This is a genomic window from Bacillus sp. FSL K6-0138, assembly GCF_037982765.1.
Lineage (GTDB): Bacteria > Bacillota > Bacilli > Bacillales > Bacillaceae > Bacillus > Bacillus glycinifermentans.
The window spans coordinates 107,501-331,128 of sequence record NZ_CP150286.1 but is presented as its reverse complement, the minus strand read 5'-3'; the positions used below and the strand labels follow the sequence as shown (position 1 = coordinate 331,128).

The window sequence follows — 223,628 nt, the reverse complement described above, 5'->3', positions numbered from 1 at the left end:
TGCGGCAACCATCCTGCCGTTTCCCGGAAAGGACGGCGCTTCCGACAGCCCGACGAGAAAGCGGAGAGCAAACAACAGGACGATGGCCGTTCCGGCGGCAAAAAATCCGAGCGTCCCCTGGAAAAGGGTAAATAATGACCAAAAGAAAATACTGGCGGCGATGACCATTTTTGAACCAAAGCGATCGAGCAGCCATCCCCCCGGGATTTGCCCGACTACATATGCCCAGCCAAACGCCGAGAAAACATATCCCATCGCAACAGAGCTTAAGCCAAGCTCATGCTGAACGGTATCGCCGACGATCGATAGGGTCGCGCGGTCAGCATAGTTAATCGCCGTAACGAAAAACAGCATGAACACGATAAACCAACGGACCGAGCTTTTTCTGCCTGCGGGATGATTTTTCTTCATAGCATCATCTCCTTTATTCATTTGTATTGAAACGAGGGGGAAGAAAGAGGCGACCAAGGCCCCTTTCGAACCGGATTACCGCTTGATAAAAACGGTTTTGACGGCTGTGAAAAATTCTTTGGCCGCCTCTCCTTGCTCCCGGGAATGAGAACTCGATTGTTTGAGGCCGCCGAACGGCGCCTGCAGTTCGACACCGGCGCTTTCCGCGTTTACCCGAATGAGCCCGGCTTCCATATCATTGATAAATGACAGCATATGACCGATGTTTTCCGTGAAAATCGAAGCGCTCAAGCCATACTCCACATCATTCGCGATCTTTATCGCTTCTTCAATCGTGTCCGCTTTGATTAACGCGATGACAGGTCCGAAGATTTCTTCCCGGGCAATCGTCATCTCTTGTGTCACTTGATCGAAGATGGCCGGACTGATATAGTAGCCGTTCTCATATTTTCCGTCGGTCAGCCTCTCTCCGCCAAAAATGAGCTCGGCCCCTTCCTGCTTTCCTTTTTCAATATAGGACAGGCAGTTGTCAAGCTGCTGTTTGCTCGCGATCGGTCCCATCCAGACGTCTTCTTTTAAGCTGTCGCCGATCGTGATGTCTTTCGTTCGCTGGATCAGTTTTTCTTTGAAACGGTCATACACCCCGCTTTGAACGATGACGCGGCTTGTTGCCGTGCATTTTTGGCCTGTTGAGCGAAACGCTCCGCTCACCGCCGCTTCCGCCGCGGCTTCCAGATCGGCGTCATTTGCTACGATAACCGGGTTTTTCCCTCCCATTTCAAGCTGGTATTTCGCCCCTCGCTCAAATGCGATGCGCCCGATGCTCTTTCCGGTTTGATTGGAGCCTGTAAAAGTAACGCCGCTAATCCCAGGGTGCTCCGCCAGCCTCCGTCCGACTTCAGAGCCCGGTCCTGTCACCGCATTGACGACCCCTGCAGGAAATCCGGCTTCCTCAAAGCACGATACGATCTTTAGGCATGTGACGGCCGTTTCGGTCGCCGGCTTGATGACGACCGTATTTCCATAAACGAGCGCAGGCGCCATTTTCCATATCGGAATCGCCACCGGAAAATTCCATGGGGCAATCACCCCTACGGCTCCGAGCGGTACCCTGTCGGTAAACATGAGCGCGTCTTTGTCAGTCGACGGGATCACGTCTCCCGTTTTGCGCATGCCTTCTCCTGCATAAAATTTCAGAATTGCGATTCCGCGGGCTGTCTCGCCTTTTGCTTCAGGCAGCGTTTTCCCCATTTCGCGCGTCGCGCATTCGGCAATTTCATCAAGGCGCCGCTCCATGATGTCTGCTGCTTTATATAAAAATCGGCCGCGCTCGGCTCCGGACAGCTTTCTCCATGCTGTTTTCGCTTCGTTTGCGGCTGCGACGGCCCGATCGACGTCTTCGCTCGAGGACTTTTGTACAAAACCGACGACATCCCGTGTGTCTGCGGGATTGACAACCTTTTCTACCGATCCTGATTCAGCTTTCACCCACTCCCCGTTGATAAAGTTCAAATACGTTTTGTGTTCTGTTGTAACGGGCATTCTGATTCCTCCTTTAATTTAGATGGCTGCCGTTTTTTTCGGATAGCGGTCCATCGCGTTCTTCAAGATGGTTTCGAGCTGGCGGCAATGGTCTTTTTCAACCGGCACAATCGGCGGTCTGGCAACGTTTTTCACATTATGCCCCATGATTTCCATGCCTGCTTTAATAAGGGAAACGGCATACCCCTTCCGCTGTTTGCGAATGTCATTGATCGGCAGGATCACATGTTTATACAGATCCTTCACAAGCTGTTTGTTCCCATTTAACAATGCCTCATAAAACATTCTCGAAATGTGGGGAATGTAGTTTGAAATCGCTGATGAATACGACGTAAAACCGATCGGAGCGTATGCAGGCATCGTTACTTCGGCCATCGGCATGCCGTTCAACAGGCCGATACGGTCTCCAAGCGTATAAGACAAACTGATGTTTAAATCCATATCCCCCGCCCCGTCCTTTAGACCGACAAGCTGCTCAAGCTCAGTCAGCCGCTCAACTTGCCCCAGCGTGAGGACGGCATGATCGCGCTGATAGATAATCGCATTTAAATCCGTGCTTTCGATGATCGTTTTCGTATACTGGTAAAGCCCCTCCTGTTCGCCTTTGATCAGGTAGGGAGGCAGGATCAGATATCCGTCCGCGCCTTTTTCAGCGGATAATTCCGCCCATTCGACCGCCGTGCTTAAGTTTCCGCCGACCCCGGTGTAGACAGGGACCTTCCCGCCGGCCGCTGAAACAGCGATTTCAACCATTTGTTCGTATTCCGCCCTGCTGAGCGATTGAAATTCACCGGACCCGCAAGCGATGAAAATCGCTTCCAGCCCTTCATCCAGCAAAAATTGAATGTTTTGAAACAGTGCTTCTTCCTCCAGCTTCCCTTGTCCATTGAAGGGCGCAACCGGAAAACCAAGTATTCCCTCCGGTGCCTTCCGAATTTGACTCATATCTGCAGTCCCCCTAAATTGCTTATTTGAATGATATAGAAAGCGCTGTCATTTCATTCAAAATGGAATGATGACCCCCTTTCAATATGTCTTTTTGTATAATTGTAAGACAAATAAACAAATTGTCAATATCTTTATTTTCGGATTTTTCAAAAAAGGCGAAAAAAATAGGCTGAAGACTGTGTCTTCAGCCTTGGGCCTCTGCCCCGGCTTCGCCGATCAATTTTTTTCTGTAAACAAACGAAGATAATGAAATGCTCAATTCATACAAAACCAACAGCGGGACGATCACCATCACGTCTGAAATAAAATCGGGCGGCGTAATCACGATCGATATGACGACCAAAGCGAAATAAGAAACCTTTCTCATTTTTGCAAGCCTTGCCGGATTGAGGATTCCGAGGCTCGTTAAAAACATCACGACAAGGGGCATTTCAAATAAAAACCCGAACGGAAGGGTCAGGTTGATCATAAAGCGAAAATAGTGCTCCGCCGTAAACATCGTTTGAAAATGGCCGGCTGAAAGGCCGATCAAAAATTGAAGGACGAGCGGAAACAGCACAAAATAGCCGAATAAGATGCCCAGAATAAAAAAGAAAAACAGCCCCGGAATATAGCATAAAGCCACCCTCCGCTCATTTCTGGTCAACGCCGGCGATACGAACCGCCAGGCTTGAAAAGCGGCTACGGGTATTGTCGCCGCAATCGCCAAAACACCCGATATCATCATATACACCCATATAATGTCTCCCGGGCCCAAGACGGCAAGCTTGGCGTCCAAATCCCTGATCAGCCAGTCATAAATATCCTGGACAAACAGAAAACCTGCAATGAGAAACAAAATAAACACGAGCAACGTTTTAATGATCCGCTGACGCAGTTCTTCAAGATGGTCAATTAAATGTGTTTCCCGGCTTTTCATCTGCAGCTGCCTCCCGCTTTCTTTAGCATGTTCGAATAAAGAAGCAGACGGGTTCACCCGCCCGCTTCCTTTATCCTGCCGTTTGGTCGCGCTTCTTTTTCACTTCAGTGTCAGCATCATTGTCATCAGAAGAAACCAAAGATTTCGTCGCGCTTTTGAATTCGGTTAACGTTTTGCCGAAAGCCCTCCCGATCTCAGGAAGCTTTGAAGGTCCGAAAATAATCAAAGCAATGACAAGGACCAAAATGAGACCGGGAATACCGATATTGGATAGCATCTGCCGTCATCCTTTCGCTGATTACTGGGTTACCTTTTTCTGCTTTTGCTTCATTTGTTTTTGGTGCGCTCTTGTATGCGCAATAAAGCGGTCCTCTTCGACTTCGTTCGATTTTTTTACGCCTCCCGGTACGATGTTGGAGGCTGTCCGCTTCAGGCCAGTGTGGTCTTTATGATAAACATACGAAGCCCTGGTCGAAATCGCGGCGCCCGGCTCTGACACATACGGAACAACCCTGTAGTCCGCCCGCCACTCCTCAGGGGTGACCGTGCAGCGCACATAGCCGCGGTAATCATTGAAAAATTTAATATGAGGATTATTCGATAAAATTTTATCCGTATCCGCCCGTTTATCGGCGCCGTTTCCTCCGGATGTAATCGATGTGCCGACGAACTCGACGCCAAAGATAGCCGATTTCGGATCGTCAAAATCGACGAGCAGATTGTTCGCCCAGCTTGCATGAACATCGCCGGTGAGGACGACAATGTTGTTCATGTTTTTCTCTTTGATAAAGTCAATGATCCGTTCGCGCTGGGCCGGGTAGCCGTCCCATGAATCCATGCTGTAAATCGGGGCCGAGCTCGTCCCAAAGTTCCAGCGTGCAAAGAAAATCTGCTGCGCCAGGACATTCCAGTGCGCTTCAGACCGGCCGAGATTGTCGAGCAGCCAAGCTTCTTGCTCTGCTCCAAGAAGCGTCCGCTTCGGATCGTTTGATTCGTCTGAAGGCGGCTTGTTTCCGTCGCCATTCGCCTGATCATCGCGGTACTGGCGGGTATCAAGAACATTGATATCGGCTAAATTGCCATAGGAAAAATGACGGTATAATTGCATGTCAGGACCGTTCGGCAGCGATTTGCGGCGGAGCGGCATGTGCTCGTAATAAGCCTGGTACGCGGCTGCCCTGCGTTTGATAAAGGCTTCAACAGACTGGCCTTTTTCTGGAATCGTATTCGCATAGTTGTTTTCGACTTCATGGTCATCCCATGTGACGACCCACGGGAAGGCGGCGTGTGCCGCTTTCAGATTCGCATCTGAACGGTATTGGGCATGGCGGTTGCGGTAATCGAGAAGCGAGGTGATCTCCGGACCGCTGTGAGTTCTGACGTTTCCGGTCTTTGACAGATACTCATTCAGACCGTATTCATAAATATAGTCACCGAGATGGAAAACGAGATCGAGCTTTTCTTTCGCCATGTGCTGATAAGCGGTATAGTAGCCGTGTTCGTACTGCTGGCAGGATGCGAAAGCAAAGGTGAGCTTCGAGACGTCCGCCCCTGGTGCAGGAAGGGTTTTCGTTTTCCCCACCGGACTGAGCTGATTGCCGCATTTGAAGCGGTAGTAATACACTTGGTTCGGCTTCAATCCGTCAACTTCGGCGTGAACGGAATGGGCGAGGTGCGGCGTTGCCTTCTCTTTCCCGCGTTTGACGATATGGCGGAAATGTTCATCCTTGGCGATCTCCCATTTCACAGTGACGGCTTCATTCGGCATGCCTCCCCCGTTTAGCGGATCCGGCGCCAATCTTGTCCACAAAACGACGCTGTCTGACAGCGGATCTCCCGATGCAACGCCAAGTGTGAAAGGATAATCCGAAAACTTCGGCGCCGCATTCACTTCCATCGTCCCCATCGATTGAGCAATCGCGAGCCCAAGCGAAAGCCCGGCAATTTTTCCGGCGCCCTGAATAAAACGGCGGCGGTCAAACGTATGATCTTTCAAGCTTTCCTCGTTCAGCTTTTTGATCCATTCCTCCAGCGGCCCTTCATGTGACATGTAGATACCCCTCTCTATTCAAATGTTTGATCGGGTTCTATTATAGGAGCCGTTTGTTAATAGACAGTAAAGTTTTGTAAAACAAAAAATACGGAGAAACTGGCGGCTTTACCAGGTTTTTGTCGGAATTTGTCACAATCGATTCCATTCGCCTACAAATTCGACAAAAGGCCAATCATTCCGTCAGAACTTTTCTCCTGTTTTTCTTCATATTTTCTTTAAATAATCAAAACAAACCGCCCTTGCTTCATGGTAAAATAAAGAAAGTTATGAATAGAAAGGAATGAATGATGCGCAGATAGCTGAATGGTCTTCTCATTGTCCTGAACAAAAGCCAAAGTTAAACTTTAGGAGGCAGACCATGGAACAAGCAAAGCTCGAAACTGAAAGATTGATAATAAGAAAGATGGAATTGCAAGATGCGGAGACCCTCTATCATTATTGGTCAGATCCGCTCGTGACGAAATTTATGAACATCACGCCTTTCACAAGCCCCGCCCAGGCGGAAGACATGATTCAACTGATCAACGGAATGAGCATTGAAGGCCGGGCAAACCGGTTTTCAATCGTTGTCAAAGAGACAAATGAAGTGATCGGAACATGCGGCTTTAATATGATCGACAAAGAAAACAGCAGGGCTGAAATCGGCTATGACCTGGGGAGAGCCCATTGGGGAAAAGGCTTTGCTGCTGAAGCCGTCAAAACTCTCGTTCTCCACGGCTTCCTCGACATGGAGCTGAACCGGATCGAAGCAAAAGTCGAACCGGAAAACAAAGACTCCATCAAACTCCTCGAGCGATTATCCTTTCAAAAGGAAGGACTTTTACGGGAATACGAGAAAGCAAAAGGCGTGTTCATCGATGTTTATATGTTCTCCCTGCTGAAAAGAGAGTTTCGTATATAAGAATGAAAAAAAGATTGATCTTCGTTTGGATCAATCTTTTTTCAGGTTGCTATATCCTTTTCCCCGCACCTTCATTCAGCCGCTTCGCTTCCAAAAATAAGACCTGAATGAACTTTTTCATGTTCACGCGGGTAGACGAAAGCGCGGGAGCTGCATCCTTTTGCAGCTCTTTCATTTTTTTGCTGATCACGGTGAAGTCGAAAAACCGCGATGCATAGCTTTCAAACTTCGGATTTGAGAAATCCGTCAATCCAAGGGATGCAAAATGGTTTAATGAATGGATGACCGCCCTTCGAATCCGCTGTTCAGACGCTTTGATCTCTCGGTTGATCTCAACGGGCGAAGCACCAGGACCGAGCTTTTGCTCCGCGACTTTGATGAAAATTTGCTTGAGCGGCGGAAAGTTTTTTTCATATAATGACATTTGCTCATTATCAAATAAATATTGAAGGATGGCGAGCAGGTCTTGGGAACCGTTTTCTCCGACAATGCCCAATTCAGAAAGAAGAAATTCGCCGGTCTCTTTAATGCTTTTTTCTTTCAGCACGTTCCTTCCGCCTCCGTTTACCCCCAGACGGCTTAAGGAAGACTGGATATCCTGTATCGACCTTTCCAAATTGATCCGCTCTCTCACTTTTTGAATGACGTTTAATATTTCGATGCGGTTGATCGGTTTATGGATATAATATTCGATCCCGAGAGAGTACGCTTCTGCGACCATTTCCTTTGATTCGACCTGGGAGATCATGATGATTTTCCCCGGGAAAGACCCTTGCAGATGACGGATCGTCTCGATTCCGTCACGGCCTGGCATTAAGAGATCGACTAATAAAATATCAATTTGTTTCAGGCGTAAAACGTGTCCCTCCAATTGACTGCCGTCCTCCGCTTCACCCGCCGCCTCTCCCAAATCTTCGTCTTCAATGATTTGTCTTAAAATCGAACGCACGGCGCGGTCATCGTCAACGATAAAAAAACGCATAAGGCCATTCACCCTTTCTGGATCAATTGTTGCGCGGGAAGCCTGATCGAAAACGCGACACCATGCGGTTGATTGCGGAACGCAATTTCGCCTCCAAGTTCTTCGACGGTTTCCTTTACATAGGAAAGGCCGATCCCTGTTGAAGGAGTGCCGAATTCATCATACTTAGAGGTGTATCCCGGTTCGAACACGACGTCCCCGATCTTCTCCGGGATGCCGGGGCCGCTGTCTTCCACTCCGAATTCTACCATGCCTTCTCCCGGATTCGAAAGATGGAGACGGACGGACCCCTTCTCTTGAATCGCTTCTACAGCGTTGGCCATCACATTGTTGAGCACAGACAGCACGAGATAGACGCGGTATTTCGGATGCTCGCCCTTGATTGAATATTGAAAGTCAATGTCCTTTCCGAGTGATTCGGCATACTTCCGGTTGATTCCAACCACAAGGCGGATCAAATCCTCCGCTTTCATATAGTCCCTGGAATTTTCGTTTGAAATCAATTTGGAAAGCCCGGCAAAAATGCGCTGACTATCCTTTTTGACCTCATGGATCTCGCCGGCCAGCTTCAACAGCTTCTGACTGAGCTCCTGCTCAGATGGAGCTTCAAGGCTCCGGTTATGCAAGCGGCGGTATAGCCGGTAGGACTCGCTCGTTATTTGCTCCGTGTTTTTCAACGTTTTTTTCAAATGAATCGTTTCCTCATATAAATTTGAGACGATCATAAGCATGCGTTCATTTTGTTCACGTACTTGTTTTTCCCTCGATTGGGTCTCATACAGTTTCATGACATTAAAAAAACTGAGCACGATAAAACTGTGGGAAAACGCAATCGCCATCATATCACGCAGCTTCTCCGGCGTAACCGTTGAGGCAAACATGACATACTGAACGGACATCTCTGCACAATCGGCGAAGATTTCGATGGCGAAGCCGAGCAGTCCGATGAAAAGCGGCCGGTATTGAAAAAACCGTTTGGCCTTGGCCATGTAAAAAAGGAAAGCGTACGTAAAGTAAAAGAAAAAAGTCGGAAAATGGCTGTAAAAAGCCGTCTCCAAACCGACGTGATCTTGAGTGAGAAGATCCAGCAGCATCCTGAATACGACCACCGCACCGCCTGTTAAAAACCCTGGCAAAACAGCCGACACATTTCTCATCAGCAGCAAAAAAAAGAAAAAAGTCGGAACGCCGAAACTGACCCGGAATATCTCATTCAAAGGATAAAACTTCAGCTCGCCGGCAAGCGGTACGGTGAAAAGCATCAGTGTTAAAATGTACCCGTCTTTTTTCGCAAGCCGTCCGAACTTTTTCATGGCCTTGTCCCAATTTTTCCTCAGCATGTTGATCCCCCGTTAAACAGCGTTGTTTTATTTTACATCGAACATGATCTTCATCCGCAACTCCTATTGTACCTACTATTCAGTTGATTTTTACATCCATCGGCTTATTTTTTCAGCACATTTGTCGTTTTTTGTATGATCTTGTAGGTTCTGATTTAAATTGAATTTATATTCTTACAATTTGAAAGCGCTTATAATTCTCAGATATTCTCTCTTCCCTAACCCCTATCCTCTGACAAAACAGACAGCCGCCATAAGCACTCGACTTTTCAGATTGGAGGAATTTCGATGAAAGAAATCTTGAAAGAACGTGATAACGCCCATTTCCGGCAAACCCGCCTTGACGATCTGGTCGAATATTACCGTCCCTTTTCCGCAGACGGCCGCAATGCCGAATATATCCCCGCTTTAGGAAAAATCGATGCAAAACAGCTCGGCATATGCGTGACAGGTTCTGATCAAACGGTGATGAAATCAGGCGACTGGGATGTCCCCTTCACATTGCAAAGCATCTCAAAGGTCATTAGTTTTATTGCCGCCTGCTTAACAAGAGGGATTCCTTACGTATTAGACCGTGTCGACGCAGAGCCCACGGGAGATGCATTTAATTCGATCATCCGCCTTGAAATGCATAAACCGGGAAAGCCGTTCAACCCGATGATCAACGCCGGGGCGCTGACCATCGCATCCATGCTGCCCGGGGATTCGGCCCGCGACAAAATCGAAACGCTTTACGCCCTCATTGAAAAAATGATCGGAAAACGTCCAGTCATCAATGAAGACGTGTTCCGTTCGGAATGGGAGACCGCACATCGAAACAGGGCGCTCGCCTATTACTTGAAGGAAACCGGCTTTTTGGAAGACGGTGTCGAAAAAACGCTCGAAGTGTACCTTAAGCAATGCGCCATGGAAGGAAATACAGAGGACATCGCCATGATCGGCATGATTCTCGCAAACGACGGATACCACCCTTTTAGCCATGAGCAAATCATACCAAAGAACGTCGCACGGCTGACCAAGGCGTTAATGCTGACGTGCGGGATGTACAATGCTTCCGGAAAATTCGCGGCCTTTGTCGGCGTTCCCGCCAAAAGCGGCGTATCCGGCGGAATCATGTGTGCGGTGCCGGCCAGCTTCAAAAGGAAAGAGCCCTTTCAGCATGGCTGCGGGATCGGCATCTACGGACCGGCAATTGACGAATACGGCAACAGCCTGACGGGCGGTATGCTTTTGAAACAATTGGCACAGGAGTGGGATCTGAGTATTTTTTGAAGATAATGAATCAAGAGGTGAGAACATGCAGGAAGCTCTTCAGTATGTCATTGGAATCATAAACGATTTTCTTTGGTCAAAACTATTAATCGTGCTGCTTCTGTCGGTAGGAGTGTACTTTACGTTCAGATTGAAATTTTTACAGGTTCGGATGCTGAAAGAGATGGTCCGCGTTATAAGGGAAGGCGCTGCAAACCGTTCCAAAAACGATATATCTCCTTTCCAGGCGTTCTGCATCAGCATGGCGGCCCGGGTAGGCACCGGAAATATTACGGGAATCGCGATTGCGATTGCACTAGGCGGCCCCGGAGCGATCTTCTGGATGTGGATCATCGCCATTATCGGCTCAGCTTCAAGCTTTGTCGAAAGCACGCTGGCCCAAATTTATAAAGTGAAAGATGTAAACGGCTTCCGCGGCGGCCCCGCCTACTACATGGAAAAAGGGCTGAAAAAACGCTGGATGGGCGCCCTGTTTGCGATTTTAATCACCCTGTCATTCGGGATCGTGTTCAACTCCGTTCAATCGAATACGATCAGCGTCGCGTTCAATAACGCATTTGGGACGGACCGTTTCATGCTCGGCGTCATTTTGATCGCTGTTTTCGGAACGATCATTTTCGGCGGCGTGAAGCGGATTGCGAAGCTGTCCGAATATATCGTCATGTTTTTAGCCGTTCTCTATATCGGAGTCGCTTTTTTCGTCATTTTGACCAACATTTCGCAGCTGCCCGAAGTTTTTGCACTGATCGTGAAAAATGCATTCGGATTTGAGCAGGCAGCGGGCGGAGCACTAGGCGCGGCACTGATGCACGGGATCAAACGCGGAATTTTCTCAAACGAAGCGGGAATGGGAAGCGCGCCAAATGCAGCCGCAACGGCAACGACAAGCCACCCCGTCAAACAGGGGCTGATCCAGGCGCTCGGCGTCTTAACAGACACATTGATTATTTGTACAAGCACCGCCTTGATCATTTTGTTCTCCGATGCCTATAAGCAGCCGGGACTGAGCGGAATCCCGCTGACGCAGGCCGCTCTAAGCGAACACATCGGACCATGGGCGTCAGGATTTCTTGCGATTTTAATACTGTTATTCGGTTTCTGCGCGCTGATTGGAAACTATTACTACGGAGAGACAAACATCGGTTTCTTAAACAAAAGCAAGGCAGTCTTATTGCTATATAGAATCGGCGTGCTTGGAATGGTGATCTTCGGCTGCGTTGCAAAAGTCCAGCTCGTCTGGGATATGGCTGACCTGTTCATGGGATTGATGGTCATCGTCAATTTAATTGCGATCTCCCTGTTATCGAAAAACGCCTTTGCTGCTTTACATGACTATGTGAAGCAAAGAAAAGCCGGAAAAGACCCTGTCTTTTATAAAGACGTATTGGAACAACATGACAACATCGATTGCTGGGATCTTTCCGAAGCCGCTCATGCTGTAAAAAAAGAACATGCCGGATAAAGTGAAGCCGCCTGAAAGGGCGGCTTTTGATTGATTTGCGGGATCAATTTCTGAACAACCTGCTGAAAAATCCCTTCTTTTTCCGCTTATCAGGCTGGGATTCCCGTTCTGTTAAAACTCCTTTTTTCTTGGCTTCCTTCAGCCACGCAGGAAATTCGTTGAGAAGCGACTCATACAGTTCATCATCTGAAATGCGTTCTATATCTTGAATATGCAAAAAATTGGCGTTGTCAACAACGCGGCCTTCCAGCGCATCAATCTTTTTCAGAAAATCAAAATTTCCGCCGCCGATTCCGACAAACTGCCAAAATAACGGTTTATCCGAGGACGCCTCGATAATGGGTTTTATCGTTTTTTTGCAGCCTCCGTCATTGATAAAAATGATAAAGGCAGGCTCTGCGCCGGGTTCTTCCGTCATGTATTTTTTCAAAACATCTTTCATGACCGGGGGTTCATCATTCCTTCCGAATTTATGAATCGAATCATTGTTGATAATCTCCCGGTCTACATACCCTGAAAAATCTTTTTCGGTAACCGGCGCCAAACGGGAAAATTCGTTATCATACACCCAAACATCAAGCACCCCGTCGTCATCAAACCGATCGGCGACAGCCAGCACCCTTTCAACCGTCTTCTGAACGGTTCCATTTTTATAAAGAGACCTCATTGATCCTGTAATATCCAAAACCAAGCCGACCCGCGCCGTAACTTTCGTTAGTTGTTTTTTCTCCAAAACGATGTTCAAGCTTTTCTTTTGCAGACTGATCGAGTTCATTTGCAAATCTCCTTTTTGTTTGTATAAAAAGCTGTTACGAATCCAACATATCGCAGGTTTCAATTGAGAAAAACCCTTCAGATTTCGATTATGATGGTAAGATATAGATCAATAGAGATTACATGCACGCAGAGAATTTTCCCCTTATTTCAATAACAACTGCTCAATCATTAGAAACGGGGTTTTGCACATGATCAAACGCAACCGTACACGACAGGCCTCGCTCGTGATCGCGGCCATGGCGGCGGGATTGGGTTCACGAAAAATAGCAAGGCTGCTTCCGGACTTTGTCAATGCCTGTTTAGGCGACGCTCTTTGGGCCCTGATGATTTTCTTCGGATTCGGTTTTTTATGTAAGACGGCGCGTACAAAAACTATCGCGTTCATGGCGCTGGTGTTCTGCTATTTAATAGAATTCAGCCAGCTGTATCATGCCGGGTGGATCGACCGGATTCGAGGCACCGCACTGGGCGGGCTTGTGCTCGGCTATGGATTTTTATGGACCGATTTATTGGCCTATTTGCTCGGAATTGGAACGGGCATCCTTTTCGACCGCGCGATGCACAAACGAAAAAAACAGCTGTAAAGCTGTTTTTGAGGAAAATATACGCACTTTTATTTTGTGACTTTCTGCTGTTTAAAACCCGCTGGACAAGTCCGATAATAAAAGAGGGTGGGTTCGATGCGTAAAGCGTGATGCAGGCCGTCATTTCCTGCAGCCGGCAGATGATTTCCTCCTGTTTTTTCGACATGTCCAGTGTCTCTATCCTTTTTGGCAGGAGGAACTACATCGTTTATCTCTTCCCTATAATCGTCTGCCGCATGCTTTACGGTTTGCCCATCTCTGTCGTTCTATGGACTTTTCCCCAATACTCCGAAGTAAAAAATGCCGCCCCGCACTTTCATCCAGCCTTCTTCATTTGATGCGTTTCAATTCATGATTTTCACTTATTCCATAAAAGAAAGCCCCGTTCGTACGCGGAGCTTTGAATAAAACCGTGAGAATCTATTGTTTAAGTGTGCTGTGCTTATAAGAATAACCGAAATAAACCGCCGTTCCGGCCAGCAGCCAAACAGAAAAATAGAGCCATGTTTTCATCGGCAAATTCGCGATCAGAAACAGGCAGAAGCCTATCGAAAGAATCGGAAGCAGCGGCACGAACGGAACTTTAAATCCTCGCGGCAGGTTTTTTTCGGTTTTGCGCAATATGATTACGGACAGGCTCACCATCAAAAAGGTGAGCAGTGCGCCCATATTGGCTAAATCAGACAGGTTTTTCAAATCGACAAACCCGGCGATGAACGCTGTTAACATCCCGGTGATCCATGTATTCCATACCGGTGCCCCCGATTTTTTCCCCGCTATTGAAAAAACTTTCGGCAGCAGCCCGTCTCTGCTCATGGCAAACGAGATTCTCGTCGCCGCAAAGGTATTCGCAAAAATCACCGCCATCAGCCCGATTACCGCACCGACCGAAATGATTTCCGCCACCGCGTTTTGATTGACTACCTGTAAAACGTAAGACATGGCCTCAGGGACGTTCAGCTGGCTGTACGGAACCATGCCCGTCATCACAAGACAGACGAGGATATAAATCATCGTACAGATCACTAAAGATCCTATAATGCCGATCGGCAAATTGCGCTGCGGGTTTTTTACATCCTCGGCTGAAGCAGAAATGGCATCAAACCCCAAATATGCGAAAAACACCGCCGCCGCTCCGGTAATGACGCCCTCTGCACCGAACGGCATAAAAGGCTGCCAGTTTTCAGGCTTCACGTAAAAACTGCCGGCAATAATAAAGAGCGCGACGATTAATATTTTTACGATCACCATTGCATTGTTAAACTTTTTGCTTTCTTTCGTTCCCTGTGACAAGATCCATGTGATGACGAAGGTAATCAAGATAGCGGGAAGATTCATGATTCCGCCGTGTTCGGGCGTGGTCAGCAGCTGTTTCGGAATGGACAGTCCAAACCCTTCGAGCAAGTTGTTAAAATAGCTGGACCACCCGCTTGCAACCGCAGACGAGGTGACCATATATACCGACAGCAGCGTCCAGCCCATCAGGTGGCCGACGATTTCTCCCATGGTTGTATAGGAGTAAATATAAGCGCTTCCATATACAGGGAGTGCGGACGATATTTCTGCATAGCAGAGAGCAGCCAGACTGCAGGCAACAGCAGCAAGGATAAACGAAAAAATAACAGCCGGTCCGGCGTCCTGTGCCGCCGTTATCCCGGTCAGCACCATAACCCCCGTTCCGATAACGGCGCCGATTCCCATCAATGTTAAATCAAACGCTCCCATGGATGGGTTGTGTTTCCGCTTTTGATGTTGTGCTAAAAGTTGTGCTACATCTTTTTTCTGAAATAAGTTTCGCAAAAGCCTTTCCTCCAAATACAAAGCCGGAAAAATACAGATTTCCTTAACTCTGATTGTTTTGCGTATCAAATGTTGTCATTTCAAGCTTTATGATGCGTGGATATGCTATGTATTCCAATATACACCCCGTTCCATCAGCTTCGTACAAAACAAAATCCCCTAAAAAATGGACAGTATTTATAGTAAATGAAAAAGGCCGCAATGTAAAATAATGTCCTTTCTCACAATACGAAAAGCGCCCGGCAGGCACCGTGCGCTTTACAAAGAGCATATCGCGGCTGAAAGCCGCTTTTTACTGTCGGTAAGGGTATTTATCGTTATGCAGCATATAATATTCCAGCACGCGTTCCAGCCATTCTTCCTCTTCCTTTGTATAAGGCGAAGGAATTTGATTCACAAACTCCTCTGTTTCAGCTGTATCGACGCTGCCGAAGGCCGCCAGAACATCCTCGCCGACAAACTGAAGGCTCATCTTCATATGCCGATTTGCCATCTCTTGCACCTCGGGATCGTCAACGGGTTTTCCCGCCAGTCTTTTGACTTGTTTGGCCAATTGAATAAAGGATTTATCCAATGATGCCATTTCTTCTTCAGGTTTGTTGAACAACCGGTCGGCGGCTCCTTCCGGCATATTCCGCTCAAGCCATTCGCGCTGATCTTTCTCTGTTTGGATGATGTTGATCAGGCTCATGAAAATAGCCCCGTCTATTTCTTTTTCTTCCTCCAGAAGACCGATCATCCGGCTGATTGCTTTCAATACGGTTTCAATATGCTCCTTTTTTCCTTCAAGCTCTTTCTTTTGATTGCGCAATGTTTCAATCAGACTGACGTCAAAGCTGGAATCGTTCATGAGCCGCGCAATTTGCTCAAGGCTGTACCCCAAAAATTTAAAACACGTGATCTTATGCAGCGTCATTTCATCCTGATCCGTGTAAAGGCGGTGTCCTGAGCTAGGGTGCTTCTCAGGCTTGAGCAGCCCGATTTCATCATATTAGTGCAGCGTCCTGATCGATGTGCCGGTTTTCTCGGAGAAAACCCCGATTGTATAATATTGATCTTTTTCCATCTTTGTCATCCCCCTCATCGACGATCATAACGCCTCACGTTACCGGAGGTGCAAGTTTTATTTATTTGAAGAATTGCACGAATGATGGACCCATCGGGATGCTTCATCGTTATGTTTTTCCCGTCGGTACTTCCCGAATGTCGCGAATGATCTCAGAACCGCCGTTCTACGAACTATTTCTTAAACTCCTCTACAGAATCGACTATCAAGGTTGCTTTTGTTTCCAAAGAAAGGCTCTAAGGCTTTTTGCGTTGCTGCCAAAACAATAAAGCGGCCGACTGCAGCGGTTTCCAAGCCCGCTTCGCGATATTGAAACCTCTGTTCAGCTTGAGAGCCTGACAGCTTTTCATAAAATGAGATAAGGCGGGTATATGCCTTTATGACTTGCAAGAACACGAACCCTTTCGTTCATCTGTTTTTATGATAACACTAAAGCGATGACGAATTTACGATTCCCGCTCTATGATGTTTTCCAATTCCCTCTTCACATTCGCTGCCCCAGGGCCGATAACAATCTGGATATCATGCCTTCCGATCTTGATGACGCCGTGTGCTCCGGATTGCTTTAATTTGGTTTCTTCAGCAAGTGAGGTATCGGTTAATTTCATCCTCAGCCGCGTCATGCAGTTGTCGCATGCGATCACGTTTTCTCTTCCCCCGATATGCTGGAGAATGTTTGCTGCGATCGTTTCATAGCCTGAATGCTTTGTACCCGGTTCGCTTTTTGCCGGAGCTTCGGCATCCTGTTCCCTGCCGATGACTGGAACGTTTCGCTTTGTAATGACGAGATAAAAGGTGACGTAATAGAGGACAAAGAATGCGAGGCCGACCGGAATCAACAATAGACCCCGATCAGATAAATTCAGATTCAGCACATAGTCGATTGCTCCCGCTCCCCACGAAAAGCCGTGCCGAATGCCGAGCAAGTACAGCACCATTCCGGCAAGACCCGTGTATACAGAATGGAGGAAATACAATAGGGGCGAGGTAAACAAAAACGTAAATTCAATCGGCTCGGTAATGCCGGTAATCAACGATGTGGCCGCTCCGGAGGACATCAGCGCCTTCGTTTCTTTCTTCTTCGTTCTGGCGGCCCGTGTGATGGCTAAGGCAATCGCCGGAATGCCAAACATCATCGTGACGTAAAATCCGCCGAGAAAATACCCGGCTGCCGGATCGCCATTCAGAAACCGCGTAATTTCGCCTGTCACCGTTTCCCCTGAAGCCGTTTCAAAACGTCCGAGGCCAAAATAAACATACGTATTCATGACATGATGAAGGCCGAACGGCAGCAAAAACCGGTTGAAAAAACCGAAGACAAATATCCCGAAAGCCCCCAGCCCGACAAGCATTTGACTAAAAGCATCGATTCCCGCCTGCGCATAAGGCCATACGACGGAGAACAAACCCGCGATCGGGATCATCACCAAAATGATCATTGTAATCGGAAACTTTTCACCGCCAAAAAAAGCGAACATGCTTGGCAGCCGTGTTTGATGAAATCGATTATAGATGAACGCAGCCACAAGCCCCGCAACTACCCCGCCGAACACGCTCATATCAAGGTTCTGATTCAGGATGCCGAGCCCTTCCTGCAAGACGGAAACCGCCAAAAATCCCGTCAAGGCGGGAATGCCCTTATCCTTTGTATTGGCAAGCCCCATGGCAATGCCGATCGCTATCAAGATGTCCATATTGTTCAAGATGACGCCCGACGCCTGAAAAAGCGGAATGTCGAGCATGTCTTCAGCAGACAGCCGAAGCAGAAGTCCCGCAGCCGGAAGGGCAGCTATCGGAATGAGCATCGATTTGCCGAGCTTTTGAAGAAAATGTTTCATCTCCTCTCCCCCTCTTATAGATCCCTGAATGTTGACAGGCGTACGTCCGGCAGCGACTTCACCCGCCCTACGGTCTCTCGGTCGATCAAAAACTCCAGCTCATCGGCCCGCGGATAAGTAAACGAGGAATTCGCCAAAAGCGCTTTATCAAGGTAAGCCGGATGCGTCATGACCTCTATCGATTCACAGTCATTGAAAAGCCGGCTGACGGCTTGTTTGTCCTGTAAAGCGGTATCGAGAACGGGTTCGAAACGGTCCGTCGTTTTGATCTGTTCCAATGCCGCATGCTCCATGTTATTTCTGACAGGCAGCCCGTATTCTTTCGCCAATTTTAAAAACACTTCCGTTATACCGGCATAGGAGTTGATATGATGATGACTGTCCATATGAGTCGGCTTAAGGCCTAATTCATACACTGTTTCGATTTGCGCTTTCCACTCGGCATACACTTCTTCCAAATCGACAGTGAACGCTCCCTGATAAAAAGAAAGCCGCCGAAAATCCCCCTTCACATCAACGATTGTCCGATGGCCAGGCAAAATCGGCCTTCCGCATGTCAACACCAGATGTACGCCGACTCCCAAGCCCGGACACGCTTCGGCAAGCCCGGCTGCATGTTCGGCTCCCGGCATATTGGCCATTAAGGTCGCCGAAGTTAAAATCCCCAGGTTGTGGGCATCGATAATCCCATAATTGACGCCTCTTGAATAACCAAAATCGTCAGCATTAATGATTAATTTTTTCACCGTGATGTCCCCTTTGCGATGTTTTGGTGTCCTTATCAAAATATGCCGGGTCCGGCACTTTTAGCATGTTGCAGCGATTTAGCGGGCCGCAAAACAAAGAAAAAAACCTGCTACTGAACAATGCTCAGTTAACAGGTTTTTCCTATGTGCATATTGCTGTTCGACGATAAACTTCGCTCTATCCCCTCTCGTGATGATCCAGAGCATATTCAACGACTCCGCCTTGATCATCATAGGTAAGTGATTCAGACAGGAATACCGGGGCACCGACGTTGATGTGCAAATGCCCGCTGATCGTACAATGAGCCTGTACACTCTTCTTGAACAAGAACGGGTGTGCAATTTTCCAAGGAATATAGAATGTATTTCAAACTTCAAAAGAAGACGGGTAGCATGTTTGGATTCCTTCATACGAGGAAAAACTAAAGTAAACCTCATACGAAGGAGTGAATGGGGATGGAACATGTCAAAGCTCTTGCGATTAAAGGCATCATGACGATTGTGATTTTGTATCTTGTACTCGGTCTCGGTTTCGGCTTTACTTTTGGACATACCCTCTTGATTACGGTAGTTTTAGGCGCCGTCTCCTACTTGCTTGGTGACTTGCTTATTTTGCCGAAAACGAGCAACATCACCGCCACGCTGGCCGATTTGGGCGTCGCATTTCTTGTTGTCTGGCTGCTTTCACGTACGATGGGAGTGGAGGGTGGTCCCTCCGCACTGGCCGCATTTTCCGCAGCAGTCGCCATGTCGGTCGGAGAATACATTTTCCATTTTTACATGATGAATAAAAACCTCGGCTTTTTCAATCACCGTCAAATGGAAACACGGACGGACTAGTGGCGCCGAAAACGAAGAACGTCCCATGTTACAGGGACGTTCTTTGTCTAGCGAATCGTAAACCGGCCGATTTGGCCGCATTCTTCGGCAAACCAGATCCCGCCACACGCTGCGGCGATGCCGTGCGGTTCAGCATGCTCCGCAGGAATGGGATATTCGGTGATGTCTCCTTTCACCGTGATCCTCCCGATTTGATTGGCGCCCCACTCCGTGAACCAGAGCGCGCCGTCTTCACCTGAGGTGATGGCGTGGGGCCGGGCGTTTTCGGAAGGAAGCGGGTATTCGCAGATCTCCCCCGAAACAGTGATCCTCCCGATTTGATTGCCGTTTATTTCAACAAACCACAGCGCACCGTCCGGACCGGCAACAAGGAATGAAGGGAATGAACCAGAGGACAGTTCATACTCCGTAAGCTCTCCTGATCGGGACACCCTGCCGATTTTATGGCCTGCCATGTCCGTGTACCATACGGCACCGTCCGGCCCTTCCGTGATTCCGAATGGCGCCGTTCCAGCCGGAAGCGGATATTCGGTCAGTTCACCCTGAACCGTGATTTTTCCGATTTTCCCGGCTTTATACTCTGTAAACCAGAGCTCTCCGCTGCTTCCGGCGGCGATGATCGACACGCCGGCATCAGGCGTCGGAACGTCATATTCAGTGATCTGTCCGGCTGCAGTGATTCTGCCGATCCGGTTCCCTTTCTGCTCGGTAAACCAAAGCGCACCATCCGCGCCTCTTGCGATTCCGTATGGTCCTGATGCAAGATCAGGCAGCGGATATTCGTTTATGTTCAACTGCATGGCTAATAATCCCCCTGTATGTGTTGATTTTTCTGAATAGGAGGCGATGCAGCCGCACAGCAAGAAGAACTTCTTTACTATAGAAGCACATGACAAATCCTATTCAGAAAAAGGACGTTACATTTGGCAAAGTCGAATAGACGTATACGATGATATGCTTGTAACGGATTTTTCTAAAAAGGATTATAAGATCATGTGCTTTTTTCACCCTTCCGATTTTTTTACAGTATATCACATATCGGACGTTCATCTGAAACATTACGAACTCCTTTCAATTTGATTACAAATTGGAAAATCGATTCCAAATGGTTTCTTTTTTATTGAATATCATTTAGAATGCGCACTAGATCATTTTTTTGCGATCTGACTTTTTGTTCAAGAAAGGAGACACACGTTGATGAAAAAACTGATTTCGTCTCTCATGATCGGATTCATGGCTCTCTCTCTCGCCGCCTGCGGTTCAAATGAGGAAAGCCAAAAATCAAAAGCCGATGATCAGGCAAAAACAACGCAAAACGCACAGGATCAAGAGAAACAAATGAAGGCGATGCAGAAAAAGCTCGATAAGCAAAAAGTGGATGAGAAGAAAACCGTTGCAGTCGTCAACGGCAAAAAAATCACCGGCAGCGACTACAACAGCTTATTATCAACCGCACAAATGCAATATCAGCAAACCGGACAAGACCCGACGACAGCTGACGCGGCAAAGCAAATCAAAAAACAAACGCTCGACAGCCTTGTCGGACAAACCCTCCTTCTTGAAGAAGCCGACAAAAAGGGCTATAAAGCGTCTGCCCAAGAAATTAACAAACAGCTTGATGAAAGCAAAAAGCAGTATAAAAGCGATAAACAATTTGATGCCGCTTTAAAAAAAGCCGGCTTAAACATGTCCGAATTCAAATCCGAAATAGCCGACAACATCAAAGCGGAAAAATATATCAAGAAAGAAGTCCCGCAGGATAAAGTAACAAACGAAGAAATCAAATCATACTATGATCAATACGCTGCACAGCAAAAACAAAGCAAACAAAAAACGCCGAAGCTCGAAGACGTGAAATCACAGATCAAAACAATGCTCGAAAAGCAAAAGCAGCAGGAAAAGCTCGGACAACAGGTTGAAAAGCTGAAAAAGCATGCGAACGTAGAACTTAAAATATAAAAACAAGGACCGCCGGTTTTGCCCGGCGGCCTTTTGTTCGCATTCTATTCCAATGATTGATCGCAGCAACGACATCCGTTTCGCTGAACGTTCTAATCTGCTGAACAAGTGTAATCATGTAAAAGGATAAATCGAGAAAATACATCTAATTCAAAACATCAAATTTGAGAGATAAAAGGACTTATATTTTCTCCATATTCGAATTCTCATTTAGTTGACGAAGTAATTTTTTAAACCCGACATCACCCATTGATGAAAACTCAAGCTTTCCATTAGACCAAATAAACAAAAACTTGGTACTGCTTGAATGTGACAAGCTTGAACAATATGATAGTTCTGATCCAGTACAATCGGTAATGAAAACCCCTTCTCAGTAGATTTTTCTTTAACTAACTCGATAGATTTTTCTTCTTCTGAATAAGGGACGTGAACAGCAATTACCTGCAAATTATTAAATTTATTTGTTTCTTTCAGTACATCACCAGATAGTTGCCTACAGTTTATACAACTGACAGACCAAAAATAAAACAGGTACTTTTGTTTTCCCTTAAGATCAACTCCTCCCTCCTCTACATTTATCCATGGTAAATCATTTGGAATTAATGGAACGGTAATTTCATTTTTCTTCATAAAAACCCTCCATTATTTTTCTTTTAACTGTGAAGCAATAATTTTCCCCAGGGCTTCCTCTGCCGCAAACGGAGCAACCAATCCGGATGGGTTCTCTTGTTCGTGTTTTAAACATTCATACATTTTTCGTTCAATTTTAGAAGGTTCGATCCAGGCTATTGCCCAAGACGCCCAAAAGCAAGGGGGACCATCCATGTTTTTAGCAATCTCAATAAGGTATGGAAGGCTGCCTTTACCAATTCTCATTAATGAAATAGCCGCCGCCATTCTCGTTTCTTCCTTCTCGCTTTTTAGAAGTGATGCGAGTTCTGGTGACGCTTCGCTAGCATCTTCACCAAATTCTCCTAAAACAGCTGCAGCAATATTGCGTAAAGAGCCCTCTTCCTTCAATGCTTCAATCAAAACTGGAATTGCTGCTTTTCCAGTCTCCTTGAGTTCCCCAATCGCTTTAGTAACCGTAACTTCGTTTTTATTTGCAAGATTTCTTACAGATTGCGTTAGATTTTTTTTTGATTCCAATTTCATTTGTCCCTCCAAACTTTTCAGTTTATCAGTTTCCCTATGATTAACGACAGAAGAATAGGAAAGAGAAATGTTCCTAAACATAAATAGTTAAAATAAGTACTTCTTCTATATTTATAGAATAAAAACCATGTCCAACCTCCTGTTCCGATCAAAATTACCGGAAAAATAAACACAACAGCTTTTTGAGCAATAACAAAAACAATGAATAAAAAGAAGATGCTCACAGCACTATTTATTAAAAAATATTTATAATAGGAAGTTAAAGAAATCGACGGATCTTTTTGTCGTGTTTGGACAAATGATACCCAACGAATTGTTAGTAAAAATATATACCCCCCTATCCCATACATTATGAAAAGCAAGGCTTCTCCAACTGAAGACTGGTCAAATATTTGACGTGCCACAACTGATACAACCAAAAGAACGAACAGCCATATAGTATTTGAAACCTCAAGCAAAAGCACTTTTTTCCACAATGAACCCGGGAGCAGAAATAAATCGCCAGATTTTGCATGACGAACTAGGCCCGAATAATAAGAACTAAAAAAAGTAGCACATACAATTAAAGTGAAAAGAAGATTAAATACATCTGGATATTTTGACATTAAATATGGAAACAGGAGTAACAGAAAAGCAAAATGAGACATATGAAAAAATAAATTTTTTTTAACTAGTAAAATCTCTACCCATAAAAATGAAAAAACACCGACTAATCCTTTCAACCCCCACCAAGTTTGCTTTTCTTTAAAGTGGTCTTGGCCTAAACCTACATTACTATCTTGAAATTCCGCCCAAAATTCAGCTTCTTTAACCAATTTTTCTTTACTCTCTATTTTATTTGAAGTAAAGTGAATTATTACAATAGATATAAGAATTAATCCTAACATTATAAATTCAACCGGAGAATAAAAATGCATGAGAATGTTGCCGAATTCACCAACTTGATCCCCCGCTACCCTCCAAAAACTTGGCGGCCGATCATTAATAAAAGAGTAATAGAGAGTTACACAATAAAACACACTTAGAATCAGTATAAAAAAAGTAAATATAAACTTTACGCTTCTGACTGCTCTTGTGCATGAAACCGCCATAATCCAAGTCTCCATTACAATGATTAAAAGTACCAGACCTATAGCTTTTCCGGTCAAATTTATGTAATGTTGTTTCCATAATAGTAAAATAAGATCACTTGCGATGCCGGAGCACAACCATAGTAAACCCTTCCAAATAGCTTTCCAAACTAATGCCGCATAAATGATCTCGGATAACTTATAAGGTGCAGTATATAGCCAAATGACATCCTCCATCTGGCTGGGAATACGGTTTGATAAAAGACCAAAGCACGTATAGACAATAAAAGCGCCTGTCAAGATCCATCCTGTTAAAGGTGAATTCCAAGTTTCCGTTTTTGCTATAAAACCAATTTGGATAAGTATTGCCCCTAAAAACAAAAACAAAATTAAGAAAGGGAGCTTTTTTTCTTGTTCTTGTTTGAGAATTTTTCTTTTTGACTGAAGAAATAAGAATGACAGAATATTAATCATCCGACCAATCCCCCAGGAGATCGATTACTTCCTGTTTCCAAGCTAAATAGTCCTTTTGATTTTCGGGGACATCAATCTCTTTTATAAGTATCCCATCTCGAATCAATAAAACACGATGAGCAGTTTCCAGCACAAAATCAAGACTATGAGTGGAGACAAGAGCTGCTGCTCCTTCGTTTTTTGCTTTATTAATCAGCCACTGAGAGAGCCATTGTTTTGAAGGAATATCTAAACCTACTGTCGGTTCATCCAATATGTATAACAATGCGTCTTGAATGATTGCCCCAGCTAAAACAGCACGTTGTTTTTGTCCTCTGGAAAGCTGTCCAGTTATCCGATCGGCCTTTCCTTCCATGTTCACTTTTTTTAACGCTTCTTGGACCTTCTCTTGTATATTTTCTTTAATATTAAAAGCTTTTGCTCGAAACTGAAGATGTTCGGCTACGGTTAAAGAGGGGTACAAATAAGGTTGATCTGGAATTAAAGCAACCATCCGTTGAACTCGATTATCACCTGGCCTCAGACCGTTTATTTCAATATCACCGTTATCAGATTTATATAAGCCTGTAATACAGCGGATTGTCGTTGTTTTGCCCGCTCCGTTAGGACCGAGCAAAGCAACGATTTCCCCTGCGTGAATTGAGAAAGATAGTTGATCAATTCCCTCTCCATTATGATATTTTTTTGTTAAATTTTTGACTTGCATGATTTTCATATTTACCTTCTCCTCATTGTTAGAATGAAGATTGATTCGTATTTTTGCCAAATTGAAGTTTTTTTCTGACTTTATAATCCCATAGCGGCTTACAGACCAAGATGAGGTTATGAATGAAGTGAGCAGCCAATACTGATATAAATCCATATTGTAGGAAGACAAACCCTAGTAAGCATCCAAAAAGGGTAAGATGCAACCATCGTATCCACCTAGGATGATAGCCTGTTCCTTGATGCATTATTGCCCATAAAACTGAGGAAACCAAGACAGCAATCACCATATTATCAGTTAGCAACCAAATTGTAGGAATCATAAGAAGTCTATACACCGTCTCTTCTGATAAGGAACTTTGAAGACTGATATTTAGTCCTTGTCTAAATGTAAAGCCGGACAAATAGACAGTGCGATTTGAGAGTTCAGGAGAGATACGTAATAATTTTTTCTTTTCAAGAACTGTAAACATGGCAGCAGACAGCCCCAGGCAAGCAAGCCCTATGCTTATTCCGCTTAATACTTGAGAAGCAGGGTTATCCCATACTGACCATTTCATGCTGTACCCTACAGTATTTCCGGCTAATGAACATATAAATACGACAAATCCTGTTGATAAACCTGCAAGAATAGTAGACAAAGTTCCAAATATATACACCATCTTTACACTTATCCTTGAATCGTATGCATTTACAATTGTTAATTGTATATCCTCTTTTAAAGTTAATAGATTGCAACATATAAGAATCCCTCCCAGTATCATACTAGTTGTGACGTCCGCGCGACTGTCCATGTTAATTAATACCATGATTGCTGCAATTACAGCAATTAAAGACCCTATTACCCCCGTCATACCTAACGTCGATTCAAGGTGCTCTTTTTTTACTGCAACACCCATTTTCTCTGTTAGGATTTCTTGTTCACTTCCAATACTTAATATACAGCCATTATGTAATTCAACCGTCATTTTCATTCTGACATTATCCGACTCGGCAATATACCAATAAGTCGTGATATTTTCAAGAGCTTCTTCTTTTTCACCTGCTCCACTTACTTCCGCTTGGCTCCATAGTCCTTCATTTGAAGCAGCAAGTTCTAATTTCAGCTGCTCTGGAGAGATTTTAGAAACTTTCTTGGGCAATTCTCTTCGTGGTACATCCGCATGAAAAAATGTAATTTCTCCCTTTGAGTTCACTCCAGCTATAATTGATTTATTTTGATTTACAAAACGAATTCTCCAAGACTCGACCAATCCCCAATGATACAGGACTTGTCGAACTTTATTTAGTAAACCTAAATGATGCAGTTTGTTAACAGTATCATGGTCATACCAATACATTGCATAACAATCCCAATCAGTTACATCTATCCCGACATAGCGCTTAATAAACTTATTGCAAATTAATCGAGCAGTATCTTTATCAAGCAACAAAGATTGATAAATTAAAGGCTTAAATTTATGAAATAAAAGTAAGCCTATCACAGAAATAGAAATCCATAGAATAATAGTCAAAACAGTCATGACTTAACCTCATTTATACGTATTTGACTAAACGGCAGATCAGGTTCTGATAACTCTATTTTACCTATACATCTACAATGCTTCGCATTACATTTTGCTTGCATTAAACGTTCAGGCGAACCAATATCTAACATACTATCTTCCAAGATATGTCCAATTGCTGATTCCTCAATTTGACACGGTGTTACATAACCATCAGCTCTGATATACCAAGCCAAATATCCAGGTGTACAAAAGTCAGTTACACCATTTTTTTCTTCCTCCCAATCGATAATGATAATTTGATCTCCCCAATCACTAATCGCTTTTTTAAGCTGTTGCTTTACTAAACGCTCTGTTTCTGAAGAAATGTCTCTTGTATCTGAAGCTCTTCCCACATTAAGTGTTCTTCCTGCCCTAAAAAAAGTGGCGCCAGATTCGACAGAATTCTCAATGACCTCCAAAACCTCACAAGCATTTAATTCATTTATAGTCATAGCTACTATGACAGGGAGAGAAGAATCGGTCATTCGCTTGACATTTCTCATACTTTCTTTAAAACTGCCTTTTCTCCCTCTAAGGAGATCATGAGTATCGGCACTCCCATCAATACTTATCTGTACACATACATTCCCTAAATGCTTAAGAAGTTCTATTTCTTCATCTCTCCAATTCAATCCATTACTAAAAAGATTTACATTGGTAAATAATGAACTTGCTGCAGTGATAAGTTCTTTAAATCCCTTAATTAATTTTGCTTCACCACCAGTAATTGTAATATCTGCCACACCATGAGCAGCAAGCTTCTCCATTACCTCTATCCATTCGAAAGCATTCAACTCGTTTTGATAAGGTTTACCTGAACTTGCATAACAAAACGAACAACTCAAATTACAAGAGTTTGTAAATTGAAGTGTGCAGCTAATAGGTAAATAAGACTTTGTAGAGCCGGTAATCATTAACCGTTTATCTAACAATCCTTCTGTCCATGCAGCAGTGAATGGGTGCGTACTTAATTCTTCTTTTAATTTATCAGCACTCATTTCCTCCTTCGTTACTATTTCCCATATTCTTGCTGTTTTTTGCAAGCTATTATTTTCAGCCAGTAAAAGAGCAAGCTGCACTCCCCTTCCACTAAGCCTGTAATAGAACATACTTTTACGATCTACCAATAAAGCACCATGTGGCTGAAGGTGTACACTTAGTTCCATTTCCGATAATTCTCCCAATAAAGACATAGAATCCCCCTTTTGAATAGGGAGCTGCATGCCCCCTACCCGTTTTTGTCGAAACTTAATAGATTTAAATCACTTTCATTTGAGGACTTGGCAACGGACAAACGCGAGTCATTGCTATACTTTTCGCTGCCCAGCATCCCATACAACCAGCAGCTTTAATAATTGAATTTCCTGCTGGTTTAGAGAGCCCTTTTTGGTTTACTGGTTCCCATTCTTTTTCATTACCTCTCATGAAATTCACCTCCTATTTTTAATGTGGAATCACATAAATAGATTCCACCTAACATCACAATAACAATTCACTTTTGTCGAAGTAAGGGGAATTTTGTAATTAAATACATTTTATTCAAATTTTCTCATCTATATGTAATATTTCATAACCATCCAAAAGACCTTTTCTAATTATATTTAACTTCTTCCCCTTCTCTTGACTTAGTAACGAATATCTAAGTTATTCAAGGGGAGACAGAATGGAAATATAGAAACTGAATGTAGGGATTTTATTTCATCGATGGCAGGTGTGGAGAGTTTTTTAACACGGGAGATCTAAAATCAAACAAACCATTTGCATATACAAATGGTTCAATAAGAATTTCGAAATCTTAGTTTATGTTAATAAAGGGCGAATCAAAAGCATTTAAAACAAATTCTGCGATTTCTGCATAAATTCTTTGACCCGGTATTTCATTTACAACTGAGATTTCATGATTAAACAGTATAATAGATACTTTCTAAACAAAAATGCATGTTGTACACAAAATTTACGCCCTTGAATTCAATTCAAGGGCGCTTTTTATTATTCCAATGACCCGATCGCAGCAACGACATCCGCTTCGCTGAACGTTCCCATTAAGCAAAGCGACTCTTCCGGTTTGCACGCGTGGGCTGCAATTTTTTGTTTGGCTTGCTCAATGTTTTCGACAATGCCCAGATCGCGCAGCCTTTTCGGAAATCCGAGCGCATCATATAGCGGAAGCAGCTCGCGAATTTCGTCTGTCCGTCCTTCCAACGCAAGCTGAACCAATATGCCGTAAGCGACCTTTTGACCGTGGAGCACATGATGGGTTTCCGGAATAAACGTCAAACCGTTGTGAATCGCATGGGCCCCGGCCATTCTGCCGTAGCGGCCTGCATAGCCGCCCACCGTTCCGGCAAGTGCGATGACCGCTTCCAGCACATTCGCCAAAGCCGGAGATGGTTCGCCTTTTTCGATGCTTTCTACAGCCTGCAGACTCTCATTTAACAGGATGTCGCGAATATAGACGGACTGTCTGAGCCCCGCCTGAACCATGATCGACAGCGCATCCTTCGTCGTTCTGATGATCGCCTCAGCTTCATACCACTTCGCAAGCGTATCGCCGATCCCGCTTTTTACGTAAGCAATCGGGGATGATAAAAGCAAGACAGGATCAACAAGCGTCAAATAGCTTGAACGCTTATGGTACTGCACCCCTTCAAAGTTCCCTTCGTCATCGTAAATCACACTGAGCGGCGTAGCTGCGGCGCATGTTCCCGGGATTGTCGGAATCGTCATCACTTCAATACTCAGCAGATCGGCGACTGCCTTCGCCGTATCTAAAACGGTTCCCCCGCCGATCCCGATGATGATATCCGCCGCACCTGCTTCCTCGGCTGCTTTGCGAATCGCACGAAGCGAACTGGTTCCCTTATGCTGAATCACCTTCCAATCAGCCGGAAGCGCCGCATGATTGGAAAAAGCCGCAAACGACTTCACGCCGGTGACAATGACAGGCTGCTTGAACCCCTCTAAAAACGCCGGGAGCTCCCGCGTGATTCCTTCCTTGCATATATATTGATTCGGTCCGCTTCTGACGATATCTTCAGGCTGCATGACACCATCTCCTTCTATTATTTTCTAACGCCAATCATCTCACTTTCTTTAAAACTGTGTCAAATTATATTACGAGCCCGCTGCCGCGCCGGATTCCAAAAAAATACATGTTTCATATGAAACATGTCGAAGAAATGGTGATGTTGTCATTGAACCAGCCGGCGTTTAGCCACGGTTTTTCAGACTGAAATCACAGTGCGGTTCTCTGTGCTTCGTCTTTCCATCACTCGTGCCGCTTAATTCATCTTTCTCACAAAACTGAACGATCTTGCCCGTTTTTTTGTTTTTTCCTTAATAATATGTCATATCCGGCTCATCTTTAAAAACGACCATATATTGCGTTAAAAAATAGTCTTTGTTTATCACAGTTTTAAGTTCAATCACATGATTCTCTTTATAATCTTTTTCCTGATACCCTATTTCCGACAAATGCTTTTCAGCATCTGAGCGAACCCACGCATTCATGATCGGATTGCCGTGGTCTAGGACATAAAAAATTGCATACGGACCGATGAGCAATACTGCACTAATCAGCCCTAATATGACGTTCAGCCTTTTCATTATTGAATTCCGCCGTTCTCACTCGTCAGCTCTTCCAAGCGCGCCATCGCTTCCTCTTTTTCAAACGTACTGTACCAGAGGTCATCATAGGAATCCAGAATCCGGTAATGATGTGAAATCAAATTTTGCTGCAAACGAAAATCTCCTTTACGGTCAATCTCCCGCCACCATACCCTGCCGCCGAGCGTTTTCCCCTTCGGCCGGTCAATGCTGCGGTGCGCCACAGTTTCGACAACTTCCAACGGTTCGTCCCCCAGCACTGACTGCAAAACCTCACTGTTTCGAAATAGCGCGCACACTGCCACGACATGCGTCCACCCCGCAGTCGTCCTTCCCTTTTCAATTTGCACAAGCGTCTTCTTCGAAATCCCAAGAACATTCGCCATTTTCTCCTGCGTATAGCCGCTTTCTGTACGAATCAGCCTTAATTTTAATGAAATGAGTTCGATTATATAATCTTTGTCCACAGTATTCCTCCATCGCAACATTTAGTGTAATATTACACTTTTTGATGAAATGTTTCAATCTTTCAAACCGCAACATCATACAAGAAATCCCTGAAAAACATGCTAAACTAAAACAATCAACAACACGACAGGAGGTCCGTCATGCGAGAGGAAACCCGGACGCTGATCCTTGATCAAGACCTGCAGGTTGAAGCCTATCGCTTCAAAGGAATCATGCAGAAGTTCCCGAACCACTTTCACGAATATTATGTGATCGGCTTTATCGAAAAAGGACAGCGCTATTTGCTTTGCCAGGGACAGGAGTATATCATCAACCCCGGAGATCTCCTGCTGTTTAATCCGCACGATACGCACAGCTGCGAGCAAATTGACGGGAAGGCCCTTGATTACCGCAGCATCAACGTCATGCCTGATGTAATGGAAAAAGCCGTGAAGGAGATAACGGGCGCCGAAAGCCTCCCTTACTTCACGCAAAACGTGTTGTTCCGCCATGAGCTGACGTCCAGCTTGAAAGAACTGCACGTGCAAATTTTGCAAAAGGAAAAAGCTCTTCAAAAGGAGGAGCTGTTTCTCAACCTTCTTGAAGAGCTGATCAGAACGTATTCAGACGTGACGTTCCTCGAACGCGCGCCCGAACCGTCTGATGAAGTCAAAACCGTGTGCGGTTATTTAGAAGAGCATTATACGGAAAATATTAAGCTTGATGATCTCAGCGGACTCACGGGCTGGAGCAAGTATCATTTGCTGCGGTCGTTTACGAAGCAAAAAGGAATTTCTCCGTACAGCTACCTGGAAACCGTGCGCATCAATCAGGCAAAAAAGCTTCTGGAACAAGGCGTAAAGCCGATCGACGCCGCATTTCAAACGGGCTTCAGCGACCAAAGCCATTTGACGAAGTTTTTCAAGCGGCAGGTCGGGCTGACGCCGAAACAATATATGAAAATCTTTGAACAAGACAGATTGGAGATTGAAGGATGAATCATCGACGTGAAACCGCCGGACACCTTGCAGCCGTTTTAACGATTCTCATCTGGGGGACGACCTTTGTCTCGACAAAAGTGCTGCTCGAGGATTTTTCGCCAATGGAGATTTTGTTTTATCGATTTTTGCTTGGATTGATCGTCCTGCTCATCGTTCACCCGCGCGTTCTGAACGTACAGAGCCTGCGGCAGGAGATCCTTTTTGCAGGGGCCGGCTTATGCGGCGTAACCTTGTATTTCTTATTGGAAAATATCGCGCTCACCTACACATATGCTTCAAATGTCGGCATGATCGTCTCGGTGATCCCGATGATCACAGCCGTCCTGGCCCATTTCCTTCTGGACGGCGAGAAGCTTAAACCGCACTTTTTCATTGGATTTGCCGCCGCTTTTACCGGTCTCTTGCTTATATCTTTCAATGGAAACGTCGTGCTCAAGCTGAATCCGTTCGGTGACCTGCTTGCCGCAGCCTCTGCTTTTGTTTGGGGAATATACGCCATTTTAATGAAAAAAATCAGCGCGTTTCGCCATCACACGATTCAATGCACCTAGCGCATCTTTCTTTACGGGCTGATCTTTATGATCCCGGCTTTGTTCCTGTTTGACTTCCGTTTTACGCTCAGCCCATTCGCTTCCTCCGTCAACCTGCTGAACATATTGTTTCTGGGTGCTGGCGCATCCGCTCTTTGCTTTGTGACGTGGAACTGGTCGGTCGGGGTGCTCGGAGCCGTGAAAACGAGCGCCTACATTTATATGGTGCCCGTGATCACGATTGCCGCTTCGATTATCATTTTGCACGAACAACTGACATGGATCGCCTTTGTCGGAGGCGCGCTGACACTAACAGGCCTTTATATTTCTGAGATGAAATCAAAACCGCAGCTGAAGGAGGAGCATACGTCTTGAATGAAACAAAATGCACACTCGTCATAGACGAAAGCCTGCCTGTCGGACTGACCGCCAATACAGCCGCCATTCTTGGCGCGGCGCTCGGCAAAAACAACCCCGCCCTCCTAGGCGGGAACGTAACAGACGGCTCAGGAATCGAGCATCTGGGGATCGTCAACGTTCCCATCCCCATTTTAAAAGGAAACGCCGGGCTTCTTTATGAACTGAGGGAAAAACTGCTCACCGACGAGTTCAGCGATATCCTCGTCGTCGACTTTACCGATGTGGCGCAAAGCTGTCATACATATGAAGCATATATCGAAAAACTCCAAGCTTCCGCCTCATCCGATTACCGCTATTTCGGTATCGGAATGTGCGGGGATAAGAAGAAGGTAAGCAGACTGACTGGGAGCTTGGGGCTGTTAAAATAAACAATTACGGGCATTGACTGTTGTGTGGGTCAATGCCCTTATTTTTTTGTCATACGTTTGCCACCTAATAGTGAAAGCCTAAATAAAGAAAAGAGGGACCTTCTATGGATCAAATGGTATTGAAAACTCAGGAATGGCTAAACAAAACCTACAGCGGAAAGCACGGCTACAACAAGGTGAAAGAGAACGGAAAACCAAGCTGGGAGACGATTTACGGTTTAACGAGAGCATTGCAGATCGAACTCGGTATCGCAGAGCCCGCCGATAATTTCGGACCGGCGACAGAGAGCAAATTTGTGCCGCTAAAAAAGCAGAAAAAAACTGAAAAACCTACAAACTTAAATTACATTCTGCAAGGCGCTTTTTGGTGTAAAGGAAGTGGATTTAATCCCGGCGGTTTAACAGGTAACTTCTTTGAGAGTACAGAGGATGCCGTGAAAAGGTTTCAGAGAGCTGCAGGTCTAGCCAAACAAGACGGTGTTGTCACTGCACAAATCATGAAAGCTCTGCTCAACATGAGCGCTTTTAAATTGCTTCGAAATGGTGATACGAAAATTCGTCAAATTCAGCAAAATTTAAATCGGGATTACAATGCTTATTTCGGATTAATGCCTTGTGACGGCGTTTATTCCAGAGAAACAAATAAGGCACTGATTTATGCTTTGCAAAAAGAAGAAGGCATGAGTACAAGTGTGGCAAACGGCAATTTTGGACCAGGGACAACAAGCAAATGCCCGACACTCAAACCAGGCGATTCCAGAACAAAGTTCGTGCTCATTCTTCAATACGCATTATATTGCAATGGCTATCCTTCAGGTGAATTTGACGGCGTTTATGATGCAGAAGTGGAATCTGCCGTCTCACGCTTTCAAAGCTTTATGTGTTTGCCGGTTACAGGAATTGCCAATATGGCAACAATCAAGGCTTTATTGTCAAGCTCCGGCGATACTTCGCGTGCTGCCGCGGCCTGCGACACTTCTACTGTTCTAACGGCAGCAACTGCAAAAACTTTACGTAACAACGGATATAAAGTTGTCGGCAGATATTTGACGGGCAATGTGCGGACAAGCAGCGGCCTTAAATCAAAGGCAATGACCCCTGCTGAGCTTTCCATCATTTTTAATGAAGGTTTGAGAGTGTTTCCGATTTATCAGGACGGCGGCTACGAATCCTCGTATTTCGTACAAAATCAAGGAACAACAGATGCGTATGCCGCTGTCAACGCAGCACAAGGGTTAGGCTTCCCATCAGGCACAACCATTTATTTTGCCGTTGATTTTGACGCGTATGATTATGAAGTAACAGACAAAATCATCCCTTATTTTAATGAAATCAGAGCAGCGTTTGACAAAATGCAAAGCATTCCGAATTCGCCAAAATATAAGATCGGCGTATACGGGCCAAGAAACATCTGTATCAGAACAGCCGACGCAGGTTTGACGGAATACAGCTTCGTCGCAGACATGTCGACCGGCTTCAGCGGCAACCTCGGCTACACAATGCCGAAAAACTGGGCCTTTGACCAATTTTATGAACAATCAATCGGCAGCGGAAGCGGTATGATCGGCATTGATAAAGATGCTTACTCAGGCAGGGACAAAGGTACTGCAAGCGTCACCCCGTCGTCAGATCCGGTCTATGACGCACGCGTTCGCACATTGAGAAACATTTTAGCAAATATCCCGGCACTGAGCAGTATTCCAGAACTATTTACAACAATGTTTGTTTTTGATAAAACTGAGACAGTTTACGAGTCGTTAAACTTGGATATTACGTTGTCTACTTCACTGATAGCTAAAAATCCAAGTGAAACATCACCGGGTACACTGCAAGTTAAAAACGGAAAGGTCGGGGCGACGATTACAGAAATCCTGGGAGACTCTAAAACGTCATTAAGTTCTTCACAAATTCATTCGTATGATGAGCTTTTAAAGAATATCGGTTTGTCGGTGCGTAACGGATATATCCTGGTAAACGTTTCACCTTCTGTTGAATCCTTGGATCTTTCATTAACTATATTTAGCAATGAAATTCCGGTAGTTGGTGGTACAAAAACTGAAATGTCGGCTACAATTACCTTTAAAATTAAGAAGTTATATGTGTCACCTAGCAAACCAGTTGTAGCTCCTCAAGAAGCTTTACCAATCGATTGGGGAGCAGTTGGGGTTGCAGTTGGAGGAATTATAGCAGCTACTGTTGGTGTAGCAGCTGTTGTAATAGTGGGAACTGCAGCACCTGAAATCGCTATTGGTACGGCAGTGTCTGCTGTGTTATTTGCGATATTTGGCGAAAAAACAGCTGATTAATTTGTTTATTTAATGAAAGCTGCATAAATACATAATATAATGTATTTATGCAGTTTTTCCAAATCTTTAATATATAAAGTCTCGTGGAGGTATTTACATTGAACACAGACAAACAAGTATTCACTGCAACGCAAAAAACAGCCAAAACCCTTAAAACTTACCGCGATAAGAGCGACGAAGAGTTATTAGCCTTTCTCGCCAAACAAGATTCACTAACCTTAAATCAGCTGAAAGTCTACTACTCTGACCCTTCATTTGCGCTTCATTATTTCATCAGTGCTGCATTTTTCAGTATAATAGCGGCTTCGTTCATAACTGCAATTCTTTCTGGTCAAGCAGATTCGATGTTCCCTTTCGTTTCCGGCATCTCCATTATCACATTAGCTGCCATATTTGTGGGGTGTTTCTTCTGGGTGCTTAAACAGCTTGTCACCTTGAAAAAAAAGCCGAGTCAATTCATTACACATTTTTCCAAGAAAGCCGAGTTTGCACGTATTGTAAAAATGATTGATTATGTTTTACAACAAAAATACAAAAAGGCATTGAAAAATATACCGTACCAATAAAATCTCATGTATTTTTATATAGGAGTGACAATCCAATGAGAAACGAAAAACAATTATTTCAAAAAGCTGAACATACAGCCAAACTCCTTGAGTCTCACAAAAGTGACGATGAGCTGCTTACATACCTTGCAAATCAAGATTCTGTTACATTAAATCAGTTAAAAATATATTTTTCAAATCCCAGTTTCACATTAACGTATTTTATTAAAGCCATTTTTTTTAGCAGTATTACCGCTGTAATTATGGCGGCCTTTTTATCTGGTCAAGTCTCCTCCTCCACCTATGACCTTTCAAGGCTATTTTCATTCCTCTTCATGTTCTATCTAATCTTCTCTTTTCTTTGGATCGCCAAGATGCTGATCTCCTCACGAAAAGGACCGATGCAAACGATCCTGCACTTTCAAAAAAGGGCGGAATATTCCAGAATCGCGGGTATGATTGATTTTATTTTAGATGAACGTTTCAAAAAGAAATTTGATTAAAAAGCAGAGGGACATGCGCCTCTGCTTTGGTTCGTCGATCAATCTAATATGCTGTGATTTGGAGGACAAAAGACATGCAAACAGACAAACAATTATTCGAAGAAACAAAACAAACAGCAGAAGAAATATTGTTATCGAAAGCCGAAAACGATGAAGAGCTGATGGCATACCTCGAAAAACAAGATTTATCCACGTTAAACCGGTTGAAAGTTTATTTTTCAGGGCCAACGCTGAAAATCGGCCATGTGATAAAAGCCTCGCTTTATAGCTCCTTCACTGCCAGCATTATAACTGCTATATTTACTGGTCAAGCCGTCTCCATTTCGTATGACATTGAATATACTTTTTTTCCTTTTATATTAACGATACTACTGATAGCAAGCTCCATCTGGGTGTTCGGCACGATCACTAAATCGCAAAGAAACAAAGACCAAAACTTTTTACACTTTAGAAAAAAAACCAATCATACAAAAATCATCGGAATGATTGATGTCCTGCTGGAGAATAAATACAAAAACATATTAAACGCAAAAAAATAAAGAAGGCATCCTTCGATGCCTTCCCCATCAATTACTCCATATTAGACATATTCTGTCTTCTTTCCTGCTCTGCGATGATCTCATTGTCTTCGGCATTATCCCGCGTCACTTTCTGCGTCAGAATCGCGCCCACAGCCACTAAAATCATCACAGCGATGTAATAGCCTTTTTCATTGAGCTGCAGGTTGTCGGCATTGTAAAGGCCGATACAAAATAAAAAAAACGCCTGCAAAAAATGTGAAATATGCCATGACCGTAAAAGCCGTTGTATTTCTTCGTCTATACTTCTGCATCTTAATACCTCCTAAAAAACTAAAACTATTATACTTGATTTATCCACCCAAAAGAAGAATGATATTCCTTTTTACACACAATTTAGTAAATATGTCACGCCATGATTACATAGACCTAGTCAATATACGGAAGGTGGGCCGCCTCTCGTCTCCCCATCGTATTGCTCTTCAATTTCAAGCCCCGAATCGAGCATCTCGCTTTCGATTTTTTCCAACACCTGTTCATTTTTTCCGTAATGTAATCCATCATAATGAAACGCATCATTCGGCTCCTTTTCTTCTATGGACGCCAAAATATCGTGAATATCGTTATGATCGCCGGAGATCGAGCCGAATCCCTGGTTCTGTTTTTTGTAGTTCACAAAACCGCTCGGCAGGTTGTTTCCGAGGTTGACGCATGAGGCGCCTTCAACTGTTCCGATCGAAATCGCTCCAATAAAAAATGAAGGGGAAAAACGTTTCACGGCCAACATCCTTTCGTCTAATTGATCGTATAAGGCACTGCTTTTCCGTTTATTTTCACTTCGATTTCATCGGTTTTCCTTTTTTTCTTTTGGTGAGGCGGTCTTTTCGGTTTCGGATGGATATATGGGGAGAAGACATTTCCCATATTCAGCATCCCGCTCAGATCCTTTATTTCGATGTTGTCGAGGTGAAATGCGAATTCTTCGAGGTTCAATTCCTGCAAATGAAGGTCTTTCACGTCCATTTTCAAAAATAAAGAAGGATGGCTTCGATGGTTGAGGGATGTCTCGAGTGTGTCGATTTTTTGAGACAATTCATCGAGTTTTTTTAGAATATCGTCTTGGCTCATATGCCCCATTCCTTTTTAATAACGCTTTACCACAACACCTTTATTCTCTCTGACTTTATTATGCTTCCCCCTCACTGACCCAAAGCCTTCACGGATAAACGATTCGCTTTTTCTGCCTTTTAACATGTTGGTTCCGACAAATATTCCGGAAGAATTTCTGATCGCATTTACTTTTAAAGAACCGTATTTTATCGATGTCATCACGTTCTCCTTCATCATCGTTTATTTTTATAGAAAGGAATGGTGATCACCAGGACTCCCCTTTCAAATACCGCTTGAATCCTCTGCAAATCGCACTCCTCGGGGATCGGAAGCTCCCTTTTAAAAGGTCCGTAGAACCGTTCCCTGCGGATGATGACTTTCTCATTTTCTGAACCAAGTTTGTTTTGAATGATTCCTTCAATGCACAGTGCGTGGTTCGTTTTTCTCACGGTAAAGTCATCGGTGCCCGCGCCTGCCAAATCAACGGATATGATCAAGCCGCCGTTTGATTGAAGGATATCCACCCTCGGTTCAACAAATGGCGAGATCTCGTACAGGAGATTGGAAAAATCCTCTCCCAGCATCTCTTTCACGTTTGAATGAAAATGGGGTTTTACCATTGCTTAAAGCCTCCCGCAGATCTGCCAATCATTACATCTTTATTCATCCATATGTGCTTTTAACGAAAGTCATGCTAAAAGAATATCAAGGAGGCTTGTCTTCATTTCAAAACAAAATCAAGCTCTTTACACAACATCTTAAAGAGCCTGATTCTGAACTGCCGGTGAAAAGTTTAGGGAATTCATCAATGAGTCGACTCCGTCAGGGTCAAATACCGATGTCACGTTTGCTTGATTTAATACGTTTCCGGACAAGAAACCAATTCCGTTGTTAACTTTCCGGTGCGCAGCATAACCATTTAATTGATTCTCCCCGATGGCAATGACACAGTTTGTATTTTGTGAGTTCACATTGACGGCGCCGAGTGAAAATCCAATTGCCAAACAAATCACCTTCCTTTTTCGAACCAAAAAGCAGCCTTTAGTGAAAATCGTTTATTTGACAGTCATTGTCATCATTATCAATCACAAGAGTCGTATTTTGGGAATTTTGAACGGTGCCGGTAAATCTCCCTTGACCGGCTATTCGCTTGCTGTGCGCGCTCCAGCCGTTCACTTCATTTTCGCCGACTGAAATGGCTGCACAAGTATCTATGACGTTAACATTGATTTCTCCGATATCCACTTCATTTACATTTCCTTCCTTAGGTCCAAGCAGGATGTTCGGCTGATTTTGGATCGGCGTGTCGACGATATCATTGTCCGTCACATAACTATAGTTGTTTGAAATATGCGAATTGCTGATCGATCCGAAACCGTAATTGTTTTTTCGATGTGAAGACCAATTATGCGCATAATTGGTTCCGACAAAAATTCCTGAAGAAGTATCGATGGAATTTACACTGATTTGATAAACATTGACCTGATTGATGATTGTGTCACGGTTCAATTTTTTTCAGTCCTCGATATTTTTCGGTGATTGCATCTGAATTCAATACTTTACAATATGTTTTGACATGAATAAAAGTTCTGGGTCACTTTTCAAAGGATCAAAAAATCAAACTTTTTCACACTTCATCCGTATAAAGATAAAGAGGGGGAGAAAGATGCCAAATTCACCAGAACAAAAAGCAAACATTCCAAAGACCCTAAGCGAAAAGGTCTGGGATATGTTAGGCTGTTTATGCTATGCCGGGTCGATCGTCTTTTTGATCTCGATTTGGAGCAAGCTTCCTGAAAAAGTGCCCGTACATTATGGCGTACTCGGTGAAGCAGACCGCTGGGGATCAAAATGGGAGCTGATCATATTGCCCGGAATCGGGATGTTCATTCTCTTGCTTATGACGCTATTGGAAAAGCACCCTGAAATCCACAATTATCCTAAACGGTTGAATGAGACAAACGCAGAACGCTTTTATTTGCACAGCCGAAAACTGATCAATCAACTTAAAAACGTGTGTATCATCATATTCTCTTTCATTCTGCTCGAATCTGCCTCGATTGCTTTAGGATGGGGCAGCGGTTTTGGCAAATGGTTTTTACCGATCGCCCTATTTGCCGTCGGTTTTCTTGTTGCATCGAGCATGATCAGGCGCAGAAAGATACGATAGCTTAAAAAAGGTCCTCTGCCGGGGCCTTTTTTGTATGTTCGGCCGGTTTGCTGAAATTAATTTCCCCATGCCGGCCCGGCTTGTCAATATGAAATGAATAGAGTAATATATTGTTTAGCGATTATGGTCGACCGAATACCGTCGACTACAAAAAGATATTCAGGTGTTCATAAAGGAGAAGAAGCAACATGTCGATTGTGTTCATTATGTTTTTACTAGGTCTTTTGCTTGGCTTTGTCGGGGCCGGTGGAGCCGGATTTGTCATCGCGCTGTTAACGATGCTGTTTCACATTCCGATTCATACAGCATTGGGAACGTCTCTGGCCGGCATGGCTTTTACGAGTTTATCGGGCACGTACAGCCACTTTCGCGAGGGAAATATCAAGCTGAAAATCGGCTTAACCGTCGGCTGTTTTGCAGCAGCGGGATCCTTTGTAGGAGCTAAGCTGACTTCTCTGATACCTTCAAGTTCATTGCATTATATGACCGCAGGAATGTTATTTTTATCGGCCATCCTCATTTTAATCAGATTATTCTTTTTGAAAGAAAAGGAAGCTGCGCAGGAAACGAACCTTGCCTTTTGGATCAAGGCCTGTTTATTGGGAATCGTGGCCGGCGTCCTGTCCGGAACGTTCGGAATCGGCTCTGCACCTTTTATTCAAATCGGGTTGATGATGATGCTGAACCTGTCGATTCGCCATTCCGTAGGAACGACAATGCTCGTCATTATTCCGCTCTCATTAGGCGGTGGGGTCGGCTATATTTCAGAAGGATTCGTCGATTATGTCCTATTGGTCAAAATCCTGATCGGTACGATGTGCGGCGCGTATGTCGGGGCTAAATTCACCAATGTCCTGCCGAAAGTCGTCTTGAAATCGGGTTTATTTTTAACTCCCGCCGTTTCGGGGTTCATTCTCTTATTTTAATTCAGTGCCCGGCTTGCGGCCGGGCATTTTGTTTATCCTGCACTTGGAGTGGTTATAGTGGGGGATAACGAAGGAACCTGTGGTAAAATACGAAATGAGAACGAATACGAGGATGAGAAGCGTGATTGAAAAACCAAAACCGTTTTATGAACAATCCTACCATGCGATTAAGCGAATGATATTTGAAGGGAAATTAAAACCCGGTGAACGAATCGCCGAAGCGAAGTTAGCCAAGGAGCTCGGCGTCAGCAAAAGCCCTTTGAGAGAAGCGATCAGGGTTCTGGAAAAAGAGGGGCTCATCGTCATCGACTCAAGAGTGAAGGTCTATCAGCCGACAATCAAGGACGTTGAAGAAATCTATTTTTGCCGGATGGCGCTTGAATCATTTGCTGCGGGATTGACGGCAAGAATTGCAACGGCAGAGGAACTGAAAACGATCGAAGACGTTTTGCAAAAAACGGAGGAAGCCATCCTTCAATCCAAAGATCAAAACACGATTATCGAATTAAATGATACATTCCACGACTTAATTATCCAATATACAAAAAACAGTCTATTGCGGAAACAGCTCAACGATTTGGAAGGGTTAATTTATTATTTCCGTATTTTGAATTTTGAAGGAGAAAAACGGGCTGAAGCCATTTTGGAGCAGCATCGGGAAATTTTCCGCCATATGAAACAAAGAGACGACGAGCAGGCATCAAAAGCGATGATTCGCCACCTTCAGCTTGATCTTGACCACTTAGCCGAAGTGCTGTCTCATCAATAAAAAGGGCGGCCTTTCTTACGGCCGCCTCTCATTTCTAATAGAAAGAAACAAATTCATTAACCGGCTTGCGATATCCTCTCAAGCGTCGGCTGCTTTCTTTTTCTTTGCCGATCGTTATCATGAGGACGATTTCATGTGTATCCGGGATCTTCAGCAGATCGCGAACTTGATCGCTGTCAAATCCGATCATCGGGCAGGTGTCCCATCCCCGGTTCTTGGCGGCGAGCATAAACATCATCGCAGAAAGAGAAGCATTGCGAATCGCCTCTTCCTTCATGAATTGCTCCCCGCGCGACTCGTAAAAATGGGTATTGTTTTCGATCATTTCCTGCAGCTCAAAGTCCTTAATAATTCCTAAATCCCTCATGCCTTCGTTGATTTTTTCCGTTTGCCGGTAGGCGTAGCGGTCTCCCGTCACTAAAATCACGGCAGAGGCTGAATGCACTTTATATTGGCCGTTCGCAGCTTCCTTGACTTTTTCTTTTAAATCCTTATCCAATACCACTTTATACTCTGTGTGCTGCAAATTGAACGCCGAAGGCGCAAGCTTGATATCCTCAAAGATAGGCTCCAAATCTTTCACCGTGATTTGAACATCTTCCAGGAAATTATTTGCAGAGTGTCGCGTTTCGATAAGCTCGTTAAATTCCATTCTCAAAAACTCCATTCATCTATACTTTTCCGATAAGTTTCCTTATTTATATAATCGGCGATAAGCTCCCTATTGTTTAGCGACGCTCGCTTCGCTGTTATGATACGATGTTGGAAATGAGGTGAACTCAGAGCATGAACATAACCATTAGAAAAATGGCAAGCGGGGATCTGGGCCGGCTGCCCGATATCGATGACAGTTTCGTCGTAGACTCGGTTCTGCTTCTCACGCTTGAGGAAAATAAAATCCGGTATTCGGTAAAATCAATTCCAAGCTACGAAAAAAGCTATACGGAAGAGTCAGAGCCCGCCGATTACTCTGTATATCTCGATAATCCCGATCAAGCCGTTTATTTGGCGTTTGCCGGCAATCAGCCTGCAGGACTTGCCGCAGTCAAACGGAACTGGAATGAATATGCCTATATCGAGGACATCAAAGTCGATTCAGCGTTTAGACGCCATGGAATCGGGCGGAGACTAATGGAGCAAGTCAAACGCTGGGCGCAGGAAAAAGGCCTGGCGGGGATCACGCTGGAAACGCAGAACAACAATGTGAAAGCATGCAAATTTTATGAAAGCTGCGGATTTGAAATCGGCGGGTTTGATCTATGCTTATATAAAGGGATGGATCAACATCAAGATGAAATCGCGCTTTACTGGTATTTGACGTTTTAAATCTAAAAAAGAGTGATGAACATCGATTGTTCATCACTCTCTTGCTTTATTCTTCGCTCTTTTTTCTGCCAAACGGCCACCAGTTGCCTTCGCCGAACGTCACAGTGATCGCCGGAATCAACAGCGGCAGGATGACGAGTCCGTATAACAGAAGGCCGACAATGACGACTGTCGCCACTTGCATCAGCGTATTGACCCCTGATGGCATCATGGCGGCGAATGTACCTGCCAAAATAACGGCTGCCGTCATAATCACAGATCCCATCTTGCTCATGGACTTTACGATGCCCTGGCTGATGCCGAGGTGCACCTCTTCCTTAAACCGGTCAAGCAGGAAAATCGAATAATCCACCCCTAAAGCGATCAGGATCACAAAGCTGAAGAACGGAACGGCCCAGCTGACCCCGTCGTCGCCCATGCCCCGGACAAAAATCAGCTCCGTAATGGATATCGACGTGTAATATGTGATAAATAGAGACGCAATCATATAGATGGGCATGATCATGGATCGGAACAAAATCGTCAGCACCGCAAACAAACCTATGACCATAATCGCCATCGTGCGGGATAAGTCTGTCGTCGACAGCTCTTTTAAATCGGCGTTCTGACTGGAGACTCCGCCGTACGCAATCGTTGCATCCTTCAATGGAGTGCCTGAGACTTCATCGGCGACGGCTTTTTTGATCTGATTAACCGTTGTAATGGCCTGTTCCGAATACGGGTTGATGTCGAGCACCACGCTTAATTGAACGCCTTTTCCGTCCGAAAATGAATAATTGTCGATCGACTTCTTAAATTCTTTGTTTTTCATGACCTGGTCAGGAATGAATATCCCCGTATCCTTCACTGCAGAGCTTTTGCTCATATCCTTCAGCATATCAGCGGAAGCCGTGATGCCGCCAGTCACTTTTGAAAGGCCGGCATTTGCACTCTTCACACCGTCTGCAAGCTTGCCTAAGCTTGCTTTCAGCGTTCCGGCCTGCTGTTTTTGTCCTGCAAGCTGCTGATCGGCTTGCTCAAGCCCGCTTTGAATCTGTCCAAGCTGGCCGCTGATTGCAGTCAGCTGAGGCACCGACTGTGCGGTGCTGCCCGTTTGAGCCATCTGTTTGCTGATGAGCTGGAGCTGGCTGTTGATTTTTCCTAACCCATCGGCTGCATCCCCCAGCGAACCGCCCGATTGTCCGCTCCCGGCAGAACCTGCGGCTTGCCCCGCGATTTGTCTTAGACCCGCTTCTACATCAGTTAAACCTTTTTGAACATCGCCGAGGCCTTTTGTCGCTTTATCAAGTCCGTCTGAAACCGCCCCGAGCTGGTGATCAATCGACAGGTCTTCAATTTCCTTTCCCGTCGGCTGCGTGATCGTCATCACCGAATCGACGTGATCCACCTTCTCAATGGCTTTGCTGACGTTCCCGAGATAAGGAATCGTTTCAGCCGTCGTCAGCTTGTTTTCACCTTTGATGACGACATTCACCGGAAAGGCTTTTCCTTCGCCAAGCCCTTCTTTTATCGCCTCAAGGCCTTTTACCGATTTATAGCTGCTGCTGATTTCCGAAGTGGAATCGAAAGAAATTTGATCATCATACGTTAACATAAACGGAACTGTAATGATGGCCGTGATGATGATAAACAAGAACGGGCGCGCAACCGAATGTCTGCCAAGAAACGCCCACAATTTATTGTCGCTGTGTGAAAGTACTTTTTTGGACGGCCAAAACAGCTTTTCCCCGAGTGTCACCATAAACAACGGCAGCAGCGTATACAGGATGATCATTAATACGCCGACCCCGACGGCGACGCCTACGGCAGATTGAAATATCGCAAATTTGGCAAACCCGAGAGAGGAAAAACCGATCAATACGGCAAAACCGCTGATAAAGAGCGTTTTTCCCCCTGTACGGTAAGCGATCAAGGTCGACTCTATTTTGTCATGCCCGTTTGCCAGCTCTTCACGGAAGCGCGTCAAAAGAAGGATGCAATAATCCGTTCCGATCCCGAACAGGATCGCCACCAAAAACGTCTGCGTAAAACTCGAAATCGGAAAATCAACTTGATGAACCAGGATCGCCAACAGCGATTGGCTGATCAAATAGGAAAAACCGACAGCGATAATCGGAACAAAAGGCGTGACGACTGACCGAAACACAACCAAAAGCAAACCGATAATTAAAAAGACCGTGATAACTTCTGTTTTTTTCAGCCCTTCCTCTGAGCTGTGTGCAAAATCCTGATTAATGAGAGACGCTCCCGTAATGTATGCCGTCAGATCATCGGGAACGATTTGGTAAATGCGGTCCGCGATCTTTTCCACTTGTTTATCTGATCCTGTAACCGTAACGGGAATGAGGACCGTTTTCTTATCCTTTGATATCAGTTGATCTTGTATCTCCTTGTCGCCTGAAAAAGGAGATGTAACGCCTTTCACGCCACCGATCTTTTTGATCTGATCCGCTGCATCGCGCATGCTTTCTTTTTCGTCTTTCTTAAAGGCGTGATCCAGCGAAAAAACAACGCTGATTGTATTATTATTTTCCCCTGCACCTTTCAGAATCTCCTTTGCCTTCTCAGATACCGAATCAGCAGGAAGCTGCACCTGCCCCTTTTGATTCGCCAGCTCGGTCAGGTTCGGGGAAAATAAATTTAAGATGACCGTAAGTGCCAAAACCCATGCGGCAATGATCCATTTGTATTTGACGATCAATCTCATTCCGTCACGTCTCCTTTAAATTTTTGTTTTAACATCGTGAATATCTCGATAAAGGAATCCAAGTGCTCCTCATCTGTATCATCAATCACTTTTTTTAAAGCCTTAAAAATGGCCGAATCTAATTCTTCCATGACGTTTTCGCCTTGCTCCGTAATTTTGATAAGCTTGGAACGTTTATCGTGCTGGACAGGAGAGTCATCCCATTCAACGAGTCCTTTTTCAAGCAGCTTCTTCAGCCTGTTGGAAACGGCGCTTTTATGTACATTTTGTATGAGCGCAAGGCTTCCCGGAGTGGAAGGTCCTTTAATTTTTAAAACGGTTAATAAATCAGCCTGTTCCCTTGAAATGTGCTGAAACACATCCTGGTCAATTTCACGCTGTACAAATTCCGTGCCGACAAACAATACTTCTGCAAAGAGATCGATCGCCTGGCACAATTTTTTTTCATCCAAAAGGATTCACCTCTGCATTAGTTTACACCGCTAAACTTTATTCGCATGTCATATAGTTTATACCGTTAAACTATATGGTGTCAATATTTTTATTAAGTCAGGTATTAGTAAATGATTTTGTACTTTTTTAATGAAATTAAATTGACCTATCTGATATATAGTAATAATATAATTACTAAAAGACGGTGATACCCATGAAAGAAAAAATTGCAAAAGAATATATCGAATTGATCCCTAACGTATTCGCCGGGTTCAGCGAGTTGAACAAAGATGCGACAGGGCTGACGCATATGCAAAATCACGTCGTCGAATTTATGTATATGCAAAAAAGAGCCTTAAACATGAAAGACATCAGCACCGGGTTAAATATCGCAAAACAGCAGCTGACGAACGTCATCGGCTCATTGGAAGCCGACGGCTATGTGACAAAAGCGCCCGATCCTAAAGACAAACGCGCCGTCCTCGTCTCTTTGACTTCTCTCGGCAAGGGAATGGTCGAAAAAAAATGGACGAGGATTTATAAAACGTTCAGCGGCAATCTCAATAAATTGAGCGATGAAGAGCTCATCGATTTACACTTTGCGCTTCACAAAGCGAACGTATTATTGAAAAAGATGGAGGATTAAAACATGAGTCAAAGAGAACGCGTTACAATCATCTGGTTGGGAGTGATCACCGGCGTGGTGTCGGGACTTCTGTTGAAGGATATGTACAAATGCCTTGTGACCGGCGTCATCGCAGCTTCCGTCATCACGCTTCGGTTAAGCATGAAAGCGAAAACGGAAAAAAGAGCCTGACTGACGGGCTTTTTCTTTATCATAGCAACCGCCGCTTGATCAGGCTGATTTCCGTCAATTTCTCCTTCCCTGAAAATGCCTGTTGCACAAACAGATTCTAAATTTTTGAACTCCTGAATGACCACAATGCTATAATTGAGAAAAACGTTACAGAAAGCAGCGTGTGTACTATGAAGCTATCCTTTTTGCCCAAGAACGCCTTTATCGATCCGAATGGTCAGAATATTAAGGAAATCATGAACATTGTTGATCAAGTCGTCAAATTCGTCATTGAGCACGCAAGCAGCGCCGGGAATCACCGCACTTTGCCTTCCCCGGAATCATCGCATTACGGAGATATACCCGAGACTGGGATCGAATTAGAAGAGCTTTTAAAAAAGTTGCAGGCGATTGTAAAAAACTCCATGAATCCTCTAAGTCCGAATTATGTGGGTCATATGGATTCCATTCCGTCTCTAATGTCTTGTCTGGGCGAATTCGTCAGCACTTCAGTGAACAACAATATGCTGAGCCTGGAAATGTCCCCTGTCTTTTCAAAAATGGAAGTACAGCTTATGGGCACCGTCGCCCGTATGTTTGGATATGATGACAACTCAGGGGGCGTGATGACAAGCGGCGGAAGCCTCGCGAATCTTCAAGCGCTTGCAGCAGCGCGCAATCGTCAATTGAAGGTAAAGGAATCGGGGTTATTCGGACTTTCCGGACAGCCGGTTATCTTTGCTTCAGACGTCAGCCATACTTCCTTGCACAAAGCAGCAATGCTGTTGGGCCTGGGAACCTCCAGCATTATCCCGGTGAAAAGCAGCAGCGATTCGAAAATGGATCTTGACGATTTAAAAAAGAAAATCAGTCAGGCAAAAAATGAAGGAAAGATTCCATTTGCAATTGCAGCCACGGCCGGAACGACGGTAACAGGAAGCATCGACCCCATTCGGTCGATCGCTGACATCGCAAAGGAAAACGGATTGTGGCTGCATGTCGACGCGGCATACGGGGGAGCACTCATTTTTTCAGAAGCTTACCGCGACAAGCTGAACGGTATCGAAATGGCCGATTCCATCACATTCAATCCGCAAAAATGGATGTACGTCGCGAAGACTTGTGCAATGGTTTTGTTCAAAAATCGCGGCGTTTTGGAAACCGATTTTCGCATTTCAGCCCCATATATGAACGAAACCGACTTTACAAACCTGGGAGAAATAAGCGTTCAAGGCACGCGGCATGCGGATATCCTAAAATTATATTTATCGCTTCAACACATCGGATTAAAAGGATACAGGGAGCTGTTGCATGAAAGCCTCGCATTAAAAGACGAATTTATTAAGCAGGTGAAACAGCGCCACTATCTCGAGCTATCCGGCGAGCCGGATACAAATGTTGTATGCTTTAGAGGCATTCCTCATGACGTTGATGAAGCTAAATGGGATCACTGGAATCTCGAATTGCAGCAGTTTTTGTTGAATGAAGGAAACGTCTTCTTTTCATTGCCTGCATTTAGAGGAAGCCGCTGGCTCCGCGCCGTTTTATTAAATCCTTTTATCTCAAATACCCTTATTCAAAGAGTTTTTGAAAAAATTGATGAGTTTTATGAACAGGGTAAAAGACTTTGAAAAGGAGGAGAAATATGACAAATAAAGTTGGCACAGAAGAAGCCATTCAAAGATGGAACCGATTTGCCGATGCGTACGCCGCCAATCATACCGAACTGGGAGACATTCATAAAGAAGTGTTTTTAAATCCTGCTATTTTTTCTCTCATTGAAACGGTAAAGAATAAACGCGTGCTTGACGCCGGGTGCGGTGAAGGGTATTTCAGCAGGCTGCTGGCCAAGGCCGGAGCAGCTGTAACAGCTGTCGATTACTCGCCGAGAATGATCGACATTGCCAAGAAAAGAACGCCGGATGATTTGCCGATTGAGTATCGGCACGGGAACTGTGAAGACCTGAATATGTTAGAAGACAAGAGCTTTGATTTGATTATTTCGAATATGGTCATGCAAGACCTCGCGGATTATGAAAAAGCGTTTCAGGAAATGCATCGCCTGCTGACAGACCGCGGATGTTTTATTTTTTCGATTTTGCATCCCTGCTTCATTACACCGGAAAGCGGCTGGGAGAAATCGAAAGACGGCAAAAAGCTGCATTGGAATGTAGACCAATATTTTTATGAAGGTACATACGAACAAAAGCTTGGCGATCGGGAGAATATGCTGTTCTTCCATAGAACCTTGACGAGCTATATGAACACTTTGATAAAAACGGGCTTCATGCTGGAAGGCCTGGTAGAACCAAAGCCGTCAGAAGAGATGCTGAAAAAATATCCGTCATTCGAAGAAGATTTCAGATGTCCTGATTTTATCGTTTTTAAATTGCGAAAAAGCTGAAAAACGGAGCCGCTGCCGGTTTCGTCAACGGCCCGATTATTCAGATCCGCTCGCCTCGGCAAGTGTCTTCCCTTTTGTTTCCGGCGCCCATGCAATCGATACAATCAGTCCGATTCCAGTCAGGACAGCCATGATGATCATGGTAGCAGACACGCCTAAATACGTTAACGAGTACGGCAGGAGGAATGTTCCTATAAATGAGCCGATCCGGCTGAATGCGGTTCCCATTCCGACTGCTGATGCCCGAATATCCGTCGGGAAGAGTTCGTTTGGATAAATGTAATCCAGAACACTCGGACCTCCGGAGAAGAAAGCATAGATGGAAAAGCCGAGAAGAACAACGAAAATAGATGCGTTTGGAAAAATGCCTAAAATCAGCATTCCGATTGTCATCATGAAAAAAGACCATATGATCACAGGGCGGCGGCCGATTCGGTTGACCAGCAACAAAGCCGGGATGCAGCCGATTAAATAGAAGAAACTGATCACGACTTCACTGATGAAAGAAGTGTTCTCTCCTTTTAATCCAAATGCCCCTAAAATTTGCGGGGCAAAGGTGTAAAGCGCAAAGGTCGGAATTACTTGAAATGTCCAAAACAGCCCGATAAACAAGGTGCGTTTTAAATAAATGCCCTCAAACATTTTTTAAAACGCGTTTTTTCCACTTTTCCGGTTTCATGTGAAAGGTCTACTTCTTCTCCATATACATCTTTAATGATGTCCTCAGCTTCCTCCACGCGGTTTTTGCTTAACAGCCAGCGCGGCGACTCAGGCGTTCCCCATCTCATGACAAGCAGAATCAATGTAGGAACAGCACTGCTGGCAAGAATCCAGCGCCAGGCGCTGTCACCGAGATTCATCAACAGAAAGGCGACGGTATAAGATACGAGAGCTCCTAAATACCACATGGACATTAAGATTCCCAGCATTCTTCCCCGGTGTTTTTTTGGGGAAAATTCAGCAAGCAACGCTGTAGCAATCGGGTAATCGGCCCCGATGGCTACTCCCAATAAAAAGCGGATAATGGTTAATTCAAGTCCGCTGTTACGTGCCTGCCGACCAGATCGGTAATATAGCCAAATAATGCCCCTCCTACTAATAAACCTAAAAGAGCAGAAGCCCCCACCATCGCACTCCAAAATGTCGTCAGATCAAGCTGTGTCGTCATTTGTGTTAAAGCAACGCCAATAATCGTTAAAATGTAACCATCCAAGAACGGGCCCCCGCAAGTATAAATCGTCAATTTACGGTGGAAAGACGTAAAAGGAGACTCATCCATTATGGTTTTTACACTCATTTTACCTGCATGCCCCCTTTTTTTTGAGACCCAAGCCATCTCAAGCGGTATACTAAGTATTTCTCCAAACCCCTTTTTTATACAAAAAAAGACAAGGGCCATTTATCAAATACCTTGTCTTTAGTCGTGTTAAACATGTAAAAAGCTCCTTACTGTTCAGAGCACCTAGTCCAAAATATACATTTTTGATTATATTGAATTAACGGGCCGGAAAGAGAGGGGATGAAATGAAAAAACAAGATTCACAAGACGTAATAGATGAACTTAATGCGATAAGCTCATGGATACAAACCTATGGATCCTATATTCAAGCCATTGGCCAAACGAAATTTTTATCTGAAAAAGAGGAGAAAAAAAAAGAAGGAATTGAATTGCAGATAAAAGGAAATCTGATTCAGGCGTTAGGCAACGGCATTCAGGCTGCTTTGGCTGAAATACAAGGAAAGAATGAAAAAGACAAAAAAGGGGTCGCTTTGGATGTTTTAGGCCCGCTGATCCAATCAATCGGAAATGGAATCGAAGCCGCAGCAGAAAGCGATTAATTTTTGCATCATTCCGTCCACCCGAATACCTCTCTTTTCCGAAACTGCTCAATCCCCGGAAAAATGATAAGGACATGTTTATCGCCTATTCCGCAACTACCCATATCAGCATACATTATCTCAAAAAGGAGGAGATATTAAATTGGATATCAGCTACCATCAAGCTCCTGATTATGTTCCTCACCTTCAACCAGATCTATATCCAGACTTATATTACCGGGATCCCAACCTTAAACAGCAAACACTGACAGCCATAGATCCGGTTGTCAGACACGGATTGCGCGAGGCCCAGCATCTCGGTTACCGGCACGCATTAAGGGAAGCGGTCGCAATTGGATATTTGATGGGAAGAGGCTATCATTATCATAACGCTTGGAAAACCGTTGAATCTTGGTGGAGACCGCCGGGGACCCCGTTGCCTCAGCATCCGTACTAAGATCCATTCAGCTGTTTGAATCCCAAATCAAACAGCTGAATTTTTCACTTTAGAAATGGTCATCCCATCGCCGATCGGAATAAGAAGGGATTCTAATCGGGGATGGCTTGCCGCGGTTTCATTGAATGACCTCATCAATTCGGTCCGACGGTTAGATTCAGCGTCCTGATCTGCTACACTGCCGCCTGCAAGTACATTATCGGCAACGATGACCGCACTAGGCTCTGAAAGCTTGATGCAATACGCGAGGTAATTTTCATAATTTCCTTTGTCGGCATCGATAAAGAAGAAGTCGAATCGCTTATGATCGCGGACAAGTTTTTCAAGGCTTTCCAAAGCCGGTCCGGTCATATATGCGACTTGATCACCGAAGCCCGCTTTCGAAAGATTGCTGTGTGCCAGCTTTGCGTACTTCTCTTCTAATTCAAGAGAAGTTAACGTTCCTTCGCTGCCGAACCCCCTCGCGAGGCAAATCCCGCTGTATCCCCCGAGCGCTCCGATTTCGAGAACGCGTTTAGCCCCTGAAATCGATACAAGCATCGTCAGAAGTTTTCCGGACGAGGGAGTTACCGATATGGAAGGCATTCCGTTTTCTTTTATGGACGAAAGGACTTCCTCCAAAAGGGCATCCTGGCATGGAAACACTGAGTCGATATAACGGCTAATTTGTTTCATCGGGTTCAGTTCCTTTCTCACTTTTGTCTGAAGCCTCATTTCGATCCGATACCTCTGTCTTATTCGGTATTTCCGCCGCTTCCCCTTCCTGTATGTCAAACAATTGAATAAATTCGTTGATCACCATATCAATCGCTTTTAATTCACCGAAATATTTGCTGGATCGATTGAAACTCAGCCTCTTCCAACTGTTTCTTAATGGTCGAACGGTTAAGATTCATCATCTCCAAAAAAGCAATCGCTCTTCCCCGGCGGAACGTTTTTGGTCCGCCTTTTCCTTTTTTATGCTAAGCCGCGATGATGATGTCCCTCTTTTTTAAGATCTTTATGTGCTCATTTTCTGCACGTCTTGAATTCAAATGTATGGGATCATGTCAACGGATTAACGACCCGTCAATGCAAGATATTTATGCACAATCGCTTTGGCGAGACAAGATGATGAATCAATGCAACGAATGGCTGATTGTTTATCTGTCACGACATTTAAATCCGTACAGGCAATCACAGCCGCGTCAATTTCCTCGGTTAGTTCTTTAGAGAACGTTTCCCACAATTGAACGGCTTCGTCTGTTTGACCTGTTTTAATCATTTGTATGATTTGGTTCACACGCGCTTGCCAATGATCTTTATGGATATAATCCAGGCCGTTTTTCAAAAAAGCATCTTGAAAAATGCCCGACTGAACTGTCGGATCAGTAGCTAATAAGGCTATCTTTTTTGAATGTCCGGGTATGGCTTTCATCGTTTCATCGACCATGTTTAAGAGCGGTACTGAAACCGAATGTTGCAGCTGTTGAAAATAGATGTGTGCCGTATTGCAAGGTATCGCAATAAAATCGGCCCCTGTTTGTTCAAGCTTACGGGCGCCTTTTATAATTGCCGCTTCCATCTCTTCATGATTAATGGGTCGATCAATAAAGAAAGGAGTCGGACACGAATAAATCATCATATGCGGGAAATCTATATCATATGTTGCCCCATACATTCTTTGACACTCGCCTACTACTTTATCAACGAACGGCCCGGTCGATTTCGGCCCCATGCCCGCAAGTATTCCTATCATCGTTGCTCCTCCTTTTTACACTGATATTCAAATTATACCATGCATCACCATCACCTGAAGGAAATGACAGAAAAGAGGAAGGTCATTTGCGGCGCATATCCGGGGTGCCTTTTCGTTTGAAAGAAATACTAGTATAATAGAAGCTAAAAGTTTCTCGATGGCATTACAACAGACCTGTTTTCTCCTAAACGGGCGCCTTTTATTTCTGAAGGCGTCTTTTTTATCGAATATCAACCAGATGAACAAGCAAGAAAAGAAAGGAATTGCAGTATGAAAATAAGTAAACACTGGGGAATTTCATTATTGGCAGTCTTGTCAATCGGCCCCGGATTAATGATGAATAGTGCGTTTACTTCAGCGCAAAGGCTGGTGCAGCAGACGTTTCATGCCGAAGCTAATGCAGCTCTTATTCCGTTTGTCGTTGGAGCCGTCGCTTTTGGTTTATTCGTTCCGTTCGGTCCTTTTCTGCGGCATCGAATCGGTGCTTTGAGAACGTATGTCGCCTCAATGTGTCTTTTTATATTGGGCGCATGGATATGCGGAGCATCTCCGAATTTGTTATGGATGACAATCGGCCGCATGCTGCAGGGGATCGGCACGGGGACAGTGCTCATGATGATGATTCCCATGCTGGTCCTTTCATTCCCAATCAGCATTCGAAATTTTGCATTGTTTGTCCTTGTCGGCGGATTGTTCGGCTTTGCCATTTTGGGAACGTTTTTCGGGGCGATCTCTTCTGTTTCCGGCCACTGGAGATGGTTATGTTATGCAGCCGGCGCATGTTCATTCAGCGGAATTGTTTTGAGCCGCATCTTTCTTCAAAACGAACATTCGACAGAGACCAGACATCCCTTTGATGTTATCGGGTTTATCCTGTCGGGAATCGTTTCTGCTTTGACGGTTCTCACGTTCATCGGCTTTTTAAAACGGGGATTGTCCTCTACTTATGTATGGGAAAGTGCGGGGGCAAGTCTTCTCCTCTTTGTGATTTTATTCACAACGCAATGTTACATGAAAAAACCCTTCCTCCCGTTCAAATTGCTGTTGCGTCCAAAGCCAATATTGGGGCTGCTAGTCATTGTTTTAGGTTATATGTGCATGGTGTTCAGCCTGTCTTCCCTGCAAGGAATGCTGAAAGATAACGGGATTTCACACCATGATTTCCTGCTTTTCTATTTATTCTTCATTTGCGGCGTCGGGATCTCAGCGCTGCTCAGCGCCTTGCTGTATGACAAACTCGGCCCGGGCGTGATCGGAATCTTAGGATCGATATGTATCATGGCCGCCGTTCTGCAAGGACTGTTATTGGGCAATCATGTCCCGTTGTATATGTATGCCTGCAATTTTATGATTTTAATGGCCGGCGTCGGGTTTACCGTAGCATCCGGCCTCATGGGGGCTGCTTTAGGAGGTCCGCTGCCGGACCTGGTGCAAAGGATGGTCGCCGTTCAGTTTATTCGACTGTTCGCTTATGCGTGGATACCAATCATCGCAAGTTTTGCCTTAAAAAAAGACATGGCCTGTCATTTGATGAATACCGGCAAAACTGAAGCGGCCCACATGATGACATATCATGATTTTTTCTTCATTTCCTTTATTATGAGCCTGCTGATTTTATGTTTCTCGTTTGGAATGGCGCTTACAGGAAAAGGGCATAAGCTTGCTCATAAACCGCATCATCATAAAAAACATACAGGTATTTCACAGCATCTTCCCCGTCGCGTTCATGACCGGACTCTCGGGCAACTCAAGCACATTTCAAAAAAAATGAGTGATCAAGAATTCAGGCGCGCGCTTAAACAGTTTCAAAACAACACGTAGGGATCGAACGAAAAGACAAGGGATACGCTTGAGCCCTTGTCTTTCTTCATTTTTCAAACATTATGGGTGATATAATGAAACAAAAAACGAATGAAGGAGTTAAAAGCCTTGGATGCAAAATGTATTACATTCTACGAATTCGGCAACCCGAAAGATGTTCTAACAGTCGAACATCGATCGATTGAACCTCCTAAGCATCATGAGGTGCTCGTTCGAATGCTGGCAAGGCCGATAAACCCTTCTGACATCATACCGATTACAGGCGCATACGCTCATCGAATTTCTTTGCCGGCTGTCCCTGGTTATGAAGGTGTGGGTATCGTAGAAGATGTTGGCTCTTCTGTATCACAAGATTTAATTGGCAAACGTGTTTTGCCTTTGCGCGGAGAAGGTACATGGCAAGAATACGTAAAAACATCTGCAGACCTTGCAATTCCCATACCGGGACATATCGATGATGTGACCGCAGCCCAGCTGTATATTAATCCCGTCACGGCCTGGGTTACTTGTACAGAAGTCTTAAAGCTAAAACCGAATGATGTTCTATTGGTGAATGCATGCGGTTCTTCTATCGGGCGGATTTTTGCACAGCTATCGAAGGTGTTAGGTTTTCGGTTAATTGCGGTTACGAGAAACAATAAACATACTGAAGAGCTGCTCAAGCTTGGAGCGTCACATGTTGCAGATTCTTCCGAACTCCCCCTCTATGAAACTGTTATGGATATAACAAGTGGAAGTGGTGCAGACGCAGCCATTGATTCGATCGGCGGTGCATCGGGAAACAATCTGGCTTTTTGCGTTCGCCCTAATGGAATGTTTCTAACCATTGGCCTTTTATCAGGGATACAAGTAAATTGGGCAGATATTATAAAAAAAGCAAAGGTTAACGCCAATATGTTTCATTTAAGAAATTGGAATTAAAATACCCCGGTTGAGAAATGGCAGAGCACTTTTCATCAATTGATTCAACTTATAGCTGATAACAAGCTGTGTTTGATGAAAGAAGATGCTTTATATGACTTGTCACAAGTTAAACAAGCTGTTGAAACCTCTGACATTGTGAAAGGGAAAGTGTTTTTAACAAGCTGAAAGAGAGCCTTTCCCCTGGCTCCCATCACATCAGGAACAGCCAGCCTCGAAAAAAACCGTCCATACCCCGGACAGACTGGTTCTCTTGCCGTGCAGAAACATTTAACGCGGGAACCATCCCGTGCCAGGCAGCATCTTTATTCTACTTATCACTGTTTTTCTTAACGGCTCACACTTCCTTAATTAATCAAAGAATCGCCCTTAGAAATAAAGGGCGATCTTCGATGATTGATCTATTTTGCGGTCTTGGCAAACTCCAATTTATCCTGAACTTTATGCTTTTTAAGAATATGTTCAATTGCATCTGCAGCAGCCTGCAAAGCTTCTATTTTGGTTCCGTACCATATTTGTCCGAATCCAAGGTCTTCTAATTCATCGGCACCTGCGGACAATCGTTTTGAAAGATTGCATGGAAGGTCTGGCCAAAACCTCTCATTTCTTTCAATTTGAAAAGAATGTCTTTGCCTGCTTGGCCGGCTTTGACTTTCACTTCAAATGTCACGGTATGCCACTTCGTGTCGGTGACATCGCCGAACTGGCCCGCTACTTTGCCGTCTGTGTAACGGCCTTGATCATCGTCTTGGTCATCACTGACCGTTGTGCCGTCTACTTTCAAAGTGCCTGGTACATATTCGAGTCCTTCAGGAAGCTCATCTGAGATCTCGAGATTTTTCACAAGGCTGTCTTCCACCGTGTTCCGGGTCTGGATTGTGTAAAGCAGTGTGTCCCCTGCTTCCGGATGGGCCTTATCCTTATTGCCGTCAGCTTTTTCTTGAAGACTTGCCGTTTTCTTTGATTCAAGCTTAGGCTCTTTCGGATCAACTTTGATGTCGGTTCCCGGTTTGTCAGGATCATCGATATTTCCGCCGTCGACTGTTGCTACGTTTTTAATCGTTTTGCCCGCATAGCCGGACTCGACTTTTGCTTGGAATGTCACAGTATGCCATTCGGTATCGGTGACATCACCGAAGTTCGCCGTAATCTTGCCGTCTTTGATAGTCGCTTCCCCGCCGTTGCTCGCTTTTAAGCTGCCTTCAACATATGTCAAGCCTGCTGGAAGTTCGTCTGAAATCGTCAGGTTTTCTACCAGGCTATCCGTTACCTTGTTCCGGGTCTTAATCGTATAGACAACCGTGTCTCCTGCTTCATATTTCTTTTTATCTGTCTCGAGATTTTTCGCCGTTTTCTCCGACTCTAATACAGGATCACGCGGATAAACTTTGACTTCGTTGCTCGGTTTGTCAGGATCATCGACATTGTCGCCGCCGATATTCGCGGTATTAACAATATCTTTACCCGCTTGGCCGGCTTTCACTTTCACTTCGAATGTCACGTTATGCAGCTTCGTGTCAGTAACATCGCCAAACTGGCCTTCTATTTTGCCGTCTGTGGAATGGCCTTGATCATCGTCTTTGGCGTCAGTTACCGTTGTGCCGTCCACTTTCAATGTGCCTGGAACATACTCCAATCCTTCCGGAATCGCATCTGAAATGGTAAGGTTTTTCACGAGGCTGTCTTCAATCGTGTTTCGGGTCTGGATCGTGTAAAGCAGCGTGTCTCCTGCTTCCGGATGATCAGCATCCGTGTTTCCTTCCGCTTTTTCTTGAAGGCTTGCCGTTTTCTTTGATTCAAGCTTAGGCTTTTTCGGATCCACTTTGATGTCTGTTCCCGGCTTGTCAGGATCATCGATATTTCCGCCGTCAACGTTTGCCGTGTTGACAATATCCTTACCAGATTGGCCGGACTTTACCTTCGCTTCAAATGTCACGGTGTGCCATTCGTTGTCGGTTACATTGCCAAACTGGCCTGTCGCTTTGCCTCCGGCGTAATGGCCTTTATCGCCGTCTTGGGCATCGCTTACCGCTTTACCGTCCACTTTTAAAGTACCTGGAACATATTCCAATCCTTCCGGAATCGCGTCTGAAATGGTGAGATTTTTCACAATACTGTCTTCAGAGGTGTTTCGGGTCTGAATCGTATACAGAAGCGTATCTCCCACTTCCGGATGATCCTCATCCGTGTTGCCGTCCGCTTTTTGTTGGATGGATGAGGTTTTCTTTGATTCAAGCTTAGGTTCGTTAAAAATGATCGGTGTGGTCACTTCATTTGACTCAGTATTTTCCTCTTTTTTCGCCAACAAATTGTCGTATTAATTTATGCCTTATTGTGAACTTCATTAACGGAATAATCCGTCAGCGTTTTCACTTTAAATTGAATAGTGACTCCATTAGGCAAATCGGTCGTATTAGGCAAATTCCCCAGCTTGACGTTTACCTTGCTGCCGTCGAAATGGCCTTCGTCACTGTCGGATGCATCAGTAAGATTTTTTGTCGTCGAACCGTTGATCAATTTTAACGATCCAGGGACGTATTCCGTACCTTCTGGGATGAGATCGGTAAAGCTTGCATCTGATGCGATGTCTCCGCCTTCGTTTTTGACTTGAACCGAATATGTCAGCTCATCGCCGGCGTGTACTTCTCCCTGTGGAGAGACCGTTTTATTCGCTGTGACACATGGCTCTGTGCCCAGAAAGATATCATTCAGGAAATTTCCATTCGCTGTGTTTCCACCAGCTGAGCTAACCGCTTCAAAACCGAATCTAGTTATAGTTTGGCCTGCCGGAACCGTATAAGTCCCCGAATAAGTTCCCCATTTTGTATTTCCATCCGACATTTGTCTTTGAACCGGGGTGTCATAAGGATTAGCTGTTACTGCCCCGATACGGAGCTGCATAGTATCAACACCTGCACGTCCCATATGGGATAAGCGCCAATAAATCGTTTGTCCAGGCGTTGTCTTGACATCTTGATATAATAGACTAGGTTCAAACGCATTTAATTCGGCCCATCTATTCCCATCTGGTGGCGCGGGGTATCTTTGAATAAACCCAGGATTATTTTCTGCATAGTTCCAGACCTCTACTACTTTCACTCCTTGGGAATCGTCAGTCGTTTTCCATGGAGGCATCTCAGATTCTTTGAAATAGAGTCCTTGAGTACCCACCGCTGTCCCTCTGACAGCACCTTGCTCAAAACTTCCGTTAATCAGCGCGACCGGAGCCGGGCAAGCATTTTCTGCCGCTGCCGTTTGAGTTGCATCTGTATTTACCTCAGCATGCACTTGAGTCGGGAAAACAGTAGCCGACATGTTACTTGCAACTAATAAAAAGATCGCAAATAGCATAAAGTATTTTCTAAGATGTAATTTGTAAGATCTAGACAGAAAATCTTTTCGCATCAATTCCTCACTCCAATAGTCGTTTTTTCATAGATGACATTTTCAGTAACGGTTTCTGAAACAAAATCCGTTCTCAATATGACCCCCTTTCTTAATAAAAAACTTACCAAAATAGTATTATATTTCACAATATTACAAAATGTTTATATTTAAATTCAAAAAATAAACATATGTTCAAATAAATTACTGTGTATCTAAATAGAAAATGGAAATCGTCAAGGTGAATTAAGATTATTTTTATAACAATTCATGAAACTATCTAATATTTTTGAAAATCTTGAATTCAAAATTTTAGATGCACTCTAAGAACGGCACCTTGCTCCTAAGAAGCTGCACCCTCCTGCGATTTCTCCTATTACATTTGGTCCCCCTATTAAAAAACCTTCCTTCTTTGTAAATCAATAGTACCAAGAAGAACAAAAACACTGAATGTGACGATACACTCATATTTCAAAAGCCGAATGAAAGATAAGGCTTATCCAATATATAGTGTTTTTTCCAAAAGGGAGTTCAATCTCTCTTTCTTTTCCGTTATCCTTCATACCCCGTTCACAACAAGAGGTTCTTTAAGTGTGATGAAAATTGTTTTTCACAATGACTCGGTTTCTCAATTTCCAATTTTCCATTGCATTAATTGTCGTTTTATGAGAATTTTTGGTTCGTTTTACGAAAAAATGACAAGGTTCTTTTTTGACAAAAAATTTTTAAAAAAGTTGTTCATGAAAAAAAACCGTGTATAATCTTGTCCAAGGAAAGAGGTGAAAGGGAACCTTGAAAAGGTTTTTCATATTTATTGTTGCGATGATTCTGCTTTCAGGCATGCCTGAGAGTGCTGAAGCTAACAGCAGTCAGGCGTACAAGGTTGGAACCTCATCTTTAAATGTAAGAAATGCGCCTCAGATCAATGCAGAGGTTATTGGTTCCATACCCCGGGGTTCAGCAGTGCAAGTTTATGAGAAAAAATACGGGTGGGCGAAGGTTGTTTATAACGGCCGCACCGGTTGGGTTGCTTCAGCATATTTATTCGGGACATCTGAAAAGTCTGATCAGCCGTCATATAGCGGGCAAATTACTGTAACCGGCAGCTATGTTCGCATCCGAACAGGGCCCGGGACAGACTATAAAGTTGTGAGAATCGGAAATCAAGGCGATACATATCCAGTCCTTGAAAAAAAGGGTCAATGGGTTCATATTCAAGTGGACAGCACTCAGTCGGGCTGGATCGCAGGATGGTTGGTATCAGATTCAAATCAATCAGGTTCTTCTGCCGTTTCTCGGACCTCGGCTTCTCAACATTCTAATAGTTTAAGAGGAAAAAATATTGTGATTGATGCCGGGCATGGAGGGATCGATCCGGGAACGATTGGCTACAGCGGTTCCCTTGAAAAAAATCATACACTAAGAACAGCATCACATCTTGCTTCTCTTCTAAAAGAAAAGGGGGCGCATGTGATTCTGACCCGCGGGTCCGACCGTTATTTGAGTTTAAACAGCCGCGTTGCGATCAGCAGCACCTATCATACAGATGCATTTGTTTCTGTTCACTACAACTCATCTCCTGTTCATTTGAGCCGCGGGGTTGAAGTGTATTACTACAAAGGAGGCGCTGACAAATCGCTGGCTGCAAATGTTCTGCGCAGCGTATCTAACGAAACCGGATTTCCAAGCAACGGCGTTCGTTTCGGCGACTTTTATGTCTTGAGGGAAAATCCAAAACTTGCGGTGTTAGTGGAACTTGGCTATATCTCAAATCCCGGCGAAGAATCGGCTATACAATCAGAAACTTATCAAATAAGAGCAGCCAATGGGATTGTACAAGGGTTATCTGATTACTTTAGTTCTTAATACGAAACAGATTCTGACTTAATACGACAGCGACCGGGTGGTTTTTACGGAGGTATCATGCAGACAATCAAAAAATCAGGAATATATGTAAATCCTAAAAAAAGACGTTGGGAATATTGGGTTGTAGAAGAAAATAGCTCTCCCATCCTTGTATCATGGCTTAAGCTGGGGCGCTTCCCAAACCGTTTATGACAACTGGGAGTCCAGTTTGGAACGATAGACGAATAAGATTAACGACAGGATATGAACAATTTAAAACCTAACCGTTTGGTTAGGTTTTTTGTTTGGAATTTGCTTGATCCTTCACAACACATCATTGGTTTATTTTCGAAAAGAACTCGTTAAACGCTGATCTGTTTATGGTAATTTGATTTTTTCTTGACCTGCAATTGCCAAAAACCGTATAATGCCGATGCCAGCAAAAGAATGCCTGCTGATATATAAACGAATCGTACGCCAATCAAATCTGAAATAAACCCGATACCCAGAATGGACAGCATAAAAATCAACTGTACGAGAGCTGATCTTGCAGACATAATGTTTACTCGCGTTTGCTCAGTTGTTATGTTCTGAATAATTGTTTCCTGTGCTAAGTCTCTCAGGATATAAGCCGGCCCCATCAAAATAACCAATAAAAGGGCTAAATATGCATTGCTTATAAAACCATATATTAAAGTTAACATTCCATATGAGATAGCACCAATTAACATAAAAGTTATTAACTTATGTTGGAATCTGCCGGAAAGTTTATAGATGATACATCCTCCGATCATCGCCCCTAAATAATATGCTCCATTTATATAGCCCCACCACGATTCGCCTTTATGTAATGCCTCGTTTACAAAAGCCAACGAGACAGCCCCTATCCAAATCATTCCCGCCCATGACTCGATTACATCCATGATGATTATTGCTCTTAGGTTCTTTTGTTTAAACAAGTATTTCCAACCGCTTATTACACTGAAATAGGGAGTACTTTTTCCGATTATAGTGGCATGGTGTTTTGTTCTAAGGCAAAACATGATGAAAAAAAGCGATATCAACAATAAAAGGATCGTGATGATCATCGTGTATCCCTCTCCTAAAAAGGCGATGATAAGACCTCCCAGCGACCAGCCTACAAATTGAAACGTTTGATCCACTGTTGATAATAATCCATTTGCTTTCACTCTTTCACCAGGAGTGATGATTTCGCCAATCAACGCACTTTTTAAAGGCGCAAACCACCCATTAAAAAATGAAATCCCGCCAATCATCACGAAAACGAAAATCATCATTTCAAAGGAATACGTTTGCAAAAGAAAATAAACCAAGCATACTAACAAAACAATTTGGATGAATTGAGAAATCACTACTGTAAGACGAAGGTTAAATTGAGTTGCAACCAACGGCAATACAGCACTTCCTATAATACGAAACATAATACTGATGAATGTCACAAGAGAGGCGATTGCTGTAGAGTTCGTCATGTTGAACAGAAATGAAATGACTGCCATCGTATTTAGAGAAAAACCTAAGTTTGTAGTGGTCTGGCTTAATAAAATAGAATAATAGTTTTTCTTCACAAAAATCCCTCCTTTTCTCCTCAAGGGCATATAACATATTAAAACAACTAGACGATTAACAACACTATTAGATTTCATTTTACATGCAATCAATAACTGTTATATCTAATTATAAAATACTGTAACTTAATATAATTTCCTTTATATTATTGAAATTTGATATAAAATAAAAACTGTATTATATTATTTATAAAGTCTGTTATACAAAAACAGACTCCCTTGCACGTAACGAAACATTCATTTAAAGAGGATTGGGAGGAAATGTTCACCGATTACCCCTGATTTAAGCGACAGCGGCATTCGCTATTTTCAAGCTTATGACGAAAGCCTCGGTCTTTGGCCAGTTCACAACAAAGCTTTCTATGTATCTACCCGTTTCGGCCAAACTCATATTATTGCAAGCGGACCTGAGGATGCCCCGCCGCTTGTATTGCTTCACGGGGCATTATTCAGCTCCACTATGTGGTATCCCAATATCGAGGATTGGAGCAGCAAATACCGAACATATGCAACCGATATCATAGGTGATAAGAACAAAAGCATCCCTGCAGATTTATGCGGTACGAGGGCGGGTTACGCCGATTGGCTTCTTGATGTGTTTGACGCTCTGGGGATCGAAAAGTCGCACATTGTTGGACTTTCGCTTGGCGGGCTTCATACGATGAATTTCGTTTTACGTGCGCCAGAGAGAGTAGAAAGCGCAGCTATCCTTAGTCCCGCGGAAACATTTTTGCCGTTTCATCACGATTTTTATCAATACGCTCTTAGTCTCACAGAGCCTGATGGAGTAGAGAATTTCTTAAAGTGGATGATGACAGACCGTAATGTGTTACACCCGGTTTTTGCAGAGCAGTTTCATGCAGGCGTGATGTGGCAGGATGGATTAAGACAGCCAAAGCCTAACGCCGACGGATTTCCGTATGTTTTCACCGATGACGAATTAAAATCAGTAAAAGTCCCTATTCTATTATTGCTGGGTGAACATGAAGTCATCTATGACCCGCAATCAGCCCTACATCGCGCCTCAACATTCGTTCCTGGTATTGAAGCGGAAATCATAAAACAGGCAGGCCACGTTTTATCAATGGAACAGCCTCAATACGTAAATGAACGTGTATTACGTTTTTTCAGTAAATAAACCACAGTCTTATAATTGTGTAAGAGAACCTCAATCGGTATTCGTATTCTGGATATTTTTATTAATATAGAAATAGAGTCTCTTATAGGCTCTATTTTTTTCGCGGGATTAATGATTAGATCCAGCCTGCTCCGCATAGAAGGCCCCCCACTCAGACAAAATGCTTAAAATCGGCAAAAGGCTTTTTCCAATTTCAGAAAGAGAGTATTCTACCTTAGGCGGTACTTGATGATGAACAAATCGATTGACTATACCGTCCTCTTCCAATTCCCTCAGCTGCTTTGTTAACATTTTTTGCGTAATTTGCGGTAAAGCTCTTTTTAATTCGCCAAAGCGCATATTTTTTTCGCCTAAATACCACAAGATGAGTACTTTCCATTTACCCCCTATCAGCTTCAATGTCAATTCTATTGAACATCTATACTCGTTATCCTTGTATTTCACCAGCATTCGCTTCCCTCCCCAGATAGTATCAAAATGGATACTGCGTGTCACAAAAGTGCCTGCTTACCGTCTTCCGGATTCTATCTATCCATCAGCTTACCCGGGAATGTAACGGCAAAACGGATCGTTCACATGCTAAACGAGCAGCATATATGCAGATGACGTATATTTTTACCGGAATATAAAAAGGATAATCTCCTTAGATTATGCATCTCTCAAGTCAACAAGAGTCAAATTAGATTAGGCATAAAACGATTGGCTGATTGTATTTTTCTGTAATTAGCAGCAGAAAAAATCATACGACTCCGAAAATTTTTTTACTCTTATATATTGATAAAATCTCTGCAAACTTTCAAAATGAAACCCTCTCAATACAACATTTTTTGAGAGGGTCCTTCACTAACTTGCCCTCGAATAAGGCGTTTTATACTGTCTATTTATTTTTCAGCCTTCTCCCCATGCCCCACCTTGAAGAAGGAATAGGAGCAGGAGACTGACTATCCCGCCCCAATTTGTAAGTTGTTCTCGAGTGCTGGTGATATTTTACGTTTGACTCTTGGAATCTAAGGAATCATTACATTTAGTAAACAACATTTTTGTCAAAACACAGAAGAAACAAATTTTTCTTTTTAGCAAATAAAAGCAAAGATAGACTTAAAATTAAATTTATTTGTTCCAGTTCTCCTCTATAAATCGAAGTGCAGGCTGCAGGTTGGTTCTGTTAGCAATTTCAATGACAGTTGGAACCACAGAAGGGTCTGTTAAGGATAAGCTTGGGATTCTTGGATTTAGCCGAAAAAAGCGATCACCCAAAAGATTAAAGCTGACCATGGTTTCATAGTAACCTGATCCACTGCCGACAACCGAAAGGAATGGCAGCAAAGGTTCGTTGGGCGCTCGGTTCAGAAGCACTCCCCAATTTGGAGGAAGATTCTCCAGATTTTTGGGGCGTATGTTATCTGCACTTACCATCCCCCACCCCCTCGTATCTCTTCTTAACCGAGTCGGGGCTTCACCTGTTCCGATGGATAATACCACAATTTCATCCAACGGCACGTTGGCTTTCCCCACTGCAAACGCGATACTAGGTGTACTAGGGTTCGCTGCTACTACATATCCATCCACGTAGTTTTGATAGGCACGTTGCGTCGCGGGAGCACCGCTGCTCCGCAGTATGACATCACTCACTTTTTCATTTAAATAGGGAGAACCAGGAAAATTATGGAATAATACAGGAGTCCAACGATCCAGCTCAGGTGAGTATAATTTAAATGCAGGAACAACAATTCGTTTTTTTAAATCTTTAAGACGAAGATCTGACGGGAAAAAGTTTCGTACCGCTTTAATAAAACCTGAATATGGTAATTGCTGATTAAAAACAGGCCCTCCTGGCCGGGAAATACTGAATGCAGGCAGAATTTTTTCCTTAAAATATTGGAATGTCTCCTGCAGCGATCTTCCGCTTGCTAACGCAAGGGCCGTGAATGAACCGATTGAAGTTCCCGAAAATACATGGGTCTGACTTATTAATTTCGGGTTTTGTTTAACCAGTCTGCTCAACAGTTGCAAACTTAAAGCACCTAAGGTACCACCCCCATCAAAGGTCATGATCCGATATGTTGTCAAAGCTGATTTCTCCTTTCTAATTTGATCTATCATGCAGTATATGTTTATCCAGTGTCTGTTGTATGGATGGATACCTCTTGCGCTAAACGTTGTTCGATTTATTAATATTATTTGTTAGGACTCACATATCAACGAAAGTATTAAATTCAATACACGTGGTAAAGTAAGAAAGAGTAAAACGATATGAAAGAAGGTGATCCCATGCCAACTAACAATAAACCCAACAGATTAATCGCTGAGAAATCCCCATATTTACTCCAACACTCCCGTCAACTGGTACCCTGGGGAAAAGAAGAATTCGAAAAAGCAAAGCGCACAAACAAACCGGTACTCGTCAGCATCGGCTATTCGGCTTGCCATTGGGTGACATGTCTATTAAAGTAACCAAAATAGACAACCAAGGATCGTTGAGTACAAATCCCTGTGATTTTTTTAAAGATGGAATTAGAGAGAATAAACTAACGGTAAGTAGATGGAGGGATGATTGAAGTATGTTAACAAGAGAAGATATCTTTAAACACGTCAAAGAAAAATACGGTACATCGCCTGATTACCCATGGAAAAAATACCCAAACTATGCTTCTTTGAGACATGAATCAAACAAAAAATGGTACGGTCTTATAATGAATGTTACCCTGGAAAAATTAGGATTATATGGAAGTGACGAAATAGATATTCTGAATCTAAAATGTCCCCCTGAAATAAGTGATAGTTTAAGAAACGGGGAAAATATCCTGCCCGGATATCATATGGATAAGGAACATTGGATTTCACTTGTTTTGGAACGTACAGATCCAGAAGGAGAAATTTATTACTTAATCGAGCAGAGCTTTCATTTAACCAAGTAAAGATAAAGAGTGTTCCTGCTAATCAAGCTAGATTAGTGGGCATTTTCATTTAGGATATTATTGTTCTTTTCTCTGTGCCACAAACGCTACTTAAACTATCTGGTGTGTTAAAGGGCATAACATATTAGTCATATAAAACATGTTATGCGCATGTTTTGGCCTTACCAACTCTTCTAAACCTTTGGGGTCGCACACGATTTGCCAAAGGCCGTTATTGATCATACTCGCATTAAATAAAGATCTTCGAATCATAAAATGGCTTCCAAAGGTATTAACTGCCCATCATATAGTATGAGTGCTGATTTTCTCAAGTATAACATTTGGAGAACGTATGTTTTTGAATCCCGTTTATTCAATGTAATTTGAACTTGAATTTTTTTGTAAAGCAACGTTATCACAACATATAGTACGTAACCAAATATATATCAATAGACCAAAAAATAAACTTATATTTCTTATGATGACACAATTAAACATTATATATATTTTTTCATTTTTTATGGAATAAACAGCAGTTTTGTATTGTTTATGGTTACTGTGGCAACCTGAATATAATCAAATTGGAAAGAAGATGTTCCCATTACAAATAAAGGTAAACCCAATGGATTAGTCGCTGAGAAGTCTCCGTACTTGCTTCAACATGCTCACAATCCTGTGGACTGGTCCCTTTTGGGAGAAGAAGCCTTCGAAAAAGCGAAACGCGAAAACAAGCCGGTTCTGGTCAGCATCGACTATTCGACATGTCATTGGTGCCACACTATATTAGAAAATCACAAAAAAATCTATCTTGAATAACAAATCAAAATGGATTTTATGTTAATTTTTTTCTAATGCTATTTTTGCTCCTAAAGAAACAAGGGCTATTCCAGTTATCTTGTCAAAGATAAACTCAACAGACGGTTTTTTAAACCAAGAACCAATGAATTTAAGAAGGTAGACATATATAAGAAACCATGCTAACACTATCAATATGAATATTCCTGCTAAAATTATTGATTGTAAAATTACATTTCCGCTTAAATCAATAAACTGCGGAAGAAAAGTGATATAAAAAATAATAGCTTTTGGATTTAATAATGTACTTGCTATGCCTTGGAAATAGCAAGTTTTGTTTTTTGATCCTTTTTGAGATGCCCTTACAGCCACTTCCGTGTTTTCTTCTTTATTCTCTTTCTTTTTAGATAGCAACGCTTTAATTCCGAGGTAGAAAAGGTAAACTGCCCCGGCATATTTGATTATTTCAAAAAGCACCATAGATTTTGCAATAATAGCAGTTAAACCAAGTACAGACGCTGTAGCAAATATAATATGTGAAGAAACGATACCATATGCTGTCATCCGACCACCTCGACTACCATTAGCAAGGGCATTTTTAGTCACTAAAACAAAGTCCGGGCTAGGTGTCATGATGATTACCAGTGCTACTGTCAAAAACATATATAAATTTGACAATACAGTTCCTCCTCCCTATTTTATTAACTTCTAGAATATCAATAACCTTATCATAACAATTATACTGTTTCAATAATCATTCCTTCTTCCTTAATGAACACTAATCACAAACTTGGACAGAGTTTAATTTGGAATTTAGATTCAACAATTTATTCAACAAATTCTCTAAAAATAACTTGCCCGTTTTGGATTAGAAGCATAATTCTATATCAGTTGTTAGGAACCCACGCTGTCCATTCCTTCAACCATAGACTAGTTTCCTTTAAAAAGAAACAAATAAAGAATAAACTAAACAGCATTATGGTACAGTAAAGTTATATCAACAATAATACAAATGAAAGAAGGTGATCCCATGCCCACTAACAATAAACCCAATAGATTAATCGCTGAGAAGTCTCCGTACTTGCTTCAACACGCCCATAACCCTGTGGACTGGTTCCCTTGGGGAGAAGAAGCATTTGACAAAGCGAAACGCGAGAACAAGCCTGTTCTTGTATCTATTGGGTATAGCTAGCTTGGGTAGCTATACGCACATGTCATTGGTGCCATGTCATGGCCCATGAAAGCTTTGAAGACGAGGAAGTCGCCGAGCTCCTGAATGATAAATACGTCGCCATTAAAGTCGATCGCGAGGAGCGGCCTGATGTCGATTCGATTTATATGACGATCTGCCAGATGATGACAGGGCAGGGCGGGTGGCCGCTGAATGTGTTTTTGACGCCTGAGCAAAAGCCGTTTTATGCGGGGACGTACTTTCCGAAGATGAGCCGCTTCAACCGTCCGGGGTTTGTCGAGGTGCTGAAGCAGCTGTCAAATACGTTTGAGAAAAAACGGGATTATGTCGAAGATATCGCTGAAAAGGCGTCCAACAACCTGAAAATCAAGGCGAAAAGCGATGCCGGCGAAGCGCTTGGCGAGGATATCCTGAAGCGCACGTACCAGCAGCTGATGAACAGCTTTGACACGATATACGGAGGCTTTGGCAGCGCGCCGAAGTTCCCGATTCCTCATATGCTGACCTTTCTGCTCCGCTACCATCAATACAGCGGAGAGGAAAACGCCTTGTACAGCGTGACGAAAACGCTCGACAGCATGGCGAACGGGGGCATCTACGACCATATCGGCTACGGGTTTGCCCGTTATTCGACCGATCCGGAATGGCTCGTCCCCCATTTTGAGAAAATGCTCTATGACAATGCGTTGCTGCTGATCGCTTACACAGAAGCCTATCAGGTAACAAAACGCGAACGGTATAAACGGATTGCCGAGCAGATCATCGCGTTTATCCGCCGCGAGATGACAGATGACAGAGGCGCTTTTTATTCTGCGCTTGACGCCGACACAGAGGGTGTTGAAGGAAAATATTACATATGGTCAAAAGACGAAATTGAAGAAACGCTCGGCGATGAGCTCGGCACGCTGTACTGCGCCGTCTATGATATAACGGACGAAGGGAATTTCGAAGGGCACAATATTCCGAACTTGATCTATGCGAATCTTGAAGGGGTAAAGGAAGAGTTTTCGCTGACGGAAGCTGAACTGGGAGACAAGCTGGAAGAAGCGAGGCAAAGGCTCTTCGAAAAACGCCAAGAAAGGGTATATCCCCATGTCGACGATAAGGTGCTGACATCGTGGAATGCTTTGATGATCGCCGGTCTCGCCAAAGCGGCGAAGGTGTTCGATGCGCCTGAATACTTGGAAATGGCGCGGACCGCAATGTCGTTTATCGAAGACGAATTAATCAAGGACGGGCGCGTTATGGTGCGCTACCGCGACGGCGAAGTGAAAAATAAAGGATTTATCGATGATTACGCGTTTTTATTGTGGGCGTATCTCGAATTGTACGAAGCGTCGCTGAGCCTCGACGATTTGCGAAGGGCGAAGGGTTTGGCGGAAAAGATGATCGGGCTGTTCTGGGATGAGGATCACGGCGGTTTTTACTTTACGGGAAGCGACGCCGAGGCGCTTATCGTCCGCGATAAAGAAGTGTACGACGGTACTTTGCCGTCCGGAAACGGCGTTGCCGCCGTCCAGCTGTTCCGTCTCGGACGGCTGACGGGCGACTTGTCATTGATCGATCGTGTATCCGGCATGTTTTCGGCGTTTCACGGGGACGTATCTGCTTACCCGAGCGGACATACAAACTTTCTTCAAAGTTTACTGAGCCATGTGATGCCGCAAAAAGAAATTGTTATCCTGGGCAAACGCGATGATCCTGACCGGAAAAAGATCGTTAAGGCATTGCAGCATACCTTCCAGCCGACCTACGCCGTCCTGGCCGCAGGGTCTCCGGACGATTTTAAAGGGGTTGCCGACTTTGCGGCGGACTATAAAGCGATCGGTGACAAAACGACCGTCTATATTTGCGAAAACTTCGCATGTCAACAGCCGACAACAGACATTAATGAAGCGCTGAAACGGCTTCTGTCCGTTTCATAAACGATGATAGCGGGAATAGCACCTGAAAGTTCACCAAAACTTTCAGAAAGGGGTTTTGACCATGAAGAAAAACGTGATGTCAGTGCTCGCCGTTTCCGCAGTTGTCGGTGTCGCCTCTTATATGCTTAAGGACCAGGCCAACAGGCAAAAACTCAAGGAATGCTTGCAGAATATGAAGGCAAAACTGCCGTCTATGCCGCAAAAGCAAGATACGGCGTCATTCCCGGTCGAAAAGGCGGGGCATCCGCACCCGCATGATATCGAAGACAACAAAATGGTCTCTGAAGGCTCGATGTATCCGGTTCAATATTACGATGAAAAGAAAAAATAACCTTGGAAAAGCTGCCGCGGCGCGCGGCAGCTTTTCTTAATGCCTCTGCAAAAATTCCAGGCGATTGCCGAACGGATCATTGACATAAAATCTTGCCGCTCCTTCTAACGGTTCGCCCTCCGTTATTTGTAAACCGTGTTCTCTTAAAGTTTTGTTTCAGCTTCTTGACGTCGGTTGCGCTTTCAAGGCAGGGGTGAAAGGTTCTTGAATGCCGATGTGAAGCTCGTGCGGACCGCACTGAAACCAAACTCCTCCGCGTTTCTTCAAGTTCTCCGGCTTTGGAATCTCCCGCATCCCTAATACATTCGAAAAAAATTGTCTGCATTCGTTCTCGCTGCCCTTGGGTGCTGCAATTTGCACATGGTCGATACCTGAAAACATCGAATCTCCTCTTTTCAGTTTTACTTTAGAATATCACAAAAAAACTGCCACAGAATGGCAGCTTAAATGTTATGCTCAAAGCAATAATGATTGACCAGCTCCTCAATCAAATCGTGCTCAGGGAACTCGCCGGAAAATTCGAATCGGATTTCCTCGACAAACCGTCCGCGCCGGTATACATGGATCGCCCCGTTCTGTCTTGTCACGCTGAACTCGGGCTCAAACGTATAGCCGTTCCGCTCGATCGCGCCCATCTCGCCTCGCCCGCCTTTCAAAACAGCAATTCGTATACTTCATTTAACTCTCTCGTCCGCTTGTGGTCTTGTTCGTTCAGCGCATATGTCATTTCATGTTCGAGCACTTCGTTCAAAAAAGCGGCTTCCCGCTCATCCAGGTGCCTGACAAACTCTTCTTCATTTTCGTACTGCCGGGAAACGATTTTTTTGTAAATCCTCTGGCCCATGTCGTGTTCAAGATGGTTTGACAATGACTCCCGCAAATACCCCAATGTTGTATCCATGCTTTGATCTCCTTTTTTACCCATAGGTTGAGTGAATTTGCCCTTATTCATGCACAGTTTCTGCAAGTTTTTTCATTTCACTCGTGTCCAAAGGGCGCGGGCGCTTGTACACTGCGGCTATTCCGCCTTATTCGTGCTCCATCAAACCGGCTTCTTTACAAAGCTCGACAAGCTGGTGCATGCCGTAAAACTGCCGGCGATTGCGCTGATGAATGCTTTCCAGTGCATGTTCGGTGACTTGCTTTGCCTTTTCAATGCTTTGGTGTTCAACAGCCTGTACGATTTCCTTCATATTTTCCAAAAAGTAGACGGTCCTTCTCAATGTGCGGATCAATAAAATTTGCCTGACATGCACCGGTGTGAAAAGCCGGTAGCCATTCTCGGAGTCTCTCTCGGGGGTAATCAGGCCTTCTTTTTCCCAGTGGCGGATGGCTGATGTCTGTACGTTCGTGAGGGCGGCTGCTTCCCCGATCGTCATGCGGCGTTTCATCTTGTGGCCCGGGACAATCGGAAGGTCGGGATCCCGCAATATGGCAAGCGTTTGATCGGCGACGGCTTTTTCCTCATGCAAGTCGGCCTGCTCTTTATTCACGAGCCAGAAGGCCGCATCAATATCACCGTTTTGAATATGACGCAGCACCTTGCATGTAACGCTTACGCCAAATGCAGGAAACATGGCGCGAAGACAGCGGAAATAAGACAAATGCAGGGAAGTATAAAGGCGGTAGCCGTTTTCGGCCCGCTCAGGCGCGGGAACGACGCCCCATGATTCATAATGGCGCAAAGCGCTCGTGCTGATGTTCAGCTTCCTGGCAATCTCAATCGGTTTGTAATAACGCATCTCCCATCCTCCCCATCAGTTTCAGTCGACCTTCACTATACCAGACAGCCCCTCTTCCAGACAAACATTAGAGAAAAATCTTAAAGTGCTAAGATAATCTCCATATTAATAAAAATCAGCGATTACATCCAGACCTTATCACTTGCATCAAGCTTGTAAAATAGATGGTGTAAGACCTGAATTCGAAAATAAAGGAGGCCGACATGAAGATTTTTCATGAAGTACCGAATCCGCGGGAGTATCTTGAATTAAGGAATTGTACAAAAGATGAGGATATGGTCAAAACGGCTTTAGAGCACTCAATTTTTTCAGCGATCATCAGAGACGATCACTCAGAGCTCATCGGCATGGGAAGAATTATCGGTGATGGCGGGCGCTTTTTCCAAATCGTTGATGTGGCCGTCAAACCGTCTGAACAGGATGAAGAAATAAAGCACATGATCATGGACGAAATCATGGATTTTCTCCGGCAGAACGCTCCCCTGGGCGCCGAAGTGCTGTTGATGGCCGACGTTCCGTCGATCCCTTTTTATCAAACATATGGTTTCCATTACACATATCCACAGTCAATCAGCCTGTCGAAAACCCTTTAGGCGATCGTTTCGAGAAAAACCTTAAAGGACATTGCTAATCTTCATCGTCTATTTCCGTATTTTTTATCCCTTAACTTTGGCACTTGCATGAGTGTTATAGAATAGGTAGTACCCCGGGGAAAAAGGATCTGCCAAGGAGGGCTTTTTGAGTGAAGGATCGTATTCGTATTCAAGGAGCAAGAGAAAACAACTTAAAAAATGTGTCGCTGGACATTCCCAAGCATCAATTCGTAGTCGTAACCGGACCATCCGGATCAGGAAAGTCGACGCTTGCATTGGACATTTTGCAGCGGGAGTGTCAGCGGCAATACATGGAATCAAGCGGAATGTCGGGAGATTCGATTGAAAAGCCGAAAGTCGATTCGATCGCCGGACTGTCTCCCTCAATTTCAATCGGCCAGCATGCGGCAAACCGCAATCCGCGTTCAACGGTCGGAACGGTGACTGACATGTACACGTATTTGCGGCTCGTGTTTCAAAAGATTGGCGAAAGGCGCTGCCGACAATGCCAGGCCGTCATTCCCCCTGCATCCGTTGATGGGCCGGAGACGGTTTTCTGCCCGGTTTGTCACCATCCTCATCCCCCGCTGACCAAATCGGACTTTTCTTTCAACACCCCTGACGGTGCATGTCCGGAGTGCGGCGGCCTCGGTACGGCGGTCGAGATTGACATCGACGCCGTATTTGAAAAAGAGAAGAGCATTAAAGGAGGCGCCGTCACTTTTTGGTACGACATGATGAGTGAATATCAGGCGGGCATTCTGGAAGCAGCGGGCAGACACTACGGATTTGAAATGAGCGGGGATCAGCCTTTGTCCGCATACAACGAGACGCAGTGGGATTTGTTGCTGTACGGTGTTGAAAGCGAAGCCTTTTCCCGCCGCTTCCCAGATATCGCGCCGCCGAAAACTGTCGGAAAAGGCAAGTTTGAAGGCGTCTTAACCGGAATGTGGCGGCGCTATAAGGAAAAGGAAGGACAATCGGGTGAAGCCGCATATTTTATCACACAGCCATGTACGGCTTGCGGCGGCGAACGGTTAAATGAAGAAAGCCGCCGTGTCACGGTAATGGGCAAAACTTTGCCCAACCTTTCAAACGGTTCGCTGGCCGAGCTTCACGGCTGGATCGAGCGTCTGCAATCGAAGCTTCAGCAGGAAAAAGATGCGCTTCTTGAGACGGTGCTTCATGATTTGCTGATCAAAGTAAAACGGGTGATTAATGTCGGCCTTGGCTATTTATCCCTGGATCGGAATTCAGTGTCTCTTTCAGGAGGTGAAACACAGCGCCTCAGACTCGCTTCGATTCTCGGGTCAGGCCTGACCGGTGTCTTATATTTACTGGATGAACCGACCTCCGGACTCCATCCAAAGGACACGGACGGCCTTATCCGCGTCATGAAAGACCTGCGGGACCTCGGGAATACCGTCGTTGTCATCGAACATGACGAACGCGTCATACAGGAAGCCGATCATGTGATTGATATCGGTCCGGGCGCCGGGCGATTCGGAGGAGAAATCGTCGGGCAAGGAACGCTGAAAGAGCTGCTGGAACAGCCTCATTCCGTCACAGGCCGTTATTTTAAAGAAAAAAGAACGACTGCTTCAAAGGGACGGAAAGGCAATGGAAAACACATAACGATTCATGAGGCAGACCGTCACAATTTACGGGCTGTCACGGTATCGATTCCGCTCGGGTGCTTAGTATCGGTCACAGGCGTCTCAGGATCGGGCAAGTCGACGCTGATCTTCGACTTGCTTGCCCAGGCTGAAAAAGGAAAAACAAACGTACAGGGCTGCAGAATGATCACAGGAATGGATGCGGTTGAAAATGTGGTCAAAGTCGGCCAGGCCCCCATTTCCCGAATGCAGCGTTCAAGCGTCTCCACCTATATCGATTTATACACCCTCCTGCGCAAATTGTTTGCTGCACAGCCAGAGGCTAAAGAAAAGGGTTTGAAAGCGAACAGCTTCTCCTTTAATACGCCGGGCGGAAGATGCGACAGATGCGAAGGGCTTGGACAAGTCTCGGTAGATATGCATTTTCTCTCTCATTTGCAAGTCGCTTGCCCGGACTGCCGCGGCAAAAGATTCAACCGGGAAGTCCTGACCGTCAAATATAAAGGGCATTCGATCGCAGATATCCTTGAGTTGTGCATCGAAGAGAGCCTCTCTCTATTTACTGAACAAAAGAAAATCACAAAACTGCTGAAGCTTTTATGCGAAGTCGGCCTTGGATATTTGCAATGGGGACAGCAGGTTACGACCCTTTCCGGCGGGGAAGGCCAGCGCTTAAAGCTTGCAAAAGAGCTCAGCAAATCCGCTTCGGGACACAATCTGTATCTCTTGGACGAACCGTCGGCAGGACTGCACCCTCTTGATGTGCAAAATCTCCGCTTGCTCCTGGATAAACTGGTTGATGCCGGGCATACGGTGATCATGGTCGAACACAATACCGACTTAATCGGGGCTTCTGATTGGGTCATCGATATGGGTCCCGGCGGCGGAGCCGACGGGGGCAAAGTGGTGGCCAGCGGTGCGCCGAGAGAAGTCGCATGCATCAAAGAGTCGGTTACAGGCGCTTTCTTACATGCATAAAAGCCAATAAAAAAACACCTGTAAAGGTGTTCAGCTTGTAGAGAAAAACATGTTTTTTCCTACAAGCTTTTTTATTTCATAAAATTTCTTGTTCATTTTTTAATCTTTATAAAAGGAAAAAGCCCTCCCACACACTTAGCCAAGCTTGGCTAAGTGTGTGGCAATCTTCTTCATATTCTGGCAAGCGGCGGTGAGGAGAACTTGTTCGCTCACATTTTGTTTTCCCCTCAACCGGCAGTAGCGAAGCCCATGCAGCTGTTTTGAATCTGCAAAGCTCCGCTCTATTTTTTCTTTTCTTTTTTTGTAGAGGATTTTTCCGGAGTCGGACAAACGATTTTGCCTGACCTTTTCTTTATGGTCCTCCCATATGTGTCTTGAGACGACCTTCTGGTGGTTTTTCGATCTTGTACAGTTTTCAAGCAGAGGGCATGAGACACACTTTTCAGGGTTGGACTTATAAAATCTGTTGCCTTTTCGATCTGTTGTTGAGTATAAGAGTGTTTGTCCGTTCGGACAAATGTACTGATTTTTTTCACGGTCATAATGAAACTTCCACTTCGGAAACAAACCTTTTGTAGGATGAAAGCGTCTATGAGCAATAACGCCAAAAATTCGACGGTCGGACAGTCCTTTACAGATTGGAGTTGTCAGATAGCCAGAATCAAGAGCGACGGCTTCAACTTGAAAACCAAATCGTGCGATTTGGTGGTCTAATCGATCGAGATAAGGCGCAGAATCATGGACATTACCGGGCGTTACATAGGCATCGGTGATGATATTGAATTTCATATCCGTTGTTCGGTGATCTAAATAGAAAAAACCTTCAGGTTTGTTTTCACGGTAAAGATAGCCGCTTTCGGGATCAGTTGTACTATGACGAATTTCCTTTTTAGTTTTCACCTCCTCTTTGGCTTTTAAAGGCTTTTTTCCGCGTGCTTCCCGATCTTCTTGGACGGCTTTATCCAAGTCCTTTATATAGTTTTGTGTATCCTGCTCAATCGTTTTTCGCGTATATTTATGCTTATTGGCATTGGCTTTGAGGTGAGTTGAATCTGTGAAAAGGACACGGCCTCCTACCATATCATGATTAATGGCCTGAAGAACGATCTCATCGAAAATGTCTTGAAAAATGGTCGTATCTTTAAAGCGTGTACGTCTATTCCAACTGATGGTTGAATGGTGAGGAACTGGATCGTTGATGTTTAACCCTAAAAACCATCGGTAAGCCATATTATAGTAAATTTCTTTTTCGAGCTGTCTTTCTGAACGGATACCGTAAAGGTATCCGATAAACATCATTTTGAATAAAATCAACGGATCAAGTGAGGGGCGGCCTTTATTTTCGCTGTAGTAAGGTTTAACCTTTTCAATGATAAAAGAGAAATCGATGTACTTGTCAATTTTACGAAGCAGGTGATCCTCTTCAACAAGCTGATCAAGCAATACAAATTCAGCTTCGTTCTGGGAAGAATTCCTTGTGTAGAACATGAACAGACACCGTCCTTTTAGAAGGCTTTTCTTTATTATAAAATGGTGAAATGGATAATTTAAGGGAAAAATGAAAAAGGCTGTCGATTTTCTCGACAGCCTGAACACCTGTAAAGGTGTTTTTTTATTTCTGATCCAAAGTCTGTGTCTCAACAGAAGCACGCTTCCCGATTCCGAACGCATAATAGCTGACTGTCACGAGAGCAAGGAAGATAACCCCTACAATCAGGGAGACGTGCGTGTCATCGTTAAACCACATGCCGACTAATACCATGAGCAGGAAGGCAATCGTCAAGTAGTTCGTCAAAGGGGCGAAAGGCATTTTGAACGGATGCTTGCCGATTTCGGCCCCTTTTGCCTTTCTGAATCCGATGTGGCTGAACAGAATGACAAACCATGGGATCATCCCCGGAAGAACGCTCGCGCTGTATACGTACACAAAAATATTAGGCGGTGCAATGTAGTTTAAGACGACACCGATGGCCAAGCCGATCAGGACGGCGATTGTCCCGTACAGCGGCACACCGTTTCTGGAAATCTTCTTAAAGAATGCCGGCGCCTGTCCGTTCACTCCGAGCGTATAAAGCATGCGCCCCGCGCTGAAAATCCCGCTGTTGCATCCTGACATCGCCGCCGTAATGACAACGAAGTTAATGATGCCGGCCGCCGCCGTAATCCCGACTTTTGCAAAAGTCGATACAAACGGGCTGCCGATTGAATTCAGCTCATTCCAAGGATAAACCGTGACAATCACGAAAATAGCACCGATATAAAAGATTAAGATGCGCCAAATAATGCTTTGAATCGCACTTCTTAACGTGTTCTGCGGATCTTTTGCTTCCCCTGCCGTAATCCCGATCAGTTCAACGCCTTGATAAGCTGCGATGACAAGAGACAGCGCAAAGAAAAATCCTGAAAATCCGCCGGTAAAGAAGCCGCCGTGCGACCAAAGATTGGACAATCCGATGGCGTGCCCGCCATTTCCGAGCCCGAAGAAAATAATCCCGAGACCCGCCACGATCATCAAAACAATCGTCACAATCTTAATCATTGCAAACCAAAACTCAAATTCCCCAAACGATTTAACAGAGATGAGGTTTGCCCCTCCCAGAATCGCCATTGCGATAATTCCCGGCACCCAAGCGGGAAGATCCGGAAACCAGTACTGCATGTACTCCCCGACGGCGATAATCTCGCTCATCCCGACAATCACCCATTGAAACCAGTTGCTCCATGCGGTCATATAACCGGCCAGCGGATGTATATATTTATGGCCGAATGTCGCAAACGAACCGGTGCTTGGCTCCACATACAGCATCTCTCCCATTGCACGCATGATAAAAAAGATAAAGATTCCGCATATTGCATATGCAAGCAGGACAGACGGCCCCGTCCACTTAATCGTGCTGGAAGAACCCATAAATAAGCCGACACCGATTGTGCCGCCGAGTGCGATCATTTGGATATGACGCGCCCCAAGACCCCTCTTCAATTCCTTGTTCGCCACTTCTTTTCCTCCTCTAACACGGCTGATCAAATCTATTTCAGACGAAGTAGTAATAACAATCTGACAATTTTGATTTATAATATACGCCAAATTACTTATTTCATCATAATAAATTTCTCCGGAAAATACAATTGTTTTTTTCAGGAGAACACGTTTTAGTCTATTAAATGAGCAAAAACCAATTATTTTAATATAAAGAAAATTAAGATATTTTAAAAGGGGCAGAAAAAACGGAACGCAAAAGGCGTTCCCCTCTTATTTTAAGAAAAACACGTCAGGTTTAAAATGTCGTACAGCTCATCCAGTTTTTGAATTTGATAGGTTGGAACAATGCCGGTGTCGTTCGCTTTCATGCCGGGGTTCAGCCAGCATGTATCAAGCCCGGCGAGCCCGCCGCCTTTGATATCGGCCGTCAAGGAATCGCCGATGATCAACCCGTGCTCTGTTGAAAAGTCGGGAATCCTTGCAAACACATAGTCAAAGAATTCCTTCATCGGCTTTTGATAGCCGGTGGCCTCGGAAACAAAAATCCCCTTAAACAGCGGGTACAGCCCTGAATCGTGCAAGCGCCTGTACTGCGTCTTTGAAACGCCGTTCGTCACAATATACAGATCATAGCGGCTGTGCAGCTTTGTGATCAATTCCAAAGCCCCGTCCAACAGCTGATGGCCTTCCTCCAGAAAGCCGCGGTACCTCTTCTCCAGCAAAGCTCCGTCCGCCTCGCGGCCATATTCGCTGAATAAACGGGAAAAGCGGGTATTGACCACTTCGTCGCGGCCGATCTTTCCTTCTTCAAACTCCCTCCACAGACCTTGGTTGATTCGCTTGTAGTCGGCTTCGATTTCCTTTGTCAGCGGAAGGTCCTGTTCCTCAAAAAGCAGGCGCAATGCCATACTTTCCGCCGCGCGGAAATCCAAAAGTGTATCATCGACGTCGAAAAATAATGTTCGGTATGTTTTCACAAATATGCCTCCGTTTTTTAATCATTAGATGTCTCCAAGTCTTCAAGCTCCTTCTTCAGGCCGCTTGCTGTTTCAGCTTTCTCCCGCTCCGTTTGCCTGTCAAAGATAAGCTATTCAATAAATTCCCAAATATCCTCCAGCCTGCGCTTCACCTGATAAAACCTTAAGGCTTGCCGATTCAGTTGAAATCCCTCATGAACCTCAAGGTAGACGCGCAAAAACTCTTGAAAATACTGCTGTTCCGCAAAAAACATCAGATCGGCTTCAACCGGAGCCAGTTTCAGCCCTTCCCAGTCGATCAACACCAATTCCCGCCCGGTCTTCATTAGATTCCAGTTGTGAAGATCGGTGTGACATAAAGCCAACTTCAGATCGGCGTTTTTCAAATGGTGTGAAAGTTCTTCGACCGTCTCTATCGCGCGGCGTATTGATTTGATATGCGGGGCAATCAGTTCTGCGGCTTCGCCGGGAAGTCCTTCACTCAGCAACGATCTCATCTGCCGGGTAAATGGAACATCGAAGTTTTCCTTTATCCCGCCGGTTGCAACCGGGATGCCTTCTCCATACGAATGGAGCTTGGCAACGATTTGTGCAAGCTTTTCAATCTCTTCCGTATAGAGCGGCCTGCCGCCGATCGTTTCTCCGTCAATGTATTCATACAGAAGGTAGATTCCATGGTCATCCTCGCATTTGTAGGCGCCATGCTTCGTTGAGACCGGAACAGGGACGCTCCCTTTTAAGCGGGCAGGATGGCTGAGCCACTGAACAATCGGAGCGTAGACATCGATAAGAGCCGTTAATTTCGCGGTCGAAGCCCTTTTTTTATCATAAACCTTTAAAAAGTAATCCGCACCGCCGCCGGCCGTCTTATAAGCAAGAGCAGACCATCCGCCTTGCTGCGGGGAAACGGCGTTACTGTCTATACCATAATAAACGTTCAACACGTTCTTGACGTCAAACATCCCGTTCTCCTCCAAGAAAACTGCACCCCTTCACGAGATCAGGGGTGCGGCCGCGTATTAATAAATCTCTTTCGCGCCAGGTTTCAGCCGCCGGACATGCTTCAAGTACTGCCTGACCTTTCCGGCGTCTGCATAAGGATACTCATACCGAAAGTGTTCCGCCGCTTCAATCGCGGTCTCTTCAAATAAATCGGTCAATGCAAACAAAGCGCTCCAAACATCGTCATAGTCTCCGTGAGGATACGTCGCCAACAGCCTGTTCCATGTCTCTATATCAACGTAACGCTTCAGAAACTTGGCGTTCTTTCCAATGCTGAGCGAAAAATCGGTTTCGATGCCGACCTTCCATTCGAGCATTTTCAAAAGCATCGCCCTGGCAAGAACCAAATGGTCGATCGCATAAAGAATTTCCTGTCTCCACAAGCCTTTCGCCACATATGTCGAAGTCCACCAGCATTCATTGCAGCAGTCTGCAAAGGCTTGTGCGGATGGCCGTTTCACCCAATACTCTTCATCCGTCGGCGGCGGAATCGCAGGCAAGCCGCCATCCTTATCCATAACGGTCAAACCGTCTTCACGGCAATATTCATCCTTCTCTTCCATAGGAATAAGCATTAAGTCGATCCGGTTGCCGTCGGTAAACAGCATCATATAAGTAAAACGGTCGCCAAGCTCATTCGGAAACAATTCCATGTCTTCCGGCGTTTGCATGATGATCCGCTCTCCAAAGACATCGATCCAATCCGGATCATCCAAAAAAGACTGCATATCTGTCACAAGATACGCAATATCATAATCCCGGAAAGGGTCCTTGGGAACATTCGGATTCGTCCGCGACCCATTCATCCCGACCGCTCTGACTCTGTCATCTTCCTTGGCGACCTTTAGCACCAAATCCATGATTTCTTGTTCTGAACGCATATTCTAAAACCTCCTGTTATGTGATTGTTTTCGCAACCTACATGCCTCAGGAGGTCCCCTAATGCAAGGTTATATAAAATGCTCCAAACATGTCATTGAAACATCCTCCTTTTTAAGCTTGTTTGAGGTGATCGCCGAGGCGTTCAAACTGTGAACTAACACCCTGAATAACACCCATATCCATGACTTGCTGCAGCGCCTCTTTAGAAACAAATTGAGAACGCATGATGAGCTTCGTCTTATGTTCCTCTTCAAAAAACTCAATCTTCACCAAAGTCTCCGGCATTCCGGGAACTGCATTCCCTTCCTCATCCGCAAACACATCAACGTACACAATCCTCTCAGGCGCCAAGATATCCTGATAAACAGCCTTGCCCCAGGACACCTGCCCAAAATACTCCCCCTGGTTCTCATCTGTGCAACGCATCCCATAATGCCAAACGCCGTTCGGTTGAAACGCAAACTTACGATTTTCGGTTTTCCAGCCTTCAGGCCCCCACCAGCTTTCCAGCTGCCCGCCTTCTGAAAAAGCCTTAAACACCAGATCCCGCGGAGCGTTGAAAGCCTCTCAATGATGAGGTCGCACCCCTCTGTTTTCGCTTTCATCATGTTTCTCCTCCCAGATTTGACGTTCATCAAAGCGAATGTAAGCGTTTTAAAACTTGATACATCAAATATACCCAAAAAAGGATTTCCCGCCAAGAAAAACATGACATACGAAAAGCTCTTTAGAAACATTTGAATCTAAAGAGCTTTACATTATTTTAGCATAAACTGTAATAAACGTTGCATTACACTGATGATGAGATATAGTATGGCTAATCATCGATGCCAGGACTTTTATATCAACTTTTTAAACATAATAGAAACAAGATTTTTAGAATATATTCCTTAAATTTTAATTTTTTTATCGAATTTAGACAATTGATTCTATAATTAAGTTATTCAATACTTTTTAAATAGCTCACCATTTTCTCTGCAACGGCTTTGGCTAATAAAGGTGGAACAGCATTACCGACTTGCTGGTATTGCTGATCTTTTTTACCCTTAAACACGAAATTATCTTTAAAGGATTGGAGGCGAGTTGCTTCCCTAACACTAAGTGCCCTTGCTCTTGTGGGGTGTTGCCACATTGATTTTCTAACATTAATTACAGTAGGTGAAGGCTCATCATAATTGAGACGAAGATAAACCGTGTTTTGAGTACGAGAAGCATCCGTATACGACCCTTTCAATTCATCTGAAAGATTGTGGAAATTTTTCCCTCCTATCTCTTGGATAGCTTTATCTTTATTTATCACAATACTATCTACAATAACTTCCAAAAGATTAGAATGAATTGAAAAAAAGAAATTTTCCAATATAGAAACAATCATACTGGACTGCCAATTTTCTTTGCCGCTGAAGCCAAATATAATAATATCAGTTCCGTATTCCTTACGCCCTAATAAACTTTTTTCAAAAAACGGAGCATTCTCTATATAATTTCCATAAATGGGGTTGTTTTTTGTTGGATTACCAAAGTAACCAGTTGCTCTTGTCTTTTCACCAGACATTTTTTCATGAGTTGCAAGTTTTCCTACTCCTTGAAAAGCTCTGATACCTTCAATATCATATGTATTATAAAATACAGTTCTTATATCTGAACAAGCAAAAGGTGCATTTTTTCCAATACCAAAAGAACCTCCGGACCCACCGCTTTTATTCGATACACCCGTAGATTTAATCAGCCCAAACCAGTTACTGTTATGAACCTCTTTAGAACCAGTTAAACCGGTCGTATTATAATCACTAATCTTTAAAACAGGAATAGTTTTTTTAGATAATTGAGCTTTTGCTTTTTGAAAAAACGCTTTTGCTTTAGCATTTGCTTTCCAATATTCTTCACAATTATCAAGAATCTTTAGAAAATCTTTTTTATGTGGAAAATATCCCGTATCGACATCGATCAAATCAAAAATAACTCGTACGGGCTTTGTTTTATCGTATCGTGCATCAGAAGAATTCTGAATAACTTCTCGGGCTAGACTTTCTAGAGGAGCTCCCTTAAATGTCTCAACACCTGCGTCATTTAACCCTTCTTCTGCACCATCATTATTCTCTGGAAAATTCCATTTAACCTGTTGTAAAAAAGAACTCAACATTTTTGCTCCCCTTTCTATAATGTTGTTCTAATTTTTAACTGTAATACTATTTATTTTAACACAAGTGTTGATTATCCATAAATATAGATCTTTGTATCCCTCTATAAAATCTCTTTAGTTAGCTTATTTAAAAAGTTCTATTAATATATAGCATGATCCCCGTCAACATCACATTGCAAATTCCCCGCCGTTTTTATTTTCCCGCTTTCCTCTTCAATCACCCGCTCAAACACCTCTCGAGCCGCAGCCCCGGAGATCCGTTCGCTGCCGATGATAAAGGTCGGAACGGCGGTGATGCCGGCTTCTTCATAGGCGTGCCTGACCGCCTGCTGTTGTGTTTTCCGGTACTTTCTCGATACCAGCGCATCTTTAAAAGCCTTCTCATCCAAGCCGGCTTCTTTTGCAAGCTTCGCCAGGACCTCGATGTCGCCGATGTTTTGTTCTTCCTGGAAAAATGCGCTGTAAACTCTGTCATTGTATTCTTTCGCTTTGCCGTGCTCTTTCGCAAAGTGATAGCCTTCATGGGCCAAATCTGTATACGGATGCGGGGAAACGTTCGGCAGCTTCATATTGACATCCCACGCTTCAATTCTCGGAGCAATGGCGCTTTCCCACACCGCCAATTTCGCCGAATCGTTCAGCGGATCCAACGGCTCGTAAGGACGCGGCCGCAGTTCGAACGGCATCCATTCGACCTCCACATCCTTTCCTTCAATCGCTTTCTCAAACTGGTCTTTTCCGAGAAAGCAGAATGGGCAGACGTAATCGGAGTATACTTTAACTTTTATTGTCATGTGTTTTCCTCTCTTTTTCATCTATTTGTAACAATAATAGTTACAACGGAGTTATCTGTCAATACCTTAACACTGGATTAAAATCCTCAGGCCTGGGAACTTTGGCACTATTCATATCGTAGTATATGCGTGACAACTTGTTGTTTCATTCTTAAAAAAGGAGGGATTCCAGTTATGAAACTGAATGTCTCATATGTTTGCAGATGCAAAACTATAAAAAGGAGTTTATCCATATGAAAACAGAGAACAAACAAAACAGCTTAAAACCGTTTTTCTCATTGATTCTCTCGACCGGCGTCCCTAAGCTTGCATTGACCATCGGTTTGGCCGCAAGCCTCGTCACATCGGCAGTCGGACTCTCAATCCCGCTGTTGACCAGGGAATTGGTAGACGGCTTTTCCGCCAATTCGATCAGCATGGGCTTAGTGGGCATCCTTGCACTCGTTTTTATTATGCAAGCGGTCTGTGACGGATTTTCAACCTACTTTCTTGCCTATGCTGGGCAAAAAGCGGTCGCTTCTTTGCGGGAACGGATGTGGTTTAAACTGCTGCGCCTTCCTGTCCGCTACTTTGACGAAAAAACGAGCGGGGAGACGGTCAGCCGCGTCGTCAATGATACCGGCATCGTCAAAGGTTTAATTTCCGAGCATTTTCCGCAGTTCGTTTCGGGGCTGATCACGATTATCGGCGCCGTGGTCATTCTGCTGATTATGGATTGGAAAATGACGCTCCTCATGCTCATTGCCGTCCCGATTACGACCGTCATTATGGTCCCGCTCGGCATGAAAATGCAGACAGTGTCTAAAGCTTTGCAGGACGAAACCGCTTCGTTTACAGGAAATGTCCAGCAGACATTAAGCGAAATCAGGCTGATGAAAGCATCGAACGCTGAAACAGCAGAAGAAACAAAAGGGGCATCAGGCATTGCAAAACTGTTCACATACGGCCTGAAAGAGGCGCGCATTTTTGCGTTTATTTCCCCGATTATGCACTTTGTCATTATGATCGTCATCGTCGCGATCATCGGCTATGGCGGCATCCGCGTATCAGAAGGCACGATGACGACAGGCTCGCTTATCGCCTTTTTGCTTTATCTCTTTCAAATCATCTTTCCGATTACAATGTTTACAATGTTTTTTACTCAGCTTCAAAAAGCAAAAGGCGCCACAGAGCGGATTATCGACATTTTGAATACGGAAGAGGAAGAAGGGCGCGAAGGGGAGGAAATGGATATCTCAGACAAAGCGATACACGTTCAGAACGTGTCCTTCTCTTATACCGATGCTGAACCCGTCCTTCGCAATGTATCCTTTGACGTCGAACCCGGTCAAATGATCGCGTTTGCCGGCCCAAGCGGCGGCGGGAAAACGACGATGTTCGGCCTAATTGAACGCTTCTACGAACCAAGCTCAGGAGTCATTACCATCGGCGACACCCCGATTCAGGAGCTGTCGATGAAATCGTGGCGCAGCCAGATCGGCTACGTATCACAAGACAGCCCGATGATGGCCGGGACGATTCGCGAAAACCTTTGCTACGGATTAGACAATGCAGATGAGATTAATGATGAAAAACTATGGGAAGTAGCCAAGATGGCGTTTGCCGATGGATTCATCAAGCAATTCCCCGACCAGCTCGATACAGAAGTCGGAGAACGCGGCGTCAAGCTCTCAGGCGGACAAAGGCAGCGCATCGCCATCGCCCGCGCCTTCCTGCGCGACCCGAAAATCCTGATGATGGACGAAGCGACGGCAAGCCTTGACAGCCAATCGGAAGGCATCGTCCAGCAGGCGCTCTCCCGCCTCATGGAAGGGCGCACAACCTTCGTTATCGCCCACCGCTTATCGACGATCGTCGACGCGGATCAGATAATTTTTATCGAAAAAGGCGAGATTACCGGAATGGGCCGGCACCATGAGCTGATTGCTTCCCATGCGTTGTATCGGGAGTTTGCCGAGCAGCAGTTGGCGTAGAATAAAATAAAGGTGTCCTGAATGAAGATCGGGACACCTTTTTATCTAGCTTTTTTCAGTTTTTGTAAAACAGAACTGAGTTCCAGTCCGATTGGTTTGCAACGCATAGGTTATATTGAGCATTCCTGATATGTCATCAATGATGTTTAATCCAAGCCCCGCTTCTTTATTGATAATGATGGTATATAAAAACGGACACGGACAGAAAGAGGACCGCAGCAGCGATCATGCCAAATAAGATGCTCAGGACTTTCATTAATCTTCTCATATTGATCTCCTCTCATTTGATATTGAAAGGATACGATATGAAAATAAATTTCTGATTAATTTTTAGAATTAAAATCACTTTTGACATTCCCCTTACGGAAAGGTGTATAACAGAATAGAACAAAGAATCATTCAAGAACGGAGGTGACTTCTTGCTATCGATTGGAGAATTTTCGAAGATAAGCGGAGTATCTACAAAAACGCTGCGATATTATGATGAAATCGGATTAATACATCCTGATGAAATTAATCCTGAAAACGGATATAGATATTATTCCATCGGGCAGCTAAAAAAGATGCTTTTGATCAACCGTTTGAAGTCTTTTCATTTTTCGCTGGAAGAAATCAAAGTCATTTTGGAGCTGGAAGAAGAAAAGCTTTATACTGCCCTTCATCGCAAGAGATATGAACTGCAGGAAAAGTTACATGATCTTGAATATACGCTGAAACAAATAAGCACAGATATTTCAAATGTAGAGAATGGCATTCCAATCATGTCTTCTCTCGACAAAATCGAAGTACAGCTTGTCGAAACCGGGCCAATGAATCTCCTTTATATCCGTCAGATGCTGAACAGCGATGATTATGCTGCAGGATATGGTAAGTATATCAGCAGGCTGTATGAAAAGATTGCCCACGAAAAGCTCACCTTGCTTGGTATGCCGATGACGATTTACCACAGCCCGGAATACAACCCTGCCGGGAATGATACGGAGTTTGCGATCCCGATAAAGGAACCCGTGCAGGGAACGAGAGATTTCCCCGGAGGCCTTTGTGCGAAGGCTGTTTTAAAAGGTCCATATTCAGAATTGACATCGGTATACGCCAGGCTGAGGGAATGGGTAGAAAACGAAGGATACGAATTGGTGAGTTCGCCATATGAAGTATACGTAACAGACCCTAATCAAGCCGCCGCGCCTGAAGATCTTGTGACCGAGGTGTATTTTCCCGTAAAGAAAAAATAGAGAGGTATCGATCATGCAAAACAACGACTGGCAAGCAAAAGACCCGAAAACCTTTGGTATGGACTCTGAAAAACTTTCAAAGCTGGAACCTATGATCAAATCGGAGTACTGCAATATAAACGGTATTGTTGTTGTGAGAAATGGATATATCGCTTACGAAAGATATCATAATGGCTATGGCCCCGATGATATGCACCATGTCGCATCTGTTACGAAAAGCATCATCTCGGCCCTTATCGGTATTGCGATTGAGGCAGGATATATCAAAGATGCCGATCAAAAGGTGCTGGACTTTTTCCCAGAATACGATACTGCCGATAAGACGAAACAGGACATCACCATACGCCATCTTCTCACGATGACGGCTCCCTATCCATTTGAGGACTGGCACGAACCTCTCGACAAGATGTGTATGCAGCCTGACTGGGTAAAGTATACGCTGGATATGCTCGGCCAAAAAGGCAGGATTGGAACTTTTAAGTATTCCACCGCAGGCGCGCACCTGCTTTCTGCCATCATCACCCGGAGTACGGGTAAGAGCGCCCGTGAATTTGCCAATGAACATTTATTTGCACCAACCGGCATGAAAGAAATCCCGGATTATAACATGACATCATTTGGCTTTGACGACCGTTTCGGAAAAAACGTGAAGGGCTGGGTGAATGATCCGGACGGCAACTCTGCAGGCGGATGGGGGCTTACGCTGACTCCGCGGGATATGGCGCGTTTCGGTTTTCTATATGTAAACCGCGGAATTTGGAACAATCAACAAATTGTTCCGGAGTCGTGGGTTGAAGAATCAACAGCGATGAACCCAAATCAATACGGTTATCTATGGTGGCTGCGTGAAGAGGACGGCGTTTTTGCACACTTGGCGCTGGGCGATGGCGGCAATGTCATTTGCTGCATCCCGGAAAAAGGCCTGGTCGTAGCGATTGCTTCAGAATTCATGAGGAACCCTCGTGATAGGTGGACACTGATAAAGGAATGTATAATCCCGGCTGTCATAGACTAGCAGTTTTTTACGGCGGTTTTGAAAAAGCTGCCGTGTTCTATTGCTCTTCTCCCAGCGTTCAAATTAAAATGGGTGTAATATCGCTGAGTTATTAGCCTGCCCGCACCATCCAAATGTTAAGGGGGTCACAAACATGAATTTTCAGCTTAAAGAAGCAATCGAAATTCTGGAGCGCACGCCAAAAACGCTGAGCTATATGCTGACCGGATTATCGAACTCGTGGATCAATTGCAATGAAGGTGAAGCTACATGGAGCGCCTTTGATGTAGTCGGCCACCTGATTGAAGGGGAAAAGAATAATTGGATCCCGCGAATCGAAATGATCCTGACAAAGGGAGAAACGGAAACATTTCCTCCTTTTGACCGTTTCAGTCAACTTCAGCAAAACGCTGACAAAACAATTAAAGAGCTGCTTAGTGAGTTTGTGAAGCTCCGTCGGGAAAACGTGGAGACATTGCGGCGGCTGATTCAGCCTCATACTGACTTCGAACAAACGGGCGTACACCCTGAGTTTGGCGTCGTCAAGCTTAGAGAGCAGATCTCAACATGGGTGGCTCACGATCTCACCCACATATCGCAAATCGCAAGGGTGCTGGCGAAGCGGTATCAAGAGGATGTCGGGCCTTGGAAGGCTTATTTGCGGATTTTGAACAGCTGAATGGTAAGCGAACATTGTTATTCCAGAACCTGATCGAACCAGCTCCTGAACCGCAGCCTTCTTTAATGGACTTTAAAAGTTCCTCTGGACATAAAAACCCCTCTGTGGTTAGTCCAACCAGGAGGGGACGTCATTTTTTAGAACCCAGGCTCTTTATTAAACAATATTAGCGATTGAATCAACTGCTCGGGCTGTAATTTCTCTTGAATATCTTTAACCATTAATTGATCACACGGATACTTTCTTTTCATGCTGTTTAAAATATTCGCCTTACAACTGACCCATATCATGCCATACACCTGCTCTGAACAGAACCTCTCGACTCATTCCTTCATGGCTAAATCCTAATTTCTCATATAAACGTACTTCTTATTTTGATTGAACACAGTATTAAAAACTTCGGCTGCTGCAGATGTTGAATACTTCTGTAAACATAGGAGGGTGAGGATACACTTCTAAAAAATAGTTCCTAACACTTTGTATATATTGTGCATATTGTATATATTGTGTATACTTTGTGTAGATCATTTTAAAGAGGTTTTGAAATGAAAATTATAATTTCGAATAGTTCAAAGCAACCCATTTATGAACAAATCTACACTCAAATTAAGGATCATATTCTTGCAAATGAATTGAAACCGGGACAGCCGCTGCCTTCTATGCGCCAATTAGCAAAGGATCTGAATGTAAGTCTTATTACGTCGAAGCGTGCCTATGAAGAACTCGAGAAGAACGGGTTCATTTATTCTGTGGTCGGGAAAGGCTCCTTTGTATCAGACCAGAATGACGAAATGATGAAGGAAGGAAAAATGAAAGCGATTGAAGAGCAATTGTCGGCAGCAATCAAAAATAGTAAAGACATTGGCATTTCCCTTACAGAATTAAAAGATTTGCTTACCATTTTATATCGGGAGGAAGAATGATGGACAATGTAATTGAACTCCGGCATGTTCATAAGTCATTCGAAGGCTTTCATCTAAAGGACTTTTCAATGACTGTAAAAAAAGGTTTTGTCACCGGGTTTATAGGTGGTAATGGTGCAGGGAAATCGACAACGATTAAATTGATCATGAATTTATTGCAACCTGACAGCGGAACGATTACGATATTTGGCTTGAATTACAAGGAGCATGAGAAAGAAATCAAACAACGGATTGGTTTTGTATTTGATGCCAATGTATTCTATGAACATTTAACGTTGGCTGAAATGAAAGAAATTGTAAAAAGATCCTATGTAAATTGGAATGATCAAGTATTCAATGATTATGTGAAAATATTTAACTTGCCGCTAACTAAAAAAATCAAGATGTTCTCAAAAGACATGATGATGAAAGCTTCATTAGCCGTCGCTCTATCCCACCGCGCGGAATTAATTATTATGGACGAACCTACGTCCGGACTAGATCCGATTTTCCGCCGGGAGCTGTTGGATATCTTGCATCAACTCATGCAAGATGGGGATAAAACGATCTTTTTTTCGACTCATATTACAACTGATTTAGATAAGATTGCGGATTATATCACGTTCATTCATAAAGGAGAGCATATCTTTACAAAGGACTTGTACGAAATTGAGGAACAATATGCAATTGTAAAAGGCGGAATGGAGTTGTTAGACCAGGAGACCGAACAGGAATTTATAGCGGTTCGAAAATCAACTCATGGATTTGAAGCATTGACTGCGAATAAATCACGAACAGAAAAAATTTTGGGGGACATGGCGTTAATAGAAAAACCGACCCTCGAAGATATTATGTTCTATACGAAGAAAGGAGCCAAAGAACATGTTCAACTTAATACGTAAGGATATTATCTTGCAGAAAAAAACATTGGCAGCTTCGTTTTTGGTATTATGTGTTTATTTAATGTTAGATATTTCTCCAATCTGGATTGGGGTTGTATTTAGTATAGTTATATCGATGAATGCCATTTCAATAGATGAAAAGTCTTCTATACATATGCTTCTCAATTCTTTGCCTTATACACGAAAAGAAATTGTAAGTTCAAAGTATATTGTCGTCGTTCTCTTTACATGTATGGTGGCTGCAGCCATATTTATCGTAAACTTTATCATTCACCGGGAACTTACGATCTGGAAAGACATTTTGCTAATGGTCGCCATTGTGATGACAGCTGCTTCATTCATGCTGCCATTCTGTTATAAATTCAAAAGTAACTATCTGTTGATTGCTTCTATTGTTGCATTTGGCTTGTATTTGCTGGCTGTTAATTGTTTTCCATGACTTGAACGATCAAATTAGAGAGTTCATTCACATGCTACTAACCTTACAAAATACTAAGTTGTATCTGATCGTCGCCATATCCGTTATTACCCTATATGGATGTTCATGGCTTCTATCGATTCGTATTTATAGAAATAAAGTGTTTTAAAGATATGTAAAGATGGGCACCAGGACTTTACGAACTTATTCTTTCTTTTGCGCCAGGTGCAATAAATACACCTATTGAAGAAAGAAAAATTTAAGTTAATAGCCTGTTAAGAGTTTCTTGACAGGCTGTATAAACATTTCTTTTTCTTAAGGCCCCATCATCATCCATACCCAAGCTGCAGGCCTTATTTAATCCACTTCCTTTAGACCAGCCAAAGGATTTAAGCTTCGCATCTTAATATAGCGACTGATTTCAAGGCAAAACGCTTTTCCCCGCTGTCACACTGTACAGATGATACATCATGTGGCCGATGGCGCTGACGGGCAGTACGCCCCCCGGGGCATTCTTACTCCTGCTCAATAAACGAATACTTCTCGGGGGCGGCCAATACATAAAACAGCGTGAAGAACATCTTCCACCCCCGGACCGGACTTCCACATCTGAACTTTAACACTTCGCCTTCATCTAATATAAACCTCAATGTTTGGCTTGTGCACCAATTAATTTTCACCTGGATATCATGTTCACCAGGCTGTAAATCGATTCGCAGCCTTTCGCCATCTTTGATTTTTCCTGCCTCGACACCATCAATCAGCACTGAAAATCGTCTCATTTTATTGATGTACTGCGATGTTCTGTTAACTTCAATGTACGTCTCCTTGTTCACGATTACACATCCTCTAAGTAATAAAGTCATTATTTATACGGGCATCATGAAAACCGCCTCAACATGCTGCCGTGCGAACGGATCTCACTTCTAATTTAGAGCCCTTTTTAGATGGATGGACACGTCTATTTTATTTCTTATTTCAATTCTATATCAGACTGATTCTTCTTTTAAAGATAAAAATACCCCTTCAGATCATCCAATCCAAAGGGGTAAAAACTTTTATTTCAAATAGCTTCTGCTCCGCCATAACTCAGCTCTTCGCCAGGCGGCTTATCAACATCACAGCTGCGGCGCAGTATGCGAGATGGCGGAGACAAGCGGAGCAAGCTCCGAGTGTATTTCAGGCAGGATAAAACGGTCGTCTGCTTATTCCAGACCTTTCAGTGAGATCCAGCAATCGTTGGCGCCGCGGGCTGTGACTTCTTTGACATTTCCGTGGATGCTTAATTTGACGTGCTCTTGTGAAACCTTCAGAATCGCGAACTGAACGTTTCTCTTTTCAGGGGGCATACGTCGGCATTCTAAATTATGCTATTGTATATGAAACCATTGAATCTCCAAAGCCCATCAGACAGCATTTTATTGATTGATTTCTTCCAAATGTGAAGCTTTCTCTTTAAGATGTGAACTGAAAGTCATCAATGAAACAACAATCGCAATCATAACTCCCAATGCGCCAATCCAGGTAATCGAAGCCAATGATACGTTCTCTACAAAAACTCCCCCTATTCCTGCGCCGACAGCCATCGCTAACTGCATCATCGACTGATTGATGCCAAGCAATACACCTGACAATTCCGGTTCTATCGTCGCTAAGTGATACTGCTGCGTCGGGCCTGTAGACCATGCCGCAAACGACCATAATATGAGAATGGCCAATACCCCGATATATGAGTGGGTGACGAGCGACAGCAAAATCAGTGTGATGATATGCAATGTCATTCCGCCGACCAGTGTAAAGGGCACTCCCCATCTATCGGTGCTGTATCCTCCGAACTTCGATCCAACCAAACTGGCGATTCCGAATATAAGCAAGACGCCGCTAAGCAGCTTGCCGCTTATCCCTGAGATGGTCAGGAGGTATGGCGACAGATACGTATAAGCAACAGAATATCCTCCGAGCCAGAAGAAAGTGATCGATAATCCCATCGCCACTTTCCGTTTTTTGAAAAGAGAAAGCTGCTGAAGCAACGGGACGGGCTTATCCCCCTCAATTTGCGGAAGCGTAAGGAACATAACGGCCATTGCGATGAATCCCAACACAGCAATTCCGCCAAATACAGATTTCCACCCTAATGCTTCTGACATCATTCTTCCAAGGGGAACACCGATAATGAGAGAAGCGGTAAAGCCCATGACGACAGTAGCAATTGCACTGCCCTGCTTGCCTTCCGGAGCGATCTTGGCGGCAATCGTTAATGCAGTAACAACAACCATGCCTGCTCCCATCGCCATAATGACCCGCGCCGCAATAAACCAGCTATAACCAGGCAGGACAAAGGCCAGGATATTTCCTATCACAAACAAACCGAGGGCATAAATCATTAATTTGCGCCTATCCATGCTTGCCGTTAACGCCATCAGAATAGGTGTGAAAATAGCATACACAAGCGAAAAGATCGTAATGAGCTGACCGGCAGCAGCCAAAGTGATCCCAAGTGTATGAGCAATATTATCCAAAATGCCCGAAATGATGTACTCTGAGGTTCCTACTAAAAAGCTGACAATCGCTAAAATATAAATTTTCCAGGTGTTAGACAAAGACGTTCACTCCTCGAATCTTAAATTGTTATATCGCGAAATGACGATATGTATATTTTAAAAATAAACACATCGTAATATGTCGATATGTATAGCGTAAAAATAAACATCTTAAGATGCTTATTTTTCATATCTCTGTTTTAAGAAAATCGGCAAGTTTTTTTATGGCCTCTTCATCTCTTTTGTAGTACGTGTACTTTCCGATGCGTTCCGCCTTAATCAGGCCGGCTCTTAGCAGTATGGTGAGATATTGGGAAGCCGTTGATTGCGTCATTTTCAATTTGTCAGTTATTTGGCTGACACAGACCCCTATTGTATTCATATCAATCCCTTCATGGGGCGTAAAATGGCGATCAGGCTCCTTCAGCCATTGCAAAATTTGCAGCCTTGATTCGTTTGATAAAGCTTTGAATACTTCAATTGGTTCCATATGGATTATTATATCGTGATTTCTCGATATGTCAATGTGTGTTTTGTCTTTAGATGTCCGGTTCCTTTGAACGTGGAAATACCCCTTTGGTTAAACCAAAGGGGGGAATTCGAGTTCACCCTTAATCATCCGATTTTCTTATTTCCGCCAAAAAGTAGAACAGTCTGCTTTATCCTGAATATTAAATTCAATCATTTTCTCAAGCAAGTCGTAATTGACCGGCTCATTCCACGGAATCCGAAACAAGCCTTTGGTAGCACTGTAGCCGGCTTGGGCAATATCATCGGCAAAGTGCGCAATGCCTGCTTCTTCGGGTGAAACGCTCAAATGATGCTTCGCTGTGGAAAAGCCGATGATAAATGTGCCGTGATCGGAAAACATCGGCGTATTCCACTTGATTTGCGGTTCCAAATTGGGGAATTGATTAGCGACCCACGCCAAAATTTCCTCCGTTCGGCCGCGGTGGTCGGGATTATCGATACCTGCTAAATATTCGGCGAAAACTTTCATGTTATTCCCTCCTATAATTAAAAATTAATTTTGAACAATGTAATTTTTTATGCCAATACGCTATGACATTCAATTGCTATAGCTTTTTAATTCTTCTCAATTTCAGTAAAGTCCGCAGACTTTTTTAGGTTCTATATGCACAATCGGTTTGTCATCTAATTTCGTTGGATACTGTACCCCTTTTAGACAAAAAACACCCCTTTGGCTAAGCATAACCAAAGGGGTGAACCTGCGCAACTTTTTTAAAGCTGCATTTTCAAATCAATATAACAGAAACCTTACTCTACCGTCACACTCTTCGCCAAGTTCCGCGGTTTATCAACATCACAGCCGCGGTGCAGTGCAGCATAGTATGCGATCAGCTGTAGCGGGATGACGGAGACGAGCGGAGCGAGCTCCGGTTGTACTTCAGGCAGGACGAAGCGGTCGTCTGCTTCTTCTAGGCCTTTCAGTGAGATCACGCAAGCGTTGGCGCCGCGGGCGGTTACTTCTTTGACGTTTCCGCGGATGCTTAAGTTTACGTGTTCTTGTGTCGCAAGGGCGATGACCGGTGTGCCGTCTTCGATCAGTGCGATCGTGCCGTGCTTCAGTTCACCGCCGGCGAAGCCTTCAGCCTGGATGTAAGAAATCTCTTTCAGCTTCAGCGCTCCTTCGAGGCAGACAAAGTAGTCGAGTCCGCGGCCGATGAAGAAGGCGTTGCGGGTAACGGTCAAGTACTCGCGCGCGATCATTTCCATTTCGTCTTTTTGATCGCAAAGGGCTTCCATCGCATTTCCGATGATGCCGAGCTCTTTCACGAGGTCAAAGCCAAGCGCTTTGCCGCGGATTTCCGCAGTCACGGCTGCCAGGATGGAAAGGACGGCGATTTGCGCAGTATACGCTTTTGTTGAGGCGACCGCGATTTCCGGACCGGCATTCAGCAGCAGCGTATAGTCGGCTTCACGGGAAAGCGTTGATCCCGGTACGTTTGTAATCGTCAGCGCTTTGTGGCCGAGCTTTTTCGCCTGTACAAGCACGGCGCGGCTGTCAGCCGTTTCACCGCTTTGAGAAATAAAGATAAACAGCGGTTTCTCAGAAAGCAGCGGCATATTGTAAGAAAATTCGCTGGCAACATGGACTTCAGTCGGTACTTTCGCCCATGATTCAATGAATTGCTTGCCGACAAGACCGGCATGATAGCTCGTTCCGCAGGCGATGATATAGACGCGGTCAGCTTCAGCCACCGCTTCAGCGACATCTCCCGGAATCGAAAGCTTGCCGTTCTCGTCTTGGTACGTTTGAATGATTTTCCGCATGACGAGCGGCTGTTCATCAATTTCTTTCAACATGTAGTGAGGGTATGTGCCTTTTTCGATATCGCTGGCATCAAGCTCTGCGATATAAGAGGCACGTGACATCAGTTCACCGTCAAGATTTTTGATAACGACTTTCTTGTCGGTGACGATGACCATTTCTTTATCCATAAGCTCCACATATTCATTCGTCACTTGAAGCATAGCCATCGCATCGGATGCGACAACGTTGAATGTATCTCCAAGGCCGACGAGCAGCGGGCTTTTGTTTTTCGCAACATAGATGGTTCCCTTGTTCTCAAGATCGAATAATGCAATCGCATAAGAGCCTTTGAGCAGCATAAGCGTTTGACGGAACGCTTCCTCTGTGTCAAGGCCGCCTTTGACAAATTGTTCGATCAATTGAACGACAACCTCTGTATCCGTATCGCTTTTCAGTTCAACGTCTTGTAAATATTCGCGTGTCAGCTGAACGTAGTTCTCGATGACACCGTTATGAACAAGCGTAAAGCGGCCTGATGCGCTTTGATGAGGGTGTGCGTTTAGACGGCTTGGTTCACCGTGGGTCGCCCAGCGGGTATGTCCAATTCCTGCCTGGGACATCACGGTTTGATCAACGGCTGCGCGAAGATCGGCAATACGTCCTTTTTCCTTAAACACATGAACGCCGTCTTCATTCGCCACAGCGATTCCTGCTGAATCGTAGCCGCGATACTCCAATTTTTCCAACCCTTTTAACAAAATTTCCTTTGCATCAAGCTGGCCGATATAACCTACAATACCACACATAATGTTCTTCCTCCCGAATTCCGCAGGAAGGAGACGAAGAAAGTCTGCTTTAAGGCGGGGACGTTTCTTCGTCCCCTCCTACATGTTTTTTGATGGAAGATCATGCGATTTCCCTTTGTTCAAAGAGTCGCCTCTTTGGTTTGAGGAAATCCTTGCGGCTGTGATCTTTTAGGTCAGCCGGGAGGCATCCGCCGAATATTTCGATAACCTCCATCCTCGTCAACTAAGCTGTTTCGTCCGTACGCTTAGTCCGGGCGCTATCATTATAATAAACCTTTCAACCCTGCCTTTCCTTTTGAATAAAACAAGACAAGCTGATTTTACTACAGGTAAAAAGAACCGTCAAACGATTTCTAACATGATTCACATTTATTTCAAGAAGTAAAGACGGTTCACTTTATCTTATGTTAAATCAGCATGTCCTGTTCATGGTCCTTTGCGGAAAATTACTCCGCTCCCATTTCCGCCTTTACGACGTCAACGATGCGGCCGACATAGTCTTCGCAAAGTTCCTTTGTTCTTGCTTCCGCCATGACGCGGACGAGCGGCTCCGTACCTGAAGGGCGCACAAGGATGCGGCCGTCGCCGTTCATTTCCTTTTCGACCTCTTCAATAACCGCTTTGACTTTTTCGTTTTCGGTCACTTTATGTTTATCTGTTACTTTGACATTGACCAAAAGCTGCGGAAACTTCTGCATTTCAGCGGCAAGCTCTGACAGCGGCTTGCCCGTCATTTTGATCGTATTCATCAGCATGATCGCCGAAAGCAGTCCGTCTCCAGTTGTATTGTAGTCAAGGAAGATCAGATGCCCGGACTGTTCACCGCCTAGATTATAGCCGCCGTTTTTCATGGCTTCGACGACATAGCGGTCGCCGACTGCAGTCTGAACGCTTTTCACGCCTTCCGCTTCTAGCGCTTTGTAGAAGCCGAGGTTGCTCATGACGGTGGAAACAACCGTATTTTCCGCCAAACGGCCCTCCCTCTTCAAGTACTTCGCGCATATGTACATGATTTGGTCGCCGTCGACAACATTCCCTTTTTCATCTACAGCGATTAAGCGGTCGCCGTCGCCGTCAAACGCCATGCCGACGTCAGCGCCTTTTTCTTTTACAAATGCGGCAAGTGCTTCTGGATGGGTCGAACCGACGCCGTCATTAATATTTAAGCCGTTCGGAGACGTGCCCATCGTAGAAACATCGGCATCAAGATCGGCAAACAGGTGCGTGGCCAGCGAAGACGTCGCCCCGTGCGCGCAGTCGAGCGCGATATGAATGCCTGTGAAATCCTCGTCAGCGGTCTGCTTGAGAAATTGCAAATACTTTTGTCCGCCTTCAAAATAGTCGTTCACCATCCCAAGATCTGCTCCGACAGGCCTTGGCAGGTTGTCTTCCGGCAGATCCATGAGACGCTCGATTTCAAGCTCCTGTTCATCGGAAAGCTTAAAGCCGTCGCCGCCGAAAAACTTGATTCCGTTGTCCTGGACGGGATTGTGCGAAGCCGAAATCATCACTCCGGCTTCAGCATCCATTGCTTTCGTCAAGTAAGCTACGCCGGGCGTTGAAATAACACCGAGGCGCATGACTTCGGCTCCGATCGAGAGGAGACCGGCGACAAGAGCCCCTTCCAGCATATGTCCGGAAATACGCGTGTCACGGCCGATCAGCACTTTGGGACGTTCTTTATCTTTTGTGAGGACATAACCGCCAAAACGTCCGACTTTAAAGGCCAGCTCTGGTGTAAGTTCACTGTTTGCCACACCTCTCACACCGTCTGTTCCAAAATACTTGCCCATTCATATCGCTCCTTTTTGATTCATGAAGGTTGTGAATCTGTTTCAGAATGATCCTGTTCTTTTTCATCCTGACCTTTGTCATTTTCATTTTTAGATGTTTTAGAAGAAATTCTAACTTTAACACTTTTCTGCGGCAGCGACCATGTGATATTCTGCGGTCCGTTTACTTCAAGTTTGACGTTATGGTCGCCGTCGCTCAAATCGGCTGCATTCAGATAGAGCTCGATGTCTGACGGCTGAAGCTTTGATATTGCGGCATCTGAACCCTTTGCCGTAATATCCAGCTTGCCGGTTTTCGGGTCAAGAAACTCAAGATCCTGACTGTCGCTCAGCCCGACGGTTTTGATTGAAACGTTCTTCAGTTTTTTCTCTTCTGCTTTGTCAACTTTCACTTTGATGGTCACTTTTTCAGGCGACACTTTTTTGGCCCCTTCCGGCACCGGAATATCGGCCTCTATTTGAGTGTCATCTTTAATTTTACTTAAATCGATTTCAGTACCGTCGACAAATTCTAACGAATCAAGGACATTTTGCGGTCCGTAGACGGTCGCTTCCCCAGGGCTCATATCCAGGCTGGAAATGCTGATGCCGTCAGGAAGGCTTCCTTTTCGCTCAAGCTTGATCGGCACCTTTTTGCTCGGACTCGTCACCGGAACGGTGATTTTGACGACGGACGGAGCGACTTCGACCGGAAGAACGTTTCCGTCCGTGTCATAAACCGTAAGCTTAGCTTCCTTTTCAACCGTCTGATCCACGCCTTCCAAATTGATCGTCGCCTTTATGCTCGCGATTCTGTCGATCACGGCTTTCGCACCGGTGACGCTGACGTTTTTCGGATTGACGATCGGCTGCTCCGGCGAATAGCCGTCCTTCATTTTATTTTTATTGTAAAAATCGGCTTCGACCGGAAATTCTTTCGTCGTCTTTTCTTCGATCGTTACGGTTGCCGCCGAAGGATTGATCGAAACGCTCAGTCCTTCGGCAACATTCCTCGCCTTCAATTCCACTTTATGTCTGCCGGTTTTCAGATTCTGCATATCGGCATAGATTTCAAAATCCTTCACTTGCCTTACTTTCTTAACAGTTCCCGTCGGTCCTTTGATCGTGACGTTCACGGTTTGCGGCACGCCTGTGACGACGTAATTTTCATCATCATAATATGCTTTTACCGGTATATCGGTAAGGGTTGCTTCATCAGTCGTCGCGGTAGGAAAGAATGATTCGCCCGGTTTCTTAGGGGTCGGCGCTTGTGCGCTGTGGACCGCAAAATAAAGCAGAAACGCGAACAATAACGCGACTAGTTTGACGGCCCAGGGATTGTTTAAGAATTTATCCATTTTTCTTCCCCCTCCAATACCAGCGAGTTGAGGAAGTTTCCCGCGAATTTTTTTTGAACTCCGCTTCAAGCATTTCTTTTAATGCTTCTTCCGTTAAATCACGGTGAAGGTCTCCGTTTTTGGCGACGCTGATGCCGCCGGTTTCCTCGGATACAACGATCGTCAGACTGTCGGTTACTTCGCTGATCCCGACCGCCGCTCTGTGTCTCGTGCCAAGCTCTTTCGAAATAAACGGGCTTTCTGACAGAGGAAGATAACAGGCAGCTGCGGCGACCTCGCTGTTTTTCATGATCACGGCGCCGTCGTGAAGCGGTGTATTCGGAATAAAGATGTTGATCAATAGCTCAGAGCTGACCTTTGCGTTTAAAGGAATCCCCGTTTCTATGTAATCGCCCATTCCGGTTTCCCGTTCAATGGTTAACAGTGCGCCAATCCGCCGTTTTGCCATATATTTGATCGCTTTTGTAATCGCTTCGATCGTTCTCTTCTGCTCCTCTTCTTCAGGATTCCCGCTCCTGGAAAAAAAACGGCCGCGGCCAAGCTGTTCGAGCGCTCTCCTCAGTTCAGGCTGGAAAATGATGATGATCGCCAGGAACCCCCAAGTGATCGCCTGGTCAACCAGCCACTGCAGCGTGCTTAACCCCAAATACTGGCTGGCCACCCGGACAAGAACAATGACTACGATTCCCTTTAAAAGCTGAACCGCCTTCGTTCCGCGGATGACCATCATTAGTTTATATATTACGTACCAAACAAGGAGAATATCAACGGCATCGCCGAGGTACTGCAAGAAAGGGATATCCTCAAAAGCCATTTCCTCGTCCTCCAAGAATTCAGTCATTAGTAAAGTTAATTTGTTTTCAATATCGATTGTTTATCATTTTATATACAGAGGGTATTATACCACACTTTTATTTCCCAAGTGAAATGGCGGCCCCTGCATAAGAAAAGAGAAAGCCATTAAAGTCAGCTTTGCTCTTTGTCTTTTGAATCATCGGCGCCGAAAACCGCTTTTCCGGCTGATTTGATTTGATACCAGATCCAATCAAACGCCTCGTTGATTTCGTGGATCTGACCGGTGACCTGTCCGGCTGAAGCTGTATATTTTTCCCCGTTTATGATCGTTACATCGCCATCGATCTTGCCCTTGATAATCAGCTTGCCGTTTTTAACGGTAACATCGCCTTTGACGACTTTGCCTTCAGGCACGGTGACGGTGTTGTTTTTCACGACCAGATTAGGCTGGTTGGACACGCTGAAATCATGATCATTTTTCCAGCTTGAGAAAAGGCTGCCGCCCATTAGAATGATAAACAACGCCGCCGCCACGATAAACGGATGAGCTTTCAGCCATCTGTTAATGGAAACCGCCCGCTTTTCCTTAGGCAGATTAGCCAGCACATTGGCCGTAAAGTTTTCCGGAGCCGCAAGATGTGACGTGCTCTGCACAAGTGCAATCGACTTTTCCATTTCGCGAAGGCGTTTTTTGCATCCTTCGCATGACTGCAAATGACTTTTAAGCTCCGTCTCCTCTTCCGGAAGAATGTCTCCATCAAGATATTTGTGCATAAGCTGAACAATGTGCTCCGGACAGCTCATTTCATCACCCCACTTAAAGATCCCTTAATTGTTTTCTGAGAGCCTCTCTCCCCCTGTGTATTCTCGTTTTCACGGTGCCTACGGGGATGTTTAAGATTTCGCTGATCTCATTTAGCGAGAGCTCGTCAATGTACTTTAATACGATGACCGTCCTGTATTTTTCGGGAAGCCTTAAGATTTTTTCCTGAATGGTACTATGCAGTTCCAAGGAAAGAACTTCATCCTCTGGAAGCGCAACGTCTGCTGCAACCTGTGAATACATTGTAAGCCCTTCTGTCCCTGCCACCTCTGCATCCAAGTAATAGTCCGGCTTTTTTTTACGGATACGATCGATGGTCAAATTGGTTGCGATTCGATAAAGCCACGTGGAAAATTTCCGGTTAATATCAAAACTGTCGATATTCACGTATGCTCTGATAAATGCTTCCTGCGCAATATCTTCCGCCTCATGCGCATTGCCAAGCATACGGTAGCAAAGCTGATAAATTTTGTCCTTGTAAATATCCACGATATCCGCGAATGCATTACGATCGCCTTTTTTCACCTGTTTGATTCTTTTTTTTATCATTGTTTCCATATTTATCTAACCTCTGCCTTCACCGGTCTTTATGTATACGAGTTGATGTTTGAAAGGTTTCACTGAAATTCATAAAAATAGTTTAACAAAAAATTGGCAGAGTGTTGATGGTTTCAGGGGCCTCAGGCCCTTAATATTAGCTTAAAATTATTATACATCATAAATATTTCGAAATTGAGATTTATGATGAAACGATCAGCGGCCGATCCGGCCGCCGCTCCTACAGCAATTTTTCTCCGAACAATGAACCCATTAACGCAACAGCCGTCTCAGCCGTCCTGTTTTTCTCATCCAATATCGGATTCACCTCAACAAACTCGGCAGACGTTACTAAATTGGATTCCTCCAGCATTTCCATGGCCAAATGACTTTCCCTGTAGCTGATCCCTCCTGCAACGGGCGTCCCCACGCCAGGCGCATCATTCGGGTCAAGGGCATCCAGATCAAGCGACAGATGGACGCCGTCCGTCCGTTCCCGCAAATATTCAATCGTTTCCTCCATAACCCTCGTCATGCCGAGGCGATCGATTTCATGCATCGTATAGACCTTGATTCCTTGTTCTCGAATCAGTTTCTTCTCCCCATCATCAAGCGATCTCGCTCCAATGATGACGATGTTCTCCGGCTTGACCTTGGCACCATCCCCATAAATGCCGGTCAGCCGTTCATGCCCGATCCCCATGCTGATCGCAAGCGGCATTCCATGAATGTTGCCTGAAGGAGACGTTTCCTTTGTATTGACATCAGCATGAGCGTCATACCAGATCACACCCAAATGATGATAATGCCTTGCAAGTCCGGCAAGCGTTCCGATCGCGATGCTGTGATCCCCGCCGAGAACGAGCGGAAACGAACCTGAGGCAACGATTTTATCAACCGTTTGAGCGAGCTTTAAACTCGCATTTGTAATCGCTTTCAAATTACGCAATTCTTCTGATGCGGATTCCCCGCCTTCCCTTTCATCCTCCCTCTGGCCGATTGTGATATCCCCCAAATCTTCGATATCCCGAGAAAGGCTTTCCAAACGTTCATTGACGCCGGCACAGCGAATCGCACTCGGCCCCATGTCAACTCCCCGTCTTAATTGGCCTAAATCCATCGGCACGCCGATCATCGAAATCTTTTTTAACATCACATTTCCCCCTTTCAGATCTTCATTGTACCGCCTGATTGAAAATTGACTCAACAAGACATTTTTTTGAATAGTTATACAAAAAAGGCAAAATAAAAAGGACATCCAAACAGGATGTCCAAAAACTGGGCTAGCTGGATTCGAACCAGCGCATGACGGAGTCAAAGTCCGTTGCCTTACCGCTTGGCTATAGCCCAAAAATGGTGGAGGGGGACGGATTCGAACCGCCGAACCCTGAGGGAGCGGATTTACAGTCCGCCGCGTTTAGCCACTTCGCTACCCCTCCAGAACAGTGCCGGCCAGAGGACTTGAACCCCCAACCTACTGATTACAAGTCAGTTGCTCTACCAATTGAGCTAGACCGGCATAATCAATATGAACATTTTACAAGTAACAGCGTCAAATCGTCGTCCCGAACTCGGAAAGCTTATTCGCGGAAGCCTCTCCTTCGGTACGCTGAAGCCGATACTGCCGAAGCAGATTCGAACGTGCTCTACCAATTGAGCTAGACCGGCATATATCAATACCTTATGCAAAAGCAAGTGCGTTTGACACCGCTCTGCAAAAAATGGTGGAGGATGACGGGATCGAACCGCCGACCCTCTGCTTGTAAGGCAGATGCTCTCCCAGCTGAGCTAATCCTCCGACGTACAGGACGTACTAGTGCATGCGTTGCAACAGGACGTTGCGCTCTTAGCATGCCTTCCTTTAAAAGCTCCGGTATGCCCCTTCTGCTTCTAAAAAATAATGGTGACCCGTACGGGATTCGAACCCGTGTTACCGCCGTGAAAGGGCGGTGTCTTAACCACTTGACCAACGGGCCAAAACCGATTGTTTCCGGCAGCTCTCGTAAAGCTGACAAAAGTTATTATATACAGGTTGCTGCATATTTGTAAAGGGGTAATTTAAAATTTTTATTTTCAAATTTTTCGCTGAAGTTTTTTACAAATAAACGCCGATTTTGATTACACTGTTAGTATCTGAATACAGAAAAGGGGTACACGTACATGATATTGGTCAGCTCTTGTTTGGCAGGCGTTGAATGCCGATATGACGGGAGGCACAGCTATATTGATAAAATCAATCAACTCGTTGAAGAACAAAAAGCAATAATCGTCTGTCCCGAATTGCTCGGAGGTTTTCAAACGCCAAGGGAGCCTGCGGAAATAAACGGCGGAACAGGTGAAGACGTTTTAAACGGGAATGCCGTCATTCTGACTAAATCGGGCGAAAACGTTACGGACCTTTATATAAAAGGAGCTTACAAAACGCTTGAGATCGCAAGAGAGATTCAGGCGGACACCGTCGTTTTAAAAGAAAACAGTCCATCCTGCGGAAGCAGCAACATATATAATGGAAGCTTCTCCGGCCAAAAGATTGCCGGAAACGGCATTACAGCGGCTCTTCTTAAAAGGGAAGGCTTTCGCGTCATTTCTGAGCACCAATTGGATGAACTATAAACCGAAGTGCAGTCTTTGACTGCGCTTTATTTTATTCTTCAGCATCAATCTTTAGAACCGTTTTAAAATAAAATTTCATAATTTCCAATTTTATGTTGAAATAAAATTCCATTAAAAATATACTGAAAATTAAGAAATATATATGCCATTTTTGATCAGGAGGATTCCGGATGAAAAACAGCAATCTCAGCTCCTTAACGACCGAGCGCCGCAATGAAAATGCAAAGCACATCCATCAGGCGGACACATTGGACATTTTAAAAATCATGAATGAAGAGGACAAAAAGGTGGCTGAAGCGGTTGAAGCGGTATTGCCGGATGTAAAAACCGCAGTCGATTATGCAGTCGGGTCATTGCAGAAAGGGGGACGAATCATCTACATTGGTGCGGGCACAAGCGGACGGCTCGGCGTACTCGATGCAGCGGAATGCCCGCCGACATTCAGCATTTCTCCCAATACTGTCAGAGGGCTTATCGCAGGAGGCCAAAAAGCATTATTCGAAGCCGTCGAAGGTGCCGAGGATCGTGAAGAGCTCGGAGCACAAGACTTAAAATCCATCCATCTGTCAAACAAGGATACCGTCATCGGCATTGCCGCCAGCGGGCGAACCCCTTATGTATACGGCGCTCTGAAATACGCCGGAAAAATCGGTGCAAAAACGATTTCCTTAACCTGTAACAAGCAATCGGCAATCAGCCAAGCGGCCGAACACAGCATTGAAGTGATCGTCGGTCCCGAGGTTATCGCGGGATCGACTCGAATGAAGGCGGCAACCGCGCATAAAATGATTCTGAACATGATCTCGACAACATCTATGATTCGATTGGGAAAAGTTTATGAAAACTTGATGGTCGATGTGAACGTAAGCAATGAGAAATTAAAACAGCGGGCGATCCGCATTATTCAAACCGTTACAGGAGCTGAACTGCAAACGGCTGAAAAAGCGCTGCAAGCGGCCGGTAACCGCGTAAAAACGGCTATCATCATGATCAAAACAAATACGGATGCCGCTGCAGCGGAGAAGCTGCTGAAGCAAGCGGAAGGCAATATCGAAAAAGCACTAGCGGCAAACGAAAAAAACGCGTGAAGGAAGGAGAAAGCCATGGCCGCAGGAGGATTAGACATGATCCGCACGATGCTTCACAAGCTTCCGCAGTCTGAACGGAAACTGGCCGAATATATTTTGGAAAATCCGCAGGAAATCGTCAACAGCACCATCCAGGAAATCAGCGGAGCCGCAAATACGAGCGGAGCCGCAGCGATCCGGCTCTGCAAATCGCTCGGGCTAAAAGGATACCAGGATTTAAAGCTGCGAATCGCCGGTGATTTAATGAGATCTGCAGATCAAGGCTACCGGGATATAGAACCGCAGGAACCTCTGTATTCAATCGCTCAAAAAACAGCGAGCAATTCCATTCAGGTGATCCGCGACACATTGGACAATATTGACCAACTCGAACTCCAAAAAGCGATTCAAATGCTGATCACAGCGGGGACGGTCCACTTTTGCGGCATCGGCGCCTCAGGGATTGTCGCACAGGATGCCCAGCAAAAATTTTTACGAATTAAAAAAGGGGCTACCGCATTTACAGACATGCACCTTATCGCATCATTAATCGCCAATGCTGACGAACATGACATTGTATTCGCCATTTCACATTCCGGCGAAACCCGTGAGATCATCGATGTGCTGAAGCTGGCAAAAGAACGCGGCGTGAAAACGATCGGTTTAACCCGCTTCGGACAGTCAGCCGTTTCTTCAATTTGCGATGTTGCTCTGTATACGTCATGTTCGAATGAAGCGCCGTTTCGAAGTGCTGCAACCTCCTCTCGTTTAGCCCAGCTTTATATGATTGACATTTTGTTTTTAGGTATGGCCGCAAAGCGTTATGAAGAAACGATTCAATATATTGATCAGTCAAAAGCGGCCATTCAAACAATGGGAGCAAACAGATCTTAACAACAAAGGGGGAATTGTCAATGAGCGAACAAAAGAAACATGCCGGCTTGGCAAAGCGCATTCTGGAACTTGCGGGAGGAGCGGCGAATGTCGCGGACTATACCCATTGCATGACGCGTCTGCGGATCACGCCAGTTGATAAAGAAAAAGCAGACATCGATTCAATTAAAGCGCTTGAAGGAGTCATCGGCGTCGTCGAAGCCGAAACACTGCAAATCATACTCGGTACAGGCGTTGTTCAGCATGTATCAGATGAATTCGGGGAGCTGCTCAAAAAAGCGGATCACTTTAACGTAAAGGAAGCAGCAGCCAAAAACAAAACCGCAGTTTCAAAGAAAAACGCCACACCCTTTAAACTGTTTTTACGGCGGATCGCAAGCATTTTTATCCCGCTTATTCCCGCATTAGTGGCATCGGGTCTGATCACGGGCATCACCAAAGCCGTGATCCAGGCAGGGTGGCTCGCCGAAAAATCCCAGCCGGCCATCATCTTAACCGTCATCGGCTCCGGTTTATTTGCGTATTTGGGCATCCTTGTCGGCGTGAACGCGGCGAAAGAGTTCGGCGGCTCCCCGGCACTCGGCGGCTTGGCCGGTATTTTGATCATCAATCCGGCCGCCGCTGATATCAACCTTTTCGGCGCAGCGCTTCTCCCTGGCCGGGGCGGATTGATCGGCGTTCTATTCGCCGCCATTTTCATCGCCTTTATCGAAAAGCGAGTCAGGCGTTTAATTCCCCATTCACTCGATATCATTGTCACACCTACCGTCTCCCTTCTGCTCACAGGAATCGTCACTTACGTTATTTTCATGCCGGTCGGCGGCTTTATTTCTGATGCGATTACTTCGGGACTTTTAGCCATATTAAATATAGGCGGCATATTCGCCGGATTTATATTGGGCGCAACCTTTCTGCCGCTTGTCGTTACCGGACTGCATCAAGGCCTGACGCCTGTTCACATGGAATTGATCAATTCGATCGGCGACGATCCGCTCCTGCCGATTTTGGCAATGGGCGGTGCAGGCCAAGTAGGGGCCGCTTTTGCGATCTACTTAAAAACGAAAAAAGCGAAACTGAAAAGAGCGGTTGCCGGCGGACTTCCGTCAGGATTGCTCGGCATCGGCGAACCGCTGATTTTCGGAGTAACCCTTCCTCTCGGGCGCCCGTTTTTAACCGCTTGCCTAGGAGCCGGAGTCGGTGGAGCATTTCAAGCTTATTTTAAAATCGCAACCGTATCGATAGGCGTATCAGGACTCCCTCTTTCATTTCTGGTTCATACCCATCAAATCATCTTATACATCATCGGTTTATTCATCTCATATGCTGCCGGCCTTTTCTTTACGTACGCATTCGGGTTTAACGACGATATGGCGGTTGAATTTGATTAAACGTTTGTTTAAAATTTCCACTAAACCGTTTTTAAGGAGGGATTGGCGGCATGAAAAAACTCATCATCTGCGCTGTTGCAGCGTTTCTCTTTCTTCCATTCCTTTATCCGCACCCATCATCTGCACAAGCTGCTGCTGCAAATGACAGGTACAACCAGAGATACCCTGTTTTACAAAAAGCAAAAAACCCGGAAGATGCCGGTTTTTCTTCAGAAAAACTAAAACGAGTTGACAGGCTCATCGAAGAAGACGTTGCAGCCGGATTCCCCGGCGCCTCCCTCATTGTCATCAAAGACGGAAAGATCGTGAAACAAAAAGCATACGGATACAAGCAAAAATACAGCGGACTCACTCCTTTGAAACATCCGGGAAAAATGAAAACCGCTACGATGTTTGACCTTGCTTCCAACACGAAAATGTATGCCGTCAACTTTGCTTTGCAGCATTTGGCGAGCCGGGGTGAGCTCGACCTGAACTCAAAAGTCTCCCGCTATATTCCCGAATTCAAAGATGCTCCCGAAGACGCTATTAAAGGAAAAGATGCACTTCGCGTCATCGATTTGCTGCATCATACGGCAGGATTCCCGGCAAGCTGGAACTATTACGATCCAAAAACGGCCGGAAAGCTTTACTCCCAGACAAGGGCAAAAACGTTGGAATTTCTTTCAAAAACCCCTTTGGCATATAAACCGGGTACAAAACAAGTCTACAGTGATATCGACTACATGCTGCTTGGCCTGATCATTGAAAAGATAACGGGCCAGCGCCTTGATTCATATATTGAAAATCGGTTTTACCGTCCTCTCGGCCTGCGCCATACATTGTTTAACCCGCTGCAAAAGGGCTTCAAGCCTTCACAGTTTGCAGCCACGGAGTTAATGGGAAACACGCGGGACGGCACGATTTCGTTTCCTAATATCAGAAGCTACACGCTGCAAGGTGAGGTTCACGATGAAAAAGCGTTTTACTCGATGGAAGGCATTTCAGGACACGCCGGACTGTTTTCAACAACCGAGGATATGGCGGTGCTGCTTCAGGTCATGCTGAACGGAGGAGGCTACGGCTCTCAAAAGTTTTTTGACCGTGCTATCATTTCTCAGTTTACGAAGCCGTCAAACATGGATGCCACATACGGATTAGGGTGGCGGCTTAACGGCAGCGCCGACATGGAGTGGATGTTCGGAAAGCATGCAAGCAGCAGAGCTTACGGACACACAGGCTGGACCGGAACGATTACCGTCATCGACCTGGAATATCGGCTCGGCATCGTTTTATTGACCAATAAAAAACATTCTCCCGTCATCAATCCCGCGGAAAATCCGAATCAGTTCGAAGGTGATCTATTTTCAACCGGAAAATACGGCAGCGTAATAACCGCTGTTTACGAAGCGCTAAAATCATAAATAGGAGGGGCAAGCAGTATGAAAGGATTGTTTCGATATGCACTGATCGCCGTGTTGCTGGCATCTCAAGCTATACATCCCGATACGCGTACAGCCGAGGCGAAACAACATTCCGGACATAGCGTCAAACAGATCGTCAGCAGTATGACGCTTGAAGAAAAAATCGGGCAAATGCTTATGCCGGATTTTAGAAATTGGAAGAAGAAAGAGGATTCAAGCGCCAAGGGATTGACGGAAATGAACGATGAAATAGCAGGCATCATCCAAAAGTATCATCTCGGCGGCGTGATTCTTTTCGCCGAAAATGTCACAGGCACGGAGCAAACAGTTCGTTTAACCGACGGTCTGCAAAAAGCAAGCCGCGGCATTCCGCTCTTTATCACGATTGATCAGGAAGGCGGCATCGTCACAAGACTTGAATCGGGAACAAACCTGCCGGGCAATATGGCCATCGGCGCTTCTAAAAACGCGAAAAATGCTTACCGGTCAGGAAATATCATCGGAAAAGAATTAGCCGCATTAGGAATCAACGTTAATTTCAGTCCTGTGCTTGACGTCAACAACAATCCCGACAACCCTGTGATCGGCGTCCGCTCCTACAGCTCCAAACCGGAACTCGCGGCGGGGCTCGGCATTCAGGCCATGAAAGGGCTTCAAAAAGAAAACATCGCTGCTACAGCGAAGCATTTTCCCGGCCACGGAGATACGGCGGTTGACAGCCATTACGGCCTCCCGCTTGTACCGCATGATCAAGAACGGCTCAAACGCGTTGAACTTTATCCATTTAAACAAGGGATCGATGCAGGCATCGATATGATCATGACGGCCCACGTCCAGTTCCCGGCATTCGATGACACGACATATAAAAGCAAAAAGGACGGACAGGATATCATGGTTCCGGCGACACTGTCCAAAAAAGTGATGACAGACCTTCTGCGAAAAGACCTCGGATTTGACGGTGTCGCAGTGACAGACGCTTTAAACATGAAAGCCATCTCCGACAACTTCGGCCGCGAGGAAGCCGTCGTCATGGCTGTGAAAGCAGGCGTTGACATTGCACTTATGCCTGCAGAAGTGACGTCACTGGAAACAGAGAAAAACCTGGCAAACGTATATGAAGCCCTTCTGAAAGCAGTCCGCCAGGGAAATATCCCCATTGAACAAATTAACCGGTCGATAGAACGGATCCTTTCTTTAAAGAGCAAGCGCGGCATTCTTGACGGTAACTCTTCTGGATCATTACAGAAAAAAATAAAGCACGCCTTAAAAACGGTAGGAAACCACAAACATGCCAAAGCAGAAATGAAAATGGCGAAAGAAGGCGTAACCGTCTTAAAAAACGATGACCGCACACTCCCGTTTAAAGCGAAAAAAGGGGACACCATCCTTATCCTGGCACCATACGAAGATCAAACAAAAGCGATGTCCAAAACGGTCAGAAGAATAAAGAAAACGGCGGTCGTGAAGGAATATCAATTTGCTGAGAAGGTTTTTAATCAGGATGTTCAAAAGCTGATCGATGAGGCTGACTATATCGTTACCGGCTCATATGTGGTCAAAAACGATCCGGTTGTAAACGACGGAGTGATCGACGATGCCATTCAAGACTCAAGCAAATGGGCCACCGCTTTTCCGCGGGCTGCTATGCTGTATGCCCAGGCTAAACAGAAAAAGTTTGCCTTAATGAGTCTCCGCAATCCATACGATACAGCGAATTTTGAAGAAGCAAAAGCAGTCATTGCGGTATACGGATTTAAAGGCTACACAAACGGACGTTTCAGGCAGCCAAACATTCCGGCGGGCATAGAAGTCATTTTTGGAAAAGCGAAGCCTAAAGGAACCTTGCCCGTTGATATCCCTTCCGTAACGCAGCCGGGAAACATCCTTTACGAATATGGCTATGGATTGAACATCAAAAACGGCAAACCGTTGAAATCGGAGGGATTGCAATGATGAAAAAAGCATCCTGGCTGCTCGCAGGAGTCATTGTTCTCAGTACATTGACGGCAGCATCTGCCAACCCTAAAAATGAAAAGAAAGCAAAGGTCTCTCCAGGAATAGAAGTACTGATGAATAAGAAAAACATGTTAAAAGGAAAAAAAGTCGGTTTGATCACAAATCCAACAGGGGTGGACGCCAAACTGAACAGCAGCATCGATTTGCTCCATCAAGATCCGGACATTGAGCTCACTGCGCTTTTCGGACCGGAACACGGCGTGCGTGGCGATGCTCAGGCAGGGGACAAAGTCGACTCGTATATCGATGAAAAAACCGGCCTTCCCGTTTACAGCCTTTACGGCAATACGAAGAAACCGACTCCTGAGATGCTGAAGAATGTTGACGTTCTCCTGTTCGATATCCAAGATGTCGGGACCCGTTTCTATACGTACATTTATACAATGGCATATGCCATGGAAGCTGCAAAAGAAAACGACATTCCGTTTATCGTTTTGGACCGGCCGAACCCGCTGGGAGGAATAAAAGTGGAAGGACCTGTTCTTGATCCAAACTTTTCATCTTTTGTCGGAAGATACCCCATTCCGTTAATACACGGCATGACGGCAGGGGAACTCGCGCAGCTGTTTAATGAGGAATTTAACATCGGCGCCGACCTGACCGTCGTCAAAATGAAAGGCTGGAAACGGCGAATGTCTTTTGAAGATACCGGGCTTCCTTTCGTCCTTCCTTCGCCAAACATGCCGACAGTTGATACTGCCACAGCCTATCCCGGCATGGGCTTAATTGAAGGAACAAATATTTCAGAAGGAAGGGGAACGACGAAACCGTTTGAGTTAATCGGCGCCCCTTACATCAAAAGTACGGAGCTCGTCGAGAAATTAAACAGCTTGAAACTGTCCGGCGTCCGATTCAGAGCGGCTTCATTTACACCGACCTTTTCAAAACACCAAAACAAATTGTGCCACGGTGTGGAGATCTATGTGACAAACCGGTCCGCTTTTCAGCCGGTGAAAACCGGGATATTCATCATCAAAACGATCCATGACCTATATCCGGATGGCTTTCAATTTCTTTCTTCCAACAACTTCAATCTCCTGATCGGCAACGGCTGGGTCAAAACAATGATTGAAAAAGGAGCTTCAGCAGAAGACATCGTCAAAAGATATGAAGGTGAACAGAAGCGGTTTATGAACATTAGAAAGAAATACCTGTTATATTAAGAAAAGCAGACGCTGGTTTAAACCTCCATACGTACTACATGACAAATTTGATTCGAACAATGCCCTGCCTTTTAAGAAGGCAGGCTTGTTTTATTATCCAACTGATACGCCCTTTTCAATTCGCTTTTGGCCAGCAAGTGCCCAAACAACGCAGCCAGAATTTGCTGAAACAGCATGCCAATCACAACGGGCACCGCTACCTGTGCCGGAAAAAAGCTGGTTGCCAAAACGGCCCCTGCGCTAATATTTCGCATTCCTCCCGTAAAGATTAAAGCAACGATTTCTTCGTGAGGCCGCTTCAGCATTCTGCCCAGCAGCCAAGCCGTCATATAACCGGTAAAAGCCACTAAAAACACCGTCACGGCTATCGTAACAAACCTTAAATCGACCGTTCTTAAATAAGGAGCGACAACTGAGCTGTTGATCGCCACCACAACGGCTAATCCCATTTTTGAGAACGGAGCGCAATTCGCGCTCAAACGCGCCGTTCTGTCTGGTGCAGCAAACTGGTTGACCAGCATGCCTAACAGAGAAGGGATGACAACCATCCCAAACAGCCCCTTCATCATCCCCGCTATATCCATTTCGACCTGAGCTCCTGCCAGAATGGACAGACTAAATGGTACGACAAAAGGCGAAAGAATTGTATCAATCAAAATGACCGAAAGGGTTAATCCGATATTTCCTTTATACATGGCAGCCCAAATCATGCTAGTGATGCCGGTGGGGATCACAACACCAAGAATGAGTCCCGTAATCGTCAACGAATCCCCGTTGAATACAATATGTCCAGTCCCCCATGCCAATACCGGCATAAACAAATGTAGAACAAATAAAGCCAGCAGCATCGGCAACGGGTGAACCACCGCAGCTTTCAGCGACTGAAAGTTGGCGCTCAAGCTTCCGGCAAAGGTCATAAAAGCAAAAATCCACGGCACAAATGCAGCAAATCCATGTAATTGTTCTGAAAGCAATACCCCGCAAACGACGCTTGCAGGCGTCAGCAAAGGCATTATTTTCCCAAGTGTTTTATTGATTGTCTGAAGCATAGATGCAAACGCCCGCTCTCTTTAAATGATCATACGTTCATTATAGCAAAAGACGGATGTCAAAACAGGAAGGTAAAAAGAAGTGGGTGTCCGGGGAAAGCCTATTTAAAGCGTGATCAGCTGCATGCATTCTTTTTTTAATAGGGAAAACTGCCAAAATCGAATCGACCTTAAACAGTCTGACCTGTCGTTTCTGAAAACAAAACGCTTTAACATACCCATTTTTGATGTCATTGACTAATATCGTCCGCTTAGAAAACTCATGTTCTTTCATGTAAATGATCTCAACGGGAAAACCCTCTGCCATAGCACGATTCAGCAGCTTTTTCATCCTCTCGCTCCTTTCGCATACCATCATTCTATACGAACACACGTTCTTTTTCAAGTAGAAAAAATAAACAATGTATGAAATCATTTATTATTGGAAGAAACTTTTTAAGGGGATGATGCGTCAGTAAATACGTGACATTTATTAGAAGGAGCCCAGCCATGTCCAGAACACACAAAAGCACAAGAGTATATAAAAGAAAAAAACGGCGGAATAAAAGGCTTTTATTCGCTGCGATCCTTGTTTGCGCAATCATTTACATCGCTTTTCCGAAGATGCCAAGCGATCATTATGAAAAACAGTCGCAAGCAACCGAGAAACAAATAAAGCCGGAAAAGAAAAAAGAGCCGAAAGTGAAAAAAGAAAAAACACAAAGCGAAATCGTCACGAAAAACGAGAATAAACAACTGGATGATTATTTAAAAAATATTGGTTTCAGCGGGACGGCATTGATTGTAAACGAAGGAAAAATCGTCACAAACAAAGGCTACTCCTATGCAAACCGCAAGAAAAAAGTGCCGAATACACCCGAAACCGTTTATTATGTCGGTTCATCACAAAAAGCGATCATCGCCGCTTCCATTCTCCAGCTTGAAGAAAGAGGCCTGCTGTCAGTAAACGATCCGGTTTCTACATATATTCCGGATTTTCCAAACGGCACGAATATTACCCTTTACAATCTCCTCACTCATACATCGGGGATTAAAGGACACAACGAAGGCAGCAGTTATATTTCACCGGACAATCTTTTAAAAGATATCGAAGCTCAAGGAATTAAAAATGCTCCTGGAAAATGGGATTACAAAGACTCCAACTATTCCGTACTGGCATACATCGTAACGAAGCTGAGCGGTGAATCTTTAAATGCATATGTTACAAACCATATCTTTAAACCTGCGGGCATGAAACACGCAGGGTTTTACAAAACGTTTGCAAAGCAACCCCAACCGTCAACAGGCTATAAGCTGAATGCTATTAAAAAGCTGTATACTCCCGATATGCCCGATTTATCACAGCTGTACGGAGCAGGGGATATCTATATGACAGCATACGATATGTATTTATTCGATAAAGCGCTCTTTGAAAGAAAAATCATTTCTGATCAAAGTTTTACAAAAATGTTTACGCCCAATCAGGAAACATACGGCATGGGTTTTTATATTTCTCCCGGAAGCTACTCAAACCACGGCGTAATGCCTGGTTACAACATTTTAAACAGCTTTAGCAAAACAGGGAGCAAATATGTCATTCTCTTTTCAAATATACAAAACAACATTAAATCATTCGGCGTCGTTAATAACCGGATTTTCTCTATTTTGAATGCATCCGAATGATAAAGCAGGAGACACTTTCACTCTTGTTTAAACAAACGTTTGTTTAAGAAAGAGGTGAAAGTGTCTTTTAAGTAACCGTCATAAAACAAAAATAAGCAGGCATTATGCCTGCTTTAAAAATACCGTTATAAACAAAAAAAGCTTTCCCCTTAATTGGAGAAACCTTGTCATATCAAGATATCTACTTAAGCTTCCAAGCGGGCTCGAACCGCTGACCTCTTCCTTACCATGGAAGTGCTCTACCTGCTGAGCTATGGAAGCATTGGCTCCGCAGGTAGGATTCGAACCTACGACCGATCGGTTAACAGCCGATTGCTCTACCACTGAGCTACTGCGGAATAAAATAAGCTTCATTTCATGCAAGGTAAAGATATAAATAAACAGCTTGGCGGCGTCCTACTCTCACAGGGGGAAACCCCCAACTACCATCGGCGCTGAAGAGCTTAACTTCCGTGTTCGGCATGGGAACGGGTGTGACCTCTTCGCCATCGCCACCAAACTTATATTGAGAGGTGTTCTCTCAAAACTAGATAACGATATGACATTCATGTTTGGTTAAGTCCTCGATCGATTAGTATCTGTCAGCTCCATGTGTCGCCACACTTCCACCTCAGACCTATCAACCTGATCATCTTTCAGGGATCTTACTTCCTTAAAGGAATGGGAAATCTCATCTTGAGGGGGGCTTCATGCTTAGATGCTTTCAGCACTTATCCCGTCCGCACATAGCTACCCAGCGATGCCCTTGGCAGAACAACTGGTACACCAGCGGTGCGTCCATCCCGGTCCTCTCGTACTAAGGACAGCTCCTCTCAAATTTCCTGCGCCCGCGACGGATAGGGACCGAACTGTCTCACGACGTTCTGAACCCAGCTCGCGTACCGCTTTAATGGGCGAACAGCCCAACCCTTGGGACCGACTACAGCCCCAGGATGCGATGAGCCGACATCGAGGTGCCAAACCTCCCCGTCGATGTGGACTCTTGGGGGAGATAAGCCTGTTATCCCCGGGGTAGCTTTTATCCGTTGAGCGATGGCCCTTCCATGCGGAACCACCGGATCACTAAGCCCGACTTTCGTCCCTGCTCGACTTGTAGGTCTCGCAGTCAAGCTCCCTTGTGCCTTTACACTCTGCGAATGATTTCCAACCATTCTGAGGGAACCTTTGGGCGCCTCCGTTACCTTTTAGGAGGCGACCGCCCCAGTCAAACTGCCCACCTGACACTGTCTCCCTGCCCGATAAGGGCAGCGGGTTAGAAGGTCAATACAGCCAGGGTAGTATCCCACCGATGCCTCCACCGAAGCTGGCGCTCCGGTTTCCAAGGCTCCTACCTATCCTGTACAAGCTGTACCAACATTCAATATCAGGCTGCAGTAAAGCTCCACGGGGTCTTTCCGTCCTGTCGCGGGTAACCTGCATCTTCACAGGTACTATAATTTCACCGAGTCTCTCGTTGAGACAGTGCCCAGATCGTTGCGCCTTTCGTGCGGGTCGGAACTTACCCGACAAGGAATTTCGCTACCTTAGGACCGTTATAGTTACGGCCGCCGTTTACTGGGGCTTCAATTCGCACCTTCGCATAAGCTAAGCGCTCCTCTTAACCTTCCAGCACCGGGCAGGCGTCAGCCCCTATACTTCGCCTTACGGCTTCGCAGAGACCTGTGTTTTTGCTAAACAGTCGCCTGGGCCTATTCACTGCGGCTCTCTCGGGCTTGCACCCTAACAGAGCACCCCTTCTCCCGAAGTTACGGGGTCATTTTGCCGAGTTCCTTAACGAGAGTTCTCTCGATCACCTTAGGATTCTCTCCTCGCCTACCTGTGTCGGTTTGCGGTACGGGCACCTCTCACCTCGCTAGAGGCTTTTCTTGGCAGTGTGGAATCAGGAACTTCGCTACTATATTTCACTCGCCATCACAGCTCAGCCTTTGCGGGAAACGGATTTGCCTATTTCCCAGCCTAACTGCTTGGACGCGGATATCCAATACCGCGCTTACCCTATCCTCCTGCGTCCCCCCATTGCTCAAACGGTGAGGAGGTGGTACAGGAATATCAACCTGTTATCCATCGCCTACGCCTTTCGGCCTCGGCTTAGGTCCCGACTAACCCTGAGCGGACGAGCCTTCCTCAGGAAACCTTAGGCATTCGGTGGAGGGGATTCTCACCCCTCTTTCGCTACTCATACCGGCATTCTCACTTCTAAGCGCTCCACGAGTCCTTCCGGTCTCGCTTCACAGCCCTTAGAACGCTCTCCTACCACTGTTCGCAAGAACAGTCCGCAGCTTCGGTGATACGTTTAGCCCCGGTACATTTTCGGCGCAGAGTCACTCGACCAGTGAGCTATTACGCACTCTTTAAATGGTGGCTGCTTCTAAGCCAACATCCTGGTTGTCTAAGCAACTCCACATCCTTTTCCACTTAACGTATACTTTGGGACCTTAGCTGGCGGTCTGGGCTGTTTCCCTTTCGACTACGGATCTTATCACTCGCAGTCTGACTCCCAAGGATAAGTCTTTGGCATTCGGAGTTTGACTGAATTCGGTAACCCGGTAGGGGCCCCTAGTCCAATCAGTGCTCTACCTCCAAGACTCTTACCTTGAGGCTAGCCCTAAAGCTATTTCGGAGAGAACCAGCTATCTCCAGGTTCGATTGGCATTTCACCCCTACCCACACCTCATCCCCGCACTTTTCAACGTGCGTGGGTTCGGGCCTCCATTCAGTGTTACCTGAACTTCACCCTGGACATGGGTAGATCACCTGGTTTCGGGTCTACGACCACGTACTCATGCGCCCTATTCAGACTCGCTTTCGCTGCGGCTCCGTCTTTTCAAACTTAACCTTGCACGGGATCGTAACTCGCCGGTTCATTCTACAAAAGGCACGCCATCACCCGTTAACGGGCTCTGACTACTTGTAGGCACACGGTTTCAGGATCTCTTTCACTCCCCTTCCGGGGTGCTTTTCACCTTTCCCTCACGGTACTGGTTCACTATCGGTCACTAGGGAGTATTTAGCCTTGGGAGATGGTCCTCCCGGATTCCGACGGAATTTCACGTGTTCCGCCGTACTCAGGATCCACTCAGGAGAGAACGAAGTTTTGACTACAGGGCTGTTACCTCCTATGGCGGGCCTTTCCAGACCTCTTCGTCTACCCCGTTCTTTTGTAACTCCGTATAGAGTGTCCTACAACCCCAAGAGGCAAGCCTCTTGGTTTGGGCTGTTCCCGTTTCGCTCGCCGCTACTCAGGGAATCGCATTTGCTTTCTCTTCCTCCGGGTACTTAGATGTTTCAGTTCCCCGGGTCTGCCTTCACATATCCTATGGATTCAGATATGGATACTGCTCCATTACGAGCAGTGGGTTTCCCCATTCGGAAATCTCCGGATCAAAGCTTGCTTACAGCTCCCCGAAGCATATCGGTGTTCGTCCCGTCCTTCATCGGCTCCTAGTGCCAAGGCATCCACCGTGCGCCCTTTCTAACTTAACCGTTAAAAAGAATCACTACGTGATATCTTGCATTACAATTGAATGTGAATGTCTTGCTATCGTTATCTAGTTTTCAAAGAACAACGCACAGGATGTGCTAACACATGCGTTGCCACAGGACGTGGCGTCTTTAGCAGGTGTCTCCTATGTCGAAGAATCAAATGATCCTTCAAAACTAAACAAGAACTAAACGCACCTGTCTGCAAGACCGCAAGGTCTTGCATTCCGTATAATATCCTTAGAAAGGAGGTGATCCAGCCGCACCTTCCGATACGGCTACCTTGTTACGACTTCACCCCAATCATCTGTCCCACCTTCGGCGGCTGGCTCCAAAAGGTTACCTCACCGACTTCGGGTGTTACAAACTCTCGTGGTGTGACGGGCGGTGTGTACAAGGCCCGGGAACGTATTCACCGCGGCATGCTGATCCGCGATTACTAGCGATTCCAGCTTCACGCAGTCGAGTTGCAGACTGCGATCCGAACTGAGAACAGATTTGTGGGATTGGCTTAGCCTCGCGGCTTCGCTGCCCTTTGTTCTGCCCATTGTAGCACGTGTGTAGCCCAGGTCATAAGGGGCATGATGATTTGACGTCATCCCCACCTTCCTCCGGTTTGTCACCGGCAGTCACCTTAGAGTGCCCAACTGAATGCTGGCAACTAAGATCAAGGGTTGCGCTCGTTGCGGGACTTAACCCAACATCTCACGACACGAGCTGACGACAACCATGCACCACCTGTCACTCTGCCCCCGAAGGGGAAGCCCTATCTCTAGGGTTGTCAGAGGATGTCAAGACCTGGTAAGGTTCTTCGCGTTGCTTCGAATTAAACCACATGCTCCACCGCTTGTGCGGGCCCCCGTCAATTCCTTTGAGTTTCAGTCTTGCGACCGTACTCCCCAGGCGGAGTGCTTAATGCGTTTGCTGCAGCACTAAAGGGCGGAAACCCTCTAACACTTAGCACTCATCGTTTACGGCGTGGACTACCAGGGTATCTAATCCTGTTCGCTCCCCACGCTTTCGCGCCTCAGCGTCAGTTACAGACCAGAGAGTCGCCTTCGCCACTGGTGTTCCTCCACATCTCTACGCATTTCACCGCTACACGTGGAATTCCACTCTCCTCTTCTGCACTCAAGTTCCCCAGTTTCCAATGACCCTCCCCGGTTGAGCCGGGGGCTTTCACATCAGACTTAAAGAACCGCCTGCGCGCGCTTTACGCCCAATAATTCCGGACAACGCTTGCCACCTACGTATTACCGCGGCTGCTGGCACGTAGTTAGCCGTGGCTTTCTGGTTAGGTACCGTCAAGGTACCGCCCTGTTCGAACGGTACTTGTTCTTCCCTAACAACAGAGTTTTACGATCCGAAAACCTTCATCACTCACGCGGCGTTGCTCCGTCAGACTTTCGTCCATTGCGGAAGATTCCCTACTGCTGCCTCCCGTAGGAGTCTGGGCCGTGTCTCAGTCCCAGTGTGGCCGATCACCCTCTCAGGTCGGCTACGCATCGTCGCCTTGGTGAGCCGTTACCCCACCAACTAGCTAATGCGCCGCGGGTCCATCTGTAAGTGGTAGCGAAAAGCCACCTTTTATGTTTGAACCATGCGGTTCAAACAAGCATCCGGTATTAGCCCCGGTTTCCCGGAGTTATCCCAGTCTTACAGGCAGGTTACCCACGTGTTACTCACCCGTCCGCCGCTGACCTAAGGGAGCAAGCTCCCGTCGGTCCGCTCGACTTGCATGTATTAGGCACGCCGCCAGCGTTCGTCCTGAGCCAGGATCAAACTCTCCATAAAAAAGTTTGAAAATGACTACGCACGTTTATGTGCGATTTATTTGAATTAACAGGTACGTTTTGTCTTGTTTAGTTTTCAAAGATCATTTCCGCTTTGTTTAGCGGCTTTAATAATATAACACCAAGCTCTCTTTATTGTCAATAACTTTTTTAAAAATTATTCATTAGAGCTTTTTTATGTCAGCTGTTCATCAGCGATGTTTAATAATATATCACGGTCGACCTCACGAAGTCAACCATATTTTTTATTTTATTTCTAAAGGCGAATTATTGTTATGTTCTTTTTTATACAAGCATAAGATGAAAACAAAGCAGCATGGACAAGGAGGAGTTTTTCAGTGAATCATTTTTATGTGTGGCATATCAAACGGGTCAAGCAGCTGATCATCATCATCATTGCCGCATTTGCTACAGCAGCCTTTTTTTATGTGCAGAACATGCTCCCTCTTCCCGTGTTTTCTGCAGGCGGCGAGACAAGGGCGATATATAGAGGGGATTCTGACACAAATGAGGTTTCCCTTACATTCAATATTAGCTGGGGAGATGAAAAAGCTTTACCCATTTTAGATACATTAAAAGCAAACGGAATAAAAAACGCCACCTTTTTTCTGTCGGCTTCATGGGCGGAACGTCATCCTGATGTTGTGAAAAGAATCCAAAAAGACGGCCACCAGATCGGAAACATGGGATATGCTTATAAAAACTACTCTCAAATGAAAAAAAGCGAGATCAGAAAAGACCTGGCCAGGGCGCAGCATTCCTTTCAAAAATTAGGCTTGAAAGATCTCACGCTGCTCAGACCGCCGACAGGCCAGTTTAATAAAGATGTCCTCGATGTCGCAAAGCAATACGGTTACACGATTGTTCATTACAGCATCAATTCCGATGACTGGACGAACCCCGGAGTCCAAAAAATTGTTGAAAACGTGAGCGGCGCTGTAAATGCCGGAGATATCGTCCTTTTACACGCTTCAGATTCAGCAAAGCAGACAGAAGAGGCTCTGCCTGAAATCATTCATCATCTGCGAAGCAAGGGGCTCAAAAATGTAACGATCAGTGAATTAATTGCAAATACCGATGCCAAATCTTCCGAGGTCAAATAAACGTTTATGAACGGCTTAGGAATTTCGGCAGCATTAAAAGCTGAAAAGCGTTGCAGCTTAACAAGGGAAGCAGCATTAAATATAGCCAGTCCTCTTCATTCACCCTTAACGCCGGGAACCATTCCATGACCGTAAAGACGATCATTAAAAACAATGCGGAAACAAACGTTTTTTTCGAGGACTGTTTTTGTTTCATGTAAGCCGCAATAAGACCGATGATCATGATCAACAGCGGCAGCCAAATATAAGGAACGATCGATCCGCTTCCCTCTCCGAAAAACAAATAACGCAAATAAACCAAGTCAAACGTTACAAATATAATCAAAAAGAGCTGTATCGAGTTCCATAAAGAATGCGATCTGAAAATCTCAAGCGCAAAACGGTGGATCGTTAAGAAGATCACAAACCCCATTTGGGCAATGACGCTGAAAATCATGCCCACCCCGACAAACCAAAACAAAACCGAGAGAATCTCCAACACCTCAAACGACAGAAACAGCTCCTTGTATCTTCCCCATTCTATGGCAAAACCGATAATACTTGTCGTCAGCGCGCCTACTCCTAAAACAGAAAAGAAAAATCGAACAAGGTTACGGCTTTTCATTGTAGACTTCCCAACCCCTAAGTGCGATATTTTGTAATGCATAAATTTATGAAAGACATTCATATTAAAGGTAAGACGAGTTTTCGAAAGGAGCTTAAGCATGTTTAAATCCGCATTGCTATGGATAAGCTGTTTTCTGTTTCTATCTGTAACAGCTTGTGCTCCCAAGGACCAAGCAGCTGAAATGGACTATGATGAAACAAAAAAAATGGTTGTCGATATATTAAAAACAGATGACGGAAAAAAAGCAATTCAAGACGTATTAAATGATGACAAAATGAATCAAACGCTTGCAATGGATGAAAAAACGGTTAAAGATACGGTTGAAAAAACGCTGACTTCCAAAAAAGGAACAGAGTTTTGGAAGACGGTGTTTGAAGATCCGAAATTTGCCTCCAGCTTCGCCAAAACGATGCAAAATGAACACGAAGCCGTGCTGAAAAAATTGATGAAAGATCCGGATTACCAAAAGATGCTGATGGGCGTCCTTCAGGATCCGGAAATGACGAAAAAATACGGCGAACTGGTCAGGAGCCGGGAATTCCGAACCCACCTTAAGGAAGTGATAACAGAAACCCTTTCAAGCCCTCTTTACCGGAAACAATTTGAAGACGAGCTGAAAAAAGCAGCTGCCGAAACCGCGAAAGAAGGCGGCGGGGAAAAATAGACGTAAACCGTCCGCTGTTAAAGCTTCTTCCCCGGAAGAAGCTTTTTTCATGATTTTTCGCTGATCGTTTCATCGATCTTTTTCGCGATATCCATATAAATGAGACCTGTAGGATGGCTTTGGTCGTAAACTGACGGCGCAAAGTCGCTATCATCCCAATCCGGCTGCTTTAACGGAATTTTGCCCAATAACGGAACGCCCAGTTCTTCCGCCAGCTTTTCTCCTCCGCCTTTGCCGAATACATATTCTTTTTCGCCCGTTTTGGCGCTTTCATAGTAAGCCATATTTTCTACGATTCCTACGATTTCGTGATCTGTTTGTAATGCCATCGCCCCTGCTCTGGCTGCGACAAAGGCAGCGGTCGGGTGCGGAGTGGAAACGATGATTTCCTTGCAGCTCGGGAGCATGGAATGGACATCAAGTGCAACGTCTCCAGTGCCCGGCGGAAGATCTAAAATAATATAGTCCACATCTCCCCATTCCACTTCATTGAAGAAATTATTGAGCATTTTTCCGAGCATCGGCCCTCTCCAAATGACCGGCGCGTTGTCTTCGACGAAAAATCCCATGGAAATTACCTTGACGCCAAACCTTTCCACAGGTACGACCTTTTCGCCCTCTATAGTCGGCCTGACGGTGATTCCCATCATATCCGGCACGCTAAAGCCGTAAATATCAGCATCAATCAACCCGACTTTTTTTCCGAGCCGCGCTAAAGATACAGCCAGGTTCACGGAAACAGTCGATTTTCCGACACCGCCTTTACCGCTCGCAACGGCTAAAAAGACAGGCTGTTTTTCACTGTTCAGCAATGTTCTCTCCTGTCCGGAAGACGTTTGCTGGTATTTCATGACGATTTCTTCAGGCAGCTCTTCGAAGCGCAGGCCTACCGTTTCAGCGCCGGCTTCCTTCAGCCGTGTAACGATTTCCTGCTGAAGCTGCATTTGTTCGGCAGATCCCGTTTTTGCGAGCGCCACTTTTACGCTGACATGCCGTTTTTCAGGCTTGATTCTTATGTCTTTCACAGCATCCAGCTCTTTAAGCGGCTTTTGAAGAAAAGGCTCGTACAAATCGCCGACTATTTTTTTTACATCGTCTTCTCGCATCATTGAATCTCACCCTCTGTTGTATTCGTTTACAAAATAAGTATAGCATATCTTTCCTGATAGTGTCTTTGACGTAAAAAGAAACCCTCCTTATTCAGGAGGGTCCCTGTCTTCTGTAAAGTAACGCAGCACGCCCTTATAAACCGAAGCGGCGACCTTGTCCTGATATTTAGGTTTTGCCAGCTGTTTTGCTTCTTTGGGATTGGATAAAAACCCGATTTCAACAAGCGCCCCCGGTTTTTTTACGTTTTGCATCAAATAAATGCCGTGAATCCGTTTTGCTTTACGATTTGTATTTTCAAGGTTGTGTCTCAATTCATCCTGAATGAACTTGGCTGCCCGTTCGTTTTCTTCGTACTGTCCGTAGAAAAAGCTTTGGGCACCGCTCCACCTTGCGGAAGGAATGGCATTCAGATGAATGCTGAGATAAAGATCAGCTTCCGAGTTGTTGATCATGTCGACCCGCTTCCGCAAATCTTCAGCTTTTCTTCGGCTCATGCCTTTCGTTTCTTCAGGGGCGAGATCGCGATCGTCTTCCCGCGTCAACAGCACCAAAGCTCCCTGCTCCTGAAGGTAATCCCTGATTCTTAAAGAAACCTCAAGCGCGATGTCTTTTTCGAGGGTTTCTCCGCTTGATGCCCCTCCGTCCGGACCTCCGTGCCCGGGATCAATGTAGATGATTTTTCCGCTCAGCGGCAGATTCCATGATTTCCACGAATCATCATTATTGAATTGATACTGAAACAAACATAATAAAGCGACAAAGCCGAGCAAAAACCCGAGCCATTTTATTTTTTCTTTCATCCCTTTCCCTCCCGCTTGTCCTTACTACAAGATATGGGACAAGGAGAGGAAATATGATTGGTCTAAAGCGGCAAATTGTACTTTTCGAAATCTCTGATCTTATCTGAGACGGAGCTTGAAACGCTTTTCCCTTTCGCTGAAGCCTTCCTTCCACCAGGTTTGGATAAAGCGTTCACAGGCATAATAGAGCCCTTCATCGTACAGGGTAATATTGAAAGCGGCCGACCAGCTCAGCGCATATTCATAAAGCTCGTGCAGGAGCTCCTTTTCTTCTTTTTCAGAACGGGTCATCGCCTGTCGGGCAGACTCTCCGTGATAGCCGAACTTTCCGAATTGAGCGCCGAGCAAATATGCTTCAATCGCAAAATCAATACAGCCGTCATATAAAATATCCGTATTCTTCGAAAAAAAGTGAAAAAGGGGTGCGAAGCATTCCTCTGCCATGTCCATGATTTTTTCAACAGAGAGTTCCCGCAGAAGCTGCTTCTCCAGATTCACCTGCTTTTTTTGTTTTTCATTAATGAAGGATAATACCGTCCCCATAACACCGCCTCCTTTTTACATTGTATTGTGCAATCAGGAGCGGGAAATCATGCTCAAGCGGCGAAGGGAAACGGAGGAAGAAGCCGAAAATATTAGGAGCCGCGGGATGAAAAGCTATTCGCTTACATAGCTGCTCCATATCTCCTCTTCTTCTTCAGACATGTCGCCAATTACTTTAGAGAAATCCACTTTTTTCTTGCATATGTCCTTCAATACATAAAATTGGTCAAAAGAACCGGTAAACTCCTCTAACGAAGGCGACTGCGCCACCACTTTAAGGTTTGCGATTTCAGAACCATCCAATTCCAGTCTTTTCAGATGTTCCAGACCGGCAAGAGCAGTTGCGTCTTTAATGGTCGAATTTATAAGTTTTAGTGTTTGAAGCGTATGAAGCGTGCCTAAGAAATCAACGTTTTCTAACGTAATATTTTCAACTGTTATAGACCTTAATGTTTTCGAACCTGCTATTGCTTTTATCTCTTCTTCGGTTACATGTTCACTTCCGCATATATATAATCGTTTCAACGTGCTGATTTGAGAAATATCGTTTATTTGCTTTTCGTTGCAAACATTTACCTTTAAAACCTCAAGATTTTTACAGTGACTGAGCGGCGTGTATTCTGCAGCTTGAATATCCGTCATATCCAATTCTCTCAAAGATGATAAATCCGCAAGCGGAGACAAATCGGTCACGTTTGTTTTCTCCACATTTAAATACTGCAGATGTTTCAATTGAGCGATTGGCGTTAAGTCTGTTACCGGGTTATTTCCAAGATAAAGCTTTTTCAAAAAGACCATGCTTTGCAAAGGCGTTAAATCATGAATGCGATTTGCGCTTAAATTCAATTCCCTCATATCCGTGCAGATTGATAGCGGTTTAATGTGGGTCAGCTCCCTGCCAGCTAAACGCAACTTTATCTTGTTACAAAATGCCTTTGGACTTTCAGCCATCGTTTCCACAATCGCAGTCCAGCGATCGTCCAGCTGGCGAAGCCACCGGTCCGCATGTTCAAGATCGGCTTCCTGCGGTCTTGCATGCAGCACCGGAAGTTCCATGGAACGGATGGCATCCAGGAAATGAAGCTCTTCCTCTTTGCCGTAGCTCCAGCTGACGGCATCATCATATTCATCAATCGTATAATGACCATTTTTGAGCGTATTTGTTATATGGATCAGTAAATCAGCCACATTATGAGCAATGACATACTTTATTTCTTCGTCGCGCCCGAAGTTGATCACTTGTCCGGCTTTCCCCTCCTGATCAGGGTCAAGGTCTACGCCAATATGATTTCCTCCGTAATCCCTGCTGATCGGAATCCATCGGCGGTTCGCATATGTTTCTTTAATCCAGCACGGCGGAACCGAATATGCATCGATCTCTTCCAATTCTTCATCTCCCTCAAGCCCCTTCCATATTCGCCACTCCGTGAGCATTTCTTGCAAGGAAAGAAAAGGGAGTCCGAAAAATAATCCGGGGCCCGATTCTTTTTCACCATTATGTGCAAGATAAAGCGCCCTGAGCTCTTCAGGAAACGCGACGTCCATCTCATTTTCAGCTTGTTGAATGTCTTCCTCTGTTGCAGGAGGATTCAAAAACGGACGGAAATGTTGTTTTAATTCAGTATGCAACTGTTTCATCATTGTTTGAATCATCTTTTCTCTCCTTAATGCTTTGTAAGACTAATTACATCATGAATGTGTATCCTTGGCAATCCGGGAAGGGAAACAGAGCGAAAAGCCGAACATGTTAGGAGAGGTGAGCATGAGATGAAAGGTTTGTTTCAGTATAATTGGCAAGTTCGCGATGAATGGTTTGACTGGTGCCTGAAGCAGCCGCCGGAGGAAATCGAAAAGAAGCGTTCAGGCGGTATGGAAAGCATTTTGAAAAACCTGTTTCATATTGTCGATGTTGAGGTAAGCTGGATATATGCCATTTTAGACAGGCCGGACTTCACTCCCGAGTTTTCCGACTACCCGTCGATTCAGCACATTATCAGGTTTTCTGAAGCGTATCGTCCCGAGGTTGAGAGCGTGGTTTTTCATTTTTCCAGCGCAGCCGAACAAAAGCCTGTCAAAGCGTCTTGGTCGGAAGAAACCTATACACAAGGTGATATTTTTAAGGCATTTGATCGCCCATGAAATTCATCACATCGGACAAATGTCTGTCTGGGCGCGGGAGATGAACCGTGTTCCGGTATCCGCTTCATATGTAGAACGGCAACAATAAAAAAGACCCCCAAGACAAAAGTCTTGAGAGCCTTTAAAACGCCATAATTAACGTTTTGAGAACTGAGGTGCACGGCGTGCGCCTTTAAGTCCGTATTTTTTACGCTCTTTTATGTCCTTAAAATCCACCGAAATTCGTCATAATCTCATCCATCTTTATTTCTCGTTTCATTCGATGATAAAATCTCAGGCAATCAGAGAAGATACTATAAAGAAGGTCAAAAAGTGGTCAAAACTCAATTTAAGAGGTCATCAAGTTTTGCCCGTGTCTTCGGCCCGTAAATTCCATCAGCAGATAGCCCGTTCATCATCTGGAACCGTTTGACCGCGTTCGCTGTCTTTGGCCCGTAATATCCGTCGATGCCGTTATTCTTCGCTCCTTTGTCCGGATAGAAGTATAGGGCAGCGCATGCCTCTTGAATCTGCCGGACAGCCGTTCCTTTCATCAGTGGGCTTTTCACCTTATAGATGCCGGTCGGCAGCGTGTACTTTTTAGATGCAGGCTTTTTGCTCTCCTTTTTCGGTTGGGATTTCTTCGGGGCTGACGCTGCTGGTTTTTTGCTCGATCCGCCGGACAACCCGAGATATTTCGCGACGCCGCGCGCGTGTGCTTCCGCTACCGCTTTGACAAATCCGGTATCTTTGAGCCTGTCCGCATCCTCCCGGCGATCAATGAACAGGTTTTCAGTTAGGACAGCAGGCATATGGGTTTCGCGGACTACCGCAAGGTTAGCCTGTTTTAAACCTCTATCCACGATCTGGCCGTATACTTTCATAGTTGCAAGGATTTCAGTGTGCAGCGCCTGCTGTAAGTCGAGCGTGTCACCAGCAGTCCCAGGATAACGGAAAGTTTCGAACCCGGTGCCGCCGCCGGCATTAATATGGAAGGAAACGAATACATCGGCGCCCCATTTATTCGCCATATCTGCCCGCTCTGACAGTTCGTAAAAGACATCAGTCGAACGGGTTAGCTTAACCTCCACGCTATTATAATTAGACTCTAAATAAGATTTTGCATGCTTAACCATCTGCAACACTACATCTTTTTCTTTCAGGCCGTTTGCGGCTGCTCCGGAATCTTTACCGCCGTGCCCTGCATCAAACCATACTTTTTTCATTCTTAATCAATCCTTTCTTATTAGAAAAGGCTGCCGGGCGGCAACCTCATTCGGATTTATTCTGTTGTTTTAAAACCTCGATAGCCTTTGTGATAGGCTCAGGTACATAGACGCCTATTTTGCCCGCGTTTTCTGTAATAGAGATCAATTCATTGATGCAGTAGAAGACAATGGTTACAGTCATGACTAAAAAGCCCATTTCGATTTTATTTTCAATAAGAAGTAAATCGATCATATGGGCAACCGCGACCATTACAAAAATAAAGACTTTGCGAGCAATGCCAATCATACCGGTACGGCTTTTCACCTCTCCATTTATACCAGCTGCAAACAATCCGCTAAAATAATCAACAATCACCAATACCGATAAAATTGTCAAAAGAACGCTCCACCCTCCAAAAAGAAATCCGATTCCTCCGCCAGCAATGGCGATTAAGCTTTTATAGAATGTTTCCAATTTACTTCCTCCTTTTCAAAATAAAAAAGCCGCTGATTAGCCGCTTTAAATTTACTTATTTAGTTGCTGATGCGCCCTCTTGCTGTGTATCTTCCGCCTGCGAGTTGCCTATGCGTTCTTCCTTCAGCTCTTTTTTAAGCTGTTCGTTTTCCTGCTCGAGGTTCTGCCTTCTCTGCCTTTCGTACATGTATAGGCTTCGAGCCTCCGCCAATCTGTCATGCGTATGGTTCATTTCATCTTTGTAAGCCGCTGCCTTTAATGCCTGTCTTTCAAACTGAACTTTTAATTCCTCATGCTGCTTTTTCAATTCTTCAAATGTCATTTTGTTTTCCTCCTTATACTTCGTCCGGGAATGCTTTGCCCCGTGGATTTGCCATGATTTCCGTGCGCTCTTCATCAGTAATCAGACCATTTTCGACATGGATGTAAAGCTCTTTTGTGGTGATACTTCCATTCAGCCAACAGTAATAAAAATGCCCGTAGTAACGACTTTTACCTTCGAACACATCTACCGCCCCCATCACGATTTTGTCCCTTCGAGTCTCAGGATTAAGTCATTGGCAAGACGCTGAGTGTATACCAACTGTTCCCGCAACATCTCTTTTTCTGTTTTTTGGCCGACTTTCTCTTTTGCTTCGATGTTTTGCTCATTTGGTACTAATTTCATTGGTGGCCTCCCACTTGTGAAAATTGAATATTTCTCCGGTTCGGCTGCCGTCGGTGTCTACCGTTATACTTAAAAGTGTATGGATAAGCCGCTTGTCACCGCTGTATCCCGGATAATACCCGTCTGGATCTACGTATGACCGGTTCAAAATATATTTCATTTCGTTTGTTGAAACATCTAACTCGACAAAAAGATCATATGCGACTTTTAATTGATCATCGGGGATTAAATCGAATGAAACAGCTTCAAATGAATAAACATCGTCATTATGTTTTAGAACACAGGCACTTATGTCGATTCCTGCGTCCGTTTCTGTCACTTCCATGCCTTCGAAATACCACACGGCAGGAACGTCTTTTCTTTCGATCATTTTTATAACACCTCTATTCATTAAGGGACTTCGTAGACAACCAATAACCTTATAGTTATGTCTTGACCTATGATACCTGATGATACTCCATTTCCCCGCATAACAATTTTGAATCCGCTTGAGGATTGATTTTGGATTCCTACATTAACCACGTCAGAATAGGGACCGTACGGTTGTGCGAAAACAGCAAAAATGTTTTCCGCTGGATTGTAATTCCCATCTAAAAATGCCAAAGTAGTGCTTGCTGTCCCTGTTGCTCCCCCAGTATTAATCGATAAAGTAACTTCATTGATACTAAGAGCAAGATTGTACTGTAATTCTCCGTATGTTTCTCTTATTGCTTTTTGGACACTACCTGCAACGGCCGGATAAGGCGACCATGTTCTATTCCCCGCCTTAAACTTCGATGTCGGTGGCAATATCAATTCTGGGGTATCAAATAGCATTCTTTTACCAGACTTCAAACGTAAACCAGCACTCGCTACAACATCAAAATTTTGTGGTTTAAATCGAAAAATAGTTTCTGGACCATCAAAGCGAGATAGATATATGGACGGCTGGAAAGTACCATACTCATCTTCATTTAACTTGTCATTTTCTCCATGAGGACCTGTTGTAATAGAGTACAGATTCCTATTATCAATGACTTCGGCAAATTTATTCCACATCCTGAACCGGGCGAATTCTCTACTATTTATCGTATTAAATTCTGAGTCTGGGTCATCTACTGTTTTTTCTGAATACAGATCAATGATTGGTGAACCATAATTTTGTCCAACACTTGGCGTGCCATAAATGGAAAGCTTACCATTTCCCATCTCGATCGTGGTATAACGTTCTCTGGCGTCGTTATAATCCAATTTACCTGTTTCTTGTTTTAGCATTCCTGATGTTATGGTCAATTCATTGTATTCGTCAGTATCTGCATTTTTTGTCCATTGATAAAAGGTTCCATCCTGTATCCATGATTCGAAATTCTCGCTTTGTCCAGCAGCCTCGAACCGGGCGCCGCGAATCAATGAACCTTCAATCGTAATCCCCTTGATTGTCCCGGCGTTGATCTTGTCGGCCGAAAGGTTAGCGATTTTCGCGTTTGTGATGGCTCCGTCTTCGATCTGAGCCGTTCCAATGATCGCCGTTTCCAGATGCGCCCTTTTGATGGCTGCGTTTTGGATAGCCGCAGAACCGACAGCCGCTTCTGCAATCTTGGCCGACGTGATGGCCGCATCCGCGATTTTCGCTGATACGATGGCAGCATCCTGAACGTATTGGCTTGTGATTACTCCGTCCGTAAGCTGTGTATCATAAGGGCTGAAACCGAAATCTTTCCGGACGTCCCCCCGCCGAATTTGCAGCTTTCTCAAAACGAATTCCGCTGAATCTCCATTATTTACAGTTCTGCCGCCGATGCCGAGCCGTCCATCGCTGAAAGTCGCCGGCGCCGTAAATACAACATCAAAACGAACAAATTCATCTGTTGGATAGCTGGAAATATCAGAAAGGTTGTTCGAAATGTCGTATGATGCGCCGCTTTCTGTCAGTAATCGAATATAGGAAAAGTTTTTTGTCGTCAACCTCTTTAATTCGAATGAAAGTGTATATACTTGATCTTTTGTAAGTGCTAATGTCGGACGTCCCCTCGTCGTAATCCCAAAATAAGAATATGATGTCGAGTTCTTCGTCACAGTAACTTCATTGAATCCGTTTACTGCATAGTTAACGGACCGTTTTGCATTTACAGTATAAATATCAGGCGCGTTAAGGATAGAACCCGGCAGAATGTTTGCGTCCTCAAAATCTCGTGAAATCTTGTCAGCTTTGACGGCTAAATCTGCTAATAAGTCGGCCGTGATCGATCCGAAAAGGATGTCATCAGTTAGAATCCTCCGTGTAACCCCTGTAAACTCTGGGGTGAATTCGCTCGGCGTTTTGTGCGTATTGATCGCTCGCAACCGATAATACCAGACCTGGTCAACGCCGGGCGAATGTTCGCACTTGCTTCCTTTCCCCCAAAATATCCGGTTTTCAGGTAACGGTGTAAAGCCCTTAACCGGGGACGCGTAAACCTCATAAGCTGCAATATATGAGCTCGGGTTATAATCCCACGAAATTGAAACGCCTTGGAATAATGACTCGATTTTCACATTTGATGGAACAGGGGGGACGGTGTCAGGGAAGCTTCCATCTGTTACTTCGCCGCCGCTATCCCATTTCCCACGGTTTCGGTCTATTGTGTCTTGTATCTTTTGTATCCGATCATCCTTTTGAAGCACCGATAAAAATTGACCGATTTCTACCACGCAAGTGTTGTCTGGATCAGTGATGTCATATTCCATCGATATGATCCGCTGTTTTGTCTCTATAGGAATAGCGAAATTTCGATCTATAGCGATAGTCGTATCCCCTAATTCAACATGTTCATGCTCATATCCGGGCACATTTTGAAGCAGTTGGACAGATAGCTCATAATTGACTTCAATCTTCGACGCTTCGGTTATCAAGTGGTTATATGTCGCTTTTAAAAGCTCTTTTGGATCAGTTATATCCTCGTTGCTGAATTGTCCTTCTCTGTGGATTCTTTCGCCGTTTTTGAGACGGCCAAATCGCTTTAAAAGATCCGGATCACCAACCCATTCCTGACCTAAAGGCTTGTCGACGGGATCACCTTCTGACTTTTTCCACTCTACCTCGGAGAAGTCAATAAAACGTGTGTAGCCGCCTGTCTCTTCGCCGTTCTCGTCGGTTGAAGGTATAGAAGCCCCATACCCCCATAAAGCCGTCAGAGGGTAGCTGATGACTGTACGGCTGATCTTTTCGGTATCCTTATCTATTTCAAAGCGTTTCCCGCTGTCTTTTCCGCGACGAGGAAGAATTTTTATAACCCGACGGGTGATTTTATTGCCATCAAACTCAATATAGTCCTGAAGCTCACCGCCCCAGAGGTTTAACACCTCGGAAATACATTCAAGGGCAGATTTTTTATAAAATGTGGTTGAGTTTGTCCCCAAAGATGCTGTGACCTCTGCCTCCCACCTTGAACGAGAAAGCACATGATCTAAAACATATTGTGCTGTCTTATTCGTTGGCCGAAAGTCTTTCACAAAGGTTTCAGCCAGTTCCATCATTGCAGCTTCGCACGTTACCAGCGTGTTAACCTCAGCGTTTTCGTCTGCATCGTCCAGCTCTTTGATAACAAATAGCTTGAGAAGGCCGTCCTTGTCCTTGAAAATAACTTGATTTTCTTCAACCAAATAACGAGCATCAGGATGCGAGGCGTCGGCCACAAAAGAAAAAGAAGAGCCTTTATTCAGCTCTTCTTTGTATTTCGCATCCCAAAACTTGCATGCCTCTTGTCCGTCGCTGGACAGTACCGTGAGGACTTCCTCATCAGGTGACAGAATATACATGTCAGCCATAAACGGACCTCCTTACAAAAAAGCAACATCAAACTTGATGCTGCTCTTGTGACTAAATTTCAATTTTATCGGCCTTTGAGGTGGTATGTTGAACCAGTCTGACTGTACTTGCAGTGCGGCCATGATTAAATTTCCGTTGCACGTCACTTTCCTTTTGGCCGAATCAATAACGAGAGTATCGCCAGCGATAAAGTTGTAGACTACTTTAATTGTTTTATAAATAGATTCATCATCATTTAAAAAAGACACTTCATAAGAAGTGCCTGCCTCCGTAAAAACACATTCAATTTTCGGCTCAATATCTGCATAACCCGGGTTAGTGAATGATTGTATACCCGGATCAAATACATATTGTTTTGGTTCTCCGTATTTTTTAGGATCAGGACAAATGAATGTCAGTGTAGCCGACTGAATGCCTCCCCGCTCTTCGTTCTCCGAAATACTTTCAAAGACGGCGTAATAGGTTCTATCTGGCTCATCATGAAATACAAGGGGCTTCGGTTCGTCTGTGTGTAAAATGTATGTCAATTCCTCTTGCTTCTTTTTCAATTCTTCTTCGCTGCTGAAGGCGAAAAGCACTTCAATAGTTATGACCCTTACAGGGACTCGGACTCCACGGAGGAAGCCGCCGGGACGATTTCCGATGGTGGCTGTGTTGACCTCTCGCCCCATTACGCCCCGGCCGCTAGTCGATTTCACATAAAAGAAGGGTGAAATATCGACCCCATCAAATGTAATTTTCCACTGGTTAGGAAGTAAATCCTGATAGTTGATCAATTAAATCTCACCCTCCTTGCGTTTGATCTTCTTTGCGCGTCAGTTACGGGCTTTTCTACTCCCTGTCCGACTTTTTTGCTGTCCATCTCGATTACTATTGTTCTATCTGGTAATTCGAGGTTTTTGATTTCGGAGCTCAATTCGTTTGAAACAGTACCAATATCACCACTTGAAATGGATGTGTCGTATGCGAGATTCAGGTCCTCTTGCTGAATATTTATTGCATCCCTGACGACATTCATCGCTTTTTGAACTGCACCAATACCGCTCTGAATTCCAACAGCGATACCTGCCGGCACCATCATTCCGACTTGGTCCCTCATCACCCTTGATGGAGAATGGATTTTCAGCTTTTTCTTGATTGTTTTTTCAATTGTGGCCGCAATGGCTTTTGCTTCTTTCTCGAGCTCCCCGGACATGTTTTTCATTCCAGAGATAATCCCCGCCATTGTGTTTGAACCGATAACCTTGCCGCTCTTTTTAAGGGATCCCAACTGCTTAACGTTGACCGAAAGCTCGCCGATTTTGCGGAGATAGTCGTTTTTCAACAAATCCAATTCCTTATTGGCAGCAGATCGCAACTCGCGTATTTTCTTGGCCGTTTCCTCTTTAAGCCCTGACAATTCTTCCGCCGCCTGTGAGCTTGCAAGAGCGTGTTTCTCTTTCCAGAGGTTTATATAGTTGTTCAGCTCAGAACTAGACATGCGGGCAATCGCATTGATCTGATCAGCAGATCCCACGCCCATTTGTCTTAATTCATCTACAAACTCCTTCGGCGCTCTGCTTGCAAGGCTTGTAATGTCAGAATTAAAGGATTTGATTTTGTCCAGTTGCTTTTTAAGGTTGTCGGTTAGTTTTGTACCGGAAACCTTCTCGCTTGAAACATCGTCAAATAGACCGATCGCACTGTATATTGCATTTGCTCGGTCTTGCAATTCTTTCTTATAGGCATCGTTGGCCGCCTTGATGTCTGCGGTTAACTTGTCATTGATGCTCTTGAATTTGGAAAGGTACGCGTTATTCGCTGACAAAATGCCTTTGTTGATCTTGTCGGCAGCCTTTTTCTCGGCTTCCTTCTGCTTTTTGACTTTGTCGGCCATTGCCTTTTGTGCTTGATAGATTTCCCGCTGGACTTTGATTTGTTGATCAGATGTCAGCTTGTTCTTTTTCTTGATTTTTTCCAGTGTTTTGATATAGGTATTGCCGCTGATTTTACCCGTGTCATATTTGGCTTCTGCTCGCTTAATCTGATCAGAAACCTTTTTCGTGTAAGCGAGTTTCGCCTTTGCTTCCTTGCGCTGCTGTTCTTTCAGAAGCCTCTTTTGTTTATCTGAGGCGCTTTTGGTAGCCTGATAGATTTCTCTTTGAATCTTTCGATTTTGGTCGGCCGTCAGCTTATTCTGCTGCTGAATTTTCTTCAGAGTCTTGATGTAAGCAGCCGCCCCCATTTTTTTGGTGTCGAATTTAACCTCAGCATTCTTTATTTTGTTGCTTACTTTGATCTCTGCCGCTTTTTGTGCTGCTTTTGCTGCTCGAGCAGCAGAGGCTTTCACTTTTGACTCTGATTTGTCGATACCCGCGGCCATCCCGGTACCGATGTGATAACCGACTTGATCCCGCATTACCCGGGATGGAGAGTGAATACCGAGAATTTTTTTAATGGTGCTTGGAATTGCGTTTGTAAGTCTTGAGAACGTGCTTGATACAGCGCCCCACATGCCAGTAACACCATTTATTAGACCCTGCATAATGTCCCGACCGACTGAACCAAGGTTTATACCTTTAAAGAAAGACATAACGCCGTTCCAGATGCTTTTAATTCGGTCTTTCGTTGCGTTCATGATGCCTGAAGCAGCGCCTTTTAAAGCATTAAAACTATTCTTTCCGGTTGAAGTCATGCCTTTCCAGATCCCTGTTACGCCCGATTTTACAGCGTTCCAGCCGCTGGAAAATAAACTCTTTTGCCCGTTTAGCCAACCAGAGAAAAAGGATTTCAAGCCACCCCAAACACTTTTACCGACAGATACAATACCCTTCCAAACAGATGAAACGGCAGTCTTTATAGCATTCCAAGCAGTTTTAAATACATTTTTCCAGAAATTTAACAGCGTTGAGAAAAAGCTTTTCAGCCCGTTCCACACGCTTTTTCCTGTCGAAACTATACCTTTCCATACAGAAGAAAGAACCGTTTTGATTCCATTCCAGACCGTTGAAAAAATCTTCTTCTGAGCATTTAGCCAACCCGAAAAGAAGGATTTCAAACCGTTCCAGATCGATTTTCCAGTATTCACAATTCCGTTCCAAATTGACGAAGCAAAGCCTTTAATTGCATTCCAGACGGTCGTGAAAACTGTTTTGTATAGGTTGAACTGAGCTTTGAAGAAAGACGACAGGCCGCCCCAAATCGATTTTGCAGTCGATACAATCCCATTCCAAACGGTAGAGAAAAAGGACGTGATAGCATTCCATGTTGCTGTCGCGGCCGCCTTTATTCCTTCCCATGCTCCTTTTAGCCATTCAGAAATCACACCCCAAATTTGAAGGGTGAACTGTTTCACTTTGTCCCAGTTTGCAATGATAAGCGCAACTAACCCAACGACCGCCGTCGTGATCCAGCCAACAGGACCCATCGCCATAACCCAAGCCGCGGCCATTCTTGCAGCCTGAGCCAATGCTTGAGCCGCTAATACAACAAGCTGCTTCCCAAACAAGATCATTTGTTGGATGCCATTCATCAAAAAAGAAGTGAATGAACTGATCTTTGCCGCCGTCCAGGCCGCTGCCATCTGTGCAGCTTGCGTTAACGATTGAGCTGCCATGACAGTCATTTGAGTGATCCAAAGAGCCATTTGTCTAATGCCGGTTTGGAGCATGGTGATAAATGAAGAGATTTTCATAATGGTCCAAGCTGTGGCTGTACGTGTTGCTTGGGCGATTGATTGCGCCGCCATTAGTGCCATGTTTTTGATCCATAGCCCCATCTGGATAATGCCGTTTTTTAACGACGTTATCAGCGCTGAAATCTTCATTGCAGTCCAAGAGGCGGCCATTTTCACAGCATTTGCAGTAGACGACGCTGCCGCCGCCGCGTATTTTGCGATAAATTGCCCTACCTCTATGGTTGCTCCTTTTAATTGAGTGATAAGCCCAGCTAACTTTATGCCTGCCGCAGTATTTCTGAAGTTTATCAGATAACTTGCTGCAACCTTGAAATCTTTCAATCCATTTGTCACAGCACTAACGGCGACCATTGCAGGAACAATAGCTCTTAACGCCCCCACTAATGAAATAGCAACCGCAATAAACTGTCCTATCGCTGGATTTGCTTGCATTGCCGCATTTGTAAACTTTAAAAACCCGTTTACAGTTTGCAGAATGGTTTGGCCTAAAGGAGCCATACCAACAAGCAGGTTGATAATAGTTTTTGATATTTCTCCCAATGTGCTCCATACTGTAGGTCCATTGGTTCTAATATAGTCAATGAATGCTTGGAATTCCTTTGTTTTGGTGACGCTTCCCGCCCACTCATTGAATCGTTTTGTCATTTCGACAAGGGATGTCATCATGTCCTGAGACATCGGCGCAAAGCCAGCGAAAAGCTTCGTCAAGCCTCCTGATAAGTTTCTGATAATCTGCAATAATTTAGGGCCGTTCGTTTTCGTATACTCCACAAATGATTGGAATTTCTTTGACGAACCTAAATTTGCTGACCATTTCACCCATGAAGCAGTCGCTTTTTCCATGCTTGCAGCCATATCATTACCCAGTGGACCAAAAGCCACGATTAAATTCATCACAGTACGCAGGACATTGCCGGCAATTTTGCCGAATGTAACAAAGGCTTGACCCGCGTTTTTATTCATGAAATCTATGAAACGCCTCATATCCGCATCTTTAAATGCGGCATTCATACTTTTCGCTAATTCAAGGCCGCCATTTGCCACGCTTTTAAACATGGGTCTTAAACTATTTAGAACGCCTTTGAACGTCGTCAGCGAGCTCGTGAAGGTCTTTAATATAGGCTTCTGAACAGAATTTGATATTTCCGTCCAGTTGGCCTTGAAATCTTCCAAAGTCGCAAGCGCCTTCTTCTCTTCTTTTCCTAAAGACTGCTGTATGACTTTGATCTTCTCCATAATTTTTGCGCGTTCTTTTGCGTCAGTTGTTTCGTCTAACTTCTGTTGAAGCTTATTTAAGTCATCTGAGGCCTTAAAAACACCTTTAAGAGAAGATACTGCCACAGCGCCAAAGGCAACCGCGCCGGTTCCTGCGGTCGAAAATGCGCTCGCAAGCCCCATAACCCCGCCTGACGCCGCGCCGAGCATCGGCCCCAGTGATCCAATAGCGCCAGTAATACTGGCAAGCGCCGGAGAAATCGCAGGCAATATGGATGTAAAAGCACCTGCGAGTGAATGGCTTATGACAGTTGAAACGGAGTTAGTGATTTTGGCCAGGCGATTCATGTTATTTTCAAAACGGTCAATTCTCGCTTCGATTTTGATCCATACTCTCTTAGGCAAAGATCTGGTTTCTGCTTGTGCACCAGCAACTGCCCGGGTTAAATCCGAAGTATCTCCGTTAATATTGGTGGTTACCCGGTTGGGCAATGATCCAAGCTCAGTCCTTGCCGTTGTAATGGCTCTATTTAAATTGTCAGAGTCAGCGTCTAAATCTACTCGGGTTCGTTCATGCCGATGGATAAAACGATCAATCTGCTGTTCCGCTTCCCTGACTCTTGCTTGAAAGCTTGCAATCTCTGCTTCAATCTCAACAGTTTGGTGGTCAGTCATACGGCGCATCATATCATTGACACGTTCCATGCTCCTGTTGAATTTTCTCGTCTCAGCCTCAATGATTGCAGTCAGCCTTTCGATCATACCCTCACCCCTTTTCTACAATTGTTTTCCAAAATGAGCGCGAATGGCATCGTTAAAACGCTGAACAGCTTTGGCTTTAGAACCCAGCTCATTAACGTTTGATGATCGCCAGTTGTTTGCGTCACCTGTGATGTCTCGCTCAAGCTCACGCTTTGCTTTTCTCGCATCAAACATTTTTGATTCTTTTGGGCGTTTTTCATTGAGCGCATAACGGTGAAACATTGCATTTCTCGCCATGCGCTCCCATTGATCGATTTCTTTCAATTTCGCCCCTTTTATGAGCAACTTGTATTCTTTGGGTGTCCAAGACATGATTAAGTCGATGTCATGGACATTTAGCCAACGAGCTGCATTGACAATTACTTGGTCGTAGTCGATCCCGTTTTCTCGTTGTATGCTTCTTTCATCATTTCGAGCATCTCCTTGTTGGCTTCGTCCTCTTCCAGACGTTTCGCTTCCATTTCTGGCGTCTCGTTCGGACTCACTTTCTTCGGTTGCGCCATCTTCTCGATCATCTTCCAGTGCTGACGGATCTTTCCTTTGAAAAAACCCGCGGAATCCAACGTCTTGAATGCTTCTTTGATCAATTCATCTGCTGCATTACCTGTTTCATCTTCATTGATAATCTTGGCGAGCGCTTCCTCGATTTGTTCAACAGAAGGCTTTCCTTTTTTGAGGTAAGCAAGTGCACAATCCCAAAATGCAGATAAGTAAGCCGCGTCATCATTTAATAGGCTTAGATAGATTGATAATGTTCCTCCAGACTTGTCACCGTTCTTGTCTTCTTTTGCATATTTTTCGTTTGCTGTTCTGTCAAAAGCAAAGTCACAACGTGCAGCATAATCTTTTCCGTCAATTGTTAAGTAAGCCATGTATAAAACCTCCAGATTGTTTTTAAATTCAAAAGAGCCCGGCTATTGCCCGGGCTCTCATGATCTTATTTTCAAAGTGAATATTAGGCCTCTACCGGTTTCGTCCTTGTTTCAATTTCAGTCATAGGCGATTCGCCGGCAGAATTAACAGCAGATACGTTAACAGTCAGTTTAGTATCTGGCGCAATTCCCGTAAGCGTGCATTTTGGTTCTGTCACTTCTTTGTAGAACACTTTTTCAGATCCCCTGTACACTTTGTATGAAGTCGCCCCATCTACCGCCGTCCAATCCACGGTCACGCTGTCAGTCGTAGCCGTGAACGATAGATTTTGGGGCGCATTAGGGTGTAGTTTTGCCTTCTTCCCCAAACTGCATGAATTTTTTTGCGCCCGCAGAAGATCTGATCTCATCAAGGAGACTTTGAGGTAATGGAGCTAATTCACCCTTGAACGTTTTTCCCAGAACAGGAAGAGTCGTTGAAACCTCAATAAAGCCGTCCTGCGGCGCGCTTTTCTCCAAGCTCTCAATAATCGCATGCCCATATTCAGATGTATGCTTTTGATTTTCATTCAAGTTTAGATTTACCTTCCAGACCTGAATTGCTTCCTCGTTATCATAAGCCTTTTCGATCGCGTCCTGTCCGGGGTCGGTAACGGCTGCATAATATGTCAGCTCAATGTTTTCCGATTTCGGACCATAGCCAACGATCCGGCCGGATTTTGTCGTCTCGTCGACTGTATCCTGCTCTTTCGTGTGGTTACCTTCCGTTTGGAAAGCGATGAAAAGCCCTTCTGTTCCAGTGGCATTCATCGGTTGGACAAAGTAAACCTCATCTTTACCATTCAATAAATCTGGCATATTTTTCATCCTTTCAGTTGTTTATTGTGTAGCGCATTCTGAGAATGCCGTGCTTTGTGTAGCCGTCTATGTCGGTGATCACCTGCATTCCGCTCATCTCAGAACGGCATAAAGAAAAGCCCTCTATTTCTAGGGGCTCTCTCGTTAATGCTTGCAGCATCAAATCAAGGATTTGCATAGCTTCTTTTTTGCCGTTGTAGTCGCTCCAACAATGTAAAACGACATTGATAATCTCGCCTTTTGACGTTTTTGTCTCAAACGGCGAAACGTCATCATCGCCAGTTGTCACATATGGCTTTTTCTGATCTTTCGAGACTGCATCAAGCACACCAGTGACGCGTGCATTCAGCTCTTTATCAGTTGAAAGCCTTTTGAATATAGCTGTCTGCAATGGCCACATGGCTGACCGCATAATAACAGCCCCTTTCTATCGCATTTGACTTACAAAATAGCGCATACCTTCGTCAACTGCCGGGTTCCAGAATGGCTGCGCGCGCATCCCCCGGGTGAAAACCCACTGATTGAGCTTGGTATCGTAATACACCCACGGTGTTTTTCTGCCGTTCCCGTCTTCAGCATAGATGCCGGTTCCGTATTCGACATAAATCGCGTAACTCGCTCCGACAGATATTACCGCTGTCAGGCCGCCGTCTTTATAGTCGATCTCGATAGAGTTTTTCAGGTTACCGCCGTCTATCATAGCTGTCGGGGCGTTTAAAACAGCATGACTATAAATCAGCTCGGCTGTATCGGTAACAATCTGCTTTACGTCATCGATAACACGGTTTCTGAACTCATCTGTAGCCCTTCGCATTTGCCTTACCCATCTGCCGCTAACCTCAGCCATGGTCTTCAAGCACCCCCGAAACCTCGCATTTGAGGTTCATGATCTCGTGCATGCCGCCCTGATCGATCGGCGCCGACTTGAATATGAGAATTTTATTTTCATAGATGATCCTCATTGTTTTATCAATATCGGTGCGATATGGGTAATACACATTGCAGTCAACAGGATTCTGCAACTGCTGCGCTTGGTAAAATTCCCGAGAGCTCACCCCGCAAACGAAACCGTTGATTGTGATGAAATCAACATACTTTTCCTCGTATCCACCCCCACCATCCGGCACTTTCTCAAGCTTCTGAACAGTGAACGTGTGTGGGAATTCATCATATTCGTAAATCATCATTTAACCCTCAAAATCCTATAGGGTTTCAAGTGACGCATAACGGTTTCCGGCAGCTCCGTCTCGAAAGAGTAAGACACATCACCCATGCTGCGACCACTTAAATTCGAGGGCGACATATTAAACTCGATCGCTTTTGCGACAAACAGCTTCACGCCCCCCGGCAGCTTTTCCTCGCCATTAACAAGAAACTTGTTGTTGCAGTAATCCCTCGCGAATTCAATAAAAAGGGGAATAACCTCTTTCAAATAAGCGTCATGCCTATCTGTGGTTATCCCCAACATGGTTTTGATAGTCTGGACATCCATAAAGAGGACCTCCTATTCTTCGCCTAAAACGACTTTAATCAGCTCGTCCTTTTTGGCGTTTGGATCAAATTCAAATTCCTGTTGCTCCAAAAAGGCTATGATGTCGCTTTTGTTTACTTTGGCCAGTTGTTCTTTGCTCATTTCAAAAAGATGATCAAATGATGTGTCAGCCTCCTGAGCAACTTCTCCGGCCTCTTCTACCCTTTTAAAGCCAAAAGGCGCATAGACAACCCTATACGCCTTTTCTGACACATTCAAAATTAAAGAACCGTCTGTGATTATCAAATTAAGAACCTCCTGAGCCTTCCAGCGCTTTAAGGCGGTTTTCGATGTCCGTGAATTTGGCCGTTACATCATCACCCATTTTGTCCATCGTAATCGACTTAGCTTGATAGTGATTATTCTGAACGCTACCATTCCCGATATTACGGCTATTTACAGACCCGTCACCGATATTACGGTTTCTGACCTGTCCTTCTCCGATCATTTCGGAAGTGATGGTGTCAGGTCCCGGGGTGCCTGCGGGCATACCAGATACCTTCGCGCCCGCTTTGACTTCTAATTCTCCACCGATAACCCACTTATCGCCGCCACTAGTCTTGTAGTTTTTCGATGTGAAACTCATATATTACGCCCCCGCTTCCGCTTCTGGTGTAAGAGCTGCAAACGCTTCGTCAGAGAGTGTCATAAATCCGACTTGCTGAGTCACGCGGAGAGCAAACATGTCACGTTCAAACAAGTTAATAGGATTACCGTCTTCATCGACAACCGTTGTTAATGTTGCATCTTGAGAAATATGGTATTCCATTCCTTGAGGTATTCCATAACGGGTATAATCCCAATCGGCTGCCAGTAGATGTGCTTTTGTATAATCCCAAGACTTAGAATCGACATAGCCAATCGGCAAACCTAATACCTCTGAAGTCGCCCCGCCTCTCGGATCGTTAAAAATAGGCTGTCCATTACCGTCCTTTGCTCCGCGCAATTTTTGTTTGAAACGACGTGTAGTAGTAAAGCCGTTTACATCTTTGTCATTGTCCTCAGTGAGTGCCATGACTGCGTTTAACTCATCGTAAAGGTTGCCTAGAGAATTCAAAACAACGGTGTTTCCTGCTGCTTGTGCTTTTTCGAATACAGAATTACCTTTTCCGAAAGGCGATTCAATGCCAAAAAGTGCCGCTTGGTCGAATTTAATAGCGAACGCTTCCGCGATTGCTGGCCGCATTTGAGTAAAAAAGTCTTTAACGGTGTAATGCAAAAACTCTTTTGTGACTGGGACAATGACCCCGAGCTTTTTAGAGGTCATTTTCGCTTCTAACCATGTAGCTTTGGATGTCTTGATTTTTTCACCTTCACCAACCCAGTAAGCTCCGGGACCAGACGCAAGGTAAGTGAATGTCTTCTCGGTTTTAGTCATTTCCTCATATTTTGCTAGTTTTGTGACAGCTGATTGTGTCATAAAGTCTTTTAAAACTAATGTTCCTTGATCAGAAGGGACTTTCCCTTGGACTGCATCCTGCATCAATACGTTATTTGGATCAAAACTCATATTCTGTTTTCCCCCTTATTTTCTGATACTTGCATCAGCAGCAAGCGAACCAATATCTAAATTTCCACCTTGACCAGAACCACCGCCGCCCGGCTCCACGGTCCGGCCGTTCTCTTTGAATTTGTTTTCGACTGCTTGTTGAACAGCAGCATGGTATCTTTCTTCAAGAGTGCTAAGGTTACTCTTCGTCGTTTCTTCGTCATCCCCAAGGAAATAAGCGACAAGATCAGTCGGCAATCCCTTTTCAGATGCGTAAGAAATCGCCGTATTCATGAGCTTTTCGCGCTTAGCTTCTTTCTGCTGCTTCTCGAGCTCTTGCTCAAGCTTCCGAATGCGCTTTTGTTCCTCGGTTTCTTCTGGGTACAGCTCTTTTACTTTGGCATTCACAAGTTCATCGAGATTGTTTGCTTTCCATGTTTCAAGGCTTTTTGTGAAGTGCTGATCCAATTTAGGCCGGATCAGTTTTTGCCCCTCGTCTGTTTCCAGAAAACCTTTCACCTTGTCGGCTGACACGGCCGAAAGTTCTTCCAGATATGCCTTTACGTCTGTATTTTCTTTATTGTCATTGAGAAATTGTTTGACTTCTTCTAAATTCACTTTGATTTCCTCCTTTGCCCTCTACAGTGCGCGCCTGTTATGAGTGCATAAAAAATAAGCCTTTTAACGTCATGCTCAGGACAAAATAAAAAGCCGCTACGTGGCGACTGTTACTTTTCGTGTATAAAAAGCGATCGTTTCAACTCTCGATAAATTTCGTCATATCCTTCGTTGTCTCCAAACCTAGCAGCGACATCCTGCATTTCTATTAATCGCTTAATTCGTTTGTTTTCTTCGTCATCCAAATATAAAACATCTTTCACCGACATGTTATTTGTCCCCCTCCCCGAATAGCTCGTTTTCAGTTTCGCTCTCAATTCTTTCGAGCAAGTTCACGAGTTTCCCCATTGCGTCTACAGCTTTTTCGCGCCAGTTGATTCCGTTGTCATCACCCATGTTATTCGCCCTCTTCCGTATGATCTTCATCTGTAGTGTCTTCTGTCATTTCTTCAGGCGATTCTGCCGCTACCTTGTCAGCTTCGATCTTCGCTTCGAGTGCTGCTAAAAATTCGGCGTCAACGTCAATTTCATCAACGACAAATGTTACTGTAGCTTCGTTAAACTCTCCGACTCTCATAGAAAGCTTTAAATCAGTTAAATGCGTCGGTTCGTGGCCGTCTATTAAAACATCATAGTCCGAGAATACAAGCCCTACATTTTCCGGTCTCTCTTCTTTCCTTTTCCGCGCTTCTTCCGTCAATTTGATCTCTAATTTAGCCATTTAAGAACACCCTTTCATATTCGGATTCACTCACAACGAAAATGCCCGCTAATGACCCGTCGACCGTAACAGCAACATGAACCATCCCGTTATGCTCGCAAATGACTTCTGAACACAATTCAACCGTCAAAAAATCGTATTTTCCCATGTCATTTCCCTTTCTTCTCAATGGATTTGTACCACTCTTCATACGTTTGATATGGGATAGTCTCGCCTGCCCCCGCACCGTCTTTTCTTGCTCGTCTCGTATCTGGCAAAACGCCATTTACTTTGAACGCGATTGTGCAACGACAGTTTATATCATCCTTGGGGTTGTGCATATGTCCGGGCGCCGGCCCGACACCGCCGTAAATTGATTTGAATAATCCGGCAGGTTTAACCGTCTTCCCGTCGAGTTTCCTGTGCCCGGCTCTTGTCTTCAGGTCAAGTGTGGCATTCCACATTTTTTCGAGTTTGCTCTTTTTTGAGGCCTTCTCAGCGCTTTTGAGCCTTCCCAAGACTTGTACCCTATGAACCTCCGTTCTCGCCACGTCACGAGCCTTTCTGCGGGCAAATTCGGTGTTTTTCTCAATGCGTTTCGCTATCTTCGAATAATCCTCGCCCGCCTGTATACCTTGTGCAATAGAGATTTGTATTTGACGGACGTAATCATCCCGATGCCGCTTGTATATTGCGGAAAGCGTCAACTCTGCTATCGGGTTAAGAATTGCCTGCCGGATCACCTCGGTTGTCGGTATACTGAAGCCCAGGTTAACTGCAGCTTCCATCTCATAGAGATAGGCAGAGCGCATATAGTTCTCAAGGAATTGTTTTGCGGCTAACGCTTCGACAATCGTCAGGATTGTTTTGAATGCCTTTGATGATTCCTCTGTCATACGCTCCATTTCTTTTTTGAGCCGGTTGTATTTATTTAAATCAGCCATAGTCAATTGCCCGTTAGTGCTGTATTTCGCATATAAAAGGGCAATCTGCTGATTGATTTCTTTAAGGCGCTCAGCGAAAACGACATCAATCTTTTTCGCGTCCTCGGTGATCATGTCATCAAGGTACTTGTCAATATCATTCTGGTTCATCTTCGTCACCGCCATCGTCCTGATCTGTGTCAATGTCAGTCAACGGCGGCATGCTGTTTCTATATTCCTCTTCCTCTTCTTTCATTTTCTCGAGCTCGTATTGAACGTCATCCACAAATGACAGTAAAGAAAGACGAGTTTCTTCGCTGACAAAGCCTTTCAAGCTTGATGCAATTTGAGCTTCTTCAAGGATATTAACTGGAAGGTTGCGCTTGAAACCGAACCACAATTTTAGATAGTCGTCTTCGCTGGCTTTGCCCTTTGTTCCCCATGCAGAAAAAAGGATTTTGAACTGATACCGAAGGGCTGCTGTCATCTTTCGTTCCATCGTTATGCACTTATTTTCAAGCGCCATAAGTTTGTACTTCATAGCGACACCCGAGACATTGCCGCCGAATGATTCGTCTGTAAAATTGACGGACTTAGCAAAACGAAGGATATTTTCTTCCAGCCGGTTTAAATGGTTCTCGATTATGGCGTCGTTGATGTCCTTCGTGAGATAGCTGACATCGTCACTCTCTTCCAACAGCTGTAGAATCCCGGTTTCTTTCAGCTTTTCCATGGTTTCGTCGTCTACGCCTAAACCTTTCAGAACGAGATATGCTAAACGGTACTGCTCGATCTCGTTGCTGGCGTCAGATAACGTGCGGTCATAAGCATCAATAAGAGACAATACCTTCTCGGCATCGCCTTTTAACTCCTTATTGTTAGCTAACCCAAACAGTGGGCAACCTTTAAACATATGGGGCTGCTTGTGGTCTTCTTTAAACACTGCACTGTCCTTCGTGCTGTAAAAATGAATCGTTGTGTCATCGTAAAACTCCGCTTTTTGCTGTCCGTCACATGTCTCGTAATATCGCAAAGCATATTCGGGTTCATGGATATTTCCGTCAGTGAGAAAAACCACTTCCCAAGGATCGATGTTTTTGATCCTTTCTTCCCCTTCCTTATCCACGTAAGCAAGACGGGCGCCGTATCCGCAAATAGAGGCCATTTTCCCCCACTCGCTGTCCTCGTCAGGAACGTGGTTTCTCAAATTAAAGTCCTCGATCAGCCGCTTTAAAGAATCCTTTTTATCATCAACCTCATATGCGATTGGATGGCCGAATAGATAGCCGACCTTGGTATCGACAATATCGGAATCAAAAGAGTTATTCAGTTTGTTGTTTACTTTATGGTCAATCCGCTTAATGCGCCCGGTTTCAAAATCTTCATAGTCGATCGCTTTCCGTTGAAGAATCGGCACGCCGTCCGGCTCTGCCTTGTATCGATCGTATAATTTTTTCATCCGGTCATGGTCCTGTTTATGCTCTTGGATAATCTGAGAAATTAAGTCCCCTGATATGCCGCTTTTTCTGATTTGATCTAAGAATTTTATCAATCTCTAAACCTCCTTGTTACCCCATGCCCTTTAAGGTTTGATACCTCATAATCATCCAAGCCGTACCAAATGGCCGAGAATGTATGAGGATCGATGTTGAATTCGTCCTCGATGATGTTCCCGTCTTTGTCGACTGCGAAAGTAAGGTCCTTCAGCTCCCTAATGACATCGGGGCATTGATCGGAGCAAATAATTTTCTTGAATCGTTTTACTTTCTTGGTGTATTGCAACCGCGAGCCTTGAAACTTCTTTGCGGCCTTCATGAGAAAGCCTTGCTGCCGAAAGAATCGAATTGTTTTAGGCTCCGCGCTGTCCGCCTTGATCAAAACGCGTTTAAGGTCTTTCAAGTCTTCTGCCGTTTTGTCGTCGGTCGTGTCGTTTTTGTAATACTGCCAGTAGATGTACAAAATCTTTTCTTTATGGTCGATCGCCATACGTACCAAGGCGTTATACGAATCCACGAAACCGAAGTCCATGCCATTTTTTAAAATCGGCCTGTCGATAGCCCTAATTGCTTTCATAACCTCTTCATGCCCCATCACTTCGAACTGTGGCAGGACAAGCTTTCCGTTAACGCCAAAACGACCTTTTCGGGCAATGCGGTAAAGGTCTGGATCGTGGGTTTTCAGATCTTCCAGCTGCTCGATGTAGCTTTCGGGCAAAAATAAATTATCATCGGCTGTGGAGTGATGATAATAGGTGTTGTTTTTTATGATGGTTTTCTTTTTGTAAAGCTCTTCGTCGTCCAAGACAAAGAACTGATTTACTTCATCTTTGAAAAAGTGTTTATACGACCAGTTCCCTTTGCTGACAGGGTTCGTGGACAGAATCATGTGTAATTTTAAAGTCGGATGCCGCAAGCGCCCCAGCAGCTCTTTAAACCCGTCATATTTGACTTCTGAGCACTCTTCAACCCATACAATTGATACATTATTGATCGATTTTAGTTTTGCCGGCTTGTCCATCCCTTTAAAAATGATCTTGCTGCCGTTCGGAAATCGTATTTGCATCGGTGAGCTTACGCACCGGATTTTATGGTCAAGCCCTAAGTCTGTGATGATCTCTTCAAGCAGAGAAAAGGTTGAATCCCTGTGTGTGTCATAAACTTCTCTGACGACTAAGGCTGTCCGCTTTTCTTGCAGCAGTTTCAGAATCAGTTTGAGAGCAACATGATAGCTTTTTGATGATCCGTAGCCACCGACAAGAAAATAAAACTTCTGCGACCAATCAAAAAGAAAGTCCCTGAAACGGGGGTTCACTTCTTTTTCCATCATCGCTCACCTTTATCCTTGATGATAATTTCAAATGTTGAGTCGTTTTCGTCGTCGTTCAGTCGCTCGATTTCGGCTTTTGTCTTATCGATGCGCCCTTTCGTTAGTTCGGTTTCGGCTTTCATTTTCTCGAGCTGTAGCTTTTTGCGGTCGTTTTCTGAAAGTAGATCAGTGTATTTCGCCAAGAACTCAAGGGCTTTCATCTTATCGGCCAGTTTAACGGAAACACCGTCTTTACCGTTTTTCACTTCTGTAATAATTGTGCCGTCTACTTCTGCCGACTCTTTGAAATCAACATAATTGACTTCTTTCGTAATAGGGTTTCCTTCCTCGTCTTCCGTCGGTATTTCCCTTTTCCCGAACGTTGCAAAGTCCGTTATATCAGCGAATGCAATATCGATGTACTTTTGCAAGACTGCTTGAGCATCCAAGAAAACACCCTGCTGTTGCTCCGCCTTCAATCTTTCAATTTCTTTTTTTACGTAAGGCTTCGCAAGGGTTTTATGGCCTTCCGTCTTCGCTGATAGATAGCTGCAACCATAAGCCTTCTGATATGCCTTTGTCGCATTGAAATACTTAATATAATAAAGACAGAACATCTTCTGCTTTTCAGTTAAATCGTCAGATTCGATAATAGGCTGAGGGGTTGCAACCTCTTTAACTCTGGTTGCATCCTTTTTCGTCGGTCCACGCGCCCAACCTTCCCGGCTCTTCCTGCTCTTCAAAGTACCGATTTTAACATTATGCTTTTCGGCCAGTGCCTTCAATGTCAGATCAGTTGTTTCATATTCCTTTTTGATTTTCTCCCAATCCATTTACATGACACCGCCTCCCTCACTTGTTTTTCACGCACCGCCCAAAAGGACAGACGTATTTATTCCCGGCCCATGTCCCCCATACGCATCCATGACACTTGTGAGTTTTTCGGGCCGATTCTCTCGCTTTCTCGCGTTCTTCTTCTCGTTTGTCCTGTAAGTATTGTCGTAGAATCATAATCATTACCGCCTTTATGGTCTCGGGACAAATTCATCCTCGTCTATAGCTTCCTGAATGGCGCTTTTCCCGATCTCAGCCATTCCAATGGCATCAACCGGCGATAATGCGTCATATATTGTCCGAACTGTTCCATCTCTCATCTTGAAAGTCGCCGCATATCCGTCGATCTCTCCGAAATTTTCCTCGATCCATCTGATCAGTCCGTTGTTAGGCCCCGGATACACTCTTGTAACCTTTCCCATAGTTTCCGCCCCTCCCATATTCGCTCTGAGCCGCGCCCGTACTGGCAGACAGTTGCCGCCCTCTTCCAGACGCGTGTCACAACAAACATAAAAAGCGACCTGCATCGCGCAAGCCGCTTTCCCATAACTATTGCCGCCCGTGATAAGGCTGTGACGGGTTCACCCTACAAAGTAGTTAGTAGCAAAGGCCTTATCGGCAATATGTCCGTCCGGGCTAACCCCGAACCCTAAAACCCGATGACGCCGTACGTACTTCGGGATTCTCCTTCTGCACATGGCAGATGAGCTCATAATAGCGAATTCATAGCGAATTGCGGACCTTGATCCGACCTATACTCATATCCGCTCGCGACACCCTAGCCATGCGCCGCCACCCCTGCATGAAACACCTTATGCGCTTCAAGAATACTTTTCTACGCATGGTAGATAGTCTGTGGACACCCTAACCCACATCTTCAAGTGCCCTGCTCCGCCCCACAATTATTACCTATCCCACCGACCCAATGGCCTCTAAAGTGGTTCCATTTGGCTATTCAATAGCCGGGCGTAAGTTCCCTTTTGATATGCGGGCAAGGATTTGCACCTTGCATGATCGGCATTTCACCACAACGGGCAGCAGCTTACCTGACTTCCCCTTTAACGGTTCCCATGGGTTTTAAAACCTCGCCGAGTCGTATCCGATCTTATGCCTAAGCGTCTACCTATTCCGCCACCGCATAAAAAAAGCGCCCCCGCTCATTAGCAGTGACGCTCTTTCTCACTTTATTTTGTGAAGTGGTAAAACTGGGGAACCTGCCTCCCCGTCCTGCCTTCCATTTTACACGACGGATTTTTCCGGATTCAACAACTGCACAATGCGGCAATTTTGGCACAACTGGTTGATGATCTCGTCTTTCATTCGCCGTACGGTTTCCCGAGATATTCCAAGATGGAGACCGATGGCTCGATAGCTCATTCCTTCCGTCATGCAATCATAAATCACTTTGTGCTGCTCCCCTTCGATCTTTCTTGCTGCCGCCTCAATCGCGTATACGCGTTCCTCGAAGTATTCTAGACGCTTGTAGAGACGTTCCTCTCTCATGTCCATATCCCTCAGCTCGGCCTGACTCTTCCCGGGGCTTCCCTTTGGCATGGCTGCCTCCAAACCGTATTGAGCAACACCCCAGCTCCGCATAGGGATGTCGGAACCGTAAAGCACCCTTTGCAATCTCTGAACCTCTTTTGCCATCCAGTGATAACTACTGATCAGTTTTTCAATCTCTTTTTTATACATGATCAATTCCCACCCTTTCTATTTTGGCTAAAGAGCTTTCGGTAAATCGCTTTTGATATGATCGGTACAAATGTAATAAGGAAATAGATCCACATCACTTCATGAATGGTTCTGACGTTAATCTTTAATACAAATACCAAAAACCAAAATGCCACCAAGGAAATCGTTAAATTAATACACCAGATTGTTTCTTGCTTGTTCATTCATACGCCCCCTTATCGTTGTCTGAATGCCCCGCCTTTGGCTCTTTTATAGATAGGCCTGTTTGTATCCATCAGGTTCCTTAAATCCCGTTCAGTGAGCTTTTCCTGCTTTTTCCGCGTGTTCTTTTTGGTCTTTTTCATGTTTTCAGCCTCCTTTTGACACCCTAGTGATCGCGGGGTGTGACTGAAAAGTTGCGAAAATAAAAAACGGACACCAAACAAACAGCGTAAAAGCTGTAAGTTCAGTGTCCGCAGGCTTTCCATCTAGGACGATTATTTTGTTTTCATCTGCTTTTATTATACCAAAATTTTAGGATTGAGAGATAATCTGAACAGCCGCCATATTAATAATATTTTGGGTATCATTACCGCCGGCTTCCGCATACTTCGGCTGTTTCGTAGATTTAGTATTTAGCCAAGAAGAGACTATATCCGTATTACAAGGGTAAGGAAAAATTAATACTTCATAATCCCATTCATTTTCCCTACAAAGTTCCTCGACTTTCTGCTTGGCGACAGCCGCCTCAATTAACGTATCAAATGTTATCGGTTCAAACCCACTAGGGTAACCGTCGGAACTAAAAGCAGTTGATAAAAGGCCTGACTCTCCATCAAATTCTATAACAAATTCCAACCAACCCCGATGATTAATAAGTAACGTATATTGTTCATTCATACAACTTTCTCTCCTTCAATAAATCTGTATATATGAACTCGAAATGCTTTATCTTCGTCCGGCTGACCATATTCATCAAAAGGCCTTTGTACCCGCGTTTGTTCAATATCCACCACAAAACCTAAATGCCAAGCGTGCTTTGCGTGTTCGATCGCTTTTTGACTGCTGTTTGAATAAACTGTCTTGACGTGTTCCTTTTTCATTTCGCTTCCTCCTTATACCACTATATCTTGAAATGCCTAGAAAGTACCTGCTGCCCGATTTGAAAGAACTTCTTCCGTTGCTTATCGTCTAACTTGCTCAGAGACCTAGCTATCGGTTCACAGTGTTTTAAAGATTTATAGAAATTTTCCAACTGCTCGGTGCTCATTTTTTCAAAAGTCACTTTATTCCCTGAGGCCTTTCGAAAACCTTCTAATTTTTCGAGTAGCTGTTTTCTTTTTCCATCCGTTGCTTCAGACATCCCTCATTCTCCTTCCCGGCTCCGGCCGCTAATCTCCTTCTACAAACTTAATTTCATAACAATCTGTATCTGCTCCATTTTTGAAATAATCATTCATGTTTTCGAGAAGACATTCATAGCTGCAAAAATCCAAATATCTAATGCTGTCTATACTGTCATTTCCCCATCTACTATGGTGCGTTGTGACTTTATAGTAATCCTTTGAACGATCTTTTGTGTCGATGGTTTTCCCGCATGTATCACATACCACTTCCACCAATACACTTTCCGTTTTTGTGACTTCTTTTTCTTCGTATTTCCTCAATTTTCTTCATCCTTCCCGGCTCCGGCCGCTTGTTCGTTACATACATAGCATAGTTACTGTAACAACTTTCTTTTTTCCCTTTTTACGATAATGCTCATAGTAATTAAGGTAATCTGATTCTTGGCCGATCTTTCTATAACCTTGCATTCTCAAATTATGTGTAGTTTTTCTAAATTCCTTCCAATCTTCGTCATTCCATTCAGCTATTACAAAATCACCTTTAACCACATTTAGATGCATCGTCGCCCCTCCTTTATCTTGAGTCTTGCTCAGCCACATGCAGAAACATCGCCGACGCCATCGGAGAAGCGACCAACAGCATCACAATAAGCTGCTTGATGCTCTCCAGATACAAATACCCGAATGATGCTAAAGAAAGCGCGCTGACCAGAAAGCAGATCGTCCCGATAAACATTTTTCTTATATCCGTTGCGATCACAAGCGCAACCGTGAATATGGCAACAGTCGCTATCTCTCCGATCTCCGGCCTGTATACCCACAAATACCCGATCCAGAATACACCGCCTAAAGCCACCAGAATTCCCTTGATAACGTTTAAACTTGTCACCCCTTACCATCCCCCTCAAAGCGTGATGAACGCCACTATAGAGCTAATCATTGAAGATATGCACACTGCCGCCATAATATCCCGTAGCTTGTTGTCTTCTTTCTCTCCTATGACTCCGATAAACGATAAGATCATGATGAGCAGCAGGATGATTTTGAATGCTGTGATCATTTCGCTAACCTCCCATCAATCAATAGAAACTCATTTGATCTTTTTTCGAATTCATCCACCATTCTTGTAAGGTGAATATCCGGATTTTCTTGCCCAACAACATCCCCGAATTTCCCAAGAGCACATTTCCGATCAACTTCCGTAACGTTTTCATTGAAACTCTCATCAACTTCGAACCAATCTTTCGAATATATCTCAATAGCTGTTTTCTCATCCTCTGCCGCAATCAACGCATAATATGGTGCAACAACTTCAAAGTATTTCATGAATAGTCCCCCTTTTTATTGATTACAAATTCGATTTCCGCGTCTATCAATTCATGTTTGTTGTTCTTTCAAGCCTTCCCTGCGTTTTTCTTCCCATTCCTCCCGGGTAAATTTACGGCCGCTCGGTGTCCTGTCTGATTTTATGCCGTTTCTTTGCTTCCAGGCGCTTAAAGTGCGCCCGGAAACCAGTAATTCCTCTTGTGCTATTTCTTCATCGCTCATATGCTTACTCAATGTTTTATATTGCTCAGGCGTAAAGCCGATTTCATCGAGGATTCCCATTTTGATCACCCTTTCCCTCTACAGCGAAACGTTTCATAAAATCATTAAACACATCCGATATATGTCGATCTTTAAATTCACGACCATTTAGGCAAAATTGAGCAATGAACTCATATCTTACTTTTAATTTTTCAATTTCTCCCTTTAATCGTTCATTTTCCGCCTGTAGTCGCTTATTTTCCGCTTGTATTTTTTCGATAAAGTCACATGCCTTATCGATACTCTCGGTAACGTAATCGAAATACTTCATCACGCCAAATCCTCCGCCTGCTCCCGCTGCCAACTCCAATCTTTCACATACTGTTCGGACGGCACTATCGGATATTTCTTGATATACGCCAGCCGCTGTTCCTCCGTCATCTTCCAAACCACTACTTCCCCATGCTTGCTTGAATTTCTATTTGAAGTCATAACCGTTTCCCCCTCCAGTTTTGTAAAGAACGCCGTGCCATCTGCTGAACGGCACTTCCCTTTTTACATCCTGTTTGCTTAAGCCTTCCTCGAAAACCTGAATGACCTGCAACTCTTCCTGGTCGTAATTCGTGGCCGACCACTGAACAACGCGCCTTGTCATGCTGCAGCCTCCTTAGAAGGGGAGATCTTCATCTGAAATATCAATCGGCTTACCCTCATTGGCAAACGGATCATCAGGAAAGCTGTTCCCCTGCTGACCGCTGCTCTGGTTCCGCCCTGCGCCGCCCTGCTGCCTGCTATCAGCCTGACCGCCGCCCTTTGGATCGAGAAATTGCACAGATTCGACGTTTACCTCCGTCACAAACACTCTGCGGCCGCTCTGATCGTCATAACTTCGCGTTTGAAGGCGCCCGTCTACGCCTGCCATTGATCCCTTTTTCAGAAACTTGGCAATATTTTCAGCGTTTCTCCAAGCGACACAGTTGATAAAGTCCGCTTCCGTTTCTCCGTTCTGGTTTTTAAATGTCCGATTGACTGCCAATGTAAAGCTGACTACCGATTTGATATTCCCGGTTTCAACTTTGCCACTCCCGACATATCTTAGTTCCGGGTCTCTTGTTAACCTTCCACATAAAACAACTCGATTTATCATGTTTTATATCTCCCTTCCGGTAAAAAACACTCTTAAGCGCCTTTTTAACCACCATATTTCGAATTCTCTCTCACTTCTGTTTAACTTGTTCAAATGAAAATGTTTGAAAAGGTATTTCGCGCCGACAATATTTAATATTTCATCCATGATCGGAACGATATATAGTCGTTTTGATAAAACATTGAGAGGCTTCCAATTGGGCAGCTCATCCCAATTTTCCGGTTTTGCTCCCAATCTGTAATCCCATTTCCAAGAATTCAAATTATAATGTATTTCTGCAAGTTCTTTTTTGCTGAATTCCCGCAAATTCCGCATTTCCTTTTCCCCTTTCGTCTATTTCCGACAGGAATCGACATTCTCAGCCGAAATTTTTCACCCGCGCTTCTCAAGCGCAGCCCTTACCTTTTCCAAATCATGTTCCTCGCCGTCGATCTCGACATACTCCAAATCTTCGTTTATGAAGCCGTAGCGACGTTTTAACTCTATGAGGCTATCTAAACCCCTCCAAAGGGTGTCATGCCCTACAGTGCGCCCGTATTGGTTCTTATAACGGATGATCAGGCGCTTAGATTTTCCCATTCTGCCAACCCCATTATTTGAACCTCGATCCCGGGTTCTTTTCCGTAAACTTTGGCTCCTATGACCATGAAAACTTGGTTATCATCATGCCACGCTGTTTTATTCAGAGAGTCGAAAACACCTTTTACTAGATTGTCTATGTCCGGCTTTTTGATGTGTACCGTTGAAACGGCCTCCTGTTGCTTTTTCTTTGACCAACTTTTTGGAATCGGCATCGAGAAAAGCACCTTTACTACAGTAGGGCCGGTATAAAGCTGCTGTCCTTTCATCTGCTTCTGTGCGTGCAGCTTGATGAAATCCTTATAAGCTAAATACCGCTGTGCGTTTTTATTCACGAATTTCCCACGCCCGGTCATCCGAACGGCTCCCATTGGTGTAATGGGTATGTTAAGAGTGATCATTTTTCTGTTCCCCCTATCCTGACGATTACCGTAAAGGGCAGGAACGTAAATCTAATAAGTTTCATGCCGCCGACCGAATGTATTTCAAAACCGATATTCCAATTCAAGAGTACGAATCCCCAAAATATTCGTGGCATCACTCCGCCGCCTCCTCGTCATCTTCACCGAAAGCCATTTCAATCGATTTTTCAAAGGGATGCACTAACCTTATTTCATGAAATAAACCACTTTCTTCAAAAGCAGATCGTCCTGCTTCATATGCTTCTTCTGGAGAATTAAACTTCTCCATCAAGATTCCATCTAAATAAATACCGAACTTCATTTCTAAATTCCTTTCCCGGCTCCGGCCGTTTATACTTTACCTTCAAGTAGTTTCAAAATGTCATCTATGTCTTTTTCCTCGATGTAATGACGCTTTGCCCTTTGGCATATGAATTTGATTTCCTGCATGATTTTCACACATTCTTTAAAAAGTCGATGGTCGTGGGATACCTTCTCGCTCTCCGTCATCACTTTTTCAGCCTGTTCAATAAGCCATTCCATATCGTCACGCTCGATCTCATCTTCATAGAATCGCTCTTTGATTTCGCTTAATTTGTCCATTTTCTCACCTTCCCGGTTTCCGCCGCCTCCCTTGGTCTGTAAATTAAAGACGGTTCAATTCTACCGGGTGCATAATCAATGTTATATTCCCCACAATAAGGACAGCATTCCGGCTCCTTTTCTCTTTCTAATAAAAGCAACTCGCCGCATTCCCGACATTTGAACTCATACATAACTAGATTTCTTCCCATCATTCCGCCGCCTCCTTATTGATCCGGTTACTCCTTCTATCTGCAAACATCATCATTTGATACTCCTGCAACTGCTTTTCAACAGTTTCCACAGGCACTAAAGGAAAAGCAGTCTTTTCCCACAAAATAAAATCGCACTGCTTATCATTTGCATCAGGGAAATACTTTCTCACTAAGTCAATCCACGTCATTCCGCCGCCTCCACTTCGCATTTGGCACCTTTGAAAACAGTTTCGTAATGTTCGTTTGTATAATGCCCTCTCAATTCCCGGTCGACTTCAAGTGTGACCTCGCCGACATTACCAAACTTCTTTTCTAAATTGTTTTTAATTATTTGTTTCACTTCTTCAGGTGATAAAGTCACTTGCATTTTCATTATTTCGCCGCCTCCAATAGACCGGGATTTTCAAAGACTGTTCCAAGATATTCCGAATCTGGCCCGCAATCGGCAAGAGACTCAGAAGGCCCGTTAATATATTCACCGTAAAATGCAGCTAAATCGTTGTCGTAAACAACCTTAAATATTCTCCCCAAAACGTCTTTTCGAATGTCTCCCTCCCAAATCTCCCGGCCGGTTTCGTCCTTCAATCCGGTGTATTGCATAAGGTAAAAAGGCTCATCATCTGGGTTTTGGAATAGCCCTGCTGTTCTGCCGTTAGATGATTTCGCGAAATCCACACGACCGATCCAAACAAATGGGCTATCAAATTCCGGTTCAAACTCATTTTTATACTCTTCATCAACTGTTCCATGTGTATAGCCATCTCTATCTTGTGAAATTTCTTTAACCCTAAACATGTGCTGATATTTGTTGCTCCATGCTCTGAATTTAATCTCTCTCATCCGTTCTACCTCCCGTCATCTTGTAACCATTGTTCGATCTGTTTTTCCCTGTATCCGGCCTGTCGCAGGATCGACAGCAGCGCTTTGACTTCTTTCATTTCGCCGATCCCCACGCTCGCAAAATTGCATCTCTCAAACCCGGTGGCCGTGTTTCCGTCACCGATCTAACCGGGATACCCACGATATAAGTCGTGTTTGTTTCTTGGATCAATTCGCGGTCGTTTTCCTTAACCATTTCTTGAATAAACACCTTTTTGAATAGTCCGCCGTACTGTGAATTGACTTCTTTTTTGATGATTCTCATATCAAATCCCACCATTCGAACACTTTTTTCTGTTCCTTCTTTTTCCGCCCGATCAGCCGGACGATGAGTCTCTTGATCTTTTTCATTAGTTCTTTACCTCCTGCTCCATGATCGCTTTAAATATTGGGTAAATCTGCTGTGGCACCACCGCATTTCCTAATCCTTTAATTCTGTCCACCCGATTGGGAATCCCATGAGCCACTCGACCCACGTTGGGTTCAGGTGTCCACCGTTGCCTGCCGTCATCTGTTTCCGTTCCTCTTCGGTAATGACTCCTTTTTCCTGAAGATCGATCATCGTTTGAAATGATCCAGTGCCGCCGCACATCCCCTTGGTTCTCGGCGTCGGCCATAGTTTTGTGACAGCAGTGTGCAGGTTTTGACATGATGGATTCATGGCTTTCTTTTCGTTGTAACTCTTGCTGTTTGGATTGTTGAACCGCTTCCGGCTGTCTCTCGTATTCCAAGCGTCTGACGCTGTCGGAGTAGGCAACAACGAATGTTCGATCTCTTCGATGTTTGGCGTCGACGGCACAAGCCGGTATAATAAACGATTGCCCTTTGTAACCTGCACTTTCCAGGTCAAATAACGTGCGGTCGAGTTCCATGTTTGCGAAGTTAGCAACGTTTTCACCAACGACCCAAGTGGGCTTGAGCTCTTTGATGATCCTAAACATTTCTGGCCAGAGGTCGCGGTCATCTTCCTTGCCTTTTCGCTTCCCGGCAATACTGTAAGGCTGGCAAGGGAATCCTCCTGAAATAATGTCAACTGTTCCACCTGGTTCGATCACTCCTTTTTCTTCTAAAAGCTGTCTATTCAAGGTGCATACATCGTCAAAGATGGGGACACCAGGAAAGTTTTTTTGTAGTACCTTCTGACAGAATGGCTCCCGCTCGCAGAATGCCACCGTTTCTATGCCGGCCCATTCAGCAGCAAGCGCGATCCCTCCTATTCCCGCAAACAACTCAATGCTTTTCAATCCGCTACCTCCTGAATGCGTTTTAATTCGCTTGTAAGCTCTTTAAACCAGTTCTGGTCTTTTGTATCTAGTGCGATGTTTATCATCGTTCTGAGGCTTTCCTGCGTGTATTCTGGCGTATCCTCGCATGGTGTTAAGTCCGCCATTCTCTGGCCCAGATATAATTTTTTGTCTTCGGCTCTGACATCTGCATAATTTCCGTTCATTTCAAGGATGTACCCTTTAAGAATTGTTTTTTGATTGCGCCTGTAGAAATTTGAGGGAGAGAACTTCACCCAGTCACCCACATTTAGCCTTGTCACCGTAAATGCTCCCCTTTCGCTCTTTGAGTATCCCGCGTTCGCATTGATCGACAATCAACAAGAATACTTCCAGCGCCGGGCGTTTGAGGGCAGCCGCTGTTTCTTCGATAGAAACGCCCGCCTTCCAGTCCTCTTTCACTCGCTTTACTTCGTCTTCCGTCCAACCAAACTCACACTTAGAAAGCATGATGTACATTACGCGCTCCGCTCCCGCTGCTGCCATTCTGCTATTTTCGCCTCGAGCATCCGAACAGTATCAGTTAAATCCTTTTTCTCGATCTTGCAATTCGGGCAGGCGTGGAAAGCTACCACGCTGGAGTTTTTCACCCTGACAACCTTCTGACCGTTGCACAAATTACACATGTCGCACCCTCCTTATCTATGTTTTTGGGCTATTTAATTTTGTGCCCTATTTCTCTATCAACTCGGGAAAAATATCCCCTAGCCGTTTGAATAATTGTTTTTCCATGCTCCGGGGCATCCATGATATGCGCCGTCCCCTCGTTTCCATCCAAAACTATGACGCGAACTTTTCCCGGCTCAATCGTCCCAGTAAAGGTGAAATCCTTATTGACTTCAATCGTTTCTGGCTGCTTCACTCTGACCGCCCCCAGTGTGCTATAATAGAATTACCCACAGTTCATAAAGCATCGGAGCCTTACGGTTTCGGTGTTTTTTCATTCATAAAGCAATTGCAGCAATTCCTCATTTTCTTGTTTCGCGATCTTACTTCTGACTTTTTCGTCTGGCATTTTGACAGGGAAAGCAAGCTTTTCGACCCTGCTGCTGATCCTGCCGCCCGGATACTTCAAATCCAGTTCGTCAATGGCTAAGTTACTTGTGATGATGGTCGGCTTTTTGTTCTGGAGCCTGTAGTCCAGAATGCGAGTAAACGTTTCTTCTACCCAATCCGTCGCTTTTTCTACTCCGATATCATCCAAGATCGCCAGATCGGCCGTTTTTGCCGCTTCGATAATGTCGGAACTCTTAACCTTCGAATCTGCTTCAAAGGTCTTTTTGATCTCTCCAATCAGATCGGCAGTTGAGGAATAAATGATTTTCAATGGATCGTCCTGTTTGTCGTGCATCTTGGTGATGGCCTTCATGATGCTTGCAGCTAACCGCGTTTTACCGCTCCCCTTTTCATGGCTGTAAAAATACAACCCCTTCCCCTGCTCGCGCATCTGCTCGAATTTCAATACATAGTTTTTTGAAATCCGCTTTGCGTTAGCCGCGCGCTCCTTCGATTCGTCCTTTTCATAAACATCTATTTCAAAGGAATTTAAAGTTACATTTTTAAACTCTTCCGGAAGCCGGGCGCTCAACAGCTTTTTTTCTAAGGTTTTGACAGCCTTGCACGGGCATTCTTTCATGAATTCCTTGTTTTCCTGGTGGTCTTTAATCCAGATCAGGCCGGAGCCGTCGCATTGCTTGTAAATGCAGTTTTCCTCAGAAATCACAGTAAGTGTCTCGAATCGTTCCGGATAAGCCCTTTTCCCTTGCAAGTGCTTCGAGTCTCTCAACCTCTTTGCTAGTCCCGGATTCGATTTCTCCAACTGCTTTAGGGTATCTTCTAAACTGTTCATCTTTCCGCTTACCTCCCTGATTCATCAATATCATGAGACCCTGCCGCGCTTTGTGATCGTCTGTATTTCTAAGGATGCCAAGAGTGTATTTTTCGTTTCGATCGCTGTATTTCTCGACATGTGTCCACATTGCGTAATGCAGTTGATCGACACTGTACTTGCTCATTTTTTCAAGATGAGTCATTAAGACGTTGGCCGAGATTTTACCTGTTGATCGAGTAAGCCGGAGGCAATCAAGATATTGAACTAAGATGCTTTTTTTAATCCCTACTGGGAGAGTCCCTTTTTGAATTGTCAATTCTGTTATTTTTTCAATCTCTTCTAAACTTGAAAGATTTATAGATTTAAGACCAACCGATTCCAGTTCATTTTGAAATGCATCTGTTTTACTGATGTCCTGTTTTTCACTTTCATCCGGTTTATTGTTAGTCTCTGTAGTAGTCTCTGTGTAGTCTCTGGTATTGCTCTGCCCATTTTGGGCAGTCCCATGTGCCCATTTTGGGCAGTCCGACTGCTCATTTTGGGCAGTCCCTCTGCCCATTTTGGGCAGACGGTCGTAATCAATCGAATACCATTTTGTTTTGTCAGCCTTCATCTTGTTGAAATTTCCTGTAATCAATAACCCAGATTCCTCAAGTCTTGCCACAGTGCGTCTTAGTGTGTTTTTAGACCAAAACGGAAACTGTTCCAACCACTCGTCATAGGTGTTATAAATCCACTTCCGACCGTCTCTTTTTTTACCTGATGACTTTAACCAGTAATGGACTTGTTGAAGAACGATCGCTTCGTTTAATCCGATTTCTTTCGCTAAAGAAGGAATGACAATCAAGGGATATTCGTCTAATAGCAAACCGTTCAATGCCTCTGCCTCCTTTTCTCCGTCCGTCTCTTGATGATCTGTTAATCTCTCTTTGGCTTTTCTCCGGTTATTTTCTCGTAGTCGTCGTAGGCCAATTCCTTATACATAGGGTGTAATCTTCTGATTGACCACAAGCACAGGCTTTTTAATTCCTTGTTTTCGGCCATAAGTTTTTTGTATGCCGTCATTAACTGTTCTTTGCTCCATGGAATGTTCATTTCCTCGTCCCTTTCCGTTTAAAAGTATTGATAGTTGGTGATGACGACTGAATCTAAATCGTAGTATCCTTCAATTTCTAACTCCATTTGTTTAATGTCATTAGGAGATATCAAATGTTTGTTTTTAACTGAAACTATTACTCTTGCGTCTGCTTTTTCTTCACCTTTCCGAAACTTATAACTGACAAGAAAATGTCTTCTCATACCTCGTCTTATCAATCCTGATCCCTCCCGCCTCGTTTAACATTGATATAATTAAAACAGCCTCTACACGCTCTGTTTGGGTGATTGTGACAAAACCACCTTTTCATTACTTTGTCTTGCACTTCTTCTGATTCTTTAAGCAATTCATTAGCGATGGGAGTATAAAAGTCTGTGGTTATAGCGCAATCGTGACAAGGCTTCTCAAGTAGTTCTAATTCCGGATCGTTCATAAACCTATTCCAATAGTTTTCCTTCGGTTTATTTGTTTTGATGTGCAAACTAATCACCTCAACTCAGAATTTTCAATGGAAATCAGCATATAATTCCTCGATCTGGTTGCATATCTCATGTTGCCAATCAGTATCATTTGTCATCGATCATATTTATCTTGGTTGATCTTTGAACCTCCCTCAAAATTCACCTGAGTGAAGCAACTTGTGTCATTACCGTCCTCATCGTGTGCCATTCTTGCTGCTGCAAGTATTCGATAACAAAACCTTGGTTCTAACATCTGGGGTTCCCCTTTCAAAGTGTTTTACGCTGACTCTTTCTCAGCTGTAGCAATCCAAGTTTTCAAAGTCGTCAAACGTTCATCGGCTTTTCCTTTCGGTAATTTGTTCAAATCTGTAATTTTTAAGGCTGTCATAACAGCATCAAAAGTTCCTTTTCCGCGCAGTTCAATGAATCTATCTGCTAACACTTGAAATTCATCTTTTTGCTCCTGTGTAATCATTTCAGGCGGCTTTGTTGCCTCCACTTTTTGCTGGAAGGCGTCCGGGTCATCCTGATCAGTAGGAACATTAAATTGTTTCAACAAGAAATACTTTTCCGCATAAGTCAGGGCCTTACCGACACCCTTTTCCCCACCGATATCGATGCCTTGTGCATAGAAAGTTGTCGTTATTGTTTCTTCCGGCTTTTCTGCATTAACCCATTTGTATTCGATGTCTAGTTCCGTAAAGTATGTGGTACGGTTCCCGTTTTTCTCCGCTGTGACCTTTTTGTCTATGATTGCCGGAATTAGTAGTAATCCAAGTTCGTCTATTTTTTCCCGGATCGCTCCAACGACCTGACTTGATCCGGTATAATTGTATTGATGACCTTGGTTTGCTTTTTTCAAGTAAGGAACGGCTTTCCTAACCTCGATCAGCTTTTGATATATGTTCATTTGTCATCCACCTCAACCGTGAATTTATCTTCCCTGTCAACCACCGTGACGCCTGGGATGATCTCGCCTTCATCATCAATCAGTTTGTCGCCGAACACCGTGCATTTATTTTTGATAGAAGCCCAATCTACATCTTGTTTAATCCTGACGAATCCTTTAGATTCGGCGTATTTCATCAGCTCTTTTTCATCGCGCTGGTACTCTGGCTGCTGCTTTATTAATTTGATTGTCCCGTACGGCAACCGCAGCATCTTTTTAGGCTTTTTGCCGCTTTCTCGCTGTTTCCTGACTTCCTCACGCATATATCGTTCAAGTCGATGTTTGTAGAAGTTTTCTCGCTCGACATACTCCTTATTTGCATCCTCGCGCCATAACTTGATCTTTTCCATTTCCATTAAGAGCCTATCTATTTGCTTGTCGGCCACCGCATCTATTTCAGCCTGCTTTCTTTTGTAATAAGCGATGCGCCGCTGCGCTTCTGTTGCCGTTTCCAGATCATGAACCTCAAATATTTCCGGTTCCTCCGTGTTCCCAGGCATCTGAGCAAGCAGTTCTTTTTTGATTTCTTCGATTTCAGCCATCGTTCAATCACCTTCCATATTGTTTTTTAGGTGGAAGACTGATATAATTTGTAATTGGAAAGTTTATCTACGCCTTTCCACCAGCCGCTAATTCAATTGGTATTTGATCTCGTTTGAACCTTTTTACAGGTTCTTTTTTTATGCCTCGTCATCTTCGTTGTCTTCCTCGTCTTCGTACCGCAAATACTCTTTTGGGTAGCCGAAACGGTTAATTTCTGTGATCATTGGGTGCTCGATGTTCATTTGAATCCACTCCTTTGCTGGACATTACTTGTTTGACCAAATTCAAAATAAACTTGTTCTCTTTGGTGATTTCCTCATGGAGAAGTTGTACAGCTCCCTTGATTTCTTGTTCTGAATAGCCCATAGATTTCGCATTCTGCAAAATGTAAGATGCCAACTTGAATTTTTTATGATTCATTTAAACGGCTCCTTTTTTCTCTGAACTTTTTAAACCGCTGATCCCATACAAGATGTAATTCAGGATAGTTTCGGATTCTCGCGCACCAGGCACGCACTTCTAATGCTGTGGTTGGCTTGTGAATGAAATGGATCATCAATGAACCCTCCTTACCGGCTTAACATCTAATCCCCTTTTCGCGAACTTGGAAGCTATTTCGTGCAGTTGTACAATTTGTTCAGGGTGTTCCATCTTCTTTAGTTCTTTGCTGTGTTGGGCGATTGATTCCGCTAATTCTCTGCATCCGTCAAAATCCCCGTCCTTAATCGCCGCAGTCAATAATTCAGACGCCATAAATTGCATTGAGTCAAACAGTCTTTGCGCCTTTTCGCGGTCGCTTTTTAGAAAATGATTGATATTCACTTTAAACCGCCTGCCTTTCTTCATTTCTCGACATTGCTACATGATCCAAAATCGCTTTCCGTGTCCATCGGTCGGCCAATTCCTGAATTTTAAGGCCGTGATTACGGGCTAATGAGTAGATAAGCGTCTTGTTAGCCGCAATCAGATCGAAAATCTGTTTAATCTCATTCATCGGCAGTTCAGCAGATCGCCCCGGACGGTCACGGGCTATCCATCTACTCAGGCTTTTCAGTGATAGCAGCGCTTCCTCAAGTTGATGCTCCATGTTGATCACCGCTGTGCTGGCGCTTTCGTTTAATGCTGGATCAATCGGCGCCGATGCTGTCGGATGCAGTCGGAAAAGGTAATGTACAAGGTCGATGTGTTCGTATGCTTCGCAGATTTCAAACCACTTTATGCAAAACTGCGGTGTCAGTCTGACAAGCCCCTTTTCAACATTTGATATTGACTTTTGATCGTACTTTCCTAGCAATTTGCCTATCTGCGACTGCGAGAGTCCGTATTTTTTTCTAACTTCACGCATTACTGCGGGTAAATTGTCGAGATTATATGGATTGTTCTCCATACGTTCGCCCCCTGATTTACTGGTTTTTTTCTGATAAAATTTTTAAATGAAGAGAAAAGATTCTATGATGTCTATTGACTTACGCCGATTGTGAGGACACAAACTTGTTCACGAAATAAATTTGCCCTTTTCCTGTCACTTTTGGCGTGCGTGTGGTTCTGATTGAGCCGTCACTGTTTACAATGGTGCTTTTCTTGATTTCGAACAGCCCCATGTCCATGCTGCGTTGAGTCGGAAGGTTTAACGATTCACCTTTCTTTCGAATCAAATATCCGTTCTCGCGCAGCCATCTGAATAATCTGTTTTGGCCGATCTTCACGCCGTTTTGTTGCAGGATTTTCGCTAATTCACCAACCAAGATTGATGATTCTGACGTTTCAACCGCATCCGCAAACAGCGCTTTAGGCTTCATGACCTCGATTTGTTTACTTTGCTCTTTCATGGTGTGCAAAGTGACTTTGAAAAGCTGTTTCGTTTGTTCGTCAGCCTGCGGCAGATACGTTTGTATGAATAGATCGTCATTTGCTACATAGCCGCCTGTTTTTCTGATTGTTGGGATGACTTCGTGAGTGATCCATCTTTTGAACTGTTTGGCCTCTGGTTTACGGCTACCGAGGATCAGTGAATATAGGCCGGGTTCATTAACGATCGTTTTATTGGGGTTTCCAATACCCTCATTTAAAATGACAGTATTCTTTTCATCTTCATCCAAACGGCTCAATGCCTGACTCGGGTTGCCGATTTCGAGGACATCGCAGACATCCTTTGCAACAAACCAAGGTTCACCGTTCTTAACGACTGTTCTGACCTGTTGATCTTGATAATTGAAGACTTTTTGCAGTTGATCCATTTAACTCACGCCTTTCTGAAAATAGTTTGTGTTTTCTTCAACCCAGGTTGAATTTTGTTTGATCCATTCAAAAACGAGATCACGTGGGTATCTGGCTTGAATTGTTTTTAATTTCGGGAAAGACTCGATACCTGTCAGCCTTGTCACCGCTGCCGATTTGATTTGAAAAATCTCTTGCAAATGAGTGTTTTTTAATATTGGAGGATAAGTGTATTTTTTTGCGCCGTCCTCCACGCCTTGCTGATAAGCTTTTTCGCAAAGCGCTTTAACAATTTCGAAAACCGTTTCGTTCGGCAAGTTATCAAGTGAGATACCGAGATTAGCCAAAGTGACCGCCTCCTATGCTGTGTTGGATTTTTGATCATGAAAATTCTTCGATTCGTATATTTTGTTTTCAAAAAAATTTTGAATTGGTTCGTCTAAAACTTCTGCAATGTCTTTCAGTAACTCAACATGTATTTTTCTGCGCCCTAATTCATATCCGTTATACGTGGCTGTATGAATTCCTAGACATTTTGCAACAAATTTTTGTGTTATGCCTTTTGATTGTCGGATCATTCTTAAATTTTCATTCACTCTCACGATCATCACCTCCATTATACGTTTCGAAGAACTCTTTAATCACATGATAATTCTTCGATTCGTATATGTCAACAATAAAATATACTTTTTGTTAATTTTTTTTACTCAATATGAAGAATAATGTACAATTTGAAGAAAGAAACAACTTAATGGAGGAATAATTATGGCTCTCGGAGCAAGGATAAGAGCTTTAAGGGAAAAGGAAAATCTAACTCAAAAAGCTTTAGCTGAAAAATTAAATATACCTCACCAAAATCTTTCTAATTATGAACGGGGTTTCAGACAACCTGATTATGAAACCTTAATTAAGATAGCAGATTTTTTTGAGGTTTCCACTGATTATTTACTTCGTGGTGTCGATCCGAAAGTTAAAGATAAAATTTTTGAGGATGAAGCAAAGAAGATTCTAACCGATCCAAAAACATTCCTTGCCGCCCGTGACGGAGAAGTTACACAGGAAATTTTAGATGCTGCCCTCGAAATCATTACGGAGCAACTAAAAGAAGGGCGCAAAAAAAAATCCGATTAAACAAAAGTATTGCAAGTCCAGTCACACACTTATAATAAAATGGGGGTGTTTTATATGGAAAACAAAGGGTTTGAATTGATTTTGAAAGAGATTCAGGCCATTAATAACCGTCTATCTGATCTCGAAAAAAATGTCGCGACTAAAGATGACATCAAAGCATTAAGTGAGAAAATCGATTCTCAGCATGTCGAAAACATCAATTCGGATAACCTTCTACTTGATGAAATCAGCTCCCTTAAAGAAGGCGTCATCTTCGTTAATCGAAAAGTGGCCGATGCAGAATTCGAAATTCATACATTAAAAGCCCGCAAACAACAGTAAGACTATTGTCAAAACTGGTAAAATCCTGTTGAAATGTTATGTGTTTTAGCCTATTATAAAAGACATACATATATATGAACTGGGGGAACTGAACGTGGGAAAAGAAAAAACAAAAAAGCCAATTTATAAGAAATGGTGGTTTTGGTTAATCATCGTTATCATCCTCGGTGCAGCCGCAACAAATGGTGGAAATTCAGAGCAAGCTTCATCAACAAACAAAGAAAAATCCACTGAGAATAAAACGACTGAAACAAAACAAGATACGAAGAAAGAAGAAAAGAAAGAAGAGAAAAAGGAAGAACCGAAGAAAGAAGAGACAAACCCTAAAATCGGCGACGATGTGAAAGTTGGCGATATGAATTATAAAGTCAATGGAAAGAAAACAGCCGATCAGGTTGGACCTTCTGCCTTACCTCAAAAGGCTAGTGATAAATATCTAGTCATTGACGTCACGTTAAAAAACAATGGCAATGATAAAGTAACCGTCGATGCTTCATTCTTCAAGCTTAAACGTGGCGAAAAGACTTATGAAGCTGATTCCGCCGCAAGCATGTCAGCAAACCAAAGCGAGGACGGCAATATTGACAATAGCTTTTTCCTTCAAAACTTGAATCCTGATTCTAAAATCAGTGGAAAAGTAGTATTTGATGTAGCTCCGGAAGTTGCTAACGCAAAAGACCTACAATTACAAGTGCAGACTGGTGCATGGGGAACGGAAACCGGAATCATCGATTTAAAATAATTGATAGCCTCTCAATGAGGCTTTTCTTTCACACGAAAAATAGAACGTATGTTCTTTGTTTTTTTAAAAAAGTATCATCTCAATTTGATAAATGGGCTTAGGAGGCGTTCTTCTTGGTGTATACAAAAAGTCATTTGGAGGATTGGATTGAAAACTTTTACAGAAAAATAAACATCACCTCACCCGAACAAATTAATTTCGAGCGCATAGCCGAGACCTTGGGCATCAGACTTTATTTCAAATCAGGCCCGAGTTTTTCCTTTAAATACAATGATGTGTATACGATTTTTTTAGATAACCGGAAAAGCCGCTGTGAGCAGTGGGACGACTTCGCACACGAATTGTGCCACCTCTTCAGACATGAAGGAGATAAAAAAACAATGCCTAAATTTTGGTCAGATTATCAGGAAAGACAAGCAAATTACTTCTCATATCACTTTTGCATCCCTACTTTTATGCTTCATGGAATGAAAATTACACACGACCATTTTTTTAATGCGCACCTCATTGCCAAAACTTTTAAAGTAACTGAACCATTTGCGAAGGTACGTCTTAATATGTACTTTAACAAAATTCGACTTATTATTTGTTAAAAGATCCTTTAAATCAGAAAGGGGGATAATATGGCTTCATTCCAGCAATACAAGACAAAGTCAGGATATAAATGGCTTTTTAAAATGGGTGTAGGGATCGACCCTAAAACCGGAGATAGAAAAACGACGACCCGCCGGGGTTTCAAGACAAAAAAAGAAGCTGTCGCCGCCGCTGCTGAATTTCAAAAGGTAATCGATAGTAATGCTCTTATTCGAAAAGACTTAACTTTTGAAGATGTGTTCAAGGAATGGTGGGCTGTACATTCTAAAACAATAAAGCGAAGCACCAGATACTCCAAATTATCGAAATTCAACAAGCATATCCTGCCGCTATTCGGCAAATTGAAAATAAAAAACATCACAAAAGCGTATTGCCAAAAAGCAATAAACCGAATAGCCCAAGAAATTAATTCCGCTCAAGATGTGAAAATTCAAGCTAACCTTGTGTTTAAATACGCTCTAAGAATGGATTACATCTCAACGAATCCGATGGCTTATGTTGTTATCCCGAAAAAAGAAGAAAATTTTTTATCGGATGAAGAAGAGAAACGGAACTTTTGGGAAAAAGACGAGATCAAAATTTTTCTTGATAAAGCGCACTCACAACTCACACAGCAAGATTATGTTATGTTTTACGTTCTTATTTTTACTGGCATGCGTAAAGGGGAACTTCTGGCCTTGGAATGGAAAGACGTTGATATAAAAGAAAGAACAATAAATATTAAACAAACATTGTTTTTTGAAGACGGAAAAGAAGTTATCCAAACAGCCAAAAAATATCATTCAAAACGAATCATCACAATTGATGAACAAACCGCTCAAATACTTAAGAAATGGCGCACGCAGCAAAAGGAAATGCTCTTGTCTAATGGAATCACCACAGAAGCCAAATACGTCCTCATACGGGACGATATGCGCCCTCTGAGGCTTGCATATCCAAATGATATTTTAAACCGTATAATAGCTAAAAATAAGCTTCACAGGATCACGATTCATGGATTCAGACATTCGCACGCTTCCATTCTTTTTGAGGCAGGTGCATCCCTTAAAGAAGTACAAGCCCGTTTGGGCCATAAAGAAATACAAACGACTATGAACATCTATACACATGTCACGAAAACCGCAAAAGAAAAAACGGCCGAAACATTTAAAAAGTACATGGAATTATAAGAAATTCAATTAAACGTGGTCAAAATGTGGTCAAAACTCAATTTTAAGCAAAAAACAAGCCCTCTTCCGAGCGACCGGATGAGGGCTTGAACGTTGATATATTAACGTTTTGAGAACTGAGGTGCACGGCGTGCGCCTTTAAGTCCGTATTTTTTACGCTCTTTCATACGTGCGTCACGAGTCAGAAGACCTGCACGTTTTAGAGTCGCACGGTATTCAGGATCTGCTTCAAGCAAAGCGCGTGCGATGCCGTGGCGGATTGCGCCTGATTGTCCGGAGAAGCCGCCTCCTTTAACATTAACCAAAACATCGTAGCTTCCAGTTGTTTCAGTTAAAGTTAACGGTTGTTTAATATCTTCGATCAGCGCTTCTGATGGAATGTATTCGTTGATATCGCGATTATTAACGACGATACGGCCTTCCCCTGGAACAAGACGTACACGAGCTACAGAGCTTTTACGACGGCCAGTACCGTAATATTGAACCTGTGCCAAATTGGTAACCTCCCTTTTAATTATCCGCGAAGTTCGTAAACTTCAGGTTTTTGTGCTGCATGTGGATGCTCAGAACCACGGTATACGTTCAATTTTTTGAACATTTGACGACCGAGAGAACCCTTTGGAAGCATGCCTTTGATTGCAAGCTCAAGCATTTTCTCAGGGTAATTTGTACGCATTTCGTTAGCAGTTCTTGTTTTCAATCCGCCTGGATGCTGAGTGTGACGGTAGTAGATTTTATCAGTCAACTTTTTACCAGTTAACTCGATTTTTTCAGCGTTGATGATGATGACATGGTCTCCAGTATCAACGTGTGGTGTATATGTTGGTTTGTGCTTTCCGCGTAGGATAGATGCAACTTCAGAAGCAAGGCGTCCAAGAGTCTTGCCTTCAGCATCAACAACAAACCATTTACGTTCAACTTCATTCGCTTTCGCCATAGGTGTTGTGCGCATGATTTTCCCTCCTAGTATCACTTCAATTCAATCTAATACGTTCTATTTCAAAACACAATAAGTTTCCGGGGCTTATCGTGGGGTTGAAATACATACCATATGATATCTTATAACTTTCTGTACTCGCTGTCAAGAAAATGTTACACCTGGTTTAGTTGTCATAGATGACGTTCCATAGGTACAATCCATGGGCCGGTGCAGTACGCCCCGCCGCATCGCGGTTTTTGGCTTCGATCATCCCTTCGATGTCATCGGGTGAAAATTTGCCTGTACCGACTTGGAGGAGCGTGCCGGCAATGATCCTGACCATATTGTACAAGAATCCGCTGCCGACGACCCTCATTTGCAGGCCGTCTTCGGTTTCAGACCATTCAAGCTCATAAATCGTCCTGACTTTATCTTTCACCTCGGTTTTGGCCGTGCAAAAACTTGTGAAATCGTGGGTGCCGACCAAAAACCGCGATGCTTTCTCCACCTTCTGCATATCGAGTTCGTACGGGATGTGATATGCGTAATGGCGTTTGAACACATTCGGGTATCTTCCCCTGTAAATCATGTACCTGTATTCTTTTTTCTTTGCAGAAAACCGCGCATGAAACTGGTCATCGACAACCTCCGCTTTCGTGACCGCTACATCGTCAGGAAGCAGAGCATTTAAAGCATACGGCCATTTTGCCACAGGGATGGAAAGCGGACTGTCAAAATGAATCGTCTGTCCGACCGCATGAACGCCGCTGTCGGTTCTTCCGGATGAAACGACGGGAATGCGCTCCTTCGTTTTATGAAGGGTTTTCAGCGCCTTTTCCAGCTCATCCTGCACGGTTCTCTGCCCAGGCTGGACCTGATAACCGTAAAAAAGATGTCCGTCGTATGAAATGGTGCACTTTACTCTCATCATGTATCACCTAAGTCCGCAATAGGATTAATAAGGCTGCAAGAATGACTAAAATGAGGAGAACGGCAGTGTCCTTCCCTTTCCATGTCAGCTGCCTGTACTTCGTACGGCCTTCCCCTCCCCGGTAGCCGCGCGCCTCCATCGCCGTCGCCAGTTCTTCAGCTCTTTTAAAGGCGCTGACAAACAGCGGGACAAGAAGGGGAACGACCGCTTTGACGCGGTCTTTCAGCGGACCGCTTGTAAAATCTGCGCCTCTCGCCATTTGCGCCTTCATGATCTTATCCGTCTCTTCGATAAGAGTCGGTATAAATCGAAGCGAAATGGACATCATTAAAGCGAGTTCGTGAACGGGCAGCTTCAGTTTTTTAAACGGGCCGAGCAAACGCTCAAGCCCATCCGTTACTTCGATCGGAGTGGTTGTCAGCGTTAAAAGCGTCGTGATGACGATCAAATAAATAAACCGAAGCGAAATAAAAATGCCCTGAACAAGACCCTGCTCATAAATTTTAAATAAGCGGAGATCGGCGAGGACGGGTCCTTCACGCGTCATTAGGATATGGAGCAGAAACGTAAACAGCACGATCCATACCACCGGTTTCATCCCTTTTAAAAGAAACCGGACGGGGACTTTCGACAAGGCGGCCGCAAGAACGGTAAACACGCCGAGCAAAGCGTATGTTACGGTGTTATTGGCAAAAAAAACGATAAAGACGAAAAGAAATATGGATAACAGCTTCGTACGCGGATCAAGACGATGGATAACCGAAGAACCAGGAACATACTTGCCGATAATGATACTATCCATCATAGGGCATTTTCCTCCTGAAAGAGCGCTTTAATTTCGGAAGCCGCTTCTTCGATCGTCAGGATCGGCGATTTAAACCTGATGCCGAATGCCTCTTCAAGCCGTTTTTGAAATTTAATCGTTTCCGGCATATCAAGGCCGAAAGCCGAAATTTCATCGCTTTTTGAAAAGATCTCGCGAGGGGTTCCTTTTGCTTTTACAGTCCCCTTGTGCATGACGATCAGCTCGTCGGCATATGCTGCTGCGTCTTCCATACTGTGGGTGACGAGAATTGTCGTCAGCTTTCTCTTTTTGTGCAAATCGTAAAACATGTCCATGATTTCTTTGCGGCCTCTTGGATCAAGCCCTGCAGTCGGTTCATCGAGAACGAGAACCTCGGGCTCCATCGCCAGCACTCCCGCAATTGCCACGCGTCTCATTTGTCCGCCGCTCAGCTCGAACGGAGACCGGTCGCTCAGCTCCTCAGGCAGTCCAACAAGCTTCAGCATTTCCCTTGCCTTTTCTTCAGCCTGCTTTTGGCTTACCCCAAAATTGACGGGTCCAAAAGCAATGTCCTTTAAAATCGTTTCTTCGAACAGCTGGTGTTCCGGAAACTGAAACACGATGCCGACTTTTTTTCGGAGCGCTTTTAAGTGCTTATTCTTTTTTCCTGCTTCAATCACTTCTTTACCGAGGCGGATCTGTCCTTTCGTCGGCTTTAACAGCCCGTTCAGGTGCTGAAGCAAGGTCGATTTCCCTGACCCTGTATGCCCGATAACGGCGACATAGCTTCCCTCGTTGATCACGGCATTGACATCGTAAAGCGCCAGGCGTTCAAAAGGCGTTTTCATCTGGTATCGGTGCTCTACATCTTTGATCGCAATGTCCATAGCTCATTCACCAATCCTTCTTGTGTCAGATGATCGCCGTTTACAGCCAGTCCTCTTTCTTTTAAGAGCCGGCCAAGCTGAACGGAAAAAGGCAGGTCAAGTCCGATTTCAATGAGTTCTTTATCGCGGCGGAAGACTTCTTCCGGCGATCCTTCGGCATATTTTTTTCCGCCGTTCATGACGATGATCCGGTCCGCCTTTGCCGCCTCGTTTAAATCATGGGTAATCGAAATGACCGTCACCATTCCTTCGTCTTTTAACCGTCTGACCGTCTCAAGCACTTCCTCTCTTCCCATCGGGTCGAGCATTGAAGTGGCTTCATCAAGGATCATGATGTCAGGCCGGGCGGCAAGCACTCCCGCAATCGCCACACGCTGCTTTTGCCCTCCTGAGAGATGGTGCGGCTCTTGATCGAGAAAGTCCTGCATATTCACCTGTTGAACAGCCCAATCTACCCTTTCCACCATGTCTTCTCTTGGAACGCCGTTGTTTTCTAAACCAAAAGCCACATCATCGCGAACGGTGGTCCCGACAAATTGGTTATCGGGATTTTGAAAAACCATGCCGACTTTTTTCCTGACATCCCAGACCGTTTCTTCTGTCAGCTTGATGCCGCCGACTTCGATCGATCCTTCATCAGGCAGAATCAGGCCGTTTAAAGCCCGGGCAAGCGTCGATTTCCCTGAACCATTGTGGCCGACGATCGCGAGCCATTCTCCTTTCGAAACATGAAACGATACATGATCAAGCGCAGCACTGTCCGCGTCTTTCTGGTAACGGAATGTGATATCCTCTACAGCTATCAATCGCTCTTGATTCATTTTGCCCATCCGGCCTCCTCTCATCTAAAAACTCTGCTTATCTGACTATTCGTTAACGACAAAAAAACCCGATATCTAAAAAAAGGGCATAGATCCAGTTAAAAACTGTCCCGCCCTTCTTTAGACACACAATATATGTGATTAAACCAATTCGATGATAGCCATTGGTGCTCCGTCACCACGGCGAGGACCAAGCTTCATAATGCGTGTGTATCCGCCTTGGCGCTCTTCATAACGAGGTGCTACTTCAGAGAAAAGTTTTTGAAGTGCATCTTGGTCTTTCTCTGCGTCTGCTACCTCGTTGCGGATGTATGCAGCTGCTTGGCGGCGTGCGTGTAAATCTCCACGCTTGCCAAGTGTAATCATTTTTTCTACAACAGAGCGAAGTTCTTTCGCGCGAGCTTCTGTTGTTTCGATTCTTTCGTTGATGATCAAGTCTGTTGTAAGATCACGCAGCATTGCTTTACGCTGTGCACTAGTGCGTCCCAGTTTTCTGTATGACATGTGGTGTCCCCTCCTTTATTGAAATACTCTATCTGAAATAAAAAACACACGAAAATCCTAGTTCACATGGAAACTAGTCAATCGTCTTTGCGAAGGCCGAGTCCAAGCTCTTCAAGTTTCGCTTTCACTTCTTCAAGTGATTTGCGACCCAGGTTGCGAACTTTCATCATATCTTCTTCAGTCTTGTTCGCAAGCTCTTGAACCGTATTGATGCCCGCACGTTTCAAGCAGTTGTAAGAACGGACGGAAAGGTCAAGTTCTTCAATTGTCATCTCCAGAACTTTTTCTTTCTGATCCTCTTCTTTTTCAACCATGATTTCAGCATGCTGGGCTTCGTCGGTCAAGCCGACAAAAATATTAAGGTGTTCAGTTAAAATCTTTGAACCAAGCGCAATCGCTTCTTTTGGTCCAGTGCTTCCATCTGTCCATACGTCAAGCGTAAGTTTGTCATAGTTTGTAATCTGACCCACACGAGTATTCTCTACTTGATATGAAACGCGAGAAACAGGTGTATAGATGGAATCAATCGGGATGACGCCAATCGGCTGATCGTCTCTTTTATTCGCATCAGCTGGTGTGTACCCGCGACCTCTTTGAGCTGTTAAGCGAACTCGGAAACTCGCGTTTTGGCCAAGAGTCGCAATGTGAAGATCAGGATTCAAAATCTCAACATCACTGTCGTGGGTAATATCAGCAGCCGTTACAACTCCTTCACCCTGAACATCAATCTCAAGCGTCTTCTCTTCTTCAGAGTAGATTTTCAATGCAAGTTTTTTAATGTTTAAGATAATCGTTGTAACATCTTCAACAACGCCTTCAATCGTCGAGAATTCATGCAGTACACCATCTATCTGGATCGATGTTACAGCGGCACCAGGGAGTGAGGATAAAAGGATACGACGTAAGGAGTTACCCAAAGTTGTACCATATCCACGCTCAAGTGGCTCTACGACAAATTTACCATACTTGGCATCGTCGCTGATTTCAACCGTTTCGATTTTTGGTTTTTCAATCTCGATCATTTCATAAAACCCTCCTTCAAAACGTCGAAACCCCGGACAGAATTCCTCTCATTCTATCCGAAATTCCCCATTGTTTAGTCCCGTATGTGCTCAGGCAACGAGTGTGCATTCGTTTTATAAATTAACTGTATCATAACCCATTATTGACAGGGACACAAAATCTATACAAACAAATTACACGCGGCGACGTTTTGGCGGACGGCAACCGTTATGAGGAACAGGCGTTACGTCTCTGATCGCAGTAACTTCAAGTCCGGCAGCTTGCAGTGCACGGATTGCAGCTTCACGGCCAGAACCCGGTCCTTTAACAGTAACTTCAAGAGTTTTCAGTCCATGTTCCATTGAAGCTTTTGCAGCTGTTTCAGCGGCCATTTGTGCAGCGAATGGAGTGGATTTACGAGATCCTTTAAATCCTAGAGCTCCGGCACTTGACCAAGAAAGAGCATTGCCATGAACATCAGTAATTGTAACGATCGTGTTGTTGAAAGTTGAACGAATATGAGCGATTCCAGATTCAATATTCTTTTTCACGCGGCGTTTACGCGTGTTTGATTTACGAGCAGCAGCCATTGTTCAAATACCTCCCTTGCTTATTTTTTCTTGTTAGCTACAGTACGACGCGGACCTTTACGAGTACGCGCATTGTTTTTCGTATTTTGACCGCGAACAGGCAATCCGCGACGATGGCGAATTCCGCGGTAGCTTCCGATTTCGATCAGACGTTTGATGTTAAGAGACACTTCACGGCGAAGGTCACCTTCAACTTTCAATTTGTCGATCGCGTCACGGATTTTACCAAGTTCCTCTTCAGTCAAATCACGAACGCGAGTATCTTCAGAAACACCAGCTTCTTTTAATACTTGCTGAGCCGTTGTACGGCCGATTCCATAGATGTATGTCAATGAAATAACAACACGTTTGTCACGTGGGATATCTACACCAGCAATACGAGCCATTCTCTCTCGCACCTCCTTAAAAATTAGCCTTGTTTTTGTTTATGCTTTGGATTTTCACAGATCACCATTACTTTTCCTTTTCTGCGAATGACCTTGCATTTTTCACAGATCGGTTTAACTGATGGTCTCACTTTCATGTGTTTCCAACCTCCTTCAATTTCCGGAGTGCCTTATTTGTAACGGTACGTAATTCTACCACGAGTTAAGTCATATGGAGATAATTCTACCGTAACTTTGTCTCCAGGTAAAATGCGAATGAAGTGCATACGGATCTTACCGGATACATGAGCCAAAACCGTGTGGCCATTTTCAAGTTCAACTTTGAACATTGCGTTTGGCAGCGTTTCGACTACTGTACCTTCCACTTCAATTACATCGTCTTTCGCCATTCAAGTGTTCTCCCTTCTTCAAATCAGTAACTTGCTCTCTGACAAATTTCAAAAGAGAATATCTCAATTTTCCATTTGTCACACGCCCAGTTTCGTTTATACTGTTCTGAACTTCCGGAGATACGCAATCATAAAAGGTTAAATGATTGATATTCTTTTTCTTAGGAGAATGAAATTTACGTTTTTCTCCGTCTGCTACCAGCACATGATGATGATCGAAGATATCGATAACAACTGCGTATTGGTTCGTTTCGCGTCCTCGTGTAATACGTACGAACTGTCCAATTTCAGGCGTTTTCCGAATCATCTCATTCACCTAGGCTTTTGTCAGTATATCAAAACCTGTCTCCGTAATCGCAATCGTGTGTTCAAAATGAGCACACTTTTTCCCGTCCACAGTAACAACCGTCCAATTATCAGCCAGCGTTTTGACATACCGGCTGCCTGCGTTGACCATCGGTTCAATGGCCAAGACCATGCCGGGCTTTAACCGCGGACCTTTATTCGGCGGACCGTAGTGAGGAATTTGCGGGTCCTCATGCAGATCCTGCCCGACCCCATGTCCGACATATTCCCTGACAACAGAAAAATGTTCGCTTTCGACATACGTTTGTATTGCGTGGGAAATATTCGACAAACGTTCTCCCGGTTTTGCTTCCTGCAAGCCTCTATATAAAGATTCCTCTGTCACGTCCAGCAGCTTTTGATCCTCATCGCTGATCGTTCCCACTGGATACGTCCATGCAGAGTCACCATGATAACCGTTTAGCTTCGCACCGATATCGATGCTGATGATGTCTCCGTCACGAAGCACCCGGCTTCCAGGTATACCGTGAACCAGCTCTTCGTTGACTGAAACGCAAATGCTCCCGCGAAAACCATTATACCCTTTAAAAGATGGGATTGCACCCTGCTTCGTAATAAAACGTTCGGCAATTTGATCCAATTCTTTTGTCGAGATTCCGGGTGTAATGTGCTTTTTAAGCTCCTCGTGAGTTAAAGCAACAATCCGGCCTGCTTCACGCATGATTTCGATTTCTCGGGGAGTTTTACAAATAATCATTTGTCCCGGCCTCCGAGAAGCTCTTTTATATCTGCGTAAACTTCATTGATGTGCTGTTGCCCTTCAATGTTTACAAGATATCCTTTATCCGCATAAAAATCGAGTAAAGGCTGAGTCTGCTTCAAGTTGACCTCAAGACGCGTGGATACCGTAGCCTCATTATCATCTTCGCGCTGATAGAGTTCTCCTCCACACTTGTCGCATACATTTTCCTTTGCAGGCGGATTAAAGACTAAATGATAAGTTGCACCGCAATTTTTGCAGATTCTGCGCCCAGTAAGACGTTCCATCAAGGCATCTTTATCGACTTGAATATTGATGACATAATCAATCGACTTGCCCAGTTCTTTAAGAATTTCCTCTAGTGCCTCAGCTTGAGCGACTGTTCTCGGAAATCCGTCCAGAAGAAAACCCCGGTCACAATCATTCTTGCCAAGTCTCTCCCTGACAATACCAATCGTCACTTCATCCGGAACAAGTTCACCTTTATCAATGTATGATTTGGCTTCAAGTCCAAGATCCGTTTCTTCTTTCATGGCAGCGCGGAACATGTCTCCTGTTGAGATATGAGGTATCCCAAAATCGTCAACAATCCGTTCAGCCTGTGTTCCTTTACCGGCTCCAGGCAGTCCCATTAAGACTAAGTTCATTTCGGATTCCCCGTCCTCTCTATTTTTAGAGGGAATGGGCACATCCCATTTCCTCTAGTGCTTCATAAATCCACGATAGTTTCGCTTCACCAGCTGGCTTTCAAGCTGCTTCATAGTTTCAAGTGCTACACCGATCACAATCAGCAAGCTCGTGCCGCCGATTTGTGCAGAAGAAGGCAGCCCAGCAAAATTAACGAACAAGACAGGAAGAATGGCGATCACAGCCAAGAATATGGAGCCGACAAATGTAAGTCGATACAAAATGCTCGTAATTCTTTCCTGAGTCATTTTTCCTGGACGAACTCCCGGAATATAGCCACCTTGTTTTTTAAGATTATCGGCCATTTGCTCAGGGTTTACCTGGACAAATGCATAGAAGTAGGTAAAGGCAATAATCAATGCTGCATAGACGCACATTCCGACCGGATGCGTGTAATCAAACGTTTTTTGGATCCAGTTCGTTACATCGTTGGAGCCAAAGAATGATGCCACGGTCCGCGGCGTAATGATAAACGAAACAGCAAAGATGACCGGAATGACACCCGCCGGGTTAACTTTCAGCGGCAGATGCGTTGACTGACCGCCAGGAGCAGGTGAACGGCCTGAACCTTTTGCATATTGAATTGAGATTTTTCTTACCGCCTGTTGAATAAAAATAACTCCAACGACGATCGCCAAAATCGCAACCAATATAATGACAACCTTTAAGATTTGCATGAATAACTGATCTCCAGCATCTACAAACTGCTGAGCATAGATCTGATTGATCGTCTGCGGAATACCGGCAACGATACCAGCAAAGATGATGATGGAAATTCCGTTGCCAACTCCATGAGCCGTGATTTGTTCACCGAGCCACATTAAAAAAGCAGTTCCGGCAGTGAGTACAATCGCAATGGTCAAATAAGTGCCGACTCCCGGGTCATTGATTAACGCGCCGCCGGCCATGTTATTAAACCCGTAGGACATACCTAAAGCTTGGATGAAACCAAGAACGATTGTGAAGTACCTTGTGAACTGAGCTAATTTACGGCGGCCAACTTCACCCTGCTTCGACCATTCCGTGAACTTCGGAACAACATCCATCTGCAAAAGCTGAATGATAATTGAAGCGGTGATGTATGGCATAATCCCCATCGCGAGAATGGAAAAGTTGTATAATGCACCGCCGCCAAATGTGTTTAGGACCCCAAATACGCTCATTTGATCCTGTGCCTTCAGAACCTCTGTATTTACATTCGGCACAGGAATGAATGAACCGATACGAAAGACGATAAGCATTAAAAGAGTGAAGATAATCTTATTCCGAATATCCTTCACACGCATAAAATTGGAGATTGTCTTAAACAAGTTAGATCACCTCAGCTGTACCGCCAGCAGCCTCAATTGCTTGTTTAGCAGAAGCGGAGAATTTATTGGCTTTAACAGTTAATTTCTTTTCTAATTTACCGTCGCCAAGAATTTTCACTCCAGATTTCAACTTGCTGATTACACCTGTTTCTAAAAGAAGTTCAGGAGTAACTTCCGTCCCTTCTGCAAAGCTGTTGAGTTTGTCTAGGTTGATCACAGCGAATTCCTTGCGGTTGATGTTTGTAAAACCGCGTTTAGGAAGACGTTGGAATAAAGGCATTTGTCCACCCTCGAATCCAGGACGTACACCGCCGCCAGAACGAGCGTTTTGACCTTTATGACCTTTACCAGCTGTTTTACCGTTACCTGAACCAATACCACGACCTACGCGGTTGCGCGTTTTGCGTGAACCTTCTGCGGGCTTTAATTCATGAAGTTTCATTAGGACACCTCCTTAGCCTATCATTTATTTTTATTGTTGTTCTTTAACAGAAACTAAATGAGATACTTTGTTGATCATGCCGCGGATCGCAGCGTTATCTTCGTGAACAACGGTTTGGTTTGTTTTCTTTAAACCAAGCGTTCTCACAGTGATGCGCTGATCTTCCGGACGGCCGATTACACTGCGTTTGAGGGTAATTTCTAATTTAGCCATTAATGTTCCCTCCTTATCCTAACAGTTCTTCTACAGATTTTCCACGAAGCTTCGCAACATCCTCAGCGCGCTTCAGTTCGCTCAATCCTTGGATTGTTGCACGGATCATGTTGATCGGTGTGTTAGAACCTAAAGATTTAGAAAGGATATCAGATACACCGGCAAGCTCAAGCACCGCACGTACTGGGCCTCCAGCGATAACTCCCGTACCTTCAGAAGCAGGTTTTAACAAGATGTTTCCTGCACCGAAATGTCCGATGATTTCGTGTGGAATTGTAGTTCCAACCATTGGTACTTCGATCAAATTCTTTTTCGCATCTTCAACAGCTTTGCGGATCGCTTCCGGCACTTCTTGTGCTTTACCAGTTCCGAATCCGACGTGACCGTTCTTGTCACCGACAACGACTAGAGCTGCGAAACGGAAACGACGACCACCTTTAACAACTTTCGCTACGCGGTTAACCGTAACTAAGCGTTCTTCTAACTCTAATTTGCTTGGGTCAATACGACGCATATTCACATGTCCCTCCTTCTTTTATTAAAATTCCAGACCAGCTTCGCGTGCAGCGTCAGCCAATGCTTTTACACGTCCATGATACAGGTATCCGCCACGGTCGAACACGACGTTTTTAATACCTTTCTCAGAAGCGCGTTTTGCAACAAGCTCTCCAACTTTTGCAGCCGCAGACGTATCGCTGCTTTTTTCAGCGTCAAAGTCTTTATCAAGAGTAGATGCACTCACAAGTGTAACACCGTTCACGTCATCGATCACTTGTGCGTAGATATGTTTGTTTGAACGGAAAACATTTAGGCGAGGTCTCTCAGGCGTTCCTGAAAGCTTCGCGCGAACACGGGCGTGTCTTTTAAGACGTGCAGCATTCTTGCTTGTTTTCGTAATCATCCAGAGTCACTCCTTTCTCACTTTAAGCGGTTTTACTTAGCAGATTTACCTTCTTTACGACGAACCATTTCTCCTTCATAGCGGATCCCTTTGCCTTTGTAAGGCTCTGGAGAACGTACAGCGCGGATGTTTGCAGCAGTTGCTCCAACACGCTCTTTATCTGTACCTTTTACGACTATTTTCGTTTGAGACGGAACTTCGATTTCAATTCCGTTTTCAGGAACGATTTCTACCGGATGAGAGTATCCAACGTTCAAAACAAGTTTGTTTCCGGACTTAGAAGCACGGTAACCGACACCGACTAATTCCAAACCTCTTTCAAAACCTTTAGATACACCTTCAACCATGTTTCCGATGATGCTGCGTGTCGTACCATGCAGCGCGCGATGTTCTTTGTTATCAGAAGGACGTTCTACAGTAAGTACATTGTCCTCAATTTTAATGTTCATATCAGGATGAAACGTACGAGTTAATTCTCCTTTTGGTCCTTTCACGGTTACAGTGTTGTCGTTAAGAGTAACTGTAACGCCAGAAGGAATCTCAAGTAGCTTCTTACCTACACGAGACATACCAAGCACCTCCATTCATGTTAAACTTCTTACCAAACGTATGCTAAAACTTCTCCGCCAGCTTGTTTAGCGCGGGCTTCTTTATCTGTTAACACACCATGTGATGTAGAAAGAATCGCGATTCCAAGTCCGTTCAGTACGCGAGGCACTTCGTTTGACTTAGCGTATACGCGCAGACCAGGTTTGCTGATTCTTTTAAGACCAGTGATGACACGTTCGTTGTTTTGTCCGTATTTCAAGAATACACGGATGATGCCTTGTTTGTTGTCTTCAATGTATTCTACGTCACGGATGAAACCTTCTCTTTTCAAGATTTCAGCGATTTCTCTTTTCAATTTAGAAGCGGGGATTTCAAGCTTCTCATGACGTACCATGTTTGCATTACGAATACGAGTCAGCATATCTGCAATCGGATCTGTCATAACCATTATTTAATAACCTCCTTCCCATTAACGGGGATTACCAGCTGGCTTTTTTAACGCCAGGAATTTGTCCTTTATATGCAAGTTCACGGAAACAAATACGGCAAAGTTTAAATTTACGAATTACAGAGTGCGGACGGCCGCAGCGTTCGCAGCGAGTGTACTCTTGCACTTTAAACTTCGGTGTGCGTTTTTGTTTCGCAATCATTGACTTTTTAGCCACGATTTCGCCTCCCTTTCATTGATTATTTCTGGAATGGCATACCTAATTGAGTTAATAGTTCACGAGCTTCTTCATCCGTATTGGCAGTCGTTACGATAACGATGTCCATACCGCGAACTTTAGTTACCTTATCATAGTCAATTTCAGGGAAGATCAGCTGTTCTTTAATTCCCAGCGTGTAGTTTCCACGTCCGTCGAAAGACTTTTTAGAGATACCGCGGAAGTCGCGTACACGTGGTAAAGAAACAGAAATCAGTTTATCAAGGAAATCATACATGCGCTCTCCGCGAAGAGTTACTTTCGCACCGATCGGCATTCCTTCACGAAGACGGAATCCAGCAATAGATTTCTTCGCACGAGTAACGACAGGTTTCTGACCTGCGATAAACGTTAATTCTTCAACAGCGCTATCGATCGCTTTAGCGTTTTGAACAGCGTCACCAACACCCATGTTGATTACGATTTTTTCGATTTTTGGCACTTGCATCACAGATTTGTAATTAAACTTGTTCATTAATGCAGGTGTAATTTCTTTAGTGTATTTTTCTTTAAGGCGGTTCATGAGATAGACCTCCCTTCCTTTATTACTAGTTATCTAGAACTTGCCCAGATTTTTTTGCAATACGAACTTTTTTGCCATTTTCAACTTTGTATCCTACGCGAGTCACTTCACCTGTTTTAGGATCGAGCGGCATTACGTTTGACACATGAATTGGCGCCTCTTGGTTTAAAATTCCGCCTTGAGGATTTGCTTGCGTCGGTTTAGAGTGCTTCTTCACCATGTTGACACCCTCAACGATTACGCGGTCTTTTTTAGGGAACGCTGCAAGGATCACTCCTTGTTTCCCTTTATCTTTACCAGAGATAACCATTACTTTATCGCCTTTTTTAACATGCATCCTGATCGCACCTCCTTAAGTCCGGCATTGATATCATTAAAGTACTTCTGGAGCTAGAGAAACAATTTTCATAAAGTTGTTGTCACGAAGTTCACGTGCTACAGGTCCGAAGATACGAGTTCCGCGCGGGCTTTTGTCGTCACGGATGATAACACATGCATTCTCATCGAATTTGATGTAAGATCCGTCGTTTCTGCGCGCACCGCTTTTTGAACGAACGATAACAGCTTTTACGACATCACCTTTTTTGACAACGCCTCCTGGTGTTGCTTGTTTAACCGTGCAAACAATGACATCACCGATGTTAGCCGTTTTACGTCCGGAACCGCCAAGAACTTTGATCGTCAGAACTTCACGAGCACCAGAGTTGTCAGCTACTTTTAAACGAGTCTCTTGTTGAATCATTATTTGTTACCTCCCTTCGGAAAAAGGTTTCCGAACTTTATTAGATAATAACAGCTTCTTCGACAACTTCAACTAGACGAAAACGTTTAGTCGCAGATAATGGACGAGTTTCCATGATCTTTACGATGTCTCCGATTTTAGCCTGATTATTTTCATCATGTGCTTTGAATTTTTTAGAGTACTTTACGCGTTTACCGTAAAGAGGGTGTTTTTTGTAAGTTTCTACAACAACAGTGATGGTTTTATCCATTTTGTCAGAAACGACACGTCCTTGGTAAACTTTGCGCTGATTGCGTTCGCTCATGTTTTAGAGAACCTCCCTCCGGAATTATTTGTTGGCAGCAATTTCTCTTTCCCGAATCACAGTTTTCATGCGCGCGATTGACTTGCGCACTTCACGGATGCGAGCAGTGTTTTCAAGTTGTCCTGTCGCTAATTGAAAGCGAAGATTGAAAAGTTCTTCTTTAAGAGACTTTACTTTTTGTTCAATTTCAGCAGTGGTAAGGTCACGAATTTCATTAGCTTTCATTTGATTCACCACCAATTTCTTCACGTTTTACGAACTTCGTTTTAATTGGCAATTTGTGAGATGCAAGACGAAGAGCTTCACGAGCGACTTCCTCAGACACACCAGAAATTTCAAATAAAACTTTGCCCGGTTTTACAACAGCTACCCATCCTTCAGGAGCACCTTTACCGGAACCCATCCGAACCTCTAGAGGCTTAGCTGTGTATGGTTTAGAAGGGAAAATTTTGATCCAAACTTTACCGCCACGTTTCATGTAACGAGTCATCGCGATACGGGCAGCTTCGATTTGGCGGTTTGTGATCCAAGAAGCTTCTTGAGCTTGGATACCGTATTCACCGAAATGCACTTCAGTGCCGCCTTTGGCACGGCCGCGCATTTTTCCGCGATGCTCTCTGCGATATTTAACGCGTTTTGGCATTAACATATTATTTTCCTCCTTCCTCAGTTTTCTTCTTAGTAGGAAGAACCTCTCCACGATAGATCCAGACTTTTACACCAAGCTTGCCGTAAGTTGTGTCAGCTTCTGATGTAGCATAGTCGATGTCAGCACGCAATGTGTGCAATGGAACAGTTCCTTCACTGTAGTATTCAGAACGGGCGATATCTGCGCCGCCAAGACGACCGGATACCATCGTTTTCACACCTTGTGCACCAGCGCGCATTGTGCGTTGGATTTGTTGCTTTTGCGCACGACGGAATGAAATACGGTTTTCCAATTGACGAGCGATATTGTCTGCAACCAGCTGAGCGTCAAGATCAGCTTTTTTGATTTCAAGAATGTTGATGTGTACACGCTTGCCAGTAAGGTTGTTAAGGGCTTTGCGAAGCGCTTCGACTTCAGAACCGCCTTTACCGATAACCATACCAGGCTTAGCTGTGTGGATCGTAATGTTTACACGGTTTGCCGCACGCTCGATTTCCACTTTAGAAACAGAAGCGTCAGACAGGCGTTGATTAATAAATTCACGGATTTTAAGATCCTCATGAAGGAAGTCAGCGTAATCTTTGCCAGCGAACCACTTAGATTCCCAATCACGAATGACTCCGATACGAAGACCGACTGGATTTACCTTTTGACCCACGAGTTATCCCTCCTTCTTTTCTGATACAACGATAGTAATGTGGCTCGTACGTTTGTTGATTTGGCTTGCACGTCCCATAGCGCGAGGACGGAATCTTTTCAACGTAGGGCCTTCGTTCACGTAAGCTTGAGTAACAACCAGGTTGTTAACATCCATCTCATAGTTGTGCTCAGCGTTAGCGACAGCAGATTTTAAAACTTTTTCAATAATCGGGGAAGCAGCTTTTGGCGTGTGGTTCAAAATCGATACTGCTTCACCTACTTGCTTGCCTCGAATCAGGTCCATTACTAGACGTGCCTTACGAGGAGCAATACGGACTGTTCTTGCGACAGCTTTAGCTTGTTGCATTTAAAAGCCTCCTCTCATTAGCGTCTTGTTTTTTTGTCATCACTAGCATGACCTTTGTAAGTACGAGTCGGTGCGAATTCACCCAACTTGTGACCTACCATATCTTCAGAGATGTAAACAGGCACATGTTTGCGTCCGTCATAGACTGCGATTGTGTGACCGATAAATTGCGGGAAAATTGTAGAACGGCGAGACCAAGTTTTTACAACTTGCTTCTTATCCGTTTCATTTAATTTCTCGATTTTTGTCATTAGATGATCATCGACAAATGGTCCTTTTTTCAAGCTGCGAGCCATTTTGGAACCTCCCTTCGTGATTGCACTACGGTCCGATAAGAACCGTAGACAACCCCGTTATTTATTTTTACGACGACGTACGATGAATTTATCTGATTTGTTCTTTTTCTTACGGGTTTTGAATCCAAGAGTTGGTTTACCCCATGGAGACATAGGTGATTTACGTCCGATTGGAGCGCGTCCTTCACCACCGCCGTGCGGGTGATCGTTAGGGTTCATTACAGAACCGCGAACTGTAGGGCGAACGCCTTTCCAGCGTGAACGTCCCGCTTTACCGATGTTGATCAGTTCGTGCTGTTCGTTACCCACTTGACCGATCGAAGCGCGGCAAGCAGAAAGAATCATGCGTACCTCACCGGAGTTAAGACGTACAAGAACGTATTTACCTTCTTTACCAAGAACTTGGGCAGATGTACCAGCAGAGCGTACAAGCTGTCCGCCTTTTCCAGGTTTTAATTCGATGTTGTGCACAACTGTACCAACAGGGATGTTGATAAGTGGAAGTGCATTACCTACTTTAATGTCAGCTTCTGGTCCTGACATAATTTCAGTTCCTACTTGCAGGCCCTTAGGAGCCAGAATGTAGCGTTTTTCTCCGTCTACATAGTTAATTAGAGCAATGTTCGCTGAACGGTTTGGATCGTATTCAACTGTAGCAACGCGTCCAGGTATACCATCTTTATCGCGTTTGAAGTCGATAATACGGTATTGGCGTTTATGTCCGCCGCCTTGATGACGTACAGTCAATTTACCTTGGTTGTTGCGTCCGCCTTTTTTGTGAAGCGGGGCAAGCAAGGATTTTTCCGGCTGATCTGTCGTGATTTCAGCGAAATCAGAAGATGTCATGCCGCGACGTCCGTTTGAGGTCGGTTTGTACTTTTTAATCGCCATTTTGAATTTCCCTCCTTCTTTTTACAAGTGATTAAGCTTCAAAAATTTCGATTTCTTTGCTGTCTGCAGTAAGCTTCACAATTGCTTTTCTGCGACGGTTTGTCATACCAGAGTAGCGGCCGACACGTTTGAATTTCCCTTTGTAGTTCATAATGTTGACTTTTTCAACCTTCACTCCAAAGATTTCTTCAACTGCGTCTTTCACTTCTGTTTTATTAGCTTTAACGTCTACTTCAAACGTATATTTCTTTTCAGCCATTAAATCAGCAGAACGTTCAGTAATGACGGGGCGCTTAAGAACATCACGAGGATCTTTCATTATGCAAGCACCTCCTCTACTTTTTCAACCGCTGCTTTTGTCATCACAAGCTTCTCGTGACCGACAACATCGAGAACGTTGATTCCGTTAGCTTCAACGACCGTAACTCCCGGAAGGTTGCGAGCAGATAGCGCAACTGTTTCGTTAGCATCTGCAGTTACGATTAAAGCTTTTTTCTCGATAGACAGACCTTTAAGGATGGCTGCCATTTCTTTTGTTTTAACCGCATCAAGAGTAAGATCTTCAAGAACGATCAAGTTGTTGTCCTGCACTTTAGAAGACAATGCTGATTTGATTGCCAAGCGGCGAACTTTTTTCGGTAATTTATAAGAATAGCTGCGTGGTGTCGGACCGAATACGATACCACCTCCGCGCCATTGCGGTGAACGGATAGATCCCTGACGGGCACGCCCAGTACCTTTTTGACGCCAAGGTTTGCGACCTCCGCCACTAACTTCAGAACGATTTTTGACTTTGTGAGTTCCTTGTCGCAAGGAAGCTCTTTGCATAATAATAGCGTCGAATACCACGCTCTCATTCGGCTCGATTCCAAATACAGAGTCGTTTAATTCGATATCACCAGCAGTAGAACCGTTTTGGTTGTATAATGCTACTTTTGGCATGATCAATTTCCTCCTTTCCTAAGAGAATTATTTAGATTTAACAGCACTTTTTACAGTGACTAGTGATTTTTTTGCACCAGGAACGTTACCTTTAACTAAAAGAAGATTGCGCTCAGCATCAACTTTTACGATTTCAAGGTTTTGAACAGTGATTTGATCTCCGCCCATACGTCCAGGCAACAGCTTTCCTTTGAATACACGGTTAGGGTCTACCGGTCCCATTGAACCAGGACGACGATGGTAGCGGGAACCGTGAGACATAGGTCCGCGAGATTGTCCGTGGCGTTTGATTGCACCTTGGAAACCTTTACCTTTTGAAATTCCTGTTACATCTACGATATCTCCGTTAGAGAAAATATCAACTTTGACTTCCTGACCAACTTCATACGCATCCATATCCACTCCGCGTAATTCTTTAACGAAGCGCTTAGGTGCAGTTTCCGCTTTTGCGACGTGTCCTTTTTCCGGCTTGTTGGCAAGCTTTTCACGCTTGTCTTCAAAACCGATTTGGATCGCTTCATAACCGTCGTTTTCAACTGTTTTCTTTTGAAGTACAACGTTAGCTGCAGCTTCGATAACAGTTACCGGAATAAGATCACCGTTTTCTGCGAAAACTTGCGTCATACCAATTTTTCTTCCTAAGATTCCTTTGGTCATTCGTCACACCTCCTGTTAAGATCATTCTATATTTAGATTAAAGTTTAATTTCGATATCAACACCAGATGGTAAATCCAAACGCATAAGAGCATCGACAGTTTGCGGTGTTGGGTTCACAATGTCGATTAAACGTTTATGTGTACGCATTTCAAATTGCTCACGAGAATCTTTGTATTTGTGCACCGCACGAAGGATTGTGTATACTGATTTCTCAGTTGGCAACGGGATCGGACCAGATACGCTGGCACCGGAGCGTTTAGCCGTTTCAACAATCTTTTCAGCGGATTGATCAAGGATTCTATGATCATACGCTTTTAAACGAATACGAATTTTTTGTTTTGCCATTATTTTCCCTCCTTTTCGCCTACTTACATTAGACAATTCTCCGTGAGAAAAACCTGAATCACCTTGCCATGGCAAAGCGGCCGGGTGTGTCAGCAACCTCTCACTTCATCGCAGTCAAAGACCAACATGCACTATTATACAAAATTTATAGGCATGTTGCAAGGCAATATTCAATATTACCGGCATTTGCACACTTTTTTAATTATACAGATCAAACCTCAGGTTATCAAGGACTTATCAGCGGAAAAATTCTCCCATTATATCTAGTATAATCACACATGAACTAAGGACGCCCAAATAAAAAAACGAGACCCTAGCGGATCTCGTTTTTCATTTTATAAGTATTATTCAACGATTGAAGTAACAACGCCTGAACCAACAGTGCGTCCGCCTTCACGGATAGAGAAGCGAGTACCGTCTTCGATCGCGATGTTTGAGATCAGTTCAACGTTCATTTCAATGTTGTCTCCAGGCATAACCATTTCTACGCCTTCTGGAAGCTGAATGATACCAGTTACGTCAGTTGTACGGAAGTAGAACTGAGGACGGTAGTTAGAGAAGAATGGAGTGTGACGTCCGCCTTCTTCTTTAGAAAGAACGTAAACTTCAGCTTTGAATTTTTTGTGTGGAGTGATTGTACCTGGTTGAGCAAGTACTTGGCCACGTTGGATTTCTTCACGAGCTACACCGCGAAGAAGCGCACCGATGTTGTCTCCAGCTTCAGCATAGTCAAGAAGCTTACGGAACATTTCAACACCTGTAACAGTTGTTTTCTTGTTTTCTTCTTGAAGACCGATGATTTCAACTTCGTCACCGACTTTAACTTGACCGCGTTCTACACGACCAGTAGCAACAGTACCACGACCAGTGATTGAGAATACGTCCTCAACAGGCATCATGAACGGTTTGTCAGTTTCACGTTCTGGAGTTGGGATGTACTCGTCAACAGCAGCCATAAGCTCAAGAATTTTTTCTTCGTATTGAGCGTCGCCTTCAAGAGCTTTAAGAGCAGAACCTTTGATAACTGGTACATCGTCACCAGGGAATTCGTACTCAGAAAGAAGATCGCGAACTTCCATTTCAACTAGTTCAAGAAGCTCTTCGTCGTCTACCATGTCGCATTTGTTCAAGAATACAACGATGTAAGGCACGCCTACGTTACGAGAAAGAAGGATGTGCTCACGAGTTTGTGGCATTGGACCGTCAGCTGCAGAAACAACTAGGATCGCTCCGTCCATTTGCGCAGCACCAGTGATCATGTTTTTAACATAGTCAGCGTGTCCTGGGCAGTCAACGTGTGCATAGTGACGAGTGTCAGTTTCGTACTCAACGTGTGCAGTAGAGATTGTGATTCCGCGCTCACGCTCTTCTGGAGCACCGTCGATTTGATCGTATGCACGAGCTTCTGCTTTACCTGATTTAGATAGAACAGTTGTGATAGCTGCAGTTAATGTAGTTTTACCATGGTCAACGTGTCCAATTGTACCGATGTTGGCATGTGATTTGGAACGGTCGAATTTTTCTTTAGCCATTCTGAAAATCCTCCTTAAAAGGGTTTATTTTAATATATAGAGTGATAGAAAGTGAAAGCTGTGTTTCACTTTCTCATCTTACAATAGTAGTTATACTTTAATGAAGCGGCAAAATCAATTATTCGCCTTTATTTTTTTTGATGATCTCATCAGCGATGCTCTTAGGCACTTCTTCGTAGTGATCGAAGACCATTGTGAACGTACCGCGTCCTTGTGTGTTTGAACGGAGCGCCGTAGCGTAACCGAACATTTCAGAAAGTGGAACCATCGCGCGAACGACTTGAGCGTTTCCGCGTCCTTCCATACCTTCTACGCGACCGCGGCGTGATGTGATGTCACCCATGATGTCTCCCATGTATTCTTCTGGGATAACGACTTCAACTTTGGAGATCGGCTCAAGAATAACCGGGTTACACTTGCTTGCCGCGTTTTTAAGCGCCATGGAAGCAGCGATTTTAAACGCCATTTCGTTAGAGTCGACATCGTGGTAAGAACCATCAAACAGTTTTGCTTTGATATCGATGACAGGGTAGCCTGCGATAACACCGTTTTGCAGTGCATCTTCAAGCCCTGCTTGAACAGCCGGAATGTATTCACGAGGAACGACACCGCCGACGATTGCATTTTCGAATTCAAAGCCTTTTCCTTCTTCGTTTGGAGAGAATTCAATCCAAACGTGACCGAATTGTCCGCGTCCACCGGATTGACGTACGAATTTACCTTCAACTTGCGCGCTCGCACGGAATGTTTCGCGATACGCAACTTGAGGAGCACCGACGTTGGCTTCCACTTTAAATTCGCGTTTCATACGGTCAACGATGATATCAAGGTGAAGCTCACCCATACCGCCGATGATCGTTTGGCCTGTTTCAGCGTCAGTATGCGCACGGAACGTTGGATCCTCTTCAGCCAGTTTAGCCAGTGCAGTAGACATTTTGTCTTGGTCTGCCTTAGATTTAGGCTCGATCGCAACGTGGATAACAGGCTCAGGGAATTCCATTGATTCCAGGATAACAAGGTTTTTCTCGTCGCATAGCGTGTCACCAGTTGTCGTATCCTTTAGACCTACAGCTGCTGCGATATCCCCTGCGTATACAGTTGAGATTTCTTCACGGCTGTTGGCGTGCATTTGCAGGATACGTCCGACGCGCTCACGTTTGCCTTTTGTTGAGTTTCTTACGTATGAACCGGAATCAAGCGTTCCTGAGTACACACGGAAGAACGTCAGCTTACCAACGTAAGGGTCAGTCATAACTTTGAACGCCAATGCTGAGAAAGGAGCATCGTCAGAAGACTCACGAGTAACCTCTTCATCAGAATCAGGCAGAATACCTTTGATTGCCGGTACGTCAGTCGGAGCTGGCAGGTAGTCAAGAACTGCGTCAAGCACTAATTGAACACCTTTGTTTTTGAAAGCTGAACCACATAGAACCGGGTAGAATTCTACGTTACAAGTTCCTTTGCGGATTGCCGCTTTCAGCTCGTCAACTGTGATTTCTTCGCCTTCCAAGTACTTCATCATAAGCTCTTCGTCAAGCTCAGCAACAGCTTCAATCAAGCTTGCGCGAAGCTCTTCGGCTTTGTCTTTGTACTCAGCAGGGATTTCACGCGCATCAGAGCGTGTTCCAAGATCATCTTCGTAGTAGTACGCAACGTTTTCTACAAGGTCAATGATCCCTTCGAAGTTGTCTTCAGCGCCAATCGGTAATTGGATCGCGTGAGCGTTCGCCTCAAGACGGTCTCTAAGAGTTCCTACAGAGTAAAGGAAATCCGCACCGGTTTTGTCCATTTTGTTGACAAATACGATACGAGGTACTCCGTAAGTTGTCGCCTGACGCCAAACTGTTTCAGTTTGCGGCTCAACGCCGGATTGCGCGTCAAGAACGGCAACGGCACCATCAAGTACGCGCAGGGAACGTTCAACTTCAACCGTGAAGTCTACGTGTCCTGGTGTATCGATGATGTTAACGCGGTGTCCTTTCCATTGTGCTGTCGTCGCAGCAGATGTAATCGTGATACCGCGTTCTTGTTCCTGCTCCATCCAGTCCATTTGGGAAGCCCCTTCATGAGTTTCACCAATTTTGTGGATACGGCCTGTATAGAACAAGATACGTTCTGTTGTAGTCGTCTTACCGGCATCGATGTGAGCCATGATTCCGATATTACGAGTTTTTTCTAAGGAGAACTCTCTTGCCATTGGGTCTTTTCTCCTTCCTTCTAGGAAATAATATTTTGTCGCGTAAGATTACCAGCGATAGTGAGCAAACGCTTTGTTCGCTTCAGCCATCTTATGAGTATCTTCACGTTTCTTAACAGCAGCGCCAGTATTGTTGGCTGCATCTAAAATTTCGTTAGCCAAACGCTCTTCCATCGTTTTTTCTCCGCGGAGACGAGCGTAGTTTACTAACCAGCGAAGTCCAAGAGTCGTACGACGTTCAGGACGAACCTCTACAGGCACTTGGTAGTTCGCACCACCTACACGGCGTGCTTTAACTTCAAGTACAGGCATGATGTTTTTCAATGCTTGTTCGAAAACCTCCATTGCATCGTTGCCGGTACGTTCTTTAATGATATCGAATGACTTGTATAGGATTGTTTGAGCTTTGCCTTTTTTACCGTCGATCATCATTTTGTTGATCAAACGAGTAACCAGCTTAGAGTTGTAAATTGGATCAGGCAAAACGTCTCTTTTTGCTACAGGACCTTTACGTGGCATCTGATTAGCCTCCCTTCTCTTGTTACGGGTTTCAAGCAGAGGGGGGTTTTTCACGGCATCTGATACAGCACGGAAACATCCGCTTCCCGCGGAAGTCCGATACCCTAACAGCTTTGCCAGATTTCCCCGCTTTTAAAAACCCTTTTCTTTGTATTTAAACTGAATTATTTTTTCTTAGGACGTTTTGTACCGTATTTAGAACGGCCTTGTGCACGGTTTTCAACTCCGGCAGTATCAAGCGCGCCACGCACGATGTGGTAGCGTACCCCCGGTAAGTCTTTAACACGTCCGCCGCGGATCAATACGACACTGTGCTCTTGCAGGTTGTGTCCGATACCAGGAATGTAGGCAGTAACCTCGATTCCGTTTGTTAAGCGAACACGGGCATATTTACGAAGCGCTGAGTTCGGCTTCTTCGGTGTCATTGTACCAACACGAGTACATACCCCGCGTTTTTGTGGTGAAGATACGTTAGTGTGCTCTTTCTTAAAGCTGTTGTATCCTTTGTTAAGTGCAGGAGACTTTGAAGTTTCTACTTTGTTCACGCGTCCCTTGCGTACTAACTGATTAATTGTAGGCATGTTGTATTTCCTCCCTTCATCATGTTTTATAACCCACATACCCAGGTGGTTCATTTAAAACCAAAAAACAATGTCTTTGCATGCAAGCAAAAACAACGAGTACGTTATTGAATAATGGCAACAGCTGCCGCTCCGACTTCAATTCCGCAGGCTTTGCCGAGCTTCTTCATGGAATCTGCCATGGAGACGGGAATGCCTTGTTCGTTTGCCAGATTGATAACACCTGTCGTCAGACAAGGATCTGCGTCTTTCGCTACGACAACTTCTTTGACAGAATTGCGTTTGAGAGCTTTAACTGTCTGCTTCGTACCGATAATAATAGATTGAGCCTGTGATACTTTATCATAAGACATTATACATCCTCCAAAGTAACAGGTTTAAATTGAGCACCTTGGTTATATTATCATCCTGAAAGAAGGATGTCAACACAGTATGACAATTTTTAGTGACATCCTTCTTTAGGATATTTTAAATCTATTCTGCCGGAACCATTTCTTCTGAAGATTCAACTTGTAAAACCGGCTTTACTTTGCGGTAGTTCAGCATACCCGTTCCAGCCGGAACAAGTTTACCGATGATAACATTCTCTTTCAGGCCGAGAAGTTCATCGCGTTTTCCTTTGATCGCTGCATCTGTCAGGACGCGTGTTGTTTCCTGGAATGATGCGGCGGACAGGAAGGAATCCGTTTCAAGCGATGCTTTGGTGATACCGAGCAGTACAGGACGTCCTGTCGCAGGTCGTTTTCCTTCAAGCAACACTTTTTTGTTCGCTTGGGTAAACTGGTGAATATCGAGCAATGTACCAGGCAGCACTTCTGTGTCGCCGGCATCGATGACACGAACTTTGCGAAGCATTTGGCGAACCATAACTTCGACGTGTTTATCCCCGATTTCAACCCCCTGCATACGGTAAACCTTTTGCACCTCGTGCAGAAGATATTCCTGAACCGTCGTGATATCCGTTACTTTCAGAAGCTCTTTCGGGTCAACCGAACCTTCTGTCAGGACTTGACCGCGGGAAATCTTCTCGCCTTCGGTTACTTTCAGGCGTGCATTGTAAGGCGCAGTGTATGAACGGGTTTCAACTTCGCCCTGCACCACGATTTCCTGCTGTTTGTCACGGACTTCATTAATTTCGGCTACGACACCGTCAATTTCGGAGATCGTCGCCTGACCTTTAGGGTTACGCGCTTCAAACAATTCCTGAATACGCGGCAAACCTTGTGTAATATCGTCTCCGGCAACACCGCCCGTATGGAAGGTACGCATTGTAAGCTGTGTACCCGGCTCACCGATGGATTGGGCAGCGATGATTCCGACTGCTTCACCGACTTCAACATCGGTTCCTGTCGCAAGGTTGCGGCCGTAGCATCGTTTACATACCCCGTGTGACGTATTACATGTAAATGCGGAACGGATCCACACTTCTTCAATGCCTGCTTCAACGATTTCCATTGCTTTGTCTTCGTCGATCAGCTCGTTTTCCTTCACAAGGATTTCCCCTGTTTCAGGATGTTTGACAGGCTTTCTCGCAAAGCGGCCGATGAGGCGCTCTTCAAGACGCTCGATTACTTCTGTACCTTCCGTGATGGCTTTCGCAAGGATACCGCGGTCAGTACCGCAATCCGTCTCACGGATGATGACGTCTTGGGCAACGTCTACGAGACGTCGCGTTAAGTAACCTGAGTCAGCTGTCTTAAGGGCTGTATCAGCAAGACCTTTACGCGCACCGTGAGTGGAGATAAAGTACTCCAATACTGTTAAGCCTTCGCGGAAGCTTGATTTGATCGGGAGCTCGATAATCCGTCCGGCCGGGTTGGCCATCAGTCCGCGCATTCCCGCAAGCTGCGTAAAGTTCGAGGCGTTACCCCGGGCTCCAGAGTCACTCATCATGTAGATCGGGTTGATTTCATCCAAGGACTTCATCAGCTTGCCTTGGATCGTATCCTTAGCCGCGCTCCAGATGGAGATGACGCGTTCATAACGCTCTTCTTCCGTAATCAGACCGCGTCTGAACTGCTTCATGACGTTGTCGACTTTTCCTTGGGCTTCTTCAAGGATTTCCTGTTTGTCATCCAAAACGACGATATCGGAAACACCGACCGTAATTCCGGCTTTTGTTGAATATTTAAAGCCGAGGTTTTTCATGCGGTCAAGCATTTTGGACGTTTCGGTAATGTGGAATCTTTTGAAGATCTCCGCAATGATTTTACCCAATATGCCTTTTTTGAACGGCGCGTTGATTTCCTGATTGCGGATTGCCTCTTTTACATCGGCGCCGTAATCAAGGAAGAAGCGCTCAGGCGTTTTTTCCTCAATGTTGCTCTTCGTCGGTTCATTAATGTATGGGAACGACGGCGGAAGAATCTCGTTGAAGATCAGCTTTCCGACTGTCGTGATCAAAAGTTTTGAACGCTGTTCTTCAGTGAATGTTTCATTTTTCAGCGAGTTGACCGCAACGGCCACTCTCGTATGCAAATGAACATATCCGTTTTGGTAAGCAAGCAGCGCTTCATCCGTATCTTTGAAAATCATGCCTTCGCCGACAGCGCCAGGGCGTTCAAGCGTGAGGTAGTAGTTTCCAAGCACCATATCCTGAGACGGCGTAACAACCGGTTTTCCGTCTTTCGGGTTCAGGATGTTTTGCGCAGCAAGCATAAGGATGCGGGCTTCAGCTTGCGCCTCTGCTGATAAAGGAACGTGGACCGCCATTTGGTCACCGTCAAAGTCAGCGTTGTACGCTGTACATACAAGAGGGTGAAGACGGATGGCACGGCCTTCAACAAGCGTTGGTTCAAACGCCTGAATCCCAAGTCTGTGAAGCGTAGGTGCACGGTTGAGAAGAACCGGGTGCTCCTTGATGACTGACTCAAGAACATCCCAGACTTCAGGCTGAACGCGCTCAATTTTGCGCTTCGCACTCTTAATGTTATGGGCAAGGCCCTTTTCAACAAGCTCTTTCATTACGAAAGGCTTGAACAGTTCCAAAGCCATTTCTTTCGGCAGTCCGCATTGATACATTTTCAGGTTCGGACCTACGACGATAACCGAACGGCCTGAGTAGTCAACACGTTTACCGAGAAGGTTTTGACGGAAACGGCCTTGTTTACCTTTCAGCATGTGAGAAAGGGATTTTAACGGTCTGTTCCCCGGACCGGTAACAGGACGGCCTCTGCGTCCGTTATCGATTAATGCGTCAACGGCTTCCTGAAGCATGCGCTTCTCGTTTTGAACGATGATGCTAGGCGCTCCAAGATCCAGAAGACGTTTTAAACGATTGTTGCGGTTGATAACACGGCGGTACAAATCGTTCAGATCGGAAGTCGCAAAACGTCCGCCGTCAAGCTGCACCATTGGTCTCAGCTCAGGAGGAATAACCGGAAGAACATCAAGGATCATCCAAGATGGTTTGTTTCCGGAATTACGGAAAGCCTCCAACACTTCAAGGCGCTTGATCGCACGGGTGCGGCGCTGTCCTTGAGACGTTTTCAGCTCTTCTTTAAGCATATCGACTTCTTTTTCGAGGTCGATATCCTGAAGGAGCTTGTGAATTGCTTCAGCTCCCATTGAAGCTTGAAACTTATTGCCGTATTTATCGAGGTATGCACGATATTCTTTTTCAGAAAGAAGCTGTTTTTTCTCAAGCGGCGTGTTTGCCGGGTCTGTTACGACATAAGAAGCAAAGTAGATGACTTCTTCCAATGCGCGCGGAGACATATCCAGCACAAGACCCATGCGGCTTGGGATTCCTTTAAAATACCAGATGTGAGAAACCGGGGCAGCCAGTTCGATATGCCCCATTCTCTCACGACGGACTTTAGCCCGGGTTACTTCAACTCCACAACGGTCACAAACAACGCCTTTATAACGAACCCGCTTGTACTTTCCGCAATGGCATTCCCAGTCCTTTTGGGGACCGAAAATGCGCTCGCAGAACAGACCATCTTTTTCAGGTTTCAAAGTACGATAGTTGATTGTTTCAGGCTTTTTCACTTCTCCGTAAGACCATGAACGGATTTTGTCAGGTGAAGCGAGACCGATGTTCATATACTCAAAATTGTTCACATCCAGCAAGGGGCCTACCTCCCTTTCAATCTTCGGGTTATACCCATGTCACTTGCGTAAATAATTTCGTTTATTCTTTCGTGACGACATCACGTTCTATGTCAGCAGAAACAAACTCTTCGGTTTCTTCATCATTTGTTAATGAAAGGCCTTCGTTTTGTTTTGCATCTTCATCGTCTTCCAAGTCTCTCATTTCGATTTCTTCTTCATCGCTTGACAGGATTTTGACGTCCATACCCAAGCTTTGAAGTTCTTTAATCAATACTTTGAACGATTCCGGAACACCCGGTTCTGGAACATTGTCGCCTTTAACGATCGCTTCGTATGTTTTCACACGGCCCACGACATCATCGGATTTAACGGTAAGGATCTCTTGAAGCGTGTATGCTGCACCGTAAGCTTCAAGCGCCCATACTTCCATCTCACCGAAACGCTGTCCGCCGAACTGCGCTTTACCTCCGAGAGGCTGTTGGGTAACGAGTGAATAAGGACCGGTTGAACGGGCATGGAGTTTGTCATCAACCATGTGGGCAAGCTTGATCATGTACATGATACCCACGGAAACCCTGTTATCAAATGGTTCTCCGGTACGGCCGTCGTAAAGGACGGTTTTCGCGTCTCTTGACATGCCGGCTTCTTCAAGCGTTTCCCACACGTCTTCTTCGCGGGCTCCGTCAAATACCGGTGATGCGACATGCAGGCCAAGGCGACGTGCAGCCATACCAAGGTGAAGCTCCAATACCTGACCGATGTTCATCCGCGATGGAACGCCCAGCGGGTTCAACATGATGTCGATCGGTGTTCCGTCAGGAAGATACGGCATATCTTCTTCAGGAAGAATCTTCGAAATAACACCTTTGTTACCGTGACGTCCGGCCATTTTGTCCCCTTCAGAGATTTTACGCTTCTGAACGATGTATACGCGGACAAGCTGGTTGACGCCCGGAGGCAGTTCGTCTCCGTCTTCGCGGTTGAAGACTTTTACGTCAAGAATGATACCGCCGCCTCCGTGCGGAACGCGGAGTGACGTATCGCGGACTTCGCGCGCTTTTTCTCCGAAGATGGCGTGAAGCAGGCGTTCTTCTGCCGTAAGCTCTGTAACCCCTTTTGGCGTTACTTTTCCTACGAGCAGGTCTCCGTCTTTTACTTCGGCACCGACGCGGATAATTCCGCGCTCATCCAGGTTGCGGAGAGCATCCTCACCGACGTTTGGAATATCACGGGTGATTTCTTCAGGTCCGAGCTTTGTATCACGGGCTTCTGATTCGTATTCTTCAATATGGATAGACGTATAAACATCGTCTTTTACAAGGCGTTCGCTCATGATGATGGCATCCTCATAGTTGTAGCCATCCCATGTCATGAAGCCGACCATGACGTTGCGTCCGAGGGCAAGTTCCCCTTTTTCCATAGATGGACCGTCAGCCAAAATTTCACCTTTTTCAACTTCATCTCCGACGCTTACGATCGGACGCTGGTTGTAGCACGTTCCCTGGTTGGAACGGACGAACTTCAGCAAGCTGTATTTATCAAGGTTTCCTTTTACTTTTTGTCCGTCTACTTCTTCATAGCGGCGCACCCAGATGTTTTTCGCTTCAACACGTTCGACGATTCCCGGGTGGCGGCAAATAACAGCGGCGCCGGAATCTTTCGCAGATACATATTCCATTCCGGTTCCGACGATCGGCGATTCAGGCTGCATAAGCGGAACAGCCTGACGCTGCATGTTCGCTCCCATCAAGGCGCGGTTTGAGTCATCGTTTTCCAAGAAAGGAATACATGCAGTCGCGGCAGAAACAACCTGTTTAGGCGAAACGTCCATGTAGTCAACGCGGTCTTTCGAAACGACGGTGTTCTCCCCTCTGAAGCGGGCAACGATGCTGTCGTCAACAAATGATCCGTCTTCATTCAGGCGGGCGTTCGCCTGTGCCACAACATAGTTGTCTTCTTCATCAGCCGTTAAATAGTCGATTCTCGGCGTTACTTTTCCAGTCTCAGGATCAACGCGGCGGTAAGGCGTTTCAATAAAGCCGAACCGGTTCACTTTCGCAAATGTAGAAAGCGAGTTGATCAATCCGATGTTCGGGCCCTCAGGCGTTTCAATCGGACACATCCGGCCATAGTGGGAGTAGTGAACGTCACGCACTTCCATTCCGGCGCGTTCACGCGTCAAACCACCAGGTCCGAGCGCTGATAAACGGCGTTTATGCGTCAGCTCAGCGAGCGGATTCGTCTGATCCATGAATTGAGAAAGCTGTGAGCTTCCGAAAAACTCTTTGATTGAAGCGATGACAGGGCGAATATTAATCAGCTGCTGAGGCGTGATCGTATTTGTATCCTGAATGGACATTCTTTCACGAACAACGCGCTCCATTCTGCTTAAACCGATTCTGAATTGGTTTTGCAGAAGCTCGCCTACTGAACGAAGGCGGCGGTTTCCCAGATGGTCGATATCATCTGTATCGCCTACTCCGTGAAGCAGGTTAAAGAAATAGCTGATGGATGCGATAATGTCAGAAGGTGTAATGTTTTTAACGCCTTCCTCGATATAAGCGTTTCCGAGAACATTGATCGTCTGCTCCCCTTCAGGGTCATTCGGAGCGAAGATTTTAATGGATTGAAGCGTCACTTCATCTTCGACTACTCCGCCGTTCGGGTACAGCTTTTTAAAGCCGATTCCGTTTTCCAGGTACGGCAGCACTTTGTCGAGTGTTCTTCTGTCCAAAATCGTTCCTTTTTCAGCAAGGATTTCACCCGTTTCAGGATCTACGAGCGTTTCAGCAAGCCGCTGATTGAAAAGACGGTTTTTGATGTGAAGCTTTTTATTAATTTTGTAGCGTCCTACACTTGCAAGGTCATATCTTTTCGGATCAAAGAATCTTGAATCAAGTAAGCTTTTCGCATTTTCAACCGTCGGCGGCTCTCCAGGGCGAAGGCGCTCGTAGATTTCAAGAAGCGCTTTGTCGGTGTTTTCTGTATTATCTTTATCAAGCGTGTTGCGCAAGTACTCGTTTTCACCGATAAGATCGATGATTTCCTGATCAGATCCGAAGCCAAGAGCACGCAAAAGAACCGTAACCGGCAACTTACGTGTGCGATCAATGCGGACATACACAACATCTTTCGCATCAGTCTCGTATTCTAACCATGCGCCACGGTTTGGAATGACAGTCGCGGTAAAACCTTTTTTACCGTTTTTGTCTACTTTACCACTGTAATATACACTTGGAGAACGAACGAGCTGAGATACGATGACGCGCTCCGCACCGTTGATAATAAAGGTTCCGGTGTCAGTCATGATAGGGAAATCGCCCATAAAGACTTCCTGGTCCTTAACCTCGCCGGTCTCTTTGTTGATCAAGCGGACTTTGACTCGCAGCGGCGCTGAGTAAGTCACATCGCGCTCTTTTGATTCTTCTACCGGATACTTAGGCTCACCCAAGCTGTAATCAATAAATTCCAGAGAGAGGTTACCAGTGAAATCCTCAATTGGCGATATGTCTTGAAACATCTCTCTAAGACCCTCATCAAGAAACCACTGATAAGAAGAGGTTTGAATTTCAATGAGATTTGGTAATTCTAACACTTCGCTAATGCGTGCATAGCTTCTGCGCTGGCGGTGTCGTCCATACTGAACTAGTTGACCTGTCAACTGATTCACCCCTCAAATCATGCGTAATATATGTGTAACAAGCATTTCTTCCCCATATATGTAAGAAATACTTTTACAAGACAAAAGAAAAAAGGGTTTCTAATTAGAAAACCACATCCAAAAACAAAATACCGATTTTATTAGCGTTCCCAAAAATGTATATTTTATACAGGTCTGGGCGTTTCTTAAAAGCGGCAAGCAAAATATATACATTGGCATTTTATAATGTTAACATAGCTGAAAATCCGAGTCAAACTTTTTTTGCTTTTATGATATAATACCCTTTCTTTTTTTGGACGACTTCAACGTCCGCAAAAAGCTGTTTTAATTTTTCAATAGCGGAAGGACCGCCCTGCTTTTTCTGAATGACGACCCACAAATCACCTGAAGGCCTTAAATGTTCAGCGCTTTTTTCAAAAATGGCGTGTACCGTTTTTTTCCCGGCTCGTATGGGGGGATTGGTGATAATGGAAGCGAATTGTTTTGCAGGTTCGACGTTGGAAAACAGATCACTTTGATATACCGTAACATTTTCAATCTGATTATTTAACGCATTTTCCTTTGAAAGTTCTACAGCCCTTTCATTAACATCGATCATATGAACCATTCGATCTTTGAAATCAGCAGCAAGCGAAATGCCGATCGGACCGTAGCCGCAGCCCACATCCAAAAAATCACCGTCTTGATCAGGTTCACGGAAAGCTTCGATCAGCAGTCTGGAACCGAAGTCCACTTCATTTTTTGAAAAGACTCCGCTGTCGCTGATAAATGTAAACGTCCGGTTTCTTAATTGGAATGCCCACGTTTTTCTGCTGCTTTTTGCTGAAGGTTTCTCCGAATAATAATGGTCAGTCATCCCAGAACCTCCTCAGTTGGTGAACTCTCCAGATATCTTGAGACAAGATGGGTTATCTTATGCGGAAAGAACTCATTTATTTAGCAAAGAAAAAGCCCGCTTTTAACAGCGAGCTTTCTCCTAAAAGATTAGGCGAAGATTACTTAACTTCTACAGAAGCGCCAACTTCTTCAAGTTTAGCTTTAAGCTCTTCAGCTTCTTCTTTCGCAATACCTTCTTTAAGAGGTTTTGGAGTGTTGTCAACAAGTTCTTTAGCTTCTTTCAAGCCAAGACCAGTGATTTCACGAACAACTTTGATAACTTTGATCTTTTGGTCTCCTGCACCAGCAAGGATAAGATCAAATTCAGTTTTCTCTTCAGCAGCTCCGCCGGCAGCAGCTCCGCCAGCTACAGCTACAGGAGCAGCAGCAGTTACGCCAAATTCTTCTTCGATTGCTTTTACTAATTCGTTCAACTCAAGAACAGTTGCTTCTTTAACGGAAGCAATGATTTCTTCGATATTTAAAGCCATTTGTAATTCCTCCATTTGTTTTAATTTTTAAAGACTGGTAAGATTAAGCGCCTTGTTCTTCCTTCTGATCTGCCACAGCTTTTGCAGCAAGAGCAAGGTTGCGAACTGGAGCTTGAAGTACGCTAAGCAACATAGAAAGCAAGCCTTCGCGTGATGGAAGTTCAGCAAGAGCTTTCACTTCTTCAACAGTAGAAACTTTGCCTTCGATAACGCCGGCTTTGATTTCAAGAGCTTCGTTCTTTTTGGCAAACTCGTTAAGAACTTTTGCCGGAGCGACAACATCTTCTGTGCTGAATGCGATCGCATTCGGTCCAGTTAAGAACTCGTTTAAACCATCAAGCTCAGCTTGTTCTACCGCACGGCGAGTCATCGTGTTTTTGTAAACTTTGAACTCAACGCCAGCTTCGCGAAGCTGTTTGCGAAGTTCTGTTACTTCAGCTACGTTAAGACCGCGATAGTCAACGATGATCGTTGATTTACTTTCTTTCAGTTTAGAAGTAATTTCTTCAACAACAACTTTTTTTGTTTCGATTGCGCTGCTCATGGTTACACCTCCTGTAGATTCTTGTGTAACACTTATACCGTTCGGTGATCACGTTCTTTAACGACAGATTCCATATAAAAAGCCTCCATTCGACATGGAGGCTGTATATACAAGCATACGTAGCGTAAAAGCTGTGATATATATACACCTCGGTAGGAAATTAAGCCTCTGAAGGCACCTACTGTCTACGGTATAAATGGACATATTTTATTTTACAACGCTTTGAATTATATCAGAACGTATCAAGCTAAGTCAATATTATTTTACGTTGAAAGTTGAAGGGTCCACTTTGATTCCAGGTCCCATTGTAGATGTAACGGAAACGTTCTTCACGTATACACCTTTAGCAGCAGCAGGTTTTGCTTTTAAGATTGTGTCATACATTGTCGCGAAGTTTTCAACAAGTTTCTCGTCTTCGAATGACACTTTACCGATCGGAACATGAATGTTTCCGGCTTTATCAACGCGGTATTCAACTTTACCCGCTTTGATTTCGTTTACTGCTTTTTCAACTTCAAATGTAACCGTTCCTGTTTTAGGGTTTGGCATAAGACCTTTTGGTCCGAGCACGCGGCCGATTTTACCGACTTCACCCATCATGTCAGGTGTTGCAACGATTACATCGAAATCGAACCAGCCTTGCTGGATTTTGTTGATGTAATCAACATCACCTACATAATCTGCACCAGCAGCTTCTGCTTCTTTCGCTTTTTCTCCTTTAGCGAAAACAAGGACGCGCTGAGTTTTACCCGTTCCGTTCGGAAGAACAACTGCACCGCGGATTTGCTGGTCGTTTTTACGAGGGTCAACACCTAAACGGAATGCCGCTTCAACTGTGGCATCGAATTTAGCTGTGTTTGTTTTTTTTACGAGCTCGATCGCTTCGTTTACATCGTAAGCTTTTGTACGCTCTACAAGCTTGGCAGCTTCAACGTACTTTTTACCTTTTTTAGCCATTTCAAAATTTCCTCCTTAGTGGTTTTAGCGGAAATAACCTCCCACGAATAAGGGTTGCGAACTTGTCTGATCCAAACTCGCAACCCACAAAGAAACAAATTAGTCTTCGATCACAATACCCATACTGCGGGCAGTTCCTTCAACCATACGCATAGCCGCTTCAACATCTGCCGCATTCAAGTCAGGCATTTTTGTTTCGGCGATTTCACGTACTTTATCGCGTTTAACGGTTGCGACTTTATTACGGTTAGGCTCACCAGAACCTGACTCAATTCCAGCCGCTTTTTTAAGCAATACAGCAGCAGGCGGAGTTTTTGTAATAAATGTAAATGAACGGTCTTCGTAAACCGAAATTTCTACAGGAATGATAAGACCAGCCTGGTCAGATGTACGAGCGTTAAACTCCTTACAGAATCCCATGATGTTAACACCGGCTTGACCTAATGCAGGACCAACTGGCGGAGCTGGATTTGCTTTCCCAGCAGGAATTTGCAATTTTACAACTTTAACTACTTTTTTAGCCACGAGACACACCTCCTTAAGTCCGTGATGTGGTAATAGGGTGAACCCTCCCACTCAAGGTCTCATTCTTTATATGAATGATGAAAAAATATCAAGCTAGCCGACTTGGCCTTTTTGCCAAGACGCACCTTTGTATATTACCACTTTTATATAGTGATTTCAAGCGCTTTTCCATTACAATTTGTCAACTTGAGTAAATTCAAGTTCAACAGGGGTCTCTCTCCCGAACATGTTAACGAATACCTTGACTTTGTTTTTATCATGGTCGATTTCCTCGATCGTGCCCGTGAAATCGGCAAACGGTCCGTCGATCACCTTCACGGTTTCCTTCAGTTCAAAGTCGATTTCCGTTTTGCGTTCTTCAAGACCCATCCGCTTCAGAATTTTTTCGACTTCGCCCGGAAGCAGAGCCGTCGGCTTTGAGCCTGATCCGGCAGAACCGACAAATCCCGTCACGCCCGGCGTATTTCGCACGACATACCAGGAGTCGTCCGTCATGACAAGCTCGACAAGAACATAGCCAGGGAAGACCTTCTTTTTAACAACTTTCTTCTTGCCGTTTTTAATATCTGTTTCTTCTTCTTCAGGCACGACGACGCGGAAGATTTTATCCTGCATCCCCATCGACTCGACCCGTTTTTCCAAATTCGCTTTCACCTTGTTTTCGTAGCCGGAGTACGTATGCACAACATACCATTTCTTTTCCATTCTCATTCAGGACCCTTTTAAGTCCTTCCCTCCCCACACCTTAATGTTTATTGGCCGTACCGGGAAACTGACACTTCTTTTATACGAGCCTCATATTTTGAAACAATGAAAAAACCCGTCGAACGGGTTTTTTGGCAAGTCATATTAAGATCTATTATAACACGTTATGCTGATCATTATTCAACTATTAAACGAATTAATTGAGTAATTCCTGAATCGATCAGTGCAAAAAAGATGACGAAAAAGATAACGGTGGTAATAACGGTGACCGTATAGCTCGTTAATTCTTTTCCTTTTGGCCACGTGACCTTCTTCATTTCTTTTCCGACGTTCTTAAAGAATTTCATAATACCCATGGTAAGAAACCTCCACAACCTAAAAACAAAAAACCCTATTTTGTTTCCAGATGTACTGTATGAGAATTGCAGTTATTGCAGTATTTCTTTACTTCGAGCCGTTCAGCCAAAGCTGCGGAGCTTTTCATTGTCGTATAATTACGGTTCCCGCAATTTTTACAGGCCAGCGTGATTTTTTTCTTCATGTTTACACCTTTTTCTGGACAATCATTTCTTTAGTAAGATATCACAGTCCCAAAATCACTGTCAATATGCCGCAGGTTTCCCTACAAGCTGATTTCGCGGAGCTCCAGGTATTTCTCGAGCTTCCTTTTGACGCGCTGGAGCGCATTATCAATTGATTTTACATGGCGGTTTAATTCTTCGGATATTTCCTGATAGGATCTTCCGTCGAGATAGAGTGCAAGAACTTTTCTTTCCAAATCGCTGAGCAATTCACCCATTTTCAGCTCGATGTCATCGAATTCTTCCTGGTTGATAATCAGTTCCTCAGGATTCATTACTTTAGCTCCCGAAATAACGTCGAGGAGCGTCCTGTCCGATTCTTCGTCATAAATAGGCTTGTCCAGCGACACATAAGAATTTAGCGGAATGTGTTTCTGGCGAGTAGCTGTTTTGATAGCGGTAATAATCTGGCGGGTAATGCACAATTCGGCAAAAGCTTTAAACGAAGTCAGCTTGTCCTCTCTAAAATCACGGATAGATTTGTAGAGCCCGATCAATCCTTCCTGAACGATGTCCTCCCGATCGGCCCCTATTAAAAAGTAGGATCTCGCTTTTGCCCTTACAAAGTTCCGGTACTTTGTAATCAAGTAATCTAACGCATCACTGTCTCCGACATGAACCATTTCAATGACCTGCTCGTCTTCCAACTGGCAAAACCGTTCTTTGCTGAACTGTTCTTTGCTGAATTTTCCCTGGTTGTTTCCTAAGTTCACTCCGATCCCCCCGACCGCTCGTAGATAGAAATATTATACAGTAATGGGCAAAAAAGCGTCAACCTACTCCAAATCACCGCGCCGCCATTTTTCAAATATTTTCAAAACATCTTCAGATAAAGGGATTTTTCCGACGGGACGCTCCGTGGTAATTTTTTTAACGCGTTTTTCGATTTTTCTTTCGATCGCTTCAACTTCCCTCAGCAGCTCCCTCGCAGATTTGCGCAGCGCTCCCTGTCCAAAGATCGCCCACTGCTCGGTATAATCGGATGTGGCAACATGGATTTGCGTCTGAATGTTGTTCAAGTCTGACGCCAGTTTTTCAATCCGCTCGTCAGCCGTCTCATTCTCCCTCGTAAAAATCACCTCTACACGGTGATTGATCCTTTTCTTCTCGATTCCTTTCACGAGATGCGCATCGAATACGACAATCACCCGAAAACCGGTGTAAGCTTGATATTCCGCCATTTTTTGAATCAAAAGGTCCCTTGCTTCTTCGAAGCTGTTCGCTTTCAGATCCTTCAGCTGAGGCCACGCCCCAATCATGTTATAACCGTCGACTAAAAGGATATCCATCCTTTTCTATTCTCCCAAGGGGCTTCGTTTCCGGTACACTTCGTACATCAACAGTCCCGCTGCAACCGAAGCGTTCAGGGACGTGACTTTTCCCGCCATCGGAAGGCGAATGAGGAAATCGCATGTTTCCTTGACAAGCCTTCCCATACCTTTGCCTTCGCTTCCGATCACAAGCGCGAGCGGCATGTTTCCGTCAAGCGACCTGTAATCCTGCTTTCCCGACGCATCGGTGCCGACGATCCAAATGCCCCGTTCTTTCAATTCTTCCAATGTCCGCGAAAGGTTCGTCACCTTCACGACCGGTATATGTTCGATCGCTCCTGTCGAGGCTTTGGCGACGGTTGTCGTAAGGCCGACGGCACGCCTTTTTGGAATGATGATCCCGTGCGCGCCGACCGCGTCAGCCGTACGCATGATCGATCCGAGATTATGCGGGTCTTCGATTTCATCTAAAACGATGAAAAACGGCTGCTCATTTCTGTCCTCGGCCTTTTGAAAAAGATCATCCAGCTCGGCGTATTCATAAGCCGCGACTTGAGCGACGACGCCTTGATGCTGGCCGGAAACCATTTGATCGAGCTTTTTGCGGGGGACATAATGAATCGTGATTCCTTTTTTCGCGGCGAGCTCAACGACCTGCTGTGCCTGTCCCTTCACCGTGTTTTCCGCCATCCATAACTTGTACAGTTCACGGCCGGATTTTAACGTTTCAATTACCGCGTTTTTCCCTATGACGTAATCGTGCTGCTGGCTCATTTGACTTCCTCCCTGCCGTCCCGTTTTTCCAACGCTTTTTTTATGAGCTCTTCAAGTCTCGCTTCTTTTTTCTCAAGAAAAAGATATCCAATAACGGCTTCGAAAGCAGTGCTGTAACGGTATGTTTGGACATCCGTGTTTTTAGGCACTGTTCCGGATTTTGCATTTCTCCCTCTTCTGAGCACGGCCTTTTCTTCTTCTGTGAAAAAATCCTGCTCTTCAAGGGCAAACAGCATGCTCGCCTGCGCTTTTGCCGAAACATAGCGGCTCGAGTGCTTGTGGAGATCATTGGGCTTTGTCATACCTTGCTTTAACAGGTGATGCCTGACGTAGATTTCCAAAACGGCATCACCCATGTAAGCAAGCGCCAAACCGTTTAATTGTTTGGCGTCTTTAACGGCTTCCAAATTCATGTTTACGATTCTCCTCTTTTCCAGCGGGTTCCTTGAGGAGTATCCTCCAAAATGATGTTCATGCTTTTGAGCTGATCGCGTATTTGATCAGACGTAGCGAAGTCTCTGTTTCTGCGGGCTTCGTTTCTCTTTTCAATAAGCTCTTCGATATCCTTGTCAAGCAATTCCTGCTCCTGAAGAGAGAATCCGAGAACGGAGCAGATCTCGTCAAACATTTGAATGAACGCTTGAATCACATGTTCAGCGGTGTTCTTTTCCTGCAAATAATAATTGGCGTGCTTAGCAAGATCAAACAGGACAGAAATCGCATTCGCGGTGTTGAAGTCATCGTCCATTGCCGCAACGAAAGCTTCCCTCTGCTCCTCGATTTTCTTAAGCCATTCGGAATCGCCCTCTGTTAAATTTGTACTGCTTTTCAGGCGATGCTGCAAATTGCTATAAGCCGTTTTTAATCGGCCAAAAGCATTTTTTGTATTTTCGAGAAGTTCGGCTGAATAGTTGATCGGATGCCTGTAGTGAACGGAGAGCATGAAAAACCGCAGCACTTGCGGATCGTGCTCTTTAATGATGTCATGCACAAGCACAAAATTCCCGAGCGATTTTGACATTTTCTCATTGTCAATATTGATGTAGCCGTTATGAAGCCAATATTTCGCAAACAGTTTGCCGGTTAAAGCTTCAGACTGGGCAATTTCGTTTTCGTGGTGCGGGAAGGTCAAATCCTGGCCGCCTGCATGGATATCGATCGAATCCCCCAAATATTTTTTCGCCATGGCGGAGCATTCGATGTGCCAGCCCGGACGGCCTTTGCCCCAAGGGCTATCCCAGAAGATTTCGTTCTCTTTCGCCGCTTTCCATAAAGCGAAATCGAGGGCATCTTCTTTTTTCTCGCCCACCTGAATCCGCGCGCCGGATCTCAATTCGTCGATCGACTGATGCGATAGTTTGCCGTAGTCTTTGAACGACCTTGTTTTATAGTAAACATCACCGTCCGCTTCATAGGCATAGCCTTTATCAATGAGCGTCTGGATAAACTCGATGATGTCGTCCATGTTTTCGGTTACCCGCGGATGGCAGTCGGCTTTTGAGCAGCCGAGCGCACCGACATCCTCAAAATAAGCCTTGATAAACCGTTCAGCAATGACCGGCACTTCTTCTCCGAGCTCATTTGCCGCTTTGATCAGTTTGTCATCCACGTCGGTAAAGTTTGAAACGTAGTGAACATCGTAGCCTTTGTACTCCAAATATTTTCTGACCGTATCATATACGATGGCCGGCCTTGCGTTTCCAATGTGAATGTAATTATATACGGTCGGGCCGCACACATACATTTTGACCTTGCCTTCTTCAAGAGGCACAAACGGCTCTTTTTTTCTTGTCAGCGTATTATAAAGTGTAATGGTCACAACTCATCTTCCCTTTCTTTTCTCTAAAAGCTCCTGTTTCAGCTGCCTGATTTCGTTCTCTAATTCTTTGAAGCGGTCGGCAACCGGATCCGGCAAATCCTGATGGTTCAGGTCGCGTCTAATTTTCTTTCCGTTTTGCACTACGACACGTCCGGGAATGCCGACAACGGTGGAGCATTCAGGCACATCGTGCAGGACGACCGAACCGGCGCCGATCTTTGAGCCTCTTCCGATCGTAATCGAACCAAGCACCTTAGCTCCCGTTGAAATCATGGCATCATCCTCTATTGTCGGATGCCGTTTCCCTTTTTCTTTCCCTGTTCCTCCGAGCGTAACGCCCTGAAAGACCGTCACATTATTTCCGATCTCACACGTTTCGCCGATCACGACCCCCATCCCGTGATCGATAAAAAAGCGCCTGCCGATCTTGGCTCCCGGATGAATTTCAATCCCGGTGAAGAAGCGGGCAATTTGAGAGATCGCTCTGGCAATGAAAAACCTTTTTCTCTTATATAAAGCATGTGCAATTCGATGCGCCCATATAGCATGTAACCCCGAATATGTTAATATGACTTCGATGTAGCTTCTCGCAGCCGGATCTTGTTCAAATACGACATCTACATCTTCTTTCAGCATTTTAAAGAACACACGATTTCCCCCCGTTCCCCGCTTCCTGCTTTCTGCTGTTATCTGTTTTGCGTATAAAAAAACGCCTCTGTCTGATGACAGAGACGCTTTTTACACGCGGTTCCACTCTGTTTAGAAAACAGCGGATCTGTTTTCTCAAACTCGAATCCATAACGGCGGATACCGCCTTTGAATACTTGTTTCGCGAACGTTCTTCAAAGGTCTCAAGAGGTGCATTTCTAAAGCCCGGCGCTTAAGTCTTTTCCAGCCGATGAAGACTCTCTCTTTAAAGTCCGCTGGCTTTATACTTCTCCCTGTCAACGATTTTACTTATTGATCAATGTACTGAGACGTTTTAATACGGTATCTTTTCCTAATAATTCAATGGATTGCGGCAGCTCCGGACCGTGTGTCTGTCCGGTTGTCGCAACGCGGATCGGCATAAACAGTTTTTTCCCCTTATGCCCCGTTTCTTTTTGAACTGCTTTGATCGATGCTTTAATCTGATCTGCGGTGAATTCCTCGAGCTGTTCGAGCTTTTCGGCGAATGCACTCAGCACTTCAGGCACCTGCTCTTCATCTAAAACAGTCCTTGCTTCACGATTATACTCGATTTCTTCTTTAAAGAACAACTCTGTTAACTCGACGATTTCAGCACCGTAGCTTAATTGATCCTGGTAAAGGGAAATCAGCTTGGAGACCCATTCGCGTTCGCTCTCGGAAAACTCTTCAGATACTTTGCCGGCTTTTTGCAAATGAGGTACCGCGAGATCGATGACCTGATCAAGGTCAAGCTTTTTCACATACTGGTTGTTGACCCATTTCAGTTTATGCGCGTCAAACACAGCCGGTGATTTTGACAAACGGTTCACATCAAATATCTCGATAAACTGCTCTTTTGTAAACAGCTCTTCTTCTCCAACCGGAGACCATCCGAGCAGCGCGATAAAGTTGAACAGCGCTTCCGGCAAATAGCCGAGCTCTTCATATTGCTCGATAAACTGAATAATCGATTCATCCCGTTTGCTGAGCTTTTTGCGATTTTCGTTGACGATCAGCGTCATATGTCCAAAAACCGGGATATCCCAGCCAAACGCATTGTAGATCATAATCTGCTTCGGCGTATTTGAGATGTGGTCTTCCCCGCGAAGCACATGCGTCATTTTCATTAAATAGTCATCGACTGCTACAGCAAAATTGTAGGTTGGCGTTCCGTCTTTTTTAACGATAACGAAATCGCCGATTCCGTCCGATTCGAATGAAATCTCATCTTTGACGATATCCTTGAAGGTGATGACTTCCCCTTGAGGGACTTTAAAGCGGATGCTCGGCTTCCTTCCTTCAGCCTCAAGCTTTTCCTGTTCTTCTTTTGTCAGGTTGCGGCATTTACCGGAGTAGCGAGGCATTTCTCCGCGGGCTGCCTGTTCCTCGCGCTCTTTTTCAAGCTCTTCCTCTGTACAATAGCACTTATAGGCGAGGCCTTTCTCAAGAAGCTCGTCATAATATGTTTTGTAAATGTCATTTCTTTCAGATTGACGGTACGGTCCATATTCTCCGCCGACATCGATGCTTTCATCCCAATCGATGCCGAGCCACTTCAAGTAGTTGAGCTGGCTCTGCTCCCCGCCTTCGATATTCCGCTTTTTATCCGTGTCTTCAATCCGGATAATGAATTTTCCGCCTTGGCTGCGGGCAAATAAATAATTGAAGAGAGCGGTTCTTGCATTTCCGATATGTAAATGGCCTGTAGGGCTCGGCGCATAACGGACCCGAACTTCGTTTCCCATCTGTCAAACTTCCTTTCGTCTCAATCAGAGTTCAAATTTATATTTATTCTATCATCAAATGAAACGGTCTTCAAAATGAATTATGCCTTTTGGAGCAGAACGGAAGCCTGAGCAGCGATTCCTTCAGCTCTTCCCGTAAATCCGAGCTTTTCCGTCGTTGTCGCTTTTACATTAATTTGCGATACATCCGCTTCCAAGCCTTCAGCGATTCTGGCTCTCATGTCATCGATATAAGGAGCCATCTTTGGTTTTTGGGCGATGATTGTACAATCAAGGTTCACAAGCGTGTAGCCTTTTTCTTTCACAAGCGCCCATACATGCTGAAGCAGTTTGAATGAATCAGCATCTTTGAATTCCGGATCCGTATCGGGAAAATGCTTTCCGATATCTCCTTCGCCAATGGCGCCGAGGCAGGCATCCGCAATCGTATGCAAAAGCACATCAGCGTCGGAGTGCCCCAGAAGCCCTTTTTCATAAGGAATCGTGACGCCCCCTATAATGAGCGGTCTGCCTTCTGTGAGCTGATGGACGTCAAAACCTTGACCAATTCTAAACATGTTCATTCCTTCTTTCCGCTTCTAATATCGCTTCGGCAACGAGCAAGTCATCAGGGGTCGTCAGCTTAATGTTTTGATAATCCCCATGGATAATGGCGACCTTGCCTCCGGCTTCCTCGACTAAACTCGCGTCATCCGTCCCGAGAAAGCCTTTTGCTTCAGCTTCGGTATGGGCGTTCATTAAAATAGAAAGACGAAAAGCTTGTGGGGTTTGAGCGGCCCACAAGCTTGAACGTTCAATCGTTCCGGCTACCTCTTCGTCTTGAACGCGTTTTATCGTGTCTTTTACGGGTACGGCAACGATCGCTGCCCCCGTTTGTTTCGCTTTCATGACAAGCTGTTCGATATGCTCCCGTTTAATAAAGGGTCTGGCTCCGTCATGAACCAAAACGATCTCTTCATTTCCGGCAGCTTTAACGCCTTGAAAAACGCTTTGCTGGCGTTCTTTGCCGCCCGGAACGATCTCGATCGGTGTCTTGAAATGATGCTTTTTCAAAAGGTTGTCAAATTCGCCGAATTCGCGCTCATTGATGACAAGAATAATCCTTTTGCAGGCGTCATGGTCTTCAAACACCTTTAATGTATGAATAATGACTGGCAGTCCTTTTGCCTCGATAAACAGTTTGTTTTTTCCGGCATTCATTCGTTTGCCTTGTCCGGCGGCAGGAATGACGACTTCGTAATTCATCTTCTGTCTCCCTTTTTAAAGCGCCTTTTCCAGCAGTTTCGGCTTGGCAAAAATCATTCTGCCGGCCGCTGTCTGCAGCACACTGGTTACAAGCACATCAATGTGTTTGCCGATATAGTTCCGTCCCTCTTCTACGACAATCATTGTGCCATCGTCCAAATACGCCACGCCCTGGTTATGTTCCTTACCGTCTTTAATTACCTGCACTTTCATTTCTTCCCCTGGAAGCACGACAGGTTTGACGGCGTTGGCCAGATCATTTATGTTCAATACGGCTACTTTCTGAAGCTCGCATACTTTGTTTAAATTGAAATCGTTTGTGACGACGACCCCGGACGTGAGCTTAGCAAGCTTGACCAGTTTGCTATCGACCTCTTGAATATCCTCAAAGTCGCCTTCATAGATTTCAACTTTGATATCCAGTTCCTTTTGAATCCGGTTTAAAATATCGAGCCCTCTTCGTCCCCTGTTTCGTTTAAGGACGTCAGAAGAGTCGGCGATATGCTGGAGCTCTTCCAGCACAAACTGCGGAATCACAATGACGCCTTCGAGAAATCCGGTCTGACAAATATCAGCAATTCTCCCATCTATAATAACACTTGTATCTAAAATTTTCAGCTTTTTGTCCTCTTCAGTCCGCTCTTCTTCAGCATTTCCTTTTTTCTTCCGGGACGAGAACAGCGTGAGCATCTCATCTTTTTTCTTAAAGCCTACCCGGAACCCGAGATAGCCGAGAAAAGCGGCGAGAACGATCGGGATGACCGTACTGATCAGCTGATACGGGATGTTTTTTAACGGGATGACATTGACGATTAGAAAAGCTAGCATAAGTCCGAAGATTAATCCTAAAGATCCGAACAGCAAATCTGATACAGGGGCTTTTATGAGAGAATCCTCAATCCCTTTCACCCAGTTGATCACATGATCCGCACACCAGATGCCCAGCAGAAAAAAGATGACGGCTCCCAAACAAGCGGACGTATACGGGTTTGTTATTAAAGGTATGTCCTGTGCGTTTAACAACACAAACAATTCCGGTATTAGAAAAATACCGATAACGCCTCCCAAAATCGCAAAGAACGCTAGAACTATTCGTTTCAACATACCTTCACCTCCTTTTATTGTCATTTATTTTTTATGAAAGCAGCTGTTTAAGGGAAAACAAAAAGTAAAAATAATATACCCATAAATTGCAATTTTTAATCAGTTCGCTGAAAATTTCTTACAGCTGTCTATCGATATAATGTTTTTCCTGAAGCCGTTTTAACCCTTTCTTTATCTTTTGGGCACGAACAGCCCCAATTCCTTCCACTTCATCCAATTCTTTTACATCAGCCTCGATAATAAGCTTTAAATGGCCAAACGCTTCAACAACATTTTCGACGATCGGCATAGGGAGACGGGGTATTTTATGAAGAAGTCTGTAACCGCGCGGGAACACGTATTCCTCCATATTCGTAGTAGCTGAATAACCTAGAAGCTTCAGCAGAATGGAATCATCCAGCAATTCAAAGCTTGACATATCCTGAAGCTGTTTTAAAAGGACGAACGGGTCTTTGATTTTTTCTTTGACATAGTCTTTCACAAAGAGGGCCGCTTCCTGCTCCATGTCCGTGATCAGTTCGCTGACTTGGAGCCTGATTAAATGTCCTTCCGTTCCCAGCTCTTTAATATACATATTAATCTCATTTTTGATTCTCAGCACCATTTCATAGCGATGCATCACGGAAATGACGTCGCCGAATGTGACAAGCTCTTCGAACTCCAAAGCGCTCAATGTAGAAATGGCATTGTCCAAGATCAGCTTGTATTTTTCAAGAGTCTGAATCGCCTGGTTGGCTTTTGTTAAAATAAAGCCGATATCTTTTAAAATATATTTCATGTTTTCCTGATAAAGCGTGATCACATTCCGTCTTTCGGATATGGCGATGATCAGGCACCCTGTCTGCTTTGCCACACGCTCTGCGGTTCTGTGCCTCATCCCTGTTTCCGAGGAAGGGATCGTGGCTTCCGGCATGAGCTGCGTATTGGCATAGAGGATTTTCTGACCCGAATCGCTTAGAATAATCGCACCGTCCATTTTCGCAAGCTCGTACAAATGGGCGGGTGAAAAAGCGGAATTAATGTGAAATCCGCCGTCAACAACCTCTTTTACTTTATCGTTAAAACCGACGACGATTAACCCGCCGGTTTTCGCCCGCAACACATTTTCGATTCCCTCGCGGAGAGGAGTCCCCGGCGCGACAAACTGCAAAATTTCTGAAAGGTCCTGTTTCGCTCCTTTTTTTTCTTTTTCCATCTATTATGATCCTCCTAATGAAGTTCGAAGAGCCTCAGCTACATTTTCAACACCGACGACCTCAATTCCTTTCGGTTTTGTCCATCCGTCCGCATTTGCGGCAGGAATGATCATTCTCTTGAACCCGAGCTTGGCCGCTTCCTGAACCCTTTGTTCGATTCTCGATACTCTGCGGACCTCTCCTGTCAGCCCGACCTCACCGATAAAACAATCGGTCGGACTCGGCGGGGTATCCCGGAAGCTTGACGCAATGCTCACCGCAACGGCGAGGTCTATCGCCGGTTCATCGAGCTTCACGCCGCCGGCGACTTTTAAATAGGCATCCTGGTTTTGAAGAAGCAGGCCGACCCTTTTTTCCAGCACGGCCATCAATAGCGACACACGGTTATGATCGATCCCGGTAGCCATCCTGCGGGGATTGCCGAAGCTTGTCGGCGAAATCAGCGCCTGAATTTCGACGAGGACCGGCCTCGTCCCTTCCATTGATGCTACGACGCTCGATCCGGCTGCGCCCGCCGAACGCTCTTCAAGAAAAATTTCCGACGGGTTCAGCACCTCTGTGAGGCCTTCTTCCCTCATCTCAAAAATCCCCATTTCATTTGTCGAACCGAACCGGTTTTTGACGGCTCGTAAAATCCGGAAAGTATGATGCCTCTCCCCTTCAAAATAAAGGACGGTGTCGACCATATGCTCAAGCAGTCTCGGTCCGGCAATCGAGCCTTCTTTCGTGACGTGCCCGACGATAAAAATCGGAATTCCTTTTGTTTTGGCAATCCTCATCAGCTCCGCAGTACACTCTCTAACCTGGGACACGCTGCCCGGGGCAGAGGTAATGTCGCTTTGATAAACGGTTTGAATCGAATCCACCACAACAAATGAAGGGTTCATCTCTTCTATAGAAGACGTAATATACTCCATATCGGTTTCAGATAAAACGTGCAGAGTTGAACTGTTGATCCCCAGCCGGTCCGCTCTCAGCTTCGTTTGTTTGACAGATTCTTCTCCTGATATGTACAGGACGTTTTCATTTGCATCGGCAAGCTGGGCAGATACCTGCAGCAGCAAAGTTGACTTTCCGATGCCGGGATCGCCTCCGATTAAAACAAGCGAGCCCTTGACGATTCCATCGCCCAACACGCGGTTGAATTCGCCCAGTTTCGTCTTGATCCGCGGCTCTTCCGTCGTTTCGATCGATGAGATGGGGGACGGTTTCTGAACCCTTTGAACGGAATGTGCAAAAGCGGTTCTTCGGTTGGCGGCCGGCTTTTTAATCGTTTCTTCCACCATCGTGTTCCATGCGCCGCATCCCGGGCACTTTCCCATCCACTTGGCGGACTCATAGCCGCACGATTGGCAAATAAATTTAGTCTTTGTTTTAGCCATAGATTTTTAAAATCTCCCTTTTATAAGAAAGTGAGGCATACTGGTCAATCGTATGCCTCTTTCTTTTTTCTCTATATTAGTTCGTTTTAGCTTCGGTTTTTACGACAAACTCTCCGTTTTCCACATCGAGCACGATATGCTGCCCTTTTGTAATGTTGCCCTTCAAGAGCTCTTCAGACAGCCGGTCTTCGACGTGTTTCTGGATGGCTCTTCTGAGCGGACGGGCTCCGTATTCAAGGTCAACGCCTTCTTCGGCGATTTTTTCTTTTGCCGCCTCTGTCAATTCAATTGAAAGATCCTGTTCTTTCAGACGCTTTGTCAATTGGTCTGACATGAGGGAGACGATGTCTTTCAAATGTTTTTTCTCCAGAGAGTGGAAAACGATAATTTCATCAATCCGGTTGATGAACTCCGGTCTGAAGGCGCGTTTTAATTCGCCCATGACTTTGTCTTTCATATCTTTGTAGTTCTGCGTTTCGTCCTGTACGTTAAACCCGACGTATTTGTTTCTTCTCAGCTCACTTGCGCCGACGTTTGACGTCATGATCAGGATTGTATTTCTAAAGTCAACAGTGCGTCCTTTTGAATCTGTCAAACGGCCGTCTTCAAGCACTTGCAGCAGAATATTGAAGACATCAGGGTGGGCTTTTTCAATCTCATCGAGCAGGACGACTGAATAAGGTTTTCTTCTCACCTTTTCAGTAAGCTGTCCGCCTTCATCATAGCCGACATATCCCGGAGGAGAACCGACGAGTCTTGATGTCGAATGCTTCTCCATATATTCAGACATATCGATGCGGATCATCGCTTCTTCATCGCCGAAAATCGATTCTGCAAGCGCGCGGGCAAGCTCTGTTTTACCGACGCCGGTCGGTCCGAGGAAAATAAACGAGCCGATCGGGCGCTTCGGATCTTTTAGTCCGGCGCGCGCGCGTCTTACTGCTTTCGCAACAGCGACAACCGCTTCATCCTGACCGATAACCCGCGAATGAAGGATGCTTTCCATATTCAGCAGCTTATCTGTTTCAGTCTGGGCGATTTTTGACACAGGCACTCCGGTCCAGCTTGATACTACCATCGCAATATCGTCAACCGTCACTTCGGAGTTTTCTTGCCCCTGCTTTTCTTTCCACGTTTTCTTGGTTTCTTCTACCTGTTCCCGCAAACGCTGCTCCGTATCGCGCAATGACGCTGCTTTTTCAAATTCCTGGCTTTGAACTGCGGCATCTTTTTCTTTACGGACTTCATCGAGTTTTTGTTCAAGCTCTTTCAGGTTAGGAGGCGTTGTAAATGAACGCAGTCGAACCTTTGAACCGGCCTCATCGATTAAATCGATCGCTTTGTCAGGCAGGAAGCGGTCGGAAATATACCGGTCTGACAGTTTAACAGCCGCTTCGATCGCTTCGTCAGTGATAGAAACGCGGTGATGTGCTTCATAACGGTCCCGCAGCCCTTTCAAAATCTGAATGCTTTCCTCAGGTGACGGCTGATCTACCTGAATTGGCTGGAAGCGCCGTTCAAGCGCAGCATCTTTTTCAATGTATTTGCGATACTCGTCAAGGGTTGTAGCCCCGATGCATTGCAATTCTCCGCGCGCCAGGGAAGGCTTCAGGATATTGGAGGCATCGATTGCCCCTTCAGCTCCGCCTGCACCGATCAGTGTATGAAGTTCATCGATAAACAGGATGATGTTTCCTGCCTGACGGATTTCGTCCATCACTTTTTTAAGGCGGTCTTCAAATTCCCCGCGGTATTTTGTACCTGCAACTACCGTTCCCATATCAAGCGTCATCACCCGCTTGTCACGCAAAATTTCAGGCACTTCATTATTGATGATCTGCTGGGCTAAGCCTTCAGCTATCGCTGTCTTACCGACACCGGGCTCCCCGATTAACACAGGATTGTTTTTCGTTCTGCGGCTCAGTACTTCGATGACGCGCTGAATTTCTTTGCTGCGCCCGATGACCGGATCGAGGCTGTCTTCTTTTGCAATCGCGGTCAAATCGCGGGCGAGGCTGTCCAAGGTAGGTGTGTTGGCATTGCTGTTTGCCCCTGACGCGCCGCCTCCGCTCTCATTGCTGCCCAACAGCTGCAGCACCTGCTGCCTTGCTTTATTCAAGCTGACGCCCAAATTATTCAGCACTCTGGCAGCGACGCCTTCGCCTTCACGAATTAATCCCAGGAGGATGTGTTCGGTTCCGACATATGAGTGCCCGAGCTTTCTCGCTTCATCCATCGCGAGTTCCGTCACTTTTTTTGCCCTCGGTGTATAGTGAATGGATTGGGACATTTCCTGTCCGCGGCCGATCAGGCTCTCAACCTCTTTTTGAATTTTATCTGGGCTGAGTCCCAGCGCCTGCAGCGCCTTTGCAGCAATCCCTTCTCCCTCGCGGACAAGTCCCAGCAGGATATGCTCAGTTCCAATATTATTGTGCCCGAGGCGCAGAGCCTCTTCCTGGGCAAGCGCCAATACTTTTTGTGCTCTTTCTGTGAATCTTCCAAACATCATATCGTTTCATCCTCCTGTCTATTGCCGTTGTTTTCTAATTTCAATCGTTCTCTGATGAGGGCTGCTCTCCTGATGTCCCTCTCGTTAGCCCTTAATGCCCCTCCCGAATATTGCTGCAGGAAGCCGGGCTGAGTCAGAATCATCAGTTCATTCAATATATTCCTCGAAAGACCTTTAATGATACCGAGGTCAATTCCGAGCCGAACGTCTGAAAGGCATCTTGCCGTCTCTTTTGATTCGATCATCCGGCAGTTCGATAAAACGCCGTAAGATCTGTAGACACGGTCTTCAAGCTCAATTTGCGAAGTCTGATAAAGCGCCCTCCTCGCAGATCGTTCTTGTTCGATTAACTGGGCAACCACGCTGTTAAGGTCTTCAACAATGTCATGCTCCGATTTTCCAAGAGTGATTTGATTCGAAATTTGAAAGATATTCCCTAAAGCTTCGCTGCCTTCACCGTAAATTCCTCTAACCACAAGGCCCAATTGATTAATTGCCGGTATAATTCGATTAATTTGCCTTGTTAATACGAGAGCAGGAAGGTGCATCATGACAGATGCCCTGAGTCCCGTTCCCACATTCGTAGGGCAGCTTGTCAAGTAGCCTCTTTGCTCAGAGAAAGCGTAATCGATTCTTTCTTCAATCCAGTCATCGACTTGATTGGCCGCTTTTAAAGCCTCAGACAGCTGAAAACCAGGGAACAGGCATTGAATGCGGACATGGTCTTCTTCATTCAGCATAATGCTGACTTCTTCTTTTTCAGAAAGAAGGCACGCTCCTAAAGAGGATTCTGTCAAATGCGGGCTGATCAAATGCTTCTCAACAAGCACCCTTTTCTCCAGCGGCTGAATCTGCTCCATTTTCACCAGTTCAAACTTACCGATGCCCGGCACTTCATATCCGGTGAATTGCTCTTCAAATAGGGCAATAATGGCTGAAGCCTCTTCATTCGAAAAAAGTGTGGGAAAGCGGACTTTCTCTAAATTGCGGGCAAGACGAATCCTGCTGCTCAGCACGATGTCACTTTCAGGGCCTTCTTGCCGCATCCAATTGCTTAAAGCGTCCTGAATAAAACGCTGCAGTGACATCAGTCTTCCCCCTCCTTATTGTTTGTGTCCAAGTTTTGTTCAAGTGATCTGATCTGGTCCCTGACATTGGCCGCTTTTTCAAACTCCTCCTGCTGAATCAATTCGTTAAGCTCTCTTTTCAACGTTTCGATTTGTCTTCTCACATGAAGGTTTCCGCCGATCCGCTTCGGAATTTTTCCAGCATGGACGGTGTTGCCGCTATGGACTTTCCGTAAAATCGGGGTGATGTAAGAGTGAAACGTTTTATAGCACTCCGAACATCCAAAACGCCCCGTTTTTCGGAATTCCGGGAATGACATATTGCAATTTTTGCAGCGCAAGACTTGTTCAGGCTGCTGAAAAAGCTGAGCTTCCCCGGTATTTGTAAATGATGAATCAAAATTTAACAAACCGGATAATAAATTATGAATAGAAAATCCGTTGTTCTCATTCATAGAGTATGATTCACTGTTCTCTTTCGCACATTGTTCACAAATATGCATTTCTTGTTTCTCGCCATTAATGACTTTCGTAAAGTGAAAAGTTGCCGGCCTTTCTTTACATTCTTGACATATCACGCTTTTCACCCGCTTTACTTAAATTTCAGTGATTTCAGCATGGCTTTCATCATTCTAGCCCTTAACTCATCCCGTTCAGGCAAATCAATATATAGAACAGAACGATCCATTACACTGACCATCAATTTTGCTTCACTTTCCGTGATCACTCCATTTTCCAACAGCCGTAAAATGATGTCATCTGAAG

Annotated in this window: 266 protein-coding genes, 7 tRNA genes, 3 rRNA genes, 13 pseudogenes and 2 other annotated features (2 of these 291 running past the window's edge); of the genes and pseudogenes, 60 read left to right on the top strand and 229 right to left on the bottom strand. The window is 44.7% G+C overall.

Going from position 1 to position 223,628, the window contains the following annotated elements; genetic code table 11:
* The 6 genes from MHB78_RS02030 to MHB78_RS02005 all read right to left on the bottom strand — a co-directional run.
* Positions 1 to 411, bottom strand: the 5' end (the start) of a protein-coding gene (locus MHB78_RS02030; protein WP_046129052.1) for an MFS transporter. The gene continues 948 nt to the left of window position 1, outside the view; 411 of the gene's 1,359 nt are visible here — the first part of the coding sequence; its start codon is at positions 409 to 411; its stop codon lies beyond the left edge, outside the window.
* 75 nt (positions 412 to 486) lie between these two features.
* On the bottom strand, positions 487 to 1,953 hold the full coding sequence (gucD, locus tag MHB78_RS02025; RefSeq protein WP_046129053.1) for an alpha-ketoglutaric semialdehyde dehydrogenase GucD: 1,467 nt from the start codon (positions 1,951 to 1,953) through the stop codon (positions 487 to 489).
* A gap of 18 nt (positions 1,954 to 1,971) precedes the next feature.
* Entirely contained in the window at positions 1,972 to 2,898 is a 927-nt protein-coding gene (gene kdgD, locus MHB78_RS02020; protein ID WP_046129054.1) for a 5-dehydro-4-deoxyglucarate dehydratase, read from the bottom strand.
* Between the two features lie 187 nt (positions 2,899 to 3,085).
* Complete coding sequence (tatC, locus tag MHB78_RS02015) at positions 3,086 to 3,820, bottom strand: twin-arginine translocase subunit TatC (protein ID WP_046129118.1); 735 nt, start codon at positions 3,818 to 3,820, stop codon at positions 3,086 to 3,088.
* Positions 3,821 to 3,890: 70 nt separating this feature from the next.
* Positions 3,891 to 4,097 carry a twin-arginine translocase TatA/TatE family subunit gene (locus MHB78_RS02010; RefSeq protein ID WP_046129055.1) on the bottom strand — a complete coding sequence of 69 codons (207 nt, stop codon included), beginning with the start codon at positions 4,095 to 4,097 and terminating at the stop codon, positions 3,891 to 3,893.
* Between the two features lie 21 nt (positions 4,098 to 4,118).
* Positions 4,119 to 5,870, bottom strand: coding sequence for an alkaline phosphatase (locus tag MHB78_RS02005; protein WP_046129056.1), 1,752 nt, complete (start codon positions 5,868 to 5,870; stop codon positions 4,119 to 4,121).
* A gap of 361 nt (positions 5,871 to 6,231) precedes the next feature.
* On the opposite strand from MHB78_RS02005, the gene MHB78_RS02000 reads away from it, so the two are divergent.
* Positions 6,232 to 6,774, top strand: coding sequence for a GNAT family protein (locus MHB78_RS02000; protein ID WP_046129057.1), 543 nt, complete (start codon positions 6,232 to 6,234; stop codon positions 6,772 to 6,774).
* 49 nt (positions 6,775 to 6,823) lie between these two features.
* Here MHB78_RS02000 and MHB78_RS01995 read toward each other — a convergent pair whose 3' ends face one another.
* Both MHB78_RS01995 and MHB78_RS01990 read right to left on the bottom strand, forming a co-directional pair.
* Positions 6,824 to 7,756: a DNA-binding domain-containing protein gene (locus tag MHB78_RS01995; RefSeq protein ID WP_046129058.1), complete on the bottom strand. Its 933-nt coding sequence runs from the start codon at positions 7,754 to 7,756 to the stop codon at positions 6,824 to 6,826.
* Between the two features lie 8 nt (positions 7,757 to 7,764).
* Complete coding sequence (locus MHB78_RS01990) at positions 7,765 to 9,096, bottom strand: sensor histidine kinase (protein ID WP_046129059.1); 1,332 nt, start codon at positions 9,094 to 9,096, stop codon at positions 7,765 to 7,767.
* Positions 9,097 to 9,384: 288 nt separating this feature from the next.
* On the opposite strand from MHB78_RS01990, the gene MHB78_RS01985 reads away from it, so the two are divergent.
* Both MHB78_RS01985 and MHB78_RS01980 read left to right on the top strand, forming a co-directional pair.
* Positions 9,385 to 10,368 carry a glutaminase gene (locus tag MHB78_RS01985; protein WP_046129060.1) on the top strand — a complete coding sequence of 328 codons (984 nt, stop codon included), beginning with the start codon at positions 9,385 to 9,387 and terminating at the stop codon, positions 10,366 to 10,368.
* Positions 10,369 to 10,393: 25 nt separating this feature from the next.
* Positions 10,394 to 11,830 (top strand): alanine/glycine:cation symporter family protein, encoded by a 1,437-nt coding sequence (locus tag MHB78_RS01980; RefSeq protein ID WP_046129061.1) that lies wholly within the window; start codon positions 10,394 to 10,396, stop codon positions 11,828 to 11,830.
* Between the two features lie 43 nt (positions 11,831 to 11,873).
* Here the strand turns inward: MHB78_RS01980 and MHB78_RS01975 are convergent, their stop codons facing one another.
* Positions 11,874 to 12,605, bottom strand: a complete 732-nt coding sequence (locus MHB78_RS01975; protein ID WP_046129062.1) for a VWA domain-containing protein — start codon at positions 12,603 to 12,605, stop codon at positions 11,874 to 11,876.
* 190 nt (positions 12,606 to 12,795) lie between these two features.
* Here MHB78_RS01975 and MHB78_RS01970 point away from each other — a divergent pair, with 190 nt between their 5' ends.
* Positions 12,796 to 13,191, top strand: a complete 396-nt coding sequence (locus MHB78_RS01970) for a DUF2809 domain-containing protein (protein WP_046129063.1) — start codon at positions 12,796 to 12,798, stop codon at positions 13,189 to 13,191.
* A 420-nt stretch (positions 13,192 to 13,611) separates the two neighbouring features.
* Here MHB78_RS01970 and MHB78_RS01965 read toward each other — a convergent pair whose 3' ends face one another.
* The 6 genes and pseudogenes from MHB78_RS01965 to MHB78_RS01940 form a co-directional block, all read right to left on the bottom strand.
* Entirely contained in the window at positions 13,612 to 14,991 is a 1,380-nt protein-coding gene (locus MHB78_RS01965) for an amino acid permease (protein ID WP_046129064.1), read from the bottom strand.
* 292 nt (positions 14,992 to 15,283) lie between these two features.
* Positions 15,284 to 16,057: pseudogene (locus MHB78_RS01960) on the bottom strand (MerR family transcriptional regulator).
* 180 nt (positions 16,058 to 16,237) lie between these two features.
* Positions 16,238 to 16,447, bottom strand: a complete 210-nt coding sequence (locus tag MHB78_RS01955) for a hypothetical protein (protein WP_052948480.1) — start codon at positions 16,445 to 16,447, stop codon at positions 16,238 to 16,240.
* A 56-nt stretch (positions 16,448 to 16,503) separates the two neighbouring features.
* On the bottom strand, positions 16,504 to 17,895 hold the full coding sequence (locus MHB78_RS01950; protein ID WP_046129065.1) for a PTS transporter subunit EIIC: 1,392 nt from the start codon (positions 17,893 to 17,895) through the stop codon (positions 16,504 to 16,506).
* Positions 17,896 to 17,909: 14 nt separating this feature from the next.
* Complete coding sequence (locus MHB78_RS01945; protein WP_046129066.1) at positions 17,910 to 18,641, bottom strand: carbohydrate deacetylase; 732 nt, start codon at positions 18,639 to 18,641, stop codon at positions 17,910 to 17,912.
* A gap of 78 nt (positions 18,642 to 18,719) precedes the next feature.
* Positions 18,720 to 18,939, bottom strand: a pseudogene (locus MHB78_RS01940) (UTRA domain-containing protein); the annotation flags it as partial.
* A 158-nt stretch (positions 18,940 to 19,097) separates the two neighbouring features.
* Between MHB78_RS01940 and MHB78_RS01935 the strand changes: the two are divergent.
* Complete coding sequence (locus MHB78_RS01935) at positions 19,098 to 19,481, top strand: YndM family protein (RefSeq protein WP_046129067.1); 384 nt, start codon at positions 19,098 to 19,100, stop codon at positions 19,479 to 19,481.
* Positions 19,482 to 19,528: 47 nt separating this feature from the next.
* Here the strand turns inward: MHB78_RS01935 and MHB78_RS01930 are convergent, their stop codons facing one another.
* Entirely contained in the window at positions 19,529 to 20,281 is a 753-nt protein-coding gene (locus tag MHB78_RS01930) for a virginiamycin B lyase (RefSeq protein WP_046129068.1), read from the bottom strand.
* A 397-nt stretch (positions 20,282 to 20,678) separates the two neighbouring features.
* On the opposite strand from MHB78_RS01930, the gene MHB78_RS01925 reads away from it, so the two are divergent.
* Positions 20,679 to 21,440 (top strand): SurA N-terminal domain-containing protein, encoded by a 762-nt coding sequence (locus MHB78_RS01925; protein ID WP_046129069.1) that lies wholly within the window; start codon positions 20,679 to 20,681, stop codon positions 21,438 to 21,440.
* Positions 21,441 to 21,650: 210 nt separating this feature from the next.
* On the opposite strand, the gene MHB78_RS01920 is transcribed toward MHB78_RS01925, so the two are convergent.
* The 10 genes from MHB78_RS01920 to MHB78_RS01875 all read right to left on the bottom strand — a co-directional run bounded on the left by MHB78_RS01920 (position 21,651) and on the right by MHB78_RS01875 (position 30,464).
* The gene (locus MHB78_RS01920) at positions 21,651 to 22,070 is read right to left on the bottom strand and encodes a thioredoxin-like domain-containing protein (RefSeq protein WP_052948481.1); all 420 of its coding nucleotides are present in this window, start codon (positions 22,068 to 22,070) and stop codon (positions 21,651 to 21,653) included.
* A gap of 12 nt (positions 22,071 to 22,082) precedes the next feature.
* Positions 22,083 to 22,595, bottom strand: a complete 513-nt coding sequence (locus MHB78_RS01915) for a HEAT repeat domain-containing protein (protein ID WP_046129070.1) — start codon at positions 22,593 to 22,595, stop codon at positions 22,083 to 22,085.
* Between the two features lie 17 nt (positions 22,596 to 22,612).
* The gene (skfF, locus tag MHB78_RS01910) at positions 22,613 to 24,139 is read right to left on the bottom strand and encodes a sporulation killing factor system integral membrane protein (protein ID WP_052948482.1); all 1,527 of its coding nucleotides are present in this window, start codon (positions 24,137 to 24,139) and stop codon (positions 22,613 to 22,615) included.
* Positions 24,132 to 24,854: an ABC transporter ATP-binding protein gene (locus MHB78_RS01905; protein ID WP_046129071.1), complete on the bottom strand. Its 723-nt coding sequence runs from the start codon at positions 24,852 to 24,854 to the stop codon at positions 24,132 to 24,134. Before MHB78_RS01905 ends, skfF begins: the two co-directional genes overlap by 8 nt.
* A gap of 19 nt (positions 24,855 to 24,873) precedes the next feature.
* Positions 24,874 to 26,367 carry a CPBP family intramembrane glutamic endopeptidase gene (locus MHB78_RS01900; RefSeq protein ID WP_046129072.1) on the bottom strand — a complete coding sequence of 498 codons (1,494 nt, stop codon included), beginning with the start codon at positions 26,365 to 26,367 and terminating at the stop codon, positions 24,874 to 24,876.
* The gene (gene skfB, locus MHB78_RS01895) at positions 26,364 to 27,584 is read right to left on the bottom strand and encodes a sporulation killing factor system radical SAM maturase (RefSeq protein ID WP_046129073.1); all 1,221 of its coding nucleotides are present in this window, start codon (positions 27,582 to 27,584) and stop codon (positions 26,364 to 26,366) included. Before skfB ends, MHB78_RS01900 begins: the two co-directional genes overlap by 4 nt.
* 64 nt (positions 27,585 to 27,648) lie before the next feature.
* Complete coding sequence (gene skfA / locus MHB78_RS01890; RefSeq protein ID WP_046129074.1) at positions 27,649 to 27,816, bottom strand: sporulation killing factor; 168 nt, start codon at positions 27,814 to 27,816, stop codon at positions 27,649 to 27,651.
* A 564-nt stretch (positions 27,817 to 28,380) separates the two neighbouring features.
* Complete coding sequence (locus MHB78_RS01885) at positions 28,381 to 29,436, bottom strand: iron-containing alcohol dehydrogenase family protein (protein ID WP_046129075.1); 1,056 nt, start codon at positions 29,434 to 29,436, stop codon at positions 28,381 to 28,383.
* A gap of 291 nt (positions 29,437 to 29,727) precedes the next feature.
* Entirely contained in the window at positions 29,728 to 29,997 is a 270-nt protein-coding gene (locus MHB78_RS01880) for a DUF3139 domain-containing protein (protein WP_052948483.1), read from the bottom strand.
* Entirely contained in the window at positions 29,997 to 30,464 is a 468-nt protein-coding gene (locus MHB78_RS01875) for a helix-turn-helix domain-containing protein (protein WP_046129077.1), read from the bottom strand. The genes MHB78_RS01880 and MHB78_RS01875 overlap by 1 nt, the downstream gene beginning before the upstream one ends.
* 141 nt (positions 30,465 to 30,605) lie before the next feature.
* On the opposite strand from MHB78_RS01875, the gene MHB78_RS01870 reads away from it, so the two are divergent.
* The 7 genes and pseudogenes from MHB78_RS01870 to MHB78_RS01840 all read left to right on the top strand — a co-directional run bounded on the left by MHB78_RS01870 (position 30,606) and on the right by MHB78_RS01840 (position 36,656).
* Complete coding sequence (locus MHB78_RS01870) at positions 30,606 to 31,442, top strand: AraC family transcriptional regulator (RefSeq protein ID WP_046129078.1); 837 nt, start codon at positions 30,606 to 30,608, stop codon at positions 31,440 to 31,442.
* Positions 31,439 to 32,350: pseudogene (locus MHB78_RS01865) on the top strand (DMT family transporter). The gene MHB78_RS01870 and the pseudogene MHB78_RS01865 overlap by 4 nt, the downstream one beginning before the upstream one ends.
* A complete protein-coding gene (locus MHB78_RS01860; RefSeq protein WP_046129079.1) occupies positions 32,347 to 32,763 on the top strand; it encodes a DUF2000 domain-containing protein in 417 nt (138 codons plus the stop codon). The pseudogene MHB78_RS01865 and the gene MHB78_RS01860 overlap by 4 nt, the downstream one beginning before the upstream one ends.
* A 104-nt stretch (positions 32,764 to 32,867) precedes the next feature.
* Positions 32,868 to 35,069 carry a glycoside hydrolase domain-containing protein gene (locus tag MHB78_RS01855; protein WP_046129080.1) on the top strand — a complete coding sequence of 734 codons (2,202 nt, stop codon included), beginning with the start codon at positions 32,868 to 32,870 and terminating at the stop codon, positions 35,067 to 35,069.
* Between the two features lie 98 nt (positions 35,070 to 35,167).
* The gene (locus MHB78_RS01850; RefSeq protein WP_046129081.1) at positions 35,168 to 35,635 is read left to right on the top strand and encodes a hypothetical protein; all 468 of its coding nucleotides are present in this window, start codon (positions 35,168 to 35,170) and stop codon (positions 35,633 to 35,635) included.
* A 35-nt stretch (positions 35,636 to 35,670) separates the two neighbouring features.
* Positions 35,671 to 36,117 carry a hypothetical protein gene (locus MHB78_RS01845; protein ID WP_046129082.1) on the top strand — a complete coding sequence of 149 codons (447 nt, stop codon included), beginning with the start codon at positions 35,671 to 35,673 and terminating at the stop codon, positions 36,115 to 36,117.
* A 74-nt stretch (positions 36,118 to 36,191) separates the two neighbouring features.
* Complete coding sequence (locus tag MHB78_RS01840) at positions 36,192 to 36,656, top strand: hypothetical protein (protein ID WP_046129083.1); 465 nt, start codon at positions 36,192 to 36,194, stop codon at positions 36,654 to 36,656.
* Positions 36,657 to 36,687: 31 nt separating this feature from the next.
* Here the strand turns inward: MHB78_RS01840 and MHB78_RS01835 are convergent.
* The 7 genes and pseudogenes from MHB78_RS01835 to MHB78_RS01805 form a co-directional block, all read right to left on the bottom strand.
* Positions 36,688 to 36,949 (bottom strand): annotated as a pseudogene (locus MHB78_RS01835) (YiaA/YiaB family inner membrane protein).
* A 119-nt stretch (positions 36,950 to 37,068) separates the two neighbouring features.
* A complete protein-coding gene (locus tag MHB78_RS01830) occupies positions 37,069 to 37,413 on the bottom strand; it encodes a hypothetical protein (RefSeq protein ID WP_231947416.1) in 345 nt (114 codons plus the stop codon).
* Between the two features lie 17 nt (positions 37,414 to 37,430).
* Complete coding sequence (locus tag MHB78_RS01825) at positions 37,431 to 37,763, bottom strand: hypothetical protein (RefSeq protein ID WP_046129085.1); 333 nt, start codon at positions 37,761 to 37,763, stop codon at positions 37,431 to 37,433.
* 15 nt (positions 37,764 to 37,778) lie between these two features.
* Positions 37,779 to 37,964 carry a hypothetical protein gene (locus MHB78_RS01820; RefSeq protein WP_046129086.1) on the bottom strand — a complete coding sequence of 62 codons (186 nt, stop codon included), beginning with the start codon at positions 37,962 to 37,964 and terminating at the stop codon, positions 37,779 to 37,781.
* 14 nt (positions 37,965 to 37,978) lie between these two features.
* Positions 37,979 to 38,365 carry an Hsp20/alpha crystallin family protein gene (locus MHB78_RS01815; RefSeq protein ID WP_046129087.1) on the bottom strand — a complete coding sequence of 129 codons (387 nt, stop codon included), beginning with the start codon at positions 38,363 to 38,365 and terminating at the stop codon, positions 37,979 to 37,981.
* Between the two features lie 138 nt (positions 38,366 to 38,503).
* Positions 38,504 to 38,749 (bottom strand): hypothetical protein, encoded by a 246-nt coding sequence (locus tag MHB78_RS01810; RefSeq protein ID WP_046129088.1) that lies wholly within the window; start codon positions 38,747 to 38,749, stop codon positions 38,504 to 38,506.
* 37 nt (positions 38,750 to 38,786) lie between these two features.
* On the bottom strand, positions 38,787 to 39,254 hold the full coding sequence (locus tag MHB78_RS01805) for a hypothetical protein (protein WP_046129089.1): 468 nt from the start codon (positions 39,252 to 39,254) through the stop codon (positions 38,787 to 38,789).
* Between the two features lie 157 nt (positions 39,255 to 39,411).
* Between MHB78_RS01805 and MHB78_RS01800 the strand changes: the two genes are divergently transcribed.
* The 3 genes from MHB78_RS01800 to MHB78_RS01790 all read left to right on the top strand — a co-directional run bounded on the left by MHB78_RS01800 (position 39,412) and on the right by MHB78_RS01790 (position 41,610).
* The gene (locus MHB78_RS01800) at positions 39,412 to 39,915 is read left to right on the top strand and encodes a DUF1648 domain-containing protein (protein ID WP_046129090.1); all 504 of its coding nucleotides are present in this window, start codon (positions 39,412 to 39,414) and stop codon (positions 39,913 to 39,915) included.
* A 188-nt stretch (positions 39,916 to 40,103) separates the two neighbouring features.
* Positions 40,104 to 40,841 carry a sulfite exporter TauE/SafE family protein gene (locus tag MHB78_RS01795; protein WP_046129091.1) on the top strand — a complete coding sequence of 246 codons (738 nt, stop codon included), beginning with the start codon at positions 40,104 to 40,106 and terminating at the stop codon, positions 40,839 to 40,841.
* Positions 40,842 to 40,953: 112 nt separating this feature from the next.
* Positions 40,954 to 41,610 carry a GntR family transcriptional regulator gene (locus MHB78_RS01790; RefSeq protein WP_046129121.1) on the top strand — a complete coding sequence of 219 codons (657 nt, stop codon included), beginning with the start codon at positions 40,954 to 40,956 and terminating at the stop codon, positions 41,608 to 41,610.
* A gap of 34 nt (positions 41,611 to 41,644) precedes the next feature.
* Here the strand turns inward: MHB78_RS01790 and MHB78_RS01785 are convergent, their stop codons facing one another.
* Positions 41,645 to 42,262 (bottom strand): nitroreductase family protein, encoded by a 618-nt coding sequence (locus tag MHB78_RS01785; protein WP_046129092.1) that lies wholly within the window; start codon positions 42,260 to 42,262, stop codon positions 41,645 to 41,647.
* Between the two features lie 134 nt (positions 42,263 to 42,396).
* Here MHB78_RS01785 and MHB78_RS01780 point away from each other — a divergent pair, with 134 nt between their 5' ends.
* Positions 42,397 to 42,936, top strand: a complete 540-nt coding sequence (locus MHB78_RS01780) for a GNAT family N-acetyltransferase (RefSeq protein WP_046129093.1) — start codon at positions 42,397 to 42,399, stop codon at positions 42,934 to 42,936.
* 46 nt (positions 42,937 to 42,982) lie between these two features.
* Here MHB78_RS01780 and MHB78_RS01775 read toward each other — a convergent pair whose 3' ends face one another.
* Positions 42,983 to 45,643 carry an MMPL family transporter gene (locus MHB78_RS01775; RefSeq protein ID WP_046129094.1) on the bottom strand — a complete coding sequence of 887 codons (2,661 nt, stop codon included), beginning with the start codon at positions 45,641 to 45,643 and terminating at the stop codon, positions 42,983 to 42,985.
* A complete protein-coding gene (locus MHB78_RS01770) occupies positions 45,640 to 46,095 on the bottom strand; it encodes a MarR family transcriptional regulator (protein ID WP_046129095.1) in 456 nt (151 codons plus the stop codon). Before MHB78_RS01770 ends, MHB78_RS01775 begins: the two co-directional genes overlap by 4 nt.
* Before the next feature lie 194 nt (positions 46,096 to 46,289).
* Here MHB78_RS01770 and MHB78_RS01765 point away from each other — a divergent pair, with 194 nt between their 5' ends.
* The 4 genes from MHB78_RS01765 to MHB78_RS01750 all read left to right on the top strand — a co-directional run bounded on the left by MHB78_RS01765 (position 46,290) and on the right by MHB78_RS01750 (position 49,275).
* A complete protein-coding gene (locus tag MHB78_RS01765) occupies positions 46,290 to 46,721 on the top strand; it encodes a MarR family transcriptional regulator (RefSeq protein WP_046129096.1) in 432 nt (143 codons plus the stop codon).
* A gap of 3 nt (positions 46,722 to 46,724) precedes the next feature.
* Entirely contained in the window at positions 46,725 to 46,892 is a 168-nt protein-coding gene (locus tag MHB78_RS01760) for a hypothetical protein (RefSeq protein ID WP_164918134.1), read from the top strand.
* 170 nt (positions 46,893 to 47,062) lie between these two features.
* On the top strand, positions 47,063 to 48,502 hold the full coding sequence (locus MHB78_RS01755) for an aminotransferase class I/II-fold pyridoxal phosphate-dependent enzyme (protein WP_046129097.1): 1,440 nt from the start codon (positions 47,063 to 47,065) through the stop codon (positions 48,500 to 48,502).
* Positions 48,503 to 48,516: 14 nt separating this feature from the next.
* The gene (locus MHB78_RS01750) at positions 48,517 to 49,275 is read left to right on the top strand and encodes a methyltransferase domain-containing protein (RefSeq protein ID WP_046129098.1); all 759 of its coding nucleotides are present in this window, start codon (positions 48,517 to 48,519) and stop codon (positions 49,273 to 49,275) included.
* Positions 49,276 to 49,311: 36 nt separating this feature from the next.
* Here the strand turns inward: MHB78_RS01750 and MHB78_RS01745 are convergent, their stop codons facing one another.
* Genes MHB78_RS01745 through MHB78_RS01735 form a run of 3 tightly spaced genes read right to left on the bottom strand, consistent with a single transcriptional unit; the run spans position 49,312 to position 50,488 of the window.
* Positions 49,312 to 49,917 (bottom strand): MFS transporter, encoded by a 606-nt coding sequence (locus MHB78_RS01745; RefSeq protein ID WP_231947415.1) that lies wholly within the window; start codon positions 49,915 to 49,917, stop codon positions 49,312 to 49,314.
* Positions 49,896 to 50,357 carry an MFS transporter gene (locus tag MHB78_RS01740; RefSeq protein WP_231947466.1) on the bottom strand — a complete coding sequence of 154 codons (462 nt, stop codon included), beginning with the start codon at positions 50,355 to 50,357 and terminating at the stop codon, positions 49,896 to 49,898. The genes MHB78_RS01745 and MHB78_RS01740 overlap by 22 nt, the downstream gene beginning before the upstream one ends.
* Positions 50,303 to 50,488, bottom strand: coding sequence for a hypothetical protein (locus MHB78_RS01735; protein ID WP_231947523.1), 186 nt, complete (start codon positions 50,486 to 50,488; stop codon positions 50,303 to 50,305). The genes MHB78_RS01740 and MHB78_RS01735 overlap by 55 nt, the downstream gene beginning before the upstream one ends.
* Positions 50,489 to 50,799: 311 nt before the next feature.
* On the opposite strand from MHB78_RS01735, the gene MHB78_RS01730 reads away from it, so the two are divergent.
* Both MHB78_RS01730 and MHB78_RS01725 read left to right on the top strand, forming a co-directional pair.
* Positions 50,800 to 51,114, top strand: coding sequence for a hypothetical protein (locus MHB78_RS01730; protein ID WP_046129099.1), 315 nt, complete (start codon positions 50,800 to 50,802; stop codon positions 51,112 to 51,114).
* Between the two features lie 142 nt (positions 51,115 to 51,256).
* Positions 51,257 to 51,550, top strand: a complete 294-nt coding sequence (locus tag MHB78_RS01725) for a hypothetical protein (protein WP_046129100.1) — start codon at positions 51,257 to 51,259, stop codon at positions 51,548 to 51,550.
* Between the two features lie 27 nt (positions 51,551 to 51,577).
* Here the strand turns inward: MHB78_RS01725 and MHB78_RS01720 are convergent, their stop codons facing one another.
* The 3 genes and pseudogenes from MHB78_RS01720 to MHB78_RS01710 all read right to left on the bottom strand — a co-directional run bounded on the left by MHB78_RS01720 (position 51,578) and on the right by MHB78_RS01710 (position 53,288).
* Positions 51,578 to 52,225, bottom strand: coding sequence for an O-methyltransferase (locus MHB78_RS01720; RefSeq protein WP_046129122.1), 648 nt, complete (start codon positions 52,223 to 52,225; stop codon positions 51,578 to 51,580).
* A pseudogene (locus MHB78_RS01715) lies at positions 52,212 to 52,498 on the bottom strand (hypothetical protein); the annotation flags it as partial. The gene MHB78_RS01720 and the pseudogene MHB78_RS01715, both read right to left, overlap by 14 nt.
* 109 nt (positions 52,499 to 52,607) lie before the next feature.
* Positions 52,608 to 53,288 carry an amino acid racemase gene (locus tag MHB78_RS01710; RefSeq protein ID WP_046129101.1) on the bottom strand — a complete coding sequence of 227 codons (681 nt, stop codon included), beginning with the start codon at positions 53,286 to 53,288 and terminating at the stop codon, positions 52,608 to 52,610.
* Positions 53,289 to 53,558: 270 nt separating this feature from the next.
* Here MHB78_RS01710 and MHB78_RS01705 point away from each other — a divergent pair, with 270 nt between their 5' ends.
* Complete coding sequence (locus MHB78_RS01705; RefSeq protein ID WP_046129102.1) at positions 53,559 to 55,109, top strand: MFS transporter; 1,551 nt, start codon at positions 53,559 to 53,561, stop codon at positions 55,107 to 55,109.
* 108 nt (positions 55,110 to 55,217) lie between these two features.
* Positions 55,218 to 56,198: pseudogene (locus tag MHB78_RS01700) on the top strand (zinc-dependent alcohol dehydrogenase family protein).
* Between the two features lie 367 nt (positions 56,199 to 56,565).
* Here MHB78_RS01700 and MHB78_RS01695 read toward each other — a convergent pair.
* Positions 56,566 to 58,299, bottom strand: coding sequence for an isopeptide-forming domain-containing fimbrial protein (locus MHB78_RS01695; protein ID WP_161797065.1), 1,734 nt, complete (start codon positions 58,297 to 58,299; stop codon positions 56,566 to 56,568).
* A gap of 53 nt (positions 58,300 to 58,352) precedes the next feature.
* Positions 58,353 to 59,435 carry a DUF11 domain-containing protein gene (locus tag MHB78_RS01690; protein WP_052948486.1) on the bottom strand — a complete coding sequence of 361 codons (1,083 nt, stop codon included), beginning with the start codon at positions 59,433 to 59,435 and terminating at the stop codon, positions 58,353 to 58,355.
* Positions 59,436 to 60,206: 771 nt separating this feature from the next.
* Here MHB78_RS01690 and MHB78_RS01685 point away from each other — a divergent pair.
* Both MHB78_RS01685 and MHB78_RS01680 read left to right on the top strand, forming a co-directional pair.
* Complete coding sequence (locus MHB78_RS01685; RefSeq protein WP_052948487.1) at positions 60,207 to 61,280, top strand: N-acetylmuramoyl-L-alanine amidase; 1,074 nt, start codon at positions 60,207 to 60,209, stop codon at positions 61,278 to 61,280.
* Positions 61,281 to 61,337: 57 nt separating this feature from the next.
* Positions 61,338 to 61,472, top strand: coding sequence for a hypothetical protein (locus tag MHB78_RS01680; protein WP_269081992.1), 135 nt, complete (start codon positions 61,338 to 61,340; stop codon positions 61,470 to 61,472).
* A 149-nt stretch (positions 61,473 to 61,621) separates the two neighbouring features.
* On the opposite strand, the gene MHB78_RS01675 is transcribed toward MHB78_RS01680, so the two are convergent.
* Entirely contained in the window at positions 61,622 to 62,845 is a 1,224-nt protein-coding gene (locus MHB78_RS01675) for an MFS transporter (RefSeq protein ID WP_046129103.1), read from the bottom strand.
* Between the two features lie 271 nt (positions 62,846 to 63,116).
* On the opposite strand from MHB78_RS01675, the gene MHB78_RS01670 reads away from it, so the two are divergent.
* Positions 63,117 to 63,983, top strand: coding sequence for an alpha/beta hydrolase (locus MHB78_RS01670; RefSeq protein ID WP_099047012.1), 867 nt, complete (start codon positions 63,117 to 63,119; stop codon positions 63,981 to 63,983).
* A 108-nt stretch (positions 63,984 to 64,091) separates the two neighbouring features.
* Here MHB78_RS01670 and MHB78_RS01665 read toward each other — a convergent pair whose 3' ends face one another.
* On the bottom strand, positions 64,092 to 64,433 hold the full coding sequence (locus MHB78_RS01665; RefSeq protein WP_152654478.1) for a helix-turn-helix domain-containing protein: 342 nt from the start codon (positions 64,431 to 64,433) through the stop codon (positions 64,092 to 64,094).
* A 660-nt stretch (positions 64,434 to 65,093) separates the two neighbouring features.
* On the bottom strand, positions 65,094 to 66,053 hold the full coding sequence (locus MHB78_RS01660) for a patatin-like phospholipase family protein (protein WP_099047011.1): 960 nt from the start codon (positions 66,051 to 66,053) through the stop codon (positions 65,094 to 65,096).
* A gap of 183 nt (positions 66,054 to 66,236) precedes the next feature.
* Here MHB78_RS01660 and MHB78_RS01655 point away from each other — a divergent pair, with 183 nt between their 5' ends.
* The 3 genes from MHB78_RS01655 to MHB78_RS01645 all read left to right on the top strand — a co-directional run bounded on the left by MHB78_RS01655 (position 66,237) and on the right by MHB78_RS01645 (position 67,696).
* The gene (locus tag MHB78_RS01655; protein WP_331712174.1) at positions 66,237 to 66,437 is read left to right on the top strand and encodes a DUF255 domain-containing protein; all 201 of its coding nucleotides are present in this window, start codon (positions 66,237 to 66,239) and stop codon (positions 66,435 to 66,437) included.
* A gap of 107 nt (positions 66,438 to 66,544) precedes the next feature.
* Positions 66,545 to 66,901 carry an MmcQ/YjbR family DNA-binding protein gene (locus MHB78_RS01650; protein ID WP_046129106.1) on the top strand — a complete coding sequence of 119 codons (357 nt, stop codon included), beginning with the start codon at positions 66,545 to 66,547 and terminating at the stop codon, positions 66,899 to 66,901.
* A gap of 579 nt (positions 66,902 to 67,480) precedes the next feature.
* Entirely contained in the window at positions 67,481 to 67,696 is a 216-nt protein-coding gene (locus tag MHB78_RS01645; protein ID WP_046129107.1) for a DUF255 domain-containing protein, read from the top strand.
* A 21-nt stretch (positions 67,697 to 67,717) separates the two neighbouring features.
* On the opposite strand, the gene MHB78_RS01640 is transcribed toward MHB78_RS01645, so the two are convergent.
* The gene (locus MHB78_RS01640; protein ID WP_046129108.1) at positions 67,718 to 68,353 is read right to left on the bottom strand and encodes a LysE family translocator; all 636 of its coding nucleotides are present in this window, start codon (positions 68,351 to 68,353) and stop codon (positions 67,718 to 67,720) included.
* Positions 68,354 to 68,705: 352 nt separating this feature from the next.
* On the opposite strand from MHB78_RS01640, the gene MHB78_RS01635 reads away from it, so the two are divergent.
* From MHB78_RS01635 to MHB78_RS01625, 3 genes are all read left to right on the top strand, one after another.
* Entirely contained in the window at positions 68,706 to 68,867 is a 162-nt protein-coding gene (locus MHB78_RS01635; protein ID WP_023857722.1) for a DUF255 domain-containing protein, read from the top strand.
* A gap of 38 nt (positions 68,868 to 68,905) precedes the next feature.
* Positions 68,906 to 70,792, top strand: a complete 1,887-nt coding sequence (locus tag MHB78_RS01630; RefSeq protein WP_046129109.1) for a thioredoxin domain-containing protein — start codon at positions 68,906 to 68,908, stop codon at positions 70,790 to 70,792.
* A gap of 61 nt (positions 70,793 to 70,853) precedes the next feature.
* Positions 70,854 to 71,123 carry a hypothetical protein gene (locus MHB78_RS01625; RefSeq protein ID WP_046129110.1) on the top strand — a complete coding sequence of 90 codons (270 nt, stop codon included), beginning with the start codon at positions 70,854 to 70,856 and terminating at the stop codon, positions 71,121 to 71,123.
* Between the two features lie 36 nt (positions 71,124 to 71,159).
* Here the strand turns inward: MHB78_RS01625 and MHB78_RS01620 are convergent.
* The 4 genes and pseudogenes from MHB78_RS01620 to MHB78_RS01605 form a co-directional block, all read right to left on the bottom strand.
* A pseudogene (locus tag MHB78_RS01620) lies at positions 71,160 to 71,504 on the bottom strand (glyoxalase).
* Positions 71,505 to 71,566: 62 nt separating this feature from the next.
* The gene (locus MHB78_RS01615) at positions 71,567 to 71,758 is read right to left on the bottom strand and encodes a YbxH family protein (protein WP_046129111.1); all 192 of its coding nucleotides are present in this window, start codon (positions 71,756 to 71,758) and stop codon (positions 71,567 to 71,569) included.
* Positions 71,759 to 71,775: 17 nt separating this feature from the next.
* Entirely contained in the window at positions 71,776 to 72,024 is a 249-nt protein-coding gene (locus tag MHB78_RS01610) for a sigma-G-dependent sporulation-specific acid-soluble spore protein CsgA (protein WP_046129112.1), read from the bottom strand.
* 127 nt (positions 72,025 to 72,151) lie between these two features.
* On the bottom strand, positions 72,152 to 72,865 hold the full coding sequence (locus MHB78_RS01605) for a TioE family transcriptional regulator (protein WP_046129113.1): 714 nt from the start codon (positions 72,863 to 72,865) through the stop codon (positions 72,152 to 72,154).
* Positions 72,866 to 73,068: 203 nt separating this feature from the next.
* Here MHB78_RS01605 and MHB78_RS01600 point away from each other — a divergent pair, with 203 nt between their 5' ends.
* Entirely contained in the window at positions 73,069 to 73,458 is a 390-nt protein-coding gene (locus tag MHB78_RS01600) for a GNAT family N-acetyltransferase (protein ID WP_046129114.1), read from the top strand.
* Between the two features lie 149 nt (positions 73,459 to 73,607).
* Positions 73,608 to 76,052, top strand: a complete 2,445-nt coding sequence (gene uvrA / locus MHB78_RS01595; protein ID WP_046129115.1) for an excinuclease ABC subunit UvrA — start codon at positions 73,608 to 73,610, stop codon at positions 76,050 to 76,052.
* Positions 76,053 to 76,187: 135 nt separating this feature from the next.
* On the opposite strand, the gene MHB78_RS01590 is transcribed toward uvrA, so the two are convergent.
* The 8 genes and pseudogenes from MHB78_RS01590 to MHB78_RS01555 all read right to left on the bottom strand — a co-directional run bounded on the left by MHB78_RS01590 (position 76,188) and on the right by MHB78_RS01555 (position 84,830).
* Entirely contained in the window at positions 76,188 to 77,540 is a 1,353-nt protein-coding gene (locus tag MHB78_RS01590; protein ID WP_046131917.1) for an IS1182 family transposase, read from the bottom strand.
* Positions 77,541 to 77,664: 124 nt separating this feature from the next.
* Positions 77,665 to 79,047, bottom strand: coding sequence for an amino acid permease (locus MHB78_RS01585; RefSeq protein WP_046132924.1), 1,383 nt, complete (start codon positions 79,045 to 79,047; stop codon positions 77,665 to 77,667).
* A gap of 260 nt (positions 79,048 to 79,307) precedes the next feature.
* A complete protein-coding gene (locus MHB78_RS01580; protein ID WP_046132925.1) occupies positions 79,308 to 80,009 on the bottom strand; it encodes a YjjG family noncanonical pyrimidine nucleotidase in 702 nt (233 codons plus the stop codon).
* 110 nt (positions 80,010 to 80,119) lie between these two features.
* The gene (locus MHB78_RS01575; protein ID WP_164918133.1) at positions 80,120 to 80,971 is read right to left on the bottom strand and encodes an aminoglycoside phosphotransferase family protein; all 852 of its coding nucleotides are present in this window, start codon (positions 80,969 to 80,971) and stop codon (positions 80,120 to 80,122) included.
* A gap of 57 nt (positions 80,972 to 81,028) precedes the next feature.
* Positions 81,029 to 81,892 (bottom strand): aminoglycoside 6-adenylyltransferase, encoded by an 864-nt coding sequence (locus MHB78_RS01570; protein WP_046132926.1) that lies wholly within the window; start codon positions 81,890 to 81,892, stop codon positions 81,029 to 81,031.
* A gap of 112 nt (positions 81,893 to 82,004) precedes the next feature.
* Positions 82,005 to 82,498, bottom strand: a pseudogene (locus tag MHB78_RS01565) (SRPBCC domain-containing protein).
* A gap of 335 nt (positions 82,499 to 82,833) precedes the next feature.
* Positions 82,834 to 83,220, bottom strand: a pseudogene (locus MHB78_RS01560) (DNA cytosine methyltransferase); the annotation flags it as partial.
* A gap of 956 nt (positions 83,221 to 84,176) precedes the next feature.
* Positions 84,177 to 84,830: a DsbA family oxidoreductase gene (locus MHB78_RS01555; RefSeq protein ID WP_046132927.1), complete on the bottom strand. Its 654-nt coding sequence runs from the start codon at positions 84,828 to 84,830 to the stop codon at positions 84,177 to 84,179.
* Between the two features lie 233 nt (positions 84,831 to 85,063).
* On the opposite strand from MHB78_RS01555, the gene MHB78_RS01550 reads away from it, so the two are divergent.
* Entirely contained in the window at positions 85,064 to 86,803 is a 1,740-nt protein-coding gene (locus MHB78_RS01550; protein ID WP_046132928.1) for an ABC transporter ATP-binding protein, read from the top strand.
* 153 nt (positions 86,804 to 86,956) lie between these two features.
* On the opposite strand, the pseudogene MHB78_RS01545 reads toward MHB78_RS01550, so the two are convergent.
* Positions 86,957 to 87,071 (bottom strand): annotated as a pseudogene (locus MHB78_RS01545) (hypothetical protein); the annotation flags it as partial.
* Between the two features lie 151 nt (positions 87,072 to 87,222).
* Here MHB78_RS01545 and MHB78_RS01540 point away from each other — a divergent pair.
* The 7 genes from MHB78_RS01540 to MHB78_RS01510 all read left to right on the top strand — a co-directional run bounded on the left by MHB78_RS01540 (position 87,223) and on the right by MHB78_RS01510 (position 92,099).
* The gene (locus tag MHB78_RS01540) at positions 87,223 to 88,035 is read left to right on the top strand and encodes a MerR family transcriptional regulator (protein ID WP_046132929.1); all 813 of its coding nucleotides are present in this window, start codon (positions 87,223 to 87,225) and stop codon (positions 88,033 to 88,035) included.
* A gap of 13 nt (positions 88,036 to 88,048) precedes the next feature.
* Positions 88,049 to 89,050, top strand: a complete 1,002-nt coding sequence (locus tag MHB78_RS01535; RefSeq protein WP_046132930.1) for a serine hydrolase — start codon at positions 88,049 to 88,051, stop codon at positions 89,048 to 89,050.
* 133 nt (positions 89,051 to 89,183) lie between these two features.
* Entirely contained in the window at positions 89,184 to 89,708 is a 525-nt protein-coding gene (locus MHB78_RS01530) for a DinB family protein (protein WP_046132931.1), read from the top strand.
* A 545-nt stretch (positions 89,709 to 90,253) separates the two neighbouring features.
* Positions 90,254 to 90,631 (top strand): GntR family transcriptional regulator, encoded by a 378-nt coding sequence (locus tag MHB78_RS01525; protein WP_046132932.1) that lies wholly within the window; start codon positions 90,254 to 90,256, stop codon positions 90,629 to 90,631.
* A complete protein-coding gene (locus tag MHB78_RS01520) occupies positions 90,631 to 91,512 on the top strand; it encodes an ABC transporter ATP-binding protein (RefSeq protein ID WP_046132933.1) in 882 nt (293 codons plus the stop codon). The genes MHB78_RS01525 and MHB78_RS01520 overlap by 1 nt, the downstream gene beginning before the upstream one ends.
* Complete coding sequence (locus MHB78_RS01515) at positions 91,493 to 91,951, top strand: ABC-2 transporter permease (RefSeq protein ID WP_231947414.1); 459 nt, start codon at positions 91,493 to 91,495, stop codon at positions 91,949 to 91,951. The genes MHB78_RS01520 and MHB78_RS01515 overlap by 20 nt, the downstream gene beginning before the upstream one ends.
* Positions 91,896 to 92,099, top strand: a complete 204-nt coding sequence (locus tag MHB78_RS01510) for an ABC-2 transporter permease (RefSeq protein ID WP_329761362.1) — start codon at positions 91,896 to 91,898, stop codon at positions 92,097 to 92,099. Before MHB78_RS01515 ends, MHB78_RS01510 begins: the two co-directional genes overlap by 56 nt.
* A 346-nt stretch (positions 92,100 to 92,445) precedes the next feature.
* On the opposite strand, the gene MHB78_RS01505 is transcribed toward MHB78_RS01510, so the two are convergent.
* From MHB78_RS01505 to MHB78_RS01425, 17 genes are all read right to left on the bottom strand, one after another.
* Entirely contained in the window at positions 92,446 to 92,766 is a 321-nt protein-coding gene (locus tag MHB78_RS01505) for a hypothetical protein (protein WP_046132934.1), read from the bottom strand.
* A 369-nt stretch (positions 92,767 to 93,135) separates the two neighbouring features.
* Positions 93,136 to 93,279 carry a hypothetical protein gene (locus MHB78_RS01500; protein ID WP_157759320.1) on the bottom strand — a complete coding sequence of 48 codons (144 nt, stop codon included), beginning with the start codon at positions 93,277 to 93,279 and terminating at the stop codon, positions 93,136 to 93,138.
* A 69-nt stretch (positions 93,280 to 93,348) separates the two neighbouring features.
* Positions 93,349 to 94,530, bottom strand: coding sequence for an MFS transporter (locus tag MHB78_RS01495; RefSeq protein WP_046132935.1), 1,182 nt, complete (start codon positions 94,528 to 94,530; stop codon positions 93,349 to 93,351).
* Positions 94,531 to 94,657: 127 nt separating this feature from the next.
* Positions 94,658 to 94,960 (bottom strand): metalloregulator ArsR/SmtB family transcription factor, encoded by a 303-nt coding sequence (locus tag MHB78_RS01490; RefSeq protein ID WP_046132936.1) that lies wholly within the window; start codon positions 94,958 to 94,960, stop codon positions 94,658 to 94,660.
* A gap of 138 nt (positions 94,961 to 95,098) precedes the next feature.
* Positions 95,099 to 95,470: an iron chaperone gene (locus MHB78_RS01485; protein WP_046132937.1), complete on the bottom strand. Its 372-nt coding sequence runs from the start codon at positions 95,468 to 95,470 to the stop codon at positions 95,099 to 95,101.
* A gap of 278 nt (positions 95,471 to 95,748) precedes the next feature.
* Complete coding sequence (gene glmS / locus MHB78_RS01480) at positions 95,749 to 97,551, bottom strand: glutamine--fructose-6-phosphate transaminase (isomerizing) (protein ID WP_046132938.1); 1,803 nt, start codon at positions 97,549 to 97,551, stop codon at positions 95,749 to 95,751.
* Positions 97,552 to 97,997: 446 nt separating this feature from the next.
* Positions 97,998 to 99,344 carry a phosphoglucosamine mutase gene (gene glmM / locus MHB78_RS01475; protein WP_046132939.1) on the bottom strand — a complete coding sequence of 449 codons (1,347 nt, stop codon included), beginning with the start codon at positions 99,342 to 99,344 and terminating at the stop codon, positions 97,998 to 98,000.
* Between the two features lie 20 nt (positions 99,345 to 99,364).
* Positions 99,365 to 100,681: a YbbR-like domain-containing protein gene (locus MHB78_RS01470; protein WP_046132940.1), complete on the bottom strand. Its 1,317-nt coding sequence runs from the start codon at positions 100,679 to 100,681 to the stop codon at positions 99,365 to 99,367.
* The gene (gene cdaA, locus MHB78_RS01465) at positions 100,674 to 101,495 is read right to left on the bottom strand and encodes a diadenylate cyclase CdaA (RefSeq protein ID WP_046132941.1); all 822 of its coding nucleotides are present in this window, start codon (positions 101,493 to 101,495) and stop codon (positions 100,674 to 100,676) included. Before cdaA ends, MHB78_RS01470 begins: the two co-directional genes overlap by 8 nt.
* A 152-nt stretch (positions 101,496 to 101,647) precedes the next feature.
* A complete protein-coding gene (gene rsiW / locus MHB78_RS01460) occupies positions 101,648 to 102,280 on the bottom strand; it encodes an anti-sigma-W factor RsiW (RefSeq protein WP_046132942.1) in 633 nt (210 codons plus the stop codon).
* A 13-nt stretch (positions 102,281 to 102,293) separates the two neighbouring features.
* The gene (gene sigW / locus MHB78_RS01455; protein ID WP_046132943.1) at positions 102,294 to 102,857 is read right to left on the bottom strand and encodes an RNA polymerase sigma factor SigW; all 564 of its coding nucleotides are present in this window, start codon (positions 102,855 to 102,857) and stop codon (positions 102,294 to 102,296) included.
* Positions 102,858 to 103,077: 220 nt separating this feature from the next.
* Complete coding sequence (rocF, locus tag MHB78_RS01450; RefSeq protein WP_046132944.1) at positions 103,078 to 103,989, bottom strand: arginase; 912 nt, start codon at positions 103,987 to 103,989, stop codon at positions 103,078 to 103,080.
* A 125-nt stretch (positions 103,990 to 104,114) separates the two neighbouring features.
* Positions 104,115 to 104,186 (bottom strand) — tRNA-Gln (locus tag MHB78_RS01445).
* A gap of 4 nt (positions 104,187 to 104,190) precedes the next feature.
* Positions 104,191 to 104,275, bottom strand: a tRNA-Tyr gene (locus tag MHB78_RS01440).
* Positions 104,276 to 104,282: 7 nt separating this feature from the next.
* Positions 104,283 to 104,355, bottom strand: a tRNA-Thr gene (locus MHB78_RS01435).
* Between the two features lie 203 nt (positions 104,356 to 104,558).
* Positions 104,559 to 104,634 (bottom strand) — tRNA-Val (locus tag MHB78_RS01430).
* 103 nt (positions 104,635 to 104,737) lie between these two features.
* Positions 104,738 to 104,812: transfer RNA gene (locus MHB78_RS01425), tRNA-Glu, on the bottom strand.
* A gap of 184 nt (positions 104,813 to 104,996) precedes the next feature.
* Here MHB78_RS01425 and MHB78_RS01420 point away from each other — a divergent pair.
* The 7 genes from MHB78_RS01420 to MHB78_RS01390 all read left to right on the top strand — a co-directional run bounded on the left by MHB78_RS01420 (position 104,997) and on the right by MHB78_RS01390 (position 113,380).
* Positions 104,997 to 105,449: a DUF523 domain-containing protein gene (locus MHB78_RS01420; RefSeq protein ID WP_046132945.1), complete on the top strand. Its 453-nt coding sequence runs from the start codon at positions 104,997 to 104,999 to the stop codon at positions 105,447 to 105,449.
* Between the two features lie 170 nt (positions 105,450 to 105,619).
* On the top strand, positions 105,620 to 106,537 hold the full coding sequence (gene murQ, locus MHB78_RS01415) for an N-acetylmuramic acid 6-phosphate etherase (protein ID WP_046132946.1): 918 nt from the start codon (positions 105,620 to 105,622) through the stop codon (positions 106,535 to 106,537).
* A gap of 15 nt (positions 106,538 to 106,552) precedes the next feature.
* On the top strand, positions 106,553 to 107,410 hold the full coding sequence (locus MHB78_RS01410) for a MurR/RpiR family transcriptional regulator (RefSeq protein ID WP_046132947.1): 858 nt from the start codon (positions 106,553 to 106,555) through the stop codon (positions 107,408 to 107,410).
* 20 nt (positions 107,411 to 107,430) lie between these two features.
* Complete coding sequence (locus MHB78_RS01405; RefSeq protein WP_046132948.1) at positions 107,431 to 108,798, top strand: PTS transporter subunit EIIC; 1,368 nt, start codon at positions 107,431 to 107,433, stop codon at positions 108,796 to 108,798.
* A gap of 50 nt (positions 108,799 to 108,848) precedes the next feature.
* On the top strand, positions 108,849 to 110,201 hold the full coding sequence (gene pbp4b / locus MHB78_RS01400) for a penicillin binding protein PBP4B (RefSeq protein WP_046132949.1): 1,353 nt from the start codon (positions 108,849 to 108,851) through the stop codon (positions 110,199 to 110,201).
* 18 nt (positions 110,202 to 110,219) lie between these two features.
* A complete protein-coding gene (locus MHB78_RS01395) occupies positions 110,220 to 112,154 on the top strand; it encodes a glycoside hydrolase family 3 N-terminal domain-containing protein (protein ID WP_046132950.1) in 1,935 nt (644 codons plus the stop codon).
* Complete coding sequence (locus MHB78_RS01390; RefSeq protein WP_046132951.1) at positions 112,151 to 113,380, top strand: DUF1343 domain-containing protein; 1,230 nt, start codon at positions 112,151 to 112,153, stop codon at positions 113,378 to 113,380. The genes MHB78_RS01395 and MHB78_RS01390 overlap by 4 nt, the downstream gene beginning before the upstream one ends.
* A 71-nt stretch (positions 113,381 to 113,451) precedes the next feature.
* On the opposite strand, the gene MHB78_RS01385 is transcribed toward MHB78_RS01390, so the two are convergent.
* Positions 113,452 to 114,429, bottom strand: coding sequence for a bile acid:sodium symporter family protein (locus MHB78_RS01385; protein WP_046132952.1), 978 nt, complete (start codon positions 114,427 to 114,429; stop codon positions 113,452 to 113,454).
* A 40-nt stretch (positions 114,430 to 114,469) separates the two neighbouring features.
* Positions 114,470 to 114,760: a WYL domain-containing protein gene (locus tag MHB78_RS01380; RefSeq protein WP_231947413.1), complete on the bottom strand. Its 291-nt coding sequence runs from the start codon at positions 114,758 to 114,760 to the stop codon at positions 114,470 to 114,472.
* A gap of 158 nt (positions 114,761 to 114,918) precedes the next feature.
* Here MHB78_RS01380 and MHB78_RS01375 point away from each other — a divergent pair, with 158 nt between their 5' ends.
* Positions 114,919 to 116,091, top strand: a complete 1,173-nt coding sequence (locus MHB78_RS01375; RefSeq protein ID WP_046132953.1) for a serine hydrolase — start codon at positions 114,919 to 114,921, stop codon at positions 116,089 to 116,091.
* A gap of 188 nt (positions 116,092 to 116,279) precedes the next feature.
* Here the strand turns inward: MHB78_RS01375 and MHB78_RS01370 are convergent.
* The 5 genes from MHB78_RS01370 to MHB78_RS01350 form a co-directional block, all read right to left on the bottom strand.
* Positions 116,280 to 116,352, bottom strand: a tRNA-Thr gene (locus tag MHB78_RS01370).
* A 2-nt stretch (positions 116,353 to 116,354) separates the two neighbouring features.
* Positions 116,355 to 116,429: transfer RNA gene (locus MHB78_RS01365), tRNA-Asn, on the bottom strand.
* 45 nt (positions 116,430 to 116,474) lie between these two features.
* Positions 116,475 to 116,590 (bottom strand): 5S ribosomal RNA (gene rrf / locus MHB78_RS01360).
* Positions 116,591 to 116,642: 52 nt separating this feature from the next.
* A 23S ribosomal RNA gene (locus MHB78_RS01355) occupies positions 116,643 to 119,574 on the bottom strand.
* A 241-nt stretch (positions 119,575 to 119,815) separates the two neighbouring features.
* Positions 119,816 to 121,365, bottom strand: a 16S ribosomal RNA gene (locus MHB78_RS01350).
* The 16S, 23S and 5S rRNA genes sit together here with 2 tRNA genes alongside, the layout of an rRNA operon.
* A gap of 337 nt (positions 121,366 to 121,702) precedes the next feature.
* On the opposite strand from MHB78_RS01350, the gene pdaB reads away from it, so the two are divergent.
* Positions 121,703 to 122,467 carry a polysaccharide deacetylase family sporulation protein PdaB gene (pdaB, locus tag MHB78_RS01345; protein WP_046128879.1) on the top strand — a complete coding sequence of 255 codons (765 nt, stop codon included), beginning with the start codon at positions 121,703 to 121,705 and terminating at the stop codon, positions 122,465 to 122,467.
* Positions 122,468 to 122,471: 4 nt separating this feature from the next.
* Here the strand turns inward: pdaB and MHB78_RS01340 are convergent, their stop codons facing one another.
* Positions 122,472 to 123,071 (bottom strand): KinB-signaling pathway activation protein, encoded by a 600-nt coding sequence (locus MHB78_RS01340; RefSeq protein ID WP_046128878.1) that lies wholly within the window; start codon positions 123,069 to 123,071, stop codon positions 122,472 to 122,474.
* Positions 123,072 to 123,171: 100 nt separating this feature from the next.
* Between MHB78_RS01340 and gerD the strand changes: the two genes are divergently transcribed.
* Positions 123,172 to 123,738 (top strand): spore germination lipoprotein GerD, encoded by a 567-nt coding sequence (gene gerD, locus MHB78_RS01335; protein WP_046128877.1) that lies wholly within the window; start codon positions 123,172 to 123,174, stop codon positions 123,736 to 123,738.
* A 47-nt stretch (positions 123,739 to 123,785) separates the two neighbouring features.
* Here gerD and MHB78_RS01330 read toward each other — a convergent pair whose 3' ends face one another.
* The 4 genes from MHB78_RS01330 to MHB78_RS01315 form a co-directional block, all read right to left on the bottom strand.
* Positions 123,786 to 124,847 carry an Mrp/NBP35 family ATP-binding protein gene (locus tag MHB78_RS01330; protein WP_046128876.1) on the bottom strand — a complete coding sequence of 354 codons (1,062 nt, stop codon included), beginning with the start codon at positions 124,845 to 124,847 and terminating at the stop codon, positions 123,786 to 123,788.
* Positions 124,848 to 124,934: 87 nt separating this feature from the next.
* The gene (gene cwlD / locus MHB78_RS01325) at positions 124,935 to 125,648 is read right to left on the bottom strand and encodes an N-acetylmuramoyl-L-alanine amidase CwlD (RefSeq protein ID WP_046128875.1); all 714 of its coding nucleotides are present in this window, start codon (positions 125,646 to 125,648) and stop codon (positions 124,935 to 124,937) included.
* A 99-nt stretch (positions 125,649 to 125,747) separates the two neighbouring features.
* Entirely contained in the window at positions 125,748 to 126,191 is a 444-nt protein-coding gene (locus MHB78_RS01320; protein WP_046128874.1) for a DUF2521 family protein, read from the bottom strand.
* Between the two features lie 114 nt (positions 126,192 to 126,305).
* Positions 126,306 to 127,844 carry an SMI1/KNR4 family protein gene (locus tag MHB78_RS01315; protein ID WP_046128873.1) on the bottom strand — a complete coding sequence of 513 codons (1,539 nt, stop codon included), beginning with the start codon at positions 127,842 to 127,844 and terminating at the stop codon, positions 126,306 to 126,308.
* A gap of 114 nt (positions 127,845 to 127,958) precedes the next feature.
* On the opposite strand from MHB78_RS01315, the pseudogene MHB78_RS01310 reads away from it, so the two are divergent.
* Positions 127,959 to 128,418, top strand: a pseudogene (locus MHB78_RS01310) (DinB family protein).
* Between the two features lie 47 nt (positions 128,419 to 128,465).
* On the opposite strand, the pseudogene rpsI (MHB78_RS01305) reads toward MHB78_RS01310, so the two are convergent.
* The 71 genes and pseudogenes from rpsI (MHB78_RS01305) to MHB78_RS00955 form a co-directional block, all read right to left on the bottom strand.
* A pseudogene (gene rpsI, locus MHB78_RS01305) lies at positions 128,466 to 128,537 on the bottom strand (30S ribosomal protein S9); the annotation flags it as partial.
* 116 nt (positions 128,538 to 128,653) lie between these two features.
* Positions 128,654 to 129,535: an N-acetylmuramoyl-L-alanine amidase gene (locus MHB78_RS01300; protein WP_216899712.1), complete on the bottom strand. Its 882-nt coding sequence runs from the start codon at positions 129,533 to 129,535 to the stop codon at positions 128,654 to 128,656.
* 46 nt (positions 129,536 to 129,581) lie between these two features.
* A complete protein-coding gene (locus tag MHB78_RS01295) occupies positions 129,582 to 129,992 on the bottom strand; it encodes a phage holin family protein (RefSeq protein ID WP_216899710.1) in 411 nt (136 codons plus the stop codon).
* A gap of 55 nt (positions 129,993 to 130,047) precedes the next feature.
* Complete coding sequence (locus MHB78_RS01290; protein ID WP_216899708.1) at positions 130,048 to 130,314, bottom strand: hypothetical protein; 267 nt, start codon at positions 130,312 to 130,314, stop codon at positions 130,048 to 130,050.
* Between the two features lie 13 nt (positions 130,315 to 130,327).
* A complete protein-coding gene (locus MHB78_RS01285) occupies positions 130,328 to 130,498 on the bottom strand; it encodes an XkdX family protein (RefSeq protein WP_216899706.1) in 171 nt (56 codons plus the stop codon).
* 14 nt (positions 130,499 to 130,512) lie between these two features.
* Positions 130,513 to 130,659 (bottom strand): hypothetical protein, encoded by a 147-nt coding sequence (locus tag MHB78_RS01280; protein ID WP_161797077.1) that lies wholly within the window; start codon positions 130,657 to 130,659, stop codon positions 130,513 to 130,515.
* Positions 130,640 to 131,029, bottom strand: a complete 390-nt coding sequence (locus MHB78_RS01275) for a hypothetical protein (protein WP_216899704.1) — start codon at positions 131,027 to 131,029, stop codon at positions 130,640 to 130,642. The genes MHB78_RS01280 and MHB78_RS01275 overlap by 20 nt, the downstream gene beginning before the upstream one ends.
* A 20-nt stretch (positions 131,030 to 131,049) precedes the next feature.
* Positions 131,050 to 134,445 (bottom strand): prophage endopeptidase tail family protein, encoded by a 3,396-nt coding sequence (locus MHB78_RS01270; protein ID WP_065894626.1) that lies wholly within the window; start codon positions 134,443 to 134,445, stop codon positions 131,050 to 131,052.
* A 12-nt stretch (positions 134,446 to 134,457) separates the two neighbouring features.
* Positions 134,458 to 135,222: a distal tail protein Dit gene (locus MHB78_RS01265; RefSeq protein ID WP_128748186.1), complete on the bottom strand. Its 765-nt coding sequence runs from the start codon at positions 135,220 to 135,222 to the stop codon at positions 134,458 to 134,460.
* Positions 135,219 to 140,099, bottom strand: a complete 4,881-nt coding sequence (locus MHB78_RS01260; protein WP_128748188.1) for a hypothetical protein — start codon at positions 140,097 to 140,099, stop codon at positions 135,219 to 135,221. Before MHB78_RS01260 ends, MHB78_RS01265 begins: the two co-directional genes overlap by 4 nt.
* Positions 140,100 to 140,114: 15 nt before the next feature.
* Positions 140,115 to 140,363 (bottom strand): hypothetical protein, encoded by a 249-nt coding sequence (locus MHB78_RS01255; RefSeq protein ID WP_231947375.1) that lies wholly within the window; start codon positions 140,361 to 140,363, stop codon positions 140,115 to 140,117.
* A gap of 95 nt (positions 140,364 to 140,458) precedes the next feature.
* On the bottom strand, positions 140,459 to 140,971 hold the full coding sequence (locus MHB78_RS01250) for a tail assembly chaperone (protein WP_046131985.1): 513 nt from the start codon (positions 140,969 to 140,971) through the stop codon (positions 140,459 to 140,461).
* A gap of 83 nt (positions 140,972 to 141,054) precedes the next feature.
* Positions 141,055 to 141,381 carry a fibronectin type III domain-containing protein gene (locus MHB78_RS01245; protein ID WP_082094145.1) on the bottom strand — a complete coding sequence of 109 codons (327 nt, stop codon included), beginning with the start codon at positions 141,379 to 141,381 and terminating at the stop codon, positions 141,055 to 141,057.
* Positions 141,311 to 141,829, bottom strand: a complete 519-nt coding sequence (locus MHB78_RS01240; protein WP_052948546.1) for a phage major tail protein, TP901-1 family — start codon at positions 141,827 to 141,829, stop codon at positions 141,311 to 141,313. The genes MHB78_RS01245 and MHB78_RS01240 overlap by 71 nt, the downstream gene beginning before the upstream one ends.
* Before the next feature lie 13 nt (positions 141,830 to 141,842).
* Positions 141,843 to 142,241, bottom strand: a complete 399-nt coding sequence (locus MHB78_RS01235; protein WP_065894630.1) for a DUF3168 domain-containing protein — start codon at positions 142,239 to 142,241, stop codon at positions 141,843 to 141,845.
* Positions 142,242 to 142,256: 15 nt separating this feature from the next.
* A complete protein-coding gene (locus MHB78_RS01230; protein WP_065894632.1) occupies positions 142,257 to 142,676 on the bottom strand; it encodes an HK97-gp10 family putative phage morphogenesis protein in 420 nt (139 codons plus the stop codon).
* Positions 142,669 to 143,013: a phage head closure protein gene (locus MHB78_RS01225; RefSeq protein WP_065894634.1), complete on the bottom strand. Its 345-nt coding sequence runs from the start codon at positions 143,011 to 143,013 to the stop codon at positions 142,669 to 142,671. Before MHB78_RS01225 ends, MHB78_RS01230 begins: the two co-directional genes overlap by 8 nt.
* Complete coding sequence (locus MHB78_RS01220; protein ID WP_065894636.1) at positions 143,013 to 143,321, bottom strand: phage head-tail connector protein; 309 nt, start codon at positions 143,319 to 143,321, stop codon at positions 143,013 to 143,015. The genes MHB78_RS01225 and MHB78_RS01220 overlap by 1 nt, the downstream gene beginning before the upstream one ends.
* Positions 143,322 to 143,333: 12 nt before the next feature.
* Positions 143,334 to 143,606: a hypothetical protein gene (locus MHB78_RS01215; protein WP_065894638.1), complete on the bottom strand. Its 273-nt coding sequence runs from the start codon at positions 143,604 to 143,606 to the stop codon at positions 143,334 to 143,336.
* A 1-nt stretch (position 143,607) separates the two neighbouring features.
* Positions 143,608 to 143,946, bottom strand: coding sequence for a hypothetical protein (locus tag MHB78_RS01210; RefSeq protein WP_065894640.1), 339 nt, complete (start codon positions 143,944 to 143,946; stop codon positions 143,608 to 143,610).
* A gap of 3 nt (positions 143,947 to 143,949) precedes the next feature.
* Positions 143,950 to 144,870, bottom strand: coding sequence for a phage major capsid protein (locus MHB78_RS01205; protein WP_065894643.1), 921 nt, complete (start codon positions 144,868 to 144,870; stop codon positions 143,950 to 143,952).
* A gap of 15 nt (positions 144,871 to 144,885) precedes the next feature.
* Positions 144,886 to 145,467, bottom strand: coding sequence for a DUF4355 domain-containing protein (locus tag MHB78_RS01200; protein ID WP_065894644.1), 582 nt, complete (start codon positions 145,465 to 145,467; stop codon positions 144,886 to 144,888).
* 110 nt (positions 145,468 to 145,577) lie between these two features.
* The gene (locus tag MHB78_RS01195; RefSeq protein WP_157759343.1) at positions 145,578 to 145,736 is read right to left on the bottom strand and encodes a hypothetical protein; all 159 of its coding nucleotides are present in this window, start codon (positions 145,734 to 145,736) and stop codon (positions 145,578 to 145,580) included.
* 1 nt (position 145,737) lies between these two features.
* Entirely contained in the window at positions 145,738 to 145,863 is a 126-nt protein-coding gene (locus MHB78_RS01190; RefSeq protein WP_269082051.1) for a hypothetical protein, read from the bottom strand.
* 1 nt (position 145,864) lies between these two features.
* A complete protein-coding gene (locus MHB78_RS01185) occupies positions 145,865 to 146,188 on the bottom strand; it encodes a hypothetical protein (RefSeq protein WP_046131976.1) in 324 nt (107 codons plus the stop codon).
* Complete coding sequence (locus MHB78_RS01180) at positions 146,181 to 146,336, bottom strand: hypothetical protein (protein WP_164918166.1); 156 nt, start codon at positions 146,334 to 146,336, stop codon at positions 146,181 to 146,183. The genes MHB78_RS01185 and MHB78_RS01180 overlap by 8 nt, the downstream gene beginning before the upstream one ends.
* A gap of 1 nt (position 146,337) precedes the next feature.
* The gene (locus tag MHB78_RS01175; RefSeq protein WP_065894646.1) at positions 146,338 to 147,261 is read right to left on the bottom strand and encodes a phage minor head protein; all 924 of its coding nucleotides are present in this window, start codon (positions 147,259 to 147,261) and stop codon (positions 146,338 to 146,340) included.
* On the bottom strand, positions 147,248 to 148,642 hold the full coding sequence (locus tag MHB78_RS01170; protein WP_065894648.1) for a phage portal protein: 1,395 nt from the start codon (positions 148,640 to 148,642) through the stop codon (positions 147,248 to 147,250). Before MHB78_RS01170 ends, MHB78_RS01175 begins: the two co-directional genes overlap by 14 nt.
* A complete protein-coding gene (locus MHB78_RS01165; RefSeq protein WP_335498153.1) occupies positions 148,639 to 149,913 on the bottom strand; it encodes a PBSX family phage terminase large subunit in 1,275 nt (424 codons plus the stop codon). The genes MHB78_RS01170 and MHB78_RS01165 overlap by 4 nt, the downstream gene beginning before the upstream one ends.
* Positions 149,913 to 150,728 carry a terminase small subunit gene (locus MHB78_RS01160; protein WP_335498152.1) on the bottom strand — a complete coding sequence of 272 codons (816 nt, stop codon included), beginning with the start codon at positions 150,726 to 150,728 and terminating at the stop codon, positions 149,913 to 149,915. The genes MHB78_RS01165 and MHB78_RS01160 overlap by 1 nt, the downstream gene beginning before the upstream one ends.
* A 192-nt stretch (positions 150,729 to 150,920) precedes the next feature.
* A complete protein-coding gene (locus tag MHB78_RS01155) occupies positions 150,921 to 151,151 on the bottom strand; it encodes a hypothetical protein (RefSeq protein WP_145643940.1) in 231 nt (76 codons plus the stop codon).
* 817 nt (positions 151,152 to 151,968) lie between these two features.
* On the bottom strand, positions 151,969 to 152,424 hold the full coding sequence (locus MHB78_RS01150) for a sigma factor-like helix-turn-helix DNA-binding protein (protein WP_216899431.1): 456 nt from the start codon (positions 152,422 to 152,424) through the stop codon (positions 151,969 to 151,971).
* A 2-nt stretch (positions 152,425 to 152,426) separates the two neighbouring features.
* Positions 152,427 to 152,627 (bottom strand): hypothetical protein, encoded by a 201-nt coding sequence (locus tag MHB78_RS01145; protein WP_216899386.1) that lies wholly within the window; start codon positions 152,625 to 152,627, stop codon positions 152,427 to 152,429.
* A 12-nt stretch (positions 152,628 to 152,639) separates the two neighbouring features.
* On the bottom strand, positions 152,640 to 152,768 hold the full coding sequence (locus tag MHB78_RS01140; RefSeq protein WP_011197862.1) for a hypothetical protein: 129 nt from the start codon (positions 152,766 to 152,768) through the stop codon (positions 152,640 to 152,642).
* Between the two features lie 169 nt (positions 152,769 to 152,937).
* Positions 152,938 to 153,303, bottom strand: coding sequence for a hypothetical protein (locus tag MHB78_RS01135; protein ID WP_216899385.1), 366 nt, complete (start codon positions 153,301 to 153,303; stop codon positions 152,938 to 152,940).
* On the bottom strand, positions 153,300 to 153,506 hold the full coding sequence (locus MHB78_RS01130; RefSeq protein ID WP_216899383.1) for a hypothetical protein: 207 nt from the start codon (positions 153,504 to 153,506) through the stop codon (positions 153,300 to 153,302). The genes MHB78_RS01135 and MHB78_RS01130 overlap by 4 nt, the downstream gene beginning before the upstream one ends.
* A 20-nt stretch (positions 153,507 to 153,526) precedes the next feature.
* A complete protein-coding gene (locus tag MHB78_RS01125) occupies positions 153,527 to 153,766 on the bottom strand; it encodes a hypothetical protein (protein ID WP_216899381.1) in 240 nt (79 codons plus the stop codon).
* Positions 153,767 to 153,794: 28 nt separating this feature from the next.
* Entirely contained in the window at positions 153,795 to 154,070 is a 276-nt protein-coding gene (locus tag MHB78_RS01120) for a hypothetical protein (protein WP_175077379.1), read from the bottom strand.
* A 36-nt stretch (positions 154,071 to 154,106) separates the two neighbouring features.
* The gene (locus MHB78_RS01115) at positions 154,107 to 154,310 is read right to left on the bottom strand and encodes a hypothetical protein (RefSeq protein ID WP_145930129.1); all 204 of its coding nucleotides are present in this window, start codon (positions 154,308 to 154,310) and stop codon (positions 154,107 to 154,109) included.
* Between the two features lie 13 nt (positions 154,311 to 154,323).
* Positions 154,324 to 154,638 carry a hypothetical protein gene (locus MHB78_RS01110; RefSeq protein WP_216899379.1) on the bottom strand — a complete coding sequence of 105 codons (315 nt, stop codon included), beginning with the start codon at positions 154,636 to 154,638 and terminating at the stop codon, positions 154,324 to 154,326.
* 15 nt (positions 154,639 to 154,653) lie between these two features.
* Entirely contained in the window at positions 154,654 to 154,809 is a 156-nt protein-coding gene (locus MHB78_RS01105) for a hypothetical protein (RefSeq protein WP_216899377.1), read from the bottom strand.
* Positions 154,806 to 155,075, bottom strand: coding sequence for a hypothetical protein (locus MHB78_RS01100; protein ID WP_216899375.1), 270 nt, complete (start codon positions 155,073 to 155,075; stop codon positions 154,806 to 154,808). Before MHB78_RS01100 ends, MHB78_RS01105 begins: the two co-directional genes overlap by 4 nt.
* A 51-nt stretch (positions 155,076 to 155,126) precedes the next feature.
* Positions 155,127 to 155,357, bottom strand: coding sequence for a hypothetical protein (locus MHB78_RS01095; RefSeq protein WP_216899373.1), 231 nt, complete (start codon positions 155,355 to 155,357; stop codon positions 155,127 to 155,129).
* On the bottom strand, positions 155,341 to 155,724 hold the full coding sequence (locus tag MHB78_RS01090; protein WP_216899371.1) for a septum formation initiator family protein: 384 nt from the start codon (positions 155,722 to 155,724) through the stop codon (positions 155,341 to 155,343). Before MHB78_RS01090 ends, MHB78_RS01095 begins: the two co-directional genes overlap by 17 nt.
* A 30-nt stretch (positions 155,725 to 155,754) precedes the next feature.
* Positions 155,755 to 155,931 carry a hypothetical protein gene (locus tag MHB78_RS01085; protein WP_216899370.1) on the bottom strand — a complete coding sequence of 59 codons (177 nt, stop codon included), beginning with the start codon at positions 155,929 to 155,931 and terminating at the stop codon, positions 155,755 to 155,757.
* A 12-nt stretch (positions 155,932 to 155,943) separates the two neighbouring features.
* Positions 155,944 to 156,423: a single-stranded DNA-binding protein gene (gene ssb / locus MHB78_RS01080; protein ID WP_216899369.1), complete on the bottom strand. Its 480-nt coding sequence runs from the start codon at positions 156,421 to 156,423 to the stop codon at positions 155,944 to 155,946.
* Positions 156,424 to 156,795: 372 nt separating this feature from the next.
* The gene (locus tag MHB78_RS01075) at positions 156,796 to 157,002 is read right to left on the bottom strand and encodes a hypothetical protein (RefSeq protein WP_216899368.1); all 207 of its coding nucleotides are present in this window, start codon (positions 157,000 to 157,002) and stop codon (positions 156,796 to 156,798) included.
* Complete coding sequence (locus tag MHB78_RS01070) at positions 156,981 to 157,403, bottom strand: RusA family crossover junction endodeoxyribonuclease (RefSeq protein ID WP_216899367.1); 423 nt, start codon at positions 157,401 to 157,403, stop codon at positions 156,981 to 156,983. Before MHB78_RS01070 ends, MHB78_RS01075 begins: the two co-directional genes overlap by 22 nt.
* Positions 157,400 to 157,540 carry a hypothetical protein gene (locus MHB78_RS01065; RefSeq protein WP_175077390.1) on the bottom strand — a complete coding sequence of 47 codons (141 nt, stop codon included), beginning with the start codon at positions 157,538 to 157,540 and terminating at the stop codon, positions 157,400 to 157,402. Before MHB78_RS01065 ends, MHB78_RS01070 begins: the two co-directional genes overlap by 4 nt.
* Positions 157,540 to 157,725 carry a hypothetical protein gene (locus MHB78_RS01060; protein WP_175077391.1) on the bottom strand — a complete coding sequence of 62 codons (186 nt, stop codon included), beginning with the start codon at positions 157,723 to 157,725 and terminating at the stop codon, positions 157,540 to 157,542. The genes MHB78_RS01065 and MHB78_RS01060 overlap by 1 nt, the downstream gene beginning before the upstream one ends.
* Positions 157,726 to 157,754: 29 nt before the next feature.
* Positions 157,755 to 158,006 (bottom strand): hypothetical protein, encoded by a 252-nt coding sequence (locus MHB78_RS01055; protein WP_175077392.1) that lies wholly within the window; start codon positions 158,004 to 158,006, stop codon positions 157,755 to 157,757.
* Positions 157,994 to 158,200: a hypothetical protein gene (locus tag MHB78_RS01050; protein ID WP_254416543.1), complete on the bottom strand. Its 207-nt coding sequence runs from the start codon at positions 158,198 to 158,200 to the stop codon at positions 157,994 to 157,996. The genes MHB78_RS01055 and MHB78_RS01050 overlap by 13 nt, the downstream gene beginning before the upstream one ends.
* On the bottom strand, positions 158,197 to 158,388 hold the full coding sequence (locus MHB78_RS01045) for a hypothetical protein (RefSeq protein WP_006640540.1): 192 nt from the start codon (positions 158,386 to 158,388) through the stop codon (positions 158,197 to 158,199). The genes MHB78_RS01050 and MHB78_RS01045 overlap by 4 nt, the downstream gene beginning before the upstream one ends.
* On the bottom strand, positions 158,385 to 158,573 hold the full coding sequence (locus tag MHB78_RS01040; protein ID WP_009330082.1) for a hypothetical protein: 189 nt from the start codon (positions 158,571 to 158,573) through the stop codon (positions 158,385 to 158,387). Before MHB78_RS01040 ends, MHB78_RS01045 begins: the two co-directional genes overlap by 4 nt.
* Entirely contained in the window at positions 158,573 to 159,040 is a 468-nt protein-coding gene (locus MHB78_RS01035; protein WP_216899366.1) for a YopX family protein, read from the bottom strand. Before MHB78_RS01035 ends, MHB78_RS01040 begins: the two co-directional genes overlap by 1 nt.
* 94 nt (positions 159,041 to 159,134) lie before the next feature.
* A complete protein-coding gene (locus MHB78_RS01030; RefSeq protein WP_175077394.1) occupies positions 159,135 to 159,344 on the bottom strand; it encodes a hypothetical protein in 210 nt (69 codons plus the stop codon).
* Positions 159,345 to 159,429: 85 nt separating this feature from the next.
* Positions 159,430 to 160,323 carry a DNA (cytosine-5-)-methyltransferase gene (gene dcm, locus MHB78_RS01025; protein WP_216899363.1) on the bottom strand — a complete coding sequence of 298 codons (894 nt, stop codon included), beginning with the start codon at positions 160,321 to 160,323 and terminating at the stop codon, positions 159,430 to 159,432.
* Entirely contained in the window at positions 160,320 to 160,625 is a 306-nt protein-coding gene (locus MHB78_RS01020) for an IDEAL domain-containing protein (RefSeq protein ID WP_335498125.1), read from the bottom strand. Before MHB78_RS01020 ends, dcm begins: the two co-directional genes overlap by 4 nt.
* On the bottom strand, positions 160,603 to 160,821 hold the full coding sequence (locus tag MHB78_RS01015) for a hypothetical protein (RefSeq protein ID WP_216899359.1): 219 nt from the start codon (positions 160,819 to 160,821) through the stop codon (positions 160,603 to 160,605). The genes MHB78_RS01020 and MHB78_RS01015 overlap by 23 nt, the downstream gene beginning before the upstream one ends.
* On the bottom strand, positions 160,821 to 160,988 hold the full coding sequence (locus tag MHB78_RS01010) for a hypothetical protein (RefSeq protein ID WP_216899357.1): 168 nt from the start codon (positions 160,986 to 160,988) through the stop codon (positions 160,821 to 160,823). The genes MHB78_RS01015 and MHB78_RS01010 overlap by 1 nt, the downstream gene beginning before the upstream one ends.
* Positions 160,989 to 161,017: 29 nt before the next feature.
* A complete protein-coding gene (locus MHB78_RS01005; protein ID WP_309245931.1) occupies positions 161,018 to 161,206 on the bottom strand; it encodes an XtrA/YqaO family protein in 189 nt (62 codons plus the stop codon).
* Positions 161,207 to 161,302: 96 nt separating this feature from the next.
* Positions 161,303 to 162,085: an ATP-binding protein gene (locus MHB78_RS01000; protein WP_216899353.1), complete on the bottom strand. Its 783-nt coding sequence runs from the start codon at positions 162,083 to 162,085 to the stop codon at positions 161,303 to 161,305.
* Positions 162,075 to 163,070, bottom strand: coding sequence for a hypothetical protein (locus MHB78_RS00995; RefSeq protein WP_216899351.1), 996 nt, complete (start codon positions 163,068 to 163,070; stop codon positions 162,075 to 162,077). The genes MHB78_RS01000 and MHB78_RS00995 overlap by 11 nt, the downstream gene beginning before the upstream one ends.
* Positions 163,071 to 163,306: 236 nt before the next feature.
* Positions 163,307 to 163,507, bottom strand: coding sequence for a hypothetical protein (locus tag MHB78_RS00990; protein ID WP_216899349.1), 201 nt, complete (start codon positions 163,505 to 163,507; stop codon positions 163,307 to 163,309).
* Positions 163,508 to 164,027: 520 nt separating this feature from the next.
* Positions 164,028 to 164,660: an ERF family protein gene (locus MHB78_RS00985; RefSeq protein WP_216899347.1), complete on the bottom strand. Its 633-nt coding sequence runs from the start codon at positions 164,658 to 164,660 to the stop codon at positions 164,028 to 164,030.
* Positions 164,657 to 165,241, bottom strand: a complete 585-nt coding sequence (locus MHB78_RS00980) for a host-nuclease inhibitor Gam family protein (protein WP_216899345.1) — start codon at positions 165,239 to 165,241, stop codon at positions 164,657 to 164,659. The genes MHB78_RS00985 and MHB78_RS00980 overlap by 4 nt, the downstream gene beginning before the upstream one ends.
* Positions 165,242 to 165,797: 556 nt before the next feature.
* Complete coding sequence (locus MHB78_RS00975) at positions 165,798 to 166,064, bottom strand: YqaH family protein (protein ID WP_216899343.1); 267 nt, start codon at positions 166,062 to 166,064, stop codon at positions 165,798 to 165,800.
* A gap of 1 nt (position 166,065) precedes the next feature.
* Positions 166,066 to 166,629 carry a helix-turn-helix transcriptional regulator gene (locus MHB78_RS00970; protein ID WP_216899340.1) on the bottom strand — a complete coding sequence of 188 codons (564 nt, stop codon included), beginning with the start codon at positions 166,627 to 166,629 and terminating at the stop codon, positions 166,066 to 166,068.
* A 79-nt stretch (positions 166,630 to 166,708) separates the two neighbouring features.
* Positions 166,709 to 167,479, bottom strand: coding sequence for a phage antirepressor (locus tag MHB78_RS00965; RefSeq protein WP_216899338.1), 771 nt, complete (start codon positions 167,477 to 167,479; stop codon positions 166,709 to 166,711).
* Entirely contained in the window at positions 167,480 to 167,806 is a 327-nt protein-coding gene (locus MHB78_RS00960) for a hypothetical protein (protein WP_011197842.1), read from the bottom strand.
* Positions 167,807 to 167,818: 12 nt separating this feature from the next.
* Positions 167,819 to 168,061 carry a helix-turn-helix transcriptional regulator gene (locus MHB78_RS00955; RefSeq protein ID WP_216899336.1) on the bottom strand — a complete coding sequence of 81 codons (243 nt, stop codon included), beginning with the start codon at positions 168,059 to 168,061 and terminating at the stop codon, positions 167,819 to 167,821.
* A gap of 163 nt (positions 168,062 to 168,224) precedes the next feature.
* Here MHB78_RS00955 and MHB78_RS00950 point away from each other — a divergent pair, with 163 nt between their 5' ends.
* From MHB78_RS00950 to MHB78_RS00930, 5 genes are all read left to right on the top strand, one after another.
* Positions 168,225 to 168,590, top strand: a complete 366-nt coding sequence (locus MHB78_RS00950; protein ID WP_216899334.1) for a helix-turn-helix transcriptional regulator — start codon at positions 168,225 to 168,227, stop codon at positions 168,588 to 168,590.
* A 54-nt stretch (positions 168,591 to 168,644) separates the two neighbouring features.
* Positions 168,645 to 168,911 carry a hypothetical protein gene (locus tag MHB78_RS00945; RefSeq protein ID WP_216899332.1) on the top strand — a complete coding sequence of 89 codons (267 nt, stop codon included), beginning with the start codon at positions 168,645 to 168,647 and terminating at the stop codon, positions 168,909 to 168,911.
* A 94-nt stretch (positions 168,912 to 169,005) separates the two neighbouring features.
* Entirely contained in the window at positions 169,006 to 169,653 is a 648-nt protein-coding gene (locus MHB78_RS00940) for a DUF4352 domain-containing protein (protein WP_309245930.1), read from the top strand.
* Between the two features lie 113 nt (positions 169,654 to 169,766).
* Positions 169,767 to 170,246 carry an ImmA/IrrE family metallo-endopeptidase gene (locus MHB78_RS00935; protein WP_216899330.1) on the top strand — a complete coding sequence of 160 codons (480 nt, stop codon included), beginning with the start codon at positions 169,767 to 169,769 and terminating at the stop codon, positions 170,244 to 170,246.
* Between the two features lie 30 nt (positions 170,247 to 170,276).
* A complete protein-coding gene (locus MHB78_RS00930) occupies positions 170,277 to 171,416 on the top strand; it encodes a tyrosine-type recombinase/integrase (RefSeq protein ID WP_216899328.1) in 1,140 nt (379 codons plus the stop codon).
* Between the two features lie 101 nt (positions 171,417 to 171,517).
* Here the strand turns inward: MHB78_RS00930 and rpsI (MHB78_RS00925) are convergent, their stop codons facing one another.
* The 68 genes and pseudogenes from rpsI (MHB78_RS00925) to MHB78_RS00590 form a co-directional block, all read right to left on the bottom strand.
* On the bottom strand, positions 171,518 to 171,910 hold the full coding sequence (gene rpsI, locus MHB78_RS00925) for a 30S ribosomal protein S9 (protein WP_046128872.1): 393 nt from the start codon (positions 171,908 to 171,910) through the stop codon (positions 171,518 to 171,520).
* Positions 171,911 to 171,930: 20 nt separating this feature from the next.
* A complete protein-coding gene (gene rplM / locus MHB78_RS00920) occupies positions 171,931 to 172,368 on the bottom strand; it encodes a 50S ribosomal protein L13 (protein ID WP_046128871.1) in 438 nt (145 codons plus the stop codon).
* A 151-nt stretch (positions 172,369 to 172,519) separates the two neighbouring features.
* Complete coding sequence (truA, locus tag MHB78_RS00915; RefSeq protein WP_046128870.1) at positions 172,520 to 173,263, bottom strand: tRNA pseudouridine(38-40) synthase TruA; 744 nt, start codon at positions 173,261 to 173,263, stop codon at positions 172,520 to 172,522.
* Positions 173,264 to 173,273: 10 nt separating this feature from the next.
* A complete protein-coding gene (locus tag MHB78_RS00910; RefSeq protein WP_046128869.1) occupies positions 173,274 to 174,071 on the bottom strand; it encodes an energy-coupling factor transporter transmembrane protein EcfT in 798 nt (265 codons plus the stop codon).
* Positions 174,068 to 174,937, bottom strand: coding sequence for an energy-coupling factor ABC transporter ATP-binding protein (locus MHB78_RS00905; protein WP_046128868.1), 870 nt, complete (start codon positions 174,935 to 174,937; stop codon positions 174,068 to 174,070). Before MHB78_RS00905 ends, MHB78_RS00910 begins: the two co-directional genes overlap by 4 nt.
* Entirely contained in the window at positions 174,913 to 175,758 is an 846-nt protein-coding gene (locus MHB78_RS00900) for an energy-coupling factor ABC transporter ATP-binding protein (protein ID WP_046128881.1), read from the bottom strand. The genes MHB78_RS00905 and MHB78_RS00900 overlap by 25 nt, the downstream gene beginning before the upstream one ends.
* Before the next feature lie 141 nt (positions 175,759 to 175,899).
* Positions 175,900 to 176,262 (bottom strand): 50S ribosomal protein L17, encoded by a 363-nt coding sequence (rplQ, locus tag MHB78_RS00895; protein ID WP_046128867.1) that lies wholly within the window; start codon positions 176,260 to 176,262, stop codon positions 175,900 to 175,902.
* 77 nt (positions 176,263 to 176,339) lie between these two features.
* Positions 176,340 to 177,284, bottom strand: a complete 945-nt coding sequence (locus MHB78_RS00890; protein ID WP_046128866.1) for a DNA-directed RNA polymerase subunit alpha — start codon at positions 177,282 to 177,284, stop codon at positions 176,340 to 176,342.
* A 174-nt stretch (positions 177,285 to 177,458) separates the two neighbouring features.
* Positions 177,459 to 177,854, bottom strand: coding sequence for a 30S ribosomal protein S11 (gene rpsK / locus MHB78_RS00885; RefSeq protein WP_046128865.1), 396 nt, complete (start codon positions 177,852 to 177,854; stop codon positions 177,459 to 177,461).
* Positions 177,855 to 177,874: 20 nt separating this feature from the next.
* Positions 177,875 to 178,240: a 30S ribosomal protein S13 gene (rpsM, locus tag MHB78_RS00880; protein ID WP_046128864.1), complete on the bottom strand. Its 366-nt coding sequence runs from the start codon at positions 178,238 to 178,240 to the stop codon at positions 177,875 to 177,877.
* Positions 178,241 to 178,263: 23 nt separating this feature from the next.
* A complete protein-coding gene (gene rpmJ / locus MHB78_RS00875) occupies positions 178,264 to 178,377 on the bottom strand; it encodes a 50S ribosomal protein L36 (protein WP_003156543.1) in 114 nt (37 codons plus the stop codon).
* Between the two features lie 33 nt (positions 178,378 to 178,410).
* Positions 178,411 to 178,629, bottom strand: coding sequence for a translation initiation factor IF-1 (gene infA, locus MHB78_RS00870; RefSeq protein ID WP_003178377.1), 219 nt, complete (start codon positions 178,627 to 178,629; stop codon positions 178,411 to 178,413).
* Positions 178,607 to 178,936, bottom strand: a complete 330-nt coding sequence (locus MHB78_RS00865) for a KOW domain-containing RNA-binding protein (RefSeq protein ID WP_046128863.1) — start codon at positions 178,934 to 178,936, stop codon at positions 178,607 to 178,609. The genes infA and MHB78_RS00865 overlap by 23 nt, the downstream gene beginning before the upstream one ends.
* Before the next feature lie 9 nt (positions 178,937 to 178,945).
* Positions 178,946 to 179,692 (bottom strand): type I methionyl aminopeptidase, encoded by a 747-nt coding sequence (map, locus tag MHB78_RS00860; RefSeq protein WP_046128862.1) that lies wholly within the window; start codon positions 179,690 to 179,692, stop codon positions 178,946 to 178,948.
* Positions 179,689 to 180,342: an adenylate kinase gene (locus MHB78_RS00855; RefSeq protein WP_046128880.1), complete on the bottom strand. Its 654-nt coding sequence runs from the start codon at positions 180,340 to 180,342 to the stop codon at positions 179,689 to 179,691. The genes map and MHB78_RS00855 overlap by 4 nt, the downstream gene beginning before the upstream one ends.
* 54 nt (positions 180,343 to 180,396) lie before the next feature.
* On the bottom strand, positions 180,397 to 181,692 hold the full coding sequence (gene secY / locus MHB78_RS00850; protein ID WP_046128861.1) for a preprotein translocase subunit SecY: 1,296 nt from the start codon (positions 181,690 to 181,692) through the stop codon (positions 180,397 to 180,399).
* A gap of 1 nt (position 181,693) precedes the next feature.
* Positions 181,694 to 182,134, bottom strand: a complete 441-nt coding sequence (rplO, locus tag MHB78_RS00845) for a 50S ribosomal protein L15 (protein ID WP_029418438.1) — start codon at positions 182,132 to 182,134, stop codon at positions 181,694 to 181,696.
* A gap of 30 nt (positions 182,135 to 182,164) precedes the next feature.
* Entirely contained in the window at positions 182,165 to 182,347 is a 183-nt protein-coding gene (rpmD, locus tag MHB78_RS00840; RefSeq protein ID WP_046128860.1) for a 50S ribosomal protein L30, read from the bottom strand.
* A 13-nt stretch (positions 182,348 to 182,360) separates the two neighbouring features.
* On the bottom strand, positions 182,361 to 182,861 hold the full coding sequence (gene rpsE, locus MHB78_RS00835) for a 30S ribosomal protein S5 (RefSeq protein ID WP_046128859.1): 501 nt from the start codon (positions 182,859 to 182,861) through the stop codon (positions 182,361 to 182,363).
* A 24-nt stretch (positions 182,862 to 182,885) separates the two neighbouring features.
* The gene (gene rplR / locus MHB78_RS00830; protein WP_046128858.1) at positions 182,886 to 183,248 is read right to left on the bottom strand and encodes a 50S ribosomal protein L18; all 363 of its coding nucleotides are present in this window, start codon (positions 183,246 to 183,248) and stop codon (positions 182,886 to 182,888) included.
* 32 nt (positions 183,249 to 183,280) lie between these two features.
* Complete coding sequence (gene rplF, locus MHB78_RS00825) at positions 183,281 to 183,817, bottom strand: 50S ribosomal protein L6 (RefSeq protein ID WP_046128857.1); 537 nt, start codon at positions 183,815 to 183,817, stop codon at positions 183,281 to 183,283.
* 29 nt (positions 183,818 to 183,846) lie between these two features.
* Positions 183,847 to 184,245 (bottom strand): 30S ribosomal protein S8, encoded by a 399-nt coding sequence (rpsH, locus tag MHB78_RS00820; RefSeq protein ID WP_006640329.1) that lies wholly within the window; start codon positions 184,243 to 184,245, stop codon positions 183,847 to 183,849.
* A 31-nt stretch (positions 184,246 to 184,276) separates the two neighbouring features.
* On the bottom strand, positions 184,277 to 184,462 hold the full coding sequence (gene rpsN, locus MHB78_RS00815) for a 30S ribosomal protein S14 (protein ID WP_003178353.1): 186 nt from the start codon (positions 184,460 to 184,462) through the stop codon (positions 184,277 to 184,279).
* A 22-nt stretch (positions 184,463 to 184,484) separates the two neighbouring features.
* On the bottom strand, positions 184,485 to 185,024 hold the full coding sequence (rplE, locus tag MHB78_RS00810; protein ID WP_046128856.1) for a 50S ribosomal protein L5: 540 nt from the start codon (positions 185,022 to 185,024) through the stop codon (positions 184,485 to 184,487).
* Positions 185,025 to 185,049: 25 nt separating this feature from the next.
* Positions 185,050 to 185,361: a 50S ribosomal protein L24 gene (gene rplX / locus MHB78_RS00805; protein WP_003178350.1), complete on the bottom strand. Its 312-nt coding sequence runs from the start codon at positions 185,359 to 185,361 to the stop codon at positions 185,050 to 185,052.
* Between the two features lie 36 nt (positions 185,362 to 185,397).
* Positions 185,398 to 185,766 carry a 50S ribosomal protein L14 gene (gene rplN, locus MHB78_RS00800; RefSeq protein ID WP_026586062.1) on the bottom strand — a complete coding sequence of 123 codons (369 nt, stop codon included), beginning with the start codon at positions 185,764 to 185,766 and terminating at the stop codon, positions 185,398 to 185,400.
* Between the two features lie 40 nt (positions 185,767 to 185,806).
* Entirely contained in the window at positions 185,807 to 186,070 is a 264-nt protein-coding gene (gene rpsQ, locus MHB78_RS00795; RefSeq protein WP_006640325.1) for a 30S ribosomal protein S17, read from the bottom strand.
* A 24-nt stretch (positions 186,071 to 186,094) separates the two neighbouring features.
* Complete coding sequence (gene rpmC / locus MHB78_RS00790) at positions 186,095 to 186,295, bottom strand: 50S ribosomal protein L29 (RefSeq protein WP_003178343.1); 201 nt, start codon at positions 186,293 to 186,295, stop codon at positions 186,095 to 186,097.
* Positions 186,285 to 186,719 (bottom strand): 50S ribosomal protein L16, encoded by a 435-nt coding sequence (gene rplP / locus MHB78_RS00785; protein WP_006640324.1) that lies wholly within the window; start codon positions 186,717 to 186,719, stop codon positions 186,285 to 186,287. The genes rpmC and rplP overlap by 11 nt, the downstream gene beginning before the upstream one ends.
* Position 186,720: 1 nt before the next feature.
* Positions 186,721 to 187,377: a 30S ribosomal protein S3 gene (gene rpsC, locus MHB78_RS00780; protein WP_046128855.1), complete on the bottom strand. Its 657-nt coding sequence runs from the start codon at positions 187,375 to 187,377 to the stop codon at positions 186,721 to 186,723.
* Positions 187,378 to 187,380: 3 nt separating this feature from the next.
* Positions 187,381 to 187,725, bottom strand: a complete 345-nt coding sequence (rplV, locus tag MHB78_RS00775; RefSeq protein WP_046128854.1) for a 50S ribosomal protein L22 — start codon at positions 187,723 to 187,725, stop codon at positions 187,381 to 187,383.
* A 17-nt stretch (positions 187,726 to 187,742) separates the two neighbouring features.
* Positions 187,743 to 188,021, bottom strand: coding sequence for a 30S ribosomal protein S19 (gene rpsS, locus MHB78_RS00770; protein WP_006640321.1), 279 nt, complete (start codon positions 188,019 to 188,021; stop codon positions 187,743 to 187,745).
* 57 nt (positions 188,022 to 188,078) lie between these two features.
* Complete coding sequence (gene rplB, locus MHB78_RS00765) at positions 188,079 to 188,912, bottom strand: 50S ribosomal protein L2 (RefSeq protein WP_046128853.1); 834 nt, start codon at positions 188,910 to 188,912, stop codon at positions 188,079 to 188,081.
* 31 nt (positions 188,913 to 188,943) lie between these two features.
* Positions 188,944 to 189,231 (bottom strand): 50S ribosomal protein L23, encoded by a 288-nt coding sequence (gene rplW, locus MHB78_RS00760; protein ID WP_006640319.1) that lies wholly within the window; start codon positions 189,229 to 189,231, stop codon positions 188,944 to 188,946.
* Positions 189,231 to 189,854 carry a 50S ribosomal protein L4 gene (gene rplD, locus MHB78_RS00755; RefSeq protein WP_046128852.1) on the bottom strand — a complete coding sequence of 208 codons (624 nt, stop codon included), beginning with the start codon at positions 189,852 to 189,854 and terminating at the stop codon, positions 189,231 to 189,233. The genes rplW and rplD overlap by 1 nt, the downstream gene beginning before the upstream one ends.
* A gap of 27 nt (positions 189,855 to 189,881) precedes the next feature.
* Positions 189,882 to 190,511, bottom strand: coding sequence for a 50S ribosomal protein L3 (gene rplC, locus MHB78_RS00750; protein WP_046128851.1), 630 nt, complete (start codon positions 190,509 to 190,511; stop codon positions 189,882 to 189,884).
* A 37-nt stretch (positions 190,512 to 190,548) separates the two neighbouring features.
* Complete coding sequence (rpsJ, locus tag MHB78_RS00745) at positions 190,549 to 190,857, bottom strand: 30S ribosomal protein S10 (RefSeq protein WP_003156464.1); 309 nt, start codon at positions 190,855 to 190,857, stop codon at positions 190,549 to 190,551.
* Between the two features lie 344 nt (positions 190,858 to 191,201).
* Entirely contained in the window at positions 191,202 to 192,389 is a 1,188-nt protein-coding gene (gene tuf / locus MHB78_RS00740; RefSeq protein ID WP_046128850.1) for an elongation factor Tu, read from the bottom strand.
* A 118-nt stretch (positions 192,390 to 192,507) separates the two neighbouring features.
* Positions 192,508 to 194,586: an elongation factor G gene (fusA, locus tag MHB78_RS00735; protein WP_006640315.1), complete on the bottom strand. Its 2,079-nt coding sequence runs from the start codon at positions 194,584 to 194,586 to the stop codon at positions 192,508 to 192,510.
* Positions 194,587 to 194,634: 48 nt separating this feature from the next.
* Positions 194,635 to 195,105, bottom strand: a complete 471-nt coding sequence (rpsG, locus tag MHB78_RS00730) for a 30S ribosomal protein S7 (RefSeq protein ID WP_006640314.1) — start codon at positions 195,103 to 195,105, stop codon at positions 194,635 to 194,637.
* Between the two features lie 164 nt (positions 195,106 to 195,269).
* The gene (gene rpsL, locus MHB78_RS00725; RefSeq protein ID WP_006640313.1) at positions 195,270 to 195,686 is read right to left on the bottom strand and encodes a 30S ribosomal protein S12; all 417 of its coding nucleotides are present in this window, start codon (positions 195,684 to 195,686) and stop codon (positions 195,270 to 195,272) included.
* A gap of 104 nt (positions 195,687 to 195,790) precedes the next feature.
* Positions 195,791 to 196,039: a 50S ribosomal protein L7ae-like protein gene (locus tag MHB78_RS00720; RefSeq protein ID WP_046128849.1), complete on the bottom strand. Its 249-nt coding sequence runs from the start codon at positions 196,037 to 196,039 to the stop codon at positions 195,791 to 195,793.
* A gap of 121 nt (positions 196,040 to 196,160) precedes the next feature.
* Complete coding sequence (rpoC, locus tag MHB78_RS00715; RefSeq protein ID WP_046128848.1) at positions 196,161 to 199,760, bottom strand: DNA-directed RNA polymerase subunit beta'; 3,600 nt, start codon at positions 199,758 to 199,760, stop codon at positions 196,161 to 196,163.
* Positions 199,761 to 199,821: 61 nt separating this feature from the next.
* A complete protein-coding gene (rpoB, locus tag MHB78_RS00710; RefSeq protein WP_046128847.1) occupies positions 199,822 to 203,403 on the bottom strand; it encodes a DNA-directed RNA polymerase subunit beta in 3,582 nt (1,193 codons plus the stop codon).
* A gap of 250 nt (positions 203,404 to 203,653) precedes the next feature.
* Entirely contained in the window at positions 203,654 to 204,259 is a 606-nt protein-coding gene (locus tag MHB78_RS00705) for a class I SAM-dependent methyltransferase (RefSeq protein ID WP_046128846.1), read from the bottom strand.
* Positions 204,260 to 204,398: 139 nt separating this feature from the next.
* On the bottom strand, positions 204,399 to 204,770 hold the full coding sequence (gene rplL / locus MHB78_RS00700) for a 50S ribosomal protein L7/L12 (protein WP_046128845.1): 372 nt from the start codon (positions 204,768 to 204,770) through the stop codon (positions 204,399 to 204,401).
* A gap of 43 nt (positions 204,771 to 204,813) precedes the next feature.
* Positions 204,814 to 205,314, bottom strand: coding sequence for a 50S ribosomal protein L10 (gene rplJ, locus MHB78_RS00695; RefSeq protein ID WP_046128844.1), 501 nt, complete (start codon positions 205,312 to 205,314; stop codon positions 204,814 to 204,816).
* A gap of 66 nt (positions 205,315 to 205,380) precedes the next feature.
* Positions 205,381 to 205,523 (bottom strand) — a sequence feature (ribosomal protein L10 leader region).
* Positions 205,524 to 205,572: 49 nt separating this feature from the next.
* On the bottom strand, positions 205,573 to 206,271 hold the full coding sequence (rplA, locus tag MHB78_RS00690) for a 50S ribosomal protein L1 (protein ID WP_046128843.1): 699 nt from the start codon (positions 206,269 to 206,271) through the stop codon (positions 205,573 to 205,575).
* 99 nt (positions 206,272 to 206,370) lie between these two features.
* Complete coding sequence (gene rplK, locus MHB78_RS00685) at positions 206,371 to 206,796, bottom strand: 50S ribosomal protein L11 (protein WP_003178300.1); 426 nt, start codon at positions 206,794 to 206,796, stop codon at positions 206,371 to 206,373.
* A gap of 171 nt (positions 206,797 to 206,967) precedes the next feature.
* Positions 206,968 to 207,501 (bottom strand): transcription termination/antitermination protein NusG, encoded by a 534-nt coding sequence (gene nusG / locus MHB78_RS00680; protein ID WP_046128842.1) that lies wholly within the window; start codon positions 207,499 to 207,501, stop codon positions 206,968 to 206,970.
* Between the two features lie 176 nt (positions 207,502 to 207,677).
* Entirely contained in the window at positions 207,678 to 207,857 is a 180-nt protein-coding gene (gene secE / locus MHB78_RS00675; protein ID WP_046128841.1) for a preprotein translocase subunit SecE, read from the bottom strand.
* Between the two features lie 35 nt (positions 207,858 to 207,892).
* A complete protein-coding gene (gene rpmG / locus MHB78_RS00670; protein WP_006640304.1) occupies positions 207,893 to 208,042 on the bottom strand; it encodes a 50S ribosomal protein L33 in 150 nt (49 codons plus the stop codon).
* An 81-nt stretch (positions 208,043 to 208,123) separates the two neighbouring features.
* Positions 208,124 to 208,795: an RNA polymerase sporulation sigma factor SigH gene (gene sigH / locus MHB78_RS00665; protein WP_046128840.1), complete on the bottom strand. Its 672-nt coding sequence runs from the start codon at positions 208,793 to 208,795 to the stop codon at positions 208,124 to 208,126.
* A gap of 63 nt (positions 208,796 to 208,858) precedes the next feature.
* Positions 208,859 to 209,371 carry a ribosome-dependent mRNA decay endonuclease Rae1/YacP gene (gene rae1, locus MHB78_RS00660; protein ID WP_046128839.1) on the bottom strand — a complete coding sequence of 171 codons (513 nt, stop codon included), beginning with the start codon at positions 209,369 to 209,371 and terminating at the stop codon, positions 208,859 to 208,861.
* Positions 209,372 to 209,377: 6 nt separating this feature from the next.
* Positions 209,378 to 210,127, bottom strand: a complete 750-nt coding sequence (gene rlmB / locus MHB78_RS00655) for a 23S rRNA (guanosine(2251)-2'-O)-methyltransferase RlmB (RefSeq protein WP_046128838.1) — start codon at positions 210,125 to 210,127, stop codon at positions 209,378 to 209,380.
* Positions 210,081 to 210,540 (bottom strand): annotated as a pseudogene (locus tag MHB78_RS00650) (Mini-ribonuclease 3). The gene rlmB and the pseudogene MHB78_RS00650 overlap by 47 nt, the downstream one beginning before the upstream one ends.
* A 2-nt stretch (positions 210,541 to 210,542) precedes the next feature.
* The gene (gene cysS / locus MHB78_RS00645) at positions 210,543 to 211,946 is read right to left on the bottom strand and encodes a cysteine--tRNA ligase (protein ID WP_046128836.1); all 1,404 of its coding nucleotides are present in this window, start codon (positions 211,944 to 211,946) and stop codon (positions 210,543 to 210,545) included.
* A 3-nt stretch (positions 211,947 to 211,949) separates the two neighbouring features.
* Positions 211,950 to 212,594: a serine O-acetyltransferase gene (cysE, locus tag MHB78_RS00640; protein ID WP_046128835.1), complete on the bottom strand. Its 645-nt coding sequence runs from the start codon at positions 212,592 to 212,594 to the stop codon at positions 211,950 to 211,952.
* 76 nt (positions 212,595 to 212,670) lie between these two features.
* Positions 212,671 to 212,903, bottom strand: a binding site (T-box leader).
* On the bottom strand, positions 212,900 to 214,360 hold the full coding sequence (gltX, locus tag MHB78_RS00635; RefSeq protein ID WP_046128834.1) for a glutamate--tRNA ligase: 1,461 nt from the start codon (positions 214,358 to 214,360) through the stop codon (positions 212,900 to 212,902). Its footprint overlaps the feature before it by 4 nt.
* Positions 214,361 to 214,440: 80 nt before the next feature.
* A complete protein-coding gene (gene ispF, locus MHB78_RS00630; RefSeq protein WP_046128833.1) occupies positions 214,441 to 214,917 on the bottom strand; it encodes a 2-C-methyl-D-erythritol 2,4-cyclodiphosphate synthase in 477 nt (158 codons plus the stop codon).
* The gene (gene ispD / locus MHB78_RS00625) at positions 214,910 to 215,605 is read right to left on the bottom strand and encodes a 2-C-methyl-D-erythritol 4-phosphate cytidylyltransferase (RefSeq protein WP_046128832.1); all 696 of its coding nucleotides are present in this window, start codon (positions 215,603 to 215,605) and stop codon (positions 214,910 to 214,912) included. Before ispD ends, ispF begins: the two co-directional genes overlap by 8 nt.
* 15 nt (positions 215,606 to 215,620) lie before the next feature.
* Complete coding sequence (locus tag MHB78_RS00620; protein ID WP_046128831.1) at positions 215,621 to 216,709, bottom strand: PIN/TRAM domain-containing protein; 1,089 nt, start codon at positions 216,707 to 216,709, stop codon at positions 215,621 to 215,623.
* Between the two features lie 118 nt (positions 216,710 to 216,827).
* Positions 216,828 to 217,904 carry a DNA integrity scanning diadenylate cyclase DisA gene (gene disA / locus MHB78_RS00615; RefSeq protein ID WP_046128830.1) on the bottom strand — a complete coding sequence of 359 codons (1,077 nt, stop codon included), beginning with the start codon at positions 217,902 to 217,904 and terminating at the stop codon, positions 216,828 to 216,830.
* A 3-nt stretch (positions 217,905 to 217,907) separates the two neighbouring features.
* Positions 217,908 to 219,287, bottom strand: a complete 1,380-nt coding sequence (gene radA, locus MHB78_RS00610; protein WP_046128829.1) for a DNA repair protein RadA — start codon at positions 219,285 to 219,287, stop codon at positions 217,908 to 217,910.
* Between the two features lie 76 nt (positions 219,288 to 219,363).
* Positions 219,364 to 221,796 (bottom strand): ATP-dependent protease ATP-binding subunit ClpC, encoded by a 2,433-nt coding sequence (clpC, locus tag MHB78_RS00605; RefSeq protein ID WP_006640291.1) that lies wholly within the window; start codon positions 221,794 to 221,796, stop codon positions 219,364 to 219,366.
* Positions 221,793 to 222,884: a protein arginine kinase gene (locus MHB78_RS00600; protein ID WP_340033334.1), complete on the bottom strand. Its 1,092-nt coding sequence runs from the start codon at positions 222,882 to 222,884 to the stop codon at positions 221,793 to 221,795. Before MHB78_RS00600 ends, clpC begins: the two co-directional genes overlap by 4 nt.
* A complete protein-coding gene (locus tag MHB78_RS00595; protein ID WP_046128827.1) occupies positions 222,884 to 223,441 on the bottom strand; it encodes a UvrB/UvrC motif-containing protein in 558 nt (185 codons plus the stop codon). Before MHB78_RS00595 ends, MHB78_RS00600 begins: the two co-directional genes overlap by 1 nt.
* A gap of 14 nt (positions 223,442 to 223,455) precedes the next feature.
* Positions 223,456 to 223,628 carry the 3' end of a CtsR family transcriptional regulator gene (locus MHB78_RS00590; protein ID WP_046128826.1) on the bottom strand. It continues 292 nt past the right edge of the window, so the window shows 173 of its 465 coding nt (coding positions 293-465); the start codon falls outside the window, past its right edge; it ends in the stop codon at positions 223,456 to 223,458.

Coding starts and splice junctions, on each gene's coding strand:
- MHB78_RS01300 (WP_216899712.1), bottom strand. CDS start 129,535: ATGAAAAAAGTATGGTTTGATGCAGGGCACGGCGGTAAAGATTCCGGA.
- MHB78_RS01515 (WP_231947414.1), top strand. CDS start 91,493: ATGTTCAACTTAATACGTAAGGATATTATCTTGCAGAAAAAAACATTG.
- gerD (WP_046128877.1), top strand. CDS start 123,172: ATGTTTAAATCCGCATTGCTATGGATAAGCTGTTTTCTGTTTCTATCT.
- MHB78_RS01950 (WP_046129065.1), bottom strand. CDS start 17,895: ATGAAACATTTTCTTCAAAAGCTCGGCAAATCGATGCTCATTCCGATA.
- MHB78_RS01320 (WP_046128874.1), bottom strand. CDS start 126,191: ATGGGGACGGTATTATCCTTCATTAATGAAAAACAAAAAAAGCAGGTG.
- MHB78_RS02010 (WP_046129055.1), bottom strand. CDS start 4,097: ATGCTATCCAATATCGGTATTCCCGGTCTCATTTTGGTCCTTGTCATT.
- MHB78_RS00930 (WP_216899328.1), top strand. CDS start 170,277: ATGGCTTCATTCCAGCAATACAAGACAAAGTCAGGATATAAATGGCTT.
- MHB78_RS01765 (WP_046129096.1), top strand. CDS start 46,290: ATGAAAGAAAAAATTGCAAAAGAATATATCGAATTGATCCCTAACGTA.
- MHB78_RS01590 (WP_046131917.1), bottom strand. CDS start 77,540: ATGTTCTACACAAGGAATTCTTCCCAGAACGAAGCTGAATTTGTATTG.
- rpsS (WP_006640321.1), bottom strand. CDS start 188,021: ATGGCTCGCAGCTTGAAAAAAGGACCATTTGTCGATGATCATCTAATG.
- disA (WP_046128830.1), bottom strand. CDS start 217,904: ATGGAAAAAGAAAAAAAAGGAGCGAAACAGGACCTTTCAGAAATTTTG.
- skfB (WP_046129073.1), bottom strand. CDS start 27,584: ATGTCTTTATTGGGAGAATTATCGGAAATGGAACTAAGTGTACACCTT.
- MHB78_RS01575 (WP_164918133.1), bottom strand. CDS start 80,971: ATGTTTGACGTCAAGAACGTGTTGAACGTTTATTATGGTATAGACAGT.
- MHB78_RS01655 (WP_331712174.1), top strand. CDS start 66,237: ATGAAAGAAGGTGATCCCATGCCAACTAACAATAAACCCAACAGATTA.
- MHB78_RS01570 (WP_046132926.1), bottom strand. CDS start 81,892: ATGCGTTCAGAACAAGAAATCATGGATTTGGTGCTAAAGGTCGCCAAG.
- MHB78_RS01150 (WP_216899431.1), bottom strand. CDS start 152,424: ATGTATAAAAAAGAGATTGAAAAACTGATCAGTAGTTATCACTGGATG.
- rsiW (WP_046132942.1), bottom strand. CDS start 102,280: ATGAGCTGTCCGGAGCACATTGTTCAGCTTATGCACAAATATCTTGAT.
- MHB78_RS01780 (WP_046129093.1), top strand. CDS start 42,397: ATGAACATAACCATTAGAAAAATGGCAAGCGGGGATCTGGGCCGGCTG.
- MHB78_RS01825 (WP_046129085.1), bottom strand. CDS start 37,763: ATGAGCCAAGACGATATTCTAAAAAAACTCGATGAATTGTCTCAAAAA.
- MHB78_RS01105 (WP_216899377.1), bottom strand. CDS start 154,809: ATGATCACAGCATTCAAAATCATCCTGCTGCTCATCATGATCTTATCG.
- MHB78_RS01930 (WP_046129068.1), bottom strand. CDS start 20,281: ATGCAGTTGAACATAAACGAATATCCGCTGCCTGATCTTGCATCAGGA.
- MHB78_RS01235 (WP_065894630.1), bottom strand. CDS start 142,241: ATGCGGTCAGCCATGTGGCCATTGCAGACAGCTATATTCAAAAGGCTT.
- MHB78_RS00910 (WP_046128869.1), bottom strand. CDS start 174,071: ATGATGGATAGTATCATTATCGGCAAGTATGTTCCTGGTTCTTCGGTT.
- MHB78_RS01275 (WP_216899704.1), bottom strand. CDS start 131,029: ATGATCGAAAGAAAAGACGTTCCTGCCGTGTGGTATTTCGAAGGCATG.
- MHB78_RS01500 (WP_157759320.1), bottom strand. CDS start 93,279: ATGCCCCCTGAAAAGAGAAACGTTCAGTTCGCGATTCTGAAGGTTTCA.
- rplO (WP_029418438.1), bottom strand. CDS start 182,134: ATGAAACTTCATGAATTAAAGCCCGCAGAAGGTTCACGCAAAACGCGC.
- MHB78_RS01030 (WP_175077394.1), bottom strand. CDS start 159,344: ATGAGAATCATCAAAAAAGAAGTCAATTCACAGTACGGCGGACTATTC.
- MHB78_RS01705 (WP_046129102.1), top strand. CDS start 53,559: ATGAAAATAAGTAAACACTGGGGAATTTCATTATTGGCAGTCTTGTCA.
- MHB78_RS01010 (WP_216899357.1), bottom strand. CDS start 160,988: ATGTGTAATTTGTGCAACGGTCAGAAGGTTGTCAGGGTGAAAAACTCC.
- rplM (WP_046128871.1), bottom strand. CDS start 172,368: ATGCGCACAACACCTATGGCGAAAGCGAATGAAGTTGAACGTAAATGG.
- MHB78_RS00980 (WP_216899345.1), bottom strand. CDS start 165,241: ATGGCTGAAATCGAAGAAATCAAAAAAGAACTGCTTGCTCAGATGCCT.
- MHB78_RS01905 (WP_046129071.1), bottom strand. CDS start 24,854: ATGAAAATCATGCAAGTCAAAAATTTAACAAAAAAATATCATAATGGA.
- MHB78_RS01075 (WP_216899368.1), bottom strand. CDS start 157,002: ATGGGAAAATCTAAGCGCCTGATCATCCGTTATAAGAACCAATACGGG.
- MHB78_RS01180 (WP_164918166.1), bottom strand. CDS start 146,336: ATGGGAAAATACGATTTTTTGACGGTTGAATTGTGTTCAGAAGTCATT.
- MHB78_RS01820 (WP_046129086.1), bottom strand. CDS start 37,964: ATGACATCGATAAAATACGGTTCTTTAAAAGTAAATGCGATCAGAAAT.
- MHB78_RS01270 (WP_065894626.1), bottom strand. CDS start 134,445: ATGGCTGACATGTATATTCTGTCACCTGATGAGGAAGTCCTCACGGTA.
- MHB78_RS01385 (WP_046132952.1), bottom strand. CDS start 114,429: ATGCTTCAGACAATCAATAAAACACTTGGGAAAATAATGCCTTTGCTG.
- truA (WP_046128870.1), bottom strand. CDS start 173,263: ATGAGAGTAAAGTGCACCATTTCATACGACGGACATCTTTTTTACGGT.
- cwlD (WP_046128875.1), bottom strand. CDS start 125,648: ATGAAAGAAAAAATAAAATGGCTCGGGTTTTTGCTCGGCTTTGTCGCT.
- MHB78_RS01375 (WP_046132953.1), top strand. CDS start 114,919: ATGTCCAGAACACACAAAAGCACAAGAGTATATAAAAGAAAAAAACGG.
- MHB78_RS01115 (WP_145930129.1), bottom strand. CDS start 154,310: ATGCATCTAAATGTGGTTAAAGGTGATTTTGTAATAGCTGAATGGAAT.
- secE (WP_046128841.1), bottom strand. CDS start 207,857: ATGGGTATTATGAAATTCTTTAAGAACGTCGGAAAAGAAATGAAGAAG.
- MHB78_RS01140 (WP_011197862.1), bottom strand. CDS start 152,768: ATGAAAAAGACCAAAAAGAACACGCGGAAAAAGCAGGAAAAGCTCACT.
- MHB78_RS00855 (WP_046128880.1), bottom strand. CDS start 180,342: ATGAACTTAGTCTTAATGGGACTGCCTGGAGCCGGTAAAGGAACACAG.
- rpsG (WP_006640314.1), bottom strand. CDS start 195,105: ATGCCACGTAAAGGTCCTGTAGCAAAAAGAGACGTTTTGCCTGATCCA.
- MHB78_RS01135 (WP_216899385.1), bottom strand. CDS start 153,303: ATGAATGAACAATATACGTTACTTATTAATCATCGGGGTTGGTTGGAA.
- MHB78_RS01040 (WP_009330082.1), bottom strand. CDS start 158,573: ATGAAAATGCAAGTGACTTTATCACCTGAAGAAGTGAAACAAATAATT.
- rocF (WP_046132944.1), bottom strand. CDS start 103,989: ATGTTAAAAAAGATTTCGATGATCGGCGTGCCGATGGATTTAGGCCAA.
- MHB78_RS01625 (WP_046129110.1), top strand. CDS start 70,854: ATGAAGAAAAACGTGATGTCAGTGCTCGCCGTTTCCGCAGTTGTCGGT.
- MHB78_RS01190 (WP_269082051.1), bottom strand. CDS start 145,863: ATGGGTGATGACAACGGAATCAACTGGCGCGAAAAAGCTGTAGACGCA.
- MHB78_RS01785 (WP_046129092.1), bottom strand. CDS start 42,262: ATGGAATTTAACGAGCTTATCGAAACGCGACACTCTGCAAATAATTTC.
- MHB78_RS01175 (WP_065894646.1), bottom strand. CDS start 147,261: ATGAACCAGAATGATATTGACAAGTACCTTGATGACATGATCACCGAG.
- rpsH (WP_006640329.1), bottom strand. CDS start 184,245: ATGGTTATGACAGATCCGATTGCAGATATGCTGACTCGTATTCGTAAT.
- MHB78_RS01210 (WP_065894640.1), bottom strand. CDS start 143,946: ATGAGTTTCACATCGAAAAACTACAAGACTAGTGGCGGCGATAAGTGG.
- MHB78_RS00600 (WP_340033334.1), bottom strand. CDS start 222,884: ATGTCACTGCAGCGTTTTATTCAGGACGCTTTAAGCAATTGGATGCGG.
- MHB78_RS01750 (WP_046129098.1), top strand. CDS start 48,517: ATGACAAATAAAGTTGGCACAGAAGAAGCCATTCAAAGATGGAACCGA.
- rplJ (WP_046128844.1), bottom strand. CDS start 205,314: ATGAGCAGCGCAATCGAAACAAAAAAAGTTGTTGTTGAAGAAATTACT.
- MHB78_RS01195 (WP_157759343.1), bottom strand. CDS start 145,736: ATGTCGGTGAAAGATGTTTTATATTTGGATGACGAAGAAAACAAACGA.
- MHB78_RS01490 (WP_046132936.1), bottom strand. CDS start 94,960: ATGGAACCAATTGAAGTATTCAAAGCTTTATCAAACGAATCAAGGCTG.
- MHB78_RS01630 (WP_046129109.1), top strand. CDS start 68,906: ATGGCCCATGAAAGCTTTGAAGACGAGGAAGTCGCCGAGCTCCTGAAT.
- glmS (WP_046132938.1), bottom strand. CDS start 97,551: ATGTGTGGTATTGTAGGTTATATCGGCCAGCTTGATGCAAAGGAAATT.
- rplR (WP_046128858.1), bottom strand. CDS start 183,248: ATGATTACGAAAACAAGCAAGAATGCTGCACGTCTTAAAAGACACGCC.
- rpmG (WP_006640304.1), bottom strand. CDS start 208,042: ATGAAGAAAAAAATCACGCTGGCCTGTAAAAATTGCGGGAACCGTAAT.
- ispF (WP_046128833.1), bottom strand. CDS start 214,917: ATGTTTAGAATTGGTCAAGGTTTTGACGTCCATCAGCTCACAGAAGGC.
- rpsL (WP_006640313.1), bottom strand. CDS start 195,686: ATGCCTACAATTAATCAGTTAGTACGCAAGGGACGCGTGAACAAAGTA.
- MHB78_RS00620 (WP_046128831.1), bottom strand. CDS start 216,709: ATGTTGAAACGAATAGTTCTAGCGTTCTTTGCGATTTTGGGAGGCGTT.
- MHB78_RS01035 (WP_216899366.1), bottom strand. CDS start 159,040: ATGAGAGAGATTAAATTCAGAGCATGGAGCAACAAATATCAGCACATG.
- rplF (WP_046128857.1), bottom strand. CDS start 183,817: ATGTCTCGTGTAGGTAAGAAGCTACTTGAGATTCCTTCTGGCGTTACA.
- MHB78_RS00865 (WP_046128863.1), bottom strand. CDS start 178,936: ATGATTCGGAAAACGCCTGAAATTGGACAGTTCGTACGTATTACACGA.
- MHB78_RS01920 (WP_052948481.1), bottom strand. CDS start 22,070: ATGAAGAAAAATGAAATTACCGTTCCATTAATTCCAAATGATTTACCA.
- MHB78_RS00970 (WP_216899340.1), bottom strand. CDS start 166,629: ATGGAGAACAATCCATATAATCTCGACAATTTACCCGCAGTAATGCGT.
- MHB78_RS01690 (WP_052948486.1), bottom strand. CDS start 59,435: ATGCGAAAAGATTTTCTGTCTAGATCTTACAAATTACATCTTAGAAAA.
- MHB78_RS02005 (WP_046129056.1), bottom strand. CDS start 5,870: ATGTCACATGAAGGGCCGCTGGAGGAATGGATCAAAAAGCTGAACGAG.
- rpsE (WP_046128859.1), bottom strand. CDS start 182,861: ATGCGTCGTATTGACCCAAGCAAATTAGAGTTAGAAGAACGCTTAGTT.
- MHB78_RS01535 (WP_046132930.1), top strand. CDS start 88,049: ATGCAAAACAACGACTGGCAAGCAAAAGACCCGAAAACCTTTGGTATG.
- MHB78_RS01790 (WP_046129121.1), top strand. CDS start 40,954: ATGAGAAGCGTGATTGAAAAACCAAAACCGTTTTATGAACAATCCTAC.
- rpmJ (WP_003156543.1), bottom strand. CDS start 178,377: ATGAAAGTGAGACCATCAGTTAAACCGATCTGTGAAAAATGCAAGGTC.
- MHB78_RS01245 (WP_082094145.1), bottom strand. CDS start 141,381: ATGAGATCAGATCTTCTGCGGGCGCAAAAAAATTCATGCAGTTTGGGG.
- MHB78_RS01600 (WP_046129114.1), top strand. CDS start 73,069: ATGAAGATTTTTCATGAAGTACCGAATCCGCGGGAGTATCTTGAATTA.
- MHB78_RS01840 (WP_046129083.1), top strand. CDS start 36,192: ATGCAAACAGACAAACAATTATTCGAAGAAACAAAACAAACAGCAGAA.
- rpmD (WP_046128860.1), bottom strand. CDS start 182,347: ATGGCTAAATTAGAAATTACCCTCAAACGCAGTGTAATCGGCCGTCCG.
- rplE (WP_046128856.1), bottom strand. CDS start 185,024: ATGAACCGCCTTAAAGAAAAATACACTAAAGAAATTACACCTGCATTA.
- kdgD (WP_046129054.1), bottom strand. CDS start 2,898: ATGAGTCAAATTCGGAAGGCACCGGAGGGAATACTTGGTTTTCCGGTT.
- MHB78_RS01125 (WP_216899381.1), bottom strand. CDS start 153,766: ATGTCTGAAGCAACGGATGGAAAAAGAAAACAGCTACTCGAAAAATTA.
- MHB78_RS01555 (WP_046132927.1), bottom strand. CDS start 84,830: ATGACAATAAAAGTTAAAGTATACTCCGATTACGTCTGCCCATTCTGC.
- MHB78_RS01550 (WP_046132928.1), top strand. CDS start 85,064: ATGAAAACAGAGAACAAACAAAACAGCTTAAAACCGTTTTTCTCATTG.
- MHB78_RS01775 (WP_046129094.1), bottom strand. CDS start 45,643: ATGAGATTGATCGTCAAATACAAATGGATCATTGCCGCATGGGTTTTG.
- MHB78_RS01760 (WP_164918134.1), top strand. CDS start 46,725: ATGAGTCAAAGAGAACGCGTTACAATCATCTGGTTGGGAGTGATCACC.
- MHB78_RS01230 (WP_065894632.1), bottom strand. CDS start 142,676: ATGGCTGAGGTTAGCGGCAGATGGGTAAGGCAAATGCGAAGGGCTACA.
- rplP (WP_006640324.1), bottom strand. CDS start 186,719: ATGTTAATGCCAAAACGCGTTAAATATCGCAGAGAGCATCGCGGAAAA.
- ispD (WP_046128832.1), bottom strand. CDS start 215,605: ATGAATTACGAAGTCGTCATTCCTGCCGCCGGACAAGGCAAACGAATG.
- MHB78_RS01185 (WP_046131976.1), bottom strand. CDS start 146,188: ATGGCTAAATTAGAGATCAAATTGACGGAAGAAGCGCGGAAAAGGAAA.
- MHB78_RS01145 (WP_216899386.1), bottom strand. CDS start 152,627: ATGAACAAGCAAGAAACAATCTGGTGTATTAATTTAACGATTTCCTTG.
- MHB78_RS01280 (WP_161797077.1), bottom strand. CDS start 130,659: ATGAAATTAGTACCAAATGAGCAAAACATCGAAGCAAAAGAGAAAGTC.
- MHB78_RS01995 (WP_046129058.1), bottom strand. CDS start 7,756: ATGCGTTTTTTTATCGTTGACGATGACCGCGCCGTGCGTTCGATTTTA.
- MHB78_RS01885 (WP_046129075.1), bottom strand. CDS start 29,436: ATGCAGCCTGAAGATATCGTCAGAAGCGGACCGAATCAATATATATGC.
- MHB78_RS01330 (WP_046128876.1), bottom strand. CDS start 124,847: ATGATGCGAGAAGACGATGTAAAAAAAATAGTCGGCGATTTGTACGAG.
- map (WP_046128862.1), bottom strand. CDS start 179,692: ATGATTATTTGTAAAACTCCCCGAGAAATCGAAATCATGCGTGAAGCA.
- infA (WP_003178377.1), bottom strand. CDS start 178,629: ATGGCGAAAGACGATGTAATTGAAGTGGAAGGTACAGTAGTCGAAACG.
- MHB78_RS00985 (WP_216899347.1), bottom strand. CDS start 164,660: ATGAACATATATCAAAAGCTGATCGAGGTTAGGAAAGCCGTTCCTTAC.
- MHB78_RS01980 (WP_046129061.1), top strand. CDS start 10,394: ATGCAGGAAGCTCTTCAGTATGTCATTGGAATCATAAACGATTTTCTT.
- MHB78_RS00705 (WP_046128846.1), bottom strand. CDS start 204,259: ATGACTGACCATTATTATTCGGAGAAACCTTCAGCAAAAAGCAGCAGA.
- MHB78_RS01085 (WP_216899370.1), bottom strand. CDS start 155,931: ATGACAAGGCGCGTTGTTCAGTGGTCGGCCACGAATTACGACCAGGAA.
- MHB78_RS01390 (WP_046132951.1), top strand. CDS start 112,151: ATGATGAAAAAAGCATCCTGGCTGCTCGCAGGAGTCATTGTTCTCAGT.
- MHB78_RS01900 (WP_046129072.1), bottom strand. CDS start 26,367: ATGACTGTTTTGACTATTATTCTATGGATTTCTATTTCTGTGATAGGC.
- skfF (WP_052948482.1), bottom strand. CDS start 24,139: ATGATTAATATTCTGTCATTCTTATTTCTTCAGTCAAAAAGAAAAATT.
- MHB78_RS01710 (WP_046129101.1), bottom strand. CDS start 53,288: ATGATAGGAATACTTGCGGGCATGGGGCCGAAATCGACCGGGCCGTTC.
- MHB78_RS00950 (WP_216899334.1), top strand. CDS start 168,225: ATGGCTCTCGGAGCAAGGATAAGAGCTTTAAGGGAAAAGGAAAATCTA.
- MHB78_RS01165 (WP_335498153.1), bottom strand. CDS start 149,913: ATGGAAAAAGAAGTGAACCCCCGTTTCAGGGACTTTCTTTTTGATTGG.
- nusG (WP_046128842.1), bottom strand. CDS start 207,501: ATGGAAAAGAAATGGTATGTTGTGCATACGTACTCCGGCTACGAAAAC.
- gucD (WP_046129053.1), bottom strand. CDS start 1,953: ATGCCCGTTACAACAGAACACAAAACGTATTTGAACTTTATCAACGGG.
- MHB78_RS01070 (WP_216899367.1), bottom strand. CDS start 157,403: ATGATCACTCTTAACATACCCATTACACCAATGGGAGCCGTTCGGATG.
- MHB78_RS01065 (WP_175077390.1), bottom strand. CDS start 157,540: ATGCCACGAATATTTTGGGGATTCGTACTCTTGAATTGGAATATCGGT.
- MHB78_RS01410 (WP_046132947.1), top strand. CDS start 106,553: ATGGCCGCAGGAGGATTAGACATGATCCGCACGATGCTTCACAAGCTT.
- rplD (WP_046128852.1), bottom strand. CDS start 189,854: ATGCCAAAAGTAGCATTATACAACCAAAACGGTTCTACTGCTGGTGAT.
- MHB78_RS01240 (WP_052948546.1), bottom strand. CDS start 141,829: ATGCCAGATTTATTGAATGGTAAAGATGAGGTTTACTTTGTCCAACCG.
- radA (WP_046128829.1), bottom strand. CDS start 219,287: ATGGCTAAAACAAAGACTAAATTTATTTGCCAATCGTGCGGCTATGAG.
- MHB78_RS01845 (WP_046129082.1), top strand. CDS start 35,671: ATGAGAAACGAAAAACAATTATTTCAAAAAGCTGAACATACAGCCAAA.
- MHB78_RS01605 (WP_046129113.1), bottom strand. CDS start 72,865: ATGCGTTATTACAAACCGATTGAGATTGCCAGGAAGCTGAACATCAGC.
- MHB78_RS01870 (WP_046129078.1), top strand. CDS start 30,606: ATGCGAGAGGAAACCCGGACGCTGATCCTTGATCAAGACCTGCAGGTT.
- MHB78_RS01610 (WP_046129112.1), bottom strand. CDS start 72,024: ATGGATACAACATTGGGGTATTTGCGGGAGTCATTGTCAAACCATCTT.
- rpmC (WP_003178343.1), bottom strand. CDS start 186,295: ATGAAAGCTAATGAAATTCGTGACCTTACCACTGCTGAAATTGAACAA.
- MHB78_RS01160 (WP_335498152.1), bottom strand. CDS start 150,728: ATGGATTGGGAGAAAATCAAAAAGGAATATGAAACAACTGATCTGACA.
- MHB78_RS01045 (WP_006640540.1), bottom strand. CDS start 158,388: ATGACGTGGATTGACTTAGTGAGAAAGTATTTCCCTGATGCAAATGAT.
- ssb (WP_216899369.1), bottom strand. CDS start 156,423: ATGATAAATCGAGTTGTTTTATGTGGAAGGTTAACAAGAGACCCGGAA.
- MHB78_RS01130 (WP_216899383.1), bottom strand. CDS start 153,506: ATGAAAAAGGAACACGTCAAGACAGTTTATTCAAACAGCAGTCAAAAA.
- MHB78_RS01050 (WP_254416543.1), bottom strand. CDS start 158,200: ATGATGGGAAGAAATCTAGTTATGTATGAGTTCAAATGTCGGGAATGC.
- rplV (WP_046128854.1), bottom strand. CDS start 187,725: ATGCAACAAGCTAAAGCTGTCGCAAGAACAGTCCGTATTGCTCCTCGT.
- cdaA (WP_046132941.1), bottom strand. CDS start 101,495: ATGGCTTTTGAGGATATCCCTTTCTTGCAGTACCTCGGCGATGCCGTT.
- rplA (WP_046128843.1), bottom strand. CDS start 206,271: ATGGCTAAAAAAGGTAAAAAGTACGTTGAAGCTGCCAAGCTTGTAGAG.
- MHB78_RS01800 (WP_046129090.1), top strand. CDS start 39,412: ATGCCAAATTCACCAGAACAAAAAGCAAACATTCCAAAGACCCTAAGC.
- MHB78_RS01925 (WP_046129069.1), top strand. CDS start 20,679: ATGAAAAAACTGATTTCGTCTCTCATGATCGGATTCATGGCTCTCTCT.
- rplX (WP_003178350.1), bottom strand. CDS start 185,361: ATGCATGTTAAAAAAGGCGATAAAGTAATGGTTATCTCTGGTAAAGAT.
- MHB78_RS01880 (WP_052948483.1), bottom strand. CDS start 29,997: ATGAAAAGGCTGAACGTCATATTAGGGCTGATTAGTGCAGTATTGCTC.
- MHB78_RS01095 (WP_216899373.1), bottom strand. CDS start 155,357: ATGGGAATCCTCGATGAAATCGGCTTTACGCCTGAGCAATATAAAACA.
- MHB78_RS00945 (WP_216899332.1), top strand. CDS start 168,645: ATGGAAAACAAAGGGTTTGAATTGATTTTGAAAGAGATTCAGGCCATT.
- rpsK (WP_046128865.1), bottom strand. CDS start 177,854: ATGGCTGCTGCTCGTAAATCAAACACGCGTAAACGCCGCGTGAAAAAG.
- MHB78_RS01220 (WP_065894636.1), bottom strand. CDS start 143,321: ATGGATGTCCAGACTATCAAAACCATGTTGGGGATAACCACAGATAGG.
- fusA (WP_006640315.1), bottom strand. CDS start 194,586: ATGGCAAGAGAGTTCTCCTTAGAAAAAACTCGTAATATCGGAATCATG.
- MHB78_RS01935 (WP_046129067.1), top strand. CDS start 19,098: ATGGAACATGTCAAAGCTCTTGCGATTAAAGGCATCATGACGATTGTG.
- MHB78_RS01155 (WP_145643940.1), bottom strand. CDS start 151,151: ATGGGAAAGGTTACAAGAGTGTATCCGGGGCCTAACAACGGACTGATC.
- MHB78_RS01060 (WP_175077391.1), bottom strand. CDS start 157,725: ATGAAGTTCGGTATTTATTTAGATGGAATCTTGATGGAGAAGTTTAAT.
- MHB78_RS01975 (WP_046129062.1), bottom strand. CDS start 12,605: ATGAACTCGATCAGTCTGCAAAAGAAAAGCTTGAACATCGTTTTGGAG.
- MHB78_RS01290 (WP_216899708.1), bottom strand. CDS start 130,314: ATGACATTTGAAGAATTGAAAAAGCAGCATGAGGAATTAAAAGTTCAG.
- MHB78_RS01745 (WP_231947415.1), bottom strand. CDS start 49,917: ATGTTTGAGGGCATTTATTTAAAACGCACCTTGTTTATCGGGCTGTTT.
- MHB78_RS01015 (WP_216899359.1), bottom strand. CDS start 160,821: ATGTACATCATGCTTTCTAAGTGTGAGTTTGGTTGGACGGAAGACGAA.
- rplL (WP_046128845.1), bottom strand. CDS start 204,770: ATGGCTTTAAATATCGAAGAAATCATTGCTTCCGTTAAAGAAGCAACT.
- MHB78_RS01055 (WP_175077392.1), bottom strand. CDS start 158,006: ATGGACAAATTAAGCGAAATCAAAGAGCGATTCTATGAAGATGAGATC.
- tuf (WP_046128850.1), bottom strand. CDS start 192,389: ATGGCTAAAGAAAAATTCGACCGTTCCAAATCACATGCCAACATCGGT.
- MHB78_RS01340 (WP_046128878.1), bottom strand. CDS start 123,071: ATGAAAAGCCGTAACCTTGTTCGATTTTTCTTTTCTGTTTTAGGAGTA.
- MHB78_RS01720 (WP_046129122.1), bottom strand. CDS start 52,225: ATGAAACAAATTAGCCGTTATATCGACTCAGTGTTTCCATGCCAGGAT.
- rpsQ (WP_006640325.1), bottom strand. CDS start 186,070: ATGAGCGAACGCAATCAGCGCAAAGTTTACCAAGGACGTGTCGTTTCT.
- gltX (WP_046128834.1), bottom strand. CDS start 214,360: ATGGGAAACGAAGTTCGGGTCCGTTATGCGCCGAGCCCTACAGGCCAT.
- MHB78_RS01680 (WP_269081992.1), top strand. CDS start 61,338: ATGCAGACAATCAAAAAATCAGGAATATATGTAAATCCTAAAAAAAGA.
- MHB78_RS01100 (WP_216899375.1), bottom strand. CDS start 155,075: ATGAAATACTTTGAAGTTGTTGCACCATATTATGCGTTGATTGCGGCA.
- MHB78_RS00900 (WP_046128881.1), bottom strand. CDS start 175,758: ATGAATCAAGAGCGATTGATAGCTGTAGAGGATATCACATTCCGTTAC.
- MHB78_RS01470 (WP_046132940.1), bottom strand. CDS start 100,681: ATGGATAAATTCTTAAACAATCCCTGGGCCGTCAAACTAGTCGCGTTA.
- MHB78_RS01315 (WP_046128873.1), bottom strand. CDS start 127,844: ATGATTCAAACAATGATGAAACAGTTGCATACTGAATTAAAACAACAT.
- rlmB (WP_046128838.1), bottom strand. CDS start 210,127: ATGAGCCAGCAGCACGATTACGTCATAGGGAAAAACGCGGTAATTGAA.
- MHB78_RS01650 (WP_046129106.1), top strand. CDS start 66,545: ATGTTAACAAGAGAAGATATCTTTAAACACGTCAAAGAAAAATACGGT.
- MHB78_RS01665 (WP_152654478.1), bottom strand. CDS start 64,433: ATGCTGGTGAAATACAAGGATAACGAGTATAGATGTTCAATAGAATTG.
- MHB78_RS00720 (WP_046128849.1), bottom strand. CDS start 196,039: ATGTCTTATGATAAAGTATCACAGGCTCAATCTATTATTATCGGTACG.
- MHB78_RS00905 (WP_046128868.1), bottom strand. CDS start 174,937: ATGGACATTGCGATCAAAGATGTAGAGCACCGATACCAGATGAAAACG.
- MHB78_RS02000 (WP_046129057.1), top strand. CDS start 6,232: ATGGAACAAGCAAAGCTCGAAACTGAAAGATTGATAATAAGAAAGATG.
- rplB (WP_046128853.1), bottom strand. CDS start 188,912: ATGGCGATTAAAAAGTACAAACCGACCTCAAACGGACGTCGCGGCATG.
- MHB78_RS01815 (WP_046129087.1), bottom strand. CDS start 38,365: ATGGTAAAACCCCATTTTCATTCAAACGTGAAAGAGATGCTGGGAGAG.
- rpsJ (WP_003156464.1), bottom strand. CDS start 190,857: ATGGCAAAACAAAAAATTCGTATTCGTTTAAAAGCGTATGATCATAGA.
- MHB78_RS01250 (WP_046131985.1), bottom strand. CDS start 140,971: ATGGCTTACTTAACAATTGACGGAAAAGATTATGCTGCACGTTGTGAC.
- MHB78_RS01855 (WP_046129080.1), top strand. CDS start 32,868: ATGGATCAAATGGTATTGAAAACTCAGGAATGGCTAAACAAAACCTAC.
- skfA (WP_046129074.1), bottom strand. CDS start 27,816: ATGAGAGGTAATGAAAAAGAATGGGAACCAGTAAACCAAAAAGGGCTC.
- MHB78_RS01225 (WP_065894634.1), bottom strand. CDS start 143,013: ATGATTTACGAATATGATGAATTCCCACACACGTTCACTGTTCAGAAG.
- MHB78_RS01990 (WP_046129059.1), bottom strand. CDS start 9,096: ATGCTGAGGAAAAATTGGGACAAGGCCATGAAAAAGTTCGGACGGCTT.
- MHB78_RS01635 (WP_023857722.1), top strand. CDS start 68,706: ATGCCCACTAACAATAAACCCAATAGATTAATCGCTGAGAAGTCTCCG.
- pbp4b (WP_046132949.1), top strand. CDS start 108,849: ATGAAAAAACTCATCATCTGCGCTGTTGCAGCGTTTCTCTTTCTTCCA.
- MHB78_RS01795 (WP_046129091.1), top strand. CDS start 40,104: ATGTCGATTGTGTTCATTATGTTTTTACTAGGTCTTTTGCTTGGCTTT.
- murQ (WP_046132946.1), top strand. CDS start 105,620: ATGAAAAACAGCAATCTCAGCTCCTTAACGACCGAGCGCCGCAATGAA.
- rplW (WP_006640319.1), bottom strand. CDS start 189,231: ATGAAAGATCCTCGTGATGTTCTTAAGCGCCCCGTCATTACTGAACGT.
- MHB78_RS01405 (WP_046132948.1), top strand. CDS start 107,431: ATGAGCGAACAAAAGAAACATGCCGGCTTGGCAAAGCGCATTCTGGAA.
- tatC (WP_046129118.1), bottom strand. CDS start 3,820: ATGAAAAGCCGGGAAACACATTTAATTGACCATCTTGAAGAACTGCGT.
- MHB78_RS01395 (WP_046132950.1), top strand. CDS start 110,220: ATGAAAGGATTGTTTCGATATGCACTGATCGCCGTGTTGCTGGCATCT.
- MHB78_RS01915 (WP_046129070.1), bottom strand. CDS start 22,595: ATGAAATTGGAATCAAAAAAAAATCTAACGCAATCTGTAAGAAATCTT.
- rpsM (WP_046128864.1), bottom strand. CDS start 178,240: ATGGCTCGTATTGCTGGTGTAGATATCCCACGTGACAAACGTGTTGTT.
- glmM (WP_046132939.1), bottom strand. CDS start 99,344: ATGGGCAAGTATTTTGGAACAGACGGTGTGAGAGGTGTGGCAAACAGT.
- MHB78_RS01970 (WP_046129063.1), top strand. CDS start 12,796: ATGATCAAACGCAACCGTACACGACAGGCCTCGCTCGTGATCGCGGCC.
- rae1 (WP_046128839.1), bottom strand. CDS start 209,371: ATGGATATCCTTTTAGTCGACGGTTATAACATGATTGGGGCGTGGCCT.
- MHB78_RS01520 (WP_046132933.1), top strand. CDS start 90,631: ATGGACAATGTAATTGAACTCCGGCATGTTCATAAGTCATTCGAAGGC.
- MHB78_RS01380 (WP_231947413.1), bottom strand. CDS start 114,760: ATGAAAAAGCTGCTGAATCGTGCTATGGCAGAGGGTTTTCCCGTTGAG.
- clpC (WP_006640291.1), bottom strand. CDS start 221,796: ATGATGTTTGGAAGATTCACAGAAAGAGCACAAAAAGTATTGGCGCTT.
- MHB78_RS01985 (WP_046129060.1), top strand. CDS start 9,385: ATGAAAGAAATCTTGAAAGAACGTGATAACGCCCATTTCCGGCAAACC.
- MHB78_RS00890 (WP_046128866.1), bottom strand. CDS start 177,284: ATGATCGAGATTGAAAAACCAAAAATCGAAACGGTTGAAATCAGCGAC.
- MHB78_RS01485 (WP_046132937.1), bottom strand. CDS start 95,470: ATGAAAGTTTTCGCCGAATATTTAGCAGGTATCGATAATCCCGACCAC.
- sigW (WP_046132943.1), bottom strand. CDS start 102,857: ATGGAAACAATGATAAAAAAAAGAATCAAACAGGTGAAAAAAGGCGAT.
- MHB78_RS00965 (WP_216899338.1), bottom strand. CDS start 167,479: ATGGATCAACTGCAAAAAGTCTTCAATTATCAAGATCAACAGGTCAGA.
- MHB78_RS01420 (WP_046132945.1), top strand. CDS start 104,997: ATGATATTGGTCAGCTCTTGTTTGGCAGGCGTTGAATGCCGATATGAC.
- rplC (WP_046128851.1), bottom strand. CDS start 190,511: ATGACCAAAGGAATCTTAGGAAGAAAAATTGGTATGACGCAAGTTTTC.
- MHB78_RS01755 (WP_046129097.1), top strand. CDS start 47,063: ATGAAGCTATCCTTTTTGCCCAAGAACGCCTTTATCGATCCGAATGGT.
- MHB78_RS01205 (WP_065894643.1), bottom strand. CDS start 144,870: ATGAGTTTTGATCCAAATAACGTATTGATGCAGGATGCAGTCCAAGGG.
- MHB78_RS01260 (WP_128748188.1), bottom strand. CDS start 140,099: ATGATCGAAAGGCTGACTGCAATCATTGAGGCTGAGACGAGAAAATTC.
- MHB78_RS01615 (WP_046129111.1), bottom strand. CDS start 71,758: ATGGGCGCGATCGAGCGGAACGGCTATACGTTTGAGCCCGAGTTCAGC.
- MHB78_RS01525 (WP_046132932.1), top strand. CDS start 90,254: ATGAAAATTATAATTTCGAATAGTTCAAAGCAACCCATTTATGAACAA.
- MHB78_RS01730 (WP_046129099.1), top strand. CDS start 50,800: ATGAAAAAACAAGATTCACAAGACGTAATAGATGAACTTAATGCGATA.
- rplN (WP_026586062.1), bottom strand. CDS start 185,766: ATGATTCAACAAGAGACTCGTTTAAAAGTAGCTGACAACTCTGGTGCT.
- MHB78_RS01530 (WP_046132931.1), top strand. CDS start 89,184: ATGAATTTTCAGCTTAAAGAAGCAATCGAAATTCTGGAGCGCACGCCA.
- rplQ (WP_046128867.1), bottom strand. CDS start 176,262: ATGTCATACAGAAAACTGGGACGCACTAGTGCACAGCGTAAAGCAATG.